The 226,056-nt window shown below is 68.1% G+C and carries 211 protein-coding genes and 3 pseudogenes (1 of these 214 only partly in view); 92 read left to right on the top strand and 122 right to left on the bottom strand.

What is annotated here, in order from left to right; genetic code table 11:
- The 12 genes from ACGF7Y_RS25480 to ACGF7Y_RS25425 form a co-directional block, all read right to left on the bottom strand.
- On the bottom strand, positions 1-713 hold the 5' portion of the coding sequence (locus tag ACGF7Y_RS25480; RefSeq protein WP_393237318.1) for a hypothetical protein. Its footprint begins 616 nt before the window's first position; 713 of the gene's 1,329 nt are visible here — the first part of the coding sequence; the start codon lies at positions 711-713; its stop codon lies off the left edge, out of view.
- Between the two features lie 3 nt (positions 714-716).
- Complete coding sequence (locus ACGF7Y_RS25475) at positions 717-1,016, bottom strand: WXG100 family type VII secretion target (protein ID WP_393237315.1); 300 nt, start codon at positions 1,014-1,016, stop codon at positions 717-719.
- Positions 1,013-1,354, bottom strand: a complete 342-nt coding sequence (locus tag ACGF7Y_RS25470) for an ESX-1 secretion-associated protein (RefSeq protein ID WP_393237312.1) — start codon at positions 1,352-1,354, stop codon at positions 1,013-1,015. Before ACGF7Y_RS25470 ends, ACGF7Y_RS25475 begins: the two co-directional genes overlap by 4 nt.
- 723 nt (positions 1,355-2,077) lie before the next feature.
- Positions 2,078-2,752 carry a TetR/AcrR family transcriptional regulator gene (locus ACGF7Y_RS25465; RefSeq protein WP_393237309.1) on the bottom strand — a complete coding sequence of 225 codons (675 nt, stop codon included), beginning with the start codon at positions 2,750-2,752 and terminating at the stop codon, positions 2,078-2,080.
- 73 nt (positions 2,753-2,825) lie between these two features.
- Positions 2,826-3,596, bottom strand: a complete 771-nt coding sequence (locus tag ACGF7Y_RS25460; protein WP_393237306.1) for an ABC transporter ATP-binding protein — start codon at positions 3,594-3,596, stop codon at positions 2,826-2,828.
- On the bottom strand, positions 3,593-4,402 hold the full coding sequence (locus tag ACGF7Y_RS25455) for an ABC transporter ATP-binding protein (RefSeq protein WP_393237303.1): 810 nt from the start codon (positions 4,400-4,402) through the stop codon (positions 3,593-3,595). Before ACGF7Y_RS25455 ends, ACGF7Y_RS25460 begins: the two co-directional genes overlap by 4 nt.
- Positions 4,395-6,404, bottom strand: coding sequence for an ABC transporter permease (locus tag ACGF7Y_RS25450; RefSeq protein ID WP_393237300.1), 2,010 nt, complete (start codon positions 6,402-6,404; stop codon positions 4,395-4,397). Before ACGF7Y_RS25450 ends, ACGF7Y_RS25455 begins: the two co-directional genes overlap by 8 nt.
- Positions 6,405-6,489: 85 nt before the next feature.
- Positions 6,490-7,746 carry an ABC transporter substrate-binding protein gene (locus ACGF7Y_RS25445; protein ID WP_393237297.1) on the bottom strand — a complete coding sequence of 419 codons (1,257 nt, stop codon included), beginning with the start codon at positions 7,744-7,746 and terminating at the stop codon, positions 6,490-6,492.
- 225 nt (positions 7,747-7,971) lie between these two features.
- Positions 7,972-9,423, bottom strand: coding sequence for a dihydrolipoyl dehydrogenase family protein (locus ACGF7Y_RS25440; protein WP_393237294.1), 1,452 nt, complete (start codon positions 9,421-9,423; stop codon positions 7,972-7,974).
- Between the two features lie 22 nt (positions 9,424-9,445).
- Positions 9,446-9,889 (bottom strand): VOC family protein, encoded by a 444-nt coding sequence (locus ACGF7Y_RS25435; RefSeq protein ID WP_393237291.1) that lies wholly within the window; start codon positions 9,887-9,889, stop codon positions 9,446-9,448.
- 23 nt (positions 9,890-9,912) lie between these two features.
- Positions 9,913-10,770, bottom strand: coding sequence for an alpha/beta fold hydrolase (locus ACGF7Y_RS25430; RefSeq protein WP_393237288.1), 858 nt, complete (start codon positions 10,768-10,770; stop codon positions 9,913-9,915).
- A gap of 35 nt (positions 10,771-10,805) precedes the next feature.
- Complete coding sequence (locus tag ACGF7Y_RS25425) at positions 10,806-11,234, bottom strand: hypothetical protein (RefSeq protein WP_393237285.1); 429 nt, start codon at positions 11,232-11,234, stop codon at positions 10,806-10,808.
- 304 nt (positions 11,235-11,538) lie between these two features.
- Between ACGF7Y_RS25425 and ACGF7Y_RS25420 the strand changes: the two genes are divergently transcribed.
- Entirely contained in the window at positions 11,539-14,319 is a 2,781-nt protein-coding gene (locus tag ACGF7Y_RS25420; RefSeq protein ID WP_393237282.1) for an AAA family ATPase, read from the top strand.
- Here the strand turns inward: ACGF7Y_RS25420 and ACGF7Y_RS25415 are convergent.
- The 6 genes from ACGF7Y_RS25415 to ACGF7Y_RS25390 all read right to left on the bottom strand — a co-directional run bounded on the left by ACGF7Y_RS25415 (position 14,310) and on the right by ACGF7Y_RS25390 (position 18,183).
- Complete coding sequence (locus ACGF7Y_RS25415; RefSeq protein WP_393237279.1) at positions 14,310-15,095, bottom strand: alpha/beta hydrolase; 786 nt, start codon at positions 15,093-15,095, stop codon at positions 14,310-14,312. The two genes, ACGF7Y_RS25420 and ACGF7Y_RS25415, sit on opposite strands and share 10 nt — an antisense overlap.
- Positions 15,096-15,115: 20 nt before the next feature.
- Complete coding sequence (locus tag ACGF7Y_RS25410) at positions 15,116-16,162, bottom strand: alpha/beta fold hydrolase (protein WP_393237276.1); 1,047 nt, start codon at positions 16,160-16,162, stop codon at positions 15,116-15,118.
- Between the two features lie 439 nt (positions 16,163-16,601).
- Positions 16,602-16,913 carry a hypothetical protein gene (locus tag ACGF7Y_RS25405; RefSeq protein ID WP_393237273.1) on the bottom strand — a complete coding sequence of 104 codons (312 nt, stop codon included), beginning with the start codon at positions 16,911-16,913 and terminating at the stop codon, positions 16,602-16,604.
- Positions 16,910-17,479 (bottom strand): hypothetical protein, encoded by a 570-nt coding sequence (locus ACGF7Y_RS25400; protein ID WP_393237270.1) that lies wholly within the window; start codon positions 17,477-17,479, stop codon positions 16,910-16,912. The genes ACGF7Y_RS25405 and ACGF7Y_RS25400 overlap by 4 nt, the downstream gene beginning before the upstream one ends.
- Positions 17,480-17,669: 190 nt before the next feature.
- Positions 17,670-17,954 (bottom strand): hypothetical protein, encoded by a 285-nt coding sequence (locus tag ACGF7Y_RS25395; protein WP_393237267.1) that lies wholly within the window; start codon positions 17,952-17,954, stop codon positions 17,670-17,672.
- A 31-nt stretch (positions 17,955-17,985) separates the two neighbouring features.
- A complete protein-coding gene (locus tag ACGF7Y_RS25390) occupies positions 17,986-18,183 on the bottom strand; it encodes a hypothetical protein (protein ID WP_393237265.1) in 198 nt (65 codons plus the stop codon).
- Positions 18,184-18,432: 249 nt separating this feature from the next.
- Between ACGF7Y_RS25390 and ACGF7Y_RS25385 the strand changes: the two genes are divergently transcribed.
- Together ACGF7Y_RS25385 and ACGF7Y_RS25380 are read left to right on the top strand one after the other, a co-directional pair.
- A complete protein-coding gene (locus tag ACGF7Y_RS25385; RefSeq protein ID WP_393237262.1) occupies positions 18,433-19,359 on the top strand; it encodes a helix-turn-helix domain-containing protein in 927 nt (308 codons plus the stop codon).
- Positions 19,349-19,555: a DUF397 domain-containing protein gene (locus tag ACGF7Y_RS25380; RefSeq protein ID WP_393237259.1), complete on the top strand. Its 207-nt coding sequence runs from the start codon at positions 19,349-19,351 to the stop codon at positions 19,553-19,555. The genes ACGF7Y_RS25385 and ACGF7Y_RS25380 overlap by 11 nt, the downstream gene beginning before the upstream one ends.
- A 181-nt stretch (positions 19,556-19,736) precedes the next feature.
- Here ACGF7Y_RS25380 and ACGF7Y_RS25375 read toward each other — a convergent pair whose 3' ends face one another.
- From ACGF7Y_RS25375 to ACGF7Y_RS25365, 3 genes are read right to left on the bottom strand one after another with little or no spacing between them, the layout of a single operon-like run.
- Positions 19,737-20,375: a hypothetical protein gene (locus tag ACGF7Y_RS25375; RefSeq protein WP_393237256.1), complete on the bottom strand. Its 639-nt coding sequence runs from the start codon at positions 20,373-20,375 to the stop codon at positions 19,737-19,739.
- A 47-nt stretch (positions 20,376-20,422) separates the two neighbouring features.
- Positions 20,423-20,767 carry a PEP-utilizing enzyme gene (locus tag ACGF7Y_RS25370; RefSeq protein WP_393237252.1) on the bottom strand — a complete coding sequence of 115 codons (345 nt, stop codon included), beginning with the start codon at positions 20,765-20,767 and terminating at the stop codon, positions 20,423-20,425.
- Positions 20,768-20,792: 25 nt separating this feature from the next.
- Positions 20,793-21,065, bottom strand: coding sequence for a hypothetical protein (locus ACGF7Y_RS25365; protein ID WP_393237249.1), 273 nt, complete (start codon positions 21,063-21,065; stop codon positions 20,793-20,795).
- Positions 21,066-21,172: 107 nt separating this feature from the next.
- Between ACGF7Y_RS25365 and ACGF7Y_RS25360 the strand changes: the two genes are divergently transcribed.
- Positions 21,173-22,378 carry an FAD-dependent oxidoreductase gene (locus tag ACGF7Y_RS25360; protein WP_393237246.1) on the top strand — a complete coding sequence of 402 codons (1,206 nt, stop codon included), beginning with the start codon at positions 21,173-21,175 and terminating at the stop codon, positions 22,376-22,378.
- A gap of 31 nt (positions 22,379-22,409) precedes the next feature.
- On the opposite strand, the gene ACGF7Y_RS25355 is transcribed toward ACGF7Y_RS25360, so the two are convergent.
- Positions 22,410-23,339 (bottom strand): alpha/beta hydrolase, encoded by a 930-nt coding sequence (locus ACGF7Y_RS25355; RefSeq protein WP_393237243.1) that lies wholly within the window; start codon positions 23,337-23,339, stop codon positions 22,410-22,412.
- 115 nt (positions 23,340-23,454) lie between these two features.
- Here ACGF7Y_RS25355 and ACGF7Y_RS25350 point away from each other — a divergent pair, with 115 nt between their 5' ends.
- Positions 23,455-24,000 (top strand): TetR/AcrR family transcriptional regulator, encoded by a 546-nt coding sequence (locus ACGF7Y_RS25350; RefSeq protein WP_393237240.1) that lies wholly within the window; start codon positions 23,455-23,457, stop codon positions 23,998-24,000.
- Positions 24,001-24,172: 172 nt separating this feature from the next.
- Here ACGF7Y_RS25350 and arfB read toward each other — a convergent pair whose 3' ends face one another.
- On the bottom strand, positions 24,173-24,598 hold the full coding sequence (arfB, locus tag ACGF7Y_RS25345) for an alternative ribosome rescue aminoacyl-tRNA hydrolase ArfB (RefSeq protein WP_393237237.1): 426 nt from the start codon (positions 24,596-24,598) through the stop codon (positions 24,173-24,175).
- A gap of 495 nt (positions 24,599-25,093) precedes the next feature.
- Here arfB and ACGF7Y_RS25340 point away from each other — a divergent pair, with 495 nt between their 5' ends.
- The gene (locus ACGF7Y_RS25340) at positions 25,094-25,570 is read left to right on the top strand and encodes a hypothetical protein (RefSeq protein WP_393237234.1); all 477 of its coding nucleotides are present in this window, start codon (positions 25,094-25,096) and stop codon (positions 25,568-25,570) included.
- Between the two features lie 44 nt (positions 25,571-25,614).
- On the top strand, positions 25,615-26,370 hold the full coding sequence (locus ACGF7Y_RS25335) for a DUF6882 domain-containing protein (RefSeq protein WP_393237232.1): 756 nt from the start codon (positions 25,615-25,617) through the stop codon (positions 26,368-26,370).
- Between the two features lie 40 nt (positions 26,371-26,410).
- On the opposite strand, the gene ACGF7Y_RS25330 is transcribed toward ACGF7Y_RS25335, so the two are convergent.
- The gene (locus tag ACGF7Y_RS25330; protein WP_393237230.1) at positions 26,411-27,616 is read right to left on the bottom strand and encodes a lipase family protein; all 1,206 of its coding nucleotides are present in this window, start codon (positions 27,614-27,616) and stop codon (positions 26,411-26,413) included.
- Positions 27,617-28,031: 415 nt separating this feature from the next.
- Between ACGF7Y_RS25330 and ACGF7Y_RS25325 the strand changes: the two genes are divergently transcribed.
- Both ACGF7Y_RS25325 and ACGF7Y_RS25320 read left to right on the top strand, forming a co-directional pair.
- Positions 28,032-28,616: a hypothetical protein gene (locus ACGF7Y_RS25325; protein WP_393237227.1), complete on the top strand. Its 585-nt coding sequence runs from the start codon at positions 28,032-28,034 to the stop codon at positions 28,614-28,616.
- Between the two features lie 180 nt (positions 28,617-28,796).
- A complete protein-coding gene (locus ACGF7Y_RS25320; protein ID WP_393237224.1) occupies positions 28,797-30,752 on the top strand; it encodes an FAD-dependent oxidoreductase in 1,956 nt (651 codons plus the stop codon).
- A 13-nt stretch (positions 30,753-30,765) separates the two neighbouring features.
- Here ACGF7Y_RS25320 and ACGF7Y_RS25315 read toward each other — a convergent pair whose 3' ends face one another.
- The 6 genes from ACGF7Y_RS25315 to ACGF7Y_RS25290 all read right to left on the bottom strand — a co-directional run bounded on the left by ACGF7Y_RS25315 (position 30,766) and on the right by ACGF7Y_RS25290 (position 38,772).
- Complete coding sequence (locus ACGF7Y_RS25315; RefSeq protein ID WP_040872146.1) at positions 30,766-31,140, bottom strand: DUF742 domain-containing protein; 375 nt, start codon at positions 31,138-31,140, stop codon at positions 30,766-30,768.
- Positions 31,137-31,553: a roadblock/LC7 domain-containing protein gene (locus tag ACGF7Y_RS25310; protein WP_040872147.1), complete on the bottom strand. Its 417-nt coding sequence runs from the start codon at positions 31,551-31,553 to the stop codon at positions 31,137-31,139. The genes ACGF7Y_RS25315 and ACGF7Y_RS25310 overlap by 4 nt, the downstream gene beginning before the upstream one ends.
- 32 nt (positions 31,554-31,585) lie before the next feature.
- Complete coding sequence (locus ACGF7Y_RS25305) at positions 31,586-33,916, bottom strand: nitrate- and nitrite sensing domain-containing protein (protein ID WP_393237220.1); 2,331 nt, start codon at positions 33,914-33,916, stop codon at positions 31,586-31,588.
- 611 nt (positions 33,917-34,527) lie between these two features.
- Complete coding sequence (locus ACGF7Y_RS25300) at positions 34,528-36,321, bottom strand: 3-deoxy-7-phosphoheptulonate synthase (RefSeq protein ID WP_393237217.1); 1,794 nt, start codon at positions 36,319-36,321, stop codon at positions 34,528-34,530.
- A gap of 49 nt (positions 36,322-36,370) precedes the next feature.
- A complete protein-coding gene (locus tag ACGF7Y_RS25295) occupies positions 36,371-37,846 on the bottom strand; it encodes an NAD(P)/FAD-dependent oxidoreductase (RefSeq protein WP_393237214.1) in 1,476 nt (491 codons plus the stop codon).
- Between the two features lie 779 nt (positions 37,847-38,625).
- The gene (locus tag ACGF7Y_RS25290; RefSeq protein ID WP_393237212.1) at positions 38,626-38,772 is read right to left on the bottom strand and encodes a hypothetical protein; all 147 of its coding nucleotides are present in this window, start codon (positions 38,770-38,772) and stop codon (positions 38,626-38,628) included.
- A 298-nt stretch (positions 38,773-39,070) separates the two neighbouring features.
- Between ACGF7Y_RS25290 and ACGF7Y_RS25285 the strand changes: the two genes are divergently transcribed.
- Positions 39,071-39,676, top strand: coding sequence for an STAS domain-containing protein (locus tag ACGF7Y_RS25285; protein ID WP_393237209.1), 606 nt, complete (start codon positions 39,071-39,073; stop codon positions 39,674-39,676).
- Positions 39,677-40,050: 374 nt separating this feature from the next.
- On the opposite strand, the gene ACGF7Y_RS25280 is transcribed toward ACGF7Y_RS25285, so the two are convergent.
- Complete coding sequence (locus ACGF7Y_RS25280) at positions 40,051-40,707, bottom strand: TetR/AcrR family transcriptional regulator (RefSeq protein ID WP_393237206.1); 657 nt, start codon at positions 40,705-40,707, stop codon at positions 40,051-40,053.
- A 327-nt stretch (positions 40,708-41,034) separates the two neighbouring features.
- Here ACGF7Y_RS25280 and ACGF7Y_RS25275 point away from each other — a divergent pair, with 327 nt between their 5' ends.
- Positions 41,035-42,567: an FAD-dependent oxidoreductase gene (locus ACGF7Y_RS25275; RefSeq protein ID WP_393237203.1), complete on the top strand. Its 1,533-nt coding sequence runs from the start codon at positions 41,035-41,037 to the stop codon at positions 42,565-42,567.
- Here ACGF7Y_RS25275 and ACGF7Y_RS25270 read toward each other — a convergent pair.
- The 5 genes from ACGF7Y_RS25270 to ACGF7Y_RS25250 all read right to left on the bottom strand — a co-directional run bounded on the left by ACGF7Y_RS25270 (position 42,556) and on the right by ACGF7Y_RS25250 (position 47,759).
- On the bottom strand, positions 42,556-43,224 hold the full coding sequence (locus ACGF7Y_RS25270; RefSeq protein ID WP_393237200.1) for a hypothetical protein: 669 nt from the start codon (positions 43,222-43,224) through the stop codon (positions 42,556-42,558). The two genes, ACGF7Y_RS25275 and ACGF7Y_RS25270, sit on opposite strands and share 12 nt — an antisense overlap.
- Before the next feature lie 402 nt (positions 43,225-43,626).
- Entirely contained in the window at positions 43,627-44,550 is a 924-nt protein-coding gene (locus ACGF7Y_RS25265) for a hypothetical protein (protein ID WP_393237197.1), read from the bottom strand.
- Positions 44,550-45,836 carry a hypothetical protein gene (locus tag ACGF7Y_RS25260; protein ID WP_393237194.1) on the bottom strand — a complete coding sequence of 429 codons (1,287 nt, stop codon included), beginning with the start codon at positions 45,834-45,836 and terminating at the stop codon, positions 44,550-44,552. The genes ACGF7Y_RS25265 and ACGF7Y_RS25260 overlap by 1 nt, the downstream gene beginning before the upstream one ends.
- 86 nt (positions 45,837-45,922) lie before the next feature.
- Entirely contained in the window at positions 45,923-47,146 is a 1,224-nt protein-coding gene (locus tag ACGF7Y_RS25255) for an oxygenase MpaB family protein (RefSeq protein WP_393237191.1), read from the bottom strand.
- Positions 47,097-47,759, bottom strand: a complete 663-nt coding sequence (locus tag ACGF7Y_RS25250; protein WP_393237189.1) for a TetR/AcrR family transcriptional regulator — start codon at positions 47,757-47,759, stop codon at positions 47,097-47,099. The genes ACGF7Y_RS25255 and ACGF7Y_RS25250 overlap by 50 nt, the downstream gene beginning before the upstream one ends.
- 201 nt (positions 47,760-47,960) lie before the next feature.
- Here ACGF7Y_RS25250 and ACGF7Y_RS25245 point away from each other — a divergent pair, with 201 nt between their 5' ends.
- Complete coding sequence (locus ACGF7Y_RS25245; RefSeq protein WP_393237187.1) at positions 47,961-48,548, top strand: LppA family lipoprotein; 588 nt, start codon at positions 47,961-47,963, stop codon at positions 48,546-48,548.
- Positions 48,549-48,690: 142 nt separating this feature from the next.
- On the opposite strand, the gene ACGF7Y_RS25240 is transcribed toward ACGF7Y_RS25245, so the two are convergent.
- Positions 48,691-49,626: a GlxA family transcriptional regulator gene (locus tag ACGF7Y_RS25240; RefSeq protein WP_393237184.1), complete on the bottom strand. Its 936-nt coding sequence runs from the start codon at positions 49,624-49,626 to the stop codon at positions 48,691-48,693.
- Between the two features lie 71 nt (positions 49,627-49,697).
- Here ACGF7Y_RS25240 and ACGF7Y_RS25235 point away from each other — a divergent pair, with 71 nt between their 5' ends.
- Positions 49,698-50,033: a cupin domain-containing protein gene (locus ACGF7Y_RS25235; protein WP_040872161.1), complete on the top strand. Its 336-nt coding sequence runs from the start codon at positions 49,698-49,700 to the stop codon at positions 50,031-50,033.
- Here ACGF7Y_RS25235 and helR read toward each other — a convergent pair.
- From helR to ACGF7Y_RS25205, 6 genes are all read right to left on the bottom strand, one after another.
- The gene (gene helR / locus ACGF7Y_RS25230) at positions 50,018-52,243 is read right to left on the bottom strand and encodes an RNA polymerase recycling motor ATPase HelR (protein ID WP_393237181.1); all 2,226 of its coding nucleotides are present in this window, start codon (positions 52,241-52,243) and stop codon (positions 50,018-50,020) included. The genes ACGF7Y_RS25235 and helR overlap by 16 nt on opposite strands.
- 186 nt (positions 52,244-52,429) lie before the next feature.
- Positions 52,430-53,413 (bottom strand): glycine betaine ABC transporter substrate-binding protein, encoded by a 984-nt coding sequence (locus ACGF7Y_RS25225; protein ID WP_393237178.1) that lies wholly within the window; start codon positions 53,411-53,413, stop codon positions 52,430-52,432.
- Positions 53,410-54,147 (bottom strand): ABC transporter permease, encoded by a 738-nt coding sequence (locus ACGF7Y_RS25220; RefSeq protein ID WP_393237175.1) that lies wholly within the window; start codon positions 54,145-54,147, stop codon positions 53,410-53,412. Before ACGF7Y_RS25220 ends, ACGF7Y_RS25225 begins: the two co-directional genes overlap by 4 nt.
- The gene (locus ACGF7Y_RS25215; protein WP_393237172.1) at positions 54,144-55,418 is read right to left on the bottom strand and encodes an ATP-binding cassette domain-containing protein; all 1,275 of its coding nucleotides are present in this window, start codon (positions 55,416-55,418) and stop codon (positions 54,144-54,146) included. The genes ACGF7Y_RS25220 and ACGF7Y_RS25215 overlap by 4 nt, the downstream gene beginning before the upstream one ends.
- Complete coding sequence (locus ACGF7Y_RS25210; protein WP_393237169.1) at positions 55,415-56,059, bottom strand: ABC transporter permease; 645 nt, start codon at positions 56,057-56,059, stop codon at positions 55,415-55,417. Before ACGF7Y_RS25210 ends, ACGF7Y_RS25215 begins: the two co-directional genes overlap by 4 nt.
- A 538-nt stretch (positions 56,060-56,597) precedes the next feature.
- A complete protein-coding gene (locus ACGF7Y_RS25205; RefSeq protein ID WP_393237166.1) occupies positions 56,598-57,164 on the bottom strand; it encodes a TetR/AcrR family transcriptional regulator in 567 nt (188 codons plus the stop codon).
- A 91-nt stretch (positions 57,165-57,255) separates the two neighbouring features.
- On the opposite strand from ACGF7Y_RS25205, the gene ACGF7Y_RS25200 reads away from it, so the two are divergent.
- On the top strand, positions 57,256-58,194 hold the full coding sequence (locus ACGF7Y_RS25200) for an SDR family NAD(P)-dependent oxidoreductase (RefSeq protein WP_393237163.1): 939 nt from the start codon (positions 57,256-57,258) through the stop codon (positions 58,192-58,194).
- A gap of 45 nt (positions 58,195-58,239) precedes the next feature.
- Here the strand turns inward: ACGF7Y_RS25200 and ACGF7Y_RS25195 are convergent, their stop codons facing one another.
- The 4 genes from ACGF7Y_RS25195 to ACGF7Y_RS25180 form a co-directional block, all read right to left on the bottom strand.
- Complete coding sequence (locus ACGF7Y_RS25195; RefSeq protein ID WP_393237160.1) at positions 58,240-59,811, bottom strand: hypothetical protein; 1,572 nt, start codon at positions 59,809-59,811, stop codon at positions 58,240-58,242.
- Between the two features lie 555 nt (positions 59,812-60,366).
- Positions 60,367-62,142, bottom strand: a complete 1,776-nt coding sequence (locus ACGF7Y_RS25190) for a GMC oxidoreductase (protein WP_393237157.1) — start codon at positions 62,140-62,142, stop codon at positions 60,367-60,369.
- Positions 62,135-63,013, bottom strand: a complete 879-nt coding sequence (locus ACGF7Y_RS25185; protein ID WP_393237154.1) for a hypothetical protein — start codon at positions 63,011-63,013, stop codon at positions 62,135-62,137. Before ACGF7Y_RS25185 ends, ACGF7Y_RS25190 begins: the two co-directional genes overlap by 8 nt.
- Before the next feature lie 164 nt (positions 63,014-63,177).
- Positions 63,178-63,531: a YrdB family protein gene (locus ACGF7Y_RS25180; RefSeq protein ID WP_393237152.1), complete on the bottom strand. Its 354-nt coding sequence runs from the start codon at positions 63,529-63,531 to the stop codon at positions 63,178-63,180.
- Positions 63,532-64,119: 588 nt separating this feature from the next.
- Between ACGF7Y_RS25180 and ACGF7Y_RS25175 the strand changes: the two genes are divergently transcribed.
- Positions 64,120-64,815, top strand: a complete 696-nt coding sequence (locus ACGF7Y_RS25175; protein ID WP_393237149.1) for an NAD(P)-dependent oxidoreductase — start codon at positions 64,120-64,122, stop codon at positions 64,813-64,815.
- A gap of 94 nt (positions 64,816-64,909) precedes the next feature.
- Complete coding sequence (locus tag ACGF7Y_RS25170; protein ID WP_393237147.1) at positions 64,910-65,407, top strand: hypothetical protein; 498 nt, start codon at positions 64,910-64,912, stop codon at positions 65,405-65,407.
- A 178-nt stretch (positions 65,408-65,585) separates the two neighbouring features.
- On the opposite strand, the gene ACGF7Y_RS25165 is transcribed toward ACGF7Y_RS25170, so the two are convergent.
- The 5 genes from ACGF7Y_RS25165 to ACGF7Y_RS25145 all read right to left on the bottom strand — a co-directional run bounded on the left by ACGF7Y_RS25165 (position 65,586) and on the right by ACGF7Y_RS25145 (position 71,309).
- Entirely contained in the window at positions 65,586-66,437 is an 852-nt protein-coding gene (locus tag ACGF7Y_RS25165; RefSeq protein WP_393237144.1) for a class I SAM-dependent methyltransferase, read from the bottom strand.
- A gap of 4 nt (positions 66,438-66,441) precedes the next feature.
- A complete protein-coding gene (locus tag ACGF7Y_RS25160; RefSeq protein WP_393237141.1) occupies positions 66,442-66,783 on the bottom strand; it encodes a VOC family protein in 342 nt (113 codons plus the stop codon).
- Positions 66,780-66,953 carry a CopG family transcriptional regulator gene (locus ACGF7Y_RS25155; RefSeq protein WP_062970169.1) on the bottom strand — a complete coding sequence of 58 codons (174 nt, stop codon included), beginning with the start codon at positions 66,951-66,953 and terminating at the stop codon, positions 66,780-66,782. The genes ACGF7Y_RS25160 and ACGF7Y_RS25155 overlap by 4 nt, the downstream gene beginning before the upstream one ends.
- A 128-nt stretch (positions 66,954-67,081) precedes the next feature.
- Complete coding sequence (locus ACGF7Y_RS25150; protein ID WP_393237138.1) at positions 67,082-68,557, bottom strand: purine-cytosine permease family protein; 1,476 nt, start codon at positions 68,555-68,557, stop codon at positions 67,082-67,084.
- Positions 68,558-68,855: 298 nt separating this feature from the next.
- A complete protein-coding gene (locus ACGF7Y_RS25145) occupies positions 68,856-71,309 on the bottom strand; it encodes an FHA domain-containing protein (RefSeq protein ID WP_393237135.1) in 2,454 nt (817 codons plus the stop codon).
- A gap of 40 nt (positions 71,310-71,349) precedes the next feature.
- On the opposite strand from ACGF7Y_RS25145, the gene ACGF7Y_RS25140 reads away from it, so the two are divergent.
- Positions 71,350-71,559 carry a hypothetical protein gene (locus ACGF7Y_RS25140; protein WP_393237132.1) on the top strand — a complete coding sequence of 70 codons (210 nt, stop codon included), beginning with the start codon at positions 71,350-71,352 and terminating at the stop codon, positions 71,557-71,559.
- Positions 71,560-71,968: 409 nt separating this feature from the next.
- Here the strand turns inward: ACGF7Y_RS25140 and ACGF7Y_RS25135 are convergent, their stop codons facing one another.
- Positions 71,969-72,556 carry a hypothetical protein gene (locus ACGF7Y_RS25135; protein WP_393237129.1) on the bottom strand — a complete coding sequence of 196 codons (588 nt, stop codon included), beginning with the start codon at positions 72,554-72,556 and terminating at the stop codon, positions 71,969-71,971.
- Positions 72,557-72,952: 396 nt separating this feature from the next.
- On the opposite strand from ACGF7Y_RS25135, the gene ACGF7Y_RS25130 reads away from it, so the two are divergent.
- Positions 72,953-74,575, top strand: a complete 1,623-nt coding sequence (locus ACGF7Y_RS25130; RefSeq protein WP_393237126.1) for an ABC-F family ATP-binding cassette domain-containing protein — start codon at positions 72,953-72,955, stop codon at positions 74,573-74,575.
- Positions 74,576-74,690: 115 nt separating this feature from the next.
- Here the strand turns inward: ACGF7Y_RS25130 and ACGF7Y_RS25125 are convergent, their stop codons facing one another.
- The 3 genes from ACGF7Y_RS25125 to ACGF7Y_RS25115 form a co-directional block, all read right to left on the bottom strand.
- Positions 74,691-75,728: an alpha/beta fold hydrolase gene (locus ACGF7Y_RS25125; RefSeq protein ID WP_393237123.1), complete on the bottom strand. Its 1,038-nt coding sequence runs from the start codon at positions 75,726-75,728 to the stop codon at positions 74,691-74,693.
- A gap of 143 nt (positions 75,729-75,871) precedes the next feature.
- On the bottom strand, positions 75,872-78,583 hold the full coding sequence (locus ACGF7Y_RS25120; RefSeq protein ID WP_393237120.1) for an ATP-binding protein: 2,712 nt from the start codon (positions 78,581-78,583) through the stop codon (positions 75,872-75,874).
- Between the two features lie 145 nt (positions 78,584-78,728).
- Positions 78,729-79,238 (bottom strand): hypothetical protein, encoded by a 510-nt coding sequence (locus ACGF7Y_RS25115; protein WP_393237117.1) that lies wholly within the window; start codon positions 79,236-79,238, stop codon positions 78,729-78,731.
- 257 nt (positions 79,239-79,495) lie between these two features.
- On the opposite strand from ACGF7Y_RS25115, the gene ACGF7Y_RS25110 reads away from it, so the two are divergent.
- Together ACGF7Y_RS25110 and ACGF7Y_RS25105 are read left to right on the top strand one after the other, a co-directional pair.
- Complete coding sequence (locus ACGF7Y_RS25110; RefSeq protein ID WP_393237114.1) at positions 79,496-80,062, top strand: RNA polymerase sigma factor; 567 nt, start codon at positions 79,496-79,498, stop codon at positions 80,060-80,062.
- On the top strand, positions 80,055-80,417 hold the full coding sequence (locus ACGF7Y_RS25105; RefSeq protein WP_393237111.1) for a hypothetical protein: 363 nt from the start codon (positions 80,055-80,057) through the stop codon (positions 80,415-80,417). Before ACGF7Y_RS25110 ends, ACGF7Y_RS25105 begins: the two co-directional genes overlap by 8 nt.
- A gap of 217 nt (positions 80,418-80,634) precedes the next feature.
- On the opposite strand, the gene ACGF7Y_RS25100 is transcribed toward ACGF7Y_RS25105, so the two are convergent.
- Both ACGF7Y_RS25100 and ACGF7Y_RS25095 read right to left on the bottom strand, forming a co-directional pair.
- Complete coding sequence (locus ACGF7Y_RS25100; protein ID WP_393237108.1) at positions 80,635-80,913, bottom strand: ANTAR domain-containing protein; 279 nt, start codon at positions 80,911-80,913, stop codon at positions 80,635-80,637.
- Positions 80,914-81,236: 323 nt separating this feature from the next.
- A complete protein-coding gene (locus ACGF7Y_RS25095) occupies positions 81,237-82,238 on the bottom strand; it encodes an alpha/beta hydrolase (RefSeq protein ID WP_393237105.1) in 1,002 nt (333 codons plus the stop codon).
- A gap of 326 nt (positions 82,239-82,564) precedes the next feature.
- On the opposite strand from ACGF7Y_RS25095, the gene ACGF7Y_RS25090 reads away from it, so the two are divergent.
- Positions 82,565-82,978: an SDR family NAD(P)-dependent oxidoreductase gene (locus ACGF7Y_RS25090; protein WP_393237365.1), complete on the top strand. Its 414-nt coding sequence runs from the start codon at positions 82,565-82,567 to the stop codon at positions 82,976-82,978.
- Between the two features lie 16 nt (positions 82,979-82,994).
- On the opposite strand, the gene ACGF7Y_RS25085 is transcribed toward ACGF7Y_RS25090, so the two are convergent.
- The 14 genes from ACGF7Y_RS25085 to ACGF7Y_RS25020 form a co-directional block, all read right to left on the bottom strand.
- A complete protein-coding gene (locus tag ACGF7Y_RS25085) occupies positions 82,995-83,855 on the bottom strand; it encodes a TIGR03619 family F420-dependent LLM class oxidoreductase (protein ID WP_393237103.1) in 861 nt (286 codons plus the stop codon).
- Between the two features lie 316 nt (positions 83,856-84,171).
- Positions 84,172-84,501 carry a hypothetical protein gene (locus tag ACGF7Y_RS25080; protein ID WP_393237100.1) on the bottom strand — a complete coding sequence of 110 codons (330 nt, stop codon included), beginning with the start codon at positions 84,499-84,501 and terminating at the stop codon, positions 84,172-84,174.
- Between the two features lie 485 nt (positions 84,502-84,986).
- On the bottom strand, positions 84,987-86,354 hold the full coding sequence (locus ACGF7Y_RS25075) for a tetratricopeptide repeat-containing protein (RefSeq protein ID WP_393237098.1): 1,368 nt from the start codon (positions 86,352-86,354) through the stop codon (positions 84,987-84,989).
- A gap of 161 nt (positions 86,355-86,515) precedes the next feature.
- The gene (locus tag ACGF7Y_RS25070; RefSeq protein ID WP_393237095.1) at positions 86,516-87,832 is read right to left on the bottom strand and encodes a UDP-glucose dehydrogenase family protein; all 1,317 of its coding nucleotides are present in this window, start codon (positions 87,830-87,832) and stop codon (positions 86,516-86,518) included.
- Positions 87,825-88,775: a glycosyltransferase family 9 protein gene (locus ACGF7Y_RS25065; protein ID WP_393237092.1), complete on the bottom strand. Its 951-nt coding sequence runs from the start codon at positions 88,773-88,775 to the stop codon at positions 87,825-87,827. The genes ACGF7Y_RS25070 and ACGF7Y_RS25065 overlap by 8 nt, the downstream gene beginning before the upstream one ends.
- Positions 88,766-89,455, bottom strand: a complete 690-nt coding sequence (locus ACGF7Y_RS25060) for an SDR family oxidoreductase (RefSeq protein WP_393237088.1) — start codon at positions 89,453-89,455, stop codon at positions 88,766-88,768. Before ACGF7Y_RS25060 ends, ACGF7Y_RS25065 begins: the two co-directional genes overlap by 10 nt.
- Before the next feature lie 18 nt (positions 89,456-89,473).
- Positions 89,474-90,856: a D-glycero-beta-D-manno-heptose 1-phosphate adenylyltransferase gene (gene rfaE2, locus ACGF7Y_RS25055; RefSeq protein ID WP_393237085.1), complete on the bottom strand. Its 1,383-nt coding sequence runs from the start codon at positions 90,854-90,856 to the stop codon at positions 89,474-89,476.
- Positions 90,853-91,416: an SIS domain-containing protein gene (locus ACGF7Y_RS25050; RefSeq protein ID WP_062970204.1), complete on the bottom strand. Its 564-nt coding sequence runs from the start codon at positions 91,414-91,416 to the stop codon at positions 90,853-90,855. Before ACGF7Y_RS25050 ends, rfaE2 begins: the two co-directional genes overlap by 4 nt.
- The gene (locus tag ACGF7Y_RS25045; protein WP_393237082.1) at positions 91,413-92,456 is read right to left on the bottom strand and encodes a glycosyltransferase family 9 protein; all 1,044 of its coding nucleotides are present in this window, start codon (positions 92,454-92,456) and stop codon (positions 91,413-91,415) included. The genes ACGF7Y_RS25050 and ACGF7Y_RS25045 overlap by 4 nt, the downstream gene beginning before the upstream one ends.
- Entirely contained in the window at positions 92,453-93,952 is a 1,500-nt protein-coding gene (locus tag ACGF7Y_RS25040; protein ID WP_393237079.1) for an HAD-IIIA family hydrolase, read from the bottom strand. Before ACGF7Y_RS25040 ends, ACGF7Y_RS25045 begins: the two co-directional genes overlap by 4 nt.
- Complete coding sequence (locus tag ACGF7Y_RS25035; RefSeq protein WP_393237076.1) at positions 93,949-95,571, bottom strand: carbamoyltransferase; 1,623 nt, start codon at positions 95,569-95,571, stop codon at positions 93,949-93,951. The genes ACGF7Y_RS25040 and ACGF7Y_RS25035 overlap by 4 nt, the downstream gene beginning before the upstream one ends.
- Before the next feature lie 103 nt (positions 95,572-95,674).
- Positions 95,675-96,649 carry a UDP-glucuronic acid decarboxylase family protein gene (locus ACGF7Y_RS25030; RefSeq protein WP_393237074.1) on the bottom strand — a complete coding sequence of 325 codons (975 nt, stop codon included), beginning with the start codon at positions 96,647-96,649 and terminating at the stop codon, positions 95,675-95,677.
- A gap of 8 nt (positions 96,650-96,657) precedes the next feature.
- Complete coding sequence (locus tag ACGF7Y_RS25025) at positions 96,658-97,968, bottom strand: glycosyltransferase (protein ID WP_393237071.1); 1,311 nt, start codon at positions 97,966-97,968, stop codon at positions 96,658-96,660.
- A 31-nt stretch (positions 97,969-97,999) separates the two neighbouring features.
- Positions 98,000-98,977 (bottom strand): glycosyltransferase, encoded by a 978-nt coding sequence (locus ACGF7Y_RS25020; protein WP_393237069.1) that lies wholly within the window; start codon positions 98,975-98,977, stop codon positions 98,000-98,002.
- A 164-nt stretch (positions 98,978-99,141) separates the two neighbouring features.
- Between ACGF7Y_RS25020 and ACGF7Y_RS25015 the strand changes: the two genes are divergently transcribed.
- Positions 99,142-100,533: an aldehyde dehydrogenase family protein gene (locus ACGF7Y_RS25015; RefSeq protein ID WP_393237066.1), complete on the top strand. Its 1,392-nt coding sequence runs from the start codon at positions 99,142-99,144 to the stop codon at positions 100,531-100,533.
- Between the two features lie 123 nt (positions 100,534-100,656).
- Here ACGF7Y_RS25015 and ACGF7Y_RS25010 read toward each other — a convergent pair whose 3' ends face one another.
- A complete protein-coding gene (locus tag ACGF7Y_RS25010; protein WP_393237063.1) occupies positions 100,657-101,424 on the bottom strand; it encodes a hypothetical protein in 768 nt (255 codons plus the stop codon).
- A 372-nt stretch (positions 101,425-101,796) separates the two neighbouring features.
- On the opposite strand from ACGF7Y_RS25010, the gene ACGF7Y_RS25005 reads away from it, so the two are divergent.
- Together ACGF7Y_RS25005 and ACGF7Y_RS25000 are read left to right on the top strand one after the other, a co-directional pair.
- Positions 101,797-102,036, top strand: a complete 240-nt coding sequence (locus tag ACGF7Y_RS25005; protein ID WP_393237060.1) for a hypothetical protein — start codon at positions 101,797-101,799, stop codon at positions 102,034-102,036.
- Between the two features lie 277 nt (positions 102,037-102,313).
- Positions 102,314-102,913, top strand: a complete 600-nt coding sequence (locus ACGF7Y_RS25000) for an SLATT domain-containing protein (RefSeq protein WP_157114014.1) — start codon at positions 102,314-102,316, stop codon at positions 102,911-102,913.
- A 69-nt stretch (positions 102,914-102,982) separates the two neighbouring features.
- Here ACGF7Y_RS25000 and ACGF7Y_RS24995 read toward each other — a convergent pair.
- The 4 genes and pseudogenes from ACGF7Y_RS24995 to ACGF7Y_RS24980 form a co-directional block, all read right to left on the bottom strand.
- Positions 102,983-103,492 (bottom strand): annotated as a pseudogene (locus ACGF7Y_RS24995) (homogentisate 1,2-dioxygenase); the annotation flags it as partial.
- Between the two features lie 41 nt (positions 103,493-103,533).
- Positions 103,534-104,598, bottom strand: coding sequence for a lipocalin-like domain-containing protein (locus ACGF7Y_RS24990; protein WP_393237057.1), 1,065 nt, complete (start codon positions 104,596-104,598; stop codon positions 103,534-103,536).
- A gap of 90 nt (positions 104,599-104,688) precedes the next feature.
- Positions 104,689-105,981 (bottom strand): oxygenase MpaB family protein, encoded by a 1,293-nt coding sequence (locus ACGF7Y_RS24985; RefSeq protein ID WP_393237054.1) that lies wholly within the window; start codon positions 105,979-105,981, stop codon positions 104,689-104,691.
- Positions 105,924-107,138, bottom strand: coding sequence for a hypothetical protein (locus ACGF7Y_RS24980; RefSeq protein ID WP_393237052.1), 1,215 nt, complete (start codon positions 107,136-107,138; stop codon positions 105,924-105,926). Before ACGF7Y_RS24980 ends, ACGF7Y_RS24985 begins: the two co-directional genes overlap by 58 nt.
- 99 nt (positions 107,139-107,237) lie before the next feature.
- Here ACGF7Y_RS24980 and ACGF7Y_RS24975 point away from each other — a divergent pair, with 99 nt between their 5' ends.
- Entirely contained in the window at positions 107,238-107,915 is a 678-nt protein-coding gene (locus ACGF7Y_RS24975; RefSeq protein WP_393237049.1) for a TetR/AcrR family transcriptional regulator, read from the top strand.
- Here the strand turns inward: ACGF7Y_RS24975 and ACGF7Y_RS24970 are convergent, their stop codons facing one another.
- Positions 107,916-109,478 carry a subtype B tannase gene (locus tag ACGF7Y_RS24970; protein ID WP_393237046.1) on the bottom strand — a complete coding sequence of 521 codons (1,563 nt, stop codon included), beginning with the start codon at positions 109,476-109,478 and terminating at the stop codon, positions 107,916-107,918.
- 166 nt (positions 109,479-109,644) lie between these two features.
- Entirely contained in the window at positions 109,645-110,001 is a 357-nt protein-coding gene (locus tag ACGF7Y_RS24965) for a DUF2218 domain-containing protein (protein WP_393237043.1), read from the bottom strand.
- A gap of 265 nt (positions 110,002-110,266) precedes the next feature.
- Here ACGF7Y_RS24965 and ACGF7Y_RS24960 point away from each other — a divergent pair, with 265 nt between their 5' ends.
- A complete protein-coding gene (locus tag ACGF7Y_RS24960; RefSeq protein ID WP_393237040.1) occupies positions 110,267-110,710 on the top strand; it encodes a pyridoxamine 5'-phosphate oxidase in 444 nt (147 codons plus the stop codon).
- A gap of 153 nt (positions 110,711-110,863) precedes the next feature.
- Here the strand turns inward: ACGF7Y_RS24960 and ACGF7Y_RS24955 are convergent, their stop codons facing one another.
- Positions 110,864-111,091 carry a hypothetical protein gene (locus tag ACGF7Y_RS24955; RefSeq protein ID WP_393237038.1) on the bottom strand — a complete coding sequence of 76 codons (228 nt, stop codon included), beginning with the start codon at positions 111,089-111,091 and terminating at the stop codon, positions 110,864-110,866.
- 437 nt (positions 111,092-111,528) lie between these two features.
- Here ACGF7Y_RS24955 and ACGF7Y_RS24950 point away from each other — a divergent pair, with 437 nt between their 5' ends.
- Positions 111,529-111,963: an RICIN domain-containing protein gene (locus ACGF7Y_RS24950; RefSeq protein ID WP_393237035.1), complete on the top strand. Its 435-nt coding sequence runs from the start codon at positions 111,529-111,531 to the stop codon at positions 111,961-111,963.
- Between the two features lie 167 nt (positions 111,964-112,130).
- Here ACGF7Y_RS24950 and ACGF7Y_RS24945 read toward each other — a convergent pair whose 3' ends face one another.
- A complete protein-coding gene (locus tag ACGF7Y_RS24945; protein ID WP_393237032.1) occupies positions 112,131-112,733 on the bottom strand; it encodes a TetR/AcrR family transcriptional regulator in 603 nt (200 codons plus the stop codon).
- Between the two features lie 129 nt (positions 112,734-112,862).
- On the opposite strand from ACGF7Y_RS24945, the gene ACGF7Y_RS24940 reads away from it, so the two are divergent.
- Both ACGF7Y_RS24940 and ACGF7Y_RS24935 read left to right on the top strand, forming a co-directional pair.
- The gene (locus tag ACGF7Y_RS24940) at positions 112,863-113,315 is read left to right on the top strand and encodes an anti-sigma factor antagonist (protein WP_393237029.1); all 453 of its coding nucleotides are present in this window, start codon (positions 112,863-112,865) and stop codon (positions 113,313-113,315) included.
- Positions 113,316-113,510: 195 nt separating this feature from the next.
- Positions 113,511-113,981, top strand: coding sequence for a carboxymuconolactone decarboxylase family protein (locus ACGF7Y_RS24935; protein WP_393237026.1), 471 nt, complete (start codon positions 113,511-113,513; stop codon positions 113,979-113,981).
- A 59-nt stretch (positions 113,982-114,040) separates the two neighbouring features.
- Here ACGF7Y_RS24935 and ACGF7Y_RS24930 read toward each other — a convergent pair whose 3' ends face one another.
- Positions 114,041-114,574: a MarR family winged helix-turn-helix transcriptional regulator gene (locus ACGF7Y_RS24930; RefSeq protein WP_393237023.1), complete on the bottom strand. Its 534-nt coding sequence runs from the start codon at positions 114,572-114,574 to the stop codon at positions 114,041-114,043.
- A gap of 58 nt (positions 114,575-114,632) precedes the next feature.
- Between ACGF7Y_RS24930 and ACGF7Y_RS24925 the strand changes: the two genes are divergently transcribed.
- From ACGF7Y_RS24925 to ACGF7Y_RS24915, 3 genes are all read left to right on the top strand, one after another.
- Positions 114,633-115,358 carry an SDR family NAD(P)-dependent oxidoreductase gene (locus tag ACGF7Y_RS24925; protein ID WP_393237020.1) on the top strand — a complete coding sequence of 242 codons (726 nt, stop codon included), beginning with the start codon at positions 114,633-114,635 and terminating at the stop codon, positions 115,356-115,358.
- A gap of 418 nt (positions 115,359-115,776) precedes the next feature.
- On the top strand, positions 115,777-116,607 hold the full coding sequence (locus tag ACGF7Y_RS24920) for a DUF1684 domain-containing protein (protein ID WP_393237017.1): 831 nt from the start codon (positions 115,777-115,779) through the stop codon (positions 116,605-116,607).
- Positions 116,604-117,677: an LLM class flavin-dependent oxidoreductase gene (locus ACGF7Y_RS24915; protein WP_393237014.1), complete on the top strand. Its 1,074-nt coding sequence runs from the start codon at positions 116,604-116,606 to the stop codon at positions 117,675-117,677. The genes ACGF7Y_RS24920 and ACGF7Y_RS24915 overlap by 4 nt, the downstream gene beginning before the upstream one ends.
- Positions 117,678-117,697: 20 nt before the next feature.
- Here ACGF7Y_RS24915 and ACGF7Y_RS24910 read toward each other — a convergent pair whose 3' ends face one another.
- The 3 genes from ACGF7Y_RS24910 to ACGF7Y_RS24900 form a co-directional block, all read right to left on the bottom strand.
- Positions 117,698-118,759 carry an alpha/beta hydrolase gene (locus ACGF7Y_RS24910; protein ID WP_393237011.1) on the bottom strand — a complete coding sequence of 354 codons (1,062 nt, stop codon included), beginning with the start codon at positions 118,757-118,759 and terminating at the stop codon, positions 117,698-117,700.
- A 181-nt stretch (positions 118,760-118,940) separates the two neighbouring features.
- The gene (locus ACGF7Y_RS24905) at positions 118,941-119,426 is read right to left on the bottom strand and encodes a DUF2505 domain-containing protein (RefSeq protein WP_393237008.1); all 486 of its coding nucleotides are present in this window, start codon (positions 119,424-119,426) and stop codon (positions 118,941-118,943) included.
- 231 nt (positions 119,427-119,657) lie between these two features.
- Positions 119,658-119,864 (bottom strand): hypothetical protein, encoded by a 207-nt coding sequence (locus ACGF7Y_RS24900; protein WP_393237005.1) that lies wholly within the window; start codon positions 119,862-119,864, stop codon positions 119,658-119,660.
- A 144-nt stretch (positions 119,865-120,008) separates the two neighbouring features.
- On the opposite strand from ACGF7Y_RS24900, the gene ACGF7Y_RS24895 reads away from it, so the two are divergent.
- The 5 genes from ACGF7Y_RS24895 to ACGF7Y_RS24875 all read left to right on the top strand — a co-directional run bounded on the left by ACGF7Y_RS24895 (position 120,009) and on the right by ACGF7Y_RS24875 (position 126,994).
- The gene (locus ACGF7Y_RS24895) at positions 120,009-120,680 is read left to right on the top strand and encodes a cyclase family protein (RefSeq protein ID WP_393237003.1); all 672 of its coding nucleotides are present in this window, start codon (positions 120,009-120,011) and stop codon (positions 120,678-120,680) included.
- 589 nt (positions 120,681-121,269) lie between these two features.
- Complete coding sequence (gene cmdF / locus ACGF7Y_RS24890; protein ID WP_393237000.1) at positions 121,270-122,886, top strand: tyrosine 2,3-aminomutase; 1,617 nt, start codon at positions 121,270-121,272, stop codon at positions 122,884-122,886.
- A gap of 11 nt (positions 122,887-122,897) precedes the next feature.
- Positions 122,898-124,439: an amino acid adenylation domain-containing protein gene (locus tag ACGF7Y_RS24885; protein ID WP_393236997.1), complete on the top strand. Its 1,542-nt coding sequence runs from the start codon at positions 122,898-122,900 to the stop codon at positions 124,437-124,439.
- A 15-nt stretch (positions 124,440-124,454) separates the two neighbouring features.
- Positions 124,455-125,705: a phophatidylserine decarboxylase associated domain-containing protein gene (locus tag ACGF7Y_RS24880; RefSeq protein ID WP_393236995.1), complete on the top strand. Its 1,251-nt coding sequence runs from the start codon at positions 124,455-124,457 to the stop codon at positions 125,703-125,705.
- A gap of 494 nt (positions 125,706-126,199) precedes the next feature.
- Positions 126,200-126,994 carry an aminoglycoside phosphotransferase family protein gene (locus tag ACGF7Y_RS24875; RefSeq protein WP_393236992.1) on the top strand — a complete coding sequence of 265 codons (795 nt, stop codon included), beginning with the start codon at positions 126,200-126,202 and terminating at the stop codon, positions 126,992-126,994.
- A 52-nt stretch (positions 126,995-127,046) separates the two neighbouring features.
- On the opposite strand, the gene ACGF7Y_RS24870 is transcribed toward ACGF7Y_RS24875, so the two are convergent.
- Entirely contained in the window at positions 127,047-127,913 is an 867-nt protein-coding gene (locus tag ACGF7Y_RS24870; protein WP_393236989.1) for a crotonase/enoyl-CoA hydratase family protein, read from the bottom strand.
- Positions 127,914-128,151: 238 nt separating this feature from the next.
- On the opposite strand from ACGF7Y_RS24870, the gene ACGF7Y_RS24865 reads away from it, so the two are divergent.
- Positions 128,152-128,913, top strand: coding sequence for a 3-hydroxyacyl-CoA dehydrogenase (locus ACGF7Y_RS24865; protein ID WP_393236986.1), 762 nt, complete (start codon positions 128,152-128,154; stop codon positions 128,911-128,913).
- A gap of 56 nt (positions 128,914-128,969) precedes the next feature.
- Here ACGF7Y_RS24865 and ACGF7Y_RS24860 read toward each other — a convergent pair whose 3' ends face one another.
- Both ACGF7Y_RS24860 and ACGF7Y_RS24855 read right to left on the bottom strand, forming a co-directional pair.
- Entirely contained in the window at positions 128,970-129,938 is a 969-nt protein-coding gene (locus ACGF7Y_RS24860; RefSeq protein WP_393236983.1) for a hypothetical protein, read from the bottom strand.
- 75 nt (positions 129,939-130,013) lie between these two features.
- Positions 130,014-130,775 carry a DUF4239 domain-containing protein gene (locus ACGF7Y_RS24855; protein ID WP_393236981.1) on the bottom strand — a complete coding sequence of 254 codons (762 nt, stop codon included), beginning with the start codon at positions 130,773-130,775 and terminating at the stop codon, positions 130,014-130,016.
- A 711-nt stretch (positions 130,776-131,486) separates the two neighbouring features.
- On the opposite strand from ACGF7Y_RS24855, the gene ACGF7Y_RS24850 reads away from it, so the two are divergent.
- From ACGF7Y_RS24850 to ACGF7Y_RS24830, 5 genes are all read left to right on the top strand, one after another.
- The gene (locus ACGF7Y_RS24850; RefSeq protein ID WP_393236978.1) at positions 131,487-132,602 is read left to right on the top strand and encodes a hypothetical protein; all 1,116 of its coding nucleotides are present in this window, start codon (positions 131,487-131,489) and stop codon (positions 132,600-132,602) included.
- Between the two features lie 358 nt (positions 132,603-132,960).
- Complete coding sequence (locus tag ACGF7Y_RS24845; RefSeq protein WP_393237362.1) at positions 132,961-134,232, top strand: cytochrome P450; 1,272 nt, start codon at positions 132,961-132,963, stop codon at positions 134,230-134,232.
- A gap of 169 nt (positions 134,233-134,401) precedes the next feature.
- Positions 134,402-135,835 carry a hypothetical protein gene (locus ACGF7Y_RS24840; RefSeq protein ID WP_393236975.1) on the top strand — a complete coding sequence of 478 codons (1,434 nt, stop codon included), beginning with the start codon at positions 134,402-134,404 and terminating at the stop codon, positions 135,833-135,835.
- Between the two features lie 132 nt (positions 135,836-135,967).
- Entirely contained in the window at positions 135,968-136,843 is an 876-nt protein-coding gene (locus ACGF7Y_RS24835; protein ID WP_393236972.1) for a DUF4231 domain-containing protein, read from the top strand.
- Positions 136,844-137,145: 302 nt separating this feature from the next.
- Positions 137,146-137,529, top strand: coding sequence for a VOC family protein (locus tag ACGF7Y_RS24830; RefSeq protein ID WP_393236969.1), 384 nt, complete (start codon positions 137,146-137,148; stop codon positions 137,527-137,529).
- Positions 137,530-137,661: 132 nt separating this feature from the next.
- Here the strand turns inward: ACGF7Y_RS24830 and ACGF7Y_RS24825 are convergent, their stop codons facing one another.
- From ACGF7Y_RS24825 to ACGF7Y_RS24815, 3 genes are all read right to left on the bottom strand, one after another.
- A complete protein-coding gene (locus ACGF7Y_RS24825) occupies positions 137,662-138,102 on the bottom strand; it encodes a hypothetical protein (RefSeq protein ID WP_393236967.1) in 441 nt (146 codons plus the stop codon).
- Positions 138,103-138,224: 122 nt separating this feature from the next.
- Complete coding sequence (locus ACGF7Y_RS24820; protein ID WP_393237359.1) at positions 138,225-139,784, bottom strand: serine hydrolase; 1,560 nt, start codon at positions 139,782-139,784, stop codon at positions 138,225-138,227.
- 170 nt (positions 139,785-139,954) lie between these two features.
- Positions 139,955-141,676, bottom strand: coding sequence for an FAD-dependent oxidoreductase (locus ACGF7Y_RS24815; protein WP_393236964.1), 1,722 nt, complete (start codon positions 141,674-141,676; stop codon positions 139,955-139,957).
- A 186-nt stretch (positions 141,677-141,862) separates the two neighbouring features.
- Between ACGF7Y_RS24815 and ACGF7Y_RS24810 the strand changes: the two genes are divergently transcribed.
- On the top strand, positions 141,863-142,558 hold the full coding sequence (locus ACGF7Y_RS24810; protein ID WP_393236961.1) for a TetR/AcrR family transcriptional regulator: 696 nt from the start codon (positions 141,863-141,865) through the stop codon (positions 142,556-142,558).
- Between the two features lie 135 nt (positions 142,559-142,693).
- Complete coding sequence (locus ACGF7Y_RS24805; RefSeq protein WP_393237356.1) at positions 142,694-143,602, top strand: NAD(P)H-dependent flavin oxidoreductase; 909 nt, start codon at positions 142,694-142,696, stop codon at positions 143,600-143,602.
- A 5-nt stretch (positions 143,603-143,607) separates the two neighbouring features.
- Here ACGF7Y_RS24805 and ACGF7Y_RS24800 read toward each other — a convergent pair whose 3' ends face one another.
- From ACGF7Y_RS24800 to ACGF7Y_RS24775, 6 genes are all read right to left on the bottom strand, one after another.
- Complete coding sequence (locus tag ACGF7Y_RS24800) at positions 143,608-143,802, bottom strand: hypothetical protein (RefSeq protein WP_393236958.1); 195 nt, start codon at positions 143,800-143,802, stop codon at positions 143,608-143,610.
- A gap of 35 nt (positions 143,803-143,837) precedes the next feature.
- On the bottom strand, positions 143,838-145,157 hold the full coding sequence (locus ACGF7Y_RS24795; RefSeq protein ID WP_393236955.1) for a glycoside hydrolase family 1 protein: 1,320 nt from the start codon (positions 145,155-145,157) through the stop codon (positions 143,838-143,840).
- A gap of 329 nt (positions 145,158-145,486) precedes the next feature.
- The gene (locus ACGF7Y_RS24790; protein ID WP_393236952.1) at positions 145,487-145,972 is read right to left on the bottom strand and encodes a MarR family winged helix-turn-helix transcriptional regulator; all 486 of its coding nucleotides are present in this window, start codon (positions 145,970-145,972) and stop codon (positions 145,487-145,489) included.
- A 76-nt stretch (positions 145,973-146,048) separates the two neighbouring features.
- Positions 146,049-146,744 (bottom strand): NAD(P)-dependent oxidoreductase, encoded by a 696-nt coding sequence (locus ACGF7Y_RS24785; RefSeq protein WP_393236949.1) that lies wholly within the window; start codon positions 146,742-146,744, stop codon positions 146,049-146,051.
- Positions 146,745-146,843: 99 nt separating this feature from the next.
- Complete coding sequence (locus ACGF7Y_RS24780) at positions 146,844-147,332, bottom strand: cupin domain-containing protein (RefSeq protein WP_393236946.1); 489 nt, start codon at positions 147,330-147,332, stop codon at positions 146,844-146,846.
- The gene (locus ACGF7Y_RS24775) at positions 147,329-148,162 is read right to left on the bottom strand and encodes an NAD(P)H-binding protein (protein ID WP_393236943.1); all 834 of its coding nucleotides are present in this window, start codon (positions 148,160-148,162) and stop codon (positions 147,329-147,331) included. The genes ACGF7Y_RS24780 and ACGF7Y_RS24775 overlap by 4 nt, the downstream gene beginning before the upstream one ends.
- Before the next feature lie 175 nt (positions 148,163-148,337).
- On the opposite strand from ACGF7Y_RS24775, the gene ACGF7Y_RS24770 reads away from it, so the two are divergent.
- From ACGF7Y_RS24770 to ACGF7Y_RS24720, 11 genes are all read left to right on the top strand, one after another.
- On the top strand, positions 148,338-148,820 hold the full coding sequence (locus ACGF7Y_RS24770; RefSeq protein ID WP_393236940.1) for a nitroreductase family deazaflavin-dependent oxidoreductase: 483 nt from the start codon (positions 148,338-148,340) through the stop codon (positions 148,818-148,820).
- A gap of 58 nt (positions 148,821-148,878) precedes the next feature.
- Positions 148,879-151,173: a molybdopterin guanine dinucleotide-containing S/N-oxide reductase gene (locus ACGF7Y_RS24765; RefSeq protein WP_393236937.1), complete on the top strand. Its 2,295-nt coding sequence runs from the start codon at positions 148,879-148,881 to the stop codon at positions 151,171-151,173.
- Positions 151,174-151,456: 283 nt separating this feature from the next.
- Positions 151,457-152,422, top strand: a complete 966-nt coding sequence (locus ACGF7Y_RS24760) for a LysR family transcriptional regulator (RefSeq protein ID WP_393236935.1) — start codon at positions 151,457-151,459, stop codon at positions 152,420-152,422.
- A 29-nt stretch (positions 152,423-152,451) separates the two neighbouring features.
- Entirely contained in the window at positions 152,452-153,114 is a 663-nt protein-coding gene (gene lexA / locus ACGF7Y_RS24755; protein WP_393236933.1) for a transcriptional repressor LexA, read from the top strand.
- Positions 153,115-153,174: 60 nt separating this feature from the next.
- The gene (locus ACGF7Y_RS24750; RefSeq protein ID WP_393236931.1) at positions 153,175-154,074 is read left to right on the top strand and encodes a Sir2 family NAD-dependent protein deacetylase; all 900 of its coding nucleotides are present in this window, start codon (positions 153,175-153,177) and stop codon (positions 154,072-154,074) included.
- Between the two features lie 345 nt (positions 154,075-154,419).
- Positions 154,420-155,262: an ABC transporter permease gene (locus tag ACGF7Y_RS24745; RefSeq protein WP_393236930.1), complete on the top strand. Its 843-nt coding sequence runs from the start codon at positions 154,420-154,422 to the stop codon at positions 155,260-155,262.
- Positions 155,263-155,991, top strand: a complete 729-nt coding sequence (locus tag ACGF7Y_RS24740; RefSeq protein WP_393236929.1) for an ABC transporter ATP-binding protein — start codon at positions 155,263-155,265, stop codon at positions 155,989-155,991.
- Entirely contained in the window at positions 155,988-157,580 is a 1,593-nt protein-coding gene (locus ACGF7Y_RS24735) for an FAD-dependent oxidoreductase (protein ID WP_393236927.1), read from the top strand. The genes ACGF7Y_RS24740 and ACGF7Y_RS24735 overlap by 4 nt, the downstream gene beginning before the upstream one ends.
- Positions 157,577-157,918 (top strand): 4Fe-4S dicluster domain-containing protein, encoded by a 342-nt coding sequence (locus ACGF7Y_RS24730; RefSeq protein WP_393236925.1) that lies wholly within the window; start codon positions 157,577-157,579, stop codon positions 157,916-157,918. The genes ACGF7Y_RS24735 and ACGF7Y_RS24730 overlap by 4 nt, the downstream gene beginning before the upstream one ends.
- Before the next feature lie 16 nt (positions 157,919-157,934).
- Positions 157,935-158,936, top strand: a complete 1,002-nt coding sequence (locus ACGF7Y_RS24725; protein WP_393236923.1) for an ABC transporter substrate-binding protein — start codon at positions 157,935-157,937, stop codon at positions 158,934-158,936.
- Positions 158,937-159,048: 112 nt separating this feature from the next.
- The gene (locus ACGF7Y_RS24720) at positions 159,049-159,819 is read left to right on the top strand and encodes a 2-phosphosulfolactate phosphatase (protein WP_393236921.1); all 771 of its coding nucleotides are present in this window, start codon (positions 159,049-159,051) and stop codon (positions 159,817-159,819) included.
- Positions 159,820-159,840: 21 nt separating this feature from the next.
- On the opposite strand, the gene ACGF7Y_RS24715 is transcribed toward ACGF7Y_RS24720, so the two are convergent.
- The 6 genes from ACGF7Y_RS24715 to ACGF7Y_RS24690 all read right to left on the bottom strand — a co-directional run bounded on the left by ACGF7Y_RS24715 (position 159,841) and on the right by ACGF7Y_RS24690 (position 165,403).
- Complete coding sequence (locus tag ACGF7Y_RS24715; protein ID WP_393236919.1) at positions 159,841-160,458, bottom strand: TetR/AcrR family transcriptional regulator; 618 nt, start codon at positions 160,456-160,458, stop codon at positions 159,841-159,843.
- An 83-nt stretch (positions 160,459-160,541) separates the two neighbouring features.
- Positions 160,542-162,050, bottom strand: coding sequence for a flavin-containing monooxygenase (locus ACGF7Y_RS24710; protein ID WP_393236917.1), 1,509 nt, complete (start codon positions 162,048-162,050; stop codon positions 160,542-160,544).
- Positions 162,047-162,904 carry an SDR family NAD(P)-dependent oxidoreductase gene (locus ACGF7Y_RS24705; protein WP_393236915.1) on the bottom strand — a complete coding sequence of 286 codons (858 nt, stop codon included), beginning with the start codon at positions 162,902-162,904 and terminating at the stop codon, positions 162,047-162,049. The genes ACGF7Y_RS24710 and ACGF7Y_RS24705 overlap by 4 nt, the downstream gene beginning before the upstream one ends.
- Positions 162,888-163,793 (bottom strand): alpha/beta fold hydrolase, encoded by a 906-nt coding sequence (locus tag ACGF7Y_RS24700; RefSeq protein ID WP_393236913.1) that lies wholly within the window; start codon positions 163,791-163,793, stop codon positions 162,888-162,890. Before ACGF7Y_RS24700 ends, ACGF7Y_RS24705 begins: the two co-directional genes overlap by 17 nt.
- The gene (locus ACGF7Y_RS24695; protein WP_393236911.1) at positions 163,790-165,133 is read right to left on the bottom strand and encodes a cytochrome P450; all 1,344 of its coding nucleotides are present in this window, start codon (positions 165,131-165,133) and stop codon (positions 163,790-163,792) included. The genes ACGF7Y_RS24700 and ACGF7Y_RS24695 overlap by 4 nt, the downstream gene beginning before the upstream one ends.
- Before the next feature lie 105 nt (positions 165,134-165,238).
- On the bottom strand, positions 165,239-165,403 hold the full coding sequence (locus ACGF7Y_RS24690; protein WP_393236909.1) for a His/Gly/Thr/Pro-type tRNA ligase C-terminal domain-containing protein: 165 nt from the start codon (positions 165,401-165,403) through the stop codon (positions 165,239-165,241).
- A 120-nt stretch (positions 165,404-165,523) separates the two neighbouring features.
- On the opposite strand from ACGF7Y_RS24690, the gene ACGF7Y_RS24685 reads away from it, so the two are divergent.
- The 10 genes from ACGF7Y_RS24685 to ACGF7Y_RS24640 all read left to right on the top strand — a co-directional run bounded on the left by ACGF7Y_RS24685 (position 165,524) and on the right by ACGF7Y_RS24640 (position 177,231).
- Positions 165,524-166,813: an ABC transporter substrate-binding protein gene (locus ACGF7Y_RS24685; protein WP_393236908.1), complete on the top strand. Its 1,290-nt coding sequence runs from the start codon at positions 165,524-165,526 to the stop codon at positions 166,811-166,813.
- Positions 166,810-168,624, top strand: coding sequence for a hypothetical protein (locus tag ACGF7Y_RS24680; protein WP_393236907.1), 1,815 nt, complete (start codon positions 166,810-166,812; stop codon positions 168,622-168,624). The genes ACGF7Y_RS24685 and ACGF7Y_RS24680 overlap by 4 nt, the downstream gene beginning before the upstream one ends.
- Before the next feature lie 45 nt (positions 168,625-168,669).
- On the top strand, positions 168,670-170,397 hold the full coding sequence (locus ACGF7Y_RS24675) for a tetratricopeptide repeat protein (RefSeq protein WP_393236906.1): 1,728 nt from the start codon (positions 168,670-168,672) through the stop codon (positions 170,395-170,397).
- Between the two features lie 184 nt (positions 170,398-170,581).
- Complete coding sequence (locus ACGF7Y_RS24670; protein ID WP_393236905.1) at positions 170,582-170,803, top strand: helix-turn-helix domain-containing protein; 222 nt, start codon at positions 170,582-170,584, stop codon at positions 170,801-170,803.
- A gap of 570 nt (positions 170,804-171,373) precedes the next feature.
- Positions 171,374-173,410, top strand: coding sequence for a polyprenyl synthetase family protein (locus ACGF7Y_RS24665; RefSeq protein WP_393236904.1), 2,037 nt, complete (start codon positions 171,374-171,376; stop codon positions 173,408-173,410).
- A 244-nt stretch (positions 173,411-173,654) separates the two neighbouring features.
- Positions 173,655-173,828 carry a hypothetical protein gene (locus ACGF7Y_RS24660; RefSeq protein WP_393236903.1) on the top strand — a complete coding sequence of 58 codons (174 nt, stop codon included), beginning with the start codon at positions 173,655-173,657 and terminating at the stop codon, positions 173,826-173,828.
- Positions 173,829-173,876: 48 nt separating this feature from the next.
- Entirely contained in the window at positions 173,877-174,350 is a 474-nt protein-coding gene (locus ACGF7Y_RS24655; protein ID WP_393236902.1) for a hypothetical protein, read from the top strand.
- Between the two features lie 123 nt (positions 174,351-174,473).
- The gene (locus tag ACGF7Y_RS24650; RefSeq protein WP_393236901.1) at positions 174,474-174,728 is read left to right on the top strand and encodes a hypothetical protein; all 255 of its coding nucleotides are present in this window, start codon (positions 174,474-174,476) and stop codon (positions 174,726-174,728) included.
- A gap of 643 nt (positions 174,729-175,371) precedes the next feature.
- Positions 175,372-176,316 carry an RNA polymerase sigma factor SigJ gene (gene sigJ, locus ACGF7Y_RS24645; protein WP_393236900.1) on the top strand — a complete coding sequence of 315 codons (945 nt, stop codon included), beginning with the start codon at positions 175,372-175,374 and terminating at the stop codon, positions 176,314-176,316.
- 81 nt (positions 176,317-176,397) lie between these two features.
- Positions 176,398-177,231: an alpha/beta fold hydrolase gene (locus tag ACGF7Y_RS24640; protein ID WP_195066038.1), complete on the top strand. Its 834-nt coding sequence runs from the start codon at positions 176,398-176,400 to the stop codon at positions 177,229-177,231.
- 157 nt (positions 177,232-177,388) lie between these two features.
- Here ACGF7Y_RS24640 and ACGF7Y_RS24635 read toward each other — a convergent pair whose 3' ends face one another.
- Together ACGF7Y_RS24635 and ACGF7Y_RS24630 are read right to left on the bottom strand one after the other, a co-directional pair.
- Entirely contained in the window at positions 177,389-177,709 is a 321-nt protein-coding gene (locus tag ACGF7Y_RS24635; protein WP_393236899.1) for a hypothetical protein, read from the bottom strand.
- A gap of 418 nt (positions 177,710-178,127) precedes the next feature.
- The gene (locus tag ACGF7Y_RS24630; RefSeq protein WP_393236898.1) at positions 178,128-179,138 is read right to left on the bottom strand and encodes an AraC family transcriptional regulator ligand-binding domain-containing protein; all 1,011 of its coding nucleotides are present in this window, start codon (positions 179,136-179,138) and stop codon (positions 178,128-178,130) included.
- 218 nt (positions 179,139-179,356) lie between these two features.
- On the opposite strand from ACGF7Y_RS24630, the gene ACGF7Y_RS24625 reads away from it, so the two are divergent.
- Positions 179,357-180,481 (top strand): MFS transporter, encoded by a 1,125-nt coding sequence (locus tag ACGF7Y_RS24625; RefSeq protein ID WP_393236897.1) that lies wholly within the window; start codon positions 179,357-179,359, stop codon positions 180,479-180,481.
- 48 nt (positions 180,482-180,529) lie between these two features.
- On the opposite strand, the gene ACGF7Y_RS24620 is transcribed toward ACGF7Y_RS24625, so the two are convergent.
- Entirely contained in the window at positions 180,530-180,718 is a 189-nt protein-coding gene (locus ACGF7Y_RS24620) for a tyrosine-type recombinase/integrase (RefSeq protein ID WP_393237354.1), read from the bottom strand.
- Between the two features lie 255 nt (positions 180,719-180,973).
- Between ACGF7Y_RS24620 and ACGF7Y_RS24615 the strand changes: the two genes are divergently transcribed.
- The 3 genes from ACGF7Y_RS24615 to ACGF7Y_RS24605 all read left to right on the top strand — a co-directional run bounded on the left by ACGF7Y_RS24615 (position 180,974) and on the right by ACGF7Y_RS24605 (position 183,007).
- The gene (locus ACGF7Y_RS24615; RefSeq protein ID WP_393236896.1) at positions 180,974-181,663 is read left to right on the top strand and encodes a DUF3558 domain-containing protein; all 690 of its coding nucleotides are present in this window, start codon (positions 180,974-180,976) and stop codon (positions 181,661-181,663) included.
- 256 nt (positions 181,664-181,919) lie between these two features.
- Entirely contained in the window at positions 181,920-182,144 is a 225-nt protein-coding gene (locus ACGF7Y_RS24610) for a hypothetical protein (protein ID WP_393236895.1), read from the top strand.
- A gap of 11 nt (positions 182,145-182,155) precedes the next feature.
- Positions 182,156-183,007: a DUF4238 domain-containing protein gene (locus ACGF7Y_RS24605; RefSeq protein ID WP_393236894.1), complete on the top strand. Its 852-nt coding sequence runs from the start codon at positions 182,156-182,158 to the stop codon at positions 183,005-183,007.
- 521 nt (positions 183,008-183,528) lie between these two features.
- Here ACGF7Y_RS24605 and ligD read toward each other — a convergent pair.
- From ligD to ACGF7Y_RS24585, 4 genes are all read right to left on the bottom strand, one after another.
- Entirely contained in the window at positions 183,529-184,470 is a 942-nt protein-coding gene (gene ligD / locus ACGF7Y_RS24600) for a non-homologous end-joining DNA ligase (protein WP_393237351.1), read from the bottom strand.
- A 291-nt stretch (positions 184,471-184,761) separates the two neighbouring features.
- Positions 184,762-185,967 carry a site-specific integrase gene (locus ACGF7Y_RS24595; protein WP_393236893.1) on the bottom strand — a complete coding sequence of 402 codons (1,206 nt, stop codon included), beginning with the start codon at positions 185,965-185,967 and terminating at the stop codon, positions 184,762-184,764.
- Between the two features lie 300 nt (positions 185,968-186,267).
- A complete protein-coding gene (locus tag ACGF7Y_RS24590; protein WP_393236892.1) occupies positions 186,268-187,812 on the bottom strand; it encodes an amidase in 1,545 nt (514 codons plus the stop codon).
- 792 nt (positions 187,813-188,604) lie between these two features.
- Positions 188,605-189,747, bottom strand: coding sequence for an epoxide hydrolase family protein (locus tag ACGF7Y_RS24585; protein WP_393236891.1), 1,143 nt, complete (start codon positions 189,745-189,747; stop codon positions 188,605-188,607).
- Positions 189,748-189,867: 120 nt separating this feature from the next.
- On the opposite strand from ACGF7Y_RS24585, the gene ACGF7Y_RS24580 reads away from it, so the two are divergent.
- The 3 genes from ACGF7Y_RS24580 to ACGF7Y_RS24570 all read left to right on the top strand — a co-directional run bounded on the left by ACGF7Y_RS24580 (position 189,868) and on the right by ACGF7Y_RS24570 (position 193,417).
- A complete protein-coding gene (locus ACGF7Y_RS24580; protein WP_393236890.1) occupies positions 189,868-190,989 on the top strand; it encodes a hypothetical protein in 1,122 nt (373 codons plus the stop codon).
- Positions 190,990-191,336: 347 nt separating this feature from the next.
- Positions 191,337-191,933, top strand: coding sequence for a DUF308 domain-containing protein (locus ACGF7Y_RS24575; protein WP_393236889.1), 597 nt, complete (start codon positions 191,337-191,339; stop codon positions 191,931-191,933).
- A gap of 53 nt (positions 191,934-191,986) precedes the next feature.
- Positions 191,987-193,417 (top strand): S8 family peptidase, encoded by a 1,431-nt coding sequence (locus ACGF7Y_RS24570; RefSeq protein ID WP_393236888.1) that lies wholly within the window; start codon positions 191,987-191,989, stop codon positions 193,415-193,417.
- A 343-nt stretch (positions 193,418-193,760) separates the two neighbouring features.
- On the opposite strand, the gene ACGF7Y_RS24565 is transcribed toward ACGF7Y_RS24570, so the two are convergent.
- From ACGF7Y_RS24565 to ACGF7Y_RS24555, 3 genes are all read right to left on the bottom strand, one after another.
- Positions 193,761-194,597, bottom strand: a complete 837-nt coding sequence (locus ACGF7Y_RS24565; protein WP_393236887.1) for an alpha/beta fold hydrolase — start codon at positions 194,595-194,597, stop codon at positions 193,761-193,763.
- Entirely contained in the window at positions 194,594-195,181 is a 588-nt protein-coding gene (locus ACGF7Y_RS24560; RefSeq protein ID WP_393236886.1) for a TetR/AcrR family transcriptional regulator, read from the bottom strand. Before ACGF7Y_RS24560 ends, ACGF7Y_RS24565 begins: the two co-directional genes overlap by 4 nt.
- A 275-nt stretch (positions 195,182-195,456) precedes the next feature.
- Positions 195,457-196,128 carry a hypothetical protein gene (locus tag ACGF7Y_RS24555; protein WP_393236885.1) on the bottom strand — a complete coding sequence of 224 codons (672 nt, stop codon included), beginning with the start codon at positions 196,126-196,128 and terminating at the stop codon, positions 195,457-195,459.
- 18 nt (positions 196,129-196,146) lie between these two features.
- Between ACGF7Y_RS24555 and ACGF7Y_RS24550 the strand changes: the two genes are divergently transcribed.
- Positions 196,147-196,401, top strand: coding sequence for a hypothetical protein (locus tag ACGF7Y_RS24550; RefSeq protein ID WP_393236884.1), 255 nt, complete (start codon positions 196,147-196,149; stop codon positions 196,399-196,401).
- 50 nt (positions 196,402-196,451) lie between these two features.
- Here the strand turns inward: ACGF7Y_RS24550 and ACGF7Y_RS24545 are convergent, their stop codons facing one another.
- Complete coding sequence (locus tag ACGF7Y_RS24545) at positions 196,452-197,312, bottom strand: haloalkane dehalogenase (protein WP_393236883.1); 861 nt, start codon at positions 197,310-197,312, stop codon at positions 196,452-196,454.
- 84 nt (positions 197,313-197,396) lie between these two features.
- Positions 197,397-200,195 (bottom strand): ATP-binding protein, encoded by a 2,799-nt coding sequence (locus ACGF7Y_RS24540; protein WP_393236882.1) that lies wholly within the window; start codon positions 200,193-200,195, stop codon positions 197,397-197,399.
- Between the two features lie 277 nt (positions 200,196-200,472).
- On the opposite strand from ACGF7Y_RS24540, the gene ACGF7Y_RS24535 reads away from it, so the two are divergent.
- The 3 genes from ACGF7Y_RS24535 (at position 200,473) to ACGF7Y_RS24525 (ending at position 203,073) form a co-directional block, all read left to right on the top strand.
- A complete protein-coding gene (locus tag ACGF7Y_RS24535) occupies positions 200,473-200,829 on the top strand; it encodes a VOC family protein (RefSeq protein WP_393236881.1) in 357 nt (118 codons plus the stop codon).
- Between the two features lie 55 nt (positions 200,830-200,884).
- Complete coding sequence (locus ACGF7Y_RS24530; protein ID WP_393236880.1) at positions 200,885-201,358, top strand: iron chaperone; 474 nt, start codon at positions 200,885-200,887, stop codon at positions 201,356-201,358.
- A 506-nt stretch (positions 201,359-201,864) separates the two neighbouring features.
- Positions 201,865-203,073, top strand: a complete 1,209-nt coding sequence (locus ACGF7Y_RS24525; RefSeq protein ID WP_393236879.1) for a cytochrome P450 — start codon at positions 201,865-201,867, stop codon at positions 203,071-203,073.
- 98 nt (positions 203,074-203,171) lie between these two features.
- Here ACGF7Y_RS24525 and ACGF7Y_RS24520 read toward each other — a convergent pair whose 3' ends face one another.
- The 5 genes from ACGF7Y_RS24520 to ACGF7Y_RS24500 form a co-directional block, all read right to left on the bottom strand.
- Entirely contained in the window at positions 203,172-204,446 is a 1,275-nt protein-coding gene (locus tag ACGF7Y_RS24520) for a dihydrolipoamide acetyltransferase family protein (RefSeq protein WP_393236878.1), read from the bottom strand.
- Positions 204,447-204,464: 18 nt separating this feature from the next.
- The gene (locus tag ACGF7Y_RS24515; protein WP_393237348.1) at positions 204,465-205,448 is read right to left on the bottom strand and encodes an alpha-ketoacid dehydrogenase subunit beta; all 984 of its coding nucleotides are present in this window, start codon (positions 205,446-205,448) and stop codon (positions 204,465-204,467) included.
- Positions 205,449-205,467: 19 nt separating this feature from the next.
- Positions 205,468-206,625, bottom strand: coding sequence for a pyruvate dehydrogenase (acetyl-transferring) E1 component subunit alpha (gene pdhA / locus ACGF7Y_RS24510; protein WP_393236877.1), 1,158 nt, complete (start codon positions 206,623-206,625; stop codon positions 205,468-205,470).
- Between the two features lie 11 nt (positions 206,626-206,636).
- Positions 206,637-208,088 (bottom strand): dihydrolipoyl dehydrogenase, encoded by a 1,452-nt coding sequence (lpdA, locus tag ACGF7Y_RS24505; RefSeq protein WP_393236876.1) that lies wholly within the window; start codon positions 208,086-208,088, stop codon positions 206,637-206,639.
- A 156-nt stretch (positions 208,089-208,244) separates the two neighbouring features.
- Positions 208,245-209,441, bottom strand: a complete 1,197-nt coding sequence (locus ACGF7Y_RS24500) for a PucR family transcriptional regulator (RefSeq protein WP_393236875.1) — start codon at positions 209,439-209,441, stop codon at positions 208,245-208,247.
- Between the two features lie 206 nt (positions 209,442-209,647).
- Between ACGF7Y_RS24500 and ACGF7Y_RS24495 the strand changes: the two genes are divergently transcribed.
- The 7 genes and pseudogenes from ACGF7Y_RS24495 to ACGF7Y_RS24465 all read left to right on the top strand — a co-directional run.
- Positions 209,648-210,046, top strand: coding sequence for a molybdopterin-binding protein (locus tag ACGF7Y_RS24495; protein ID WP_393236874.1), 399 nt, complete (start codon positions 209,648-209,650; stop codon positions 210,044-210,046).
- Between the two features lie 11 nt (positions 210,047-210,057).
- Positions 210,058-210,837 (top strand): molybdate ABC transporter substrate-binding protein, encoded by a 780-nt coding sequence (modA, locus tag ACGF7Y_RS24490; protein WP_393236873.1) that lies wholly within the window; start codon positions 210,058-210,060, stop codon positions 210,835-210,837.
- A 50-nt stretch (positions 210,838-210,887) separates the two neighbouring features.
- Positions 210,888-211,646, top strand: coding sequence for a molybdate ABC transporter permease subunit (gene modB, locus ACGF7Y_RS24485; protein ID WP_393237345.1), 759 nt, complete (start codon positions 210,888-210,890; stop codon positions 211,644-211,646).
- Positions 211,643-212,692 carry an ABC transporter ATP-binding protein gene (locus tag ACGF7Y_RS24480; protein ID WP_393236872.1) on the top strand — a complete coding sequence of 350 codons (1,050 nt, stop codon included), beginning with the start codon at positions 211,643-211,645 and terminating at the stop codon, positions 212,690-212,692. The genes modB and ACGF7Y_RS24480 overlap by 4 nt, the downstream gene beginning before the upstream one ends.
- A 189-nt stretch (positions 212,693-212,881) precedes the next feature.
- Positions 212,882-214,315 (top strand): rifampin monooxygenase, encoded by a 1,434-nt coding sequence (gene rox, locus ACGF7Y_RS24475; RefSeq protein WP_393236871.1) that lies wholly within the window; start codon positions 212,882-212,884, stop codon positions 214,313-214,315.
- Positions 214,316-214,414: 99 nt separating this feature from the next.
- Entirely contained in the window at positions 214,415-215,233 is an 819-nt protein-coding gene (locus tag ACGF7Y_RS24470) for a class II glutamine amidotransferase (RefSeq protein ID WP_393236870.1), read from the top strand.
- Positions 215,234-215,412: 179 nt separating this feature from the next.
- Positions 215,413-216,270: pseudogene (locus ACGF7Y_RS24465) on the top strand (glycosyltransferase 87 family protein); the annotation flags it as partial.
- Positions 216,271-216,548: 278 nt separating this feature from the next.
- Here ACGF7Y_RS24465 and ACGF7Y_RS24460 read toward each other — a convergent pair.
- Complete coding sequence (locus ACGF7Y_RS24460; protein WP_393236869.1) at positions 216,549-217,655, bottom strand: class II histone deacetylase; 1,107 nt, start codon at positions 217,653-217,655, stop codon at positions 216,549-216,551.
- Positions 217,656-217,902: 247 nt separating this feature from the next.
- Between ACGF7Y_RS24460 and ACGF7Y_RS24455 the strand changes: the two genes are divergently transcribed.
- The gene (locus ACGF7Y_RS24455) at positions 217,903-218,661 is read left to right on the top strand and encodes a dienelactone hydrolase family protein (RefSeq protein ID WP_393236868.1); all 759 of its coding nucleotides are present in this window, start codon (positions 217,903-217,905) and stop codon (positions 218,659-218,661) included.
- Positions 218,662-218,730: 69 nt separating this feature from the next.
- On the opposite strand, the gene ACGF7Y_RS24450 is transcribed toward ACGF7Y_RS24455, so the two are convergent.
- On the bottom strand, positions 218,731-219,066 hold the full coding sequence (locus ACGF7Y_RS24450; RefSeq protein WP_393237342.1) for an ArsR/SmtB family transcription factor: 336 nt from the start codon (positions 219,064-219,066) through the stop codon (positions 218,731-218,733).
- 127 nt (positions 219,067-219,193) lie between these two features.
- On the opposite strand from ACGF7Y_RS24450, the pseudogene ACGF7Y_RS24445 reads away from it, so the two are divergent.
- The 7 genes and pseudogenes from ACGF7Y_RS24445 to ACGF7Y_RS24415 form a co-directional block, all read left to right on the top strand.
- Positions 219,194-219,859: pseudogene (locus ACGF7Y_RS24445) on the top strand (energy-coupling factor ABC transporter permease); the annotation flags it as partial.
- 30 nt (positions 219,860-219,889) lie between these two features.
- On the top strand, positions 219,890-220,276 hold the full coding sequence (locus ACGF7Y_RS24440) for a PDGLE domain-containing protein (RefSeq protein ID WP_393237339.1): 387 nt from the start codon (positions 219,890-219,892) through the stop codon (positions 220,274-220,276).
- Entirely contained in the window at positions 220,277-221,038 is a 762-nt protein-coding gene (gene cbiQ, locus ACGF7Y_RS24435) for a cobalt ECF transporter T component CbiQ (protein ID WP_393236867.1), read from the top strand.
- Positions 221,035-221,754 (top strand): energy-coupling factor ABC transporter ATP-binding protein, encoded by a 720-nt coding sequence (locus ACGF7Y_RS24430; RefSeq protein WP_393236866.1) that lies wholly within the window; start codon positions 221,035-221,037, stop codon positions 221,752-221,754. The genes cbiQ and ACGF7Y_RS24430 overlap by 4 nt, the downstream gene beginning before the upstream one ends.
- Positions 221,755-221,896: 142 nt before the next feature.
- Positions 221,897-223,402, top strand: coding sequence for a 2-methylcitrate dehydratase PrpD (gene prpD, locus ACGF7Y_RS24425; protein ID WP_393236865.1), 1,506 nt, complete (start codon positions 221,897-221,899; stop codon positions 223,400-223,402).
- Positions 223,399-224,313 carry a methylisocitrate lyase gene (prpB, locus tag ACGF7Y_RS24420; RefSeq protein ID WP_393236864.1) on the top strand — a complete coding sequence of 305 codons (915 nt, stop codon included), beginning with the start codon at positions 223,399-223,401 and terminating at the stop codon, positions 224,311-224,313. The genes prpD and prpB overlap by 4 nt, the downstream gene beginning before the upstream one ends.
- Positions 224,313-225,437, top strand: coding sequence for a bifunctional 2-methylcitrate synthase/citrate synthase (locus ACGF7Y_RS24415; RefSeq protein WP_393236863.1), 1,125 nt, complete (start codon positions 224,313-224,315; stop codon positions 225,435-225,437). The genes prpB and ACGF7Y_RS24415 overlap by 1 nt, the downstream gene beginning before the upstream one ends.
- Positions 225,438-226,056: the final 619 nt, after the last annotated feature.

Below are 226,056 nucleotides of genomic sequence, written 5' to 3'. Positions count from 1 at the left end.
TTCATCGCCGACTTTATGCCTTCGCCGACCTCGACTGTCGAGGTGTGGTATTCGGCGACCGGTGCTGCGACGTTCAGTGACGCGGAGGCGAGCAGGTTGGCGCCTGACTCGAGCGCCTGAAGTTTTTCTTGGATCAACGCACGGTTCTCGGCAGCGTCCATACCGTCGAACAGGTCCGATATCGCACTGATCCTGGCGGGGGCCTCCTGGATGGTCCGATTTTCAGCGAAGGTCTTCCATGTCTGGGCGGCCTTGGCGAGCTTGTCCACGTCACCGTTGGGCAGCTTCTCGAATGTGCTGACTATCTTTGAGGTCAGCTCACTGAAGAACTCCTCCACACCACCGTTGTGTTTGACGCCGTCACCGTTGTCGTGGACGGAGGTCGGGATGGAGACCTTGTATTCGGGGGCCTGGTTGAGGGTCGGCCGTGGTGGGTGGGCGTGGTCCGATTTCCCGTACCTGTATCCATTCGCGTAGAGAACATTGCCGAAGTTGGTGAGTGCGTCGGCCAGATGCGTGCACGTCTGCATGGTGTCGCGCGCGTAACGGTCGTATGCCTCGCCCCACTGTTTACAGCCGGGGGCATCACCGGCCATACCTGCGCACTCGCCTTTGACGGCATCATGTACGGGCTTGTCGGCGCGACGCAGTTCGGTGGCGAGGTCGTGGCATTGCTTGGCGGCGTCGTAGTAGGTCTGCCAATTGACGCGCACCGCTCATCCCCCTCGGAGCATCTTCAGGTTTTCCTCTACCGCTGTGCTGTAGCCGGTGTGAGCCTTGCGTGCTGCATCGCTCATTTCTCGGATACCGTCGGTGAACTCCCTTGCCCCGATCATCCATTCACGGTGAGCATCATGGTAGGCCGTAGCGGCGACACTCTCCCAGCCGCTCCCAGCGAGGGTAGCGACCTTGTTGTCTATCTCATCGAGGTGGTCTGCGACGAACCCGGCCAGCGCCGCCAGTCGGGAGACGATTTCATCGAGGTGGTCGAGGTCGACCGTGAATTCCGTGGTCACGGCAGATCCAGACTGAAGGAGCTGTTCAGGACGGAAGCATTGCTCCCGTCGCGGGATTCGTATGTCTGCGCGCTGACTCCGAGCTTCTCCGCCAGCTCGGTGAGGGCGGTAATTATCCGACCGCCCCCATCGCGGACGTCGGTCCAGCCTTCGGCGAACTCCGAGGCCAGGATTCCGGTCCAGGAACCATTGACTACACCGTCGACATCTGTCGCGGCGGAATCCAAAGCGGTGCGCAACGACTCAGCCAGCTCGTAGACATCCGTTCCGATATTGCGAACATGCTCCGGCGCGACCGAGAGATGCTGCCCCGGCGTCGGATTCCCCCCGTCGCTCATGCTCAGGCATGGTACCCACCTCCGGTCGGAGTGTCGAACTCGAGGCCGCTGACTGATGCCGAACAGAGGAAGATGCGTCTGCGCGGAGGAGGTCGCCGCGTTTCTCTCGAATCACGGCGACCGGGGTTCTCGCAGCCGCGTCACTGGGAGGGTGCGCGTTCCGCCGGTTCGTCAGGCGCGTGCCACCGGATCAGCTCCCGGCGGCACATCGCGAACTCCCCGTGTCGCGCAGCGCGCGGCCGGCGCCGAGGGGTGACCCGCTGTACGACTGGTAAGCCGAACGAATTCGGTCCAGGTGCAGTACGTCATCCAGGGATAGAACACCGGCAAGCGCCGATGGCGCCCTGCCCGCCGTCCGGATGCAACCCGCCCCGATGACCGGCGCAGTCCGGCCCGTCGCTCGCCGCTGCGGCACGTCCCTCGGCGGTGTGTTCAGCGGCGGGCGGGTAGCCCCGGCGCAGGGGATGTCGGCGTTACCCACTTCTCGACTTATGGCCTCGGGTCCCGCCGAGTCCAGCAACCAGGCTGTCCGAAACTTCAGGGCGAACGGCCTTCGGGCAGCCGTCAGCCGAGCTGCTCGGCTTCTTTGGGATCGAAGACACCGCCGCAGGGGATCGGCAGATAGAGCGGGGCAGCTTGCTGGTTTGGCTGTCGTCGAGGTCGTGGGGGTTCATGTTGAAGGGCAGGACAGTCGGCGCGGCCGCAGGGCGGTGAGGTGACGGTTCATGAATCTCGCGCGGGAGTGGTGTCGAGAGCGCGTAGCTGGCCGGGGTCGATCGCGCGCAGCGTCGCCAGCGAAGCGGTGACTGCCAGGTCGCAGGCCACGCCGATGTCCGCGCCGTCGACGATGACCGCCCGGTAGGCGATGTCGAGACTGATGCCGAGCAGCATGGTGGCGAGGGTGTCGGCGCCGCGGCCGATGGGGGTGCCACGCTCGGCGTAGTTGGCGCGCAGTTCTTCGGCGATACGGGGTTCGAGAGCGGCCGATAGTCGGCGCCCGGGATGGGCGTCGTCGTATCGGTTGTCGAGCAGGACACGGAAGCCGCGGGGATGGCGGCGCGCGTAGTCGAACAGCGACTCGATCGAGTACCTGGCCCGCCGACCGTAGTGCATCGTCTCGCCGTGATCGTAGATCTCGAACATCCAGGTGGTGAGTTTGCCGAGTTCGCGCTCGATCACGGCCTGAACGAGGGCGTCGCGCGAGCCGAAATGGGCGTAGAGCGTCACCCGCGAGGTGTCGGCTCGGCGGGCGATGGCGTCCATGGTGGCGCGATCGACGCCCACCTCCGCCATCACCGCACATGCCGCGTCCAGCAGCTGTGTGTCGGTCGGACGGTTGCGAGTGCTGCGGCGCGCGGGCGCGCCTTTGCGCCGATCCCGGTGCCCGGTCTCGGTCACACTCCCTCCACTCTTCGCCTGACGGTGCCACCTCCGGGCGAGCTCGGCCGCCGCGGAGGTGGCGCCGCGAGCGTCAGTTCCGCGCCGGATCGTCCGCCGCGTCCTCGAGGTTACCGAAGTAGGCCGCCTCGACCTTGTCCCGGCGCTCCCGCAGCTCGGTCGCGGAACCGGTCAGTGCTGCCCTGCCGTGGTGGAGCACCACCGCCGAGTCGGCGATCGACAGCGCCAGTCCGATGTGCTGCTCGATCAGCACCACGGCCATGTGCTGGTCGTCGGCGATCTCGCGCAACCGCGGCAGCAGCTCCTCCACCGCGATGGGGGACAACCCCAGGCTGAGTTCGTCGATGAGGAGTATTTTCGGCCCGCACAGAAGGGCTTTCGCCAGGGCGAGCATCTGCTGTTCACCGCCGGAGAGCGTGCCGCAGCGGCGGGTGCGCAGCGTGCGCAGCTTCGGGAAGTAGTCGAGTACGTCGTCCAGAGCGGGACTGTTCTTGCGGCGGGCCAGGCGCAGGTTGTCCTCGACCGAGAGGCGGTGGAACACCCCGCGGCTGTCGGGCACCAGGATCACGCCGCGGCGCGCGTTGTGTTCCACGCGCCGGTCCAAAGGTTCGCCGAGCGCGGTGATGGTGCCGGAGATGATCGGCAGCGCACCGACCGACGCCAGCAGAGTTGTGGTCTTGCCTGCGCCGTTCGGGCCCAGCAGCGCCAGGATTTCGCCCGGCATGACCTGCGCGCGCAGTTCGCGCACCGCGGGGACGCCGCCGTAGCCGACGGTGAGCTCGTCGATACTCAGGGCGGGTGCCGTCCGCGGCAGTGGCGGGCGGCTCGGAGCGGGGCTGGTCATTCGTTCTCTCCTGCCGGTCGGTCGCCCGTCGCCGGTGGTCGCGCGTTCTCGCCGTGTGCGGCGGTGCCCAGATAGGCGGTGATCACGCGGTGGTCCTCCCGAATGAGGGCCGGTTCGCCGCTGGCGATGACGACGCCGAAATCCAGGACATACAGGCGGGCACAGATGTCGAGCACCAGCTGCATGTCGTGGTCGATGAGCAGCACGCCGATGCCCGAGGCCGCGACGCGGCGCAGATGCTGCCCGAATTCGACGCTTTCGTGGGTGTCGAGCCCCGCGGCGGGTTCGTCGAGCAAGACCACCCGGGAGCCGCCGACGAGGGCGCGGGCGACGCCGACGAGTTTCTGCTGACCAAGGGTGAGTTCGCCGGGGCGGCGGTCGCCGACACCGGGCACGCCCACCAGATCCAGTGCGGCGTCGATGGTCTCGCGCGGTGGCGCGGACCGCCCGACGATGTCGGTCAGCAGGGAACGCAGACCGGTGGGTTGCAGCGCGACGGCGAGATTCTGCTCCACGGTCAGGTCGCCGAACAGTTCACCGGCCTGCCAGGTCCTGGCCAGTCCGGCACGGCGACGGCGATGCGGTCCGAACCGGTCGAGCGCGACGCCTTCGAGGGTGACGTGCCCGGTCGAATCGGTGAAGCCGGTGACCGCGTCGACGAAGGTGGTCTTGCCCGCGCCGTTGGGCCCGATCAGGCCGACGATCTCACCGGCGTCGACGGTGATGTCGATGTCGGAGTTGGCGACCACGCCGCCGTAGCGCACCGACAGTCGCTCGGTTCGCAACAAGGTCGTGTTCTCAGACATGTGCCGCCGCCTTGTCCTTCGCGCCCGGCGCCGGTGCGACCGCGGGCTCGCGGCCTGATCGACGGGCGATCGCCGCTTTCGAGTGGCGTGTCGCCTCGGTGATCGCCCCGGCCACGCCGACCGGGTTGAGCACGGCCATCAGCAGCAGCACTCCCGCGGCGATGAGCTCGTAATACTCGCCGAGTTCCAGTGTCTGGTTGAGGAATACGTAGCCGACGCCGAGCGGGCCGGTGGTGCCTGCGATGAACGCGCCCGTGACGGAGGTGATGCCGCCGACGTAGGTCATCGCCAGCACCGTCAGGCCGATCATGACGGTGAACGACCCTGCCGAGAGCTGCCCGCGGCTGTAGCCGATGAGGCAGCCTCCGATGCCGGCGAGGAAGGCCGAGACGGCGAAGCCGAGCAGTTTCGTCGCCGCGACGTCGACGCCGACCGAGGCCGCCGCCCGCTCGTTGGAACGCACCGCCAGCAGCGCCCGTCCGGTGGCGCCGCCCATGATCCGCATCACCCCGAGCGTGCAGATCGCGACCACCACCAGCACCATCAGCGCGAACCGCAGGGTGACCAGATCGGTGCCCTCCCGGACGCCGAGATCTACGCCGAAAAGGGTGGGGTCGGCGATGAGATTGCCTTGCGCCGGTGTCAGCGACGGATTGTTGAACACGAAGCTCTGGATGGCCAGGGCGGCCGCCAGGGTCACCACCGCCAGTTGTGCGCCGCGGATGCGCAGCGCGGGCACGCCGACCAGGATGCCGAGCGCGGTGGCGACCAGCGCGGCCGCGATCATGCCGAGCGGGAACGGCACGTGCCAGTTGTCCGCCAGCTTCGACAACGCGAATCCGGCCGTGCCCGCGAAAGCCATACTGGCGAGGGAGATCTGACCGAGATAGCCGGTCAGCAGCACCAGCGAGAGCGCGATCAGCGACAGGATCATCGAGGTGACGACACCGAATCGCCAGGTGCCCGTCGTCGACACGATGGCCGCGACGGCGATCGCGACGACGGCCAGCGTCGGCGCCACCCGGATCCGGGGAATCGGGACGGCGGGCATCTTCACCGATCCGAGCGAGCCGCGCGCCGGGATCCTGCCGCCGAGCAGGAACAGCGCGATGATGACGATCACGAAGGGCACCGCGTCGCCGAGCCCGGCCTGGGCCCAGTTCGGCCAGAAGTCCTTGGTGTCGGCCCACAGGATGACCGCCTGGAACGAGCCGAGTACCAGGCCGGCGGCGCAGGCCACACCGAACGACGCGAGCCGTCCGACCAGTGCCGCGGCCAATGCGGGTATCACGTAGAAGGTGTAGCTGGTCTCGTTGAGACCGATGGTGTAAGCGGCGAGGACGCCGATCAGCCCGCAGGCGGCGCCGGTCATCACCCACACGATCGCGGCGAGCCGGTCGGGCGAGTAGCCGGTCAGCCGTGCCGCGAGTTCGTCCTCGGAACCGGCGCGGGTCGCGATCCCGACGGTGGTGAGTGTGAAGTACGCGCGCAGGCCGATCGCGGCGGCGATCGCGACGCCTGCCAGGATCAGATCCGACACATTGACCGTCGCACCGGCCACGGTCAATGTGCTCTGCGGCAGAATCGGTGTCGCGAAAAGGTTTTCGGTGTCGAACCGCAACCCGACCAGGGCCTGGATGAACAGCATGAGCCCGACCGATGCCACCACTTGGGCCAGCACCGGCGCCTGGCGCAGCGGCCGGAACACCAGCAGGTGCGCGAGCAGCGACCAGGCCGCCGCCGCGGCGACGCCGAGCGCCGCGGCCGCCGCCATCGGTGTCGGCTCGTCCGCACTGCCGAGGGAGAGACTGCCGACGGGCAGGACGAAGGTGCCGTCGGTGCGCAGCGCGGCCACGACATAGACCGCCCAGAGTGCGAAAGCGCCCTGCGCGAAATTGATGATTCCCGTCGCGGCGTGCACGCCGACCAATGAGGAGGCCAGGACCGCGTATACCGCGCCGGTCGACAGACCTAGAAAGACGAATTGCAAGAACTGGGCCATGTGATCCCGATTTCCTTTTGATGCCCGTAGATTTCAGGGGCGGGCCGCTCGAATTCGAAGGCCCGCCCCGAGTCATCTCAGGCGGCTACGCCGCGCCCGGGATCAGTTTCAGGACCTCGGGGCTCGGCGTGAGGAAACCACCGGTCACCGGCGCCTGCTTCTTGTCCGCGGTGACCTCGAACAGCAACATGTCGGTGGTGCAATTCGGGCTGGTCGCCTTACCGCAGGTCAGCTTCGGGCCGAGGAAACTCTGGTAGTCGGTGAGGCCCTTCAGTGCGGCCAGGATCGCGGGTCCGGTGAATTCGGCCGGCGACTTCGCGGTGAGTGCCTGGGCGAAATCGACCAAGGTGGCGAAGGTTCCGTAGGCGTAGAAGCCCGCGGTCCCGCCGGCGTTCTCGATGAACCGCTCGGCGACCTTCAGATTGGATTTCGCGGGTTCGGGAGCGGCATCGACGGCGGGCGGCAGCCACACCGGCGAATAGGCTTGCGAACCGACGGCCTGCGGGCCGAGTACCTCGACGAATTCGGTGCAGGCGGCGAGGAAGATCGTGCCCGTGTACTTCACCGATTTCAGGGCCTGGGCGAGCTTGTTGCAGGTGTTGTCGTTGGGTGAGGTCATCAGGCCGCCCGCGGCGGGATTGCCGTCGGCGATGGTGGAGGCCAGCGCGGTGAAATTGGGGGAGGCGGGCGGGTAGTAGGCGCTCTTGACGTCGATGCCGAGCTGTTTGCCCAGTGGGGCGAGGAGCTGGTCGAACACCTGATGCGCCTGAGGCAGGTCGGAATTGACCAGAGTCAGCGAATTCTTCCCGGCCTGCTTGAGCGACTGCAGGAAGCCGACCAGGAAGGCGGCCGGCGGCGGGCCGAAGAACACCCGGTTCTCGGTGACCGCTCCGGTGGCGGTGTTGAACGGAATCTGGCCGATCAGCGGGATTCCCGCCGAGGTCAGGATCGGCATGGCGGCCGAGGATTCGGCGTTGTAGCCGTCGATGGTCGCGACCACCCCGGCCTGCACGAATTGGTTGGCGCAGGAGATGGTCGATTCCGGCGAGGTGTTGTCGATCCCGCAGTCGACGACTTCGATCGGGCGGCCGTTGATGCCGCCGATCTGCTTGTTGATGTATTCGATCGCGGCGTTCTTGCCCGTGGTCACACCCGCCTGCGTCGCAGGCCCCTTCGAAGGGTTGAACAGCCCCACTTTGATCGGTTCGCCGTTCGCCACGGCCCCCGGCGCGATGGACGATTTTCCGGTGTCGGAACTGCTGTCCTCACCACACGAAACGACGGAGAACACGCATGCCGCAGCCATTGCCGCAGCGGCGATTCGACCGGTTTTGATACCCATTCTGAATGCCTTTCCAGGCCGGTCGGGGCCCGGGCGTGAATGCCGAACCGCCCCGTCGAGCTACCGATTCGACGCCGCAATGCAGCCTGTGCGATCCCGGCGGCCCGATCCCTACGTGTGATCTGGGCCACCTGAAGCTAGCCCGGGTTTACAGGGGTGTCAAGCTGAATGACGCAGGGCGAGCACCAGCCACGGACGCACCGCGGCCGTGCCGGCGGAGAAGGGTCAGCGTCGCTGGTCGCGATAGGTCTCCAGCAGGCGCAGCCACACCTCGCTGATGGTGGGGAAGGGCGGGACGGCGTGCCAGAGGCGGTCGATCGGGATCTCGCCGGTGATCGCGACGGTGGCCGAGTGCAGCAGTTCGGCGACGCCCGCGCCGGCGAAGGTGGCGCCGACCACCACGTGCCGGTCCGGGTCCACGAGGATCCGCGCGTGGCCCCCATAGTCGGGGGTGTGTTGCAGCGCGCCGGCGATCCGGCCGAGGTCGTAATCGACGACGTCGACCTTCTGCCCGGAGCGCTCGGCGTCGTCGGTGGTGAGACCTACAGCGGCGATCTCCGGGTCGGTGAACACCACCTGCGGCACCGCCACCCGGTCTGCGGTGCCCGCGTGCCGCCCCCACGGGCCGGTGTCGAGGGCGAGACCGCGGGCCCGCTCGGCGATGACGGCGCCCGCGATCCGCGCTTGGTATTTGCCCTGGTGGGTCAGCAGCGCGCGGTGATTGACATCGCCGACCGCGTACAGCCAGTCACCGCCGACGGCGGTCACGGCGAAGGTGTCGTCGGTGTCGAGCCACTGCCCAGGGGTCAGTCCGATGGTTTCGAGTCCGATGTCGTCGGTGCGGGGTGCGCGTCCCGTCGCCAGCAGCAGTTCGTCGGCGATTATCCGGCCGCCGTCGACGAGCGTGACGTGCACGCCGTCGTCCGGTCCGCCCGCCCGTTCTGCCTGGACGATGGTGGTGGCGAAGCGGAGATCGGCGCCCGCCGCCCGCAGTCGGTCGGCGACCAGTTCCGCGGCGAAGGGCTCGACGCGGGGCAGCAGCCGGGACTCGCGGGCGACGAGCGTGACCTGCGCGCCGAGCGCCTGCCAGGCCGTGGCCATCTCGGCGGCGACCACGCCCGCACCCAGGACGACCAGTCGGCCGGGCACCGCGCGGGCGCTGGCCGCCTCCCGGCTCGTCCACGCGCGCACCGTCTCCAGCCCGGGCAGCGGCGGTAGCGCCGCGCGGGTGCCCGTGCAGACGGCCACCGCGTGCCGGGCGGTGAGTTCCAGCGTCGCGCCGTCCGGGGTCTCGACCGTCACCTGTCGCTCGCCGGTGATTCGCCCGTGCCCGCGCTCGAGGGCGATGCCCGCGGAGCCGAGCCAGTCGACCTGGTCGCGGTCGTCCCAGTGGGCGGCCATGCGATCGCGGTGTTCCAGGACGGCCGCGGCGTCGAGGGGTCGGGTGAGCGCCGCGGCGACGCCCGGTACCCGGCGGGCCTCGGCGTGCAGCAGGGCGGGCCGCAGCAGCGCTTTGCTGGGTTCGCAAGCCCAGTAGGAGCATTCGCCGCCGACCAGCTCGGCTTCCACGATGACGGTGCGCAGTCCGGCGGCGCTGGTTCGGTCGGCCACATTCTCGCCGACCGGGCCTGCCCCGAGGACCACGACGTCGTAGGTCCGAGAGTTCTCGTCTGTCATGACAGTGCTTTCGTCTCGGTCGTCAGCGGCCGGGTGCCCGCTGGGTGACTTCTTGCAGGAACCAGCTGTTGCCGTCGGGGTCGTGGAAGGCCGCGAAGGAGCCGTAGCTGGCGCGCCGCGGGTGCGCCCCGGCGACGCGCTGCGCGGTGCCGGCGTGGTGGAACACCCCGGTGGCGTCGCGGAACGGCCCCTCGACCTCGACGCCGCGTTCGCGCAGTTGCGCGATGGACCGCTCGATATCTGTGACGATCAGGTGCAGCCCGTGCAGCGTGCCGGGGTCCGCGGTCGCCACGCCGGTGCCGAAGATGATCGAGGCTTCCGAACCCGGCGGCGTCACTTGGACGACGCGGTATCCCTCGTCCACCGTGAAGTCGGCGTCGAGGCGGAACCCGAGTCCGGTGTAGAAGTCCTTCGCGCGGTCGACGTCGGCGACGGGCAGCACGACGACTTCCAATTTCATGTCCATGATCGGGTTGTCCTGTTCTCGGGTTATCGGTGCGCGCTCTGGGCGGCCTGTTCGATGACGTCGGCGACGACGCCCGGATGGGAGACGGCCACCGAATGCGAGGTGGCCACTTCGGTGACGTGGGCGTGGGCGCGTTCGGCCATGAATCGCTGGGCCGCGACGGGGATGTTGCGGTCCTCGGTGGTGATCACGTCCCAGGTGGGCTTGTCGGTCCAGGCCGCCGCTGTGGCGGGCTCCGTGAGAGCGGACTGCGCGATGGGGCGTTGGGTGGCTGCCATGAGGGCCGCGCGAGCGGCGGAGACGTCGGCGGCGAACTGGTCGTGGAACGCGTCCTGCCGAATGTAGAGGTCCTCACCCGTCATGCCGTCGGCGCCGGTGGACGGAATGCGGCCCAGGGCGGCCGGCAATGTCGAGCCGGGGTAGCGGCCGGTGAGGTCGAGCGCCGTCTCCCCGGGCGCGGGCAGGAATGCCGCCACGTAGACGAGTGCTTCCACCTGGGAATTGCCCGCTGCCGCCGCGCTGATCACCGAGCCGCCGTAGGAGTGCCCGACCAGGACGACGGGTCCGTCGATGGTGCCGAGCAAGGCTTTCAGCGCGGCGGCGTCGGCGGCGGGTCCGCGCAGCGGATTCGCCGCGGCGACGACGCGATACCGGTCGTGGGTGAGGCGCTCGATGACCTCGTTCCAGCTCGAACCGTCGGCGAAGGCCCCGTGTTCGAGGACGATGGTCGGTCGCGGCGCGTCGGGCGTGGGGTCGGCGTGGGTGGTGGTGCTCGCGGTGCACGCCACGGCCAGCGCGCCCCCGGCCACGACGGCCGCCAGCGCGGTCGCCGCGCGAGCGAGCCGGGGGATACGGATGCCGCGGCGTCGGGTGTCTTTCATGATGGTCTCGCTTCGGTGGATGAGTCAGGGGCAGGTCAGGCGGCACGCAGTGGGCCGGCGAAGGATTTGCGCAGCGAGGAAGGACCGATCAGGGGCAGCAGCACGGCCAGGGCTCGGCCCTTCAGAGTGCTTGGCGTGCGGAGCAATTCGATCTCGACGCGGGAGCCTTCGTTCCGCGGCACCGCCCGGAAAACCCAGCCGCCGCCCGCGCCGAAGAGCTTGGAGTCCAGCGTGCTGATCCGGACGGTGTCGCCCCCCGGCTCCCACTCGTAGCGCGCCCGCTCCCAGGCGGCTGCGGTGCCCTCGGTGACCTCGGCCCAGGTCTCGCCGCGTTCGTGCACGACGAAGTGCTCGGCGTCGATGGTCGGCCACGCTTCGGCACGGCCGGGGCCGAAGTCGGTGAGCACCCGCACGACCTCGGCCGGAGAGAGGGTGGACTGCAAATGGAAACGGACCGTGGTCATGAGGCTGCTCCTGGGCATCGGTACGAAGTCCGGACGGGCGGGACGCCGGTGTCCGGTGGCCCGACGGGCGGGCCGTGCCGCCGGCCCGCGGTGACGGTTCCGGCTGCCTGTCGAGCATCGCTGCCGAGGGCACAGCGCCGAATCCGTCGGATGACGTAGCGGTGACGTATCTTCCGCGGCACTTCGGTGGCTCGTGCCGGGCGCGCGAGCGGTCGAATGACCTCGGTATCGCCGCCGCGGCATAGCGTCGTCGCCCTGGAACCGACCGGTTAGTCTTGCCGCAGGCGGGAGAGGAGCGACCGACATGGAGTCATGTGCCGCGGCGATGGTGGGCCGCGACGACGAGCAGGCGCGGCTCTTCTCGTTCGTGGCAGCCCGGGGCGGCGGGTCGCTGATCCTGCGCGGCGAAACCGGTGTGGGCAAGAGCGCGCTGCTCGCGCACGCGGCCGAGCTGGCGGAGCGCTCCGAGCACGAGGTCCTGCGCGTGACCGGCGTCGAAGCCGAATCGGAATTGCCTTACGCGGGGCTGCACCAGTTCCTGTACCCGCTGCTGGCGCACGCGCGCGACCTCGACGAGGGGGCACGCGCCGCGTTCGACGCCGTCTTCGGGCAGCGGGCCGGGGATCCGCCCTCGGTCATGACGCTGGGTATCGCCGTGCTCAACCTGCTCGGCGCGGCCGCGCGGGAGCGGCCGCTACTGCTGGTCCTCGACGACGGCCAGTGGCTGGACGCCGCCAGCGCCGAGGTGTGCGGTTTCGTCGGGCGCAGGCTCACCGGCAGCGCGGTGAAGATGCTGATCGCACTGCGTGCCGACATCCCCTCTCGGCTGGATACCGCCGCCTTGCCCGAAACCACGATCCCGCCGTTGTCCGAGCAGGCAGCGGCCCGCCTGCTCGACCAGCGCCACCCGGGATTGAACGCACGCACTCGCCGCCTCACCCTCGAGCACGCGCGCGGTAACGCACTGGCGCTGCTGGAGCTGCCCGCCTACATCGTCGGCGCGGCGGACACCTCGGACGAGGTCATCGACGAGCTCGCGGTCCCGCTGCCGAAACGGTTGCAGCGCTTGTACAGCGGGCGGATCACGGCGCTTTCCGAGACCGTGCGCGCGGAGCTGCTGAAGGGCGCGCTCGACGGGGTGGGTGCGCGCGCCGCCGCGACCGTGGGGCCGGTCAGCCGCTACCGGATGCGCGACGCCGAGGAGGCGGTGCGCGTCGGATTACTCGAAATAGACCTGCGCACAGGCGATTTCATGTTTCGGCATCCGCTGGTTCGTTCGGCGGTGGTGCAGCTGGCCACGCCCAACCAGCGGCGGGCCGCGCACGCCGCGCTGGCGCGAGTGCACCATGCCGACGTCGAGCGCCGGGCCAAGCATCTGGCGGCGGCCACCATCGATCCCGACGAGCAGGTGGCCGCGGCGCTGGAGGCGGCGGCCGAATCGGCGACCCGCCGCGGCGGGGCGATGGCGGCGGTCGCATGGCTGACCCGCGCGGCCCAGCTCAGCGAGAACCACGAGGACCGTTCGCGCCGCCTCGGCGACGCTGCTTTCGTCGCCGGGCACGCGGCCCGGCTGGGACAGGCGCAGCGGATCGTGCAATCGGATCCGGCCCCCGGCGGGAACGAGTCACCGGCCGCGGTGCTGGCCTCGGCGTATTCGGCGCTGTACGAGGACGGTGACGTACGCACCTCGCATCGCCGCGTGTCGGCCGCGATCGAGGAGTTGTCCGCCCGGGGCGCGCGCGAGCAGCCGGAGGTGCTGGTCCGACTGGTGAACCTGCTGCTGGCGATCAGTCAGTACGCCGGCGACGCCGGGATGTGGACCAGCACCCGTGACCTGCTCGCCGGAATGGGCGAGCTGCCGCCGCATTCGCGGATCTACCGCGACTCGTGGAGCGATGTGGTGCGCCACGGCGCCGGCGTGGCGCCGCGGGTGGAGTCGGCCGCGGCGCGGCTGGCGGAGCTGGAGCCGTGGGACGTCACGCGACTGGCGGTCTCGTCCTATCATTTGGACATCGCGGTGGATTACCGCCCACACCTGCAGCGGATCGTGGACCGGGAACTGGAGACCGGCGCGGTGGCCAGCGGCATCGTCATGCTGCACCTGATCATGCTCGATCAAACCTCGACCGGCGAATGGGACGAGGCCGAGCGGACCGGTCTGCGGTCGCTGCGGCGGGCCGTCGACCTGGGCTACGACCTGTTCGCCCAGCAGAGCCGCGGCTATCTGGCGCAACTGGCGGCGCTGCGCGGGCGCCTCGACGAGGCCCGCGAACTGCAGGCGGTGGTCGATTCCTGGGCACGGCCGCGCGGCCTCGGGTTCCTCACCCAGGCCGCCGACGCCGCGGGCACGACCGCCGCGCTCACCGCGGGCGATTTCGAGGCGGCCTATCTGCACGCCATCGGCATCACACCCCCTGGCGAGTTCGCGCCGTACGCCTATCAGGCCTCGCGCAGCCTGCTGGACCTGGTCGAAGCCGCCGTGCACACCGGGCGCGCCGAGGAGGCGCGCGCCCATGCCGCCGCCGCGTGGGAGGCCGGCCTGCCTGCGATCTCCCCGCGCCTGGCGATCCTCACCTTCGGCGCCACGGCGATGACCGCCGACGACGACGCGCGCGCCGCCGACATGGTGGCTCGTGCCGAGAGTCATCCCTCGGCAGCACGTTTCCCCTTCGAGCTGGCACGGATCCGGTCGGCGCACGGGCTTCGGCTCCGGCACGCCAACAGCAGGACGACGGCCAGGCACTACCTGTCGGCGGCCGCGGCGTCGTTCGATCGGCTCGGCGCTGCGGCGTGGGCCGAACGCACGCGGACCGAACTGGGTCCGCTCGGCGTCAGCGCTGCCGGGGCAGCCGCGGAGCCCGCCACGCTGACCTGGCAGGAGCGCCGGATCGCCGATCTGGCGGCAGCGGGACTCACCAACAAGGAGATCGGCGTACAGCTGCACCTGTCGCCGCGGACCGTCGGCTCGCACCTGTATCGGATCTTCCCGAAATTGGGCATCACGACCCGCGCCGCCCTGCGGGACGCGCTCACCCGCGACACCCCTGTGCCGGAGGGACGAGCGCCGGATAGCGCTCAGAACTGAGCGCCGCCCGATCCGGCCCGGATGCCGTGCTCGGTCAGCCAGCCGAGGACATGATCGGCGATCGCATGCCACCCGCTGTCGATCACCAGGGAATGCCCGCGGTCGGCGAACTGCGCGAGCTCGCTGACCGCTACGGAGTCGCCATAGCGCTTGTACATCGCCCGCGTCATCGAATCGGGCGCCAGGCGGTCCTCCTGTCCGGAGACCAACAGCAACGGTCCGCGGTCCCGGTTGCCGGTGTCCACCGGCAGGCCGGGCCGACCGGGTTCGCTTCGTGCGGCGAGGTCACCGAGCAGCCGCTGGGGCATGGGGACGACGTGTCGGCCGAAGAGCGCGGTGGCCTCGCCCGCCTCGACCGCGTTGGCGAAGATCTCCCGGAATCCGCGCAGCGACAGGCGGGCCGGCTCGCCGGGGGATTCCGGTACGGCCGGCCATGCGACGACCGGCCCGGTGAGATCGCCGGGCGGCAGCGGCGCCAGTGCTACGGCCGCCCGGGCCAGGTTCGCGCCGAGCAGGTATTGGGCGATCAGGCCGCCGACGCAGTGGCCGATGAGCACCGGGGGAGTGTCGAACGAGCGCGCGACGCGCGCGTAGTGCGCGGTCAGTGCCGCCAGCCCGAGACCGCGCCACCCGGAGGGATCGGCGCGGGTCGCGGCGACGGTGTCCGGCTCACCCGGCCAATGGGGAGCGCTCACCGCGTACCCCCGGCTCGTGAGAGACCGTGTCCACCCTTGCCACGACGACGCGTGCAGCCACGCGCCGTGCAGCAGTACCACGGGTGTTCGACGCGCCGGCTTCACAGGTGGTCGACGTCGATGATCGCCTGGGCGAAAGGTTTCGGAGCCTCCTGTGGCACATTGTGCCCGATGCCGTCGAGCACCCGGTGCTGGTATCGGCCGGTGAACCTGCCGCGGTAGGCCGCGCCGTCCTTGGCCGCGCCGTCGAAGTCGCTGGCCAGGGTGATGGTGGGCGCGGTGATGGCCGGAGCGGCCGCGAGTTGCTGCTCGTAGCCGTCGTACTGCGGTTCGCCCGGCACCAGCCCCAGGCGCCAGCGGTAGTTGTGGACGACGATGTCGACGTGGTCGGGGTTGTCGAACGCCGCCGCGCTGCGGTCGTAGGTGGCGTCGTCGAAGTTCCACTGCGGCGAGGCGTTGCGCCAGATCAGCTTGTTGAAGTCGTGCCGGTTGCGGGCGTAGCCGAGGCGGCCGCGCTCGGTGGCGAAGTAGTACTGATACCACCAGCCGAGTTCGGCCTGCGGGGACAGCGGCTGCTGGTTGCCGGTCAGCGAGGTGACCAGGTACCCGCTCACCGAGACCAGGGCCCGGCAGCGTTGCGGCCATAACGCGGCGACGATGTCGGCGGTGCGTGAGCCCCAGTCGAATCCGCCGAGGATGGCCGCGTCGATACCCAGCGCGTCCATGAGATCGACCACGTCGCGGGCGATCGCCGACTGCTGGGCGTTGCGGACGGTCCGCTCCGACCGGAACGTCGTCGGTCCGTAACCGCGCAGGTAGGGCACGATCACTCGGTAACCGGCCGTCGCGAGCAGCGGCCCCACGTCGGCGTAGCTGAACGGGTCGTACGGCCAGCCGTGCAGCAACAGCACCGGTGTGCCGGTGGCGGAGCCGTACTCGACGTAACCGACGTTCAGCAGCCCCGCGTCGATCTGCCGGACGGGGCCGAGGGTTGTGTGTGCGCCCGCCCCGGCGCGCAGGGCTGCGCCCGCCGGTGCGGTGGCGGTCGTCGACTCCGCGGCCGAGCAGGCGGCGAGTGAGCCGGCGGCCACCCCTGCGGCGCCCACGGCCAGCGCTCCGCCGAACAATCGTCGTCTGTTGATGGTCATCGCAACTCCCTCGGAAGACTCCGGCTCCTGACCGCATACGGTCGCCATCGACGCTAGGCAGCGCCCGCGTCCCGCCGCCTCTGTCGGATGACGTAATCGGTGACTGCCGCTGCCACACGGATGACTGTCGGTCATCGCCGCGACCGGCACCGCAGCGCATTCGGCCAGGGACGACAGGGCGCACCATGGTCGCCGGAGCCCGACGCGCACCGGACCAGACTTCCGCCGGTCCCGACGAAGACATTCGACGGCGCGAGATGGCGCGGAAGTTTCGCGTGAGCACGACGGTGTCGTTGTAGCGACTCGGTCCGATCGTCCCGGTCCCCGGCGGTGAACAGCGTCGGCAGCGGCCGCCGCTGGAACTCGGTCGACAGGCGCTCGAAGCCTCGGTTGGTGGTCGTAGGGGACGAAAGCGTGTGCGCAATCGGATCAGAGAGTCTTATCCTGCGATATTTCGAATCGCCGCCAGCGCGTCGTTGATCCCCTCTTCGTAGAAGCCCGTTCGGTAGCGCGCTTCCTGGCCGCCCAGAAACTGAAAGGTGAGGTGTAACAGGCGTACCCACATGTCGGCGATTGACGTCGGCAGGTGCCGCACGAAGTCACCGGTCGAGTCGGCCGCGGCCTCGTTGCCGGGGGACCGGCTCGCCGAAGCTGGATCGTCCCCCTCGCCTTCGGCGGCGACAGCAGTGAACCGAGAGTCAGCGCACTGATGTCGGCTTCTTTCCACCAGCCCTTCGGGAGTCGCGTTCATCCCTTGGCTGTGACGGTCCATATCGCCAGTTCGGCCTCGCGAGACGGCGTCCCGTTCCATGGATGGTTCCGAAAACCATCGTCCCTGAGGTACTCCATGTATTTCGCTCCGGCGTACCCCCAGTTGGTGATATCCAGCTCGGCCGTCCTGTGTCCGAGTTCGCTTTGCTTCCACACATGTGCGATGTCGGTGGCGATGGGGCGGAGATCATCCGGCGTTGCCGCCGTGGGTACATCGAGGGTGATGAGGAATACCATGTCATCCAGTCGGCTGGGATCTCCCACCACGTCCACAGAATTGAGACACGCTCCCTCCGGTAGGTGCGTCGCTGCCAGGGCGGTCTTCAATTCCTTGGTAACCAGGGGATCGGCAGACAGGGCGGGGCAGCTTGCTGGTTTGGCTGTTGTCGAGGTCGTCGCCCCGCTCGGCTCCGCCACCGAATCGACTGAGCTCCCTCGATCGCAAGCCGCCAGCACTGCGACACCGACGACGACTGCCAGCAGACTCGATCCGGTACGAACCATCGACCCCACCATGTTCCCTCCGCTCAGGTTCGACTCAGCCATGGACGGCACGTCACCCCTCGACGCATCTCTCGCGAGAACAGCCGGCACTCCCGATATGACCGAGGTTTCATACTATCCGTCGCAACCCGAGAGGCCCTGCGCCGGAGTCGCTCACCACGCGGCGACCGGGTTCGAGGTACCGCCGCGGATGTGTTCTCGGATCACCGCGACCTCCGTCCTCGGATCGAAGTCACTCGGGGTGTGGGCGCTTCACCTGTTCTCCGGGCGGATGCCACCGGGTCAACTCCCGGCGGCACACCGCGAACTCCTCGGCGTCGCGCAGCACCCGGCCCGCGGCGAGGTCGAGGTCGAACGTGTGGTCACTGTGGCCGGTCATCGCCGCGATCATCCGGCGGGTGGTGGACCGGATCGCGGACTTGTCGCCGGTCACCGTCCAGCGGTTCACCGCGGGCACATAGATGAGCCAGCGCGGGCCGCAGCAGTGCACTTCGACGTAGTACCGGCGCATGGTCACGGCCTCCGCGCTCTGACCGGACGCCGTCGGATTATTCGGTCCATGACAGGACTTCGGTGAGGGTCACCGGAGGCGGGGGAGGGGTCGGCACCCCGCCTCCGGGACGTTCGGGGGCGGCGGCCCACTGCCGCAGCGCGTCCGCGTAGCGCTCGAGCACGGGCAGTGGCACGCCCGTGTAGGGGGCGCGTGACCGGGGAAACGGAACGCGTTGCGGTAGTGCGTTGGTCATGGGTCCTCCGCTGGTCGAATGGCGGCGAACGGGGAGTTCGCCGCGCCGATCACGCGGTGAGTGGAGCACCGGACGCGGGCGGTGTGGTTATTCCCGCGGAAATTCGCTATGGAAAGTGGCAAAAGCCCTGGACACCTTCCAGCGATCCTGCACAATGTGCTCCAAGATATCGAAATATGGCCTTCCACAACGACTTTCGGAACATTCCAGTTCGCGAGTGCGGATATTCCACAGAAGGGAGCAAACAGTATGGGGGAGCGGGAAGCGGGCGGCGAGGATCGGCAGGTCGAGGCCGGCATTCGCGGGACCGGGGGCGTTCCACACCGCAGTCTCGGCCGCTGCCTGCGCGGGATGCGGCAGGAGGCCGGGCTGTCCATCGAGGTGGCGTCGCGGGCGATCGGGCGCGGGGCGGGGACACTGCATCGGTTGGAGACCGGTGCGCCGAACGTGGTCGTGCGCGATGAGGACCTGCGGCGGCTGTGCAGGCTGTATCAGCGGGTGGACATGCTGCCGGTGTTGGAATCGCTGGCGGCGCAGGGGAGGACACCGTCATGGTTGGACGAGTTTCCCGATCAGGTGAATCCGACGTTCAACGCGTACATCCAGATGGAGGCGGCGGCCTCCCGTCTCACGAGTTACCGTCCCGATCTGCTGCCCGGAATATTTCAGATCCCCGAGTACGCGCGGGCGCTGGACCGGGTGTACTTCCCCATGGATACCGCCGAGGAGATCGAGCGGAGAGTCAAGGTTCGGCGCAACCGGCAAGGGCTCATCACCCGCGATATCGCGCCGCTGAATGCGGTGCTGTTGCTGGACGAAGCGGCAACCAGGCGAGTGGTCGGCGGCCCGCGCGTCATGTCAGTGCAGTTGCGTCACCTCGCGGACCTGCCGCCGAACGTTCGCGTGCAGGTGCTTCCATTCGGGGCCGGGTACCCGCTGGGGACCTCCACCGGACCGTTCACGATTCTGGACTTCGCGGCAGACGACGACGGGCGGGTGCTGGAGCCGCCGGTGGTCTACGTTCAGAGCTATACCGGTGATATCTACCTGGAGCGACCCAGTACTGTTCGCCGCTATCGAGCTGCAATCGAAGTCATGAAGCGAGTAGCGTTGGACGTGCCGAGTAGCAAACGCCTGCTGCGGCAGGCAGCGAAGGAGTTCGACTGTGTCCGTTGATCTATCCGGAGCGCGCTGGTTCAAGAGCTCTCGTAGTTCCGCCGGTAGTGACTGCGTCGAGATAGCGCATCTGGACGGCGGGCGTGTGGGGGTTCGTGACTCGAAGAATCCCCAAGGTGGGGTGCTGGTATTTTCGCCCTCGGCATGGGACGCGTTTGTGTCGGGGCGCGGGACGGGGAGTTCGACCGACGTCTAGCTGCGCCCGCTCGATCGCTGTAAGGTCTCGGACCTCGTGGCGGAATCTCGGCATTTCGCCTGGCGAGCAGCCGGGGCACTTTTGTGCCCGAGAGGAGTTATGTCCACGGCGCAGTTCCGGAGCGCGGCCCGGGCACTGTCCTGGACAGCCCGAACCGCCGGGCTTGGGAGAACCTACCTACCTAGGGGCCGGAGGTGAGTGCCCTGTCGATACCCAGCGTGGCAATCAGATCTTCGTGCAGTTCGAACCAAACTCGGTGGGCGGAATCGTATTTGGTGCCGGTGACCATCTCGGGATCGTCGGCGGCCAGGGAGACGGCCGCGGCGAACCGAGTGTCGTAACCGGAGAACCGGGCGAGTCGCTCGGTGAGCTGAATCGTCAGCGGAACCAATTCCGCTGCGAGGCTGTGCAGTTCGGCCAGGATCGGCCGGTCCCGCTGTGCGTCCCCGTGGTCGTTGTCCTGCATGCTGCCATCGGGAAGGATGGTCAACTGCCAGGCGGTGCAAGCCCGCACCAACCGTGCGTTGAGCGGGAGAAACTCGCGATAGACGTCTTTCACGAACGCTTTTTCCCCACACTCGGAAAGCTCGTCGGCGAGTAGTCGCTCGTTCTCCGCACGCCCGCTCTCGGTGAGCGACCACCCCGCGTCCGACCCGAACCGGAAGCGGCTGATCCAACCACGCCCTCGGAAGTCCCGCACGTGCGACTCGGCGAGGCCGACGGGCATTCCGTATCGGTCGGCCACCGCCTGCGTATCAACGAACCCGCCGAGGCGGATCGCGTGCAACGCGAGCAACGAACTACGGGAAACGTGCGTCATCCCGGACCTCCCTTTCGTATCGAGCAGCCATGCCTGGTGAAGCGACATCAACGTTGGGTCGAGCGAACGGCATGAACGTGTCCATTGGTCCCATCGACCGAGATGATCCGATGTTTCGCCAGGGCCTCCATCGCCCCGTCGGCCGCCACCACGGCTGGAATCCCGTACTCGCGGGCCACGATCGCCGCATGGGACAGAATTCCGCCGGTTTCGGTCACCACCGCTGCGGCAAGGCTGAAAAGCGCTGTCCACGACGGATCTGTCGTGCGGCAGACGATGACATCGCCCGGCCGAACCGCGTCGAAGTCGTCAACACTGTGCACCAGCCGGACCGGGCCGGCGACAACACCACGGCTGGCCGGGGCGCCGGTGGCTATCGGTGCTTCTGGCATCTTGGTTCCTCCTGTCTGCCGCGCCTCACAGCCGGGTGGTAGCCGCGTGGCGCTCTGCGACGCGGGTCGCGAATCGTTTCTGCGCGGCCTGCCTGGAGACGCCGAGGTGGGCGCCGATTTCCGCCCAGGGCATGCCTGCGTGCCGGGCTTGGTCCACGAAATAGTCGAGCAGCTGATCGGCCGCCCGCAACCAATGCGCAGCGTGAATCACTGCTGCTGCCAACTGGTCCAGGCACCTATCGGGGTGGGCCCGCTCGATCGCGACGATCACGTCGCGCAGTGGCAGCTGTCGATCCATACGTCAACCATAGGTTGACGATTGCGACCTCGTCAACTACTAGTTGACGGCATGGCGATAGCTCGTGGATGACTTTCGCCGACAACAAATCCATCCAGGAGTCGCAAATGGAAGCTCTCGAGAACGCCGCGCACCAGCACGCCGAGACATCGGGCAGGCGGGCGACGGTCGTCGGCGCCGGTATCGCTGGTTTGGCCGCCGCGTTGCGGCTGCATCAGCAAGGTTGGGACGTCGTCGTGGTCGAACGCGCGCCGAGTCGTCGCAGTAGCGGTTACCTGATGAACCTGCACGGACCCGGATATGCCGCTGCCGAGCGGCTCGGGCTGGTACCGGCGCTGACCCCGCGCGATATCGGATTCTTCACCTCGGTCCTCGTCCACGCGGACGGCCGGGAGAAGTTCAGGATTCCGGCCACTGTCACCGAGGCCGCTGTCGGAAACCGGGCACTGAGCTTGTTCCGCGGCGACTTGGAGTCGGCGCTATACGACGCCGTGGCCGACCTCGCCGACATCCGTTTCGGCACCACCGTGCAGGCCGTCACCCAGACCCCCGGGGAAGTCGTGGTCACCCTCGGTGACGACACGCATTTGCGAGCCGAACTCCTCGTCGGCGCCGATGGCGTGCACTCCCGAGTCCGCGAGCTCGTATTCGGCGCCGAGCCCGAATATTTCGTGGACCTGGGCCACATGGTCGGCGCATTTCCGCTGGAAACAGTTCCCGAGCACGTACCCGGAGGCGTCGGCACCACCTTTATCGGCCCCGGACGCACGGCCGCGGTGATGAACCTGGGACCGGAACGGTCCTCGGCGTTCTTCACCTACCGCTGCCCCGACACCGGCACCGAACTGGCTCTCGGCGCCGCGCCTGCCCTCACCCGAGCGTTCGGGGATCTCGGCGGCGGCGTCGCCGACGCCCTCCACCAACTCGAGGCCGACCCCGCCGCCTACTTCGACTCGGTCGGCCAAATCGTGATGGACCGCTGGAGTCACGGCCGAGTCGTCCTGCTCGGGGACGCGGCATGGTGCGTAACGGTATTCGCCGGCTACGGTGCCGCCCTGGCCCTCGACGGCGCCGACCAGCTCGGCACCGCGCTGGCGGCACACGGCGATGACATTCCCACCGCTCTCGACACCTGGGAGAGGGCGTTGCGCCCGGAAGTACACAAACGACAGGCACTGGCCCGGAAAGGAATCAGCCGATTCGCTCCGCCATCACGCGCACATGTGTGGGCCGGCGAACTGATGCTCCGCGCCATCCAGCTCCCCGGCATCCGCGGCCTGGTCCGACGCTCCATCCAACGCGCCAACAACTAGTCGGGCGCCACGTTCGGCGACTGAGTACCTGTCAGGCGGGGACTGCGGTGTTCAGGAAGCCGAGTTGGTCGGCGACGACGGTCGGAAAGGCCGGCTCGAGGTAGAGGTCGAAGTGGCCGAGGTCGTATTCGCGGACGGTGGCGTGCGGCATCTTCGTCGCGGCCCTGCGGGCGGGTTCGGCGGGTGTGACGAGGTCGGCGCGGGCGATCTGGATCAGCGCGGGACAGCTGACCGCGGCTGCTTTGCGGCCCGGTGAATAGAGACCGATGCGGGCGACGATGCGGGCTGCGACGGTGCGCGGATATTCCGAACCGTCGAGGCCGGCCTGCTGTTCCAGACGAATCAGCCCGGGCATGGCGTCGGGGCTGGTCAGTACCGCCAGGTCGCCGGGGTGGCCGATGCCGCCGATGTAGCGGGGTTCGCGTCCGAGAGCACCGCGGACGGTGTCTTCGATCGCCGCGGGCAACAGGCGCAGTCCGGACAGGACGCCTCGGGCGCGCACCGCGGCCGGGCCACTCACATGCGGAACTTGAGCGATGATCGCGGCCAGCTTTTCGCCGCTCGCCGCGAGGGTGATGATGTGGCCGCCGGAGAACGAGGTGCCCCATGCGACGATCCGGTTCGGGTCGGCGCCGGGCAGGGTCCTGGCGAAGGCGATCGCGGTGCGCCAGTCGTCGAGTTGGTCGGTGATGTCGAGTACGTGGCGCGGCAGTCCATCGCTGTCGCCCCAGTATCGGTAGTCGAAGACCACCACGAGGTATCCGGCGCGCGCGAATGATTCGGCGTAGGCGTAGAGCCGATGTGCCCGCGGAGCCCCGAATCCGTGTGCCATCACCACCACCGGCCTCGGGGCGTCCAGATTACCGATATCGAGCGTCGGTCGGAAAACAGTTGCTGCGCAACGTGTTCCGTGCGACGAGAACCCGGTTTCCGCGCGGGTGAATTCATATGTGGCGGTCATCGACACTCCTGAGACTGTGGCGGCTGGCTCGATCGCGACTGCCAGTCAGATCTTGATCGGCATTCAAGAAAGACTGTAGATGTGTCTTGAATGTGAATCAAGATAGAGTGGTCGGATGCCCCGCAACCGCCGTCCCCGCGACGCTGACGAGAAACGCGACGAGATCGTCGCCGCAGCCCAGGGCCTGTTCCGCGAACTCGGCTACGACAAGGCGTCCATGGCGCGGATAGCCGTCAGCGCCGGAGTCACGGCGAACACGATCTATTGGTATTTCACGGCCAAGGACGAGGTGCTGGTCGCCGTCCTGGACAAGGACTTCGCCACCGCCTTGGCCGGGTACGAACAGCTGACGGATCTTCCGCTGGTGGAGCGGCTGTGCTGGGTGGTGCGCTGGCTGCGAGACACCCGCATGCTGGTCGACACCGTGCATGCCCGCGCGGGCCTGTCCCCGACCATCGCGGCGTGGCACGACCGGTTCCACGCCACCGCCGATCACATCCTCGCCGAGGAATTGCGCGCCGCGGGCGCCACGGAATCAACAGTGGCGCCGGCCGCCAAGAACATCACCTTCGTGATCGAGGCCCTGCTCACGCACCCCCAAGATGACGCGACGGAGCTGACGATGCTCGAACTGCTGGTGCGATCGGTTGTTCCGGCCTGAGGGGTGTGGGCGAGCCACCGCACGCGGCCGCCGGGACGGCGATCGAAGCCGTCCTGAAAACATTTCGTGAAAATGGCGTCTTGGTGTCGAGGCGAGGCCCGCAGTTGCGTGACACCTCGCTCCGGTGGAGATCGGATCGGTGTGGGGTTACCGACGTCCGTGGTCGATCCAGCTAGTCGTCAGGGGCGCGGCGGTTGCGTTTGGTGACGCCGCGCCGCTTCTTCGCGGAGATACGACGTTCCTTTGCTCCGCGCGAGGGCTTGGTGGGGCGGCGAACAGGTGACGGTGCGGAAGCGGCGTCACGTAGTAACGAGGCCAGGCGTTCGCGGGCGGCCGCCCGGTTTCGCAGCTGTTCGCGTCGCTCCGATGCGACGACCGTGAGAACCCCGTCGACAAGGCGGGTGGCCAGGCGGTGGAGCATCCTGGTGCGCAGCCACTCCGGCACCGAGGGCGAGTTGGCGAGGTCGAACGACAGCTCTACTCGGCTGTCGGTGGTGTTGACGTGCTGGCCTCCCGGCCCGGACGACCGCGAGAACCGCTCCCGTAGCTCGGACCCGGGTATCACCAGCATCCCGGTCACGATCAGGTCCTCTGCCATGATCCGACGCCGTTCTTTCCGATCCAGGAGTCGACTCGGCCACGCCGGTCCAGTCCCGACTCAATGGTGATCTTGTGGTTCACAATAGCGATGACCTGCCGATGTGTGACAGCAGCCCGTCCGCACATGCCGCGACCCGCGCGATCCCGAGGCCCGCGGGCCGGTCGACGAACTGCCAATCACCGGATGCTTCACGTACCCTCCGCAGCACCTGTTGTGGCGGCAGGAGTTCGCAGTGGACATATCCCCGCGGTTGAGGTCGGCAAGCATTCTCCAGGCGGCGTAATGGTCAGGCGGCAACCCGAGGTGCGGCCCGCACCAATCACCGATGCCAGCATCAGAGGTTCTGCTTACTTGGCCGCCGAGGCGGACTTCGGGATCAACGGCCGAGCAGCCGTGACCGCGTGGGGCCCATTGCCGCCGGCTCGGCGGTAACGTGAGGGTGTGTCGGAGCGGGGGATCGAATTCAAGCCGGATGCGGATGATCCGAAGCGGGTGAAACTGTACAGAGGTCTGCCGCAGGGCGTTTCGCGGGCCGAGATCACCTACCGCGCCGAGGGTGGTTTCCGCGGTACCCGGTTGGTGCGCTGTTCCGAGGCGGAGTTCGCGCATCTTCGCACCGCCGTCGACGGGGTCTACGAAGGGCCGTGGAGCGAAGCCCGTCGGGTAACGGTGTCGGAAGCCCGGCATTACATCGACCAGGCGCAACGGCGGATCGAGCAGCAGGAAGCGGAGATACGCCGCAGGCGGGAATCCGTGGACCTGACCTGCCCTTGGTGTGAGCGGCAGCGCACCTACCTCGGCATCCTCGGTTTCATCACCGGACATACCGGCTTCATGACCGATCACCCCAGCGAGCTGGGCCAGCAGGTCGTCCAGCAGCATGCCTACCGGTGCGATCGGTGCGGCTCCATGCAGCTGTTCGCCGATGGTTTCCTTTCCCACCCGTTGCCCGGCAGGAAGCCGTCGTAGGCGCGGCGTCGCAGCGGTGACTCCGCGTTGACTACGCTGACGCGGTGCCCCAATCCGTGCCACTGACGAGACTTCTCGATGACGCGGGCTTGCTGTCACTCGAGCATCGGCTCCACCTCGAAGACGTGCTCGGCGCACACGTGTGGGAGGTCGACCTGGAAGAACGCCGACTCGAATTCGCCGGCGACGAGGGCTCGTTCGTGTGCACCGACGTCCATCTGCTCGGCACGGCCGACGCCGAGACGTGGCTGTGGGGGTGGGTCAATCCCTGGGGTTACCCGCGTTCGCTGCTGCGTGCCGCGGAGACGGTGCGCGAGTTCGGCCTTCGATACGGTGTCGCCGAATTGTGTTCGGCCGAATTGCCGGTGGTGCTCGGTGGCGCGGCCCCGGAGCCCTATCAGGTAGCGGGGCTGATGGCGGACGCCGCGAAGATCGTCTGCGGGCGCTGGAACTCCTACTGCGGCGTCATCGATGGCGCCTGCGTCGCGTTTCTGATCGACCATCCGGCGTTCGAACTGCCCGCGCCCACCCCCTCGGGTCTCGCTCGCGTCCTGGCCTATGGTTTCGGCGCACTGCCCCTGACCGATCACCGGCGCGCCGTGTACAGCTATCTGAACCGGCGGGGTCTGGTCACCGAATTCCTCGACGACTACCGGTGGCTGGAATTCGGCGGCGACGGTCTGGCGGGTGAAGTGGAGTTCGACGCTTCCGGCCGGATCGCGAGCCTGGATATCCGACTCGCGACGGAGGGGATCGATTCGCCCTTCGAGGCGCAAACGCAGTCCGCCTCATCCCACTGACCGTCCGTTCGGCCGGACGGACGACCGCGACCTGCCGCGGTCAGTTCGGCGGGAACTTCTGCTGGAACCAGACGAGGATCTCGGGGAGCGCAGTCCGGGCCGATCCGGCGTGGTCCACCTCGCCCAGGTCGCGCAGCGTCGCGTTGCCGCTGCCGCTGCCGAGAGCTTGCAGGCAGTGCTCGGCGTTGGGATAGGGGACGGCGCGGTCGCCGTGGGAAGCGTAGAGGCGGATCGGCACCCGTGGTTGCCAGTCGCAGGTGCCGTCGCTCTCGGCGACAGCCGCGGCGGCTGCGCCGGTCGGCTCGGTGGCCAACTGGAGGAACCGGGGTGTCAGCACTTGCGCGGGGGTGGCGGCCAGCGAGGTCACGATGGTGATCTCGCTGTGGAAGCCGTCGAAGAGTTCTTCCACTTTGTCGGCATAGGGCTGCTGGAAAGCTTCGGTCGGATCGTCGTAGAGCTGGTGGATCCGGTTCATCGAAGTGAGCCAATACGAGAGGAACAGCACCGCCGCACCCGGTACGACCCGTCCGTCGAGCGCGGCGGGCGCCTGAACGTGCTGGAGGTCGTAGGGGCCGCTGATCGGGGCCAGGGCGGCGACCCCGAAACCGGGGATCGTTCCGGCGTGTAGCGCTTTGCCGAGCGCCATCGCGGCGTGGCCGCCCTGGGAGAAACCGGTCACCAGCACATTCGGGTCCAGCTCCCGGTGTTGTTGTGCCGCGAGGGATTCAGCCGCGCGGAGCAGGTCGGCCGAGGCGCTGGTCTCGGAGGGCGCGTGGGTGTAGGGATGCGTTCCAGGACCGTTGCCGAGGCCCAAGTAATCCGGTGCCGTCGCCGCGTACCCGGCGGCGGCGAACGCCACCGTGCGCAGCCGCTCGGAGAGATTGCGGGTGTCGACCGACGGCGCGTCGCTCTTCAGCGTGATGGTCCCGTGTTCGTAGCTGACCACCCGCAGCCGCCGAGAGTCGGTGCGCGGCAACACCACCAGCCCGCTGGCGGTGGTCGGCTCGCCCTGCGGGGTGATCGTCCGGTACTCGAGGCGAAAGGCGTCGACGCCGTTACGGACGGGCGTGCGGATATCGCCGTCGGCCAACATCGCCGCGGTCTGCTCGGGCGGCAGACTCAGCAGGGGAGTGGTCGATACGATCGCACCGCGGGCAGGCGGCGGTTCGCGCTCGGTGTCCGCGCACCCGGCGGCGGCTCCGAGCAGGACGACCACCGCGACCAAGCAGCGCCTCAGACGGTCCATCCGTGGATCCTCTCGATGATCATCGGGTCCGCTCCATCATCGCGCTCGTACCGGCGGGTGGTCGGCTCCCCCGGTCACTCGAAGATCGCCGAGGGATCGGGCGCGGCGGGCCTGGTCGACGATCGCGCCGCGATTGTCTCTGCGAGGTCGTGTCGGAGCGGGTTCGGTGCCTGGTCGTAGCCAGCAGATCCACCGGGTGGTCGCCGGTCGATAAGTAAATCGCTGTTTCGATAAGCTTCATCTATCTACCAGCTCAGACTCGCGATATGTTATGGGATATTATTAGCAATCCGGGTAGCTTCGTGGGATTGCTGCCCGCACGACGCAGGGTTGCCGAGGCTATCCGGTCGAAGTTGTCCGGTCGGCGCCGACACGCGGAGGCGGCCGATCGAGGGTTACTACCCGAGGAGTGGGTGTGGGCACGGTACCGGCGAGCGCGACGACCGAGATCTATTTCCGTGCGGCGGCCGCCACTTTGGTCGAGGCGGCGACGGTGCTGGCTGATTTCGGGTGCTCTCCGGTCGACGTGTCCGGCATTCTCCATCGGTTGCGCCGAGTCGAGCACGCACTCGGCGTGATCATGGCCAACCTGAGCGCTGCCCTGGCGTCCGGACCGGTGGCCGCCGACCGCGCGCAATTCTCCGAACTCGGCGATGCCCTCGGCCGCGTCCTGGAGCGCACGCACGCGGCGGCCGCCCTCGCGGACGCCTATGTCATCACGGCGGTGCCGGACGAGGTGCTCGAGGTCGTGGTGACGATAGGTCGCTGCGCCCAGCTCACCGCCGCGGCGCTGGGGGCCTGCGAGCAGCCGCTGCTCGGGTCGTATCGCGCCGAGTTGCTGCGTCTCGCGGTGCACGCCGAACGGACGTTCACCCGGTGGTCGCTGGCGCGGCCGCGCACCGGCGGGGACCCGACGGCGGAACTCGGCACCGCGCTCGTCTCGGTCGTCCACGCGTTCCTGGCGGTCGGCCACGCGGCGGCAGTCGTCATCCCGGCGTGAACGGCCGGGTGATGCGTCTCCCGCAGGGTGCGGCCGGAAGGCCGACGTAGTGCCCGCACCACTATGTGGCTATCAATTCTCCTGGGTAAGCCGCCTTCACCTGGGCAAACGAGGCTTTAGTTAGTGGTTGTTCATATCGTGTGATAGAACTCACTGGCGAAACGAAGGGGACTGCTCGACATGGAACCAACAGCCAAGCAACGCGCGGCGATGAACATCATCTGCGACACCTTCAACCCGGGCGACGGACTGACGCTGCCGTCGGCGAGCGCGCTCGGCGCCGTCGATACCGTCTTCGAGTTGCTGGGCCGCAATCCCCGCGAGGCCGAGAAGAAACAACTGGCCACGCTGCTGAACCTGTGGGATTCGCGGCTGGCGGGCCTGCTCACCGGCAGCGGTCCCCGGCGTTTCTCCCAACTGACGCAGGAGCAACGGGAACAGGCGTTGCTGCGGCTCGCCGATTCCCGCATCGAGTCGGTGCGGGTGCTCTTCCAGGCGCTCAAACAAGCGTCGCTGCTGTCCTACAACATCACCCCCGGCCCCGCCGGCGTCAATCCGCTGTGGAAGGAGATCGGTTATCCGGCTCCGGCCGGTCCGCTCCAGACCGCGCCCGCGCCCGCCTTGTCTCCGCTGCGCTACAGCGAAACCACCGAACTGCACTGTGATGTCGTCGTGGTCGGGTCCGGCGCCGGAGGCGGTGTCGCAGCAGCGGTGCTGGCCCAAGCGGGTCTCGACGTCGTCGTGCTGGAGCGCGGAAACTATTACGACGACCGCGATTTCGGCCTAGGCGAACTCGGCGGGCTGAAGCACCTGTACGCGCCGGGCCCGCCCGGTTCCACCGAAGGCCAGATCACCCTCGTCGCGGGCACCTGCCTGGGCGGCGGGACGGTCGTCAACTGGAGCACGTCCTTGCCGACGCCGCAGGACGTCCGGGCGGAGTGGGCGGCGCTGGGCGCCGCCCAGTTCGCCGAGGCCGAGTTCGACGAAGCGCTCGAGGTGGTGCGCCGTCGGCTCGGCGTCACCGAGCAGCGGTCGGTGTTGTCGGCCCGCGACGGTGTTCTCGAACGCGGCGCCCAGGCGCTGGGCTGGGAAGTGGATACCTTGCCGCGCAATGTCACCGACGCCTGCGATGCCGGCGTGGAGTGCGGTCGCTGCGGATACGGCTGCCGGCTGGGCGCCAAGCAGTCGGTGACCAAGACCTGGCTCGCCGATGCGGCCGATCGGGGCGCGCGGCTCGTCGTGGACGCCGAGGTGCGCCGGATTTCCGTGCGAGGCGGCCGGGCGCAGGGCGTTTCGGCGGTCACCTCCGACGGCGTGGCGATCGAGGTGCGCGCTCGGGCGGTGGTGGTGGCGGCCGGAGCGATCCAGACTCCGGCGTTGCTGCGTCGCTCCGGGTTGCGCAACGACAACATCGGCCGCCACTTGCGCCTGCATCCGGCGGCCGCGGTGTTCGGCGTGTTCGAGGAAGAGATCCGGCCGTGGGAAGGCGGCTTGCAGACCAGGATCTGCCGTCGGCACAGCGACCTGGATGGCGACGGCTACGGCGTGATCTACGAAACCGGCCCGATCCATCCCGGTCTCGCCACCGGCTTCATGAGCTGGCGCGGCGCCGCGAACCATCGGGCCACCATGCTCGATTTCGCGCGTTCGAACGCGATCGGCATCATCACTCGTGACCGTGACTCGGGCACCGTATCCGTCGACCGCGGCGGTGAGCCGATCGTCAACTACCGGTTGTCGGACTACGATGCCGCCCATCTGCACACCGGGTTCGAGGGGGCGGCGAGCATCCTGGAGGCAGCGGGCGCGCAGCGCATCTTCTCCGGGCACCAAGCAGGCGTCTCCTATGAGCCCGGCCGGCGTGGGTCGCATGCCGATTTCGCGGCCGCATGCCGGGCCGCCGGGTACGGTCCGGGACAGTGTTCCCTGGGCGCGCTGCACATCATGGGCTCGGCGCGGATGGGTGGCTCGCCGCAGACATCGGCCACCAACCCGGACGGCGCCACCTGGGAGGCGGCGAACATCGTCGTCGCCGACGCGTCCTGCTTCCCCACGGCGTCGGGCGTCAACCCCATGGTCTCGATCGAGGCGATCGCCTACATGAACGCGAAACGGCTTGCCGCGCAGTTGGTCTGAGTAAACCGGCCGGTCAGAGCGCGCGGATGCCGTCGAGCACCGCGCGCAGGAGGCCGAGATCCGACTCCGGTCCCGTCGCGGTCGGGGCCGACCGGCAGATCAGCCTGCCGTCGTCGAGCAGGTCGCCGATGAGGACCTTCGTCATCGTCAGTGGCAGGCGCAGTCGCGCGGATACCTCGGCCACCGACTGCGGAGTGCGGCACAACTCGACGATCGCCGCGTATTCCGGTTCGGTGCGCCGTAGCGCGGAGCCGGGCGCGCCGTCGACCACCAGGGTGACCAAGTTCAGTTCCCGGCGCACGGCACGACCCCGGCCGCGGGTGATGGCGAAGAGCCGGACCAGCGGACCGGCGTCTTCCTCGTACCAGGGATCGTGCTGATAACTCATGGCCGTGTCGAAGCGGGCGGATGCGGGCGCGTATCGACCGACAGGTGGGTTCCGACTCGCTGCACCGTCTGGTTCATCTCGTAGGCCACCATACCCATATCGGCGGTCTCGGACGCCATCAGCGCCAGGCACGCGTTGGCCCCTGCCGTGGTGACGAACAGCACCGCGCGATCGAGTTCCACCACCGTCTGGCAGACGCCACCCGCGTCGAAATGGTGGCCCACGCTGCGGGACAAGCTGTGCAGTGCCGATGCCATCGCGCAGAATCGCTCGGCGTCGGCCTTGTCCAGCTGAGCCGAATGGCCGATCAGCAGCCCGTCCGAGGACAGCAGGACCGCGGACTGGGCTCCGACGAGTCCGGCGACCAGCTCGTCGAGCAGCCAACCGAGGCCGGTTCCCTGGGAAGTAGTCATCGTCGCCTTCTGAATGTGTATGGAATTGCGGACTAGTCGAGGTCGGGACGCTTCCGGCGTCCCTGGCGGGTCCCGCTCTCGATGGCACTCATCAGATTGCGTGCTTCATCGGCGGTCCGTTGCCGTGCCGGTGCCGCGGCGGGCGGCGCCGACTGCTCGTCGGGAGACTGGCGGCGGCGGCGCGGCAACGGCGGCCTGCCATCCGGAGCGGGCTCGGTGTGCGGTGCGGGCCCGGAGTCGAATCCGCGACTGCCGTCGGTGTGCGGGCCCTGCGCCCAGGACTGCTCGGAGGACGAGGTGAACCATGCAGACCGTCCCGGGACCGGTGCGGGCCGAGGGGGCGCGTGCTCCGGCGCCGGTGTCTGTATGGGCTCGATACTGTCACCGTCGTTGTGTTCGGGTGGCTGCGTCCCCGACTGCAGAAGCGCGTTGGGAATCAGCACCACCGCTCGCACGCCGCCGTAGACCGATTCACCCAGACGCACCGAGACACCGTGACGGTGGGCCAGTTTCGCGACCACGAACAACCCCAGCCGGGTGTCGCTGGACAGGGACACCACGCTGAAATCGGGCGGGTTGGACAGCAACTCGTTACGCGCGGCGAAGTCGGCCTCCGACATGCCGAGGCCTTGGTCGATGATCTCGACCGCCACACCGCGCCCGACGATGACGCCGGACACCTCGACCCGCGCCTGCGGGGGTGAGAAGGCCGTCGCGTTGTCCATCAGTTCGGCCATCAAGTGGATCAGGTCGGCTACGGCGTTGCTCGACACCTGGGACTCCGGCAGCCTGCCGGTCTGAATGCTGGCGTAGTCGAGGCTTTCCGCGACGGCGGCGCGGACCAGGTCGAGCAGCGGCACCGGCTTGCGCCAACGCCTGCCCGGTTTCTCGCCACCGAGGATGATGAGGTTCTCCGCGTTGCGCCGTGCCCGCGTCGCCAGGTGGTCGAGCTGGAACAGCAGCTCGAGCTGGTCGGCGTTCTCCTCCTGACGCTCGGCCTGATCGAGCAGGGCGAGCTGGCGATGCACCACGACCTGGCTGCGATGGGCGATGTTGAGGAACACCGCGTTGACGCCCGCCCTGGTCTTCGCTTCCGCGACCGCGGCCGACACGGCCGCGACATGGGCGCGGTTGAAGGCGTCGGCCACCTGGCCCAATTCGTCCGTACCGAAATCGAGCCGCGCCAATTCGGTCTCGGAGTCGAGGCTCTCGCCGCGACCGAGTCGGTGCATGACTTCGGGCAACTGCTGGTCGGCCAATTCCAGGGTGTCGCGCCGCAGTCGCCGCATTCGCGCGATGAATCGGTTGGCCAGCACCAGCGCCGCGAGGAAGGCGAGCGTCGCGACCAGCAGCACCGCCGCGCCGCCCAGCATGGACTGCTGCGCGGTCCGGTCGCCGCGCTCGCGTGCGATGGCGTGCGCGTCGCGGCTCTGGTCGTCCCACAGCTTCAACAGGTTCGTCCCGACCTGGCCGGAAGCCTCCTGCCACGCCGCGACATTCATGGGCAACGGCTCGCTTCGCGAGGTCGAGCGGCCGCTCTGGGTTCTGCCGGTGCCCTCGCGAGTGGACTCGTCGAAGTCGGTGCCCGCCTCCACCGGCCCCCGCAGCAGCACGGCGTCCTGCATCGCGATCACTTTCTGATAAGCCGGTCCACCAGTGATCTCCTGGAGTTGAGCCAGGCGCTTGCCCTTCAGGACGCGGCCGGCGTATGCCACCTGACCACGGAATTCCCCGAGCAATCGGCTGAATTCGGTCACCTGCTCCGGAGTGTGTTCGCCGACGGTCACCGCCACCGCGCCCAGGGTGTCCGCCATGGACAACGCTTCGGCCGCGCGCAGGGGCTCGACGCCGTAGCTCAGCTCCATGGCGATGTCGGCTTCCGGCGCCACCCGCGCGGCGAGCGTCGAGGCGGCGATGATCGTGCCGATGACCCCGCTGAAGACTTCGAACACCTCCTTCGGCGGGGCCTGCCGGCTGTCGACCCCGCCGCGCAGCGTCGGAACCAGCGCGAAAAGCTTGTTGTAGCCTTCGATGTCGGAGGCGGACCCGCCGGGATTCAGTTTGCGGGCGGCATCGCCTTTGGCGATCACCGCCGCCAGCGCCGCGTCCGAGCGTTGGCGCGCGGCGGTGAGTCCGCCGACGATGTCGGTGTCACCGGCCAGATACAACAGCGACAAGCGCCGCTCCTCCTGGAACGACTGCACCATGAGAATGGCCGGCGTCGTCGTACTGCTGGCCAGCTCCGCCCATTCCTTCGCTGCCCGGGCGGAATGCACCAGGTAGCCCGCCGCACCCACACCGATCGTGAGAAGCGTGACGCTCGATATGAGGACGATCGCCAGCAGTCGTACCCGGACACCCACTCGACCACGGACATCACGCTGGCTCGACCGAACCACTCCCACAGCGGATTCGCGTAGCTCAGACCACTTGCTCACGGCTTGAAATGCCTACCTCTGACACGGCCCCGCCCGGCCCGGGCGGCACCTCACCTGTACCCGACCGAAGAATAACGAAAGTGTAGCGGTTCGATCGCGAATCGTATGGTTTTGTGACACTCGACAAGTGAACGGCAATTATTCCTGAATTTCGCTCTGCATGCTGTAGGACGACTCGAACCGCCCGTGAGCGGCAATCGCCGGTCAGGAGCGCAGCATGCGGGGCAGGCGGGACCGCGGCCGTCCGATTCAGAGCGGTTCCCTATTATTAAATTATCGCCGGTTCTGGTGGTAATTCCGTCAGCGGGCTCGGCGACGCCCGCATGATGGCCGACCCGCCTGCCGAGTTCGGCGCGGAAAAACACACTTACCCGCGCCGATCCAACCGGGCGATGATATAGCGTCGGTAGGGAATTCGAGTTCCCGCCACTGGTGACGATCCGCCGTCCGATCGGTTCCCCGGAACTCCGCCTTCCGTCGGCCGGGCAGCGGATCCTCGGGCATCGGGCGCGCCCGGCGGAGCGCCGACTACCGCGTCACGGGAATAAGGTGGCACGCAGCTCGAGGGCGGCGATGACACAGTGCAAGATCTCCGCGGGATCCAAACCCGGGGCGCGACGACTTCGGCGGTCCACGGGAAGCTTGCCGGTTTCCCGGTCACTCCGCGCGTCGATGACGGCATCGGGCCCGTACGCGAGATGCAGGCCGCCGGGAACGGTGCCGGTCGCCCGGCAGGCTCGGAAGAACGCGTGGATCGCGTCGATGGCACCGTCTGTGCGAAGGGTGACGGGGCCGTGCCTCGTCCGCCTGGCCGGCATCGGGTCGCCCACCCAGCAGACCGGGGTCTCGCACGCGGCGGCCGCGGCGAACAACGCCGGAAGCGTGTCGAGGGTGCGGGCGACGCCGAGCCGAGGCACGAGCGTGAGTCTGCCCGGCAGCCGCTGCGGATTCAGCGCCCGGCACAGGCGCTCGACGTCGTGCGGGGTGGTCGTGGGACCGAGCGCTACCGCGACGGGGTTGCCGACACTCGCGGCGAACCGCACCCGGTCCCGCGCGGGGTTGCCGATCCACACCAGGTGTGCCGAACGATCCCACCACAGCCCGTCCGGTCCCGGACGAGTCGATGCGGCGGCGTTCGGCAGTGTCGGCTCGCGCGAGATACGCAGCGGCGCAATCGAATTGTACAGTTCGTGAGCGCCCGGCGGGGCGACCGCGGCGATGGGCAACAGTCCGCCGACCGTGCGGAGCAGATCGCGTCGCACCGGCTCGCGGCACCGATCCGCCGCCCGGTGCAGCATGCTCACGCACAGCGTGAGTGGCAGGCGGTCACCGGGCCACTCGCCGAGCGCCTCGGCGGCGCGAGAGTATCCGGGCTGCCGCCTGGGCGCTCGTTCTATGGCGACGGCCGTTTCTCCCAGCACATGCGCCATGACCGCCGCCGCGGCGTGCGTCAGCGTCCGGCGGTCGGCGACTGCGCGGGTTTCGCCCCCTGACGATGTTCCCTCGCGCCCGCCGAGGTGTAGCACGAAACCCTCTCCGCGGGCCACCTTCGCCAAACTGGTTGTGAGCGAGTTGCATTCGTCCGGGTGAACCAGTGCTGGCATCGGCCGCGAACGCCGCGCGCCGTTCGGTGAGGTCGCGGATATCTCGCCGTGCCGCACGCTGCCCCGGAGATCGCGCGTGGGGAACAGTTGTCTCGGAGTTCCGGGGGCTGCCGCCCGCACGAGCGCCGGTTCGTCGGCCCAAGGCTGATCGTCGCCGGTCGTGGCGGTGAAATCGGAGGGAATGACGTCGGGATTGAACGATTCCCGGATATAACAGAGTGGCTGGTCTCCGAGCAGCATGACGTACGCGCGCGCCGCGCACACCCGGCCGTCGGGCCACGTCGTCACGCCGGTGCGCAAGAGGTGCCGCCGCTGGGATACCCCACGGGAGATCAGGCCGGACCCGATCGGCGTCCCGACATCGTCCAACCCCGAAGCGGCCGCGTCCGAGCGCCCGGCGACGACGTAGTTGACGGACGCGGTGACCAAGTCGGCGTTGACCAGGCAGGAGTGGCGCACGAGGACGCGATCGGTACCGGACACGCGCAGGGCATCGGTGACTGCGTTCGGCAGCAGCCCGGCCGCGACAGCGTCTTGGCGCAACACCCGCACGTGCAGTTCGGTGCCCAATATCGCGGACAGGGCGGGCGTGGTGAATCCGTCGCTCGCCAGCAGCATCCTGGTCAGAGGGTGGCCGAATCGCCTTATTTCGCTGTGGTTTCGGAAACCCGAACCACCGGGCGGGCAATCACCCGGTGGTTCGGGGCCGGTGTGCGTGATCGTCACGACCGGCTCCGTGCACTGACTATCACGAGAGATCCGTACGAGACCGGCGCTAGAGAATGGGCGCACCGGCTGTGGTCGGTGGGAGTACGGGCCGGGCCACGGCTTCGATTTCCTCGTCTGTCCTGGGCCGATCGGTCAGGCCGAGCACCGGTTCGGTGGTGATTCGCAGCTCGCCGGTGGTGGTGTCGGCCAAGGGGTCGCGCCAGTGATCCCACACCACGGACATGTCGAGGTGACCCATGTATTCGAGATTCGCCGACTCCGCGTGGAGATGTTCGGCCGCGGAGATGATGGTTTCGGTCGCGGTGCGCTGTTGCGCTCCCGAGGACTCGTCCATGTCGGTCAGGCCCGCCATGATCTCGGTGAACTGGGCCTGCTTCGTGTCGCCGCTGTGCCCGGTGGTGAGCGTGCCCGCATGCGCGAAGTATTCCTCCGAGCCGACGTACTGCTCGTACATGCGCGAGACCAGGACGAGGAATCGCGTGTAGGCCCGGCGATAGGCGTGCTCGTAGAAGGCCAGAGCGGCGGACTCGCTCAGTTCGCCGCGCGAGACCGTCGCGATCGCCGCGGCGGCGACCAGCCCCGAGTACGTCGCCAGATGCACGCCGCTGGACAGCAACGGATCGAGGAAACAAGCCGCGTCGCCGACGACGACCCAGCCCGGACCGCTGAACCGGTCGGAGGTGTAGGAGTAGTCCTGCTCCGCCTTGACCCCCGCGACCTGCTTCGCGCCCGCGAGCAGCTTGCCCATGGCCGCACTCTCGCCGATGGTCTCCAGGTAGTACGCCTCCCGGCCTTGTTCTCGAAGCTTCGGCGCGGCTGTGCGCGCGGAAACGACGTAGCCGACGCTGTGGCGGCCGTCCGAGAGCGGAATGTTCCAGAACCAGCCGCCCTCGGGCGTGGACACCACATTGATCGCACCCTCCGGGCTGTCCGGATGTAGGTGCGCGCCTTCCCAATACGACCAAACGGCCACGTTGCGGAAGGCCGGGTGCTGCTGGCGCTCCACGACTTGGTGTTTGGCCAGCACGCCGGCCCGTCCGGACGCGTCGACGAGGAAGTCGATCCCGGTGGTGTGGATCCGGTCGTCACCCTCGACGGTCCACTCGACGGCCGTCGGCCGCTCGCCCTCGAACAGGACGTTGGTGACCGTCGCCCGCTCGATCACCTCCGCGCCCTGCTCCGCGGCGTTGCGCAGCAGCAGTTCGTCGAAGGCGTCGCGCTCGACCTGCCACGACCAGGCCTCCGCGTCCACCAGCTTGGACCAGTCCAGCAGCCAGTCGTCGTTCTGCCACTGGAAGTAGCCTCCTCGTTTGACCTGGAAGCCGTGCGCGGCCACCGCGTCGTAGGCGCCGGAGAGACGCAGGGTCGACAGCACCGACGCCAACAGGCTCTCGCCGATGTGATAGCGCGGGAACTTATCTCGTTCCAGGAGGGTCACCCGTACCCCCGACTTGGCGAGCAGGGCTGCGGTGGTGGACCCGGCCGGGCCGCCTCCGATGACCAGAACGTGCGGATTGTCCATAGCGAACTCCCTGGAACTGCCGACAACGGAACGTGCACGCACTTCAGTGGCGGAGAACTCCGGGCGACCCCACGGTCTTGGGTGAGCCAGGACGTATATTGCCGCTGGTTAGCTAGGCTAACGGTGCACGATCTGAGTGTAGCAATTGATAGCGAAACTGCAAGATATGCAACGCATTTGACAACCTTCAGCAGATCGGCATTCGGATTGCTCCAGGGATGCCAAAATCCCCGCACGGGACCTCTCTGCCGATTCGCCGTCACTCGGCCCGACCAGCGGGGCCCAACTGATCGGGTGCCGAGGTCGGTGTGAAAACCGTTGCGGGGAAGAGTGTTTCGCGGCCGATGCGCGTCCGCCGCTGATGATGGGGGATGTCTGGAGTAGGCGGGGGTGGCACACCTCGTATGGTCATCACCCCGCTCTCCCTACGGATTCAGGATACGGGGGACGATCCGGCCGCACGAGCCGTTCACCCAGAGTTACCTCGCCGGTGGGCTCGTCGCGGTGTCGGCCAACTCCGGGCGACGACGAGGCCGAGTGGATCACGTTGCGGCGCGGTTAATTTGCCGGACTGTGTGACCTGCGCAGTCTGGAATTTGGAGGTGTCGGTGGATGTGACACTCGGGCAGGCTCTTTCGCCGCCTGTGTGGTGGAAGTCGTATCCGCTGCTCCTCGAAAACCGACAAGGGCTCGCGTGGTGGCGGTGCGCTGGGTGTTCTTCGGGACGGTCGCGAACGGCGACAGCCGATGGACGAATTCGTCTTCTCCGCCGATCGAGGTCACGCCCGATCTTCCTCGGCGGCGTCCTGAGCGGGGTGGACGGGAAAGGATCGGGTCGTCATCGCCACGGCGAAGATACCGCGGTGATCATCGATGGTCGCGGTGGCGGCGGTGCTCGCGCCGATCGCGGCTCCGTCGCGCCACACGATCGGTAGCTGCGTTCGACAGTGCCTTCCGGGCGCCTCAGGGCGCGGGCTTCCGGGGCGCGGACATTGCCGCCCGTCCCGGCACGTGATCTCGAATCGACCCGGACGACCAGGTGCGGAGAACGGAACTGGAGCGAATGGATCTCGTTTTCATTTCGGGCCGGGGAATTCGTCCACTTCGCGCGCCGGTCCCGGCTGTGCGTGGTAGGACGGTGGTCCGGATGTGTCTTCAGAAGTGCAGGACGATCCGGCTTCGGAGCGCGCCGCGTGGGTGTGCTCGGATCGAATCGGGAGCGTCATGGAGTCTCCAGCCGAACCCCGCCCGTCCGACCTCGAGCGGGCGGCCGCATCGAACAAGAACGCCGATCCGCGGACGCGGTTGTCCAGCAGTCTGCGAAGGCAGGGCCCGGCGGTGGTGATGTCGACGCGGGGCACGGCCGACGCGTTCACCCTGGCCGTGTGGTGCCAGGACATCCGCCGCGCGATCGAATGCGCGGAGGCTTCCTCCTGCGGCTTGGTCGTCGACACGACCAAGCTCGAGTTCCTGTCCTGTCGCGCGCTGCTGGCACTGGCCCGCGAAGCCGTCCGCTGCCGTGGCCACGCCACCGCGGTGAGCCTGGTCAGCCCGAGCCCGACAATCGCCAAGATCGCTTCCGCCGACCCGGTGATCGCACGGTTGCCGGTCCACTCGACCGTGGTCAGCGCCCTCACCGCCCTCCGGCTGCATCCACTCCGCCGAGGGCTACCGCGAATCGCGCGGCCCACCGCGCCGTCGAAGCCTGGTGCGCTGCGAGCCGCCTTCCGGAATTCGGGCAAGACGGCGATGCGGCCGGGGTCGGCGTCGAGAATCGTCCCGGACGACACTGCCGGTGCCCACCGAAGACCGTGGCTCCCGGACTCGTGAGTGATCGACCAGCCGTCGAACCCGCGCTATCGCAGCGTGATCGATCCGTCCGCCGTGCCAGATACTTCAGGAGGCTCGGCGGACCATATTCGCGAAAGCCGGACGGTGGTATGGGTCGGCAGCGCCCGACAGCCTCTTCCGTCGGCCGGTGATCAGTGCATGCCTACAGCGCTCTCGGTGGGCCGGTCATGTTTCCCGGCCGAGCCAGCGCCGATGGTCCATGCGAGCCCCACCCGTACTTCTCCGCTTCGGCGAAGCCGTACACCGGCGCCCCGAGACCGAGCGCGACCGAGATGGTGCCGGGAATGTCGCACTCGGTGTCTCATGCGCGGGTCTCGCGCACGGTCGAGCATGCAGGCTCATCGGCTGCGGGCTTACCGGTTTTCCGGCGCCTCGTAGGCGCGCAGGAAGGTGTCGACCGCCGCCGTGGCGACCGCGTGCATCTCGGCGGTGGGGACCTTGCGGGTGCCCAGCCGCGAGCGGCCCTCCATCGGGGCGGTGATCAGCACGAGGAACTGTTCCGCTGCGGTCGCCGGGTCACACGCGCGCAAACGGCCGGACAGCGACAGGCGCGCCAACCGGTCGGCCAGTGCTTCGGCCAGTCGGTCGGACGTGCGGCTCACGACGATGTCGATCAGATCGGGGAACTGCGCGACCTGGCTGTAGGTCAGCCATCGCAGCGATCGTGACCGCTCGGCGCAGCACACCCGGATCAGCCGGTAGGCCAGATCCTCGAGGGCGGCGCGCAAGTCGGGGCCGGGGTTGCGCAACCGATCCACCACGGACAGGTTCTCGGCCAGCACCGCGTCGCTGACGGCCGTCAGCGCGTGCCGGAACAGGGTTTCCTTGTCGTTGAGGTGGTTGTAGATCGTCGGCTTGGCGACGCCGGCCTCCTCGGCGATCTCCTGCACACACGCCTGCGCGTAGCCCCGGCGCGCGAACACGACGAACGCCGCGTCCAGGATCGCCTGCCGTTTGTCGATCCGCCCGCGCGAAGCCGCCTGTCCGGCCCGCGATGTCACTGCTGCCACCCCCGCAGTGTAACGCCCCCGAGCTGCGGGTTTTCCCCGCTGGTTCAGTTCGGTGAACCAGCCGGCTCGAGTTCGTGGCCGCTCATCGGCGCTGTCTCACCCGCCGGATCGTGCGGCCGCTGTTCACCTATGCGTTCGGCCGGGTCCTCGACGCGGCGTCTCGCGACCTCGCCGCGCGATCGGAGATCGGCTGATCCGCACCCCGCCGTGCTGGGCACGCGGAGTCGCCCGGTGCACGGAGACTCGGTCGTCCTCGCGGTGGACGCTGCCGCGAGACGCAAGTGGCGTGCAAGTGCGGCGCAATGAAGCCGCCGCACAGTGGTTCTCATGAACGAGACACGTGACGTAGTGGTGGTCGGCGCCGGGCCGGTCGGGCTCATGCTGGCCTGCGAGCTGCGGTTGGGCGGGGTGGACGTGCTGGTGGTGGAGCGCCTCGCGGAGCCGGATCGCACCATCAAGGCGGGTGCGATCAATGTGCCGACCGCCCAGGCCATGTACCGCCGCGGACTGCTCCCCGAACTGCGCGCCGAGCAGGAGACCGCACTCGCGCGGTTCGCGCAGTTCCGCCGCGACGGCGGAATGCCGCTGGTCACCGATGGACGGCGGCCGGCGGCAGGGCATTTCGCGGGCATCATGCTGGACGTGGACGCCATCGACTTCGACGACCCGCGATTCGCCGAACTCGGTCCCGCCGCCGAGGTCTTCCTGGTGGCACAGCAGTCCATCGAGGCGATACTCGCTCGCCGCGCCGCCGACCTCGGCGTGGAGATCCGGCGCGGGACGCAGGTGGTCGGGTTCTCCGACGACGGCGAGGGCGTCACCGTCGATTGCGCAGACCATACGGTGCGCACCGGCTGGCTGGTCGGCTGTGACGGCGGGCGCAGCATCGTGCGCAAACTCGGCGGCTTCGAGTTCCCTGGCGTGGGTCCGGAGATCACCGGCCATCAGGCGATCGTGGAGATGACCGGCGCCGAGGACCTTCGAATGGGCTGGAATACGACCCCGTCCGGCATGTACACCTACGGACCCATGCCCGGCCGTGTACTCACCGTCGAACTGGACGGGCCGCCCGCCGACCGCGAAACACCCGTGACGGCCGCCGAACTCCAACAGAGCATCCGCACCGTGTCCGGAGTCCCGGTGGTGGTCACGGCCGTGCATTCGGCCACCCGCTTCACCGACAACACCCGTCAGGTTCCCGACTACCGCAAGGGCCGGGTGCTGCTGGCCGGTGACGCCGCGCACGTGCACTCGCCTTTCGGGGGACAGGGCCTGAACCTCGGGGTCGGTGATGCGGTCAACCTCGGCTGGAAGCTGTCCGGTGTAGTGCGCGGCTGGGCGCCCGAAGGGCTGCTCGACACCTACACCGCCGAGCGCCATCCCATCGGCGTATGGGTGCTGGAGTGGACGCGGGCGCAGGTCGCGCTGATGCGCACCGATGCCCGCAGCCGCGCCCTGCGCGCCGTCATCGCCGAACTGCTGGCCTCTCGCGACGGCGCGACCGGCGTGTTCGAGAAGATCTCCGGTGTGCAGCACCGCTACGACCTCGGCGGGGGACATCCACTGATCGGAGCGGCCACGCCCGATATCGAATTGGCCGACGGCACCCGCCTCGGTGCGCATTTCACCGGCGCCGAGGCCGTCCTACTCGACCTCACCGATTCCGCTGATCTGCGATCCCGAGTGGCGGGATGGTCCGGGCGGGTGCGCGTCGTCACGGCGGAACCCACGCAGCCGCAGAAGCTCTCGGCCCTGTTGGTCCGCCCCGACGGCTGCGTTGCCTGGGCTGCCGACGGCGGCGACCTGGACGGCCTCGAGGAATCGCTGGGCCGCTGGTTCGGCGCTCGGTCAGCTCAGTAGCCGCTGTTCGAGTTGAGCGAGGACGGCTCGGTTGCGCTGGGCATCCAGGGCCAGGGCCGCGGCCCAGACATGCGCCGAGATGACGCCGGTCTGGACACGGTCGATCCAGTCGTGGATGGTGCTGCGCCGGTCGAGGGTGTCGTCGTCGAAGGTGATCGGTTCGAGTTCGGGCATGTGCACGTAGCGCAGCTGGGTGGTTTCCCTGCCGCGGGCGTCGAAAATGCTTGCCGCCCAGACTTCCTCGGTGGTGGACGGTTCGTCCGGCGGTGTGCCGGTAATCGTGTCGGGCTGGTGGTCGATCCCGTGCACGACGGCGTCCGCGGCGGCCCGGTGGGCCAGCCCGAATCCCCACAGGCGGCCGTGCATCCCCGCCATCATCCGCCCGGCGATGTCCAGGATCGGAGAGCCCGCGACCGTGGGGCTGTCGTCGGGTGAGAATTCCGCGAAACCCGCCGCGCTCGAAGTGTCGTCGTCCCCGGTGCCGGTGAAACCCCAGATGTGTACGAGGCCGAGGTCGGTACCGGGCGCACTGCTGCGGCGCGAGATCATGGCCGGTAGCAGAGTGTCGATGATGGACCGGGCCGGATATCGGATCGCCGGCACGGTGTCGGAGCGACGGATGCTGCTGGAGCGCTTGTGATTTCGTCGGCCGGACATAGGCTTCTCCGTCGCGGTGGGGTTTTCGGACAAGGCATCGACCCGGTTGCAGTCAGCGTTGTCAGTGTAGATAGCCCACCGGTGACGTTGTCGGCAACATCGCATACCCATGCGCGATGAGTGTGGTGAATGCGGCGGGCCGGGCTGCCGTCCGTCGTCACCGTGCGGATGGCGGTCGCGGCCCGCCGAGGGTTGTTCGTCCAGGTCCGCGCAGCAGTCGTCGATGCGTCGAACCGGTTCCGCGGCGCGGAATCCGGCCTCCGCGCGCGGTGCCGGACATCAGGACGCATTGACAAAGCGGGGCTGTGCGGCGGTGTCCTTCCAGGGCGGAGAGGTGGAACAGCTCGTGCGCGAGGACGATCGGAAACCGGTCGCTGTCTTCTCGGCCAGGCGGCCGAGCGGTCAGCCGAAGAGCCGGTCGTCGGGCAGCAGGCGGGTGATCGAGAGATCTCGTCGAGCTATGCCGGGCTCGTGCTCGTGGATCGGGCGAATCGCGTCGACCACGTTCACGCATGTCAGATAGTCGGCCGGATGCAGTCCGTCGGTGAACCGGAACCGGACGTTCGCCGTCCCCTTCGCGGTCTCGGTCGTCGTGACCAACCGGTAGCGCAGAGGTGCTCGGTCCGCGGTGGCCGTGGTCCAGATGGAGCGGTAGCTCAGCCGGGGGCCGAGGTCCCGGTCGACGATCACTTCTCGGATGGTCCCGGAGTCGTCGGCGATCACATCCACCGAGGTGCCCGGGGCCGCGGCGGTATCGGCGGGGCCGGGGAAGACGGCCTCGTGCAGGACGCGGAGTCCGGCTGTGTAATACCCGTCGACAGCGGCGGCGCCGACCCCCGCGGCATCGGTGTCGGTTGTCGCTATGCCGATGTCGTGCAGGGCGTTCCACGGGTACACCGCCTCCTGCGGGAGGTCGAGTTCCTCGACGAGTTCCAGGCGGCGGATACCGCGGGTGACCTCGGCCAGGGAGCGGACGAGCCGAGCCGGGATCGTGGACTGGAAGGCGCCGGTCGCGTGGAAGGTCGAATGCCCGGTGCGGCAGGCGTCCAGGAGGTCGGTGAGCGGGACCCGCCCGTCGAGCGGTGCGGTCGATATCACATCGTAGCCGTCCCGGAGTAGCTGCGGGAGTGCGGCTTTCGGAGTATCGGCGGTGATTTCCGCGAAGTCCGGCACATAGACGACGCACTTCGTGTCCTCGGGCGGTGTCTGCGCGGTCGATATGCGCGCGGCCACCCGGAGGTCGGCTCGTGCGTCGATGCGATCGGCGATCCGTTCGGCGAGCAGGCCGGCGCCGAGCACCGCGACGGGAAGCGTGGGCGAACTCATCAGGACTCCACGAGGTAGTGCGGACGCAGGTCGGGCATCACCACGCCGGGCGGCGCGGCGCACAGTTCGGGAACCACGCCGAGCATCGCGGCGACCGAGATGTCGGTGACGGCGGACCAATCGCCGCTGTAGGCCTCGTCGTCGAGTTCGTTGCGCATCTCGATGTCACCGGGGCTGCCGACGAGGGTGATCACATGGCCACCGGCCAGGCTGCTGGGATGATCCGGCCCGAGATGGGCGTTGCCCGCCCCGACGTGCCAGCACTCCTCGTTGGTCATGAACAGGCGCTCGCCGATGTAGCCGCGGTAGGTCATATGGATCGCCCCGACGGCGCCCGGTTCGATCACCGTGCCTCCGGCCTGTACCCGGACACGCGCCGGAACGGGGTAGAGGTGTCGTTCGACCCGCACCGCGTCCGGACCTACGCCGTGTAACGCGTGTGCGACGTTGCCGAGCACGGCGTCGAAATAGAAGTGCTGCATCAGGCCGATCGCGTGATCGGAGTCCACGGCCGCCAGCGGCATGCCGAATCCGAGGCTCTCCAAGCCGCCCCACATGCCTTCGGGTGCGGCGGAGAGATCCCCGACTTCCAGGAACCGCACTTCCCGCACCTCGTCGAGCACTCCGGCAAGCCGCAGCAGCACCTGTTCGACCATCAACCCGGGGTGCAGGCCGGTACCGTGCAGTGAGACGCCACCTGCCAGGCAGGCCGCTTGCAGCCGGCTTCCCGGAGCCCGCCGGGGAATCACCCGGTCCACGACGCCACCCGCCAGCCGCTCCAGACCGGGGCGCAGCGGCCGCGCGGCCGCCGAGTCCACCACGCGCATACCGAGGCGCAATGCCGCCAGCGCCTTACGCAGTCGCCCCCCGAAGGCATCGCCGGTGACTTTCATGCCGGACACCGTGCGCAGGACCGTGAGCGGCGACCGCGAGGCGGACAGCCAGGTCGGCATGGACGGATTGTGGTAGGAAGCAGCCGAAACCACGTTCTTGCCCGATTCGAGCAGGTCGATGACGTCCTGGTCGGCGCCTTGCACCAGTGCCGGGGTGGTGGGCGTGTGGATGACGCAGTCCGCGTCGAGGGCGAGGATCTCCGCCTTCGACGTGGTCGCCGCGCGGCCCACCGGTGGCAGGCCGACCAGTTCGCCGATGTCCTTGCCGTTCTTGTGCGGGCTGAACACCTTGACCCCGACGACGTCGAAATCGGGTGACTCGAGGGCCGTGCGCAAGGCGCGTCCGCCCATGTCGCCGGGGCCCCAGATGATGAGCCGATAAGGACCTGACACAACCGTCTCCTTGCCGATCGCGAAATTCTCCGACTGGCCGCCCGGGTGGTGCTTCCGGCGGGTTGTCGGGACGCCCGGGCGGGCGATCAGGCGGTTCGTTCCAGTTGCGGTGCGGAGTGGCCGATCGTGGCACTGGTCTCGCCGATCAGGCGTCGCAGGAAGGCTTCCTGCTGTTTGCGGCCGTGGATGGCGGCGCGGTCGAGTCCGCCGGGGGTCAGGTGGGTGTAGGCGGTGCGTACGAGGTTGACGGGGATGCGCAACGCGGGGTACCAGGGCGGGACATAGGCGGGCAGTCCGAGGATCCGCATCGCTTTGGGTCCGAGGAAGGCGCTGCTGACCGACAGGTGCTGGGCGCGGGCGAGGCGGCCTCGCAGACCGGGCAGGTCGGGGTAGGACCAGTGCAGTGGATCGTCGGCCATGGGACGGGCGAGTTGGCGGCTGGTCTCGTCGGGGTTGGTGATGGCGGTCAGGCAGTGGTCGAGAATGGCGATGCCGTCGCGGAAGCCGTTGGGTAGCCAGTGTTCTTCGACGCCGATGAGCCAGCCGACGTAGCGGGTGAGGTGGGCCGCGGCGGCCAGCTCGCGGGGGGAGAGGATCACACCGAGCGCCATGCCGCCTACGACGGGCGCGAGCAGGGCGCCGACCAGGGTGGCGGCCATGTCGGTCTGGTTGATCGGCAGTCCCCATTCGTCGGTGCGCCAGTCGGGCATGGCGGCGACGTGCCTGCGGACCAGGGAATGGATCAGCCGCACATGCAGGGTGGAGCGGTAGCCGACACCGTAGCGGTCCATGCCGTTCTCGGTGGACACGTCCATCGCCCATTGCAAGGTCTCGGCGAAACGGCGGGCGGGGCCCTTCTCGAGGGCGCCGGTGCGCAGGAGGGTCTTGTTGAACCCGGAGGCCAGGTAGCCGCCGATGAAGGACACGTCGCGTGCGAAATACAGCCCGTCGTTGCCGCCGGAACGGAACACCCGCTCGCCGTCGCGCAACAGTTCGGGGTCGACCCACGCCGGGGTGTCCTCGACGACGGTGAAGAAGTCGCGCAGCGGCGAGGGAGCGCCGGGGATGCTGTCGATGCCCGACGTGAGTGCCCGCTCGAACAGCGGCCGCGTGGCAGCCATGCCTTCGGCGTACATCCACTCGACGAGGCGGTCCATCGGCTCGTCACCGACGAGCAGTGATTCACCGAGCAGCCGCCAGCGCTGCGGGGACGGTTTCCCGATGCGCAGCAGCGCGGCGAACGGGCCGAGACCGGGTGCTTTACGGGGCCGGTCGGGGTGCCGTGCCGGGATGGTCGCGGACGTGGTCATGGGTGGGCTCCTCGTCGGGGCGGGTGATGCCGTGCTTCATCAACGGCACGATGGTGGTTCGGACAAAGGCGCGGGCGTGGGCGTCGTCGGTGAAGTCGACGCCGCCGCCGCCGGGGGTGAGCATCAGCGAGTGGGCGAGGCGGGCAACGAGTTCGGCGACCGGGCGCGGGTCGTAGTCGTCGACGAGGCCCGCGGCCTGAGCGTGGGTGAGCATGCCGACGATGTAGTCGATTCCGATGGACACCAGGCGTTCGCCCTGCACGGTGGAAAAGCGCAACGCCTCCTCGGGCGCGACCCGTAGCAGCTGGGTGACCAGCCGGTGGATGCGGGTCTGCAGCAGGACGTACAGCATCGTGTCCTCGATCTGGGCGTCCACGTCGGCGGTGGTGGTCGCGATCGCGGTGACCTCGGCGAGCATGCGGCGGGTCTCGCGCGCGAGTACCGCCTCGATCAGGTTGTCCTTGCCCGCGAACCGGCGATGGATGGTGATCCGGCTGAGCTCGGCCCTGCGGGCGATGTCCTCGAGGCTGGCCCGGCGGATCCCGACCTGGAGGATGCGTTCCAGCGCGGCGTCCATGATCCTCTCGTCGACGCCGTCGCTGCCCTCGGTCATGATGCAAAAGTACAAAGATTGTTTCATTGAGTCAATGGATCGCGAGATCTCCTTCGACGACGAACCGCCCGGCCGCGTCCGTCGGCACCCGAGGGGAAGTGGGGCGCGCCCGCGATATCGCTCTCGTGGCGCCGGTCCCGAATACGATTGCGGCAAAAGCGCGCTCACGATGTGTGGCCGCGGGGATGGCGGGAGGCGACGATGACCGGACTGCGCAGGTCGGCCGCCGCACTGCGCTGGTCCGCCGCACTCGCGGTGGTGGTTTCGACGGGCGGATGCGCCACCCTGCTCGGGGAGCCCGCCCCGCCGCCGTCCGCCGAGGAGATCGCAACGGCGACAGCCGAGTTGGCCGCCTTGCCGTCTTCGGAGGTAGCGGAGCGGCAGGTGGCGGCGGTGGTCGAGCAGATCGCGGCCGCTGCCTCGGCGATCGAACCGGCGCTGCGGTGGACCCGCGCCGAGGAGCGAGCCCTGGGCCCTTGTTACGGCCCCTATGAGCACACCGGCGGCAGGCGAGTCGTCCTGCCGCGCTACCGAGCCGACGGCTCGCTGCCCGAAGGAGCGTGGCCGGGGTTTCAGGAGACGGCCCGCGCGCTGGCCGCGTCGGTGGGTGCGACGGATATCCTGCCCGGCGATAGTTCCTCGCCCGACCGGCACGTCACGTTCGAGGGGGCCGATGGCGCGGAGGGGGACAGCAACACCGAGCTGTCGGTGTTCGCCGACACCCGGTCGATGACGATCACCGCGACCGTGGGCTGCCGGCTGCCCGCGAGCCAGCGCCCGGGTGGGTGAACCCGCGTCCACCGCGCCGTCCGCGGTGCCGGGAACCACTCCGGCGCAACTCTTTCCGGGCCGAATCCGCTGTGCGCCGACCTCGTATCCCGCCAGTCTGTGCTGACCGGGCGGTGAGCGCGTCGACGGGGTCTTCCGTGACCTACGGGTTTCGGAACGCTCGCCGGTAGGCGCCCGGGGTGGTGCCCACCTGGGCGCGGAAGCGGCGGCGCAGATTCACCGCCGAGGTGAGGCCGACGCGTGCCGCGATCGCCTCCACCGGCAGGTCGGTTTCCTCCAGCAGGAGGCGCGCCTCGGCCACCCGGCGCGACAGCAGCCATGCGCCAGGGCTCGTACCGAGCTGATCGGCGAAGCGCCGGGCCAGTGTGCGGGGCGAGACGCTGAGACGCGCGGCCAGATCGCCCACCGACAGCGGTGTCCCGAGACGCGCTCCGGCCCATTCGAGGAGGCCGTCCAGCGCGTCGGCGGGCGGTGGGGGCGGCGCGTACTGTATCTGGCCGCCTTCGCGGTGCGGGGGCATCACCATGTGCCGCGCGATGAGCGCGGCGTGGGCGGCGCCGTGGTCGCGCCGGACCAAGTGCAGGCACAGATCGATACCCGCGCCCGCACCGGCGCTCGTAGCGACATCGCCGTGGTCCACGTAGAGCACATCCGGCTCCACGCGAACCTTGGGAAACTCCCGTGCCAGCTGGGCGGCGCGGGCCCAGTGCGTTGTCGCCGAACGTCCGTCCAGCAACCCCGTGCGGGCCAGCGCGAACACCCCGGAGCAGATCGTGACGAGTCGCGCCCCACGAGCGTGCGCCCGCAGCAGCGCGCGGCGCACGCGGTCGGGCAGCGGTGCGTCCACCGGCGCCCAGCCGGGGATGAGCACGGTGTCCGCGGAGGCCAGTGCCGAGAGTCCCCGCGACACCGACAGCGCGTAGCCGGACGTCGTCGCCACCGGGCCCGGCGTCTCCGCGCACACCTCGAACTCGTAGTACTGCGGCACACCGGCCCGCTCGGTCCCGAATACTTCTGCGGCGCAGCCGAGTTCGAACGTCGACTGCACCGGACGCACCAGGGCCACCACACGATGCATGGCAAAAAAATACCCTGTGATGACTGACCGGACACTTACCGGGCGTCGCCGCGCGCGGCACCGTGGGAGGCATGCATCCCGAGATCCTCGCCCAGGAGGGCTACACCTCCGTCTCCGTCACCGAATCCCCGGTTCGCGAACTCTTCCCCGGCATCCGGCTACGTCACCTCTGGAAAGGCCCCTCCGGAGCACAGGCCAACGTGCTGGAGATGGACCCGGGTACCTCGTGGCCGCGCCGCGATGTCCACGAGCCCGGCCCGGAGGAGGTCTACGTGGTCGCGGGCACGTTCAACGACGGCGCACGCGACTACCCGGCCGGGACCTTTCTGCACGCCCCGGCCGGGTCGTGGCATGTGCCCGCGACCACGACCGGCTGCACGCTGTTCGTCTTCTACCCGGAAGGGTAGGAGTGCGACAGGTCTCCGCTCGGGCGGTTGTGGCCACCCGCCGCGCCGTATTCGGCCATCCCGGTCAGGGCCTGCGGCAATGGACCCCGGTGCAGGACGCCCAGACGCTGGGTGGCGCGGGTGAGAGCGACGTAGAGCTCGGCCGCTCCGCGTGGTCCTTCGGCGAGGATCCGTTCCGGTTCCACGACCAGGACGGCGTCGTACTCCAGGCCTTTGGTCTCCGACGCCGCCACCGCGCCCGGCACATCCGGCGGCCCGATCACGACGCTGGTACCTTCGCGACCGGCTTCCTCGCGTACGAAATCCTCGATGGCCGTGGCTGATTCGTGCTCGGTGACCCGCCTGGACCACGGCAGGACGCCGCACGCGCGCACCGACTCCGGTGGTTGCACCCCTGGCGCGAACTCGGCGAGCAGCGCGGCGGCGACGGACATGATCTCGGCCGGGGTGCGGTAGTTCACCGACAGCGACCGATAGACCCAGCGGCCGGGCACGTACGGCTCGAGCATCGTGTGCCACGAGGTCGCTCCGGCGACCGACCGGCGTTGGGCGAGGTCGCCGACCACCGTGAAGGAGCGGCCGGGGCAGCGCCGCATCAGCACTCGCCAGTCCATTTCGGACAGCTCCTGGGCCTCGTCGACCACGACGTGCCGGTAGGTCCAGTCCCGGTCCGCGGCGGCGCGTTCGGCGAGTTCGCGAGTGTCGCGTTCGAGGAAGCGATCGGCCAGATCATGCCCGTAGAGCATGTCCTGGGCCAGCAGGTGGTCCTCGTCGTCCATCAGGTCCTCACGGCTGACGAGGAGGTCGAGCACACCGGCGGCGTACGCGGCCTCGGCCTGCTGTTCCCGCTCTGCCGCGCGGTCGTCCGACTTGTCGCGGCCGAGCAGATCGACCAACTCGTCGAGCAGCGGCACGTCCGATACCGTCCAGGCATCGCCGTGGGTGCGCCTCAGGGCCCCGTCGGCGCCTGCCGCCGTCAAGCGCTCCGGGGACTCGTACAGCTGCGCCAACAGAGTTTCCGGCGTCAGGATCGGCCAGAGTTCGTCTAGTGCGGCGGTGAACTGGTCGTTGTCCGCGAGTTCGGCGATGAGGTCGGCGCGCAGGTTCTCCCATGCTTCGCGCTCCTCGCGGGTCAGCCAGCCTCGGCCGATCCGGGCTATCGCTCGTTCGGTGAGCACCCAGGTGACGATGTCGCGGAACACCGCGCGGGCCTCGTTGTGCGGCTGGCCGCTCGCGCGCGCTTCCTGCCTGGCCCACTCCGCGGTCTCGGCGTCGATGCGCACCGTGACGTCGGTCAGTTCGATCGGCAGTGGCTGCTCCGGCAGCCGCTGCCGATCGGCCACCGCTGCCGCGAGCACGTCCAGGATCTGCAGCGAGCCCTTGAGCCGGGCGGCCTCCGGGGTGTCCTCTGCGGTGACGCGCAGGCCGGGCACCAGGTCGCCGGTGGTCATGAACACGACGTTCGTCTCACCCAGCGACGGAAGAACGCGGCTGATGTGATCGAGGAACGCCGGGTTGGGGCCGACCACGAGCACGCCGTTGCGTTCCATCCGCTCCCGCTGGGTGTAGAGCAGGTACGCGACGCGGTGCAGCGCCACCACCGTCTTCCCGGTGCCGGGGCCACCCTCGATCACCAGCACACCGGGGTGGTCGAGCCGGATGATCTCGTCCTGCTCGGCCTGGATCGTCGCCACGATGTCGCGCATGCCGGTACCGCGCGGCGCGTTGACCGCCGCGAGCAACGCCGCGTCGCCTCGCTCGCCACCACCGGGGCGGCCGAGCACCTCGTCGGTGAAATCGACCACTGTGCGCCCGCGAGCATGGAACTGGCGGCGTCTGCGCATGTTCTCCGGGCTGGCGGCGGTGGCGACGTAGAACGCGCGCGCGGCCGGGGCCCGCCAATCGAGCAACAGCGGTTCGTACTCGTTCTCCTCGTCGAAAATGCCGATCCGGCCGATGTAGGAGTGTTCGCCCGAGAGGGTGTCCAACCGGCCGAAACACAGCCCGTTGTCCGCCACGTCCAGCCGCTTCGCCTCCTTGGCCAGCGCGCGCACCTCGACATCACGTTCCATCGGCGTCCCGCCGGTTCCCCGCAACGCCGCGGCGTAGCGACCTCTCACCCGCGCCCGCTCGGCGTCGAGCCGCGTGTAGAGCCCGGCCACGTAGTCGCGCTCGGACCGCAATTCGTCTTCGTACCCCTGAGCCGACACAGAGCCCACCTCTTTCCGGCTCGACGATCCTGCGTAGTTCACGCGGACACTGCTTTCGTCCCGAATTTCGCTACTCCCATTTCCGCAGGTTCTGGCCACGGCCAGCGATTCTGCGGCATGACCCGGGTCTTGCCGCAAGCCCCCCGGTGCGCTATAGATTGGGAGTGGAAAGAGGTTGACCGCCTTCTACCGGATCAGCTTCTCGCTCTTCAGCCAGTCGTAAGCGACGTCGGCCGGATCCTCACCATCGATGTCGACGCGGCCGTTGAGGTCCTGCATCAGTTCGTCGGTGAGGTGCTCGGAAATCGTTCCGAGCAGAGTGCGTAACTGCGGATAGCGGTCGATGATCGCGCCGCGCACGACCGCTGTGCCGCTGTAGGGCAGGAAGAACTTCTCGTCGTCGTCGAGCACGACCAGATTCAGGTTCTTCACCCGGCCGTCGGTGGTGTAGATCATGCCGAAATTGCACGGGGCGCTCTTGGCCGTGGCCGTGTAGACGACACCGGCGTCCATCCGTGTGACGTTGCCGGACGGCACACCGTTCGGATCGTTGTAGGGGATCCCGTACTTCCGCAGCATCGGAATGAAACCGTCCGAGCGGCTGAAGAATTCGTCGTCGACGCAGAACGTCCGATCGGGGACGGGGAGCGCCGCCACGTCCGACAGGGACCGGACCTTCAGGCGTTCGGCGGTCGGCGTCGACACGCCGAACGCGTAGGTGTCGTTGAACTCGGCCGGCGGCAGCCACTCCAGGTCGTGGTCGCGCTTCTCGATGTCGTGGACGCGCTGCCAGAGTTCGTTCGGGTCCGAGATCGTCTCGGTCTGGTTGTGGTAGTTGACCCAGCCGGTGCCGGTGTACTCCCAGAGCACGTCGGCGTCACCGTTGAGCTGGGCCTGCCGAGACGAGGCGGAACCCGGCGCCCCGGTCAGGTCGGTGACCTCAGCACCCGCCGCGGCCAGGTAGGTCGCGGTGATCTTGCCCAGCAACACGCCCTCGGTGAAACTCTTCGAGGTGACCACCAGCTTCGCCCCGTCCAGCGGCCGCTCACCGTCCGGCAGGCGCGCGTCGTGGAAGGTTCCCGACGAACTCACCAGGCCGCACCCGGCGAGCATCACGGCTACGACGAGCGCGGACAGCGCCGTGACCCCCAGTGCTCGTGGCGATTTCATGAGATACCCCGTGGCGTCGCGGCCAGTTCCACAAGTCTGCCGAGCCAGTCGATGAGCAAGGCCAGGAGCCCGACCAGAACCGCGCCGGAGACGAGCAGTTTCGGCAGGAAGAGGGTGACCCCGGTCGTGATCAGCGTGCCGAGGCTGGTCGCGCCGATGAACGTGCTCAGCGTCGCGGTGCCGACCAGGATCACCAGCGCGGTGCGCACCCCGTTGAGGATTACCGGCACCGCGAGCGGCAGCTCGACCTGGAGCAGAGTCCGCGAAGCGGAATAACCGATGCCCCGCGATGCCTCGATCGTGCGCTGATCGACCTGCCGAAGCCCGACGATCGTGTTCTGCAGGATCGGCAGCACCGCGTACACGACGAGACCGACGATCGCCGTGCGGAATCCGGTGCCCAGCCAGAAGGTGAACAAGACGAGCAGGCCGACGGCAGGTGCGGCCTGGCCGACATTGGCGATATTGACGGCGATGGGCTCGAGCCGCTGAAACGCGGGCCGGGTCAGCGCGATGCCCAGCGGGATCGCGACGACCACCACGATCACCGTGGCCACGACGGTCAGCTTCACGTGCTGAAGGATCGTGGTCTGTAGGTTGGCCCAACCGAGGGACGCCTTCTCCGTCGGCGTGAACGTCGTCGAGCGATACCAGATGACGTATCCGACGCCGATGACGAGGATGATGATCGGTTCGAACCACACGTCGAGCGGGACGCGGCGCAGGCGGCTCATGACTGCCCGGCCGATCCGGGTTCGTCGTCGGCGGCGACCACCGGGGTCGGCGCCGGGTCGGTTCCGTCGACGTAGGTCGTGTAGGAGATGTCCTCCTCGTCGGCGCGCCCTTCGGCGAGCTTGTTCCGGATCACCTCCGTGACCGTGCCGATGCCGAGCGAGCCGAGGACGGCGCCGCGACCGTCGGTGACGAGCGCGGCGCCCTGGCTGGTGGCGAGCATGGCGTCGAGCGCGTCGTTGAGAGTCGAGGATCGCGCGACGACGGGCAATCGCCGATCGAGGTAGTCGGAGACCTCCGGTTTGGTCGCCAGCTCGCCGAGCGAGGGCCACGACCGCGGCCGTCCGGCCTCGTCGACGACGACGACCCAGGTGTGTCCGGCGGCCTTCGCGCGCTCGATCACGCTGTGCGCCGACTCGCCGACGCGAGCGGTGATCACCTCGTCGTAGGCGACGTCGCGCACCCGGGACACGGTCAGATACGCCAGCTTCGCGCCGGAGCCCACGAACTCCTCCACGAATGGCGTGGCCGGATCGGTGAGGATCTCCTCGGGGCTCGCGTACTGCTCCACGTGGCCCCCCTCGGACAGGATGAGCACCTTGTCGCCGAGCTTGGTTGCCTCCTCGAAGTCGTGGGTGACCAGCACGATGGTCTTACCGAGTTCGTGCTGGATCGCGATCAGGCTGTCCTGCAGGCGAACCCGGGTGATCGGGTCGACCGCGCCGAAGGGTTCGTCCATGAGCAGCACCGGCGGGTCCGCCGCGAGCGCGCGCGCGACGCCGACCCGCTGCTGCTGGCCGCCGGACATGTCCTTCGGCAGCCGGTCGGCGAAGGTGCCCGGGTCGAGACCGACCAGATCGAGCAGGTACTCGGTGCGTTCGGCGATCCGCTTCTTGTCCCACCCGAGCACCCGCGGGATGGCACCGACGTTCTTGGCGACCGTCCAATGGGGGAACAGGCCACCGGACTGGATCACATACCCGATCGACTGCCGCAGCTTGTCGGGGTCCTCCCTGGTGACGTCGCGGCCGCCGATGAAGATCCGGCCCTCGGTCGGCTCGATCAGCCGGTTGATCATCTTCAGTGTGGTCGTCTTGCCACACCCGGACGGGCCGACGAACGCGACGATCTGGCCCGCCTCGATCTCCAGGTCGAGACGCTCCACCGCAGGCTTGTGCTGGCCCTTGTAGCGCTTGACGACCGAGTCCAGCTGGATGGACGCACCGGTGACGTTGCGCTCCGGTGCGGGCTGACTGGTCACATCGTCGGTCATGACAGTCCCTTTGCGATCGTGAGGCGTCCGAGCAGGACGAGGAGCGCGTCGAACACCAGCGCGATGATGACGATGAGGATGGTGCCGGTCAGCGCCATCTCCAGGGCGTTCGCGCCGCCGAGGCGGGAAAGGCCGTTGAAGATCAGCGATCCGAGGCCCGGTCCGAGGACATAGGCGACGATGGCGGCGACACCCACGATCATCTGGGTGGACACCCTGATGCCGGTGAGGATCACCGGCCAGGCGATCGGCAATTCGACAGTCAGCAGAATGCGCCATCGCGAAAAGCCGATCCCGCGCGCGGATTCGACGACCGAGGCCGGCACCGACCGTAAACCCACGATCGCGTTGCCGATCACCGGCAACGCCGCGAAGAACGCGAGCATCACGAAGGACGGGACCACACCCAGTCCGAATGGGACCAGCAGGATCGCCAGCAGCGCCAGCGATGGGATCGTCAGGGCCACCCGGCTTGAGGTCAGCGAAAGCGCGGACAACAGCGGGAGCCGATATACGGCCACCGCGACAAGGACGGCGACGATCGTTCCGACCAAGACCGTCTGGAACGCCAAGGAGGCATGTTGATACGTGAGGAACGCAAGAACTTCGCCCCGCCCTCGGATGTAGTTCCATAGATTCACGGGATTCCCATCGTCAGCCGAAGATCAGGCCGTACCTGTCTGCGATCGGTCGTCCGGGGGCGCGAGCCGTCAAAGAGTAATCGATGCCGCGCGTTCGATTCCCGACGGCGCGCGGAAGACGAATCGCGGGATAACACGGTCATTCATCACAGCGCCTTTCGCTCGAACCCGACGATCGGCTCAGAGAAAACCACGCTCACCCCGTCCCGGCCAGCATTACGGTCACCCGGATCGAAATAGGCGACTTCAGCGAAAAACCATGCGGGGGCTCGGTGCAGTGTCCGGGCTGCCGGGGTTGGTGCCGAAGACGTGGCGGGTGACCCCGGCCTGCGGATTCCAGGCGGGGGAGGTGGGCGCGCACGGGATCGTCTCCGGGCGCGACGACGCGCGCGGTGCGTCGGCGGTCGCAGAAATCCGCGCCAGGGGCGGGTGTTGCTCGCTTCATTCGACGCGGGAGCGGGAGAGGCCCGTCGGCTCGGGAGCGGGTCGGCGTCCGTGGCGGAGTGAGCACCCGGTGCTGCCCGCGTGCGGTCGGGGCTCAGGGGCGAGGACGTAAGCCGTCGACGAGCAGGTCGAGCAGGCGGCCCGCCTGTTCCCGGCGTTCCGCGTTCTCGGTGGCGAGCGAGACGCCGCTGAGGCCGACGAGCACGTCGTCGGGTGCGACGTCCGACCGCAGCGTTCCGGCCGACGCTCCGGCACGGAGCAGGGTGGTGACCGCGGCGGTCAGGCGGTCGCGACTTTCGGAGAACGGGTTGCCACCGGAGGCGATGAGTGCGCGCAGGGCGTCGCCCATCCCGCGTTTGGCGGTCATGTAGTCGACGAAACGGTCCATCCACGTGCGCAACGCCTGGTCCGGCGGGAGGGCGGTCAAGAGATCGTCGACCGAATCGCACAGCCGAGCGAGTTCGTTGCGGTAGGCGGCGTCGATGAGCGCCTCGCGGGTGGGGAAGTGGCGGTACAGCGTGCCGATGCCGACGCCCGCTTCTCTGGCGATGGCTTCGAGCGTGACCTCCGGTCCCTCGTGGGAGAAGGCGCGCACGGCGACCTCGAGCAACCGGTCTCGGTTGCGTCGCGCGTCGGCGCGTAGCGGGCGTGTGGATGTCATCGAGTCCTCCCGGGAACAAAGCGGAGGCTCCTCCGGTTACAGGGAGTACCGGAGTGTCCTCCGGTTCGAGTCTACCGAGATGGGACCTGTCATGACCGACCGAATCATCACCCCGTTCACCGCCGAATCGACCGCCGCGGAGGTGATCGCGGGGATCGACCTCACCGGGCGGCGGGCCATCGTCACCGGCGGCTCGTCCGGAATCGGCATCGAGACCGCGCGGGCGTTGGCCGGGGCCGGTGCCGAGGTGACCCTCGCCGTCCGCAACCTCGAAGCGGGGCGACGCACCGCGGCCGACATCGCCGGCACCACCGGTAACGAGCGAGTGCTGGTCGCTTCGCTCGATCTGTCCGATCAGGCGTCCGTCGCGGCGTTCGTGGCCGGATGGGATGGACCGCTGCACATGCTGATCAACAACGCCGGTGTGATGGCCGCGCCGCTGACGCGCACACCGCAGGGCTGGGAGATGCAGTTCGCCACCAACCACCTCGGCCACTTCGCGCTGGCCACCGGCCTGCACGGGGCCCTGGCCGCGGCGGGCGGTGCGCGCGTCGTGTCGGTGAGTTCCAGTGCGCATCATCGGTCACCGGTCGTCTTCGACGACATCCACTTCGAGCGCCGCCCCTATGATCCGTGGTCTGCCTACGGGCAGTCCAAGACGGCCAACGTGCTGTTCGCCGTGGAAGCGACCCGGCGATGGGCCGAAGACGGCATCACGGTCAACGCGCTGATGCCCGGCGGAATCCGCACCAATCTGCAGCGCCATGTGTCCGACGAGGAACTCGCGCGGCTCCGAGCCGCCGCAGGCGGGGCGCGCATGATGTGGAAGACGCCGGAGCAGGGCGCGGCCACATCCGTTCTGGTCGCGACGTCGCCCTTGCTCGATGGTGTCGGGGGGCGCTACTTCGAAGACTGCGGCGAAGCCGAGGTCGGCGTGCTCAGCGCCCGCAACGGGGTCGCCGCGTACGCGCTCGATCCCGACGCCGCCGCCCGGCTGTGGCGGGTATCGAGCGAGATGCTGTCCGCCTGAGGGCGCGCCTTCGGCGGGCTGAATTCCGCGGCAGGGCGCTGGGGATCAGGGCCGATCGACGCGTTCGAGGGCGAAGCGGGCCAGATTGGTGGAGATGATCTCCGGTTGCCCGCCGGATTGTCTCGCGGCGGCCGTGAGCACGTCGATGTGGTGGTAGCCGGGGGCGGTCACCGTCTCGCCGTGACCACGCGCCCCGGCCGCGACGACGACCCCGGCGCCGCCGATCAGGTTGATCGTCGGATTGGCGAAGATGCCGGCCGGGTGCGTGCGGTGGCGCGTGAGCTCGGGTGCCTGCGACTGGAAGACGTCGAACGCGAGTCTCATCGGGAAATACCACTCGGTGAAGTCCAGCGGTTGCGCCGCCAGGCTGCGCGAGAGATCCGCGATGTCGGTGACCTCATGGGTGGCGTCGGTGAACGGCACGCCGTGGCGGTCCGCCGCGCCCGCGGCCACGGCCGGGTCGTCGTAGTCGCGCCAGGTGTAGAGGGGGCCGTTCGGCTGATCCGGGATGGCTTTGCGATCCGGGCCGAACAACATGCCGGTGAGGCCACGCAGTGCGGGTACCGCGGCGACGTCACCGGGAAGCGGGAAGTCCTTGTCCACTACGGTGCCGCCGTCGAAGAAGCCGAATCCGGCTTGCAGCAGCGCCAGCGGCTGAGAGTTGGCGTCGAGGAACGCTCCGAGCGCGGCGGCATTGGTGATCCGGAAGTCGCGCACCGACGGCGAGCCGGTGGCCGCGGCGGCCACATTCCGCGACATCAGGACGCGGTAGGTGGCTTCCTGGTTGAGGCTGCTGGGAACGTAAGCCGCCAGGTCGGATTCGGTGTCGGGCGCGAGATACGCGGCCAGTCCCGCGATGCCGAGCAGGTTCATCGTCTCCGGATTGATGACCGCGGGCAAGGCCAGTACGCGGGGAATCGCACCGCCGTCGAGCGCGGCCTCGGCCGCGGCGGAGCCGATGCCGCCGACGGAGAGGTCCAGGATGTCGGGGATGCCGTTGAGGGCGGACAGCGAGGTGTCTATCGAGGAGTCGAGGGCGAAATAACCGGCGCACTGGTCGGCGCCCGCGACACCGCCGAAATCCCATTCGGCGAAGAACGCGGTGAGCACTCCGCCCAGGGAATGGCCACCGCACAGCGTCTTTCGCTTGCGCGATTCCGGATCCGGCAGTTCGGCGGTGAGCAGATCGTATTGGTCCTGCACCGTTTGCGCCACGCCGACCCGACCGAGCCACCCGAGCCGCTCGTTCGGCACCACGCCGCCGAAGTGGCGGCCGTCGATATCGGCGCCGCGATAGTAGTAGTCGATCGCGAGGTGCACGTCGCGCGATGCGAGACCGGCCCGCATGCCGAGATGGTCCTCCAGGCAGTTGGAGCGACGATCCAACGCCCAGAACTCCAGATGCCTGCCCTGCTTCGCCGCCGCGGCAACGGTATTGCGCGCGACGCTGTCGAACGCGCCCGCGCCTTCGAAGATCCCCGGTTGCGCCACCAGAACGGCGTCGGCGTCCGCCGAGCGGGCCGGGCCCGCGGCATCCCGGTAGCGCAGATACGACAGCCGGTCGCAGGCGGCTGGATGCGGCCCGACCGACTCCGGCAAGGGAATTCGCAGAGTCACAACCGATTCCGCCACGGTTGTGATCGGCGATGAGGAAGCGACCGCTGTCTCGGTACGCTCCGGCCCGTTCGGCTGCGCCGTCGCACTCGGCGCCGCGACCGCGACGACCAGCGCGGTGGTCACCATGCCGGATTTCAGGAAACGCAGAACACCGTCACGATGTCTGCCGAACCGACCGTGGTTCGTCAACGATTGTGCCGACATCGACGACCTCTCGTCACGACAGCGGAGCAGCTGTGTCACCGGCACATTCCATGTCGGCGCGATGAAAGATAAGACGACCCCCACCGCCTGTCAACGTCGGTCGGAGCGCCTACGAAACCTCCCAAAACGCTGACGGTCAGCTCTGTGGCACAACCCATATGCGTCGAGGCCGAGCAGTCGCCTCGCGGACTTGTCGTTCGCCCGGATCAGCGTCGCCGGTGAACCCCGGCTCGTCGCCCGCTTCCCCGACTGGTTCGCCTGCGTGCCCCGGCCTCGGGAAGTCTGTGCCCGCCGAACCGTGCCACGGCAGACCCGGTCTGACAGCGCATCCATCCGACTAGGTCGGATGTCTCACAGCCCCAGCTGGGCCATGCGCGCCGTGATGCGCGGATCGGTGGTGACGACGGGGGACTCCTTGTCGACCCAGGTGTCACCGCCGAAGTAGATACCGAAGATCTTCTCGGCGGTCCGGGTGGCGAGCGCCTGGCTGGACAGGGTCGGGTTCGGGCCGCCGAGGGCGTTGGGGAGCGCGGAATTGTCCGCGATGAACAGCCGCTGGACCCGGCGGGCCTGCCCGTCGGGGTCGAGCACCGAGTTGGCGGGGGAGGCGCCCATCCGCATCGAGGAGTGCACGTGCAGCAGCAGTGGCGCCCAGTCCATCCGGAAAACCTTTCTGGCGCCGGCCGCCCGCATGATCTCCGCCGCGCGTGCGGCCATGAACTCCCGGTTCGCGATGGTCTGCGGCTTGCGCTGCCGCCGTGCCACATCGAGCTTGGCGGGCGCGCCGTTCTCGTCGGCGGGAAACAGCGACAGGGTGACCCGGTTGCGGGGCTCGACGTGGTCGTCGGTGAGAACCAGGAAGTTGAGCAGGTGGTCGATCCCGTCGGTCAGCAATTCGATCAGTTCCTCGCCGATCAGGCGGCCCGCGCGCCCGTCCCATGGGCCCGACGGCCCGCGACCGTTGTCGTACACGCCCCGAATCCCGCTGTCGGACAGGCACATCGTGAAAGCCTGGATCGCCGGCGTGAGGCCGACGTTCTCGATGCCGCCGTGACCGGGGAAGTCGATGCGGGCCGAAGAGTTGGCTCCCTTGGAGTTACCGGTGTACTCGTCGAAACTGCCGATGACCCAGTCGAGAAAGTGGTCGGTGTGCCCGCGGCCCACCCAGTCGTTGGGGTTGGGCAGTCCGCTGTCGAGCCACAGTCGTGGGCTCTGGGTCGTTCCGCCCGCCAGCACCACTACCCGAGCTTCCTCGGTGAACTCCGCGCCGCTGCTGTTCTCCCGCCAGCTGACGCCCGTCGCGACCACCGCACCGCCGCGCTCCTCCCAGTTGATGGTCCGCACGAACGAATCGGCGCGCAGCTCGACCGGCCTGCCGCCGGGCCGCACCGCGTCGGCCGCCAAGCCCAGCGGCACATAGCTGTTGTCGGTCGAGCGTTTGGCGAACAAGTTGCGTGGGGCGTGGACCGGCTCGTAACAGCCTTGGAAGCAATGCCCGCAGAAGGTGCAGCCGGTGGCGGCCGGATAGGTCAGCAGATCGGTGCGGTCGCTGCGCCCTGCGTTGCCACCCGGTTGCAGGATGGCGTTCTGTTGCGGCCGGAAGGAGGCCTCGGTGGTCGTGCGCGACGTCTGCACCGGGAGGCCGACGTTCTCGCAGCCACGGAACGTGAGACTCTCCTTCGTCCCCATCGCCGCCGTCTGCACGGGCAGCGTCGTCTCCACCCACTCCAGATACGGCACGAACTCCTCGTAGCCGAACGGAAATTCGTGCGCACGATCATAGGCGGCCGCGTCCGGGCCCGAATAACCCTGGAAGACGCCGGGAAACGGCCGTGGGCAATTGCCGAAATAGTGAGCGGTGGTGCCTCCGACACCGGACAGTTCCCATACGAACAGATTGTTCGCCCACTCCCGGAACCAAGCCGGTTTGCCGCGATCCTGCGGACCGAACCGCAAGAAGCCGTCGTTGGGGTTGTTCGCGTCGTTCTCCGCGTGCGACCACTGCTCGCGCGGTGCGGCATGACGCGGCCCCGCCTCCAGCATCAGCACGTCCAGCCCGCGCCCGGCCAGCTCCGCGGCGACCACGGGACCACCGCCACCGGCCCCGATCACGATGACATCACGCATATGCCGGCACCTCCGTGCGGCCCTGGTAGTAGCCGATCAGATCCGGATGACCCTCGACCAACCCGTCCGGCCGGTAACCGGTGAGGTCCCACGACGGCGGGCGGCCCGCGACGTCGCGCGTCACCGGATCGAACATCTCCAGCTCCGAGTACACCCCGAAGGCCGTGCCCTCCAGCAGAATTCCGCCCGCGAACCGGAGGAAGCCGGTGCCCGAGCCACGCAACGGCCCCGGCAGACCGCCATCGATGAGGGAGACCAGCTCCGGCAGCGGCCGCTCGACCAACTCGATCACCCGGCACTTGTCGCGCAGGCTCAACCGGGCGAACGGGGAACCGAGCGGCCCGACCAGGGAGCCGGGCGCCACCAGCAGTGCGCCGAAGGTCAGTACCAGCGCGACCAGCACCGACAACGGCAGCGTCCGATCGGAGTAGACGTACCCGAGCGCCTGGTCGATGGTCCGGCCCTGCTCGGGAGACACCCCCAGCAGCAGCGGTGCCGGAATGCCCAGATCGTTCAATCCCGCCGCGAGCGCCGAGACCAGCGGCCTGGTCAGCTGGTCACCCATGGCCAGGTAGCGATCGAACAGTTCCACCATGAACTCGCCGCCACCCACCTCGATCGGCCCCGGCCCCGGCCGCGGCGTGCCCTGCACCCGCGACCACTCGTCCGGCCCAGGGAACACCATCACGCATACGGCGCGAACCGTGTCCAAGATGAAGGCGTCGATTGCGGCGAACGGTCCGGCCGGCTGTGCCTGCGCCTCGGTGGGCACCGGCGCCGACCCCACACTCGCGGCGGCGGCGAAACCTGCCGCGTACGCGAGGAAATCGCGACGATCGAAAATTGTCGGGGCGATTCTCTCGTCCGGCATCCTGGCCCCCTGCGCCCGAAGTCCGAATAATTGTTGGTGGCGACGATATCGACGTGATGCACGCCACTCGTAGCGATTCGTGGAATATGTTCCACCATCCAAATCGAGGAGCGGACGAATTGTGAAGTGGACCAGATATTTCGGCCGTGGCCCGGCCTTCGGGACTACACCTGGTTCCATGCCAGGCGCAGGACGCCGTTGACGAGATAGCAGGCGAACAGGATGGCGGCCGGCGGTAGGGACGTGACGCCGTAGAGCGTCACCGCACCGGCGCCGAACCACGCCAGTTCGAAGAGCATCCGAGCTGGGCCGTGCAGCGGGAAGGTGGCATTGCTCCCGCCGCCGGCTGCGAACAGCCCCCACAGCACCCCCAGGAGCACCGGCGCGCCGATGCCTGCCGCCACCTTGATCGGCCACTGCGCATTCGCGGTGAAACCCCAGTATCCGGCACTCGCCAGCACGCTCAGTTCCAAGAAGAACATCAGAACGGCATTGAGCGCCTTGACAGTGCTGAACATAGCTACCTCCAGTGACTACCGCTCTTTCTAGAGAGCGATGCTCTCACCTGGTAGGCGGCGGGTCAAGCGGCGGTCGTGTCCGAGCCGAGCACATGGTCGGCAGACGAAATCCGCGATGGCCTTCGGTTTCGCCCGGGTCGACGACCATTCCTCGACAGAGCTACTGGCCACCCACGGCATCCGCCCCACTACCGGTGTGGATTCGGGGCCTGCACCTGGTCCATGCCGACACGATGAGCGCCTAGGGGTTACCCGGGCTGTCCGACCAGCCTGTGTCGGACGCGGCGCCGATCCATGCCGGGGCCCGCCCGGTCATCGGAATTATGCGGCTACGCGCCGATCGCCCTTCGCCGCCGCTGTGCGGAGGGTGTTGCCGGTGACGCACGTCATACGACCGCCCTGTTACTTGGGCGCTGTCGCAGGCGTCTAGTGGTCGTCCAGTTACTCGGAAAGGCTGACGTGTAGCCAGTAGAGGTGGGCCGGAGGTATATGGCTCGCCGACGAACTAGTGGCGCAGACGCTCGGCGCGCTGCCCGCAGTTTCCTGGACGTTTGCAATAAGTGTGGAAACCAGGAAAGGACAGTCGTCATGCGTATCACGGTCTTCGGAGCCAATGGTCCCACCGGCCGCCTGCTCACCGGACAGGCGCTGGCCGCCGGTCATCGGGTCACCGCGGTCACCCGGCAGCCGGATTCCTTTCCGCTGCGGCATGATCGGCTCGAGGTGGCCGGTGCCGACGTGCTCGATCCGGCGGCCGTCGACGCCGTAGTGGCCGGGCGGGACGCGGTGCTGTCGACACTCGGAGTGCCCGCGGGGAAAGAACCGATCACCACCTATTCGCGTGGTGTGGCCAACATGGTCGCCGCGATGGATCGGCACCGGGTACGCCGGCTGGCCGTGGTCAGCTCGAGCGGGGTCGAGCCGCACCCGTACTCCGACGGGGGGTTCCTCTTCAACCGGATACTGCTGCCCTACGTGACGCGGGTGCTGGGCAAGACGCTGTACGACGACATGCGGCGGATGGAAGCGCTGGTCCGCGCCAGCGGTCTGGACTGGACGATCGTGCGCCCGAGCGGCCTCTACCACCTGCCGTCGGTCACCGACTACACCATCGTGGACGGCCACGCCGACAGCAGGTTCACTGCCCGTGCGGACCTGGCCGCGAGCATGCTGGCCCTGCTGGACGACGACCGTTACCTCCGGGCCACCGTCAGCGTCGTCACCACTGTCGACAACCCCACCTTGCTCCAGTGGATCCGCGGCGAAGCACTCGCCACCAGATGAATGATTCGGCCCTGCTCGCCGACGCGCGATGCGGAACTCGACATGATGATCGGCGCGATCCGCGCTCGCATACGACGAGTCTAAGGTCGTGATCATGAACACACGTACATTCCTCGGCACGGCCGCCGCGGCTGTGGCGGTCACGCTGACCGGCACCGCTGTGGCCTCCGCGACGCCGGACGTGAACAATCCCAACCTGATCGAGGCCGACCCGGCGGATTTCATGGTCGGTGACACGGTGTACTTCTCCGGGTGGCTCGGGGCCTCCAACTGTGCCATCCATCCGAACGGTGATGTGGGCTGCGACCTTTCGCCCGGCCATACGCTGTGGGGCATCGTCCCTATCTCCGATGTCGCGATCGACATCCCGTTCCTTCCCGCGCATCCGACCTTCGGATCGGCCGGCGCACACGGTCGTCCGGGCAGCCGGTGGATCACCGACGTGCAGCGTCCGGAGGGGAAGGTGTATCAGGGCACCCGCATCAGTTACGCGGGCGTCACCTGCATCGGGGGCCTGCCGAAAGGCGCCGGCGTGACCTGTGTCGCCAAGGGGCACAGCTTCACCGACGGGGCGCAAGTCGAGATCAGCTGATCACAGCACCCGCAGGCGAACTCGAACCGCGCGGTGGAATTCGAGGCCGTCGCTCGGTGCGGGACATCGCGCCGTTCACGTCGGATCGGTCGGATCGGAGTTCGAGAACTCATCGGGAGCTGTGAAACGCCGACTCGAACTCCGATCCGATGCGGTTCATGGGGTCGGTCGGTGCCGATCAAGTCGTCGCGATGACGATCTGCTCCGACTCGGCCGGCCGCAGGCCGTCGGTCCGGTCGGCGAAGTAGCGGGTGGTCAGCTCGGCGGACGAGATGTGGCGGGCGGCTGCGAAGCCGGCGTCTTCGGCCAGTTCCACCAATTCCTCGGGCCGGAAGAAGCTGAGGAACGGGGTGCCGGACCGGCGGGCGCCCTCTTCGGCGAACCGGCGTAGTCGCTGCTCGTCGGCGTCGACGAGTTCGAGTGGCAGCAGGAATGTCGTGGCCAGAGTGGAACCCGCCGCGAGCTGCGAAAGTTGTCGCAACGTCGCGATGTTCGCCTCGCGGGTGAGGTACATCGAGACGCCGGCGGAGGCGACCAGCGCCGGGCGAGTGGGGTCGAAGCCGGCCTCGGTCAGCCGCCGCCACCACGCGTCCATCTCGAAATCGACCGGTACCAGCCGCAGCCACGGCGGAATGTCGAAGCCGAGTTCGGTGAGACGCTGCCGTTTCCACGCCTGGGGTCCGGGCTGATCGACCTCGAACACGGTGAACCGTGCGGCGAGGTCGGGCCTGCGCTGGGCGAAGGTGTCCAGCCCCGCGCCGAGCACGACGTACTGATCTACCCCGCGCTCGGCTTGCTCGGCGAGGAGATCCTCCAGGAAGCGGGCGCGGGACACGATGCCCGCGCGCATCGGTGCGGTGGTCCGCGGATCCATGTCCGGGCGGTGCCGCCAGCCCTCCTCGGGCGCGGCCAGGCGCAGGCCGGTGAGATCGTCGAACACGTGCGGGGGCGGGTCGTCGAGGACGTGCAGGGCACGCCACAGTGCCACCCGGACGGCGGTGCTGTCCGGCGTGAGCGTCTCGTGTGCCATTGCCTCACTCCCCGCCCGGCGCCTGCAGGCTCCACAGTCGCCCGTCCGGGTCGCGGACAGTCATCTCCTGGGTGCCGTAGTGGGTCGGTTCGAAGCCGGTGACGATCTCCACGCCGTCGCCCGGAGATTCCTGCGAACTCGGAACCTTCAGCACCAGTTGGGTGCGCGATTGCTGCGTCGGCGGGACCTCGGCGACGAAAACGTACGGCCCGTCGCCGTTGCGGAACCGGCCGGAGTGGTGATCGGTCTCGAACTCCACGGCGAAACCCAATCCCTGCAGGAACTTCGCCATCCTGCCCCAGTTGTGGGTCTCCAGGAATACGGCCTCGATGCCCTCGGTCGTCATTGTCGATCCTCTCCAGACGGTGACTGCGGGTGCTCGTCGGCGAGGTAGGCGCGCAGTGCGTCGGTGACCAGCGCCGACAACGACATCTCCGACTCGATCGCCCGGTACTTGACCTGCTTGATCAACTCGACCGGCAGATAGACGTTGAACTGCTTCACTTCCTCGCCCATGGAGCAATGCTAGCAAGCTAGCATGCTAGCAACAACTCGGTCGACCGGGCGCACAGCGCCGGGGACGCTGCGGTCGCACGACGGTCGGGCCTGGATCCGGAGGGATGAGGGCTCGACGACGGTCGCGTCTACGCACTCACGCGGACCGGCTCGGTTTCCCGGCTCTCGCCGAGGGGCGGCTCGGCGACCGGGCGCACTCGATGCAGCGCCGCGTATCCCAGCGCGGCAAGGACGAGGGCGACGAAGATGCCGAGGTTGCTGCTGCCGAGGCCGCTCGCTCGGGCGGCGGGGGTGAACAGATATCCGAGAAGCGGGCCGATGTGTGGATCGGGGGAAGTGATCAGCCCGAACCCGACGATCACAGCCACGCAGAGACAGCCGATCCCTGCGTGGTTCACCCCGCCGTAGCCGCCGACCGGACTGAACAGCGCTGTCCGGTCGTATCCGACACGCCGGCGCTGCCAGAGGTCGACCACGAAGATCCCGGACCAGGCCGCCATGACGACCGCCGTGGTGGTCAGAAAGGCTTGGAACGGGGCGAAGAAGCCCGGAGCGGCGAAAACGACATACCCGCCGGCGCAGGCGATCAGAACCGCGTCGATCAGCACGGTGTAGTGCCGAGGCATCCGCACACCCAAGGTCTGCAGCGCGAGCCCTGAGGAGTACAGGCCGATGGTGGAGCCGGACACGAAGCCGACCAACGCCAGGATCAGGTACGGCACCAGGAACCAAGTGGGCAGATGTGCCGACAAGGCGCTGATCGGATCGGTCTCGGCCAGTGCCGCGACGTCCGGATCGCCCGCCGCCAGTAGCGTCCCGAATCCCATCAGCACTACCGCGGGTGCGGTGCCGCCGAAGGTGACCCATCCCACCAGCGCGCGTTTGCTGGTCTCGCGAGGCAGATACCTGGTGTAGTCGGCCGCGCAGTTGACCCAGCTGAGACCGAGCAAGCTGGCGATCAGCAGGACTCCGCCCGCGAATGTGCCCAGGCCGCCGTGGCCGTGGGTGGCGAACGAGATCCTGGGCAGAGTCAGCGCGATGTAGACGACGGTGAGGGCGGTGAAGGTCAGTGCGAACCACTTCTGGATCCGCAGAATCACGTGACAGCCGTAGATTCCGAGCACCGTGCTCACCACGATGACGGTGAGGAGAGTGAAGACCATCAGCGGCCTGGTATCCGCCGCCGGAGCGAGTCGACGCATCACGGTGCGAGCGGCGAGCGTCGCCAGGACGGCCGAGAAGGTCTCCCATCCGACCAGCGCCAGATAACTGATCGCGGTCGGGACCTTGTTGCCATGGAATCCGAACGCCGCCCGACCGGCCACCATGGTCGCGGCCCCGCCCTGCTGTCCGGCCAACGACACCAGGGCCAGCAGCAGGAAGGAAAGGACCGCACCGATCGCCGCGGCCAGGGCGGCCAGATGCCAGTCGAGACCGAGCGCCGTCACGTACGGACCGAACGAAACCAAGAGTACATTGCAGCTGGTACCGGCCCACGGCCAGAAAAGGGTCCTGGGTTTGCCTCGGCGCTCTTCATCGGCGACCCACTCGGTGCCCTTGCGCTCGAAAGACCAGTCGGAAGGTTTCGCCGAAGCCGCCACCATGTCGATATCCATTCGTCGAGGGCGGCGAACGAGCCGTTCACGCGCACCTGGATAACGTGCCGTTATATAACGGCTCAGTGTAAGCGTGAAACCTGCGGTGCGGAACCTTCGATGACGAGACAAGTTTTCGGCCACCTGATCGCCTGCAAACTGTGGTTGCGCAGGCAAGGCTGGGCGATATCCAGCTGTAGGCGACTTCGATCCATGCGCGGGTCGCGTCCCTGCGCTTCTCATGACCTACATGATGGCCCAATGAATGACGGTGTGATGCGGCTAGGTGGCGTTCCTGGCCGCGACGTCAAAGCCTCGGGCGGCGGGCGCCGCGGCGACGCGGGCGCAACTGGTACAGGCGGTACCACGCCAGAGCGAGGAATACGGCCCCCAGACCGGCCACGACTCCCATATCGACGAGCCAGGTGCCCAGGGTGTGCTTCCACAGCGGGTCGGGTGCGCCCGTGTGCGGTGAGAGGGTGTCGAGGTCGAGGGTGGCGGCTCCCGCGCCGAATCCCCAGCGGGACGGCGCGATGTAGGCCAGTTGCTCCAGAACGGGTGTGCCGGGCAGTCGCACCAGCCCGCCGGTGAGCACCAGCTGTGCCATCGAGAGCACGATCAGCAGCGGCAGTGTCTTCTCCGAGGTGTCCACCACCACCGACACCAGCAGGCCCAGAGCCAGCGACGCGATGCCGAGCAGCGCCATCGCGAGGATCAGCTCCAGCTCGACGGAGGTGAAAAGCCCTTTCGGCGGCATGCTCACGCCGATCGTGCCGACCAATACCAGCACCGCCGCCTGCAAGGTGGTGATCACCCCGAGGACCAGCAGTTTCGACATCAGATATACCCCCGCCGACAAACCCGCGGCGCGTTCTCTGCGGTAGATCGTCTGCTCCTTGACGATCTCGCGAATCGAGTTGCCGGTGCCCACGAAGCATGCGGCGAAGGACAAGACCATGAGCTTGGTCGGGGCATCGACGTTGGTTCCCGGCGCCCCGATGAATCCCTCGCCCGACGGCACCGCGGCGATCAAGCCGCCCAGCAGTACGGGCATCACACCGAGTAGTGCCAAATAGCTGCGATCCGAGGCGATCACCGCCAGATATCGCCTGCACAACGTACTGAGCTGGCTGAACTTGGACTGTGGCGCGGGCGGTGGCGCGGGTGCGTGCACTTCCGCCGCGCCGACATCGTCGGTCGGTGCGACCGCCGCGTACTGCTCGAAGCGCGGCGAAGCCTGGAATTCACCGGCCCAGTCGTGGTCCTCATCGCGGTCGAATGCCTGGAAGACCTCGGCCCAGGTGCGCTTCCTGAACTGCTGCAAACCCTCGGCGGGCGGTCCGTAATAGGCCAGTTTGCCGCCGGGCACCAAGACCAGCAGACGGTCACACGAATCGAGGTTCGCCACGCTGTGTGTGACGACGATGACCGTCCGCCCGTCGTGTGCCAGCTCGGACAGCATTTCCATGACCGTCTTGTCCAGCCCGGGGTCCAGACCGGAGGTCGGTTCGTCGAGGAACAACAGCGACGGTTTGGTCAGCAACTCGAGCGCGACGCTCACCCGTTTGCGCTGCCCACCCGAGAGCTTGTCGATGCGGGTGTCCGCGTGCCGTGCCAGGCCCAGTTCTTCGAGCACCTCGTCGACCCGCTGCTCGCGCTCCTCGCGTCCCGTGTCACCGGGGAAGCGCAGCTCGGCCGCGTAGAGCAGCGCGCGCCGCGTCGGAAGCTGGTTGTGCAGGATGTCCTCCTGCGGGACCAGTCCGATCCGGTGCCGGAGCTCGTCGTAATCGGTGTACAGGTCGCGTCCGTCGTAGCGGACCGTCCCTTCCGTCGCGGGCCGCAATCCGGTGACCGCGCCGAGCAGCGTCGACTTGCCCGCCCCGCTCGGCCCGATGACCCCGACGAGCGAGCGCTGCGGGATGGGGAACCCTACCCCGTCCAGGAGCACTTTGCCTTCCGGTGTCCGCACCGTGAGGTTCTGCACCGAAACCGACACCTCGCCGGTGTCGACGGACTCGCGCAGCTCGTCGCCGACCAGCCGGAAGGTGGTATGCCCCAAACCGATCGAATCGAAGTCGGCGAGGTCCGCGGTCTCGACTCGGGAGCCGTTGACATAGGTGCCGTTGTGGCTGTCGAGGTCGACGATCTGGTACTTACCCGCGCCGATCGTGCGCAACTCGGCGTGATGGCGGGAGACCATGAGATCGGGGGTGACGATGTCGTTGTCGGCGGCCCGCCCGATCCGGAGCGTGGGCTCGGTGATCCGCACGACTGCGGTGGGGTGAACAGTCGGAGGCGAAACTCGCCGGGGGAGACCGGGAAGGAACTTCGTGACCGTGGCTTCGTCGTCGAGGTCGTAGCCGGGATCGGAGACGAGCATCGTGTCTCCACCGGCCTCACCACCGGCCTCGGTGGCGGGTCGCCCATCTTGTCCTTCCAAGGAACAGGCCAACTGCTCGCCGTCGACGGCGTGACCCAGCTGGAACGTCTCGTCGTGGTCGATCACCATCTCCTCGACGCGGTGACCGTCGAAAAACGTTCCGTTCAGACTGCCCGCGTCCTCGATTTTCCAACCTTCCGCATCCCGTTCCAGAACGGCATGCAAGGTAGATACGCGCGGATCGGTGACGACGACGTCGGCCTCTGGATCCCGGCCGACATTATATGCGCCCCCGGCGCGTAGCCGATAGACGCGTTCCCTGGTCTGCACCACGAGAACCGGCGCATCGGGAAACTCGGTGGAGGACGATTCATCCGCCATATTTCGAGTATACGACCTGGCCGTACTACCACCGCAAGAGTTGTTCATCGCCGAGACGCCAGGGCGAGATCGGCCGCATCGGGCATCGTCCGTGCTACTGGGCTATCCCATCGGACCCGGTTCGAACAGCGAATACCCACCGGACGAGCCGAAGAGCTACCACATCCGTGCCCGTGTGAACCCGGCGGACGATCTGGCGGGTTTTCGTCACTCGGCGATATTCGGCGAAGATGACATCGCGCGGGTCTGAAATGCCGACGGGTGCTGAAAGATACGGCTTCGCTGCGAAGGATAGAAGCCAACTCGAACCATCGGGAATTTCGGAACATTGTGCTGCGAGCAGTTCTGCTGCGATAACTCGTCCTGTCGGATGCTTCGAAAGAGATATCACGCCGCGTACGTCCTCGAATTCGTCGACGCATCACCCGCTGACGCCGATCGACGATTTTCGGGTCGAACAAGGAATTCGTGTCCCGGGGGCACTTCGATCTCGGCCGGATCGAACTCCGGTGAGCACCGTTTCAAGCAAAATCCTTGCGGAGGTGTCTGATACAGCCGGATCGAGATCAGCTCCACTGACGGTCAGATGTCTGCTGTCGCCGTCACGGTAGCAAGTTGCGCAGGCCCTTCATGCGGGAGTCGGTGTCACCGAGCGTCGGTTAGCCGGCGAACGGGGGCAGGGCCGCGAATTCCGGGGCCAGCCGGGCGGTCGGGACGGTGTGTGCGATCCAGCGGCGGGCACGGCTGAGTGGATGGTCGGGAAATTTCGCGTCCCATCGGATGTCGTCGGCCACGTTGAACGGCAGCCGCCCCCGCACCTCGGGCGCGTAGGGATGCGGCGGATACATGTTGTCGAAACCTATCTCCGTCGCGAGCACGGCTTCGCGCACACCGGTGGTGTCCGCCTCGGGACAAAGGATCTGTAGCACCGCGCTGCTGTCGGCCTTCGGGACGATCACGGACGCGGCGAACACCAAGCCTTGCGGTTGGTTCGGCAACGGCAGCTTCTCCATTCGCAACAGCGCGGGCTGAGCGTCCAGCCACACCACGAAAGCCTCGATCAGGCAGCCGTTCTCGGCGCTGCGCTCGGCCAGGCGACGACGCAGAGTGGTCAGGTCCTCGAGCGGCGCGGGCAGGTCCGGGACGAGGCCGAAGTACGTCACGTTCACCGTGTCACCGGTCCGGGGATCGCGCCAGGTCGCGTTGTCGACCTGCCGCATCCGACCGGTGTCGAACGAAATGGGCACCGGGTCAGAGTATCCGCGACCGGCAGGTACAGGCGTGCGAGCCGGTGATAGGGTGGCCGCGTGCTCATCGAGGTCGACAGACTGTAGCCGCCTGTTCGAAGGCGGCGTCTCCGGGTCGGGCGTTCATCACTCCGATGAACCGCCGAGTCGCGCGTGCACGTATCGCGCGGACACCCTTGTGCGCACCCTCACCATGTCGTCGACAGGTCGTGGCATCGGCCTCGGCGCACGGTGCCCGTCGCCCCAGCCTTCGAAGATCTCATCGCGCGGTAATCGTCCGCGGGCCTGACGTCTCCGATAGTTCCACGGTGATCGTCGCTGCCCGCTGCCGCGTGCGCAGCCCGCAAGCGGGCTTCGAACGCAAAGCATCCCTCACGGGCACAAGGAGAACCACCCATGCCTACATCTACGCATTCGCCGATCACGCTGCACGATCTGTCGTTCGAATGGCCCGACGGCAGCGTCGCGCTAGCGCGGCTCAACGGCGTCTTCGGCGCCGGACGAACGGGACTGGTCGGCCGCAACGGCGCGGGCAAGTCCACCCTGCTGCGCCTGATCGCGGGGATCCTGACGCCCACCTCGGGCCACATCGAGGTCGCGGGCGAAGTCGGCTACCTACCCCAGACGCTGACCCTCGGCCACGGCGCCACCCTCGCCGAACTGCTCGGCATCGCGGGCACGCTCGCCGCATTACGCGCGATCGAATCCGGAGACACCGACGAAGGGCACTTCGAGGCGGTGGGCGACGACTGGGACATCGAAGCGCGCGCCGACGAGGCGCTGCACGAGATCGGTTTCACCGCAAGGGATCTCGACCGGCGTGTCGACGAGATCTCCGGCGGGCAAGCCGTGCTCGCGGCCGTCACCGGGCTGCGGATCCGCCGCACTCCGATCACGCTGCTCGATGAGCCGACGAACAATCTGGACCGGGCCACGCGCGCGCGACTGGGCGCGTTCGTCGACACTTGGCCGGGGACCCTCGTCGTGGTCAGCCACGACCTCGAACTGCTCGAACGCATGGACAGCACCGCCGAACTACACGCGGCGGCGATGGAGGTGTTCGGCGGCCCCTACAGTGCTTGGAAACAACATCTCGAACAGCGACAGTCCGCGGCCGTGCAGGCGGCCCGGACCGCAGAACAGGCACTGAAGACCGAAAAACGGCAGCGGATCGAAGCCGAGACCAAACTCGCGCGCCGCGAGCGCACCGCACGAGCGACGCAGCAGCACGGCGGCATCCCGCGCATCCTGGCCGGCAACCGCGCCAGTAGAGCACAGGCCTCGGCGGGCGCGATGCGCACCGGTCTCGACGCGAAAGTCCGCACCGCTCAGCGACTTCTCGATGACGCCGCGTCTCGCGTACGCCGCGAGGAACACATCCACCTCGACCTGCCCGACCCGGACGTGCCACGCGGCAGGCGCATCGCCGAACTACGCGACGGCGACCACACCCTCGTCATCCAGGGCCCCGAGCGGGTCGCGCTGGTAGGACCCAACGGCGCCGGGAAATCGACATTGATCGAGAACCTGCTTGGCATCGGGACTCACACGCCAGGGCACGTGACGGGCGCCCTGTTCACCGACCGCGTCGGCTACCTGCCGCAACGCCTGGACGGACTCGTCGAGGACGCCGGCGCGGTGGACAACGTGCACGCCGTCGCCACCACCACCCCACCGGCCGCCATCCGCAATCAGCTGGCCCGGCTGCTGCTGCGTGGCGACAGCGTGGACCGGCCGGTGTCGACTCTCTCGGGTGGTGAACGCTTCCGCGTCTCGCTGGCCCGGCTGCTGCTCGCCGACCCACCCGCCCAACTGCTGATTCTCGACGAGCCCACCAACAACCTCGACATCGCCAGCGTCGAGCAGCTCGTCGAGGCACTCGCCGGCTACCGGGGCGCGGTCCTCGTCGTCAGCCACGACCATCCGTTCCTGGCGCGAATCGGCGTCGACACCATCGTCGAACTCGGAACGGACGGCCGTCTGCGGCGGCACGGCACGCTCGAGGAACTCGGCCACTGACGAACCGGCGCGGCCACCATGCGCGATACGCGTTGCCCACCACCCATTGGGCGCAGCGGCATGGTGGCTGGGGCATGCCGGCGAGCGATCGACTGCCTCTGCGCCAAGTCGCTGGTCACAGGTGGGCGGCGTCGATGATCGCCTGGGCGAACGGGTGCGGCGCTTCCTGCGGGACGTTGTGGCCGATGCCGTCGAGGACTCGGTGCTGGTATTTGCCGACGAACTTGTCCCGGTAGGGTTTTCCGTCTCTGGCCGCTCCGTCGAAGTCGCTGGCGATGGTGATGGCGGGTACCGAGATGGTGGCTCCGGTGAGGCGTTGTTCGTAGGCGTCGTATTGCGATTCGCCGGGTGCGAGGCTCAGCCGCCAGCGGTAGTTGTGGATGACGATGTCGACATGGTCGGGATTGTCGAAGGAGGCGGCGCTGCGGTCGTAGGTGGCGTCGTCGAAGTTCCAGCGCGGTGAGGCGCGCCGCCAGATCAGTTTGTTGAATTCGTGCCGGTTGCGGCTGTAGCCGAGGCGGCCGCGTTCGGTGGCGAAGTAGTACTGGTACCACCAGCCGAGTTCGGCTTCCGGCGCGAGGGGCTGTTGCTGGGCCGCCAGTTGGGTGACCAGGTATCCGCTCACCGAGACGATCGCCGCGCAGCGTTGTGGCCATAACGCTGCGATGACGTCGACGGTCCGCGCGCCCCAGTCGTATCCGCCGAGGATGGCCGTGTCGAGGTGCAGGGCGTCCATGAAGTCGACGATGTCGCGCGCGATGGCGGTCTGTTGGCCGTTGCGGACGGTCCGGTCGGAGAGGAAGGTGGTGGGGCCGTATCCGCGCAGGAACGGGACGATCACCCGGTAGCCGGCCGCGGCGAGCAGCGGCCCGACGTCGGCGTAGCTGTACGGGTCGTAGGGCCAGCCGTGCAGCAGCACTACGGGTTGCCCTGTGCTGGAGCCGAATTCGGCGTACGCCACGCCGAGGACGCCGGCCTCGATCCGCTTGATCGGACCGAGTGTGGTGTTGGCTCCCGATCCCGCACGCAGGTCCGGCGTGGTGGCCGGGGGAGCGGCGGGGTCGGGGGAGCAGGCGCCCAGCGAGGTGGCGGCCAGGCCCGCGGCGCCCGCCACGAGTGCTCCACCGAATAGTCGTCGTCTGCTGATGGTCATCGGAACTCCTGCGTGGGTGTCGTCTGCGGGCGGGCGGCTGGGTGCGAGCCCTGGCCGGCCACGCCCATGACGCTAGGCATCGCGCGGGTGCTGCCGCGACCGTCGGATGACGTACACGCTGTCCGTCATCCGGCGCGGAGGGGTTATGCGGTGGTGTCGTCTCCGGCGGGTAGGAGTCCGGCGAGATCGGTTCGTGAGCTGACGCCGAGTTTGGGGAAGATCCGGTGCAGGTGGGTGCTGACGGTGCGATGCGACAGGTACAGCCGCTGCCCGATCTCGCGGTTGGTCAGGCCCTGAGCCGCCAAGCGCGCGATGCTCAGCTCGTGCGGGGTGAGCTGCTCGCGGGCGTCCGGGCTCCGGTTGGGGCTCGATTCGCCGGCGCCGCGCAGTTCGAGGCGCGCTCGTTCGCTCCAGGCGGCGAACCCGAGAGCGTCGAAAGCCTCCCTGGCCGTGCGCAAATGGGTCCGGGATTCGACGACCCGGCGTTGCCGCCGCAGCCATTCACCGTAGGAAAGGTGCAGTCGCGCGCGTTCGGCGGGCCAGCCGCTCAGGTCCGCGGCCAGCGCACCGGTGAAAAGCTCTTCGGCGGTTTCCGTCGCGAGCAGGGCCTGTGCGTAGCGCAATCCGATGTGCAGGGCGGGTGCGGGTGTGGACGCAGCCGCGGGTTCCAGTTCGCGCAGCAGCTCCCGCAGGGCGTCGGCCTGCCCGGCCCGGATAGCGGCATCGGTGAGTTCGGCGAGAAAATACGCGCGCAGGGCCGGCGAGTGGGACGGATCACCGGGGTCGTGCATCCGGCGGAGATCGGCGAAGGCGTCGTCGAATCGTCCCTCACCGAGGGCTGCGATCCCGCGAGCGAGCTGGACGGTGGCCAGTACCGGCCGTGCGCCGGAGGCGAGGCCGATCCGTTCGGCGTCCGCGCCGAGGGCGGCGGCGTGCGGATAATCCCCATGCAGTGCGGCGATCTCGGCTTGCACGGCCACGGCCAGTCCGTGCATGAAGGGTTGCCCGGTCTCGCGGGCGAAGGTCGCGGCTTCGGCCGCGACGGGCGCCGCGGCGGCGAGGTCGCCGAGCCGGGTCAGGCTCCAGGCCCGCACCGTGAGCGCGCGCGGCAGCAGTCCCAGCTTGCCCGCGGCGCGCAGGCCGGGCGCGGCCGCGGTGGAGAAGTGGACGGCGAGGTCGAAGGCGCCCACTTGGAGGGCCGCGCTGCCCAGGAAACGATCGGTCTCGGGGTCGCGGCCGATGCCGGAGGCCAATGCGCGCAGGTGGTGGTGAACGCGTTCGCCGCGTTCGAAGGGGGCCACATACGCGGCGACGGCGACCAGGCGCGGGTCGTCGTCGGGTATGGGAAGTTCGTCGGCGACGACGAGGAGCGCGCGACGGGTGGCCGGGCCGGGTTCGGACCAGAAGCACCGCATGGCCGCACCCCACAGAATCCGCATCGCCGCGTCGGCGTGGCCCTCCGCGGCGACGGCGGCTGCCAGCGCCGCCAATTCGGCGATGCGGGAGGGATCTTCGCGTACTCCGTCGTCGAATCCGCTGAGCAACCAGGCTGCGGTGGCGTCGTGGCGGGGTGCCAGGGGGAGTGCGCGCGCGGCGTGGACGAGTCGTTCGGCGGTGGCGCGGCGGCCGGAGTCGACGGCGAGTTCGGCCGCGCGCAGCAGGCGGTCCGCTTGCCGGTCCGGGTGGTCGGTCAGGGCGGCAGCCCGCTCCAGCGCCGCGATCGCGCCTGCGCGGTGGCGGGCCCGTTCGGCGAGGTCTTCGAGTTCGAGGGCCACCTGTTCGTCCGGACCCATCGTGGCCGCGGCGCGCTGCCAGACGCGCCGGTCCGGCCGTTCGATTATCGCGGCGAGCGCGTGGTGCGCGCGCCGGCGTTCGTCGGCCGTGGCCGTGGCGGCGAGGGCCGATCGCATCAGGGGGTGCCGGAAGGCCATCGTGTCGGTGCCGACTTCGATCAGCCGGGCCTCGACCGCGGGCGTGAGGATTGCGGGCTCGGCCGTGGATCCGAGCAGAACGCTTGTGGCGGTGAGCGTTTCCGCGAGGGAGTCGCTGTCGTTGAGCGCGGCGACGAGTAACGCGGATCGGGTCGGCGCGGGCAGTGTGGCGCTGCGTGCGGTGAAGGCGCGCTCGAGCCGTTCGGTCAGCGGCAGGGCCGGGAGGAATTCCTCGAGGCCGTCGGCCACGGTGGGCAGCTCGGTGAGCGCGAGGGGGTTGCCGTGGGCCGCGGCCAGCAACCGCCGGCGGGTCGGCGCGGACAGTTCGGGTGCGGCGTGGTCCAGGAGGGCCGACGCGTGATCGTCGGGCAACGGCTCGAGTCGCATAAGAGTCAGTTCCGCGTCGGCGAGCGGTGAGTGGTAGCCGTCGCGGAGTGTGGCGATCAGGGCGATCGGTTCGGTGTCGATACGGCGGGCGACGAAGGCGAGGACCTCGACGCCGGCGGCATCGAGCCAGTGCACGTCTTCGGCGACGATCAGCAGCGGCCGCTCGACGGCCGCGTCGGCCAGCAGCGTCAGCGCGGCGAGCCCGACCAGGTAGGTGCTCGGCTCCGCATCGGAGCCCGACAGGCCCAATGCGGTGGTCAGCGCCTCGTATTGACGTGGGGGCAAGGCGTCGAACCCGTGGCGCAGCGGGTACAGCAGGCGGTGCAGTCCGGCGTAGGCGTAGTTCTGTTCGGCTTCGACGCCCGCGGTCCGCAGCACCCGCAGCCCCGCGATGGCCGCGGCGGCGACGGTCTCGTCCACGAGCGCCGACTTTCCGATGCCGGCCTCCCCGCGGAGGAGGATACCGCTGCGTTCTGCGGGACCGTCGACGAGCGCGCGCAGGTCCTTCAGCTCGGTGTCTCGGCCGAACAGCGGCATGACGCGGCACTCCTTCTCCGGGTCGCCCGCCGGATGCGGGCCCTGCCGAGACCTTACCCACGCGGGTGAACCCGAGCCGGTGGAGCGGATGGTGCCTCGTGGTGGCCGGGATGACTCGCCTGCGCTGGTCGATCACTCCGGACAGCTACGGTGCCGTCCGTAGCCAATCGGTGAGCGCTGTGAAGTCCGTATCGAGCAGACCCAGAACGCCGTCGACACGATGCAGCAGGGCGCGGCCGTGGTGGTTGCCGCAGACCCAGGCCGAATCCTGCTCCCTGATCTCGTCATCGATCCAGATGAACGAGCGTCCGGCGGCCGAGGTGACCACAGCTCTGGTCTTCCAGTGCAACTCGTCGTCGAAATAGTCGCCGCTGGGATAGTCGGGCAACGCCACCACCGGCAGCTGCGGCAGGCCGAGGATCGGCGCGAGCACGCGGTTGGCGTCCTCACCCCAGCCGGTGGCCCACCTCAGTTCACAGTCCAGTGCCAGCAGTCGGTCGCCGAGGCTTCGGGTCAGCCCGGACAGGAGCGGATTCGATGGCTGCTGCCATGCCGACCAGTCCACCTCGCTCACCGAGGGAGCGGCGGTGCCGTAGGGGAGCAATGGCCCATCGACGTCCAAGAACAACAACGGTCGAGTCGAACCACCGGCCACGGCGACAATTCTGCGTACCGAAGCGGCGTGAGGGCAATCAGGCTGGGGCAACTCCCGGCAGTTGCTCGAACCCGCCGCATCGGCTGTGCTGGCATTCGAGGTGAATCCTTTGGTGATGTCCGGCCCTCTCATACGTGTGCCGGCAACCAGGTCGGCGCGAATCGAGGAGGTTGTCGTGATCATTGCCGCCATCGCAGTGGCGACCGTGCTGGTGGGCTGGTGCAGCGTTGCCGTGCTCCGCCGCTGGAGCCGCTCGCGTGACTGACCACACCTGGCCTGACGAGCGTTTGATCGCCGCGGCGCGCGAAGGCGACGCCGCGGCGATCGCCGCACTGGTATCCGGCTCGTACCCGCATGTGCGCCGGTTCGCTCACACACTGTGCGCCTCCGCCGAAGACGCGGAGGACGCCGCACAAGAAGCGCTGATCATCCTCTATCGCAAGATCGGGACGTTGCGGGCCTCCGGTGCGCTGGCGTCGTGGATGTTCCGCATCGTCCGCAACGAGTGCGTACGGCAGTGGCGCGCGGTGACAAGGCAATTCGAGCCGATGCCCGATTCCTTCGTGGCGTCGGCCGAGGACGAGGCCGTACAGCGACTCGAAGCCGCCCGAGTGGCGACGGTGATCGCCGCGCTGCCCGCCGACCAGCGGCGGGTGCTGATCATGCGGGACGTTCAGGGGTACAGCGGCCGGATGGTCGCGGGCATGCTCGGCCTGAGTGTCGCGGCGATGAAGTCACGGCTGCACCGTGCCCGGGCAACGGTGCAGCACCAGCTGCGGACTACACCGCACCCAACTCCGGAAAGGAGCGGACAGAATGACTGATGAGCAGAACTTCGCCAGCGCCTCGGTGCCCCGGCACCTGATACGCGGCGTCGTGGGATTCGGCGCGCTGATCGGCGCGATCGCGTTGCTGCCGGTATTCGGGATGTTCGGCTTGCTGCTGGCACCGGTGGGTCTGCTCGCACTGCGTGGGTGCCCGACCTGCTGGGCGATCGGACTGATGCAAACCATCTCGCGGGGCCGGCTGCAACGTTCGTGCGTCGACGGTCGGTGTCGCCTGACCGGTGCCGAGCACCTCCGGTCCGGACACGGCACCCGGGCGCCTGATCATGTGGTGACAGCAGTCGGCGGCAATATGCGACGAGCGTCACACTCGAAAGATGGCGCCGTCATGTAACGCTGGGCGCTGCTGTGACGAATAACAGCCGGGTACAGATGTTTTGGTCACCACTGGGGGTGGCCGGTACCCGCTGTCGGATACGCGCGCTGCCGCCGGACCAAGCACTTTCCCCCTGCCCGGCGGCAGCGCCCGCTGGCGCGAGTCGTCACATCCCGCTCGCCGAGCCGGGCGGGTCTTCGGCGGCTACCGACCTCCGACGGGCCGTTGGCGGTTGTCAGTGGTGCGGCTGGTGGGTAGTGGCTCTGAACAGCACGCGATCCAAGGATTCTCGTAGCGCTTCCAAGTCTCGAGGTGCGCCGATCTCGGGGAGTTCCTCGACCACCGCGGCTGCGATGTCGCGGAGTTTGATGTTGGTGTCCTGGGAGGCGGTTCGCAGGATCGCGAAGGCGTGGTCGGCGTCGACGCTGTAGACCAGCATCACCGCACCCTTCGCCTGCTCGATCACCTGTCGCGCGGCGGCGACCGCTGCCTCATCGACACCGTTAGGCGGCATGTTTCCCACTCCCGGCATCTACCCCGTCTTCCGGCATCGAAACGGCTCCGGTGCGCCGGTGAATCGGGTAGCGCACCCCACCCTCTCGATGCTCCGGCAGCGGTGGCACCTGAGCGCCTCTTCGAGCCCCGCTATAGCGCGAAGGCGGTCCTCGCGCCCCGGCTCGTCGCGCCGACATCCCCGCGGCGGTCGCAGGTCAGGGTTGTTCGTGCACAGTCAGCAGCAGGTGATCGAAACGGGTGCGGGCGCGGGTGTCGGCGCCACCGCAGGCGGTGCTGCTTTCCGGACTGTTGTCCCGCTGCGCGACCCGATGACCGCCGCCTTCAGTGCGCGCCGAGCGTATCGAGGATCATCGGACGCGCCGTCGCGAGTGCTTGCTGCCAGTAGGGCCAGGTGTGCGTTCCATCGAGGATGTCGATGCGGGCGGTGATGCCGAGTTCCGCGAGCCGATCGCGGAACATCTGGGCGGAAGTGATCGTCATCGTCTCGAGCCCCATCGCGTTGACGGTGTTCCCGAATCCGAACGGCACATCGAGCGGCCCGGGCAGGCCGTTGCCGCTCGAGACGTAGATCGGCAGTCCGCGCAGCAATTCCGCCTGTTCGGTGGCATCGTTGCGGCTCCAGGCGGGGTCCCCGGCCGGACCCCACATGTCATCGACGTTGAAGTTGCCCTCATCCCACATGGCGGCACGCATCGCTTCGTTCCAGAGCGGGAATGTCGGGTGCAGGAATCCGGAGAAGGATCCGGCGAACTTGAACTGATTGCGGTGGAAGGCGGCCAGCGTCAGCGCGGCGTTGCCGCCCATGGAGGCGCCGACGATGGCGTTGTTGGTGCGCGACACGCCGTATCCCTGCAAATAGGCAGGCAGTTCCTTGGTGAGGAAGGTTTCCCATTTGTACGTCGCCGCTTGACCGTTGGTGCTACTGGATCGGTACCAGTCGGTGTAGAAGCTCGAGTGGCCACCGACCGGGAACACCACTGTGACATTGTCGTCCGCGAACTGGCGCAGGGCGTCGGTATCGGTCGTCCACTGACTGTGATCGGCCGGGGCACGCAGGCCGTCGAGCACATAGAGCGCCGCGTTCCCGCCGCGGGCCGCCCACTGGACCTGGACTTTGATCGGCCCCATGCTGGATGGCACGGATAGCTCCGTGTATCCGCCCACCGGTGCGCGCGCTATCGGTGCGTGGATCGGCGCGGCTGTCGCCACGGTCGCCCCGAGCGACGACATGAGCACGGCTGTCGCCATGACAGCGCCGGTCTTTCTCAACCGACCACGAACAACCCGCTGCTTCCCAGATCGCGCTGCCGAACCCACCCGCATCCCTCCTCTTTCTTCCGGTTCGATGACCGAAGAATTCCGATTCGTTCGTCGTCGAGAGCATGTCGTTCCCTCCGCGTTCGCGGCCCACCGTGCTCGGGATCGGGAGATCATCCTAGGTCGCGCAGCGGCGGCTCCGGAGCGCCGAACTTGTCAGGTCTGGGAAAACCGGTCCTGACGACTTGTCCGGGTGACGCGGGCGGCCTGCCGGCTCCGGGCCGCTGCGGACCAGGTCGACGGATGCGGATCGCCGGCCGGGAACCATCGCTGAACGTGCACTTGCCAGATGGTAGCCGGAATGTCCGCTTTGCGGCCCGCCTGCGGCACCGATCAGGTATGCGGCGTGTCACCGGTCGATCGACGCGGGCAGCGGTGTGCTCGTCAAACTCGGCTCCTGGGTGGCCCGTCTCGGGATCCCCGTCGGTGCGCTCTACAGCTCGACGAAAGGCGCGTTGGAAACGCTGACCCGCGCGTGGGCAGCGGAATTCGCCGCATCGGGCGTGCGGGTCAACGCCATCTCACCGGGTGTCATCCGCGACCCCGACTCCGCTCTCGACTCCCCGGCGGAGGTGCTCATGCGCGGTACGCCGGCCGGACGTGCCGGCCGTCCCGATGCTATCGCCGCCGCGGCCGTTTACCTGGCCTCCGACGACGCGGCCTTCGTGCACGGAATCGTCCTCGACGTCGATGGCGGACGCACCGCCGTCGCTGTTTCCGCGGGCGAGCTCCCCGTCGCCGGGTGAAAGTGTGCCGTACGAACTAACCTCTCGTGAGATCGAATCGTTCGGCGAATTCCGACATTCGGTCGTGCTGTTCATCGGCCGTCCCCGGGGCCAGGTTGACGACGACCCGCGTCACTCCTCGATCTTCGAGCTGCCGGACCTGTTCGACCGACAGATCGGCCGAGCCCCAGCGGGTGTACTCGAGAGCGGCCGGGTCACGGCCCGCTTCGGCGGCCGCCTTGCGTGCCAGTTCGATTTGCAGATCACGCTCGGCGTCGTCGAGCATGCCACCCGCGAAGTAGCCGTCGCCCCGTCGACCGGCGCGGCGCGCGGCAGCTCGGCTGGATCCGCCCACATGGATCGGAAGCTCGGTCGTCCCCAGTGGTTTGGGGTAGCTGCAGAGCTTGTCGAAGGCATAGAACTCACCGTGATAGTCGACGCCCTCGGGGCCGCCCGACCACAGCAGCCGCAGCACGTCGATCGCCTCGTCGGCGCGGCGACCGCGGGTGTGGAAGTCCACCCCCATCGCCCGCGCCTCGCCCGGCAGGGCGCCGAGTCCGACGGTGAGCAGCCGCATGCGTCCCGCCGACAAGACGTCGATGGTGGCCAAGCGTTTGGCCAGCACCACCGGATGGCGGTAGGGCAGCAACAGGACACCGGTGCCGAGCAGCAGCCGTCGCGTGGCCGCGGCGACGAAGCTCAGACAATCCAGCGGATCGAAGTAGGGCGATTCCGGCGGCAGTTCTCCGGCCCCGTAGGACGCACCGGGATACAGCGCGATGTGATCCTGTAGATACAGCGCCTCGAATCCATACTTCTCGGCATGCTGGGCAAACGTGACGAGCCGGTCGGGATCGGTTCCGTTGAACGGCGTGCTGTAACTGATCGCGAATTTCACAGACAATCCTTTGCGCGCGCGTCGGCGCGGATCTATCGGTAGAGACCTTCGGACGGAGAGCGGCGCGGTCGCATGCGGTCGCATCCTCGTACCGGCGACCTCCGCACCACACCAGCGTTGCAACGGTAAACCTTGCCGTCGGCGTCAAGGCAAGTCCTGGCGCGTCGGCGCCAACGCGCAGACCGAGCCGTAGCGAAGCCCGCCGCTCGAACGATCCCGGGGCCGCAATGGGCGGAGCCTCGGGCTGGAACCGCTGGTTCCCTCGTCGGTGCCGAAGGTGATGCCTATCCGCGGTACGCGCTCTCCCCGCCGCTTGTCAGCTGGCGCGGCCGCCTTTCGCGGTCATGCGCAGACCCCAGATCTCCAAGGTCACCGCGACGCCCAGGTATTGCAGGTAGGCGGCGATCACCAGCCATGCGCCGTAGTCGTGCAACCATCCCCGTAACGGCAGGAGCGCCACGAGGCCGAGGAAGATCATCAAGGCGCCCAGGACCAGCGCCGGAATTCTCAGCGGCGCGAGTTGCTCGTCGAAACCGCGGGTGGACCGCACCGGGTCCGCGGTGGTGCCGCGGCTCGATCGGACGGCAGGGAGACTGCCGGTACCGGCCCTATCGAAGGGGCTGGGCATGGACGCTGGAATGGCCATAACGTTCTCCGGGCCGACGCTTCGATCGACCGAGGTAGCGATTCGATATGGGATAGGACGCGAACCTCGATCGGCGTTGTCGGCGACCGAGGCTGCGCGGGGCGGTACTGCTGCCGCTCCGCGACGTTCATGAGGCTAACTAGCAGTTACCGATAGTGTGGCGGTAATGCCAGAAGGAGAAAAGCCCTGTCTCGTCTCACGACCAGGAGGGTTCGCGCGTTATCGAACCGTGACCTGGCCTCGAAATGAGGGCGTGAGCGCGGGGAAGCTCGGCCCAGGCGCGCGGCCTGCTGGTTGTCCGGCAGCGCTCGAACGCCGATGAGGGTTACCGAACCGATATCTGGCCCGGCGGAGGAACTCGCCGGATCGGGACGGATGCCGGACGGGGTGGGAGCGAACGGCGACAGGTCTGGACCAGGACTCACCCCGATCAGGCGGTCCTGGGTGACGCGGAGACCGCGGGCGTCCCGGTATGTTCCTCTGTGTCACGTCGTGGCCGAGCGATATGACGCGACCAGCGCGCGGACGGCCGCGTCGATGTCGGTCGGCAATGGAGTGGAGTTCAGGATGTCCTGCAGGGGTGCCGCGGCCGCCGCGCCGGCCGATGTCCGGTGTGGTTCCTCGAATCTACGGAACCCCTCGCGCGAGGCTGCCAAAGCTTCCTCGGTCCGGCCGGTGAATGCCAAGGCGTCTGCCAGGTCGAACCATTTCCAAGCGTCCTTATCGCCCTCCGAGCGGGCGCTGTACCGTGCGAGGGGCTCCAGCTCCTCGAATTCGGCGAGTGCGTGATGGCTCCGGGCTTCGTCGCTTCCGGCGAGCTGCAGGTCGACTCGAGCGAGGTTCATCAAGGGATAGGTATTCCGATTGTCGATCCTGCCTGCTTCCGCGTAGGCATCCCGAGCCTGCCGGAGCATCACCTGGTCATACCGTCCGGTGCTGTCGTAGTGGTTGCGCGCCTTCCGGCGGTAGATGCCTCCGAGGATCGAATGGGCTTCCGCGTCTTCGCGGTTCAAGGCGACAGCCTGACGGACGGAATCGACCGCGGTATCGAGCGCCCCGTTCCGACTCTGCGCGACACCTAGTTCCCGCCAGGCCGAGGCGAATGATGGCTCGAGGCGCGCCGCCTCTTTCATGTACCGGATGGCGTCGTTGTATTCGCTTGCCGCGATGGCCGATTCGCCCAGTAAGAAATGCGCCTGGACATTGGCTGGATTGACCTCGACTGCATGGCGCAACAGCTGAATTCGTTTGTCGTGCTCGGCATTGAGCGCGGCCGCGACCAAGTCGTCACCGCGCTGTTGGGCCAGCCGCGCGTTCTCGGCGCGAAGCTCCTCCACTTCGTGGCGCTCGAGAGTGATCAACTCGGTGTTCTGACGCACCAGGCTGTCCACGTACCCCGGCTGCCGAAGTCCTTTCACGATCATGTCGGCGACCCTCGTGGCGGCAGTCTCCAGTTTTTCGGGATCGTTGCCGTACTCGACGGCTTTGCTGGGGCTGACATTGAACGCGAGATCGTCGTGCAGACTTTGGCAGGTCAGCACGGTCACGCAGTCTTTGACCGCCCAGCGAACTCCCAATTCGAGATAGACATTGGCGTTGAGGCCGGTGAGGTCTGCGATGTACACGGGTGCGCGCATCGCTGCGCCGAACATCGATTGGTGGATGTTGCCGGCTCGATCCTCATCCACCTCGATCCGTAACCGGTACTCGACACCGGTTTGTGCGCTCACCTCACGAGCGATCCGCTCGTACAGATGTTTCTTGATCTGGGCGACGTCCTTCCAGCGGGCGTTCTCCCCGCGGATGGTGCCCGGCATCGCCACGAAAATGACATTGTCGTTCGCGTCCGTCATGCCGCCCCCGACCGCATCAACCCGTCCTCCATCAGTGTTGGCCTACAGCGTAACCATCGGCGCGTACTCGCGCGGCCGATGCGTTCACGGCCGAAGTCCCGCAGCAGGGGTGCTGGAGCTGTGGCCGTCCGGGTCGGGGGAGCGGCGTGCCGACGCACCGTTCAGATCCGTCCGCCTCGAAGAGACACGCCGGTGCCGAGCAAGGTGAAGCCGGTGCCGCTCAGCAGGTGCTCGTCGAGCAGGTTGCGGGTGTCCACGACGACGGGCCGGTCGACGACGGTCGCGAATTTCGCCCAGTCGAGCGAACGGAACTCGGGCCACTCGGTGAGGATTACGAGCGCACCGGCGTCCTTGGCCACCAGGTACGGGTCGTCCACCACCCGAACGCCGTCGAGGCCGGGGGTGCCCGCCGGGACACACGGATCGTAGGCGGTGACCGTGGCGGCGTGCCTCGTGAGCTGTCGTGCGACCGCGAGGGCGGGCGAGTCGCGCAGGTCTCCCGTCCCGGCTTTGAACGCGAGACCGAGCACGCCGATCCGCGTCCCCGACAGCGAGCCGTCGACCGTGCCGGTGACCGCGCGGCGGATCTTGCGCAGCACCATCGCCTGCTGACGGTCGTTGGCGCGCAGGGCATCACGGATCACGGCGAAGTCCACCCCGGAGGCCTCCGCGGCCCGCAGCAGCGCGCGCGTGTCCTTGGGCAGGCACGATCCGCCCCAACCGGGGCCCGGCGCGAGAAAGGTCGGCCCGATCCGGTCGTCCATTCCCATCGCGTCGGTGACCTGCGTGATATCGGCGCCGACCCGTTCGCACAGTTCGGCCAAGGTGTTCACGAACGAGAGCTTGACCGCGAGGAAGGCGTTGCTGGCGTACTTGGCCAGTTCCGCGCTGGCCGGGTCCGATCGCAGTACCGGCGCGCCCGTTGCGGCGTACAGTGCCGCGACGCGGTCGGCTGCCTCCCGGTCGTCGTCGGCCGCACCGACGAGGACGCGGTCGGGGCGCAGGAAGTCTTCGACCGCGTGGCCCTCCCGGAGGAATTCGGGGTTGCTGACGACCGGCGTGCCCGCGAGACCGGGCCGGGCGGGGATCCGCGCGGCCGTCCCCACCGGGACGGTGGACTTGGTGACCAGCACGCAATCCGGCGACAGGACGGTGGACAACGTCTCGAGCGCCTCCTCGATCACACCCAGGTCGGCCGTTCCGCTGGTGCCCATCGGCGTGGGCAGGCACAGCAGAACGACTTCGCATCGGTGCAACTCGCCGGGGTTCGGCGTGAAGACGAGCCGGTTCTCCGAAAGCCCTTCCCGAACCAGTTCCGGCAAGCCCGGCTCGGCGATCGAGACGGTGCCCGCGCGAAGTTCCGCGATTTTGGCCCGGTCGTTGTCGACACAGACGACATGGTGTCCCCAGTGGGCGAGACAGGCGGCACTGGTGAGCCCCACGTAACCGGCACCAACCACTCCGACGCGACTACCCATGGCGCACCTTCTCGCCGAGCAGCCCGGCCGCGGCGGTGAGCACATGCTCGGGTCGCAGCATGAGCAGCCCGGGATCCGGATGGTCGGAATGCGGATCGCCCACGGCCCCGGCCCACAGCGGCACATGGTGTTTCGCGGTGGCGGGCGGTCCCCAGCGATGCGGCGGCGTGGGGCCGAACAGCAGCACCGACGGGGTGCCGAAGGCGGTGGCGAGATGCCCTACGCCGGTGTCGCCGCACACGACCAGTGCCGCGCCGGCCACCAGCGCGGCGAGTTGGGCCAGGCCGGTGCGTCCCGCGTACACCGCCGAGGGCGGTAGTCCGGCTTGTTCGGCGACGGCGTTCGCCAAGGGGATCTCGCCGCGCGTACCGGTGATCACCACGCGGTGGCCGTCGGCGCCGAGTTCCCGCGCCACTCGGGCGAAGCGTTCGGACGGCCAGCGACGTGCGGGATAGGCCGCGCCGGGATGCAGCACGACCACGTTCGACTCGGGGGCGGGCTCCGGTGGCACGGGCAGCAGCAGGGCGGTGGGATCGGCGTCGATGCGTCCGAATCGCAACAGCCGGCACCAGCGATCCACCTCGTGCATGTCGTCGTGCCACTCGGGGCCGGGCAGATCGGGGAAATCGGGATGGTGGTGGCTCAGCACAGTGCCGGGACGTGCCGCCAGGAGGTCCCGGACGCTTTCCGGCCCACTGCCGTGCAGATTCACCGCCAGCTTGGGCGGCGCGCCGTGCCATCGAAGCGCACCCAGTCCCGCGGTCGGCAGCAGTTCGTCCACCGCGTCGATGAGACCGACCAGATCGCGGAGCGCTTCCGGCGCGGCCAGTACCACCCGGTCGTCCGGGTAGGCGTTTCTCAGCCCGCGCAGGGCGGGCACGATGGTCAGGAGGTCACCGAGCCCGAGTGCGCGGAGCACGAGAATGGGGTGGCTCAGGGCCACGATCCCTCTTCCGATGCGCACACGACCATCTCTCTGACCTCGCAGCCCGGCGGCTGCCGCAGCGCGAAGATCACCGCGTCGGCGACGTCCCGGGGCCGGTTGAGTTTCGCCTCGGGCGGCGGCTTGTACTGCTCGTCGCGGTCGTCGAAGAACGCGGTGTGCATTCCGCCCGGGATCAGCAAGCTCACCCCGACGCTGCCGGCTGTTTCGGCGGCGAGCGCCCGGGTGAAGCCGACGACACCGAATTTCGAGGCGCAATAGGCGGTCGCGTCACCGACGGCCTTGATTCCCAGGGTGGAGGCGCAGGTCACCACCGTGCCCCGGCTCTCACGCAGCGACGGAAGGGCGGCGCGGATGACAGCGGCTGTGCCGAGCAGATTGACCTGGACCACGTACTCCCACTTCTTCGTGGGCACCTTGTCCAGGGGACCGCACGCGTCGATTCCCGCGGCGGTGAACACGCCGTCGATCCGGCCACCGGCGCGTTCGACGAGTTCGCGCACGGCTTGTTCGGCGGCGAACGTGTCGGCGAGATCGGCACACACGAAGTCGACGGGCGTCTCCGGCTCCACCCGGTCGATCACATAGGGGCGGCCCCCGTTTTCGCGGACAGCGGCGGTGACCGCCGCGCCGAGCCCGGAAGCGCCACCGGTGATCAAGACATTGCCGAGGGTTCGCATCGCGCTCCTTACGTCGTGTCAGCCGCGGGCCTGGGTCGCGGCGACCAGTTGTGTTGTCGAGTAACCGCGAACAGTCGGAATCAGCGCGATCTCGCCGCCGTAACCGCGGACCACCGCGGCTTCGGGGAGGTCGACGCCGGTGTAGTCGCCGCCCTTGACCCACACATCGGGGCGGAGGCGGTCCAGCAGTGCGCTCGGTGCGGATTCGTCGAACACGACGACGGCGTCCACCGAGGACAGGGCGACGAGCAGCCGGGCACGATCGCGCGCGGGGACGATCGGGCGGTGCGGACCTTTCAGACGCCGCACCGACGCATCGGAGTTGAGGCAGACCACCAGCGCGTCGCCCATGGCCCGAGCCCGGCGCAGCAGGCTCACATGGCCGGGGTGCAGCAGGTCGAAACAGCCGCCGGTGGCAACGAGCCTGCCGCCTGCCGCCCGTACTCTCGCCGCCACCTCGAACGCCGACCCGTCCGTTTCCGTGGTGTCCGACTCCGCGGCAGCGGCGCTGTCGCAGATGGACAACGTGGCCGCGCCGCCCGCCGCGACGAACCTGGCCGCCGCGTCCACGGCGTGCGACACCGCCTCGGCCACCGTGGACCCGTGGCACAGTGCGGCGGTCGCCGCCGAGGCGAATCGGTCGCCGGCGCCGCAAGTGTCGGTACCGGCGTGCCCGGCGATCCGTATCTCGGCGGGCACCGGCACCACGGTGAGACGCTTCCCGTTGGCCAGCACCGCCCCGGCCGAACCGGTGGTGACCGCAACCGAATCCGCGGCCCACTGGTCACGGAGTACTTTCGCCAATTCGTCGGCTTCGACATATCCCGGTGCGAACTGGCGCGCCTCCTTCAGATTCGGCGTAACCAGCGAGGCACCCGGCGTCGGGGCCGGGCCTCGGGGGTGCGGATCCCACACCACCGGTACCGACCGGGCCAGTTCGGTCAGCACGTGCCGGATCTGCGGATGCGCGGCGACGCCTCGGCCGTAGTCGGCGACGAGGATCGCGCCGGCCGCCCGCAGGGTCCCGGTGACCGAAGCGGTGAGCCGGCCGCCATCCGCCGTCCCGTCACCGGTGTCCAGCCGAAGCAGGGACTGACCGGCGGCGCGGATGCGGGTCTTGCGTACCGTCTCGCCCCGCAGCGGCATCGTGACGACTCGAACGTCCCGGCCCAGCAGCCGCGCGAGGGTGTGGCCGTCCCGGTCGTCGGTGGTCGCGGTGATGAGGGAGACGTCCGCGACCGCCTGCGCGGCCAGCGCGGCGGCCAGACCGGCCCCGCCGGGACGTACCCACCGGCGTTCGACGTCCACCACGGGCACCGGCGCTTCGGGGGACAACCGGTCGGCGACGCCCTCGATGTCGACGTCGAGGATACTGTCGCCGACCACGACCAACGGCTTCAAGTCGGTACCCCCAGCGCGTCGTCGAGTGCCGAGCACAGGGCATGCACCAAGACCAGATGCACTTCCTGCACGGTGGCAGTGGTGGCCGCCTCCACGGCCACGGCGTCATCGCACAGTGCCGCAAGCGGATTGGGCGCGGGGCCGGTCATGGCCCACGTGGTGACGCCGATGTCGTGCGCCGCCTTCGCCGCGGCCACCACGTTGGGGCTGGTGCCACTCGTGGACAGCAGGATGAGCACGTCGTCGGGCCTGCCGTGCGCGCGAACCTGCCGCGCGAACAGTTCGATTCCGCCGTAGTCGTTCACGATCGCGGTACCCGCCGAGGTGTCGGCGTGCAGGGCGATCGCCGAGAACGGGCGCCGCTCGTTGCGGAAGCGGCCGACCAGTTCCCCGGTCAGGTGCTGGGCTTCGGCCGCGCTGCCACCGTTTCCGCACGCGAGCAACCGGCCACCGTTGTCGAGCACGGTCGCCAGTTCCCGTCCCCACCTGCGGATATTCGGCGCGAAGCGACTGGTGCGCTCCAGTGCCGTGGCCAAAGCCGCGAAATGCTCCTCGATCACCGCGCACCTCCTGTCCGCAGACGCTCACACCTGCCCGCACCGAGTTCTTCCGCCACCGTGACGACCTGCTCCGGGGTGATCGAATCGAGGCACGGATGCCCTGGCACCGGGCACTCGCGCGCCCTGCTGCCGCGGCAGGGGGCGCGTTGGTCACCGAGCATGGCCACCGGCACGCCGTAGGGAGCCCACCGCTCGGCGGGCACGACCGGCGCGAAGAGCGAGACCACGGGCGTCCCGACGGCCGCGGCGAGGTGCGCGGGCCCGGTATTGGGTGCCACCACCACGCTCGCGTCGCGCAGCACGGCGGCGAGTTCGGGCAGCGTGGTGGCTCCGCCGAGGTCGATGGCGTGCCCACCGGCGACCGCGTGGGTCAGCGGTCGGTCGGATCGGTCGCCGGTCACGATCACCCGGTGTCCGGCGCCGGTCAGCGCGGCGACGATGGCCGCGGAACGGGAGGACGACGGCTGCCGCGCCGGGACGGACGCGGCCGGATGGACCACCACGTACCCCGGTTCGCCGGTGAGACCACCGACCTTCGGCAACGGTTGCCGGACGGCGAGTTTCCCGTCGTCGCCGGGCGGCAGCCGGAAACCCGCCGCCTGCGCGAGCGACAGCGCGCGTTCGGCTTCGGGCGGATCGCCGTGGACGCGATGACGCAGGTCCAGCAGCGAACCGGGGTAGTCCTCGGAGATGGCGCCGATCCAGGGGACTCCGGCCATCCTGAGCAGGAGCGCCAGCGGCAGTGGGGACTGGTGGAAAGAGGTGAGAATCAACGCCAGATCCACCTCGAGGGCGCGTATCCGCTCGATGAACGCGGTGGTGTCCGCCGAGGTGACCGGGGGCGGCTCCGGGTCGATCCAGGGAGCGCACCAGTTCGAGACCTGATGCCCACCGGGCAAGAGGTCACCGGCGGCGCGGCCGCGAGGTCCGGTCAGCAGCGTCACCGAATCGACGTGCGCCGCCACCGCGCGCACGCACGGACCGGCCAGCAGCACATCGCCGAAGTTGTCCATGCGTGCCACCAGCGCCCGGCCTGTCATGGCGCGCCCGCCATCGCCAGCCGTACGGCTTCGGCCAAATCTTGCGCCACGGTCGCGTCGCGACGCGCGCGATGCACCTCTTCGGGCCGAGTTCTCGCGGTGGGCACCAGGATCGCGCGTGCGCCCGCGCTCATCGCGGCGGTCACATCCGCGCCGGTGTCGCCGATGACCACGCACCTGCCGACGTCGACGCCGAGGTCCGCGGCGGCCTGCCGAATCAAGCCGGGCTCGGGTTTGCGGCACGCGCAGTCGTCGTCCTCGCCGTGCACGCACACCTGCCAGGTCGCGAACGGTCCGAGCAACTCCTCGACCCGGGAGTTGACCGCGGCGAGCTGTTCGGGACTGATCAGCCCTCGCGCGACACCGGACTGGTTGCTCACGACGCCGAGCTGGACGCCGGCGGCGCGCAGCTTCCGCAGTGCGTCGACCGCCCCCGGCACCGGTTGCACTCGGCCGGGATCGGCGAGGTAGGGGATATCGATGATGAGGGTGTCGTCCCGGTCGAACAACAACGCCAAGGGCGAGGTGTGGGTCGCGTTCCGGTGGCGCAGCTCACCGCGCAGTCGGTGCCAGCACGCGGCCGGTGGTATGAGCGCGCTGGTCACCGTCATCCGGCCGATCTCCGCCGGTGTGCGTGGCCCCGGCGCGATCCGGCGCGCGGCGAACGCACCGGTCAGCGCCGTCCATGCCGCCGCGAGCAGGATCGCGGACCGGTGACGGCCCGCGATGCCGAGCGCCATGGCCGCCGCGCCCGCTGCCGTGGTGAGCGCGTGGCGGGGCAGGAGTCCCTGGTCTTCGCCGATGCGCCGGCGCCATCGAGCGCCGTACTTCCGCCGCAGCAAGGCGTTGTCGGCGTTTCCGCGTTGCGCTCGCACACTCGCCATGGGCCCCGATTCGCGGACCGGGTGGCGCGTGAGCCGGTTTCCGGACGCGATGGCGTACCCCGCCAGGCAGACCCGAAGCGCGAGGTCGGCGTCCTCGCGAAAGGCCATCGGGAACCGCTCGTCGAAGCCGCCGACCGCGACCAGCGCGGACCTGCGGTAGGCCATGTCCGCGGTGATCCACCGCGCCGTGGCCAGCCGTGCCGTCGCGCGTTCCGCGTCGGTCGGTCGCCGGTGCTTCGGCAGCGGAACCTCGATGCGGGCCGTGGACGCCGCGGTGTGCTGGTCCAGATCGCGCAGGTCGTCGGCCAGGCGGGCGGGCCAATCCGGCGCGGTGATCACGTCGTCGTCGAGGAAGGCGATCCACGTGCCCGCGGCGTGCCGCCACCCCGCGTTCCGCGCTGCGGCGGGTCCGCGGCCACCCGACCGGATGACCCGCGCCGGAGGCGCTGTCTCGGGCAGCGTCAGCTCCCCGCCCTGTGGCCGATCGTCCACCACGATGATTTCCCGTGGCTTCGGACCCGACGCGGCGGCGAGCGACTCGAGCAGCAGGCGGAGGCTTTCCCGGCCGGTAGTCGGGATCACGATGCTGTAGTCCACGGTGTGGGCGTTCATGGGCGGCGGACCACGAACGAGCCGAGGGCGAGCAGATCGATCGGGGCGGAACCGAAGCACTCGAGGGCGTCGCGTGGCGAGTCGACCATCGGCCTGCCCGCGGTGTTCAAGCTCGTATTGATCACCACCGGCAACCCCGTGCGCTTGTCGAACTCCGACAGCATCCGCGCCAGAATCGGGTTGTCCGCGGGATCGACGGTCTGCACCCGGGCGGTGCCGTCCACATGCGTCACGGCCGGGATCCGTTCCCGCCATGCCGGATCCACGTCGTGGACGAAAAGCATGTAGGGGCTCGGCAACGGTCCGCGTCCGAAGATCTCGGAGGCTCGGTCGGTGAGCACCATCGGTGCGAGCGGCCGGAACTGTTCGCGCCCCTTCACCTCGTTGAGGCGTTCGAGATTCGCCGACCGGCCGGGATGCGCCAGCAGTGAGCGGTGCCCGAGGGCGCGCGGACCGAATTCGGCGCGGCCCTGGAACCAGGCCACCACGTGGTCGTCCGCGAGTGCTTGCGCCACTTCGGCCGCGATGTCCTCGGCTCTGGTGTATTTGACCTTCGCCGTACGGAGAATGGCCTCCAGTTCCTGGTCGGTCCACTCGCGGCCGAGCGCGGCCCCCCGCATCGGGGTGGCTCGCTCACCGAACTCGGCCGCCAATTGCAGTGCGGCGCCCAGCGCGGTGCCCGCGTCACCGGCTGCCGGCTGCACCCAGATCCGTTGGTAGGGGCCGTCGGCGTGCAGCCGGCTGTTGGCCACGCAGTTCAGCGCGATGCCACCGGCCAGCGTGAGGTTCTGCTGTCCGGTCTGGCGATGCAGCCAGGAGCTGAGTTCCAGCAACACGTCCTCGAGTCGCCGCTGGACACTCGCGGCGAGGTCGGCATGGTCCCGGCCGAGCGCACCGCCGGTCACGGCGGGAGCGAATTCCTCCCAGTACACCTGTTCGGTGTGGAAACCGCCGTCCCGGACGGAATACAGCAGTTCGCGGAATCGGTCGAGGAAGCGGGGCGTGCCGTAGGAGGCGAGAGCCATCACCTTGTATTCGTCGCTCGACCGGGTGAATCCGAGATGCTCGGTGAGCTCCTCGTACATCAACCCGAGTGAGTGCGGCAGCCGCTGTGACGCCAATTCGACGAATTTGCCGTCCCGATATTCTCCGGCGAGATAGGAATGGCTTTCGCCGCGCCCGTCGGCCACCAGGACCGCGGAGTCGCCGAAAGGGGCCGCGAGAGCCGCGGACGCGGCATGAGCCAGATGATGTCGTACGAAGCGCACGATCGAGGGATCCAGGCCGGGCAAGGCGGCGGCGAGGAATGCGGGCGCGCGGAACGCGTAGTCCGTCCGGATCGGTTCGCTGTTCTGATCGAGACCGCCGAGCGAATGATCGACCAGATTCGGGTCATAGGAATAGCCCACCGCGTCGAGCTGATCAGGACGTAATCCCGCGCGTTCCAGGCACCATGCGGCCGCTTGCCCGGGCACCTCCCACGCCGAGAACGGCACCGGCCGCTTGCCGTGTTTGCGCCGGGTGAACCGCTCTTCCTCGGCCGCCGCGACGATTTCTCCGTCGACGATCAGGGCGGCAGCGGGGTCGTGGAATACCGCGTTGATTCCGAGAATGCGCACGGGCCGCCTTTCTGTTGGAGACGCGGGACCTGTCGGTCTGCCCGCTGACATATGGGTGGCGCTACCCGCTGAAGTCACCACTAAACCGATTCATGCACGACTGCTATCGCCGTAGCAACTTCTCAGCAGACTCGCTCGCGCGCCCCGCGAACCAGTCGATCGTGCGGCGCAGTCCCTCCGCTCTGCCGACCGACGGCTCCCAGCCCAGTGCCCGACGGGCCAGCGTGATGTCCGGGCAGCGCCGCTTCGGATCATCGATCGCGCCCTCGACATAGGTCACCACCGACCGGCTGCCGGTTACCGATCGGATCTCGTCGGCGAGGCGGCGCACGGAGATCTCGTGCGGATTGCCGATGTTGACCGGTCCCGGGTGGTCGGTGGCCGCCAGCGCCAGCAGGCCGCGCACCGTGTCGTCGACGTAGCACAGGGAGCGGGTCTGCTCGCCGGTTCCGGCGATGGTGAGCGGTGCGTCCGACAACGCCTGTGCGATGAATGTGGGCACCATCCGGCCGTCGTCGGTACGCATGCGGGGGCCATAGGTGTTGAAGATTCGGGCGATTCCGGTATCGAGCCCCCGTTCCCGGCGGTGTGCCATGGTCAACGCTTCGGCGTACCGCTTCGCCTCGTCGTAGACGCTGCGCGGACCGACCGGATTGACGTGTCCCCAGTATTGCTCGGGCTGCGGGTGCACAGCCGGGTCGCCGTAGACCTCGCTCGTCGACGCGAGGACGAATCGCGCGTCGTTTCGCTCGGTCAGGTCGAGGGCGTTGGCAGTGCCGAGCGATCCGGCGCGGAGTGTCTCGATCGGCAGCCGCAGGTAGTCCGGAGGCGAGGCGGCCGACGCGAGGTGGAAGACGACGTCGAAGAAGCCCAGCGCCGGCCACCGCTCGGTGACGTCGTGCTGGATGAGGTCGAACTCGGGGCGGTCCAGCAGCCGGGCGACATTGTCCACCGCGGAGGTGGCGAAGTTGTCCAGCGCGACCACGGCCGTGCCCGCGTCCAGCAACTGTTCGCACAGGTGCGATCCGACGAATCCGCAACCGCCGGTGACCAAGGCGCGTTCGTATTGTGCGGACATGGTCTCGCCTACCCGTGGCCGTTCGCGGGAATGCTGTGATCTATCGCGGATGACCCGGTGGCAAGCCCGTCGCTGTGCCCGGCGCGGCCGACCGCGCGACCGTCGGAGGGCCCGCTTTCGTTCTGCGCCTGTACGGTCGCGGCGGCCACCCGCCGGTACGCGTGCAGGGTCTCGGTGGCGATCCGGTCCCACGAGTAGCGCGCTTCGACGCGTTCGCGCCCGGCGCGACCGTAGCTCTGCCTGATCGCAGGCGTGGCGAGAAGTTCGCGGACCGCCTCGGCCAGCTCGGCCGGTGCCTGGGGTGGGACCAGCCTGCCGGTCACCCCGTCTACGACGGTGTCGATGAGACCTCCGACCGCGGTCGCGACCACGGGAACCCCGCAAGCCATCGCTTCCAGCGGTGTGATGCCGAAGGGTTCGTACCACGGCGTGCACACGACCACATCCGCCGACCGCAGTAGCGGAGCCATCCGAGTCCGCGGCACCTGGCCCAGCAGATGGAGCCGGTCGCGCACACCGAGTTCCGCCGCCAGTGCGAGCAGCCGCCTGCCTTCGGGGTCATCGGCCACGTCGCCGTCGTCCGGGCCGCCCACCAAGATCAACTGGGTGTCGGGCAAGCTGGTGAGCGCGGTGATCGCGGTGTCGAAACCTTTGCGCGGCACCAATCTGCCGACACTGACCATCCGGTGCCCGGCCGACCGCGGTGCGCGCGGTCCGTCGGGCGTGAACTGGGCGAGATCGACGCCGCACGGAATCACCGAGGTGCGCGACCGCGGCACACCCATCCTGGCCAATTCGAAGATCTCGTCGGTGCAGGTGGCGATGATCCGGTCGGTCTGTGCGGCGATCAATCGTTCGAGGCGCACCCGGTCGGCCGGGCTGGTGTCGTTCGCCCCCTGGTGGCGGCGTTTCACCACCCCCAGGGCGTGAAAGGTCTGCACCACCGGCAGGGCGGCGGGGCGAGCGGCCCGGAGGGCGGCCAGGCCGGACATCCAGAAGTGCGCGTGCACCACGTCTGGGCGCTGATGCTGCCAGTGCGCTCGCAGAAATGCGCCGAAATCGCCCATGTGCGGCAGCAATTCGTCCTTCGGCAGGGGATGGGCGGGCCCGGCCGGGACGCGGATCACGCGATAGCCCTGTTCGGTGGTCACAGTGTGCGGTGCCTGCGCCTCCTCCCGGCGCGTGTAGACGGTGACCTCGTGCCCCTGTCTGCACAGGGCCGCGGACAGTTCCGCCACATGAACGTTCTGTCCGCCGGCATCGACCCCGCCCAGCGCGGCGAGTGGGCTGGCGTGCTCGGACACCATCGCGATCTTCATGATTCCGCCTTCTGTCTCCGGGACACTGCCTTCATCGGGTGACCTCGGCGAGGAGGGAATCCCACCGGCGCAGGAAGACCTCGAGGCCGTAATGTTCCAGCGCGAACTGCCGTCCCGACTTGCCCGCGAGCACCGCCAGGTCGGGTTCGTGGAGGAATTCGTGGAACTTCGCGGTGAGCGCCGCGACGTCGGAAGAGAGGGCACCGGCTTCCGGCGGCACGGCGCCGACGGCCTCGGTGGTGGCGAGGGCGACCACCGGCATGGCCAGGTGCATGGCCTCCAGGAGCGACAATCCGAGGGAGGTCCACCGCGCGGTGTGCAGATACACCCTCCTGCGCGCCATTTCCGGATGCAATGCCGACTGCCGGAGGTCGCCGATGCCGCGAATCGGGTGGGCGGTGGGTCGGTCGGTGGTGAAGGCGTCCGCTCCGATGCCGTACACATCGACCGGTCCCGCCATCGCGAAGTCGGGCAGCAGATCGCTTCCGGTGATCCTTCCGCGCCGCATCGGTTCGTTGATCAGGGCCACGCCGTGCGGCAGTTCGCCGGTGTACAGCGCGCCGGGGTCCACGATGCCGTGCGGCACAACCCGGGTGGGCGCGCGTCCGCTGTCCCACATCAAGTTGTTGAAATGGGTGACGTGCACGATCGGGATGTCGGTGCGATCCGCCAGCGGATGCCTGGTGGTGGCCGCGCTGGGACGTGGTGTGTTGTGCTCGACGTAGACCGCCGGAATGTCGGCGCCGGGACGACGCCCGAGCCATCGCTCGGTGAGGTCGATTTCCTCCGGGCGCTGGAGAACGACCACGTCCGGCTCGGTGTCGCGCAACGCCGTCGCGGGCACATCCTCTGCGGAGGGCCAGTCGCGGCCGCATCGTCCGCGCCCCCACGGGCCACCGCCGTCCACCACCGGCACCAGGTATCGGTGCGGCCCTCGGACGAACGACGTCGTCCATGAGCCGTGCACGTGCCACAGCAGCACGGTCAGCCGTTCGGTGATTGCGGCCATGCCGGTAGCTCTTGCCGGTAATTCCCGCGACCAAACCAGGTTTCCGCACCTGTTAGCAATCTGTCAGCTATCGACGTGCGGTGTGCCGTCGCTCCCGGTGCCCGCTGACGCGGACGGCGGTGCCGACGAGTTTGAACAGGGGGTGCCAGGCAATGGCTCGCGATATGAGCGCACCGAACGCTGTCACGTTTCCCACCGAGAATCGGGCAACCGAAATGATCGAGATACTCGATCCCGCCACCGGTGCCACCGTCGGCCATGTGCCCATGACCGGCCTCGCGGAGATCGATCGGCAGGTCGAGTTGGCCGATCGGGTCCAGTCGACGTGGGCGCGCACCGCGTCGGCGGAGCGGGCCGCCGCACTGCGTGCCGGTGCCGCCTTGCTGCGCGAGTGCGCCGACGAGCTGGCCGAGCTCAACCGTGCCGAAACAGGACGCCCGCGGGCCGAAGGCAAACAAGGCGTGCTGACCGGTGCCGCGACGTTGGAGCAGTATGCCGAGCTGGGGCCACTGCACCGGGGAAAGACCCTGCAAGGAGACTTCGAGGCGACCGACCTCATGGTGTGGGAGCCGTGCGGTGTCGTCGTCGCGCTGACACCGTGGAACGACCCGGTCGCGGTGTCGTGCGGCTTGCTCGGCGCGGCGCTGGCCACGGGAAACACGGTCGTCTACAAGCCGAGCGAACGCGCACCGCATACCGGCGGTCTGCTCGGCGAATTGCTCGCCCGTGCGCTTCCCGAGGGGGTGCTGCAGACGGTCCAAGGCGACGGGAGGATCGGCGCGCTGCTCGCCGCGCGCACCGATGTGGACGTCGTCGCGCACGTCGGCAGCACGTCCACGGGGCGGGAGATCGCGAAGAGTGTGGCGGTTACGGGCGTCAAGGCATTGCTGGAAAACGGCGGCAACGACGCGCTCGTCGTCGACGCCGGGGTGGATCCCCTCTGGGCCGCCGGGCAGGCGGCGCTCGGCGCGTTCGCGAATTCCGGCCAGATCTGTGTGTCCGTCGAAAGGATCTTCGTGCACCGGGATGTCGCGGAGGCCTTTCTGGCGGCGCTGGTCGCGGAAGCCGAGTCCTGGGAGACGGCGCCGTTGGTCGACCGGCGTCATCGCGACCAGGTCCACGCTCACGTGCGCGACGCGGTGGACCTCGGGGCCGATCTGCTGACCGGCGGAGTGGTGCCCGACGGCGCCGGTGCGCATTATCCGGCAACCGTGCTGGCACACTGCGATTCGAACATGCGCATCATGCGGGAGGAAACCTTCGGTCCGGTCGCGCCGGTGCGGCGGGTGGACACGTTCGAGCAGGGGATCGTGGAGGCCGCCACCGACGACTACGGACTCGCGGCGACCGTACTCACTCCTTCGATGGCCCATGCCCAGCACGCCTGGCGAGAATTGCCGGTCGGCACGGTGAAGATCAACGCTGTGTTCGGTGGGGCGCCCGGTGGAGCCGCGCACCCGCGGCGGGCCAGCGGATCGGGCTTCGGTTACGGACCCGAATTGCTGGACGAGATGACTCGGACGAAAGTCGTGCACCTGCGCCCGGCGCCCCACTGAGAGATACCCCACCGTGCGGCCACCGGGCCGGGAAGATCGCCGTCGCGGCTGGTTGACCTGCGAGGCAACGGGCATGCGCCGACACATGTCACCGGGTGGGCCGGTGACGCGCTCGCCGAAGCGTTATGTGGGCTGACGCTCGTCTCGCCGGGCCGGTCCATCCCCGGCGCTGCGCCACGGCAGGCGCAGAGAAATGGCCGGGCGGCGCAGAGAAATGGCCGGGCGGTTATATGTCCATTGGGCGACGGCGGTGACGGCCGAGCCCAGCGAGGTGACGCCGGCGAGCAGGGCCCAATGTGTGAGTCCGGCGGTGTCGTAGGAGACCTGCCGGACTCCCGGCGCGATGAGGCTGCCATTGCCGAAGGCCCAGCTCGTCACCATTCCGATCTGCCCACCCAGGTCGGTGGTCCGGGCGAGCATGGCGCGTAACTCGGGGGCCTGGCTGTTGATGTAGAGCACCGTCAGCAAGACGAGAGCGGCGGTGGTCACGGTGGAAACCGTCGCCGCGTGCGACAAAATGTCCGTGCGAAGCCGGAGGTTCGCCGCGACCAGGCAAACGGTGACGACGACCGCGGCGGCGGAAAGCAACGCCAGGGCACCGCTGATGCGGGCGGTAGGCGGTTGCGCGGACGACCAGGTGTTCAAGAACGAGGTGGTCGCGGTGATCCGGCCGAAGGCGTTCGCGCTGGCTTTGCCGTCCGCCCCCGCGGCGCGGAGCCACGGCTGGAACAGCAGGATCAGTGTGACAACGCTGCCGACCGCGGCGCTCACATAACCCCAGTGGCCGTCCAGCGTCGACAGGGCCGCCCGGAGACCGGCGAGCCTTCCCGGCGCAGTGCTCGGTACTCGTTCGAGCCGAGTGTCCTTCGCTGACCACGGGGTTGGCTGCACTTCGCTCCGAATCGAGGATGGTTCGGCGTCGAGAACCGAGGCGGATATGGCAGTCCCCGACCGCGGTCGTCCGTGCGCACGGCCCGGCAGAAGGGGGTATCCGGACACTAAGAGGCGGGCAGCGTTCGATGAATGATTGCGATCAGCGCGATCTGATTACCGGCACCGCCATGCCGCGAGTTCTCGCCGCCATGGCGCATCGGACTCGATCGCTCCGCTGTGCCTGCGCGGTGGCCACGTCACATCCTGCTGTCTTCCGTGATGGCGGTTCACCGTTCGAGCAACTGATCGCGGGTGCCCCTGCTGCGTCGAGGCGGTACGGGCCACCGGAGCCGGGCGGTCGCTCGTTGGGATGAACGCACCGCCGATCGAATGGCCAACCGGATCAGTGTCGTCACATATCACGCTGAGACGGGGAATCTTTCGGCGGCTTTCGGCTGGGATCTGTTCCAGCGGGCCATCGATCGAAACCACGGCGTCTACCTTGTCGGCCACATGGTGGCCGCACCCGGCATGCGCGGCGAGATCTCCATCAACAGCGCCCTGCGCGCCGCCGACGCCGCAACCGCCTCCCTGAAAGCGCACACCCGCGTGAACACCGCCGTTCGGTAGACAGCACGGTCGGGGTCGAATCAAGGCGATCGCGGTCCGGCTCGAGCGCCGCGGAGCATCGGCGATGGGTACGCGCGAGTGCCGGACCGGGGTGGGGGGCCCGACTCGTCGGAGGGGAGGGCCGGTCACCCCGCCCTTCGCTGAAACCCGTTGCGGCGCAGTGTCGGACCCTGGAGGTGCCGGATCGGCGACGCGCGGGAGCGCGCAACGCCGTGCGATCGACCGGTGGAACGGCCGAAAGATGAACCCGGGGAGGTAGGGGAGATACAGTACGGCCGTGACAGAGCACCGATCGCCCATCGGCGGGGATCGCTCGCAGGACCTCGGAGTGCCGCCTTCGCTGGACCTCCGATCCGCCGACTGGTCGAGTTCCGATGAGACCCTTGCCCGGCTGTTCCAACGTGTCGAGGCGTATGCCATAGACGCGCGCGATTGGTACTCGCGGGACAGCCTAACGAAGCGGCGAACCAGCCTGGCCCTCACCGCGACGACGCTCGTTCTGGGCCTACTCGGAATATTGGTGCCGTTACTGACGACCGCCGGAGTGCACGCCATCGACCCGAGCTGGGGGTACGTCCTGCTCGCTTGCGCGGCCGGAGGCGCCGGATTCGACCGCTTCTTCGGCGTCTCCACCGCGTGGATGCGCGATCTCCGCAGCGCGCAGTCGATCAACGCGATGTTGTGCGACTTCCAACTGGAATGGGCATCTGTCTCGCGGGCCGCCGCCAATTCCAACGGGGAGATAGACCGCCGGATGGGACTGCTGAGGGATTTCTCCTACCGGGTCAACGAGGTGATCGCCCACGAAACGGATAGCTGGGCCGGCCAATCGCAACCCTCGGTCACCGCGCGGATGGGCAAATTCGATCGGAGGTAGACCCCGGCGGCGCCGACGGTGGGCGAGCGGCAGGTGGTTCAGCTCTTCTGCGGTGTCAGTTCCGCCGTGCTGGCCTTGTCGAAGGTTCTCGACGTCACCGAAGTAGCGAGCACGCATGGTCTCGGTGGCGCAGTACATGTGCACGGCGATGCCCTGACGCTGCAACGCCGAGCCGTTGGCGGCCAGGGTGTAGATGCTGTCGAGGAAGTCACCGCGCGGCCAGGTGTCCGGCAGCGGATCCCACCGCAACCTGTTCGGGTCGGCCACGCCGTCGAGAATCGGGGCGCTGCGGAAGGTCCGGTTGTCGATCCTGGTGAACGCACCGTGCTGCGCGGAAGGGCGGATCCGATACACCCAGCTACGCCGGTTGACCGCTCGGGGTTCGGTGAACGCCGTCGCCGAGAGTTGTTCCGCGTACAGGCCGTATGGCGCCCGCTGTGGTGAATTCTGGTCCGTGGGCAGCGCGCCGGGGATCGCCTCGCTCTGATGCTCGTTGCCGAAGCCGCTCAGATAGGCGAATCGCGTTGTGGCGGAAGCGGTATCGGGGTCCGCGGCACGGGCGGGACGGGTGTTCGTCATGGGCTGGTCTTCGTCTCCGGGAGCTGGGTGGTGGGCCGGGGTCAGGCCAGGGCGACCAGTTCGTGCAGCGTGGAGCCGGTGCGCGTCTCGATGCCGGTCCCGGTGTGGACGGTCAATTCGAACGACGACTCGAACCGGAAGTAGCCGGGATGGCCGACCAGCCGATGCACCAGCGGTTTGATCAGTGGTGATCGAGCGACGGGGATGTCATCGAGCAAATCGTGGGCATGGATGACCTTCTCGACGACCAGGCGCAGATCCACGCTCCCCGGCACGCGCAGTTCGATCCATTCCGGATACGTTCGACCGGCGATCGGGTGGAATCGCGCCGGACCTTCGGTGAGCACCGTCTCGCCGGTGGACAACACGATGTCACCGTGACGGGCGAGCATCAGCGGACTGATCTCGTGCCCGCCTTGCCGCCGCTGGGTCAGCACCGAGGCGTAGAGCAGCGAATAGTCCTCGACGTAGAGCCGCCCCCAGTGCCAGCGGTCGATGATCTTCTTCATATCGCCGACGCCCCAGTTGTGGTCGTGATATCCACGCCCGGTGACTTCGTGGCGGACGCCGTCGAGCTCGATGGCGCCGCTCACCCGGGCGCGCGGCGCCGCGACGACCCACCCGAACGAATCCCGCGTCCCGAAGCGGGTCTCGCCTTTGCCCGGCATCCAACCGGGGGTCTCGTTGTGGAATCGCAGGTCGAAGACCAAGCCGTCCTCGGCCATGCGCAGGTGGTGAATCGGCAGCCCGTGCGCCGGGTACTCGGTGTGGGCGTGGTTGGCGCCGATGCGCACGTCGCAGGTGTCGGCCGAGAACACCGCCGCAGCCCGCGGATACCGCCGCGACACCTGGCGGCGGGTGCCGTCCGGGGCGTACACCATCATCTCCACCCATGGTTTGGCGTTGGGCAGATCCTCCGGTCGCCGTTTGGTCAGGAAGCCGATCACCACGTGCCCGGTGTCGAGATGAGCGTCGAAGTACCAGTGCTCGAACGCCAGTTTGCTCGGCGACGGGTGAAGTCCGTCGTGCTGGGGCTCGACGGAGGTCAGTACCCCGTCCCGGCGGCCGGGCCCATTCCACACTTCGACGATTTCTGCGGTGCTCATAACTGCTTTCGGTGTCGGTGGACACGACGGTGGCGCATCGGGTCCTGGGTCGGCGCGGACGCGGCGCGCAGGGCGACCGCGGCGCGAAGGTCATCGGCGTAGTGCCCCGCCGGCGTCGAAAGCCGCTTCGCGGCCCTGCATCTGGGCGCGGTACCAGTTCTCGCGGTGCCAGAGCATGAGCTTCTCGTGCGCCCGCGCGAACGGCGGGAAGGTTCTGCGCAAAATCTCCATCGCCGTGATGAGGGGGAAACGCAGGAGGGGAATGCCGATCCAGGGAAACGCCGGGGGCATGGTGTACCGGCGCCGCGTCCACGGAGCCATGTACATCGCGCAGTACACGGAGTTGATGCGGAAGTTGTACGCCTCACGCAGTCGCGTGAGCCCGCGGTGGCCGTCGCGCGGCGCGAAGGCCACCGGGTAGGACTCGATCAACTCCGCGCCGTGCTTACCGGCGTCGTAGGAGCGGGACGCGATGGTCATGGCGAGAACCCGCAGCGAGTCGAGGACCGTTTCCGGGTACCAGCGCAGCCGCACGCCGAGCAGGTATCCCATGTACTTCTGGAAATGCAGCAGCGCGCGGATTTCCGAGGGGGTGGTCTGATAGCCGAGCGCCCACAATCCGAGGCCGGGGGTGACGCTGCCGCCCAGGAGGGTCAGCATCTGGTAGGTCTGGCTGATCGGTAGGCCCCACCTGTCCATGTCCCACTCCGGATGACCCGCGACCTTCGCGCGGATCGAGACATGCATGATGCGCACCTTCAGTGCCGTGGCACGTCCCGCCGAGCCCGGAGTCAGCAGTGCGCGGGGCTCGGAGACATCGATCCAGAAGCGGGTGGTCTCCAGGAAGCGGCGCAGCGCGCTGTCCCCGGCGTAGCCGCCGGCCAGCGACAGCGGGGTCGCGACAGCGGCCTCGGTGTACATCTCCAGTGTTTCCGCGCCGGCGAAGCTGAACAGCATCGTGCCCCACCGTCGCCAGATCGCCGCGCCTTGCTCGACCAGTTCGGGCACCACCCACTCGGGCACCGTCTCGAATTCCTCGAACAGCGCGCGCATCGACTCCGGCGCGTCCGGTACGGCGTCGATGCCTGCGGCGAGGGCGGTTTCCAGCATCCGTCGTCCGGCCTGGGGGCCTGCCGCGCCGTGCATCACCTCGGCGACGAACCGTTCCGCGACCGGATCGCCGGTGAACAAGTCCTCGCATAACGCGACCGCTTGCGTGTCGGTGGGAAACAGCTCATTCCCGGTGAATTTTACGAACAGACGCTCGAGGCGCCGAACCTTGGGGGACCGGCGCGCTTCCCAGTACCGGAACGCGGTCGGGCACTTCACCGACGGCTGTTGCGCGACGACATCCGCGCCCGCGGGCGGGACTTCCACTGACATGGGTGACCTCTCCTGATATCCGATGCGGTCCGGGTCGTTCGGCCCGGCTTGCTCAGCCCACCAACTCGCGCCGGACCAGCCAGGACCGCAAGTGCTCGATGATTTGCCCGAGACCCTCGGGCTGGTCGACCAAGTAGTGGATGAGATGAGGCATTTCGATCAGCTCTGCGCGCGGATCGGCGCTGGCGGCGTGCATTTCCCTGGATTCGCCGACGGAAAGCCGCCTGATCACCCCGCAGCGCCATCACCAGCGTCGGCGCTTTCACCCCTGCGAGATCGCTCGGCGCGCTGGCGTGGGTGTGCTCCTCGCTCCAGGTGCTCAACCAGCTGCGAGCGGTGACGAAACGCGCCAGCCCGCCCGCCGCCCAATTCGCGGTCCGGGGATCGCCGTAGAGGCTGCCCGGTTCGCGGTCGCTGGGATCGATGGTGACATCGACGAACCGTGGATCGGCGACGGTGCGATGCACCAAGAACGCGCGATCGACTCCGGGCCGGCCCGCCGACCGCGCCGGCTGTTCCTGCGCCCAGGCATCGATCCGCCTGTCACTTCCGGGTGGCGTCACCCCGCCGTGCAGGTGCAACGACGAGGGCGGATCGGTGCGGAAACGTTCGGTTACGCCGTGCACGGTCGTGTCCATGTCGGCGGCGAACGGGTGCCCGCCCATCCGGTTGGTGAACCGCACGCTCAGCGGCCTACCCGCCGGATGCTCGATCGTCGGGCCGAGATACGACATCCCGTTGTAGCCGAGCGCCGGTGATTCCGGCAGGTCGCGATGAAAACGGTGCGTCGTCGACGCCGCGACCAACTCGTGGTGGTCACCGCGCACAACCGGCAGCCGGGGGAGTTCATCGACGAACGGCTCGACCCTCGGGGAATGAAACAGCAGCGGACTGTCCATGCCGGGCGGCAGCAGCGGCTCGGCGACACCCCGTGTCCGGACCAGCATCGAACCGGCGAAGCCCGCACCCACGCCGTGCAGAAAACTTCGGCGCCCGATCCGCAGTCTCATCGTCGAACCCTTCTCGGCGGCCTCGTCGCCGCCCTCGCCGGTGACCATACCATTGGGTATAGTTATCGGTACCCTTTTGAATGGAAGAATCGGGTCCGTGCGGAATGATCGCGAAAGAAGCTCGGTGACCGGCAGATACGGCACCATCGCCAGACGGGTGCAATGGACAGTCACCGCGCTGAAGTTGCCCCGTGACGGGGTCACCTACCATCGAGTGGTGATTTCCACCGAGATGGGGCCGCACCGATGACAGCCGACCGGCCACCGGCCGGCGACAGCATCCGGCCCCCCGACGTGGACACCGCGAACTCCGCACCGCGGCGCTCCCGGAAAGCGGCGGCGCAGCAACGCAGCCGCAGCCGCGCTCCGCGGCTTTCGTACGAGGCATGGGTAGACGGCGCTCTGGCACTGCTCGCCCGAGAAGGCGTCTCCGCCATCAAGATTCCCCGGCTGTGCCAGGAACTCGGTGTCACCAAAGGCAGTTTCTACTGGCATTTCGACGATATCGAACAGCTCATGGAGGCGATGGCCGACCGTTGGAGCGCGCTGCAAACCGAGATCATTCGCGCTCTCGGCGCGATCGAGTCCGTTCCGGTCGAGCAGCGCATCGCCAACATGGCCGCCAATCTCATCGACCAAGGCACCTGGGCCACCGAAGCCACCGTGCGCGAATGGGCACGAAGCGATGAGAAGGTGGCAGCGACGGTGCGCGCCTTGGATCAACAGATCTTCGAAACGGTGCAGAAAGCGATGCTGGAACTGGGCTTCGCACCGGAGGAAGCACGGCTGCGCGCCGGTGCGATGGTGTACTTGGGCATCGGCTTCATCCACGGTCGCGGCAGCCTGCCCACGCCGACCGCGGAGCAGGCGCGGGCGATTCTCGGCCTGTTGACCATCCCCGCCCCGAAAGAGAATCGGGCGTAGCTAACGGGCGTAGCCGGTGATGCCGCGAATCCAGGCGATGAAGTCCCCGGCGTCTTCGTTGCTGCCGTGGCCCGCGTCCCAATACATGGCGGCGTTCACGTCCGCGCCGAGATTCTCCAGCTTGGCGGCGAGGTTGCCGACGACGGTGAGGGAGGTGTCGGAGTCTTTCGTGCCGACGCGTATCCACCAGTGCCGGGCGTGGCCGGGATCGTCCCGGCCGAGGAAGTACATGGGGTTCATCAACTCGATCTTGTCCGGCAGGTCGCTGTCGAGCCGCGCGTTCGCATGACCGGTGGCATGGCGCAGGCTGTAGAGGGTGAAGTGGCGCGCTTTGGTGGTGCCGTTGCCGAATTCGTTGTTCTCGCCCGAGGACAGGTCGAAAGCGTCGAAGGCGGGCACGTTCTTCTTGCGCGCGCCGACGTGGGTGAGGTAATCGGCCCATGTGAAGGTCGCGGTGTCGTTGTCGAAACGCAGCCATGGGTTCGCGGCCAGGTAGGCGCCGCGCTCTGCGTCCGACAGTGCCTTCAGGTACTTGCCCGCCGCCGGTCGCAGATAGGTGCGCAGCAGGTGGTCGGCGTAGTTGTCGGCGGTGAGCGCTCCGGACCCGTTGCGCCCTCGGAGATTCAGCGATGCCTGGTAAGCCGGAAAGGCTGTCGCGAGTTCCCGTGACACCGTCTGGTCGACCTGTTCACCGGACAGCGGCGGGTTGGCGCCCCAGTTCCATTCGTAGGCCATGTCGGCGTGCTCGAGGTCGGTGATCGGGCAGTAGCCTGCGCCGGCGAAGATGGCGTCGGAGGCGTCGGCCGCGCCGAGTTCGGTGAGGTAGGGGTGGTAGCGGTCGCTGTCCCCCGAGGCGCCCAGCAGCGCCGACATCGCGCCGCCCGCGCTCACACCGGTGGAGATGATCCAGTCGGTGTTGCCGGGCACCCGCCCGCTGTTGTGCCGCAGATACCGCACCGCCGCCTTCAGATCCACGATCGCCGCCGGAGCGACCCCGTAGTAGACGCCGTCGGAGCCGACCAGATCGCGCCCTCGCGCGCCCGGCTCGACGACCACATAACCGGCGGCCAGCGCGAGGTCGGGGTTGCTGGTGCGATTCGCGCCGTCACCGAATCCGCCCGATCCGCCGGGCGTTCCACCGCCGTCCGCCGCGCCGCTGGGTGGGGCCGCGCCGGACGGCAGGCCACCGGGCGTGCCGCCGGACTTGGTCACCGAGGACGACATGTATCCGCCGATGTTGTTGCTGAGCAGAATCGGTGCCCTGCTCGCGTCCACGGTGTTGCCGTCGATCTGGACCGGGACGCTGACGGTCAAGCTCTGGTATTGCTCGTCCACCGGTTTCGCGACGTAGACGATGCCCTTGTACTGGTGGTAGGTGATCCGCCGCTCGCCATCGGCGGTGGCGACCGCTTTGGCTTCGATGCTGTATTTCTCGGGGTCGAAGCGCAGGGCGTCCGAGTCGCCGGACTCCGTGTCGTGCTCCTGTCGCGAGTCGCACCCCGAGGCCACCAGTGGGGTCGCGGTCACCGCGGCCAGTGCCGCCAGCATCGTTCTGCGTCGCACGAGTATTCCTTTCGGGTCACGGAACCGGTCTTCATCAGGGCGCGTCACCGAGCGCCGCAGTTCGTCGTCCCAGCCGGGAAATATCTCGATGGGGACGCCGAACTGATCCAAGGCGCGGCCGGTGTGGTCGATGGGTCTTCGAGGCTGCGCGGACGGAAGGTAGGCGTCAGTTCTCCGGCGGGCGGTCGCCGCTCGGACCGGTCGAATCCGCGACGGCGGGATCGTGCTGCCATGTCACGCTCAGCTGGTCGCGCTCGCCGAACCGGACCAGGTGCCTCGCGAGCACGTCCTCGAGCCGCGCCAGGTCGTCGGCGGCCGCCTCGATCCGCAGATGCAGTTCGCCCTCCTGCACGGTGACCGTCGCGCGGCCGGAGTCCAAGTCGATCCAGCCCGACGAGGACTGCGCCGACCACTCGCCCCCGTTGCGCCGCCCCAGATGCGACACCAACTGCTTGCCGTACCGCTCCGGCCGATCGGTGCGAACCACCGCCCGGGACGAGCTGAACGAGCCGCCCGCGGTCACGACGTGGCCCCCGAGCGGGATCCGGCGTGCGGGACGACACGGGCACCCAGAACCTGCGAGATCATGACGCCACCAGCCTTCAGATCGCTCTGCATTTGCGTGGATCTGTCGCCGATGGCGAGCGCGACCCGTCGACAGGACATCGGGCAGCGTCGACGCAGCGACGATATGGTCAGCACTACCCTGGCCGCTGCTGTTCACACACCGCGTCGACTCCGGTAGCGAACCCGCAGCACATGCCGACCCGGCTACGTAGACTTCCGGCGTGACCGATCTCGCGGACTTCGCCCGGCTGATCACTGGCGACCACGGCCTCTGCGTGGTCTCCACCCTGCGAGCCGACCGCACGATGCAATCGTCCGTCGTCAACGCGGGTGTGTTGCGGCATCCGGCGACCGGTGCGGACGTGGTGGGCATGGTGGTGCGCGGCGATGCCCGCAAATTGGACAATCTGCGTGCCCGGCCGCGTGCCACGGTCGTGATTCGCGTCGGTTGGGAATGGGCCGCCGTCGAGGGGCCGGTGTGGGTCGTCGGTCCCGACGACCCGGCCCCGGACGTCGATGCCGAGCGGTTGCGGCTTCTGCTGCGCGAGGTGTTCACCGCGGCCGGTGGCGTGCACGAGGATTGGGCCGAGTACGACAGAGTGATGGCCGCGGAGCGCCGGGCAGTGGTTTTGGTCCTGCCGGATCGTGTCTACGGCAACGGCTGAGATCTCCCGCTGCCGCCCGCGAACCGGCCGACGAGCCCGGGTTCGATCGGAGTCTCGGCTCGGTGCCAGTCGGCTTGGTGCGGCGTTCGGATCAAGTCGAGCGGAGTTTCTTCGCCCAGGTATCCGGGCGACCGGGGGTGGCTCGCCGGTACGCTACGCGTGGGGCGCGACGTCCAGGACGTACTCGAGGTCCCTGATTTCGTCGGCGGTCTCCGGTGCGCAAGAGATGACGACGCGATCCGCGCCGCAGAGTTCGACGACCTCGGCGTCGTCGGTTCGCAGCCAGTCGAGAAACTTCCCCCGCACACCTCTCGGTGTCGCACTCTCGCCGCGCAGGGAGGGGTCGAGGCGGACGAGGTAGGTGCGGTGTAGCACCGGCATGGCGCTCTCCTTCGATCGTCCGGGCCGTAGCCGATGCGGCGGTTCGCGCCGCGTTCGGGTGCTCGTGCATGTGCGATGGTCGCTGTGCGAGCGTCATACCCGGCTTGGGCGACCGCACGCGATGTCGAGGGATATTCGCGGCGGAACTCGTCGGGGGCGAGTGAGAACAGGACAGCGGCTTGCGGGTTCCGGTCACCGGTGCGGCTCCGAGGCGCACGCGGCCCGCAAGGTGGCGGCCAGGCATGGGACGAGCGCCGGCGGCTGCGCACGCGGCGAACTCCGGTCTGTTGAGGTGGTTCACTGGTTATGGGACGGGTAGTTCGGTATCAACCGCAACCCTCGCGATCAGCGACTGGCACCACGGTCGAGGTTCCATCAGGGCAGTTGCTGTCGGCGGTGGTATGCGGGGTATGTCCACACGGCGAGGACGACGGATCATGGCTGAGTTGAGCGAGGGTGTGTATCGGATCGTCAACGTCGGCACGGGTCATGTGCTGGCGCTCGACAGCGCTGACCAGGTCACGGTTGTGGGGGAGGCAAGTGTGGAGGACGGCTGGCAGCATTGGCTGTTGTCGAGCGCGCCGGAATTCGGCGGAGGGATCTGGTACATCACCAACGGGCGCACCGGGACCCGGCTCGGACTCGGCGACGGTCTGGTGTCCGAGGGGGTTCATGTCGAATGCAGCGGGACGCCGATGGGATGGCAGATCAGCACCGACGAAGCCCATCCCGCCTGCTACCGTATCGCCGTTTGGCCCGCCGCCGAGTTCGTTCTGGCCCTGCCGGGCAATGAGCCCGGCACCGAGCAGATCGGGTTGACGCGCTACGCGGCCACCAGCGATATCCAGCAGTGGCAGTTCCACCGGCCATGACCAGGTCCGATATACGGATATCCCGCGGCACCCGCGGGCTGGGGCGCCCCGACGAGCGTGGCAGCAGGACCCGGTCGGAGGGCCGGCGATCTCGAACCCGTGACGAGGTGGGGGAGCATCCCGCGCCGCCGGTGGTTGTGCGGCGGTCGGCCGGGCCGCCCGTGTCGCTATGGCGCGACGGGGCGGTGCTGTTCGATGAGCATTCGCGCCATGAGCTTGGCGCGGTGGGCGGCCAGCAGATCTCCCTCGGCGGCGGAGATGATCGAGCCCTTCATCAGGATGTGCCAGGACCGGGCGAAATCGTCCGGGTCGCACAGTCCCGCCGCCTCGGCCCGGCCGCGCACGATGGCCCGGATATTGTCCAGGTATCCGATGCTGGCCTGCCCGGCCGGATGCGCGGCTCCGAGTTCGAGCAGCACGTTGATGAACGAGCAGCCGTCGAAATCCTCCCGTTTCTGGAACCAGTCGTGGAAGACGTCGAAAATCGCCAGCAACTGTTCTTCGGGTGTGTTGCCACGCGCCCGCGACTGGGTTTCGACCAAGCCGAGCGTCCACAGTTGCTCGCGACGCTGCAGCACGGCGAGCACGAGATCGTCCTTGGACGGAAAATGCCTGTACAGCGTTGCCTTGGCCACACCGGACAGCGCGATCACTTCGTCGGTGCCCACCGCTCGGATACCGCGGCGCGTGAACAACGCGTAGGCGGTGCTGAGGATTCGCTCGCGCGCGGGTGCGGCGGATGCGGTGCGTGGAAGGTTCGGCGTTTCCATCTCCCTGTCACCATAGCGCTGTACAGACAGGCCTGTCTCTGTTAGTAAAGAGAGACAGGTCTGTCTTGAGGAATGCAGGATGGGCCCGAATTGAGCGCCCTAGGCGCGAAACGAATCGAGTGTGCCCATATGAGCACAGCACTGCACGGTCTCAGCAACCCCACCCAACCACCGGCCGATGAGCCGGAAGGCACCCTCCCCGGACTGAACGCGACCGTCGAACGTCGGGGCAACGCGGCCATCGTCCATGTTCACGGCGAGGTCGACGCCTACACTCTGCCGACGTGGCGCAAACTGCTGCGGGAGGTTGTCACAGCGACCGCGGCGCCGGGCCCCATCGTGATCGACACCGGCGGCCTCGGCTTCATGGCCTGCCGTTCCATGCTGGCCTTGGCCGAGGAGGCCGAGGCGTGCAGGCTCCGGGATGTCCGGCTGTGCGTGGTCGGCAGTCCATTGGTGGTGACCCGTATCGTGGCCCTCCTCGACCTCGACGCTCTCCAGCCCATCTACGCCTGCGTCGAGGACGCCCTGGCCGGCTCCGTGCCGAGCGGGGGCTCCTTGGGAGGTCGGGTCGCGGGATAGCGCGGGAGCCGGATCATGCTGAGTCCCGGCGGGCCGATGGCTCGCCGGGACTCAGCGCGATGGGGGTCGATAGCTGTCGCCACCCGTGCCGGGCAAGAGAAGTTGCCTGCCAATAGCTTTGGATCGTCGAAGACTCGGGCCGGGGGATAACGCGCGCTGCAGTCCGGCGCTGAGCGAGGACTGGCGTGCGAGCGTGTGGGCCCCGACAAGGACCCCGCCGTCGATCACGGCACGATCCACGCCACACCCGGCGACTGGTGGACGGTGTTCGCTCAATCGCCGGAGGTGTTCCGGCACGCCGTGCGCGGTTTCGGCGTCTACCGCAACGCAACCCTCGATCCGGCATTGCGCGAATTGGGCCAGAGCCGGGCCGGTTACGCCCGCGGAAGTCAATTCGTCTTCTCCCAGCACTGCAAGCAGATGCGCTCGCTCGGCGTCCCCGAAGCGAAGATCGCGGCGATCCCGCACTGGCAGATCAGCGACTGCTTCTCTGTGCTCGAACGGGCCGTGCTCGCCTACATCACCACCCTCTACGACATGCATGCCACGATCTGCCGTGCGCTGCGTCTGGAATACGACGACCGGCCCGAACCGGTGGAGGAAGTGCGCCTGCCCGAAGGTGTGCAGGCCCGGGACCTTTCCGCGGATCTGTCCGGTACCGGCTAGGCGGAGGGCGACTCGGGCCTGTTTCCTCCGGCTTCGCGTCGGTGCGTGACATTCGCTGGTCACCCGGCGGCATCCCCCGCTCCGGTGGATCGGATCGCGTCCGCGAGCGTGTGCAGGGCCGCGGTGAGTGCGGCGCGTTGATCGGCGGGTAGCCGATCGGTGAGCGTGGTCTCGTGGTCCAGCAGGGCGGGCACGACTCGCTCGGTGAGGCGGTGGCCTTCCGGGGTGAGGGTGACCAGTACACCGCGCCGGGTGGCCGAGGTGGGTGCCCGGGTGATCAATCCGGCCGTTTGCGCGCGCGTCAGACGCTGGGAGATGGCGCCTGCGGTGACGAGGCTGCGGGCGGCGATCTGGCGGGTGGTCAGCTGGTAGGGCGGGCCGGACCGGCGCAGGGTGCTGAGCAGGTCGAGAGTGGATTCATCGATGCCCAAACGCTGGAGGGTGCGCTGCCGTTCGTCGGTGAGCAGCTTGGCGACTCGCCACAGCGGGGTGAGTATCTCGATCGATTCGGTTCGCGCGCCGGGCAGCTCCCGGCGCCATGCCGCGGCTATCTGAGTGGGGGACGGTATCTCGTCCCGCAGTTCGTGCGTCATTGCCGGAAGTGTCTCCTCTCGGTACATTTAGCGCTAAATATACCGAGAGGAGAAGAGAATGCGCGGAACGGTCGTCATCACCGGTGCGAGCGGGGGGATCGGGCGCCGAGTGGCGCAGCGATTCGCCGAAGGCGGTGCGGAGGTGGTGATCACCGGGCGCTCGCAGCAGCGGCTCCAGCAGACGGCATGTGAGCTCGGGGTGCGGGGGATCGTGTGCGATGCCGCGGTTCCATCGGCGGTGCAGCGGTTCGCCGAGTCGGTCGGGCCGGAAGTCGATGTGCTGGTGAACATGGCGGGCGGAAACACCGATCTCGCCGGCGGGGGTGCCGAAGAAGTGTCGTTGGAGGAGCTGGCCGCGCAGTGGCAGGCGAACCTGTCGACGAATTTGCTGAGCGCGGTGCTGACCACTTCGGCGCTGCGCGAGCGGTTGCGGCCCGGCGGGGCGGTGATCAATGTCGGCTCGATCGGCGCGGAATACGCTGCGGGCTCCTACGGCGCCGCGAAGGCGGCGTTGGCGGCATGGTCGGCGGGATTGTCGGCGCAGCTGGCGCCGCGAGGCGTCACGGTGAACACGGTCGCCCCGGGGTATATCGAGAACACCGATTTCTTCCAGGGGCAGTTGAGCGAGCAACGACGCGCGTGGTTGATCGACTCCACGCACGACAAACGCGCGGGCGATCCGGACGATGTCGCCGGGTTGATCGAATTCCTGGCGTCGCCGCACGCCCGGCACATCACGGGGCAGACGATCCATGTCAACGGCGGTGCGCACACGACCAGATGATCGTCGGCCTACGGGTCGTTGGTTCTGCCGCCCAGGTCCCACGGTGATGCTGAACCGTTGCTGCCGTAAGACTCTCGGTGCGGATCGACGAGATCCCTCATGCCCGGCCGGAACCGGCCAGCAGATCCCAGCGCTCCGTGAGAATGCCGTGGCGCAGAGTATCCGTGGCGGTGAGCACCGGCCCGGCCTGCACACCGGGCCGGTGCGCAGCGGTTGTGTTCGCGCTGATCGCAATCCTGTGCGTTAGCGCGTGTACGCGATTGGATCAGCTACACCGGCGTTCGCTGCCTGAGAGGAGCCGCCGCCGCCTCGATCGGAGACATGTCGGCCTCGGAATGCCGAGAGCGGCGCGACCGAGGCGCCGGTCTTCGACAGCGCCGACCCGGGAACAGGAAGATCCTCAGACCAGGAGCACCACATGACAGCGCAGGCCACCGCCGCGACTCCGACCGACGCCTTCGTCGCCGACTGGCAGGACTGGCACCGCGCGCAGGAGTCGAGACTTGCCGACCCGCACGGATTCCTGGCCATCACCGCGCTGCACTGGCTCACCGAAGAGCCACAACGATTCCCCGACGCGCCGGGCGCTTGGTCCACCGGTGCCGATGGCGTCACAGTGGTTCTCGATGACGGTGACGAGCTGGCGGTCGACGGGGTATCGGTGCGCGGTCGGCATGTCTTCGGCGCCATCCCCGAACGCGGTGGCCTGAACGCCGTGTGGGGTGACGCGGTGATCGAGGTCGCCAAGCGCGGCGGGTACGACATCGTTCGCCCGCGGCATCCGGACAACCCGCTGCGCACGGCGTTTCACGGCACGCCCGCCTACGCGCCGCACCCGAAGTGGGTGGTCACCGGCCGCTATGTCGCCTTCCCCGAGCCGCGGCCGACCACGGTCGGCGCCGCTGTCGAAGGACTCGAACACGTTTATGACGCGCCGGGGCAGGTGGAGTTCGAGCTGGACGGCCGTGCGCTGCGCCTGACCGCGTTCCCCGGCAAGGATCCCGGCAGTCTGACCGTCCTGTTCACCGACGAGACCTCGGGAGTCACCACTTACGCCGCCAATCGCGTCCTGCACCTGTCCCCGCCCGGCGACGACGGATCTGTGCAGCTGGACTTCAACCGGTCCGCGAACCTGCCGTGCGCCTACACCGACCTGGCGACCTGCCCGTTGCCGCCGGCGGAGAACCGCCTGCCGGTCGCGATCGAAGCCGGTGCGAAGCTCCCGTACGAGCGCGGCGGAACCCGATGAGCGACACAACACCTGGGATCAGGACGTTGTCGTTCCTGACACCGGGCAACTACCCCGACGACGATCCCTACGCGGGGCTCGAGGACACGCTGCGGCTGTTCGAGTACGGCGAGAGTCTCGGCTTCGACGGTGCGTGGATCCGGCAGCGTCATCTCGAGCACGGCGTCGGGTCGGCCGCGGTGTTCCTGGCCGCCGCCGGTCAGCGCACCAGCCGAATCCAGTTGGGCACGGCCGTGATTCCCATCGGTTACGAGAGCCCGTTTCGGCTGGCCGAGGATCTGTCACTGGCCGACGTGCTGTCGCGGGGCCGGTTGCAAGCCGGCTTCAGCGCGGGCACGCCGCCGCATGCCGACTTGATCGGCGACCTGGTCTTCGACGGAGACTGGCGCTCCTACGATCTGTCCTACGGACGGATCACCAGGCTGATCGAGAACCTGCGCGGTGACTTTCTCGGTGCCGCGGGCACGGTGATCCACTCGCCGGGCAACACCCAGCGTCCCCGGCTGCAGCCGCACAATCCCGGCTTGATCGATCGGCTCTGGTACGGCGGGGCGAGCATCCGTTCGGTCCGCTGGGCGGGGGAGAGCGGGCTGAATCTGCTGACGGGGAACATCGTCTTCGGCGACCGCAGCGACGATTTCAGCACCACCCAATCGAGCTTGCTCGACGAGTACCGCCGACTGGTGGATCCGGCCCGGCCCGCCCGGGTCGCGGTAGGGCGGGTGATCGTCCCGTTCGACAGCGCCGACCGCGCGACTCGCGAGCGGTATCGGCAGTACGCGGCGAGCAGGTACGAGCGCACCCTGTCGCCACAAGGGGAGCGGCGTGTCCTGTTCGCCCCGGACCTGGTCGGCCCCGCCGAGGAGATCATCGACCGGCTGCGGGCCGATCCGGTGCTCGCGCAGACGTCGGAGCTGCGGCTGGAGCTGCCCTACGAGTTCCACCGTGCCGACTACGAACAGATCTTGCACGACACCGTGGAGCTGATCGCCCCGGCCCTTGGGCATCGGCCCGCGCCGATCCGCTCCGGCGCCGAGCACGACACCGGTGAGGTGGCCGCGCCCGCTTGATCCCAGCGGCGCCGGTCGCTTCAGGCAGTGCCGAGTGCGGCGGCGAACCCGGGCCACGAGCTGTGCAGGTCTTCCTGCCAGTACGACCAGGAATGGGTGCCGTTGCCGCGCAGCTCGAAGGTGGCGGGAATGGCCAGTTGATCCAGCCTTTCGCGCAGCTGACGGGTGCAGCGTTCGGCGAATGTCTCCAGGGCGCCGCCGATGAGGAGCTGGTCGATCAGCTTGCCGGGGCTGTGCTCGATCCCGGCACTGTCGAGAGTGTCGTACGGACCGGGCGCGCCGGTCCCGCTCGCGACATAGATCGCGGTACCGCGCAGCTCGTCCGCGTGCAGATACGGGTCGTTGGCCGCCCACGCGGGATCCGTCGGCGGACCCCACATGTTCACCACGTTGCCGCGGCGCCCACCCACCACCGCGCTCACGATCACTTGACCTTGCGGATCGCTGGTGCGCACACACCCGGAATACGAGCCGATGGCTCGATACAACCCCGGTGCGGCCAAGGCCAGCTGGAACACCGACGTGCCCGCCATCGAGATGCCCGCGATCGCGTTCGCCCCGCTGCCCCCGAATTCCGCGTCCACGATCGGCGGCAGTTCACGAGTCAGGAACGTGGCCCACCGCTGCCGCCCCAGCATCGGATCATCCGCACGCCAGTCCGTGAAATAGGAACTTGCGCCGCCGAACGGGATCACCACGTTGACTTGCTTGTCCCGGAAGAACTCCACCACATCCGTGCGGCTGAGCCAGTTCCCGTCAGCCCCGCCGTCGATCCCGTTCAGCAGGTACAGGGTGGGCGCAGGCGCCGATCTGTCGGCGGCAGGCAGGACACGGACGGTCACCTCGTTCGCCATCGCGGCGGAGTGGACCGTCAGCTCGACCAACCGTCCCGGGCCGGACGTCGTACCGGCGATATGCGGTCGATCGGGGGGCATGCCGATCGGTGACGGGAGTTCCGTTTGGGCGCTCACCGGTCCGGCCGCACCGGTCGCGAACCCGAGGACAACGATGCTCAGCGCCGCCACCAGCCGCGCGGTCCGCGCCGCGCCACGGGGATAGGACGGCGGGGCAGGAGAATTCACACACGGCCTTCCTGGGGAGGCTGGACGAAACAGGCCCACGGTAGGCCGCGGATGCCTCGGCGGGCAAGGCGGCGTCGCGCTTGTTGGGGGCGATGGCCACTGCGCCCGCGGCGTCGCTGGGAACGGCCACAAAACGCCATGGTCTGGACCGAGCCACGAACGCCGCCGCCGAGAGCCACGGTCAGTGGTCGGTGATCCAGGTGTCGGTGAACGCCGCCTCCGTGGCCAGCATGTCGAGTAGCCGGGTCACGATGGCTGCCTCGATCTTCCTGCCGAACAACGGGATACCGACTTCGGCGGCACCGGCCACCACCGCCTCGGCCGCTGTGTCGCTCTCGGTGAGCCGGACGGTGCCACTCACCTGGGCGGGCACACCTTCGACGCGGGCCTCGAAACTGCCGCCCTCGCGGGTGTAGGTCTCGCAGCGGGTGATGACCAGGCCCTCGGGCCGCACCGCGGTGATGGCGCTGGGCAGCTCCGCCGCCGGAACGGTCTGCACCATCCGCACGTGCAGGCGGTCCTCGGCGGCGTCGAACTCGACGAGCTGTGCGTCGGCCCCGCCGACCTCCTCGATGCGTTCTTTCCAGTACTGCTCGTCGGCCAGCGCCGCACGAAGCGCGTCGGCCGAATGGGAGTAGGTGGCCGTATACGCCAAGGGGGTCGCCATACCGGCACACGCTACCTGCTGCCACGCCCTTCGCCGCCGGTGAACCGCCGACGCCGCCGCGCCGGAAACCCGCTGGGAAACAAAAGGTTCGGCAGCAGGCCGCCACCAGATCGGTGTCCGTGATCCGGTCGAGGACAAGAGTGATCGCGATCAACCGGTACCGCCGGGGCAGTCCGGCGTAATCATCGAAAACCGGACGTGATCTCATCGGCTGCCGGCGGCGACAGTCTTTCAGGGGAGACGCATCAGCTGCCGGGAAAGCGTGAACAGACGGCGGGCGAGTTTGATGACCGGGATGCCCAGCGGAATCAGGATGATCGTCACGCACAGCACCGCGCCGACGAGCCACAGCACAGCGGCGACCAGCCCCAGAACCGTGCCGAGCACGGCCGTGAGGATCCCCAGTATCGGACCGAGTAGACCCTGTAGTAGTCGCATGATGACCTTCCGGTTTCCATTCTGCGCTTCTCGGGGCCTGTGCGCATCAGCCGATTCCGACCGGCGAGTCCGAACGTACCGTGAGTCACTCCCGTGTCGTCGCGCCTCGGACGACTGCATCCGCTGCGCGGTACCGTCCCTGGTATGAGCCGAGCGATCGTGGAGCTGTCCCATCCTGTCTCGGACGGCATGCTCATCGATCCGACCCTGCCCGCACCGCGTGTCACGACGGCTGTGGCACGTGACCGATCGCCGCTGATCGACATGAGCTACCACATCGCGCGCGTGGATATGGTCGGCCCCACGGGCACCTACATCGACGCGCCTTTCCATTTCCACGCCGGCGGCGCCGACATCGCCGAGCTGCCGTTGGAGCGGTTGTTCAACGTGCCGATCGTGATGATCCGCGCGTCGGGCCGCCGCGCGGTGGGGCCGGACGTGCTGGGCGATCCCGCGCGCTTGTGGGGCAAAGCGGTGCTCGTGCACACCGGTTGGTCGGGGAAATGGGGATCGTCCGCGTATCGAGGGCCCGGCCATCCCTTCCTGGTCGGGGAGGTCGCCGAGGCGCTGGTCGCCGCCAATGCGGCACTGGTGGGAATCGACTCGTCCGACGTCGACGACACGTCCTTGCCGACGCGGCCATGCCACCACACGCTGCTCGGTGCGGGCATTCCGATCATCGAGCAGATGACGAATCTGGACGCGGTCCCCGACACCGGCGCCAGGCTGGTCGCGCTGCCCGCCCCGGTGCGCGGGACGGGCTCGTTCCCGCTGCGCGCCGTGGCATGGACCGAGCACGGCGCAGTGGGCGACTGAGGGACCTTTCGATTCGGTATCCGTCGACCCGATTGCGCACCCCGAATCGCCTTCTACAGCCGGGAACCTCGAGGCCGGAACGGCGGGACCGCCGGATCGTCGCCGAAGATGTCCGGGAGGTCGCGCTCGACGCTGTCGGGGAATCGGGCGGGCCTCCTGGCAGACTGGACGACACCAGCCGGCTGGAACTACACAGCATCGGAGTCGTACGCGCGGGCATTGCCCCGGCAGCCCAAGGACATCCTGAATTCTGAGGGGACAGGCAATCGGCGATGCCGTTGCCCCCCTTCGAGCGCCTCCGATACGTGCTGCTGCTCGGTAACAAGGCACGCGATTGGAGCGGGTGAACTGTTCGGGTTCGGGCCCGCCCCGGCGGCCGGTGCCTCTTCGACCCGGTACCGGGATGGCTAACCGAGCTCGTTGTGACCCGGGCCGGGTCGGAGGACGGCTCCGCCCGAAGTGTAGGCCGATCGGCTGATACCGGCGGCCCCGGCCTCCGTGTCAGGCTTCTCTCGGCGCGGCCACCGCGACTCGAAAACGAATCATGCTGCGGCCATGAGTTTTTCACGGGGACTTCAAGGAGTATCGCATGCTGATTCGGGGCAGCGAATTGACCATTGACGACGTCTACGACATCGCCGTCGAGCGAGAGCCGGTGGAACTCGACGCCGATCAGCTCGCGATGGTCGACGCCACGCATCGACGGATCCAGCGATGGGGCGCCGAAGGGCATCCGATCTACGGGGTCACCACGGGGTTCGGCGAGATGGTCACCAGAAGCATCCCACCGCAGTTCGAGACGGCGCTGCAGGGCAACCTCCTGCGTAGCCACGCGGCCGGTGGCGGCCCGCTGTTCGAGGACACGACGGTGCGGGCCATCTCGGTCACCCGGCTCAACTGCCTGATGCGAGGCTACTCAGGGGTTCGCCCCGAGACGCTCACGTTGATGGCCGACCTGCTCAACGCCGGTATCCATCCGCTGGTCCCGCAACAGGGATCACTCGGCGCCAGTGGTGACCTTGCCCCGCTGGCGCATCTGGCGATCTCGCTCATCGGTGCCGGGCAGGTCCGCCGGAACGGAGTGATCCACTCTGCTGCCGAGGCACTGGCCGATGCCGGTCTGCGGCCGACGCGCTTGGGATACAAAGAGGGGCTTGCGCTGATCAACGGCACCTCCGCGATGACCGGCGTTGCCTCGGTTTCACTCGTCCGGGCACGTCGCCTGCTGCGGGTGGCGCTCTGGGCCTCGGCCACGTTCCTGCAGGTGATGCAGGGATCGACCGGGGCATTCGAGCCGCGCGGTCACGAGCTGAAGAATCACGCTGGGCAGTGTGAGGTGGCCGAGGTGGTCCTCGGGCTGCTCGGTGGCAGTGAGCTCACCCGCGACCACGGTGAGGTGATGCGGCTCATCCAGGCGGAGGCGGCGAACTCCGGGCGGGTGACCAAGGTTCACGACTATCTCCAGGACGCGTACACCTTGCGGTGCATTCCCCAGATCGTCGGTCCCATCGTCGACACTCTCGAATATTGCCGGCGCCTGGTGGAGGAAGAACTGAATTCGTGCAACGACAACCCGCTCATCTTCGATTCGCCCGAGACCATTTTCCACGGCGGCAATTTCCACGGCCAGTATGTCGCCATGGCATGCGATTTCCTCAATGTTGCCGTGTGTGAAATCGGGGTGCTGGCCGAGCGGCAGGTGAACCGGATCCTCGATCCCCACCTCAACCGTTCCTATCCGGCGTTCCTGGCCTTCGGCGACGAGGGGCTGAACTCCGGTCTGCAGGGCTCACAGTATCTGGCCACCAGCATCGCCTCGGAGAACCTGGACCTCGCGGCTCCGGCGTCGGTCAAGTCGATCCCGTCGAACGGGCAGAACCAGGACGTGGTGAGCATGGGCCTGATCGCCGCCCGGAAGTCTTGCACGCTCGTCGACAACGTGTACACGATCGTCTCGGTGCTCGTCGCGGCCTGTTATCAGGCCGCGACGATGGTGGGTATCGAGAAGTTCAGTCCCGGTACCCGGGGTCTGCTCGAGCACCTCGAACAGGCGACCCCGGCCTTCCGCGACGACGAGGGTATCGCCTCGGAGTTCCTGGCCACGGTTCGCCGGACGGTTCTCGACCCGGGCGTGGACGATCTGCTTCCGTCGTTGCCGAGTCGTGCAGGTTCCCGTCGTCTCCCCGCCTTCGCGCCGGTGCAGTGACGAGGTCAGAGATGGCACGGATGCGCTCGGTGTTCATTCCGGAGTACGTGCGCGCACACGCGGCGACCCATCCCGATGCTCCGGCTGTCGGCGAGCTTACCTACGGCCGCCTGGACGCCTGGACGGATCAGGTCGTCGGCACCTTGCTCGATTGGGGCATCCGGCCCGGGGAGCGAGTGGCCACCCGGCTGGGGGTCGGCCCCGAGTTCGTCGTGGTATTCCTCGCGCTGATGCGGGCCGGTGCTGTCACGGTGCCGCTGGCAGTGACGTCGACCGGATGGGACCGGGAGGTCATGACCGACTCGCCCCCGGGAATTGTCGTCGTCTCCGCCGACTGCCCGCCCTGGTCCACCGGGTGGGCCGCATCCGAGGATCGGCGCCCGCTCCCGCCGTTCGACCCCTCGCGCCTCGCCCAGAATGCTTCGCGGGACAACCATGTTCGGCCACCCGAGTTCGATCTGGACGCTCCCTGCTATACGGTCTTCACCTCGGGCTCGACCGGGCGACCGAAGGCCGTCACACAGTCCCATCGGGCCTTCACCGATCTGGTCTGCTGGATGGTCCGGGAATTCCGGTTGGCGCCTGCGGTGAAATGGGCCCAGTGGGCCTCGACCCACTACGACGCGAGCCTCTGCGAGATCGCTGCAACGCTCGTCGCCGGCGGCACTGTCGTTCCCCTGCCGGACGAGGTCAAATACGACGCACGCCTGCTCGTGAATTTTCTGGCCGAGGAGGATGTGCACGTTCTGCAAACCGTTCCGAGTTTCGCGCGCGAAATCGTCCATGCCCTCGACAACGACAGCGCGTCGAGTGGACTGCCGCCACTGTCGTGTCTGCTCCTGACAGGTGAACCGCTGCCGGGAGACCTAGCGGCCGCGCTGCGGGTGCACCTGCCGGCCACTCGGCTGATCAATCTGTACGGGCCTACCGAGACCATCCTGGCGACGTGGATGGAGGTGCCGGAGGCGCGATGGTCGGAGACCGTGCCGGTCGGCCGCGCGATTCCCGGGTATCGCGTCTTCGTCGTCAACGGCGACGACCGGCTCTGCGACGACGGCTCCGTCGGCGAGATCGTGATCTGCGCGCCGTCTCTCCCCGATGGTTACACCGCAGGCGCCGATGCGGACGGCGCGGCGAGGTTTGGCCCCTTGACCCTGCCCGGCGCGGCGGAGTCCCTGCGGTGCTACCGGACCGGCGATCTGGGCCGGTGGCGCACCGACGGCCTTCTCGAATGGTGTGGTCGCGCGGATCGCCAGATCAAACTCCGCGGGACGCGCGTGGAGCCGGCGGAGATCGAATCCGCGGCGATCGAGCACCCGGCCGTCATCGACTGCGTCGTGGTCGGAATTGCGGGCGCCGATGGGCTGGTGGATTTCCTGGCCGCCTATGTCGCCGTAGGGGAGAATTCGCTGTCGGCCGGGGATATTCGCGAACACCTGCGCCGTCGACTCGACTCGGATCTCATGCCGTCGAAATTTGTCGTACTACCGGCACTGCCGCGCAACAGCGGAGGAAAGGTGGATTTCGCGCGGCTCCAGCGCCCGGCACACTGATCGAGGAGGACAGTCGTGGACCTGGACCGGACCGAATCGATTTCGCCACTTCGTGGCTACTCGCCGCATATGGGTCCCGAGATCAGTGCGTTCCTCGCAGACACCGTGCGGGAACTCCGCGGATCGGGCACCGGACCCGGCCGGTGGTCCCCTCCGGTGCGAGCGTTCGCCGACTTGCTGTGGCGCGACCCGGTCGTGCACATGTACACGCTGGCCATGCTCGACGAGGTGCCGGAGCCGCACCGCACGGTCTCCGACATCCCCGAGCTGGTCCGAGCACTGGACCTGCTGTCGACGCGCGCTCCGGAATACAATCCGGACCCCGGGCGGTCGAACTTCTTCCCGGTCTCGACGCTGTTCGTGCACATGATGGAGACGCCGGCAGGCCGGGTGCTCTACCGCAACACCGCGTTCAACGACGGATTGCGGCGAATCCTCGCGAGCTGGTGCGCGCACCTCGACTCCCCGGAATCACGCGATGTGCTGCATACCGGCGACAACGGGTGGTTGTGCGCATCCTCGTACGAGCGGAACAACCTGCACGACTACATCATTCCCGACCCTGCGGATCCACACTGGGGCTTCGCGTCGTTCAACGACTTCTTCCACAGGCAGATCCGGACTGACAGGCGCCCCGTCGCCGCGCCGCACGACTCGCGAGTGATCGTGTCCCCCAACGACGGCACGCTCTACAAGGTGGCCCAGGACGTCAGGGGCTTCGATCGGTTCTGGATCAAGTGCCAGCCCTACTCGATCTATCACATGCTCAACGGTGACCGCATTTCACGAAAGTTCGAGGGAGGGACCGTATTGCAGAGCTTTCTCGACGGCCGGAACTACCATCGCTTCTGGTCGCCGGTCGCGGGAACCGTGACCAGGATCGAGACCGTCGCCGGTCTGATGTTCAGTAGTGTCGATGCTCTCCGGGGTGACACGACCGCAGGCACGTACTCCCAGGCCTACATGTCGTGTGTGAACACCAGAACCATCTTCACCATCAATGCCGAGCATCCGGGCATCGGGACATTCTGCCTGGTGGCCATTGGTATCTCCGAAATATCGTCCATCTCGATGTCCGTCGAGGTGGGCAGCACAGTGCGCAAGGGCGCAGAACTCGGGTATTTCAGCTACGGTGGAAGCAGCGTGTGCCTGGTCTTCCGTCCCGGTGCGATCCGCGAATTCACCATCGATACCGATCTCACCGGCACCGAGCTCGGTGTTCGGGGGATCGCGTTGCGGGCCGGCCAGGGAATCGCGGTGCACTAGTGCCAGAAGGTTCTCCGCGGATCCGTGCCCGCCGCGTGAGTTGGCGACGGATTCGGCGAACAAAGGTATGATGTCGGCCACCACGTCGCCCAGCGTCGAGGGGCCGGGCAGGAGTCGGTAACCGCCGCATCGGCCGGAGCGATCCGCAGTGGTGCTTTCGCCGGCTTGACGGAGTCCAAGGGCACCCATTGTCGGACAGTGAGTGACGTGGCCGTTGACCACCGGTGGAGTGCGCGTATTCGATCGCTGCGCTATTCGTCGACGGTGTCGCCCAAGATCCTTGCCGACGTGTTGATCGCGGTATAGCGGTTGAGTCGTGGCGGCGAGCTCTCGGTCTGCGAGGGAAATCGGGTTGTCGGGACTGATGGTCCGGGTCCAGGATGACGTGGTGGGTGATGCTCCCGTCGATGGTCGTGCCGGGATCCACGCGGCATTGGTTGAGCGCCTGATCAGGACCCAGTTTTCCGCAGTGGGGCGATCTGCTGGTTGCGCCGGTGCCGGTCGAAGGCTGGGACAACCGCACCTACCGATTAGGCGCGGACATGGCGGTGCGGCTGCCGACAACGGCTACCTATGCGCCGGCGGTGGCGAAGGAAAGCGTCTGGTTGCCTCGGCTGGCACCGATGCTGCCGGTCGCGATCCCCACGGTGCTCGCGGTCGGAGTTCCGGGCCATGGATATGCGTTCTCGTGGTCGGTACGTGATTGGCTGCCCGGCGATACGGCCGACAGGGCTGCTATCGGCGACATGACCGAGTTCGCTGCCGACGTCGCGGACTTCATTCGCGCGCTGCAGCGATGCGATGTCAGCGCCGCCCCTCTCGCCGGCGCGCAGAGCTTCTACCGCGGTAGCCACCCAGCGCATTACCACGAGCAGACCCGGCGCTGCCTACAGGTGTTGTCCGGACGTATCGACGTTCGACGGGCTACCGAGGTTTGGGAGTCCGCTCTGGCGGCAGAATGGAACGGGACTCCGGTGTGGTTCCATGGTGACATCGCTGCCGGCAATCTCTTGGTAGCCGAGGGGAGATTGACGGCTGTCATCGACTTCGGGACTTGCGGTGTCGGGGACCCTGCCTGCGATCTGGTCCTTGCCTGGACGATGCTGTCCGCAGGCAGCCGCGCGACGTTTCGCCGAGTACTTGCTCACGATGATGCCACATGGACACGGGCGCGGGGCTGGGCGCTGTGGAAGGCCCTGCTCACCTTGATCGAGGCCGCAGACCACGATCCCGACCGGGAGATCGCCAGTTTTCGGGTGATCAACGAGGTCCTGGCCGACGATCTGTAGTCGGCCGCGGGGATGCTGTGCCGATGGGCGGAGTGCGCACCTCGAACGCCTTCTACCGCCGAGGATCTCGAGGCCGGAACGGCGGGACCGCCAGATCGTGGCCGAAGATGTCCGGGAGGTCGCGCTCGACGCTGTCGGGGAATCGGGCGGGCCGCTTCTCCAGGAAGGCCGCCACGCCTTCCCTGGCGTCGGCGGCGGCGCCTCGGTGGTAGATGCCGCGAGATTCGATGCGGTGGGCGATCATCGGGTGCTCGGCTCCGAGGTTACGCCACAGCATCTGCCGCGACAGCGCCACCGACACGGGCGCGGAATGTTCGGTAACTCGGTGGGCGAGCGCGCGAGCCTCGTCGAGCAGCGTGTCCGCGGGATGCAGCGCGGAGAACAACCCCGCGTCGAGCGCTTCGCCCGCCTCGACGAGACGGCCCGAGTACACCCAGTCCAGCGCGGTCTGCATCGGCACCAGGCGGGGCAGGAACCAACTGGAACAGGACTCGGGAACGATGCCGCGGCGGTTGAAGACGAACCCGATGCGGGCGTTGTCGACGGCCAGCCGGAAGTCCGCCGCGAGCGTCATGGTGATGCCGACGCCGACGGCGGGTCCGTTGACGGCGGCGATGACGGGTTTGCGGGATTCGAACATACGCAGGACGACTTCTCCGCCGGTGTCCCGGAAGGATTCCGCGGCGTCCGCATCGCCCGCGACGAAGGTCTCCGCACCCGCCGACAGATCCGCGCCCGCGCAGAAGGCGCGGCCGGCGCCCGTGATGATCACCGCTCGAATTCGATCGTCGCGGTCGCAGGTGTCGAAGGCCTCGATCAACTCGGTCCCCATGGCGGTGGTGAAGGCGTTGAGCTGCCGCGGGCGGTCGAGGGTGATGGTGGCGATGGCGTCGGAGACGTCCAGGCGAATATCGGCCATACCGGACAGCTTGCCATCTCGCCGACATCCCTGCTCCTGCCGGGGGTTCGCACCGCCCGGGACGGCGATAGTGCCGACTCGAATGAGAATGGCTGTTTACTTAGTGCGCCGTGGACGGTTAGCCTGTCGCCGTGTGCCGATTGGTCACGACACCTGGCTCCCCGTCCAGGGGCGGCAGCGGAAACCAGTCGGCCGACGTTTCGCGCCGTTGTTCGGCAACCCGGAGAAGAGGAGTGGGATGGAGATCAGCAACGCGGTCGCGGCGGTGACCGGTGGTGCTTCGGGACTCGGCTTGGCGACCGTGCGGGAGCTGCACGGCAAGGGCGCCAAGGTCGTGATCGTCGACCTGCCGTCGTCCTCGGGCGAGGCCGTCGCCAAGGAACTCGGCGACGGCGTGGTCTTCGCCGCGGCCGACGTCACGAACGAAGAGCAGGTCACCGCCGCCCTCGATGCCGCGCAAGAGCTGGGCGACCTGCGCATCGCGGTGAACTGCGCGGGCATCGGCAATGCCATCAAGACCGTGGGCAAGAACGGGGCATTCCCGTTGGCGGACTTCACCAAGGTGATCAACGTCAACCTGGTGGGCACCTTCAACGTGATCCGGCTTGCCGCCGAACGGATCGCCAAGACCGATCCGGTGGGCGAGGAGCGGGGCGTCATCATCAACACCGCGTCGGTGGCGGCGTTCGACGGCCAGATCGGGCAGGCGGCGTACTCGGCCTCAAAGGGCGGGATCGTAGGCCTGACCCTGCCGGTGGCGCGTGACCTCGCGGCGATCAAGATCCGCGTGGTGACCATCGCGCCGGGACTGTTCCACACTCCGCTGTTCGCCACGCTGCCCGATGAGGCCATCGCCTCCCTGGGCGCGCAGGTCCCGCACCCCTCGCGACTGGGCGACCCTGCCGAATACGCCGCGCTCGCGCGGCACATCGTGGAGAACCCGATGCTCAACGGCGAGACCATCCGCCTCGACGGTGCCATCCGGATGGCGCCCCGCTGAGGTAGGTGCTGCGAAAGGGCGTGAACCGGGCGAGTGCGGCCGTACCTCTCGCCCGGTCAGCGGGTTCGTTTGGGGCCGGGTGATATACGGATACCGACGACGGTGATGACCGTGACCACCAAGACCGTCATGAGCCTCATGAGGTTCCAAACGGCAGGGTCTCGGGGCGGTTCGGCGGCTTGCACGTCCTTTCCCCGCTGACGGCTGGGTGGGGACGAGGGCAGCGCGGCGAGGGGGCGTTCGGCCTGGAGCGGTAGCTGCGTCGCGACCGCGGCCGGTGACGGAACGATACGGAATTCGGGGGCGGGCGGGCCGAGTTCGAGTGGGCTCATAGGCACCGGCGGCGGGGTGGGAAGCAGCAACAAGCAGGTCAGCAATGCGCTGCCGGAGAAGGCGCTGCCGACGCCCGCGCTGCCGAGGGCCGATCCGCTCGACCCCGTACCGACGAGGCTCGATCCCGGGCCGATGAGGCTGGATCCGAGGGAGCCGAAGCCGCTGCCGGTCGCGAGCCCGAGCACGAGCAACGCGCTGCCCGTCGCGGCGCTGCCGGTGCATGCCGCCTGGACGCTGCCCGTGTCGAGTCGCAGCGACTCGGCCGGACTACTCGCCGTGATGTCCGGGTGGGCCGTCGTGTCCGCCGCGCGGGATGTGCCGTCGTCGAGTTGCGCACGCCCGGTGGCGAGAAGCCCGCCACGAGCGCCACCGGTCTCGGCGCTGCCGGTTGCCGGACGACCGGCGCTGCCGGAAGGGAACCGAACCGGACCGAGAGCCAAAGACCCACCGCTGGTCGCGCCCTCGGCGTCGAGGCCTGAGGCACTGCCGGACGACGGGGTGCCTGCGTCGAGGCTGGAACCATTGCCCGGGAAGGTGCCCACGGGGTCGGAGCCGGGGGCTGCGCCCGAACTCCCCGTCGCCAGGTCGCCGAGGGGCAGCCAGGGCAGCGGGTCCGCTGATGCTTCCAGGGGTCGAGCCGCGAGTGCCGCAAGGGTCAGCGGCAGCATCGCGGTGGCCAATCCTCGTGCCATCCGATGTGTTCGAGTTGCGTCACGGTTGCGTCGCATGTGCAGTCGCCTCGTCGTAGTCGAAACCGGGCCGGAAGGTCACGTGGTGTGCTGATACCGGGACAGAGCGAGTTCGAAGGCTTCCTTCGGGACCACGTTCCCACCGGAGAACGGCTCGTCGAGGTTGTAGATCGCCCGGATCACCACACCGACGATGGCGCCGAGCAGCGCGGTGGTCACGACACTGCGCTTGGTGATCTGCACACCGGAGAGGACCACGCTGAACAGCAGGAGGACCGTGCAGATCCACATGGCCAGATAGAGGAAGCCGGGAACCCGGTAGCCTGCGTCCAGCGCACGGTCGGCGCGCGCTTGGGCCACCGCGTCGAGGCTGGTCAGGGCGCTGGTACGAAGCGTGTCGACCTCGGTGTCCGCAGTGTCCACCGCGGCCACCGCGTCGCGCAGGGCGTCGAGGGTGTTCTGGGTGGATTGACTGAGATGACCGTCGTCGGCCATGACGGTCCATTCCTCGGTGAGGACTTGCTCGGTGTAATCGCGCACCAGGCCCTGGATTCGCGTGTGGGCGGGCTCGGGCATTCCGTGCGCGGCCCAGTACGTATCGATGAGCGCCTTGGCTTCGGCGATGGTGTGGTTGCGCGCGTTGTCGTACTGCTGCCAGGCGATCACCACGATGAACGCCACCACCGCCATGAAGATCGTGTTGATCAGGTTGAGCACCAACGCGCCGACCGTGTCGTCGTCGGTCTGCCGCCAGGTCTTCGGATGTAGGCGATCTCCGGCCACGAAGACGACCACCGCGACGAGCGCGGTGAGAGCAGGCACGAGAAATTCGAAGGCCATGCGGGGACTCCGTTCTGTCTGAAAGGTTCTCGCGACCGCCGCGTCGGCGACGTTCCGCAGGCCTGTCGCACTACGGGGGTTGGTGCACGGGTGTGTATCGAGCACCGCCGGGCAAGCCGTATCCGGGGTCGGAGGGTGCGCCGGTCCCCAGTTGTTCTGCGTCGGTCCGCATCTCACCCGAGCGGGATCGTCTCGGAGCTGATCGGGTCCTAGTCCTGCGGATCGGACATGGCGGGATCCCGCGAACTCGTCGAGACGCACATCAGGTATCGGTCAGGACACGAGCCGGACCTGTCTCGATCCGAGCACTTCGATGGTCATGCGTGGCCCTCACCCCCGAGATGGATTCCGAGACCGTCGACGATGGAGCTGTCGAGGGTCTGCGTTCGTTCGGATCAGATCAGTGATGCACAGCAAATCGATACGCGACACGGTGCCCGTGCGAACCGGGCGCCGTGGAAATCTTCTACCCAGCAGATCATTCTGGACGACATTGATGGTAGACCGCGAATCCAGCTGCGCGTGGCGAAATTTCGGAGATAGGTCATGGCAGTGCGGATGGCCGGAGACGTCCCTGGCTTCTCCATAGCGTGGGAACATGAGGGATGCGCGATCGGAGCGGGGCCGTGTAGGCTTTGCGCAGCTACCGATCGGCGTAACAGGACTGCCCCGGGTCGCGAAACCCGCGTCCGGACAACAGAAGAGCCACAGATGACCAGATTCGCGCATTATGTCGGCACCCTGCCTGCCGAACTGATGACGGGTGATCGTGCCGTCATGCAATGGTTTGCCGACAACAGCGAGGGACGGCCGGTCACGGCGGTGCCTTGTGACCTCGATCCGGACTGGATCTTCGACTACCTTCGTACGCGCAAGCAGCACGCCGACGTCTTCGAGATCGTGCGGGCGGGCGAGTACACCGACTACAGCGATTTCCCCAGCTACGGTGTGCGGCCCGGGTGCACGCTGGAGCCGCGGCACGTCTCGATGGACCGCGTCGAGCGCATCGGCCAGGTCGTGGACGCGTTCGAGGCGCTGCGCGGCGACCGGCCCGAGCTGGCCGGGACGAAAGTGCAGATAAGTCAGCCGAACCCGCTGGACCTCGCGATGTTCGTCTTCGCGGGCGCCGCGGTCTCCGCTGGGCTCCCGGTCGGGCCGGCGGTGCGAGGTTCCCGGTTCGTGGTCGATGCGCTGCGGCACCTACCGGTGTTCACCGAAGCCGTATTGCAGGAGATGACCCAGGTCGTCGAGCGGTACGGCGATCGCGTCGTCTTTCAGGTGGAGTCACCCATCGCGCTGCTGAGCGTGGTCAGAGCCGAGCAACTACGTTCGCAATGGGCGCTGGCGCCGCTCGTCGCGCGGCAGCTCGCCGGTTTTCTCGGGCGGATGCACGAGGTCGGGGCGGAAGCGATCGTGCACCTGTGCTACGGCGACTATCAGCACAAGAGCCTGCTGACTCCACGCAGTCTCACCCCAGCGGTGAAGTTGCTGCGTCGTACCGGACGGTTGCTGAACAAACAGGGAACGCGACTACCCCCGGTGCACATCCCGTGCGCCCACGGCGCCGAACCGGCACCGCTGGATCCGCGGTTCTACGCACCGCTGCGCAAGCTCGACGACGAGTGGAGAGTGATCGCCGGTGTCGTCTCCCCGGACTCCCGCGAAGACAGCGCCCGCGCGCTCGCTCTCTTCGAAGAGGCGGCCGGACGCACGGCCTATGGTGTCGCCACCGCCTGCGGCCTCGGCCGATGCACCGTCGACGACGCGAAGCAGGCGGTCGCTACCACGGTCTCGTTGACCGGCGTCGGTGACGAACGCCAACCGTAATCCGCCCGGCGGTGGCCTGCGGCCGGTGACCGCAGGCGGCGTGCCACGTCCTCCGCGCGTCGAGGACGAACTCGGGCAGGCCCGCGACCACCGTGCGCTCGGATGCCGACCAGCGCCTCCGCCGAACTCTCGCCGTCGGATGCGTCGAATTGCGTTGTCGCGAACCCGCTCTCGCGTGTTCGCCGGTGCCGCCTTCGTCGGCGCCACGACCGGAGCGTTGCTATGTTGCTAGCGTAGGCGGGTCGCCGAGCTCTGGATTACAGGTCTCGGCAGGCACGTGTACCCGCTCACTGACCACGATCGTCGAATTGCTGTTCCATAACCTGGAGTCACGTTCTTGACCACACCACAGTCCCCGATGGCCGCGCCGCACACCACTGGAACCGGAGCGTGCCCCGTCCAGCACGGATCCCCGATGGAGACGGACGCGCCGCGCGTCGAGCTGTACACCAAGGAGTTCGTCGCGGACCCGCATCTCGCGTACCGGGAGATGCGCCGTAAGCACGGCTCGCTGGTCCCGATCGAGTTGGCGCCCGGTGTGCCTGCCACCCTGGTGATCGGCTACCAGACGGCGGTGCGCATCCTCAGCGATCCCGACCATTTCCCCGCCGATCCCCGCACGTGGCAGAAGACCATCCCCTCGGACTCGCCCGTGCGGCCGATGATGGAGTGGTATCCGGCCGCGCGGTACAACACCGGCCTCGCGCATGACCGCTATCGGCATGCGTCCGTCGACGCCATCGACGGGATCGATTTGTTCGACGTGCCGACCACGGTCGAGAAGCTCGCTGTCCCGCTGATCAATTCCTTCTGCGAAGCCGGGTCCGCCGACCTGGTGACCCAGTACGCGTTTCCGCTCGTTCTCGACGTCCTCAACGAGATGGTCGGTTGCCCGGGCGAGATCGGCGAGCGGGTCGCGACCGGCATGGCCGCCCGCTTCGACACCGTCCGGGGCCCCGAGGGCATGAAAATGCTCAAGGAAGCGTTGATGCAGCTCATCCGGCTCAAGCGCCGGGAACCCGGCGACGACGTCACCTCACGGCTGGCGCATCACACCACCGACCTCGACGACATCGAGATCTTCGCCCAGCTCATGAGCTTCTACGGTGCCGGTTTCGAAGCGCAGCGCAATCTGATCACCAACGCCGTGCTGCTGATGATCACCGACGACCGGTTCCGCTTCGGCGACGTCCTCGGACGCAACCTGTCCACCACCGACGCTCTCGACGAGGTCTTGTTCAACGACCCGCCGATGGCGAACTTCTGCACGACGTATCCGCGGCAGCCGATCATGGTCGACGGTGTCTGGTTGCCCGCGGACCAGCCGGTCGTCATCAGCCTCGCAGGTTGCAACAACGACCCGGAGATCCGGGGGACCGACGAACCCGGCGGCAGCCGGATCGGCAACCGATCCCATCTGGCATGGAGCGCGGGCCCGCACGCGTGCCCGGCAAAATCCGTCGCGTACATGACGGTGCAGAACGCCATCGATCAGCTGTTCGACGCCCTGCCCGAAATCCAATTGGCCAGGCCCAAGAACGAACTGCAATGGCGTCCGGGCCCGTTCCACCGAGCTCTGGCGGCATTGCCGGTCGTCTTCCCGAAGTCCGCGCCGGTGCGCATCGGGTAGGACGGGTCGCGGCCGGCCACCGAACGGCCGACCCCGCATGAGATGACAACGATGTGCCCGGGCTGTTCCTGGTCCATACTGGTGCGGCGACGGAAGCCGTCGACGATACAGGGGATGCGGACGTCGGTGTGGATGTTCGTCGGCACAGGGGCGGGACGGTGCGCCAGCGGTGGTCAGCGGAATGGGCGGCAGCGAGTTGTACGCTCGCGTGCGGGGCGAGGAAACCGCGTCGTTCCGCTCGGCGGGCGGTAACGCCGTTCGATTCGTGGCGTCGATAGCGGCCGTGGTCGTGGTCTGGGCGCGTGGGCCGCAGTTGCTGGCGCTCTGGGTCCCCGTAGTGGAGTTGTCGACGTGGCGGCAGCTGGTGTTGTTTCCGCTGGCGGTGCTGGGGGTTGGGGCGTTCGCCGCCGGTGCGGAGACCGTCACCGACGCATCGCAAGGGTTGCGGGCCAGGTCCATCCGGCGGCGCGTGGACCGCGATCCCGATCAGATCGCGATGCTGGTGCCGCCGCTGGAGACGCACCGGGCCACGGTGCAGCGGATCCGCGGCCACGGCCGTGCAACGGTGCGGCGACTGCTCTGGATCGCGGTATCGGTCGCGCTGGGCGTGTGGGTACTGGCGGCCGGGCTGACGGTGCAGGAATCCGACGGGACGCGGCGTCCCGCACCGGAACTGGAGCCCGCCGTCCTCGGCCTCGTGTTCCTGTCGGCGGCGGTGCTGCTGGTGTCGGTGGTGCTGCGGTGGCGGCGGTGGAGTGCGAGCCGTGCGGTAGAGAAGTGGTCCCAGGACCCCGCCTACAGCGCTAGGATCAGCCGGGTCGGCCCGGACCCCACGTCGTCCCCGGCCGCAATTATCCCGGCACTCACCGTGAAGTTCATCGCCCCGCCGAGGCGTCAGGGGAGCCTTCAGCAGGTCTCGCCGCAGTCCAACGTGATCGGCGCGAAGCCGGTCCGGATCGCCTATCTTCGCCTGTTCGACAATCGAGCGCGCGCACGCGAATTCCTGCGTGGCGCGTGGCGCGAGTTCGGATATGTGCATCTCCTGCGCAGCGCCGCGTCGGTGAGCCCGGAAGAGGTTCGGAAAGTACGCAGGAACAATGCCTTCCGTACCATGTTCGTAGCATCACCGCGCATGTTGCGCGAGGAACTGGCGAAATACTCGGCCGAACCGTTGCCGCCAGGGCGCACGCGCTTGCTTGGGGTGACCGATCTGGCGGTCCGGGTCCGCGATCCCGCGGGCAGCTACCCTGTGCGTTCGATCCTCTGTCACGTCAGCTTCTGGCAGGCGGCCGTAGACATGCTGTTGTCCCGGGTCGACTACGTCGTGCTGGATCTGGCCGGGTACGTGCCCGCCAACGCGGGAACACGCTTCGAATTGCAACGCGTTATCGACCGCTTTCCCATCGCCAAGGTCATCTTCATCTGCGACGATCAGAGCGATCGGGCATTCCTCGAGGCGCAGGTGCGGTATCACTGGTCGCGGATGGACAGCGGATCACCGAATTCCGGCGCCACCCCGCGAACCGCTCGTATCGCTGTGACCGACGGTAATCGGGCCACTACCCGGTATCTGATGGCAAATCTGCAAGTTCGCCGTGGGTGACGCGGCATCCGTCGCGGAACACGGATTCGCAGCTGGAAGATTTCGCAATTCCCGAGCAGCGCAAATGGATTCGAGCGGCACCGGTTGCCTGTTACGCTTCGGCCATGTCGGTTCGAACGCGCCTGGCTGCCCGTGCGGCACGCTGACGACTACCCCGGGCTGTTCCAGTCCGCGGATACGGCGTCGCTGTACGGCCAGAAGTTCTATCTCCGCGCCTACGGAGCTCGGCTCTGGCTGGCGGTGCTGGCGGCGGCGTGCGCGGCGTTCACCGTGCGCGTCGGCTCCGCGCACACGGATGTAGCGGCCATCCTGACCGCCATGGCCTTCGTCGGAATCCTCGCCGTGGACGTGGGTGTCCTGCGCGGCCGTCCGGGTAAGTCCTGGTACGAAGGTCGCGCGCTCGCCGAGTCGGTGAAGACCTTGACCTGGAAGTACGCGGTGCGGGGTGCGCCGTTCGTCGGGACGCTGTCCCCGGCCGAGGCCGATCGGATGCTGATCGAGCGCATCATGCTGCTGCGCCAGGACATCTCGGCGCTCGCCCTGCGGCCGACCACCGCGCCGACCATTACCGACCGCATGCGGCAGCTGCGTTCGGCTCCGTTCGACGAACGGCGCCGCGTCTATCTGGACGATCGCATCAGGGAACAACAACGGTGGTACGCCGCCAAATCCGGCTACCACCAGCGCAGATCGCAGGTATACGGCACGCTGGCACTCGTTTTCGAGGTGGCGGGTGTGGCCGGGGCGCTGGCGAAGGCGTTCAACGCGGTCACTTTCGACCTCGCAGGCATTTTCGCGGCCGCCGTCGCGGGACTGGCCGCGTGGTCGTCGGCCCGCCAGCACAGCACCGGCGCCGCTGCCTATGCCGTCGCCTCGAACGAACTGAGCATCGTCGCCGAAGTGCTGGAACAGAACAGCACCGAAGCAGCCTGGGCGGACGCCGTATCCGACGCCGAGGAAGCGATCAGCCGCGAACATACTCTCTGGCGAGCTTCGCACGGCGAATAACGCCCGCGACCGGCAGCCGTCTTTCATCGGACGTCCGATGGTCCGGCGTGGCTGCCGGATTTGACCGGGGACAGTGCTTACCATGATCACGCTGTGTGACGTGGCGGCGTCGCATAGCGAACGGGGAAGCGGCCCGTCCGGCGGAAGCGTGACGCCGGGCGGGCCGTTGCGTTCGGTCGGTCCGCGCCGGGATCGTGCGGTCGAATCCCGGAGGCACGCGGTGAGCTTGCTTGTGCGGCCGAGTTTGTCGCCGGTCGGGGCGGGTAGGCAACGACGAATGGCGTAGGTCAGGAGGTCGGAGTATGACATCGAACAGTGCCGTCGGACAGTTGCGCAGCGTCGTGCTGGACTGCCCCGAACCGCGAAAACTCGCCGGGTTCTACCGGGACCTGCTCGGGGGAGACCTGCTCGAGGACGATGACGACGCCTGGGTGGTGCTGGTGGAGACCTCGGGCAGGCGCATCGCGTTTCAGACGGCGCCGCAGTACAAACCGCCGCGTTTCCCGGACCCCGCGGCGTCGCAGCAGGTGCATTTCGACGTGTTGGTGGACGACATCGAGCAAGCCGAACCGGCGGTGCTCGCGTTGGGGGCGACACTCGTGCAAGCCGAAACCGATGGAGCGTTCCGTGTTTACGCCGACCCGGTGGGGCACACGTTCTGTCTGGTATGGCTCCCGGACGACTAAGGAGCCGGACAGGCCGGGCGCCCTGCCCGGCCTGTCACTTTTGCGGCGATCACGCGATATGCGACGAATGCCCTGCGTGGGGATCGACCGGGTAGTGGCGAGTGCCTGCCGATCAACCTCGAACGCCGCCTCTCATTCGGGCGGTGCCGGTCGACGGATGTCGTCGGCCACCGATCCGCCCGCGACGTCGGCGGCGACACCGATCTGCTCCTCGTAGGGCAGGTCGACCGGCACGCGGTCGCTGTCGGAGGTGATGTCTTTCAGCCTGTGGTCGTCGTCCTCGAGTCTTCCGCTTTCCTCCGTCTCGGCGGCGCGGTTCGGGTCGACGTCCGGCTCCTCCTCGGCGAGCCGGTCCCCGATCGGTCGTGGATGAGCTTGCTCCCACGGTGTCACGCCGTACTTCGTGACGCCGCTCCAGTGTTCCGGCGGGTCCATTCCGGCCTCCAGCGGGTCGGAACGCAGTCGGTCCTCGTCGAGATCCTCGGCGCTGTTGAGCGCCGCCGGATCGGATTCGACCGAGTCGGGTGCCCCCGTGTCCTGCGGCGGGTCATAGGTCTCGTTCGGTTCGGTCATCACTGCCTCCTCTCCTGCATTCAGCGACTTCCCGGAACTGTCGGCAGCAAACCTTCGGAGAGGGGTCCAACAGCGCCCGGCGAGGGACACGCACCCCGGCCGCGGGCTCAGGGCCGGCGAAGTCACCTACGGGTGAACACGCCGAGGTGTTCGATGTCGTAGTACTCGAGGGTGAGCTTGCCGTCCTCGAAGGTCGCCCGGGAGACCGAGCCGTGGTTGGCGTTCTCGCCGGCCGGTGTGAAGACGAAAGCGTCGCCGTCCCAGTGCTTCAGTGGGAAGGTCATTTTGTTCGGGCCCAGGCTGAGGGTCAGGGAATCGCCGGTGGCGGCGATGGTCGCCGGGCCGTAGTAGGGATTGTCGTAGGTGCCCGTATACGAGGCGGACGGTCGAGCGGGAGCGGGGTCGGCGGGCGGCCGCTTGCCTGCCAGCGCCCCTGACGGGGCGCCCAGCGGCTGGAATGCTGTTCGATAGAGCGAGCGCCAGTCCTGCTGGACCTTCCCGAACTGGACCAGGTCGGCGAACTCCGCGTTCAGCGTTTCCGGCACGCCGATCGGAGCCGCGTTGGTGAGTGTCACGATGCCGACGTCGGCGGAGGGAATCAAGGTGAACGCCGTGCCCGCACCGAGGCCGAATGCCCCCGAGTGACCGAGTACTACCCGGCCCGAGGCGGAATCGCCGACGTTGAAACCGAATCCATAGAACCCGGCGCGCGCGTCGGGCGTCTTCGGCGGCGCCGACACCGCCTGCGGGGAGATGGCGGGCAGAAGATCCTCCGGTGGCACCAGGACGGAGCCACCCGCGGAGCCGTTCGCGAGCACCATCGTCATCCACTTGGCCAGGTCGGCGACCGAGGAACTGACCCCTCCCGCCGGAGACTGGGCGTCCGGTTGACGCTGGGGATTGGCCGGCTCGTACTTCCCGTCGACCAGAACGTGCCCCTCGGCCCGGTTCGCGCGAGCCGCGAAGTCGGCGAAGCGAGAACTGGTCGATGTCATGCCGAGCGGGCGGTAGATCGTCTGTTCGGACAACGTCTCCCAGTCGGTTCCCGCCGCCGTGGCCACGGCGACAGCGGCCGCGGTCAGCCCGAAATTGGTGTATTCGTAGGAGTCCCGGAAGGCGCCCAGCGGCAACAGCCGGAGCCGGTCGATGATCTGCCCGCGGTCGTAGCCGAGGTCCTCCAGCAGGTCACCCGCGTGATCGGGCAGCCCGGAGCGATGCGCGTACAGGTCGCCGACCGTGACGTGCTCGGTGACGTAGGGATCGGCGAGCGCGAAGGACGGCAGCAGCCGGTGTACCGGAGTGTCCCATTCGACACCCCCCGCGGCGATCCGGCGAGCCACGACCGTCGCTCCGACCGGCTTGGACAGCGACGCGAGCTGGAAGACCGTATCCGGGTCCACCTTCTCCTCGGTCACGACGTCGCGGACGCCGAAGCCCCTGCTGTACACCATTTTTCCACCGTGCACCACGGCGACCGCCATGCCGGGAACACCCGAAGAGGTGAGCAGGCTCTCGGCGAGGTCGTCCAGTTCGCCCACGGCATCATCGATCCGTCCGTCCGGTATCGGCACACCGGCGAACCGGTCGGGTAGCACCGTGGAACCGGACGGTGCTCCCACCTCGGCGGAGTCCGCTTCGTCGCCGCCGCACCCGGTGAGGGCGAGAAGGACGGCCGTCGCCATCGCCGTGGGAGCGAGCCATCCACGCCGCCGTGTGCTCACCGGTCGCCTCCTGGCTGTCGTAGCGACAAAAGACCAGATAAAGGCTAGTTGAGCAGAGGTAGCTGCGTGGCATGTTCTGGCGTCAGCGGCGGCCGGGTTTCTTCTGAGTCCGCCCCCATGGGTCCGCTGACCTACCCGGCGGCGGGCGTTTCCCGGATCTGCACGATCGGAAGCACCAGAGCCGCGGGCGAACTCGCCGGAACGACCGGGTTCACCGGTGCGACGGGAGCGATACGACGGTATCCCGTGCCCACCAGGGGGCGGGTGTCCACCTCGCCCTTGTTGGGCCAGTACGCCGCCGCGCGTTCGGCCTGCGCGGTGATCGTCAGCGACGGGTTGACACCCAGGTTGGCCGAGACCGCCGCGCCGTCGACCACGCTGAGCGTGGGGTAGCCGTACACGCGGTGATAGGCGTCGATCACGCCGTGCTCGGCGTCGGCTCCGATCACGGCTCCGCCCAGGAAATGGGCCGTCAGCGGGATGTTGAAGATCTCGCCCCAGCTGCCGCCCGCGATGCCGCCGATCTTCTCCGCGACCCGCCTGGTGACGTCGTTGCCCACCGGGATCCAGGTCGGATTGGGTTCGCCGTGGCCCTGTCTGCTGGTGAGCTTGCGGCCGAACAAGCCGCGCTTGGTGTAGGTGGTGATCGAATTGTCCAGGTGCTGCATGACCAGCGAGATGATGGTCCGTTCGCTCCAGTTCCTGGTGCTCAGGAAGCTGAGCAGGTTCATCGGATGCCGCAGCACCAAGCCCAGGAAGCGCAGCCAGCGCGGGATGCGCCCACCGCCGTCCACCATGAGCGTCTGGAGCAGGCCCATGGCGTTGGAGCCCTTGCCGTAGCGGACCGGCTCGATGTGCGTGTCCGGAGTGGGATGGATGGAGGAGGTGATCGCGACGCCCTTGGTGAAGTCGACGCCGGGGCGCACCTTCTTGGTGGCCGCGCCGACGATCGATTCCGAGTTGGTGCGCGTGAGCATGCCGAGCCGATCGGACAGGTCCGGCAATACCTTTTTGTCGCGCATGGCGAACAGCAGCTTCTGCGTGCCGCGCGTGCCCGCGGCGAGCACGACGTGCGAAGCGGTGAGCGTGCGGGGCTGCTTGCGAAGCCACGCGCCGGTGCGGGCGGTGGACACGTCCCAGGTGCCGTCGGGATGCGGACGCAGCTCGGTGACCGTCGTCATCGGAATGATCTCGGCGCCTGCCTTTTCCGCCAGGTAGAGGTAGTTCTTCACCAAGGTGTTCTTGGCGCCGTACTTGCAGCCCACCATGCAGTCGCCGCATTCGACGCAACCAGTGCGCTCGGGGCCGACGCCGCCGAAGTACGGATCCGGCACCGTCTTGCCCGGCTCGCCGAAGAACACGCCGACGGGAGTCTGCACGAACGTGTCGCCGACGCCCATGTCGTCGGCGACGGCCTTGAAGACCTCGTCGGCGGGCGTCAGATGCGGATTGCGCACCACGCCGAGCATCTGCTGCGCACGCTCGTAGTAGGGGGTCAGCTCGTCGCGCCAATCGGTGATGTCACGCCACTGCGCGTCGCGGAAGAACGGCTCCGGCGGTACGTACAGGGTGTTCGCGTAATTCAACGAACCGCCCCCGACGCCCGCGCCGCCGAGGATGAGGACATTGCGCAGCGGATGGATGCGCTGGATTCCATAGCAGCCGAGCGCGGGCGCCCACAGGAACTTCTTCAGCTCCCAGCTGGTCTCGGGCAACTCGTCGTCGGCGAAGCGCCTGCCCGCCTCCAGCACGCCGACCTTGTAACCCTTCTCCACCAGCCGGAGCGCGGTGACGCTGCCGCCGAACCCCGAACCGACGATCAGCACGTCGAAATCCGTCGTCCGCTGGTCCATGTGGAACTCCTCGATCGTGTCGCCAGTGACTCGGCTAACACTACTCTCCGGTAAGTAACGGTCCGCAACTCGGCTGGAAACGGCGGATCACTGCGGTAACGCGGTTTGCCGGCTGTTGCCCGTCCCGTTTTCAGAGCGCTGCTCTCATTAGTTGACAACGCTCTCTGAATGGCGCATGGTTTTGTCATGCCGACGACACCGCGTGCCCGAGCCAGGGCCCGGACCATGAACGACATCGTCCGGATCGGGCGCGAACACCTGGCGACCGACGGCGCCGCCGCCCTGTCGCTGCGTGCGGTGGCGCGTGACCTCGGCGTGGTCTCCTCGGCGGTGTACCGATATGTCCGTAGTCGCGACGAGTTGCTGACCCTGCTCGTCGTGGACGGTTACAACGCGCTCGGCGACGCGGTCGACGGCGCGCTGGCGGCCGAGGCCGATCCGATCGACGGGTTGCGGGTGCTCGGGCGAACGGTACGGCGCTGGGCGCTGGCCGAACCCGCCCGCTACGGGCTGCTGTTCGGCACGCCGGTCCCCGGTTACGACGCACCGGCTGCCGAGACCATCGCGCCGGGCACCCGCGTGATCGCCACGATGCTGACCCTCTTCGCTCGGGCGTACGGAGCAGGCGAACTCGTGGCCCCGGCGGGGGAGCTGCGGATATCCACCGCTCTCGCGGGCAGTTTCACGCGGATTCGCGACCAGTTCCGGCTGGAGGTGCCCGATTGGCTGATCGTCCGCGGCGTGACGTTCTGGGTCGGTCTGTTCGGGGCGGTGAGCGCGGACGTCTTCGACATGTACGGCGCCGACACCTTCGCCGACCGGGGGGAATTGTTCGAACTGCAACTCGACGGGCTGTTGGACATGCTCGGTCGCCGGCCGTGATCCGCACCCGCGACGGGGGAGTCCGTGATCGGTCGTGGCGGCGTGTGTTGCGATGGAGGCGTGACTTCCTCCGAACAGCCCCCGGCACCCGATATCAGTGCGGCGACGGCATGGGCGCGCCGGATCGGTGCACGGATGCCACTGGTCAACGCGCCGATGGGTGGCGTAGCGGGCGGACGGCTCGCCGCGGCGGTGACCGCGGCCGGTGGACTGGGCATGATCGGGATGGGCAGCGCCGGATCGGTCGCGGCGCTGGAGGGGGAACTGCCGCACATCCGGGGCTTGGACGGGCCGTTCGGCATCGGTCTTGTCGATTGGGTCGTCGCGCGGGAGCCGCGGCTGCTGGAGGTCGCGATCGAGGCTCGTCCCACCCTGATCTCGGTGAGCTTCGGCGCGGACCTGGATTGGACGGCTCGCGTCGCGGACGCGGGAATCGTCCCTGCCACCCAGGTCTACAGCGGGCAGGACGCGCGGCGTGCGCAAGACGCGGGCATCGGTGTCCTCGTGGCCCGCGGCGTGGAGGGTGGCGGACACGGCGCCGTGAACGCGCCGCTCCTGCCACTGCTGGACGAGGTGCTGGACGTGGCGACGGTCCCCGTGCTCGCGGCGGGCGGCATCGGGGCACCGCGGGATCTCGCCGCCGTACTCCGAGCGGGGGCCAGTGGCGCATGGCTCGGTACTTGTCTGGCGGCGTGCTCGGAATCGCTGCTGTCGGATGCGGGCCGCCGAGCCCTGCTCGACGCGCGCCGCACCGACACCGTGCTCACCCGCGCCTACGACGTGGGGATGGAATTGCCGTGGCCGGTGAGGTTTCCCGCGCGAGTGCTACGCACCGGGTTCACCGACCGATGGACCGGACGGGAGGAGGAACTCGCCACGGATCCGGTGGCCAAGCACGCGCTCACCGCCGCGCTCGCCGCGAACGATCCGGCCGTCGCGCCGATCGACGCGGGCTCGGGCGTCGATCTGGTCACCTCCGTGGAACCGGCCGCTCGAGTGCTGGAGCGGCTGTGGTCGGGTGCGACGGGATCGGTCGCGGGCTGAGCGTTTCAGTCCTCGCTGCTGGTCCGCTCACCGATATAGCGGAGCAGCTCGGGATCGGAGGAGGTCAGCCGATCGACTTCCGCATCGCCGGTGCATTGGTAGAGCGCGACGGTGACGGAACCGGATCGGCGCCCGGCGACCCGCCAGATACCGCCCGCGTCGGCCCAGCGCCGGAGTACCGCGACGGGGTCGTCGGTCATCGCCTACCTCCACTCGCCGACATGCGGCTTCGATCTCACCGCGGCACGGTGACTGGGTCGGAGCAGCTTGCCGGACCGTCCACGAAAGAGCAATCCTTCGGCGCGCGGGTCGGGCGGTACCCGGGTGCGACGCCGCCGGCTCGGGTGATGTCCGTGTAGGCGGCCACCGCATCCGTGGGCTTGCGCGTCAGCGCCGGATCGGTGCGGACGTCGACCGTATACAGGCCGAAACGTGGTGTGTAGGAACCCCACTCGTAGTTGTCGGTGAGGCTCCAGTAGTTGTAGCCGATCAGGTCGATGCCGTCGGCCTTGGCGCGCTGCAGCCAGTAGACGGTGTCGCGGAGGGAATCGGCGCGGCCGTAGCCGTCCGCCCGTGGCAGGCCGTTCTCGGTGGGCATTCCGTTCTCCACGATGTAGAGCGGCTTGCCGGGGAACTGGCGCGCGTAGTGCTGCAGCGCGTAGTAGATGCCTTCCGGCTGCAACGGATTCTTCCACAATTCGGTGAGGTTCCCCGTGGTAGTGAGGCTGTCGGGGGAGAGGCCGTAGTAGTAGTCGATGCCGATGTAGTCGAGCTTTGCGCCGATCCTGTCCACCAGTGGTTTGTTCACCACGTCCTCGGCGGCCGGGATGTAGGCGACATTGCTGGTCACCATCGCGTCCGGCTGAACTCGGTGAATGAAGTCGTAGATGCTGTTGTGCGCCTCGGCGATCCGGTCCTGCATCGCGGGCGCGGCGGCGGGCGGCAATCCGCCGTTGCGCAGTTCGTTCACCACGTAGAAGGTCGGCTCGTTGAACGTGACCCACAACGGCTTGTACGTGGCGTAGCGATCGACGACCGTGCGTGCGTTGGCAAGCCAGTCCTCGACGATTCCCGCGTTGTTCCAGCCCCCGCGGTCGACCGCCCAACCCGGATAGACCCAGTGGTCGATGGTGATCATGGGGCGCATACCCGCGGCCGTGATCGCGGCGAGGACGTCGTCGTAGAACCGCAATCCCTCGGGGTCCCACTTGCCCGGCTCCGGCTGGAGCCGCGCCCACTCGATGCCGATGCGGTACACCTTCACGCCCAGGCCCGCCGCGAGGGCGATGTCCGAGCGGTAGCGCGAATAGAAGTCGATCGAATCCTGATACGGGTCCGATGTCTTACCGGACGCGACGTAACGAGACCAGTTGCTGTCCGGGGCATGGCCTTCCGACTGGTACCCCGACGCGGCGACGCCCCAGAGGAAGTCCGGGCCCATCGGCGTGACCACGGCGGGTGGCGCGGGCCGAGCCGCCGCCGGAGCGGCGACTCCGAGTAAGGCGGCGGCGACAGCCGCGAGGGCGGCCGAGACGCGGCGGGGGTGGGAACGCATCGAACTCCTGTTCCGGAAGGGGCGACGGGCGCTCGTGGACCTCTGGCGCACGGATGGGGTGGAGGCCACGGGGGACAGGGTAACTGGTCGCTTGTCCGTTTTCAGGAAGACGGGGAGGGCTGTCCAGGCGAAACGAACTTCTCTGACTTGCTCGGATGGCTACGGAGGGGTGGAAGGGCAGCCTCTGGCGGAATTTAAAAATATGGATATGTAGATATGCGCATCTAACAATGTCTCTTCACCGAAACGTCAACATCACATCCGCACCAAAAGAAAACCAGCAAGGAGAGGAGGGGCCCGTGCTCGGGCCGGGGATCCGGGGATTCCGGTCAGGCGAGTTCGTCGGCCGACTCGTGGCCGGCGGCTGCGCTACGTCGGAGGAATTCCGCGATCAGCTCGAGTTCGGCATCGGTGTAGCCCTCGCAGATGTCGTCCATCCGGCCGTTCATTCCACTGAATATGCGGTAGAGCTCTGGGTTTCGGTCGTGCAGTGCACGCACGGTGACCGCGCGTCGGTCGGCGCCCTCGGGATCGCGCTCGCGGATGACCCACCCGCCACGCTGGAGGCGGTCCAGAATGCCGGTCAATGTCGCCGGGTGCAGACCGGCACGTGCCGCCAACGCAGTGGGCGTCAGCGGCCCGTGTCGGTTGATCAAATCCAGGCAGGTCCAGTCGACGTCCTTCAGTTCCACCTTGTTGCCGAAGCGGCGGTTGAGCACGGACAGCTGGGTGTTCAGATCGCGTAGCGCCTCTTTGACGGATGTGACCAACCGCCGGTGTCGCCGGGTCGCGGCCGGATCGACTACGGAACTCATCCAAGTCACCTTCACGATTCTTTGTATGGATTCCGTATTATACGCACCACCAACTGGAATAGGCGCCGCCGTGCGCTCAGTGCTTGCCGAGCGCCTCGGTGCGAATCAGTCGCAGCAGGCTGGGATTATTCGAGGTGGTGACGACGCTGACGATCTTCTGGACATATCGGTCGTCGTCGACGAGCCCGAGCAGGCAGGCGGCCAGGTCCGCTCGGGAGGTGAACCGCCCCTCGGCGTGCCCTTCCGCAACGGTGTAGTCGGTGACGAGCGCGGAGGTGTACAGGCCACTCGGACGCACGACCGTCCAGTCGAGTTCGGTTTCTGTGAGCAGGGATTCCATCGCACGCATATCGTCGTAGAGCGTTTTGCCCATGACCTGCGTGAGGTAGGGCTGCAAGACGCGATTGAACAAAAATCCCGCGTCCGCATATGGTCTGGGGTCCACGGCAGTGGACGAGACGACCGCGATACGGCGTACCGCGTGCTTGCGCATGGCGGCGACGATATTGGCGACTCCGGCCGAATACGTCGTGATCGGTTGCTTGCTGTAGGGCACACCGAGTGTCGACAGCACGGCGTCGCCGCCCGCGATCGCGCTCTCGACGGACTCTGCCGCATGGACGTCGCCCTCGAACGTCGTGAGCCGGTCGTGTTCGAGCGGGAAATCGCGTGGCTTGCGAGTGACGGCGACGACGTCATGGCCGGCCGCGAGAGCCTGAGTGGTCAGCAAGCGGCCGGTGGGACCGTTCGCCCCGAAGACGATGAGACGCATGGATGTTCCTTCTGAGTTGGTGCGGGCCGCGGAAAGCGGCACCGGAAGTGGGGCAGGGGTGCTTCGTTGATGGGCAGAGCGACCCGTTCGGCACTGGCGTCAGAAGCCCGCCCCGGGGGAGGGTCGCAGGATTTCGACGCCGTGGCGGGCGGCTGCGGCGGCGAGGAGGGTGGTGTCGGGCGGACTGGTGGGCGCCGGAGGGAGAGACAGGGATTCGGCCGGACGGCCGGTTTCGGCGAACCATTGCTCGAATCCGCCCGGTGTGATCAGGGTCAGGAACCGGCAGATGTCCGAATCGACGCGGTAGGCGTGCGGCAATCCGCGTGGCGCGAAGACAGTGGCGCCGGTGGACACCCGAAATCGCTGGTCTGCGATATGCACGGTGAGCTCACCCGCCAAGACGATGAAGATCTCGTCCTCGTGCTCGTGCCGATGCGGCGGAGCCGCGGTCCCGCGTCGGCAGGTGTGCCTGGTGATGGCGAGCCGGCCGTCGGTCTGGCTGGCGGTGGCGTCGAATTGGATCAGCGCGCCGAGGTGCCAGACCGCGCGGTCCACGTCGTCACCGGACCGGAGCGGGGACGGCGTCACGACCACTCCGCCCGGTGATCGGCGGCCCATGTCGCGAAGGAGCGTGCCGGACGCCCGAGAATCGCGTCCACCTCGTGGGTGACGGTGGGCGTTCGGTCGAGTTCACGAGCGTAGCGGTCCATGAGCGCGAGTACGAAGCGCTCGTCGAGACCTTGCCCGATCATCGCGCGCGTGGCCGCTTCAACCGGAACCTGCTGAAATCGAAGGGGTTTGCCGATCGCGTCGCCGATGACGGCGACCATCCGCTCGAGGCTCACGGCCGCGGGACCGGTGATGGTTATGCGACGGCCGAGGAGGCTGTCGTCCCACATGGCCCGTGCGATGACGTCCGCGACATCCTGTTCGTGGATGACCGCCTCGGCGAAAGACGCATACGGGCCGAAGACGGTGTCACCAGCGGCCACTTGCTTTCGCCACATCGCCAATGTGTTCATGGCGAACGAACTCGGTCGTACGCTCACCCACGGCAGTCCGCTCGCGACGACCGCCCGCTCGACCTCGGTGTTGCGGTCACCGTTGTATCGGGAGGGCTGATGAGCGGGTTCGTCGTCGGCGTTGCAGGCCGACATGACGACGATCCGGCCGACACCGCATGTCGCGGCGAGCCGGACCAGTTCGCCGACATGATCCTTGCAGGCCCGCGGGTGGACGAACAGGGCATCGACCCCCTGTAGGGCATCGTTCATCTCTTCGAACGCCACGACTTCCACATCTTCGGGAAAGCCGGTGACGGGTTGTCGAGAGACGGCTCGGATTCTCGTTCCGGCGGATAGCAAAGCGCTGACGAGGGGGCGGCCGACGGTGCCGGTGGCGCCGGTGATCAGATACATGTCAACTCCTATCTAACTCATATCGTATGAGTTAGATATTACATGCGATGCCGCGTCGGTCAATATGAGTTTCGTAATTTATGACTGAAGCCCGACCGTGCGCAGACCTCGGTACGAGGTGTTAGATCTAGAGCGCCTGCCAAGTCGCGAGCTCGCTACGGAAAGGTGTCCCGATATGGTCTCGAATCCGGTGCCGGCCTTGGCTCGACGGCTGGCCCAGCGGCGCTGGGTCATGCGGTCGGCGCCGGTCGTGCTACGGGTCGACCGCTTGATCCGGCGGGCCAGCGGCGGCCGAAAAGGCGTGCTGGATCTGGCGGGGCTGCCGTCCGTCGAGGTCACCGTGCCGGGGCGGAAGACGGGAATCCCGCGCACCACATCGTTGCTCTATGTGCCGCACGGTGCGGACTTCATCGTCCTCGGTTCGAATTGGGGCGGTCCGAAGCATCCGGCCTGGTCGGCGAATCTGCGTGCGGCGCAAACCGCCTCGGTCCGGCACAAGGGCGAGCAGTTCCCGGCCACGGTGCGCGAGATCACCGGCGTGGAGCGTAAGCGCGTCTGGGATCTGGCGGTCGAGTTCTGGCCCGGTTACGCCATGGAGTACGAACTGTCCGGCGGCCGGGTGTTCCGGATCTTCGAGCTGCGCCGCGTATCCGACTGACGGTGGCATCGGAAACGAGTGGCGGCCAGGTGTTCGTGTGGCCGGTTACGGTGGGACGGTGACCACGCATCTGACCCACTGGGGCGCGTTCGAGGCGGACAGCGATGGCGAACGGCTCACAGCGGTCCGGCCGTGGCAAGGTGACCCGGAGCCGGTGCCGCTGATCGACAATGTCGCTTCGGCGCAGCATCATTCGACGCGTATCGATCGGCCGTATGTTCGTCGGGGCTGGCTGGAGAACGGGCCGGGCCCAGGTGCGCGGGGCTCGGAGTCTTTCGTCCCGGTGTCGTGGGAGCGCGCGTTGGACCTGCTGGCGGGCGAGCTCGGCCGGGTGTACCAGGAGCATGGAGCGCAGGCGGTGTACGGCGGCTCGTACGGCTGGGCCAGCGCCGGGCGATTCCATCACGCGCAGAGTCAATTGCACCGCTTCTTGAACTGTCTCGGCGGCTACGTCCGGCACGTGAACAGCTACAGCCTGGGTACCTCGACGGTGTTCCTGCCGTATGTCATCGGTGATATCGGCTGGGTGACGCAGCAGGCGACGGCGAAGACGGTCTTGGCCGAACATTCCGAACTCGTGGTGGCTTTCGGTGGTTTGTCGCCGAAGAACGCGGCCGTGTCGCCGGGCGGGGTCTCGCGCCACAACATGCGCGGCTGGATCGCGGCGGCGCGGGCGCGGGGTTGTCGTTTCGTGTCGATCAGTCCGCTGCGCGACGACACCCCGCGGGAGAGCGAAGCGGAGTGGATCGCGCCGCGGCCGGGTACCGACGTGGCGATGATGCTGGCGCTCGCCCAGGTGCTGGACGCGGAGGGTTTGGCGGACGAGCAGTTCCTGCGCGAGTACACGGTGGGCTGCGACCGCTTCGCGGAGTACCTGCGCGGTGCGGGGGACGGAGTGGTCAAGGATCCGGAGTGGGCCGCGGCCATCACCGGTGTGCCGGCCGACCGTATCCGGACGCTGGCCCGCGAGATGGCTGCCGCGCGAACGCTGGTGACGGTGAGTTGGTCGCTGCAGCGGGCGCGCCATGGTGAGCAGCCGCTGTGGGCGGGTGTGGCGCTCGCGGCGATGCTGGGGCAGATCGGGCTTCCCGGAGGCGGCTTCGGACACGGGTACGGCTCGGCCGCCGGTGTCGGAGAGCCCGCGCGGGTGCCTGCGCCGCGACTTCCGCGGGGGCGCAATGGCGTGGACGCCTTCATTCCGGTCGCGCGGATCGCGGACATGCTGCTCGAGCCGGGCGCGCCCTTCCGCTACAACGGCCGGGAGCTGGTGTATCCGGAAGTGCGGTTGGTGTACTGGTGTGGCGGCAATCCGTTTCATCACCATCAGGACCTGGCTCGGCTGCGTACGGCGTTCGGTCGTCCGGACACGGTGGTGGTGCACGATGCGTTCTGGACGGCCACCGCGCGGCACGCCGATATCGTGCTCCCGGCGACGATGTCGATCGAGCGCGACGACTATGGCGTGGGGGAAGGCGACCGTTCGTTCTTCCCGATGAAGGCGCTGACTCGCCCGTATGGGCAGGCGCGTGACGACTATTCGATCTTCGCCGAAACGGCCGATCGGCTCGGTGTCGGCAAGGAATTCACCGAGGGGCGTTCGGCAGTCGAGTGGCTGCGGCATCTGTATGAGCAATGGCGTGTCGAGCAGTCGCGCGCGGGGCACGAGCTGCCGGATTTCGACGCGTTCTGGGCCGGTGATGTCCTCGAGCTTCCGGTTCCGGACCCGAATCAGGTGTTGGCCGCGGACTTTCGCGCCGACCCGGATCGGCACCCGCTGAGCACGCCCAGCGGGAAGATCGAGGTCTTTTCCGCGACCATCGATCGCTTCGGGTACGCCGATTGCCCGGGGCATCCGGTGTGGTTGGAGCCGGAGGAGTGGCTCGGTGGTGCGGCGGCGGCCCGGTTCCCCTTGCAGTTGGTGGCGAATCAGCCGCGGGCCAAGCTGCACAGCCAGCTCGACGTGGGCGCCTACAGCCGGTCGGTGAAGATCTCCGGGCGTGAACCGATCCGGATGCATCCTTCGGACGCCGACGCGCGTGGTCTGCGTGCCGGTGAGATTGTGCGGGTGTTCAACGAGCGGGGCAGTTGCCTGGCCGGTCTGGTGGTCGACGACGGGGTGCGGGCCGGTGTCGCGCAGTTGTCCACCGGAGCGTGGTATGACCCCGACCCGGCGGACCCGACATTCTGCCGCCACGGTAATCCGAACGTGCTCATCGCCGACCGTCCCTCTTCGACGCTCAGCCAGGGGTGCGCCGGGCAGCTGACGCTGGTGGAGGTGGAGCGCTATGCGGGCCCGATCACGGAGGTGGAGGTGATGCGGCCGCCGCCCACGGTGGTTCCGGGAGCGCTTTGAGGCCGCCGATGGCGGACATGCCGAGTCGCTCGGCTTCGGGGCAGCTGGGGCCGATTCCGTCGTGCTGTCGAGCGTTCGGAATTCGGGTGGTCGGGCCGGTGGAGGAGGGAGGCTGTGCTCATCCGGTTCCTCGGCGATGCGGGAACGATCGGATGAACATCGAATGGTTGTAGGCTCTGTCGGTTGATCGTGGTTGCGCGTCCATGTGAGCGGTGATGATGGTCGATGTCGGATTATGGATGCGGCATGGTGGACAACGTAAGGTTGTCGCTGGAGGTGGCGGGTGGAGCTGGATCTCGCGGCGGTGCGCGCGTTCGTCGTGGTGGTGGAGGAGCAGCAGTTCGGTCACGCGGCCTCGGTGCTGGGGATCAGCCAGCAGGCGGTGTCCAAGCGCATCGCGAAGCTCGAGTCGCAGCTGGGAACGGAGCTGTTCGACCGCGGGCGCGGCGGCAGTGTGCCGACGGCGGCCGGTACTCGGTTGCTGCCGTACGCGCGTTCCTTGCTCGCCGGCTCCGAGGCCGCGGTGCGGGCGGTGCGCGAGGTAGTGCGGCCGTTGCGGGTCGCGGTGCTGGGGAAACGGGTGGCCGCGACCGATTTGATGGAGTTCTATCTCGCGCGTCATCCGCACCGCGACACCGAGATCGTCATCTCGAATATGATCACGACCTCGCGGGAAGCGTTGCGCGGTGGCATCGTCGACGCGGCTCTCGCGCGCGCGTACGGCGGCCCGGTGGCTCTGCCCGACGATATCGTCGCCGCTCCCGCGTATTTGGAGCCGTTGTATCTGCTGGTGGGTAAGGATCATCCGTTCGCGGGCCGGTCGACGATCGCGTTGCGCGAGATCTCCGGGCAGCCGGTGTGGGTGCCCGGTGCGGCCGTGCCGTCGGAGTGGGCCGACTTCTATCGAGAGCTCAGCGCGTTCAGCGGGATTCCGGTCGATACCAGGGGTCCGCTCGTGGGTATGGCCGAGATCGTCGAACGTATCGCGGACTCGTCGTCGTTGACGACGTTCAGCGGCGACGGGGGGCAGACGCCGTGGCATCCGAACGTGCGGCGCCTGATGATCGTCGATCCGACCCCCGCCTATCCCCTGGCGTTGTTGTGGTCGGCGGGCAACCGGCATCCGGGACTGCGGCATTTGGTCGAGCACGTCGCGGACAACTACAACCGGGATACCGCCGCCGCCTGCTGGGTTCCGGATTCCGATCGGGCGCTGTTCGGCGTGCCCGGTGCGGTGGCCCGGCGGTAGTGTCGGCTCGTGCCTCTACCATTCCCCGGGTGACCGGATACGACCCGCTCGACGCGTTCGAGCATCTCGACACCTCGACGTTGCCGCAGCGCCAGCAGCGGATTCTCGCCACGATTCGGGACTGGGTTGTCCGGCACGGGTATCCGCCGAACACGCGTGAGATCGGTGACGCGGTGGGTCTGCGGTCGGCGTCGTCGGTGTCGAAGCATCTGAAGAGCCTGGAGGAGCGTGGTTTCCTGCGCCGCGGCCGGACGGTGTCGCGGCCGATCGACGTGCGGATGTTTCTGCACGCGCCCGCGGGGCGGGAGATCGCGCAGGATTCGGTGGCGGTGCCGGTGGTCGGTGACATCGCGGCGGGCGCTCCGATCCTGGCCGAGGAGCACGGCGAGGACACGATGACGTTGCCGCGCGAGCTGGTCGGGCGCGGCACGGTGTTCGGGTTGCGGGTACGCGGCGATTCGATGATCGATGCGGCCATCTGCGATGGCGACCTCGTGGTGGTGCGCAAGCAGCACGAGGCGCATTCCGGCGAGATCGTGGCGGCGATGATCGATGGGGAGGCGACGGTGAAGGTGTACCGGCGGCGCAACGGTCATGTGTACTTGGAGCCGCGCAACCCGGCCTACGAGGTGATCGACGGCGACGAAGCGGTCGTGCTCGGCAAGGTCGTGTCGGTGATGCGGCGCGTCTGACCTCGGCCGACTCTTCCCCGCGCGGGGCGGCCGTTCGGCCGTCGCCGTACCCTGAACGGCATGTCGGAGTTTGCGCGGACGCCTCTCGGCGCCGGGTTCGAGCAGCTGGCGCGGTTGCTCGATGGGCGCCGGGTCGTCGCGTTGACCGGCGCGGGGATCTCTACCGACAGCGGGATCCCGGACTATCGTGGTCCGTCCTCGCCGCCGCGCAACCCGATGACCTACCAGCAGTTCGTCGGTGATCCGGTGTTCCGGCAGCGGTACTGGGCGCGCAATCACGTCGGCTGGCGGCGCATGGACGGGTCGCGCCCCAATCCCGGCCATCGCGCGCTGGCACGGCTGGAACGCATGGGCGTGGTCACCGGGCTGATCACCCAGAACGTGGATCTGCTGCACACCAAGGCGGGGCATCGGCGGGTGATCGATCTGCACGGCACCTACGCGCGGGTGCGTTGCCTCAGCTGCGCGTCCCTGGTCTCGCGGATGTCGCTGGCCGACCGGCTGGAGGCGGCCAATCCGGGCTTCGCGGAGGCCGCGACGACCGATGGCCTCGAGGTCGCGCCCGACGCGGACGCGGTGGTCGGCGACACCGGAAGCTTCCGGATGGTCGACTGCGCGCGCTGTGGCGGCATGCTGAAGCCCGATATCGTCTATTTCGGGGAGAACGTGCCGAAGGAGCGGGTCGCGGCGGCGTATGAACTCGTCGACGCCGCGGACGCGCTGCTGGTCGCCGGGTCGTCGCTGACGGTGATGTCCGGGTTGCGTTTCGTGCGTGATGCCGCCAGGCGCGGGCGTCTCGTCGTGATCGTCAATCGTGGCCGGACGCGCGGTGACGAACTGGCCGCACTCACGCTGGATGCCGGGTCCTCGACTGTGCTGCCGGCTCTTGCGGAGCGCCTCGGTGAAGCCGGTGGCGCGGTAGTGCCGAAACCTTTCCGCGACGCCACCTCGACCGCGTAGAGGCGCTGTTGCCCGAGCCGCCATGGGCTGGCTGCATACCGCCCCCTGGTGGCGCGGGCATCGAGAACGCGGCGGTGTCCTCGATGTCGAGGTCGCCGACCCGATGCCGGGGGCTGGAGGTTCTGGCGCGATCGAGTCCTGCGGCGCCTTCCCGAGCGATGTTCGATCAGCGGCCGAGGCTGACAGCGATCAACCGGGTCATCTCAGGCGGGCACGCGTCCTTGCTGCTCAGCACAGTGTGCGCGCCGCGCGCGGGTTCAGGATCGGGCTGATCGCAACCATTCTGTGAACCGGTCGCGCGCCTTACTGTTCCGGACAGTACTTCTCGTGTGAGGACCGTGTCCGATGACATTGCAGTTGGATCCGACCACATCGGCGCCACCTTCCACCCCGGCCGAGGCGGCCACCGACAGCCCGGCACCGTTCACCCGTAGGTTGCTCGGCCTGGCCAGGGCGTCCTCGGGACTGATTCTGGCGGTGGTCATTTGGCAGCTCGGCGCCCGATCCTGGCTCGGCACGACCACTCCGGCGCCGACCGAGGTGCTCGAAGCCGGGTGGGAGCTGGTCCGGTCGGGTGAGTTGTGGCAGCATCTGGTCGCCTCCGGGCGCCGGGTGGCGGTCGGGCTGGCGATCGGCATCGGCATCGGGCTGGTGTGCGGTGTGGCGGCCGGATTGTTCCGGATCGCCGAGGATCTGGTGAACGGTCCGCTGCAGGCGTTGCGGATGTTGCCGACGCTGGCGCTGGTGCCGGTGTTCATCATCTGGTTCGGCATCGGTGATTCGTTCAAGATCGCGTTGATCATCGTCGCGCCGATCTTCCCGATCTACCTGAACGTGCTGGCCGGGATCCGTGGCGTGGACCGGCGGCTGGTCGAGGCGGCGGAATCGCTCGGCCTCAACCGGTTCGAGCTGACCACGAAGATCATTCTGCCCGGCGCGTTGCCGCAGATCTTCGTCGGGCTGCGGCAGGCGCTCGGCGTCGGCTGGCTGACCCTGGTGGTGGCGGAGATGCAGACCACGCCGGTGGGGCTGGGCTTCCTGATGAACGATGCCAAGGAGTTCCTGCGGACCGATCAGATCTTCCTGGTCTTGGTGATCTACGCGGTCCTCGGGCTGCTCACCGATCTGTTCGTGCGGGTACTGGAACACCGGTTCCTGGCTTGGCGCACCGGATACGAGGGGAAGTAGATGACCACCACCATCGGGACCGGCGTCCGCATTCGCGGGGCGGCACGCGCTTTCGGCGGCCGCGCGGTGCTGCGCGAGGTCGACCTGGATATCGCGCCGGGCGAGTTCGTCGCTCTGCTGGGCGCCAGTGGTTGCGGCAAGAGCACGCTGCTGCGCGGGATCGGCGGGCTGGACCGCGGCTTCAGTGGATCGTTCGAGGTGCCCCGATCGAAGGCGATCGTCTTCCAGGAGCACCGGCTGATTCCCTGGATCAGCGTGTGGCGCAACGTCGTTCTCGGCGTCGACGGTGCGACGAAGGCGCGGGCGTCGACGGCGCTGGAAGAGGTGGGGCTCACCGCGAAGGCGGATGCGTGGCCCGCGACGCTGTCCGGTGGTGAAGCGCAGCGTGTGGCACTGGCCAGGGCGCTGGTGCGCAATCCGGAACTGCTGCTGCTCGACGAGCCGTTCGGCGCCCTCGACGCGCTGACCCGGCTGAAAGCGCAAGCGCTGGTGGCTCGCCTGTGGACGCTGCACCGTCAGTCGGTGCTGCTGGTGACCCACGACGTGGAAGAGGCGCTGCTGCTGGCCGACCGCGCGCTCGTGCTGCGCGACGGCCGCGTCGCCGAATCCTTCGACATCACCGTCGCCCGCCCGCGTTCGGTGGTCGACCCAGATTTCTCCGCACTCCGGCGCCGGTTGCTGCTCGCACTCGGCGTGAATCCCGAGGCACCGACAGGAGCAGACGCATGAGTGAACCGTTGCAGATCAGCACGGACGTCTTGGTGATCGGCGGCGGGCCCGCGGCCTGCTGGGCCGCGATCCACGCCCGCGAAGCCGGCGCCGAGGTGACGGTGGTGGACAAGGGTTACTGCGGGACCAGCGGCGCTACCGCCCCCTCCGGGACCGGCGTGTGGTACGTGGCGCCGGAGGCGACCGCGCGGGCGAACGCGAAGGCCAGCCGGGAAGCGCTGGGCGGGCATCTGGCCGATCACTACTGGATGGACCGGGTGCTCGATCAGACCTACGCGAACATGAATCGGCTCGCCGTGGAGGGCCGGTATCCGTTCCCCGTCGACCCCGGCACCGGAGAGCAGATCCGCACCGGCGTGCAGGGCCCGGAGTACATGCGCAGGATGCGGGCGTGGGTGAAACGGCTCGGGGTGCGCATTCTCGACCATTCGCCGGCGCTGGAGTTGCTGGTCGACGACGACGGCGTGGTGCGCGGCGCGGCGGGCTATCAGCGTCAGGCCGAGCGGGACTACCGCGTCGTCGCCGGTGCGGTGGTGCTCGCGACCGGCGGTTGCGCGTTCCTGTCGCGGGCGCTGGGCACCAACGTCGACACCGGTGACGGCGCGCTGATGGCGGCCGAGGTGGGTGCGCGTTTCTCGGGCATGGAATTTTCCAACGCGTATGCGATCGTGCCGAAGGGCTCGACGATCACCAAGACCGCCTACTACGGCTACGCGACGTTCTTCCATGAGGACGGGCGGGTGCTCGAGGGCGCGGGCTCGACCAAGGGCCGTTCGGTGATCGCGCGAACTTTGTTGCGGGAGAAGGTGTTCGCTCAGCTCGATCGTGCCGATGCGACGGTGCAGGCACAGATGCGGCTGGGTCAGCCGAATTTCTTCCTCCAGTTCGACCGGCGCGGCATCGACCCGTTCGCCGACCGGTTCGAGGTGGACCTGCTCGCCGAGGGGACCGTCCGCGGCACCGGCGGCATCGACGTCGTCGACGACGACTGCGCCACCACGGTGCCGGGCTTGTACGCCGCGGGTGACGCGGCGACCAGGGAACGGATCTGCGGCGGATTCACCGGCGGTGGCAGCCACAACTCGGCGTGGGCGATGTCGTCGGGTAGTTGGGCCGGGCGCGGCGCGGCGGCGTTCGCGTTGCGATCGGCTCCCGCCCGCGGTCTGGATCTGCGTGGGGCCGGGCGCATCGGGTTGCGGCCGGAGAACGGCGAGTCGGTTCAGGCCGCGGAGGTGGTCGTCGCCGCGCAGCAGGAGTTGATCCCGTTCGAGAAGAATTATCTGCGCCACGGCGACCGGATCCGGCCCGCGCTCGCCCAGCTCGACAGCGTCTGGGAACACGCCACCCGCGGTCTGGGCGGCGGCAGCGGAGAGCAGCGGGTGCGGGCGCGGCAGGCCGCCGCGATCACCGCCGTGGGACGGTTGATGTACCGGTCGACGCTGGCGCGCACGGAGACGCGCGGGATGAGTAAACGCGCCGACCATCCGGATCTGGACCCCCAGCAGCATCATCACGTCCTGTCCGGTGGGCTCGACGAGGTGTGGACGGCGACGGCCGCGGCGGCGAGCACCCTGGCGGTGGCGGGATGATCGAGATCCTGCGTGCGGGTGACTGCATTGCCTGCGACAAATGCGTGGACGTGTGCCCTACGAACGTCTTCGACCGCACCGACAGCGGAATCCCGGTCATCGCACGGCAATCCGATTGCCAGACCTGCTTCATGTGCGAGGCGTACTGCCCCACGGACGCGCTGTACGTCGATCCCGAAGCGACTCCGCTGGCCGATCACGACACGGTGTGCGACGACCATATCGGCCGCTACCGCAGAGAACTCGGCTGGGGCCGTGGCCGCAAACCCGGCAGTCTCGTCGCGGTGGGGCCGCGTCTGCCGCACGGGGCTCCGCCGCCGCGGCTGTCCGAACTCTGAACAACGAAAGCGAATCATGCGCATTCTCAGGCTGATCGTGCCTGCTGTCGTGTCCGCCCTGCTGCTGGCGCTCACCGGCTGTGGGACGGACGACGCGGGCTCGGCGACCCGCGCCGAGATCAAGACCCTCCGCATCGGCACCATCGGCACCGGTAACGTGCTGACCGGACCGGTCGGCTTCGCTCATCAGCGCGGGGCGCTGCTGCCGGCGCTGAAACCGCTGGGGGTGGACGCCATCGAGGTGTACAGCTTCCCCAACGGCCCGGACCTGAACCAGGCGCTGGTCGGTGGCCGCCTCGACGTCGCCACCTACGGCGACACGCCCGCCCTGGTCGCGCGCGGCAGCGGCCTGAAGACGCGGTTGCTGGCCATCGCCGCGGTGGACTACAACGCGGGTGTGGTGGCGAAGGATCCGGCGATCCGGACGTTGAAGGATCTGGCGGGCAAGAAGATCGGTGTGCAGTCCGGTTCGTACATCGATCGCTACTTGCAGGGCGCGCTGAAGGCCGAGGGCATTCAGGCGCAGCTGGTGCATTTGCTGGCCACCGACGCGGAGGCCCCGCTCAACGGGGGCGATATCGCGGCGGTCGCGCTGCCGGATGTGAACCCGTCGTCGTTCTTCCGATCGTTCCTGGCCAAAGGTTTCCACCAGGTCGACTCGATTCACGACAACCATCCCGATCTCGCGGGCACCAGCTCCTCGGTCAGCAGCCAGGATTTCCTGGACAGCCATCCCGAGTTCGGCGGCGCGTGGCAGTCGGTCCTGGTGGAGGCCAACCGGTATGCGAAACAGCATTGGGACGACTATGTGAACTACGAGGTCGCGCAGTCGAAGTCGCCGGAAGCGGTCGTGCGGGCGACCGCTCGTCCGAACTACATTCCGGACGAGATCTTCGCGCCGCGCGGGATCCAGTTGCTGACGGGGACCAAGCAGTTCCTGGTGGAGCAGAAGAAGATCCGGGAAGAGTTCGGTTTGGAGGAATGGTTCTACCGGCCGGACCGGCCCAAGCAGGGCTGAGCCGGATAGAGCGCCCGGTCGGGGACACCGCAAATGCCCGGCCGGGCGACGGTGGATCCGTTCGATGCGGGTGAGTCGGCGCCGCGCGCGACATGGATCGGGAGGGGAGAGCATGCCGCAGATCGCCGAGTGGGCGCGGCAACGGCCGTGGGGTGTTCGGCTGGAGTGGGGTTCGGCCGGTGCGATGGCGCTCGGGCCCGGCAGCGCGTGCGTAGTGGTGGTCGACGTTCTGTCGTTCACGACATCGGTGTCGGTCGCTGTCGAAGCAGGGACACACGTGCTGCCCTACCCGTGGCGCGACGATGCAGCCGCGGAGTTCGCCGCACGGCAGGGCGCGGCGCTGGCGGTGGGCCGGCGGGCGGTGTCCGAGCAGCAGCCGTGGTCGCTGTCTCCGGCGGCGTTGCGGCGTGCGCCTGCGGCCGAGCGGCTCGTGCTGCCCTCGCCGAACGGTTCGGCCATCGCCGCGGCTGTCAGCGGTGTGCCGGTGGTGGCGGCGTGCCTGCGCAACGCGGGGGCGGTCGCCCGCTGGATCGCGGGGCAGGGGTGGGGCACCGGGCGGGAGCCGGTCGCGGTGATCGCCGCGGGCGAGCAGTGGCCCGGTGGTGGGGAGCTGCGGCCCGCGGTCGAGGATTGGCTGGGTGCGGGGGCGATCGCCGCGGCGCTGGCGCGCAACGGAGCGGGGCCGCTGTCCGCGGAGGCGCATGCCGCCGCGGTGGCCTACGATGCGATCGCCGACGTCGCGGCGCTGATTCGCGACTGCGCCTCCGGCCGGGAACTGACCGAGGGTGGGTTCGCGCAAGATGTCGCGGTGGCCACCGAACTCGACTCCAGCGCGGTGGTGCCGGTGTCGACCGGCGGAGCGTTCGTCGACGCCGCCCGGTGAAGCGGTCACCGCGGCCGAGCGCTAGGGGTGCGGTCCGATCAGCGCGATCGCGGATTCGACCGCCACCTCGACCATGCCGCCGATGTCGCCGCCGTCTTCCACGGTGGTGGCGATGAGTTCCCGGAAGCCGCCGAACAGGATGGTCGCCACCTGCCGGGACGGCGGGCGCAGTCCGGCGGCCGCGAATTCCGGTGTGTCGGTGAGTTTCTGGATCAGGGCGATGAACGCTTCGCCGACCTCGCGTTGCAGGTGACGGGCGTCCTCGCCGAGGGCGGGGACGACGCGGATCCAGCTGAGGGTGATGGAGGGATCGTCCTGTGCGGTGCGTATCCACGCCTCGATGGCGTGGCGCACCTGCGTGCGCCACGGCATGTGCGGGTCGACGGCGGCCTCGATCTGCTGGATCGTCTCCTTGTTGCGCTCGGTCAGCAGGGTGATGAAACAGTCCTGTTTGCTGGTGAAGTGCTCGTAGAAGGTGCGGCGCGAGGTGCGGGCGTGGCGGACCACGTCGGCGACGGTGGAGTCCTGGTATCCGCGTTCGCGCACGGCGACGGCCATGGCGTCGAGCAGGCGGCGGCGAAACCCGGAATCCGAGCCGTTGTCGGCGGAGGTGCGGGGTACGGGCTCGGCGCGGGTCACGAGAATCAGGTTAGTTTCTCCGCTCGGGTCACCGCGCCCGGCCCGAGCCGCTCGGCGGGCGGGTGCCGCGCACCGGCGCGCGGTCAGGCCGTCACCTGCCCGGAATCGCGTCCTTGCGCCACGGCATGGGCATCGTGGGCCGGTGCGTCCGCACCGGTGAAGCGGATGGTGCCGTCGTCGATGCGGCCGTAGCGCAGGGTGAGCACATCGTGGCCGTAGCTCATACCCAGCCGCCACGGGGCCCGGGAGCCCGCCTTGGGGAAGCGGTCGATGTCGCGCAGCACGTAGCCGGCCGGGAAGTCCAGCAGTGGCTCGGGTGCCACGGCGGGGTTCGGCCACGGGGTGGTCTGCCGGTAGCCGCCCTCGTCCATGTGGCGCAGCAACCGGCAGACGAACTCGCTGACCAGATCGGCTTTCAGTGTCCAGGACGCGTTGGTGTAGCCGATGGTGAAGGCGAAGTTCGGCACTCCGCTGAGCATCATCCCCTTGTAGGCCATGGTCTGTGGCAGCGCGACCTCGTGTCCGTCCACCGCGAGCCGGATGCCGCCGAGTGCGAGCAGTCGCAGGCCGGTCGCGGTCACCACCACGTCGGCGTCGAGTTCGCGTCCGGAGGCCAGGCGCAGTCCGGTCGCGGTGAACGTGTCGATGCGATCGGTGACCACCGTGGCGCGTCCGTCGCGGATCGCGCGGAACAGATCCCCGTCGGGTACCAGGCACAGCCGCTGATCCCACGGCTGGTAGGACGGTTTGAAGTGGGTGTCGACGTCGTAACCGTCGGGCAGTTGCTTGATGGTCAGATCGCGGATGAACTTGCGCATCTGCCGGGGCCGCCGCCTGCTGAACTGGTAGATCAGTGTGCTGATCAGCACGTTCTTCCAGCGGACGACCGTGTATGCGCGTCGCGGGCCCAGCAGTCGCCGCAGCCGGTCGGCCACGGTGTCGCGGGCGGGGACGGGCAGGATGTAGGTCGGTGACCGTTGCAGCATCGTCACCTGTGCGGCGGTTCGGGCCAGGGCGGGGACCAGGGTCACGGCGGTGGCGCCGCTGCCGATGACGACCACCCGCTTGCCCGCACAGTCCAGGTCCTGGGGCCAGTGCTGTGGATGCACCAGTCGGCCGCCGAATTCCTCGGCGCCGGCGAATCGCGGTGTGTAGCCCTCGTCGTAACGGTAGTAGCCGCTGCACACGAGCAGGAAATCGCAGGTGATCACGCTTGTGGCGCCGTCGTGTTCGGCCAGCACGGTCCAGCGGGCCTCGGCGCTGGACCAGGACGCTTCGGTCACCCGATGCCCGTAGCGGATGAATCGGTCGATGCCGGCGTCGGCGGCGGTGTCGCGGATGTAGCGCAGGATGGCGGGGCCGTCGGCGATGGCCTCGGCTTGCGTCCACGGGCGGAACCGGTATCCGAGGGTGTGCATGTCGGAGTCCGAGCGCACGCCGGGGTAGCGGAACAGATCCCAGGTGCCGCCGAGGTCGTCGCGTGCCTCGAGGATCGCGTAGCTGCGGGCGGGGAACGCCGCCTGCAGGTGGTGGGCCGCGCCGATGCCGGACAGGCCCGCGCCGACGATCAGGACGTCGAGGTGTTCGCTCATGCCGGTGCTCCCGTGGTGTCGCGGGTGCGCAGGCGGCGCTCGAGCAGCGCGACCACACCGTAGTAGTGGGTGGGTGTCACCCGCGCCAAGAGGTCGAACAGATAGGCGTCGGGTCCGACGAGGATGCGCGATTTGCCGTGTTCGACGCCGCGGCGGATGATTTCGGCCGCCTTCTCCGGCGTGGTGAGGGTCAGCGCCTCGAATTCCGCCGCCATCTGCTCGTGCGTGCGGCCCCGGCCCTCTGGGTCCTTGCGGACCCGGGCGTTGCGCGCGATGTTGGTGCTGATGCCGCCGGGGTGGACGTTCACCGCGGACACGCCGGTGCCGCGCAGTTCCTGGCGCAGGGCGTCGGTGAACCCGCGTACCGCGAATTTCGCCGCGCAGTAGGCGCTTTGGTTGGGCATGCCGAGCAGCCCGAACACGCTCGAGGTGTTGACGATGACGCCGTGATCCTGCTCGACGAGGATGGGCAGGAAGGCGCGCGTGCCGTTGACGACTCCGTCGAAGTTGATCCGCCGCAGCCATTCGTCGTCCTCGGGGACGGCGTCGAGCACCGAGGAGGACACCGCGACACCGGCGTTGTTGAACACCGCGGCGAGCGGCGCGGTCAGCCAGTCGCGGACTTCGTCGGCGAAGGCGAGCTGGTCGGCGGCGTCGCGCACGTCCAGGACCCGGGTCAGTACCGGGCCGGTGAGCGCGGCGGCGGTTTCCTTCAGCCCGGCTCGGTCGATATCGGCGATCGCTACGGGAGAGCCTGTGGCCGACAGCGATCGGGCGAGGCTGCGGCCGATGCCGGAGGCCGCGCCGGTGATCATCACCGGGCGGCCCGACAGTGGCCTACGGGTGCGGGGCATCGATGCTCCTGGTTTCGGAAGTGCGGATGTGTTCGTGGATGAGGTCGGCGAGACTCGGCCACACCGCGGCGGGCAGGTCGTGGCCCATGCCCGCCAGGGTGCGCAGGCGAGCGCCGGAGATCGCGCGAGCGGTCGCGGTGGCGCCGGTCGGTGCGACCATCAGGTCGCGGTCACCGTGCACAACCAGTGTCGGGGCGGTCACCGTGCGCAGTTCACCGGTCCGGTCGCCGGATTTCAGGATGCCTGCCAGTTGACGGCCGACGCCCGCGGCGGGGGAGGGATCCCGGTCCCAGGTCCTGGCCGCCGTCGCGCGCACCGCGGACTCGTCGAACGGGTGGGCGGCCGACCGGATGTGCCGGTACATGCGCACAGCCCGGTCGATGTGCTCGTCGCGGGTGCGGGCGGGTCTGCCGAGCATCAATCGCCAGGTCGACCACGCCGGGCGCCCGACGCGCGCGGCGCCGGTGGTGGACATGATCGAGGTCAAGGAACCGACCCGGGCGGGATGGTGGGCGGCGACGGTTTGGGCGATCATGCCGCCCATCGACATGCCGACCAGATGCGCTCGGGGCAGCTCGAGCGCGTCGAGCAGGCCCACGGTGTCGGCGGCCAGATCGGCCAGCGTGTATTGGTCGCGGTGCCAGCGCCGGGCCAGCAGATCGACCGGGCTCGGTGGCGGGAACTCGCTGTGCGTCGAGCGGCCCGCGTCGCGATTGTCGAAACGGATGACGTGGTAGCCGTGCGCCACCAGCAGCTCGCACAACTCGTCGGGCCAGTCGTGGAGTTGCTGGCCCAGCCCGGCGACCAGCAGAAGCGGGATTCCGCGCGTGCCGTACTGCTCGTAGGCCAGGGTGACGCCGCCGCCGACGTCGGCCAGTCGCTCGCTCATGCCCTCGCCCCGGCGGCGTGGTCGAGCGCTGGGACACCGGGTCGCGGGGTGCGGCGGTGCACCACGGCGCGGCCCTTCTTGGCCGGGGCGAGAGCGACACCGCGGAAGTGCGGACGTTCGTCGCGGGCGTCGGTCGGCTCCAGCGTGAAATCCCGCAGCAGGGTGCGCAACACGACGTTCATCTCCATCATGGCGAACGCGGCGCCGATGCACCGGCGGCTGCCGCCGCCGAACGGGATCCAGCTGAATGTGCCGGGCCGCACGCCGAGGAAACGATCGGGGTCGAAGGCGCGGGCGTTCGGGAACAGCTGCTCGTTGTCGTGCATCAGCCGGATGCTGACCAGGACCTTCTGCCCCTTCGGCAACGTCCACCGGCCCAGCGGCAACGTATCGGCCCGGACCTGGCGGATGGTGGCGTCGATGACCGGGCGCACGCGCTGTACCTCCAGCAGTGTCGCCTCGCGCAGTTGCGAGCCGCCGGCATCGGCTTCGGCGACCAAGCGGCGCAGGATTTCCGGGTGCCTGCGCAGCCGCTCGATCGTCCACGACAATGTCGTCGCCGTCGTCTCGTGCCCAGCGGTGAGCAGGGTCAGCAGTTCGTCGGCGATCTCGCTGCGCGACATGGCGGAGCCGTCGTCGTAGCGCGCTTGCAGCATCATCGCCAGCACGTCGTCGCGCTCGTCGATTCCGTCGCGGACCGCGCGGTCGATGAGCAAGCCCACGATTTCGTCGTAGCGGCGGCGGTAGGCCGCGAACCGGGACCAGGGGCCGAATCTGCCCAGCGCCGCCTTGGGCACCGGGAACGCGGCAAGGGCGGATCCGATGAAAACGAGTTTGGGCAGCAACTGGCGTAGTTGCTCGAACTCGGCTCCCTCGGCACCGAAGACCGCCCGCAGGATCACGTTCAGCGTGATCCGCATCATCGAGTCCATCGTCGCGAACTCGCGGCCGGTGGGCCACGACCGCATCTCGCGGACGGCTTCGGCTTCGATCAGCGAGTCGTACACGGCGAGTCGGCGGCCGTGGAAGGGCGGGGTGAGCAGTTTGCGCTGTTTGCGGTGTTCCGTGCCGGTCAGCGCGAACAACGATCCGGGCCCGAGGAACTCGCCGAGGTTGACGTCGACGTTGTCGACGACGTCGGTGCTCGCGGTGAACAGCGCTTTGATCTCGGCGGGGTCGGCGAGCACCACCGATCGCCCGAACCTGGGCATCTGGATGGTGAAGGCAGACCCGTAGCGCTCGTGCATGCGCCGCCAGGTGCGGGTGCGTCCGGTCAGGATGTGCAGGCTCTGCACGATCGGTGGGGTAGTCGGTCCTTCTGGCAGTCGCACAGCGGGCATATGCCCACCTCCTCGCGTGGTACTCCGATGTACCAGTCGTACGGTACGCTCGTGTACCAGGCTGTGACAAGGCTTACACCCAAGCGATCGGAGCGAGCGGCCCGGTCACATCACGTCCCACAGTTCGGCGCTGTGCACCGCGAGCAGGGCTCCGATGCGGTCGAGCGCCTCGGCGGCGGACATCCGGGCGAGTCGGCGCCCGTCGCGCAGGCGCAGCGCCACCGCCCCCGCGGCGGCCTCCTCGGCGCCGATGATCGCCAGATACGGCACGAGGCGGTGATCGCGGATGCGTGGCCCGAGGTCGGCGGACGAAGATCGCGAAGTGCCCACCGGCGTGACGGCTTTGCCGCATAATCGGGTTCGATTGGCACGCAATGACATCGGGGGTCGATGAGCACGCGCAGAGCGGTGCTGCAAGCGGGAATGGTTGTCCCGCTGGCCGCTGCGTGCGCGCCGGACCTGCTGTTGGGCAGCTCCGACGCGGTGCGCGTAGGAGTGTCCTGGAGCGGACAGGAACTGGCGGCCTTCCACAGCGTGCTGGCCGGACTGGACCTCGGCTTCGCGGTCGAAGTGATCCCCCTCGGTGACAACACCGACACCGCGTTCACCGCGGGCGGCCGGTCCGCGCCGGACGTGGTGTTGCTTCCGCAGGCTGGACGGGTGCGTGAACTCGCCGAACGCCACGAACTGCGGCCTGTCGCCGAGACGGTGTGGGCCGACGAACTCGGCCCCCGCTACGCCCAGCCCTGGCAGCAGTTGCTGCGCTACGAGGATCGGCTCTACGGTGTGCCGTTCAAGGCCGCGGACAAGTCGCTGGTGTGGTTCGACCGGCAGCAGTTCGCCACCCACGGCCTGGGTGAACCGGCCGCCTGGATGCTCGGGGACTGGGTCGACCGGATGGAGGTGCTCGCCCAGACGCCGATCCGCCTGCTCGCGCTGGCCGCCGCCGACGGATGGGTGCTGACCGACTTCTTCGAGAACGTGCTGCTCGCCGAATCCCCGCGCATCTACGACGAATTGGCCTCCAAGCACAGCCGCGAGTGGGACAACCCGGCGGTGCGGGCCGCGTTCGGGCATCTGGGAGTGTTGTGGGGGCAACGCCACGCCTTCCCCGGTGGCGTCGGCGTCGCACTGACCAGGCAATTCTCCGACGCCGTCCGGGACGTGTTCCAGCACCGCCGCGCCGCGGCGGTCGTCGCCCCCGACTTCGCCGAACCCATCGTGCGCAGCGCGGTCCGAGCCTCCGGACGCAAGGTCGAAGACGCCGTAGGGGTCGTGCCGTTCCCGGCGGTGACCGCCGCGTCGGTGCGGCCGAAGATCGTCGGCGGCGACGTGATCGTGGTGACGCAGCAGGCGAACCCGCGCGCCGGCGAACTGGTCGAGAAACTGGCCGGGGACCGCGCCCCGCTGCCGTGGATCCAGCGCTACGGCGGTTTCCTCGCGCCGAACCTGCGCACCGAGGCGGACTACTCGCCGCTGTTGGCACCCTCGGCGCGAGAGCTCGCCGCCCGCAGCACCTTCGATCTGTCCGACCGGATCGGACCGGTCGGCGGTAGGGAAGGGCTGTGGCGGGTGCTGACGGAGTTCCTCATCGCGATCGGTGACGGTGCGCGGACGCGGGTCACCGACGCCACCGAACGCGCGATCGCCGCGCTGGACGACGTCGAGCAGCGCCGATGACCTCGCCCCCGCATTTCGACATCAACGGTCTGCGCATCGAGCTGGCCACCCGCCGCATGCGCGGACCGCTGGTTCCCGGCGGCAGGCCACGGCGATGGCTGGGTTGGCTGGCGGGACTGCCCGCGACGGTACTGACGGTCGCGCTGTTGGCGCTGCCCGCCGGATGGACCGTCCTCATCGCCGCACAGGCACGCCCGGTGGAGGTCCTCGCGTGCGCGATCGTCGCCGCGAGTGCGCTGCTGCCCGCGGCGCTGCGCAGACAGCTGAAGGCGCCGCGGAGACGAATCCTGGCGTGGGTCTTCGCGATCGGCGGCACCGTCGGCGGGCTGTGGCTGCTGGGCGGCACGATGACCGCCGACGGCCGGGGCGCCTACCTGCGCACGCTGCTGTGGGTGGCCTTCGGGATCGGGCTGCTGATCCTGGCGCTGGCGATCGCCTGGTGGGGGCGGGCGGCGCGATGGCTGTGGCTGCCGCTGATCGTGCCGTTCGGCGTGTCGGCGTTCGTATCGGGGGTGGCGTTCCGGGTGATCTTCGGCAACGGCGCCCGATGGCTGGACATCCAGGACGTCGGGCTCTACCGGTGGTGGCTGGCGGCGATGCTCGGGTCGGCGTTCCTGTGGACCTGGCTGGGCTTCCTCACCGCGCTGTTCCGCGCGGGAATCCATGCGATAGAAGCCGATCCGGCGCGCGCCGGGTACCTCTACCGCGACGACGGCAGGCAGCTGGCGATCCGCCTGTACGAGCTGCTGCGCCCGGTGCTGCTGATCGCCGGGCTGGCCGTGGGGGTCGCGGCCGCGCGCGTGTTCGACGTGGTGCTGATCGGGGTGCCCGGGGCGCTCGAGTACCAGGTCGACAGCGCGACCGTGCACTGGTGGCGGTTGGCCGCCGACGCCGACCCCGGCGTCGCAGCGGCCTACACGCTGCCGCTGGCGGTGCTGGTGGGCGCGGTCGCCTGGCTGCTGCAAGTGGACGTGCGCAGGCACCGCGCGAGCTGGTCGGCGGTGCGCGCGATCTCGGTGGCGGGACGGCGGCGCATCGGCCCCGGGCGCGCGGCGGGCATCGTGCTGGTCTCGCTGCTGGTGCTGTACCCGATCGGCGTACTCGCCTACACCGCTGTGCGCGGACACGAGGGCTTCGGATTCTCCGCCGTCGCTCTGGTATCGGGCGACGACGGACTGTGGCGCTCATTGCAGACCACCGCCTGGGTCGCGGGGATCGCGACGGTGGTCGTGGTGACCGCGGCCGTTCCGGTGGCCTACCGGCTGGCCGCGCTGCGACCCAACGGCACCGCCGCCCGGCTGGCCGTCGTGGCACTGGTGGTGCTCGCGGTGATCCCGGCGCAGACCTACCTCGGGCCGCTCGACGGTCTCGTCGACGCCTACGAGTTGTCCGGAACGCGGATCCCGCTGATCCTCGTGCACGCCGCCGCCGGACTGCCGGTCGCCATCCTCGTGCTGCGCGGCGCGATGCTCGCCCCACCGGGCAGCACGGCCTCCGACGCCCTGCACGGCCTGGCCAGTCCGGGCACCATCGCCCAGCGCGTGCTGGCCTCCTCCGGGCCCGCGCTGGGGGCGGTGGCGGTGCTCGAATTCGTCCAGGTGTGGAACGACTTCTTCATCGGCCTCGTGGTCAGCGGAGCGGGAGCGAGCCCGTGGTCGCTGCTGCTGTGGGGCGAAGCACGGCAATTCGGTGAGAACATCGCGCAATTGGCCGCGGGAGCGCTGGTATCGGCAGTGCTGCCGGTGGCGCTGCTGCTGGTGACCTGGCGGCGCTGGGTCGTGCCCGGGCTGACCGGTGGAGTGCTGCGATGAAGCCGATCCCACCGGTCGGCACCGGTGGGGCAAGGGAGGAACCGGGTGAGTACATCGACCGAACCCACCGAACCGGTCGGGCAGACCGCGACGCCGCGATCGTCCATCTGGATCGGTTTTCTGGGCACCGCGTCGCTGGTGGCCTACACCGTGCTGTTCGAGCTGGTGCGCACCCTGGTGGTGAACTCGTTCGGTGAGAACGCCCTCGTGCAGTTCTTCAACGGGCCGCTGCGCTGGTTGTCGGTGCTGTTCATCGCCGCGGCCGCGACCTATGCGCTGTCCCGGTTCGCCCGCGGCTATCGCACCAAGGTGCGCACCGCCCGTGAAATGGACCTGATCGCCGGTCTCGTCGAACCGGGCCCCGCACTGGCCGACGCCGGACCGCGGGTGGCCGCGCCGTCCCCACGTGCGGTCGCGACGCTGGACGGGCATCTCATCGCCGCGGTGCTGCGGGACCTGCCGGTGCACGACTACGAAACCGTCGCGTTGCTGGCAGTGCTCAACGCCATTCGGGACACGCCGGGACGGTTGCCGCTGGCCCGGGAACCCTCGGCGCGCACCGCGGCGAAACTGCTGGAGGGGCTGCGCCGCCGCGGGGTCCTCGCCCCCGATGGCGCGCAACGGTACTGCGTGCGTCTGGTGCCGGCGTTACCGGATCGCGCGACCGTGACCGCTGGACCGCAGTGGGCCGCGGCGCTCACCGCGCTCCTGCACCACTACGCCGATCGAGCAGGCCGCTGGGCGATCGCGCTGGAGTCACGGCGCTTCGCCGTAGGCGCTCGCCGCTGGTTCGAGACCGAGGAACCCTACCTGCGCGCCCTGGTGGCCGCGTGCGCGGCGGCAGCGGACACCGAAACCGAGCCGGGCGTGGAATTCCCCCGGCCAGCGGTCGGGCATCTCATCCGCCTCGGCCACGCCTTGGACGTGTGGTACGCCCGAAAGGGCCTGGGGGAGAACGAAAACGGGTTGGCCGACGACCTGCGCTCACTTCCCGGCATCGACGAGCTGAACCGCGACCTGGTGATGCTGTGGGCAGGCCTGCTGAACGCGCGACCGCGGGGCTATCGGCCGCGGCGGTTGTCCACGAGCCTGGCCGCCCGCTGGGAACACCAGACGGCGCTGGGCACGCTGGCCACCGCGGCGCCGGATCTCGACAAGGTGGCCGACCAGTTGGAGACCGCGTGGTGGTTGCTGCCGCGCGACGACGTCGCCGGTGAGGTGTGCGCCCTGATCAACCTCGCCGTCGTGCACATCCGGCAAGGACGCCTCGACGCCGCGCAGGATCGTCTCGAACTCGCCGAATCCCTCACCCGCGCGGGTCTCGATCCCGACGGACGCGCGCAGACCCACGAGACCATGGGCGCGCTGTGGTGGGCCCGCGGCGAACCGCGCCGAGCTCTGCGCTGCTGGCAACTCGCCCTGACCGGCTACCGCGCGCTCGACGACGACCCCGGCATCGGCCGCTGCCTGCAACACCTCGGCTCCGCGATCGTCGCCGACCCCGATCACGCCACCCTGCTGCTGCCGACCGACCCACCCCTCACCCGCACCGACGCCGTGCGCCAGGCCACCGGATGGCTCGCCGAAGCCCGCCGCAGGCATCCCGACGCCCAGCACGTCGGATACTATGTCGGCCGAGCCCGTTCGAGAATCCGCGCCGATCGCGGCTTCCTCGACCTGCTCCCGGCCCGCCGCCGCACCCCCCTCACCCACATCGACCAGTGGCCCGCTCCCCTCGAAGACCACGCCCACCGGCCGCATGCCGACCGTTGACCTCTCCGATGCTGGTGCCCAGCGACCTCGGCGGCCATGGCAAGACCCCGGCTCGTCCCGTGATGCAGGCAGCGACGCGCGGACTCTCGTCGATGCCTGCGCACGGTGGTCGCTGTGAAAGACTGAGTGACCATGCCGGAGCTTCGGGTCGCGGTGATCGCCTCCCACAACGGATCCAATCTGCGTGCGCTGCACCACGCTTCCCTCGACCCGGGCGCACAGTTCCGGATACCGTGGAATCGTCGCCGAAACCCGCCACTTGCTCGCAGAGGAGCTGCTCACCATAGGCGCCACGGTGGACGACGTCGCGCACCGCCTCGGGTACGCCGACGCGTCCAGCTTCACCCACGCCTTCACGCGCTGGGCAGGAGTCACTCCCGGCCGCTTCGCCCGCACCAACCGATGAACGCCCTGGACACCGCGGGGTGCTCTCAATTGGCCGAGACCACAGCACGTCTCGCCTCGTGGCGAGGGTGATAGCACTCGGCGACGTGCCCGGCCTCGTCTTCGTCGACAACGCTCGGTGGAGTGGCAGTCGCGCAGAGGTGTTCGGCGCATACGAACTTCTTCCAGTGAATTGTTGCAGCGAACCACCAGTCTTCGGCTGGCGCAGCGATCTCCGGAGTCGGCGCGCCGCACTCGACTGTCCAGTGCCTGCCCACCAGGACGCGCGGCATCGATGCCTGGACACTCGGTGCTGGAACGGAGGGCGCAGGGCCTCAACACGTTCGCTGTGTTCAAGAACCGTGTCGAGGACTGCCTGAGCGTCCGTCCCGAATACCGGCTACTTGAATACCGGTCCCTGCCAGTCCGGAACTCTCTACTTGCGCTGTCTGCTCTTGGGTAGGCACGGCGGGCTGCTGAGGGTGCAGCCCGCCGCAGAAGGTTGTGACGGTGCCGTCAAAATCAGCTGATTGCCAGTATCTTCCGGGCGCTGTGGTGTCGAATCTCACCGTATCAACGGTGTAGATGGCTGATGCCACTAGTCAGGAGTGCGTGCGTGCGACGTGAGATCGATTTCGCTGTCTTCCCTCATCTGGATGAGGATCTGGACCGTGTCCGTGAGGTTCTCGGGCCCGTGCAGTTTCGGGGCAGGCCCGAGCTGACCGCACTCACCGACGAGGGGCACGGCACGTCTCGTCGGCTGGTGCGTCCGACGTTGACGTTGCTGTCGTACTACCTGCTCACCGATCCCGCGACACCGGCCGATGACCGGGCGGTGCACGCCGCTGCCGGTGTGGAGTTGCTGCATCTGGGGTCGCTGTATCACGACGACGTCATCGACCACGCGGACCAGCGCCGCGGCCGCCCCAGCACCAACGCGGTGTGGGGTTCGCACATGGCCGTACTGGCTGGGGACTGCGTGACGTCCTCGGGCACGCGCATGCTGGCCGACCTCGGCCGGCGCGAAGCTTCCGCGGCAGCGATCGCGAGCGAGCAGATGTGCACGGGCATGGTGATCGAGGCCGCCGACCAGTATGTAGCCTCCCGCAGTGAGCAGGCCTACCTAGACGCGATCGACGGCAAAACTGCGGCGTTGCTGTCGTTTGCCTGCCGGGTGGGCGCGATGCAGGCCGACTGTTCCGATGAGCAAGTAGAGGCGCTGGCCGCTTTCGGTCGAGACTTCGGGCTGGCCTACCAGTTGTGGGACGACATCCTCGATGTGACCTCGACCGCCGAAGAGATGGGCAAGCCGGTCAACACGGATCTGTTCGAGGGCATCTACACCTTGCCCGTGATCCGCGCCGCTGCCCGCGACCGAAGCCTGGCCCGCCTGTTGAGCCGACGAATGACGCGGGAGGAAGCCGCACACGCCCGTGAGTTCGTGCTCGTCTCCGGCGCCGTGCAGGAAGCACAAGCGGTGGCCGACGACTTCATGGACCAGGCTCAGGATCAGCTTGCCGCCCTGCCCGTCGACCTGAGCGCCCGTCACGCGATGACCGCTTATGCCCGGTCCGTCCTCGATCGGCGAACTCCCCACCCTGGCGTGTCCGGGCCCTCGACGCCGCCACCGGAGCCCGGCGTGGAGGTGGTCTCGCCGCAGGCCATGTCATGGCTGAGGAGCTGGATGGCCGACACCGGCCTTATCGCCTCCACCGCCGAGGCCGACCACCAGTTCGCACGAGTATTGCTGGTCCGGTCCCCGGCACAGTTCTTGCCCCCGGCGGACGCGGCCCGTGAACAGACCTTCGTCGGCATGAGCGCGCTGCTCGTCATGTTCGATGACCTGTTCGATGACCCGCAGCTGAGGGACCCGGAAGCGGTCACCGCGCTACGACACGGTCTGATCCCTGTGCTGCGCCAGGATCCGCAGGCACCACGGCAGTCCGGTGCGATCGCGACGGCGTGGGCGAGTATATGGCCACGCCTGCGCGAAGGCCGCACCAGCGGTTGGCAGGAGCGGTTCCTCGACAGCCTCGAGGAGTTGCTCGAAGCCTACGAACGCGAAGCACACCATCGCATCAACCGCTACATTCCCGCCACGGCCGACTACCTACCGCTGCGGACGTCGACCGGTGGGTTCGAGCTCGCTGTCGCCTTGACGGAGGTGCACCAGGACTGGGAACTGCCCTCGACGCTGCGGAGGCATCCTGTGATCCGCCGCCTCGAGGAACTTCTCTTCTGGGTGGCCTGTGTGGAGAACGATCTGGTGTCACTGGATCGGGACGAGGCCGACCATATCCCCTACAACCTGGTCAGGGCCATCCGTCATGAAACCGGGTGCACCCGCGGTGAAGCCGTCGAGCAGGTGCAGCACCAGGTGACCGAGAAACGCGCGCAGATCGATGCGGTGACCCGCTACCTGCCCGCTCTCCTCCGCATGCTTCCCGGCCTCTCCGGCCGCAGGAAGGAGTACCTGGCGCTCTACGAGAATGTGAGGAACGTAGCGTTCACGGCGCATCACGCCGATCGGTACACGCAGAACTCGGCTTCTGCAGCGCCGGACTGGGGACGCCTGCGCCGTGAGCTCTACCACTACCCAGTCACCGACCCGGCTCCGACGGGGCCGTAAACCCCCGCAGTCGACACATTTTTCGCTACTCCGCCGGCTCCGCGGGCCTCGCCGCTGCGGGCCGGCCGGGCAGCGGCGGATCCGGATCCAAGCCCGACCGGCACAACTGCCTGTGCGGCAGTCGCTACCGAGGTATCCGCGCCTCTACCTCAGGAACCGAATACGCCGGAAAGGGTTCGCGGGAGGACGACGATTTCGTCGGCTATCGCCGGAGTTGGTCCATCGCGCGCCACTGGTGGAGGGCATGTATTCGATTTCTCTGCGCTATGAATTCAGCCTCTCCTATGGTGTCGCGCCCACAACCACCGCCGATATCGACGACATCCAGCGGACCACCGAACAGCACGCGCTGGCCGGTTCGATCAGCGCGGCATGCGGCAAGATAGCGGCACCTTCAACGGTTCATGCCCTGTCGTAGCGATGATTCGGAAACCGGTATCTATCATCACGGACGCCGTGTGGTCCGGTGACCAACGGGAAGCTGGCCCCTTCTCTCCTGAGCGGAGCGAAGGATCTCATCGGTACGCTCGTGGGCGTGGGCGGGGGCTTGTTACTGCTGATCGCCACGATCGGCCCGTTGGCACTGTTCGGGTGGGCGGCTATTCGGGCGAAGCGCCACGGCCTCGGGGGGTCGTTCGCCTTGCCGTTTCAGGAGATGTTTGATCCCAGCGCGGCGCGAGCACAGATCGTCATCGAGGAGATCGCGGAACTGCCGGATCCTGCGGACTCCGGCGACCCGGATAAGACGACGATGCGCCGAACACAGTGGCGTATAAGGGTGTTCGGCTCTGCATCAACCCTGATAAGGCTCGGCGGCGCGGAGGTGACGGGACCTCCAGGCGAGCTGGGTGAGCACCCGCCCGGCCAACCCCGGCAACGCCGACTCCGACGCGTTCGCGTTCTCGGATCACTCGCTCATCGGCATGTGCGGACATCCTGAGCCGCAAGGCCAAGGAGGGGCCTGGGCATCGCCGATCAGAGAGTACTGACCTGGGCCGTCCCGAACCACACCAAGGAACTCCGGGCTTGGACACCCCGTCTCGGCCGTGCATAGTCACCGACCATGCGAACGAAGACCAATTCCACCTGCTTCCGCAGGTCCATCACGACCGTGGCGGTCGGTTTGGCGCTGGCCATCGGCAGTGCCCCGGTCGCCGCGGCCGTGCCGAACCGCTCGGTACTCTCGAATCCCGCAGCAGCAGTTAGTGATTCGGGATCCTCCTCCGGCTCTGGTTATCTGCTGGAGGCGACGCTCAACGCTCTGTGCCTGCTGACCGGTTCCAAGCCGATGTGCTGGGGCAGCGTCCCGACGGGGTAGCTCAGAAGCAGATACCCCGACATCGTGGTCTACACGCACGGCTACGCCCGCCAGCAACGACCGCTTTCGAGCCCGAAGGCGGCGCCGAATCGGCTTCGTAGCGCTGGGGAATGGACATTCTCGGCAACGGCTGAATCAGGCCGCGCGAGCATCCCCGCTCTTCCGCGCCAACCAGTATGCGGCTTATCGTTCCCTCTCCCTGACCGAAGCCAGCCTGGCGAACGCACTTCTGGGCATCTGATGCCGATACGGAGCCTTGCGAACATTGCTCGTTGGGGCGGTGTCAGTACCGGTCGCTATGGTCACCGCATGCCTGACCCGCCCCCATACCTTCGACCAGGTATGGGCTCGTTTCCTCCATGACCTCCGCATGTACTCGCCTCCGCCGCGACCCTGCAACCCGGCGCTACCGCCGAACAGATCGCGAACCTGGAAACTGTCCACGGTTTCGCGCTGCACTCCGACGTCCGGGTCCTGCGCCGAGGAGGTGAGCCGCCTGGATCAACGACCGGTATCTGGGGGCGGCCGGGTGCGGGCACCGGTGTCCGCACCGTGCCAGCGGGTGCCGTTATCGGCGGGAGTGGTGCACGGCCGACGCGCGTCAACTGTCGCAGACATTTGCCCGATGCTCGATAATGGCCCGATGTTTGCGGGTACATGTGAGGCCGATCTGTTCGAGAGCTCCAGGGGGCGGTTGGAGGCGATCGCCTACCGCCTGCTCGGGTCGGCCGCCGATGCCCAGGACGCCGTGCAGGACACCTATCTGCGGTGGCAGAGCGCGGAGCGCGACTATGTCGAGTCGCCCGAAGCGTGGCTGACCAAAGTACTTACCAACATCTGTCTCAACCAGCTGACTTCGGCGCGCGCCCGGCGCGAGACCTATGTGGGCCAGTGGCTGCCCGAACCCCTGTTCGCCGGAGACCCGATGCTGGGCCCGGCCGATACCGTCGAGCAGCGTGAATCGGTATCGATGGCGATGCTCACGGTAATGGAGCGCCTCTCACCGAATGAACGTGTGGTGTATGTGTTGCGGGAGGCGTTCGGCTACCCGCACAGCGAGATCGCCGAGATACTCGAAGTCACCGAGGCCAACTGTCAGCAGATCTTTCGCCGGGCCAAGCAGCATATGGCAACCGGGCACGCGCGCATCGACGTCGACCGAGTCGCCGCCACCAGAATCGTCGAGGAATTCCTCGACGCGGCCGTCAACGGCAATACCGCGACCTTGATCGGCTTGTTGACCCAGGACGTGGTCAGCGTCGGCGACGGCGGCACCTATATGCCGACACTGTCGCGGCCGCTGGTCGGCGCCGAAAGCGTCGCCCGGTTCTTGCGGCTGCTCGTCAAGCCGACCGAGAACAAACGCGGGAAGCTGGGCGGTGCACCCACCATGTTCGCCGCGGTGGTCAACGGCGCGCCGGCGGTGGTGATCACCGTCGGTGACCAGGTCGTCGGGCTGCTGTGCTTGGAGGTGACCACCGCCGGTATCGCGGCTGTGCACGGTCAGGTCAATCCCGACAAACTCGTGCGGGCCAATCGGTGGTGGGCCGACATCGAACCCGGCGCCCCGCTTATCGAATCTTGGTGACTCACATCACATTCAATTCCTGTCAGCATTCGCGGTGCTGCGCGGTTCAAGATGCGAACCACCCAGACAGGAGGAGGAAGCATGGGCAAATCCAGTCTCGCCGCGGAACTAGAGGTCACCAACGGGCGGCTCGCGCACGGTCTACCTTATTCGGCGTTCGGGGCGGGGCGGCCGTTGGTGTTTCTGCGGTGGTTCACGCCTGATCACGCTAATCCGCGGGGGTGGATGCGGGATTCGGAGATCAAGAAGTTGGCCCCGCTCGCTCGGCATTTCCGGGTGTACGCGGTGAACCGGGCGCCGGGGATGGCAGCGGGGACCACGATGGCCGATATCGCCACCCAGCACGCGGAGGCGTTGTATGCGGAGTTCGGCGGTCCGGTGGATGTTCTCGGGGTCTCCTCAGGAGGTTCGGTGGGGCTGCAACTGGCGGCGGATCACCCGCAAGCGGTGCGCAGACTGGTTATCGCCTCCTCTGGTTACACGCTGGAGCCCGCCACCAGGGAATCTCAGATGCGCTATGCGGAGGCGGTCATCGCCGGTCACCGGGCGTTGCACCACATGGCCGCCGCTGCCTTCGCCGACCCGGTCGGGCGGCGCGTCGCCGCAGCAGCTATGTGGCTGGCCGACCCGCTGGCCCGGCCGAAGAATCCGGCCGACACCCACGCCTTCGTGCACGCCGAAGATGCTTTCGATCTAACCGGCAGACTCGCCGACATCACCGCCCCCACCCTGATCGTCGGCGGTGAGCGCGACGCCGCCTACAGCACCGAGACCTTCCGGCGCACCGCCGACGGCATCCCCGACTCCCACCTGATCATCTACCCACGCACCACCCACATGGGCGCGATAAAACACCCCCGCTTCGCCTCGGACGTCACCGCCTTCCTCGCCGCAGACACTCCAGGACCACGATGATCACCCAGCTTCGCGTCGCTCTCCTCTAGGACGATGCTGTGCGACAGGATCGTTTGCCTTCCCCGCGATAGTCGTCGACGTTGCCCGCAGTGCGCAGGTTCTTCCCGCGTCATGCCGGAGTTCCGCGCGTTCTACCTGGCTGCCCCCAGCCTTGCCATCAGCCGATAAGTTTCCTGTTCTGTGGCAATCTGGCGGTGTGGGTGAGAGTGAACAGGTCGGGCACGGAGGCGGAACCGAAGCGATCCTCGAGAGGATTGCGGCCGGCAAGGTGGGTGTCGTCGAAATAGAGGTTGCCCCCGGCAGAAAGGAAGGGGCTCGACCAGCATCGCATCGCAAGGCTCGGCTCATCCGGGTGCTCTTCTGCTGCTCGGTGTTCATCGGTACTCTGTTGCTGGCTCTCCTGTGCGTAGGAGTGGCCTGCTTCGGGTTCGTGATTTTCCTCTTTTAGTGGCGCTGCGACGCCACCGAACATCCCCATCGATCAGGCACGCACATTCATGAAGGTGCCGGATCTGGTCTCCGATGCAGGCACCTGACCTGAATCGCCTGTGGTTTCGGGTGTGGCTTGCTCGTCAGACATGGCGTTGCCTCCTCCTGGCCGACCCGGTTGCCGACCGCTACAAATCGTCGCACGCCCGGAGGTTGCCCCAAGGCCAAATCGGTTGCGCCGCAAGGATGCCGGAACGGCCGCGCAGCGGCATCAGCGGATATTCAGATGGGGCTCGCAGTCATCCCAACGCGGGCAGCCGCGGGACTGCATTGTGAGCAAAGCTCTGCCTGACCGGTACCAGACCGGCGTGATCGGCCGACGCCATCATCGTGACCCCACCAGTCCGGCCTCGTTTCCTTGCACGCCACCTAGCCGACCCGAGAATCTGGGCATTCGATGGAAGCGTTCACCGGCGGTAGGTACTCGGAGAGTTTCCCGTCCACCGGGTAAACGACCTGCTGAACGCCGCGGAACCGGAGTATCCGAGGCGGATTGCGGTCTCCTGCACTGTGAGTCCGAGGACACTGAGCATGTCGATCGCCAGTGCACAGCGGACTTCCTCGTTGAGGACTCGGAAGCTGGTCCCCTCGTCGGCGAGCCTTCGGTGCAGAGTACGACGGTCCATGTGCAGTCTACTCGCGATTTGCTCAGCCGTGGGCGTGGTGCCGATCTGCTGGAGAAGCGCCGCGCGAATTCTGGTGGCGAGTTGACCACGTTGTCTTCGCTGCTGCAAAAGGTCCAGGCAGTGCTTCTCACATAGCGCGGCCGTAGCGGGATCGGGCATGGACATCGGTTCGGCGAGAAGATCGATGGGAAACGTCAGGCCGGTGCTCAGCCGGTCGGCGAAAATCGGGAACCTGTCGACCGGGTTGTGCGAAACATCGGAGAGCAGCTGAGCCATGCCGTCGATCATGGTGGCCGCGCTGCGGCTGGGCAATGCCAGCTCGAGGCGTGTATCACCGAGACGGTCTGCAAGTCGCGGGCTGAGGCAACGCAGCACGATCACACCGAAGATGATCACAATGTCACGCTCGAGCAGAAAAGCGCGGACGTCGGCGGGAATGGTGTCGTCCCGAAATTCGATCCGTCCTGCCGTCTGGCTGAGACTGACAGTTATATCGACGAACCGGTTGCCGATCCGCAGTGTCTCCAGTGCGACCCGCAGGGCTTCACCGGCAGTGGGGCTGCTGAGCATGGCGAAGCCCAACAGCCCGAAGTTGGCCAATGAGAAACGCTTCGCCACCTCGGTGCCGAGTCCTGATCTGTCGCCGATGGTCTGCACCAGGTTGCGTGCGACCAACAGTTCTTGGATCGCTTCGACTTCCAGATCGTCGGCCTCGAGGTCAGCCGGTCGCAGGCCGGTCGTGGCGAGCAGCCGACGCTCCGTGACGCCGTGATCGGTGCCGACCCCCACCATGTGACGGACTCCGATGATGCTGCGTCTGAAGTCCCACGATGGTCGCTCCACCGCCCCGAAACTATCAAAGGTTTGTCCCAAGTGAGCATTTCGGTCGCACCCAACGGTTCATACAGTGGCGTGACGCGGGTCGGAAGTCGGCGCGGGTGCGCAGGTGGCCGGCAGGGTTGCCAGTGGCGGCTCGGCACCCTCCGGCACAGACGAGAAGGGCGCAATAGGTGGATTCCCCGGTGATTCGATGGCTCGGTTTGGCGGCATTGTGCTTCGCCGAACTGCTGGTTTTCGTGGACAACACGATTGTGAATGTCGCATTGCCGAAGATTGCAACCGATTTGGGTGCGGGCACGTCCGGATTGCAGATGGTTGTGGACGTGTACACGCTGGTTTTTGCCGGGTTGCTCCTCACCGGCGGCTATGTGGGAGACCGCTTCGGACGCAAGACGATACTCATCATAGGAATCGTGGGTTTCGCAGCGTTGTCGGCACTCGCGGCGACATCGAACAACCTCGGGCAATTGATCGCCGCACGGGCCGGCCTCGGACTCTTTGCTGCTCTGGTGTTTCCGGCCACCTTGGCGATCGTTGTGATCATGTTCGACGATCTGCGGGAACGCGCAATCGCGGTCGCTTGCTGGGCCGAAACGGGTATCCGCACCTTGCCATTCGCGATTGCGATGGCGGTATTTACCGGGCCCAGCATGTGGTTGGGTTCGAAGATCGGAGCGGGCCGTGTGGCCGCGATCGGGTCGCTGGTGATGGCCGTGGCCTTCTGGCTGACGATCCGCTACGACATGTACACGTCTTATTGGGGCGTCATCGTTCCGGTAATGGTGACCCTGGCGCTCGGAGTGGCGCTCGTCTCCGGCCCCGCTACCTTTGCCGTGCTCAACGAGTTGTCGCCCGGTCAGGTCGGTGCAGGGTCAGCCGTCAACGATACGAGTCGCGAACTCGGTGGAACGCTGGGTGTTGCGGTACTAGGTTCGGTCCTGGCCTCCGTGTATTCGGGAAAGATGGCCGATGGCCTGGGCGCCATCCAGCTACCTGAGGAGGCACGCGGCGCGGCGGCGAATTCGATGTTGTCCGGTGTTCATGCGGCGCGGTCGATTCCCGGCCCAAGCGGTATCCAGCTCATCGATCTTGTGAAGGCGGCTTTTCTGGATGGCTTCCACATGGCCTCCATTGTCGCTGGTGGTGTCGCGGCAATTGCTGCGACCGCGGGATGGCTCCTTCTCGCAACTCGCTCACGCATGACTGACAACGGCGACGCGGACCACAGGTCGGGGTCCGGTAGTAATCGCACAGAAACTTCCCAGTCTGAACCAGACGCACCGTCGCGCAGGTGATGCGTGCCGATAAGCGCACGGAAATCGGCAATGGCGTGCGTCGAGTTGTCACGTACCCGAGGCCATGTAGGCAGCCAGGATGTAGTTGGCGTGCCGGTCGAGGTTGGTTCGAGCCCGGTCGTAACGCATGGTTGTCCGCGGGTCGGCATGGCGAGCGGCGATCTGAACCTCACGTAGGTCGACGCCAGCGTCGAGCATCGTCGTGACGCAGGTGTGGCGCAGCATGTGCGGGTGCATATATGACAAGCGCACTGACCGGCGATCCAAAGACAGATCGGTTACGCACCGACGCCACTACAACCGGACAAGCGCTCAACGGCATTTGCGTGTGTTCGGCCGGCCGCGGTCCGATCTGCTCGGCTCGACCCGTAGGCGGCGCGCAGATAGCCGGCTAATGGGCGATGATCAGCACCTTTTGGCGGCGAAACACGTGGACCGCTGACCTTCTGATGTCTTCAACTCTGCAAAGAGCCTGTGTAACAACCTGTTCCGATGCACGAATATGTATTCATGAGTCGTACGACAACGCGATCGATCAGCGTCGCAACGATGGCACTCGGTGCCGCACTGCTGCTTGCCGGATGTGGTCCCGCCTCGACCGACAGCACGTCCGCGCCGAGCACCTCGGCCATTGCGGTCACCTCGGCCAATGCGGTCACCGCGACCACAGCGGCGCCGACATCGGTTCCCGCCCCGGCGACGACCGTCGCGTCCGAGTCCACGACGGAGGCGCCGGGCACCGACACGGATCGGCCTGCTGGCAGCTGGAACCCTTGTGACACTGCCGATTCCGCGCTCGCGAGTGCGGGCTTGAACGTCGCCAGCGAGCAACCGATCTCGAATCCCGGTTTACCCAGCGAGAAGTCCTGCAAATGGAAGACCGCCGACAACGCACTCGAGTTCTACGTCACGGCCTATGGCATGCCGGTAGGTGAGCTGCGCCAGACCGGTAAATACGTCGACTTCAGTTCGGTCACGGTGGCCGGCCGTAAATCTCAGCAATTCCGTGCGGCGCAAGACACTCACAAGCTCGGGTGCTATATCGCGGTACCAGCGTCTTTCGGTGGTGACATTTTGCTCTTGGCGTCACGAATCTGGAACCCTCAGGGCGGCACCGACGGATTCAACTCCTGCGACGATGCCCAGCGCATCGCCAACTCCCTGGTCAACCACATACCCTGACGCATTAACGCTCGGGTGCAATGGTCCTGCTCATCTTGCCCGAAGCCTATTCTCGGACACACCGACCCGCACCCCTGCCAGTGCCAGTCCTGCTGGGTGAACCCAGGGATCAAAGGGCCGATTCGACCGCTCATCGGATGTGCGGATGACCTCAGCCGCAGAGGATCTCATCCGCCGACCGAGCGCCCAGCGGCATTATTGCTCACTCAGTCTTGACTGACGTCAGCCTTTATCGCCATCGAAAATGCCGCCACTGGTGACCGTCGTCGACGGAGGGGCCGAGGTCCTCGATGCCGGTGAGCTTGACGATCGCCGACAGGCTGCGCGCGTTATCGTCACGGATGCAGCCGTGGAAAGCGTCGAGAAGGACATCCACGGCCCTGTCGGCTCGCTGAACGACTCGCTCGGTGAGAACACCTCCGGCCGGCGCCATCTCGACAGCTCAGCGGAGATAAACGCCACCGGCCGCTCACCGTCGTAGGCCACCCAGCGGTGCACCGCCAGACAGTCCTGGAGCCGGATCTCGGGCCGCAGCGTCCGCGCCACCGACAACGCCATCATCGCCTGCGACGCGTGGGCGGGCATCAGTTCGTGACTAGCCCAGCCGAACACCCGGGTCTGAGTCTCGCGATCACAGGCTGCCCACTCACACAGAGTCAATCGCGCGGGACTTCCCATTTGGGAACCTTAAGCCGAGATTCGCAGCCGCACTCGTTCGCGGCCGGAGACGACACCGCGCTGACACCCGAGGAGTTCATCCGGCCGGCGGAGTTCGTCGCATTCCAGATCGTCCGTGGCCCTCGACGGCGCCGGGAACATGAGCTGTTGGTCGACTGGGATGCGAAAACAGTGGCAGCCCTGACAGAGCCGAACAGGCTGTCCGAAGACCAGTTGCGTACCCTCGAGTTCACTCCCCATCAGAGCCAGCACCTCGAACTCTCTGGGCAACTGGCCGACACGGTCACCGAGAAGCTGATGTATCGCCCTGTCTGCCTGCTGACCGTCGATCGCCCGCTGTTCTTGATCGGTGACGAGACGGTCGTCTTCAACACCGCAGGCGATCATGTCCACCATCGGCCGGTGTGCGCGATCAGTGACGAAGAGTTCCAGCGAGAACTCGAGCGCGCCCGCAAGAAAGGACGCTGGCAGCGTGAGGTGTGCCGGTTGGCGCACCGGTATACGACCGAGCCCCACAATGTCGAGGCAGCCACGGAGATAGCCATGCCGATCAGTCCGCGCACCCTGTTGCTCTTCGGGCCCCGCCACCGAGTGGGCCGGTGCGGTGATGCGGGAGCGGGTCTCCGGCTCAGATGCCGACGAGCCGACCGCGACTATCAACGGTAGAATCGCCCAGGCTTGCCTGGACGTGATCGTCGGACGCATAGACGACCCCTCGTTTCGATCGCTTCCCATCCCGGAGCGTGCGCCGCTGCTGGCGGTCTGTGGCTCCGGCGGCGCGGCCCGAGACGCGCTGATGTCGGCACCGAAGCGGCTATGGCCCCGGCGCCTGGACCGCCACGCGCAGCCCTACAACTCATCGATGTCTGGCCAGATCTGAGATGACTTGCCCACGTCTCTGCCTCGCCCGGATTCCGTTGCCACGGATAAAGTTTCGAAAACGTGGCCAGGCCGCGTACGAGCCGCGGCCGCGGACGAATCGTGCCTTTCTCGTTCAGGAACCGAGCCCGCTGTTGCCGCGCCCAGCCCTCCGGCATCGCCTCGAATACCGCTTCTTCGGCGTTCAAGTGCACGACGTTGCCCGCCAGAACCAGCCGTGCCGACCCCGCAGCCTCGTCCACCGGAATGTTGTATCAGAGGCAACATTGATGCATCCAGTATGGAGGCGCTGGTCATCTGTCTTCATCCTATGAAGGCATTTTCGCCTCATGTGGGGTCTTGTCCGGGCGCAATCCGCGCCAGCTGGGGTGGCGCAGGCCCTCGGGGGTGGCTTCGCGATATTCGATGTCGGCGACGAGGACGGGTTCCACCCAGTGCGCGGATGCGGCGACCACGCGCGGCGGGGGAACGTCGAAAGGAGTATCCGGGCGGGACAATTCGTCCAGGCGCGCTTGCAGGGCGCGACGATCGTGCATGGTCCACCCGGTGCCGACGTTGCCGATATGCACCAACTGGTCGTGGTCGTCATAGGCGCCGAGCGCGAGCGAACCGAACGTCGTGGAGAAGCGTCCCGTGCCGGGCAGCCAACCCGCGACGACGACCTCCGTCGTCCTACGCAGCGGCGTCTTGATCCACCACGGGGAGCGGCGGCCGGGGTAGTAGGCGGAATCCAGACGCTTGGCGACGATTCCCTCCAGACCGTGCTCGCGGGCCACCTCCAGCAGCAGGTCGGGATCGACATCGGTGTAGTGCGGCGGGGTGCGGGCCAGCGGCCGGTCGAGCGCGAGCCCGGCCAAGCGCTCGCGGCGCTCGGTATAGGGCAGATTCAGGAGGACCTCGTCGTCGGCGGCCAGCACATCGAAGGCGAGATATTGCGCCGGGAACCCGCGCAGCAACTCCGCGCTGGGCGAGACCACATGCATCCGCCGCTGCAAGCGACCGAACGACGGCGCCCCTGTCTTCGGATCGGGCGCGACGATCTCCCCGTCCAGGATCAGCTCGCCGCGCTCGCCCAGATCCGCCAGCGCCGCCGTGAGCTCGGGAAACGACCCGCTCAGATCGCGATTGTTGCGACTGTAGAAACGGCAGTCCCCGCCCCGGCAGCGCGCGATGGCGCGAATGCCGTCCCATTTCATCTCGAATGCCCATCGGCCGTGTTCCCGCGGTGGCCGTCCGGAGACGGCCAGCATCGGCGCCGGCACTGACAGCACACAACCAGCATATCTTCAGATACGCCGCAATTTGCCCGACGGCACGCGATCCAACTGCACTTACGGCGGGATATCGGTGAGAATTGTCTGCTCGATCTCTCAGTTGGCAAACTTTCTGCATGAGAATTCGCCCGGTGTGGGCGGGGCGCGTTCGCAAGCCGATGATGCCGATGTGAGGCGCTGCACTGTCAGGGCGCGTTCATATCCGTGCCGGAATCCGTTCGCTGCGGCCGGCTTGCGACCGGGCGCGGTTCGCCCGGCGCTCCCGGGTCACAATCCGAGCTTGGTGACCGCGTTGTCTTCCAGTGGGTTGGCGGTGCGGATGTAGCCGTGGACGGTGCGCGGGTTGGACCAGCGGCCTTGGCGCATGATCTCGCGGTCGCTGGCGCCGCCGAGCGCCGCCTGGGTGGCGAATCCGGCACGCAGCGAATGGCCGGAGAACAAGGCGGGGTCGAGCCCTGCCCGAGCCGCATAGCGCTTCACCAGTTCGGCGACCGCGCGCCCGGACATCGCGTGGGCACCGATCGCGCCGTGGCGGGTGATGGTGGGAAAGAGCGGAAGGTCCGCATCGGTGAGCGTCGTGCCGGTGAAGCCGTGGCACCGGTGGATGTCGGCGGACCTCGCCGGAAGATCGGCGAGCCAGGCGCGAACGCCCGAAGTGCTTGCGGCGGCATGCACTTCGCGCAACCGCAACCAATCGGCGAAGGCGCAGACCGGGCAGGTGGCGGGGCGGCGGCCACGCGGAAGGGCCACGCGCTGTTCCGCGGCGCCGGTCGGGTCGGTCTTCGTCGCGGGCAGCCGGATCAGCAGGATCGGTTCGCCGGTCGTGTGGTCCAGGCCCACCTCGACGTCCCCGATACGCAAACCGGCCAGTTCGCTGCGGCGCAACGCGCCGGCGAAACCGACGAGCAGTGCGAGCGCGTCCCTGCGGCGGGCGGGTTCGGTGGGCCAGCCCGGTTCGGGGAGCCCACCGAGTAGTTGGTCGAGGGTGTGCAGCAGGACGGGGCGTTTGCGTTTGGGTTGCGTGCGGCGGGTACGGCGGATACCGCGCAGCGTCAGGCGCACCACATCCGATCGCGTCGGCGACGGCAGGCCATTGGCCGCGTGCACCGCCGCGATGGCGGCCGACTTGCGTTCCAGCGTCGCCGGACCGAACGCCCATTCGCCGGTGTCGCGGCGTGCGTCGGCGGCCGCGGCCAGATAGACGGCGACATCCAGCGCGTCGGCGGGCAATGCCTGGCGGCCCTCGGTGGCGCACCATGCCGACCACGCCACCCAGTCGGACCGGTAGGCGCGCAGCGTATTCGCCGATTGGGACGCTTCCAGATAGCGGCGCAGCGAACCGGCTTGGCCGTCGTCGAAGCGATCACGCACCAACCGCAACGCCGCGGCATCCACCAATACGCTGCGCACCCCACGGCGCAACTCGGTGCGCACGGACTCGGGAACCGCGACCACGCTGGAACGATCGTCCATGGCTCGGCTCCCGCGTTCATCTCGGTGTTCGGCTGTCCGCGCCGGGACGTCCGACGCGAGAAATCAGCCTACGACACCACGGGGGCACGTCCGCGATCAGAAAGGCGCCAACGCGTCTCGGAGGCAACCGCTTCTCTCAGGGTGGCGCGGTGGAACCGTCCCGACAGCGACAGGATCGTCACGGTCTGGCCGCCGTCGGTCGTGCTGGTTTATCGGTCGACATCGTCGATCGTGCTCTGCGCGAGCGGCTGGTCATTCGTCATCCGCGCCTCGTCCTCGACGGGCACCCGGCAGTGCGCCCTATCGGGGTGCCTGGAAGCCGCCGATCTTCTGTTCGAGCAGTTCGGCCAGCCGCAGCGGGGTGCGGTCCTCGAACATCGGACCGATGAGCTGCACTCCCACCGGCAGCCCCTCCGGGGACCGGCCCGCGGGTACGGCGGTGGCGGGCAGGCCGGGCATGGTGGCCACACCGGCCCAGACGAGCTGGTCGAAGTACGGGTACTCCACGCCATCGATGTCGAGGTGCCGGTCCTCCAGATCTCCGTTGTGGTCGTGCGGGAAGGCGGGAGTGGGCGTGATGGGGCACACCACGGCATCGAACTCGGCGAAGAGCTGCCGCCAGCCGTGGCGGTGGAGTTCGCGACGGTTGTTCGCCTCGACCCAGTCGCGGTGGCTGAGCACCATGCCGCGCAGCCGCGCCGCATCGAGACTCCGGTCGTGCGCGCTCAGGGCGGCGGCGCGGGTCTGCAGCTGTTCGTACACGTCGACCGAAAGGCTCGTGGCGGCGTTCGACATCATCAACAGCATGTAGAGCGTCGCCGCTTCGGTCGGATCGGGCAGCAGCGGACTGCGCCGTTCGACACGGGCGCCCTCGTCGACGAGCGCCTCGGCGACCCGGTTCACGCCCGCCCGCACCGCCGATCCGGTCGGAATGAGCGGATGGTCCTCGATGATCAGGACACGGAAGTCCGACAGTCGCTCGTGGCGCGCGGGCGGCAGTGCGACGTCGTAGGCGACGCCGTGGGTCAGCGGGTCCGGTCCGGCCATCACGTCGAGCAGCAGCGCGAGGTCGCGGGCGGTGCGCGCCATCGGGCCGACGACGGCGAGGTCGAGATCGATCGGCACGGCCGGCGCGGACGGCGCGACCATGCCGCGGGTCGGCGCCAGCCCGAGTGTCGGCTTGTGTCCGTAGACACCGCAGAAATGCGCGGGGGTGCGCAGCGAACCGGCGAGGTCGGAGCCGATGGACAGCGCGCCGAACCCGGCCGCCAGGGCCGCCGCCGAACCGCCGGACGACCCACCCGACGTGCGGCCGTGATCCCACGGATTGTTGGTGGTGCCGTAGATCTCGTTGAAGCTCTGGAGATCTCGCAGCATCAACGGCACATTGGTCTTACCGAGCAGCACCGCGCCGGCCGCCTTCAACCGCGCCACCTGTAGCGCGTCTTCGGCCGGCACATAGTTCGCGTATTGCGGTATGCCCCAGGTCGTGGGCAGCCCGGACATGTTGTAGCAATCCTTGACCGTCACCGGAATACCGAGCAACGGCCGATCCTCGCCGCGGGCGCGCGCCTCATCGGCTCGGCGCGCGGCGGCCCGCGCACGGTCGAAATCCGGCACGCAGATCGCGTTGATCGCCTTGTCGTCCCGCTCGATACGCGCGATCGCCTCCTCGGTCAATTCCACCGATGTCACTTCACCAGCATGCAACGCAGACGCGAGTTCTTCCGCCGACTGAAAATTCCAATCCATGAAATCCGACGCTATTGGCCTGCCGGAGAGGACATAAAATGCCGCTTCGCACAACGGCGAAGTCGAACGGACCACCCGCATCGGTGAAGTCACACGCTCGTTCTGCCATCGAGGACGTCCCACCCCAGGTCACAGCGTCGGCAGCGGGCCAACTCCAGGAGCGCAGGGCATAAGAATGCCGTGCCGTGCAACGGGATAGATGTCTCAATACTCATACACGTTCCTCTCCCGTCCACAGACTATTCGCCCGACCATCGGCCATGACGACGCGCGGCGGGAGCTGTGTCGGCCGGGAAGTGCAGGAGAACTTCATCGGACACCCGCGCGTACTTCGTGAGGCTGCGAACCGCGATAACTCATCAGCGCCGGATTCCGGACGAATGTTCTCGCCCGGGTTCTGTTCGGTTCGACGGAGCGCCGGCACTTTCCTGAGCGCCGGATCTCGGGTGCCTGTCCCTCAACCCCGCACCGCCGTCCTTGCGCAGATTCGCCGCGACTACACCTCCGATGCCGGGCGGCGGGGGACCGCGTCGCTTTCGTTCCCGGCCGACGGGTCGACCCGGCCCTATGCCGAGCCTTATCCGTTTGCCGAGCCTCTCGTCGGTCGGGTCGATCCTCATCCGACGACATCCGCACCCACCCGGGGGTACCCAGTTTTTGGTACGTTCCGTTGATATTTCGTTTGGTCACGACCAACGCTACGAAACGTATTTAGTCCGCGATCATAGAAGGGACACCCGCGATCTGACCTCCGATAAGGTTCACTTATCGGAGGTCAGCATTCGAGCGCTACCAAACGGTGATCGGACCGACCGGACAGCATCTGGCGAGGATTTCGCGCACGACCGAGACAGGTGCTGCCGCGGATCGCGGAGAGTCGGCGTCCTATCTGCGGTATGCGCGGAACGTCGCGCGCAAGTCGTCGACGATGAGGTCGGGTTCTTCCATGGCGGCGAAGTGCCCGCCGCGCTCGAATTCGGTCCAGCGCACGATGTTGTGGTTTCGTTCGGCGATGCGGCGGACCGGGATGCCCAGGTCGTGCGGCATGACTGCCACGGCGACCGGCACATCGGTCCGGGGTTCGGGCATTCCCCAGGTGGCGGCGCCTTCGTAGTAGTAGCGCGCCGACGAGCCCGCGGTGGCGTTGAGCCAGTAGATCATGACGTTGGTCAGCATCGCGTCACGGTCGACGGCGTCTTCGGGTGCGTCGGTGGAGTCGGTCCAGTCCTTGAATCGTTCGACGATCCAGGCCAATTGCCCCACCGGTGAATCGGCGAGCGCGTAGGACAGCGTTTGAGGGCGACTGGCTTGCAGCATCGCGTAGGCACCGAGTTCGTACTGGGCGCGGCGCGCCAGTTCGACGGCACGCTGTTCGGCGGGGTTGTCGGGGTCGGCGGTCTCGGCGGTGACAGTGGCGGAGGCGATCATCGTCAGATGCACCGCGACCAAGTGCTCGGCGTCGATCACCGCCAACTGCCGGGAGATCGCCGCACCGGTGTCTTCACCGTGCGCGGCGTAGCGGTCGTAGCCGAGGCGGCGCATCAGTTCCGCCCATGCCCGCGCGGCGCGCGCGGTCGACCAGCCGACGGCGGGGCCGGAGAACCCGTACCCGGGGATGGTCGGCACGACGACGTGGAACGCGTCCTGCGCGTTGCCGCCGTGCGCCACCGGGTCGGTCAGCGGTCCGATCACCTCGAGGAATTCCACGATCGATCCGGGCCATCCGTGTGTGAGCACCAGCGGCAGGGCGTCGGGTTCGGACGAGCGGACGTGCAGGAAGTGCACGTCGTGGCCGTCGATCTCGGTACGGAACTGCGGGAAAGAGTTGAGCCGGGCCTCCTGGGCGCGCCAATCGTAGGTGTTGCGCCAATAGCCGGCCAGTTCCCTGGTGTAGTCGAGCGGGATGCCCTGCGCCCACCCAGCCTCGGGATCCGCGTCGGTCCAGCGGGTGGCGTCCAGCCGCCGATTCAAGTCGTCGAGCTGCTCTTGGGGGACGTCGATCCGGAAGGGGGTGATCTCTGTGCTCATGAGAATCACACTATGACCTACCTAGGACAACTCCGGCCCTAGGATCGGGAGGAAAGAGGGAAGCGGCGGGGCGTCAGGCAGCGGGTCGGGTCGCGACGCCACCGGGGCTACGATTCTGCGGTGTCGAAGGTGTGCAACTACCCGGGTTGTTCTCGTCCCATCACGAGCGCGGCAGGGCCTGGTCGTCCCTCGGAGTACTGCGACCGGGCCGATCACACGCGCTGGCGCGCGTGGCGGGAACGGCAACGCCAGCAACAGGAATCCGAAGCCGCGGCCGCTACCGTCACCGTGACGAAACCGGGGCCGGTGACCGTCGCGCGGTTGCGAGCCGATGAGCTGCTCACCCAGTTCCGGGGACTGGCCGAACAGTTGAACACCACGCTGAATGCCGCCGTCGCGGAATTGTCCACGCTGGCCGATCCGGCGATCGCCGAGGCGCAGGTACAGGCGGTGCAGGTGGACGCGGCACGGCGGATCGCCGAGGCGGAGGGCGCGGCCGTGGCGGCCGAGCAGGCGCGGCGGGAGGCACAGGAGGCTCGGGAACTCGCCGAATCCGCCGCCGACGACGCCGCGAGCGCCGCCGAGCAAGCCGAAGCGCTGATCGCCGAAGCGAATGCGGCGCGTGAGGACGCGCTGCGCGAAGTCGAACGCGTCAGCAAGCAGGCGGCCGACGACGTGTTCGCTGCCCGCAGCGCCGCGGAAGCCGAGATCCGCGGCGTGCGCCGCGAATCCACCGAGCACGCCGAACGCGTCGAACAAGAAGCCGCAGAACAAGTTCAGCGCGCCGAACGTCGTGCGGAGACCGATATCGAGAACGCCCGGCGCGAAGCGTCGGCGCTGGTCGCGGCCGCGCACTCCGAACGCGATCTCGCCGTGCAGCGCGCGGCGGACGCCGAACGAACGGCCGAACGAGCCGAGCGATCCGCCGCCGAGCGCGCCGAAGCCGCTGAGGAGGCGCGAGCCGAATGGCGCAGAGTGCGTACCGAACTCGACGCCACCCGCGCCGAGCTCGCCGAAACCCGACGCACCGCGGCGGCCGAACTCGCCACCGCCCGAACCGAAGCCGCCGCGGCTCTGGACAAGGTGCGCGCGGAAGCCGCCCAGCGTCTGGAAGCGCTCGACGAGGCCCGCGCGCAGACCCTTGCCCGCGCCGAACGCGCCGAAGCCCAACTCGACGAACTCCTCGCCGAAACGCGCCGCAAATCGCCCGCGACCGACCCTGCGCCACCTCACGAGGCCTGATGGACGGATCCCCTCGTCTGCGTGCGCGCCGTCGGCACACCTTCTTCTCTTGCAGAAGGATTCGGCTCGGCGCACGACGGGGCGTCCCACACGGACATCCCGGTAGATGACCGTCTCGTACGGGTCCATCGCCTCCTGGCCGGCCCGGGGCGCGCCTGCCGAGGCGGGGATCGCCGATCGGGGCAGTGCGCCATGGCGCCTCGGTACCAATGCCACCGGCGTATTCCTCTCGTTCATCAGGTGATTCGGGTACGGCTACCTTCGGCTGTGTCCCCGGCATGGGCGACGATGCGGCCGTGATGGGGCAAACGAGTCGCTAACCGCCGCTTCGGTCATATCATGTAGCTATGCCCGAGACCGAGATCGGAGGGCGTGCGGAACCACTGGCCGGCGCAGCCCGGCAGACGGTACTGGTGGCCGGTGCCTGCTCGATGATCATGGGTGTGGCCCTAGCGGTGTGGCCGCACAAGTCGCTGCCGACAGCGGAACTGCTGTCCGGCGGCTACCTGCTGCTCAACGGTGTCCTACAGCTGGTGGTCGCGATCGGCGCCCGCTTCGTCACCGCGCTGCGAGTGCTGGTGCTGGTCAGCGGTGGGCTGTCGGCCCTGCTGGCGATGCTGTGCTTCGCGGGTGGGAATTCGACTCTGCTGCTGTCGTTCTGGATCGGATTGGCGTGGGCGATCCGCGGGATCTGTCACGCCACCGTGGCGGTATGGGTCGACGACCTGCCCGGACGCGGACGCCAAGAGCTGTTCGGACTGGTCACGCTGGTGCTGGGCGTGCTGGTGGCCGCGGTGCCGTTCGACTCGCCGGACGCACTGGGCTGGGTGGCCGGACCGTGCCTGCTCGCGATCGGGACAATGGAGGCGTGGTTCGCCGCGGGTTCCCGGCGCGGCGTGGTCGCGATGCCGGGCATGGTGGCGACCATGCGCCTCGACGGCTGACCCCGGCACCCATCCGGTGGCGAGGCGTGCGGTATCCAGGTTGACTGGGCGCCATGGCATCCCAGCATTCCGAGCTCCGGTCACCCGCCGAGCTGATCGTGGTCACCCGCGGCGCCGACACCGCGATCACGCCGACCGCTCTGCGCGACAGTCACAGCGCGCAAGCACGTCTGGAGGAATTGCTGCCCCCCGGCGGCGAACTGGTGCGCATCTTCGGACCGGCCAACCGCTTGGAGCGCCGGCTCGCCGATAGCCCGCATCTGAAGACCGGTGCGGAATATCTGAACTACTTCTACCTCACCGGTGTCACCGGCGAACTCGACGAGCTGGCCGCGCGGTTGCGTGCCGCCGAGGAGGTGGCGGCAGCCTATGTGAAGCCGCCCGCCGAACCGCCGATCGCACCGGAGGGCGTTCGAGCGATCACGGGCCGCTCCGCTGCCGAGGCGCCGCCGGTGACGCCGGATTTCGTCGTGCGGCAGGGATATCTGGACGCCGCGCCGCAGGGCATCGACGCGCGGTGGGCCTGGACGGTTCCCGGGGGCCGGGGGACCGGCGTGCGAGTGGTGGATGTCGAAGGCGCCTGGCGGTTCACCCACGAGGATTTGCGGGTGAACCAGGGCGGTGTGATCGGAGGCAACCCCTCACCGGAGCAGGGCTGGCGCGACCACGGCACCGCGGTCGCCGGTGTGATCAGCGGTGACGTGAATGCCTACGGCATCACCGGCATCGTGCCCGAGGCCTACATCCGCGCGGTGTCGATCTTCGGAACCGGATCGGCGACCGCGATCCGCTCGGCCGCGGACACGCTGAACCCCGGCGACGTGCTGCTGCTCGAACTGCACCGGCCGGGACCGCGTTTCACCTATGCCAACCGGCCGGACCAGCGCGGATACATCGCGGTCGAGTGGTGGCCCGACGACTTCGCCGCGATCAGGTACGCGATCGGCAAGGGCGTGGTCGTGGTGGAGGCGGGCGGGAACGGCGGCGAAGACCTCGACGCCGCGCTCTACGACAACCGCCCCGCGGAGTTCCCGAGCACATGGCGCAATCCGTTCCGCGGTGGCGAGGCCGACTCCGGGGCGATCATCGTCGGAGCCGGTGCACCCCCGCCCGGCTTCCACGGCCGTGACTACGGCCCGCCCCGCTCCCGCTTGTCGTTCTCCAACTACGGCGAACGAATCGACGTGCAAGGGTGGGGTCTGGAAGTCACCACCACCGGGTACGGCGATCTGCAAGGCGGTCCCGACGAGGACCTCTGGTACACCGACGTGTTCAGCGGAACCTCGAGCGCGTCCCCGATCGTGGTCGGCGCCGTCACGAGCTTCCAAGGCATGAGCGCGGCCGCGGCCGGACGCAAGACGCCCGCCGAGGTGCGTACGCGGCTGCGGGAAACCGGCTCTCCGCAAACCGATGCGCCGGAACGGCCCGTCTCCCAGCGCATCGGCAACCTGCCGGACCTGAAATCGATGATCCTGCCACGGTGAGCCGTCGAGATGGCGCCCGGAAACACCTGTACACACACGCAATGACCGCGGATTCCGCTGTGTGGAAGTCACTGAGAATATAGTTGCCTGAAATGGAATCAGCCTTGGACCGGGGCGAGTGGTGGCCGACCGCCTACCGGAATCCGCTGCCGCCCGCTGGATGTCTCCGTGCGCCATTCACTGGGCGACGGCGATCCATCGCGTCGGCGAGGGAGTGGGCAGCCGATCCTGCCCGTCGGCGCCGGAGTACGGAGATGCCGGAGTCGTGATGCGAACGCAGCCGCGACGGATGCTCGGCTCGGCCCGATCGAGGTTTGCGAGCCGCCCGGTTGTCACGCGGTGATCAGTTCACGCGGGCGGCCAGCAGCAACTCGAGCATCAGTTGCACGAACTCATCAGGCGCGTCGGTGAATCCGCTGTGTCCACCGGAGAACTCGGTCAGCGGGATGTTCAGTTGCTCGGCGAGGGTCTGGGCGGGACGGTACGGGAGTTTGCCCCTGCTTTCCCGGCCCGCCCCCAATACGAGGCGGTCGGTGACCGGTTCCAAAGCCACTACGTCCGGGAGGTGGGACGTGATCGTGCGCAATTCGTGTCTCATGTTGCGCGGCGCGTTGGCGTGCAGACGTTCGATCATCGCCGCCGCCCGCGGTGAGAGCTGGGCCGCATCGGGCATCCGCACGCCTCCGCCGATCCCCTCGAGAAAACGCGCGCCCGCGGCGGCGAGGCCCTCGGTCTCGAACAATTCGTACACTTCGTCGACGAACGCCTTGTGCTCGGCGGCGTCGGGCAGCACGCCGAAAGACGGCGGCTCGTGCGCGATCACCAGCCGCAACCGCTGGGGATGGCGGGCGAGCAGGTCCAGCGCGACCACCGCGCCGCCGCTGCCTCCGAAGACGTAGGCGTCTTCGCCCGCGGGTGTGAGGTGCTCGAGGAGCAAGTGAGCGTCCTCGCTCTGCACCTCGACCTCGATCTCGGCCGGTGGGCCGGGCTCGAGCACGCTGCGCGAGTAACCGCGCGGGTCAATGGTGACCACGGTGAAATGCTGGGCGAGAGGCTCGAGAATGGGATCGAAGACCGCCGCGTCGCCTCCGCTGCCCGGCAGCAACAGCAGCACCGGTCCGGCGCCGCTCACCTCGTAGTACAGCGTCGCTCCCGGGACCTGCAGAGTGCCGGATCTCATGGTTTCTCCTCGTCGTCGGTCGGCCACTGCTCGAGGGTGAGGTGCAGGGCGTCGATGATGCGTTCCCAGGAGTCGGCGGTGGAGCGTGCGTGCCCGAAGCCGCCGGTCGCCTCCAGAACGCTGTATCCGTGAAAGGTGCTGCGCAGCAATCGGACCGCGTCGGTGCTGTCGGGTTCGGCCAAACCGTAGGCGCGCAGCATGCCGTAGGTCAGTTCGACGGCGCGCAGTGCGCCGGTCGTGGTGTGCGCCACATCGGGATCGAATGGGAGCTGGGTCGCGGCGTAGCGCCCGGGGAAGCGCAAGGCGTAGTCCCGCCAGGCGTGGGCGTATGCGGCCAGTGCGTCGCGTCCGGCGCGTCCGGCCACCGCCGCGGCGATCAGATCGGTCTTCTCCGTGGCCGCCAGGGCAGCTACTCGCGCGCGGAGGTCCCGGAGATTCTTGACGTGGGAATACAGGCTCGCGTCCTGGACGCCGAACCGCTTGGCCACCGCCGACATCGTGACATTGTCCAATCCGACTTCGTCGGCGAGATCGGCCGCGGCGCGCGTGATCCGCTCCGCGGTCAACCCTGCTCGAGCCATCATGCACACCTCCGAAAACCTACGATGCCTAGTTTATAGACTAGGTACATTAGGTTATGCAACTCGCGGAGTTCGGCGATGAACCACGTCTTCCGGTCCCCGAGCTCCTGAAGCCGCTGAGAAGTGCAAGGAAGGAACGGTTGCGGCGTTGGCAGTGGCCGGTGGCCGAAAAGAAAGGGGCGCGCCCACGCCCCGCTGCGGACACGTCCGCAGCGGGGCCCTCGGTGAGGTCTACGGCGCAACCAGATCGGGAACAGGCCAGCGGGTCGGCGGCTGATTCACGTTCGCGTGGTTGCGGAACTCGGCTGAGCCGGTGTCCGGACGGCTATCTCGCCGCTCAATGCGTAGTCGCCGGACAGGCGTAGTCCGTCTCCGCTCCAGAATCGGCCCGGGTCGTACCAGTCGGGGCTACGGTGCGAGGGCAGCAGTCCCATCGCTTGATAAGTGGCGGCGACGATCTCGGCGCAATACGCGTTCTCCAGTTCCCGGGCAGCCGATCGACTCGGCGCGCGGCGGGGGAGGCGGGCACGGCCGCGTAGCCAGCGCCCCGCCATGCCCGCGGTGGTCGGGAACGGGGTGCCGTCGAGGCGGGCGATGGCGCGCAACGCGCTGTCTTCCATCTCCCGGCTGACCGAAGGGTCCAACTGGCGCAACCAGGCCCGCTGACCGTAACGGTGCGCCCACACGAGCACGGCGTCACGCAAGTTGTGCAGCTGAGCGCCACGGTGGGCGGATCCCGACCACATGTCGGTCAGGGATCGTCCCAGTTCCGCGTGCCAGATAAGCGCGGGCAGATCGTCGATCACGACGGACATCCCGACATGGTTCACCGGGCTGTTCGTCGTCATCCGGATCACCCGGTCGGCCGTGGAATGCCCACGGAAAAGCCAGATGTCGCCCGTTCTGGTGACCTCGACCGCTCGGTCGAGACTGATGCCCGTCCCCGTCATGGTCGTAGCCTATGCGGTATGAGGTGGTGGAAGGCAGTGGGATTGGCGGGTGCGGCCGGTGTGGTCGCCACCGGTGTCGTGGTGGTGCGCGCCGAGCGCCGCCGCCGCGCCTATACCCCCGACCAGGTTCGCGAACAACTGCACGCGCGATTCGCCCAGGCGACATCGGTCCCGCAAACCGTCGGAGCCGCTGCTGGGGAACCGCGGGGCGTCACCGGCATCGGCGGGCGTATCCGACGATGGTTCCGTCGCCGGTCCGGGCAGGACGACTAGGCAAGACGCGTCGAGCTGCACCGGATCGATGGGACGTTCATCGATCGTATTCACGGGAACCGCTGCGCGATCGCGGCCGCGATCACGTCCGGTGCGTGTTCCTGGATGAAGTGCCGCGCGCGCGGCAGCTCGACTACGTCGAGATCGTGGAAGGCGGCGCGCATCCGCGGGATACAGGCGTTCGGGCGGAACACCATGTCCCGCATCCCCCAGACCAACAGGGTCGGTTTGTCGCCGAGCAGGACGGGCACGTCTCGGGCCAGTTTGTCCAGCAGCGGGCCTGCGGCACGAATTTCCCTGGGCGTCACGGCGAGTGCGGCCCGGGCTTCCGCGGTGGGCTGCACCAGGCGATAGTGGTCGGCCTCGGCCGCGGTGAGCTTGCGCCCCAGTTCGGCGAGCAGGACGCGCTCGACGAGAAAATTCTGCTCGAGTATCCGCCGCTGCATCGGAGTGCTGCTCATGATCATGCTGAAAACCCGATTGGCCATCGCTTCGGTGGGCCAGAACGAGGTGTTGCCCAGCACGATCCCTCTCACCCGATCCGCCCGTGCGGTGACCGCGCCCAGCCCGATGGGTCCGCCCCAATCCTGTCCCATCAGAACGAACCCGTCGAGCCGCAGGTGATCGATCAGCTCGCCGAGGACCGCGGTGTGCTCGCCGATCGTGTAGCCGAAATCCGCGGGACGTTCGGATAATCCGAACCCGGGATAGTCGACGGCGATACACCGATACCGGCCGCGCAGGTCCTTCACGATGTGACGGTAGAGGAAACTCCACGTCGGGGCGCCGTGACAGAACAGCAGCGGCGGCCCGGCCCCCTCGTCGATGTAGTGAACCCTGCCGACGGACGAGTCGAACCAGCGCGACTCGAAGGGGTACAGATTCCCGTCGGGAACGAAGTCGATCAGCATGGGGCCCTCCCTCCCTCCGAGACAGGCTACCTCTGATGCGCCCCCGCTCGCCGAGGGCATCCACCGGCCCCGCGCCGCAACGGCCTACGAAACGAGGGGAGCCATTGGGGCCGAGCCGAGATCGGCGAGCGCGGCCGCGCCGCGGGCGGCATGATCGCCGCCGGCGAGCACCTCGGTCCGCGCCGACTGGTAGCGGCAACCGGCGGCGTCGAACGCGGCTGCCGTCGCGAGCAACCGCTGCCGGTCACCGGCGTGCAGTGCTTCGGCTCGCTCCACGATCGCGCCGGCGACAGGGTTTCCGGCGACGATGGTCTTGGCCTCGGCCAAGCGGTCGCCGGCATCGGAGGCCCCGGCGAGTACGGCCGCCTCGGCCCGCAGCGCCACATACCAGTGCAGCCAGATCCACGTAACCCATCTCCACACTTCACCGGGCTCGGCCGCCAGCCGTTGCAGCGCCTCGGTTATCTGCCCGCGGTGGAGCATGACGAGTGCGTCGAAGACCGCGCCGTATCCGTGGGTCTGTGCTGGTGGCGTGCCGAACCCGTGCAGTGCAGCGTCCCATTCGCTCCAGGCGTCGTGGTCGCCGCGCAGGTTGTGGATCATCGCCACACCGGCTACCGCAGGTCCCAGGACCGACTTGGCGGGGTTGCCCGCCCGCTGCCACGCGTCCAGGAACCGGACGCTGTGGGTGAGTACCTCATCGACGTTGCCCGCCAGCGCGTCGGTCACCAGTAGCCAGCTCGTCGCACGATGGCCGACCTCGGCGAGCAAAGGATGATCCGCGAGCTGCCGCGCCCATCGGCGCGCGCCGCGCAGGTCCCCCGCGCCGAGCTCGGCCTCGGCCGCCTCCCCGAGCGCGTCGATCAGCTCGTGGGTGCCGGCCGGGGTGTTCGTGGTGGACTCCAGCAGCGCCATCCGCCGCCGCGTGATGTCCGCGGCGGCGAAAGTGTCACCGGCCAAGCTGTGGGCACCGGCGAGAGTGTCGAGAGCGGCGGACTCGGCCAGCGGGTCGCCCGTGCGGTGCGCGAGTTCGACCGCCCGTTCGGCACGCTCGATGGTGTGCGCCGCAGCATCATCGGGGGAGTGCCCTCCGGTGAGGGCATCGGTGAGCGCCCGCCCGGTGTCGGCCAGCGCCACGGCGGCCTCGGCGGCCGGGTCGTCCCCCGCGAGCTGCCGCGCCTCGGTGATGAGTGCGGCCGCCTCCTGCGGCGGCAGGGGCCGGACGAACTTGCTCGCGAACCGGTACGCGTCGGCGGCTGCGGTCGCCAGGTCCCGGGCGGCGCAGGCGCGGTCACCGGATCGGAGGGCGGCGTCGGCGGCCGCGCGGCGCAGGCGGTGCATGTCGTCGCCCCGCATCTGGCACCCGGCCGCGGAAGCGGCGTGGCGCAGCATCGAGGCGGCGGTGGCCGGGTCGTCCGCGAGCGCGGCCGCCTGCTCGTAGCGCATCTGGGACTCGCCGATCAGATTGCGGGTGAAGCACAGTTGCGCCAGCTGCCGGGCGAAGCGGGCGGCCTCCGCGCGCTGCCGCGGCTGGTCGCCCGCCCACGCCATCGCGGCGCGGAAGTCGTCGGCCACCGCGTCGAATCGTGGCCGCCAGTCCGTTCCCACCACCGCCAGCTCGGCAGCCGCGGCCAGGCACCAGCTCAGGTGACGGGACCGGATGTCGTCCAGCTCATCCGCTTCGGTGAGCCGCTCCATCCCGTACTGGCGGATGGTCTCCAGCGCACGGTATGCGGTACCGCTCGGGGATGCCGTCACCACCAGCAGGCTCTGCTCGGCGAGCCGGGCCAGGCCGTCGGCGACAACGCTCCTCTCGCAGGCGGCCACCTGTGCCGCGGCCGCGACGGTGAACGACTTCATGAATACCGACACCCGGCGCAGCAGCACTCGATCGTCCGGCTCGAGCAGGGCGTGACTCCAGTCCAGCGCTGCCCGCACCGAGCGGTGCCGGTCCTCGGCGCGCGAACCCCCCGCCAGCATCCGCAGCTGGTCGGACAGTCCGGCTTCGAGGCCGTCGAGCCCGAGTGTGGTCCAGCGGGCGGCGGCCAGTTCGATCGCCAGCGCCACCCCGTCCAGCCGCGCACAGAACGCGGCGACATCGTCGCGCAGCGCATGATTCGGCGGCCAGCCGCCCGCGGCCGCGCGGTCCATGAACAACTCGACCGCATCCGATGCGCCCTCGCCGGTCAGTGACATCGGCGGGACGGCGTACACCCGTTCGAACGGAACCATCAGCCGGGCCCGGCTGGTCGCGAGCACCGTCACGCCAGGGCACGTCGCGAGCAGCCGTTCGATGAACGGCGCCACCCCGTCCCGCACGTGTTCGCAATTGTCGAGCACCAGCAAGGCACGACGGTCGGCCAGCGCGGCAGGCACGGTCTCGTCCATGGCACGGCCGGGTTGCTCGCCGAGACCGAGTGCGAGGGCGACCGTGCCGGCGACCACGCTGGTATCCGCGCTGGTGATCGGGACCAGGTCGACGAACCACACTCCGTCGGAGAACTCGCCTGCGATCTGCGCCGCCACCGACAGCGCCAGCCGGGTTTTGCCCACTCCGCCGGGGCCGACGGCGGTTACCTGCCGATGTTTCGTGATCATCTCGGTCAGTTCGGCCCGCTCCCGTGCCCGGCCGACGAACGAGGTCAGCGGTGTCGGCAGAACCGGCGCCGGGTGCGTCCGGTCGGCGCGAGGCCGATCGGACGCTCGCTGGGCGAGTGCCCGCCGATCCGGCACCTCCAGCTTGCGCAGAAGCGAGGAGACATGGCTCTCCACGGTGCGCACGGAGATGAACAGCCGCGCCCCGATCTCGGCGTTGCTGAAATGTTCCCCCACCAGCGCCAGCACCTCGGCCTCCCGAGTCGAGATCTCCACCGTCGCCGCCATGGCACCGATTCTGCCGTACGCGCGCCGCACTCATACTCCGCGGTCGGTTTCCGGTGGTGGGGAGCTGATTCCGGCCTGTCCGCGCCCCTCACCACGGACCGGTTCCGCGCGGCACCCCGGCACCCACCGTGGGTGATCCGTGCCGCGTTCCGTGGTCGGTTCCGTGGTCGCCACGGATGTGCGCAGGTGGCGCCGAAAGAGATGCTGAGAGCACGTTCGGTTCGCCGCGACAGGGCGGGTACCGGGAACAACCAGACCGGCGAGTTCAGGAGTGATCATGACCAGCTCTTCCACCCAGGGAATCAAGACCGTGCTGCATCCGGTGGCCGACCTGGCGGCGGCCAAGGCCGTGTATGCCGCCCTGCTCGGCGTGGCGCCGCAGACCGACACGTCCTACTACGTCGGTTTCGAGGCCGAAGGCCAGCACATCGGGCTGGTGCCCGGCGGCGGCCCGCAGGGCATGACCGCACCGGTGGCCTACTGGCACGTGCTCGACATCGAGGCGAAGCTGGCCGAGTTGACCGCCGCGGGCGCCACCGTGTCGGAGCACGCCCACGACGTGGGCGGCGGCCGCCTGGTGGCCACCGTCACCGACACCGACGGCAACGTGCTCGGGTTGATCCAGGACCGCTGAGCGCCGAATCCCCGACACCACCCTCATCCACGATCACCGCGAAGGAAACCAGCTCATGACCACGCAGCAGTCCGCTACCCGCACCACCGCGAAGACCAAGGCTTCCGTCGGATTCACCGACGAGGAACGAGCCGCGATGAAAGAACACGCCCAAGAGTTGAAGACCGCCGCGCGCCGCGGTTCGCGAGCGGCCAAGGCGGACGGGGAGAATGACGTGCTCGCGAAGATCGCGGGGATGCAGGAATCCGATCGGGTCATCGCCGAACGACTGCACGCCATCGTCAAAGCCTGCGCTCCGCAGCTGTCGCCGAAACTGTGGTATGGCATGCCCGCCTACGCCAAGGACGGCAAGGTCCTGTGCTTCTTCCAGAGCGCCGAGAAGTTCAAAGCGCGGTACGCGACATTCGGTTTCAACGACATCGCCGCACTCGACGACGGCGCCGTGTGGCCGACCGCCTTCGCGCTCACCGAGCTGACCGCCGCCGACGAGGCGCGGATCAGTGACCTGGTGAAGAGGGCGGTGGGCTGAAGAACCGGCCTGCCACTGCGCCCCAGTGGCAGGCCGAGCACGGAAGCCGCCGTCATGCTGATCTCGCTACGCGCGGACGGCGTCGCAGGCTGTGGCAGGTTCCCGGTTCTCACCGACACCCCTGCCCAGCGCAGCTACCCGGCCACCGGCTCCTTGCGAGGCGCGTCCGGACCGGACGAATGTTTCCGCTGCGGACCTGCACTGTTGCCGAATCCCATGTGCGGCGGCATTGCCCGCGCGAGGGAGGCGATCGACGATCGGTGCTGTCGGAGAATCATCCGGCAGCGAATTCAGGGGGGTGGAAGTATGCGGCGGTATGTCGGCATGCTCGTTCTGCGCGTCAAACGGTCTCGGGTCACGCATTCCTATCTCTACGTGAGCTGTGATCAGTGGCCGCCGTTCCCGAGCTGAGTGCCGACGGCCGGGCGAGGCGGAGAATTCCCGGCCCGCCCGGGCGTCCGCTCGTCGGCGATCTCGTGAGCTATCAACGCGATCCGATCCGGTGGATGGTCGGCGCACACGTCGCCTACGGCGATGTCGTGCAACTCGCACCCGGAATCGTGGTGCTCTTCGATCCGGACGCCGTGCACCGCGTGCTCACCGAGACGAACGTGAACTACGTCGTCGATTCCGGGCGCCTCGCCGGTGCGCGCAGCCGCCGCGAACGCCTGTCCAGACTGGACACGTGGAAACTGGTTCGCCGGGACCTGTGGCACGGATTCGACACGGATTTGGTCGATGCGCACATTCGCCGGTATCGCGAGTGGATGGGCAGTGAACTCGTCGACCGCGACGCCGGGCTGGTGGATGTCTGCCGTGACCTCTGCGGCCGTGGAATCGTCGATTTCTACTTGGGCGGCGACAGCGGCACCGCGGCTCTGGTCACCGAGATCCGTGCCGCCGCCGACCAGCTGTTCGCCCGTTCGCTGGAGTCCCTGGACCGAGCGGAAGCACGCGTGCCCTGGTGGCCGAGACCACGCGCTGCCCGAGCGGGTTCGGCCGACCAGAGGCTCGTCGAACTCCTGGGCGAGGCCATCCGGCGGCGCGCCGCCGCGCGCCGTTCGGCACGCCCTCGTGACGGCCTCGACGTGCTTCTCGCGGGGTGCGGCGGCGCAGCGGACGATCGGCTCCTCGCAACGCTGCGCATGGCTTTGTTCGCATCGCACGGAGTGCCCGGTGTCGCATTGTCCTGGCTGCTGCTGCGGCTGGCCGACGATGCAGGCCTGCGGACCCGAGTACTCGGCGAACTCGGAGACCATCCGACGGTCACCGGATGGGTCGCCACCGACTTCCCCTACACCATGGCAGTGATCCGTGAGACGCTACGCCTGTGCCCACCACAGTGGATTCTGTCGCGTACCGCGGTGCGGGACACCGAGATCGGCGGGTACCGGGTCAAGGCGGGTTGGGAGGTCGTCATGTGCCCTTACCTGTTGCACCGCGATCCCGGCGCGTGGGCCGAGCCCGAGCGGTTCGATCCCGGCCGCTGGTCGGATACCATCCCGCACCCCCGCCATTCGTATCTCCCGTTCGGCTCCGGCACCCGCATCTGTCCGGGATCACAACTGGGCGTACTCGAGATGGTCTTGGCCGTACAACAGCTGTTCACCCGCTACGAGCTGTCACTTCCGGAATTCGACACGGTGACACCGGCCTTCACGACGTTGCTGCAACCGGCGAACGTCACGCCCGCGTGGCGCCGCCGACGGGGGTAGCGGCGTGGCTCGACCAGCAGCTCGAGGCCGGACGCGCCTGCTGCCGGGTCGGTCGGAGGTGAATCGCAGCCCGCTCGGGGAGGGTGATGGCCGTAGCGTCAGGTCACTATCCGGAGGGGATGTTCGAGCAGGCCTTTCAGCTGTTGCAGGAACTGGGCGGCCACGGCTCCGTCGATGGCGCGGTGGTCGGCGGACAGGGTGACGCGCAAGATTTTCCTCGTCACCACTCGGTCGTCGTCCAGTCGCAGTTCGTCGGTGGCCGCGCCGACGGCCAGGATGGCGGCCTCCGGTGGGTTGATCACGGCGGTGAAGTGCTCGATTCCGAACATCCCCAGGTTGGAGATGGTGAAGGTGCCGCCGGTCATCTCGTCGGTGCGCAGCTTGCGCTCGCGGGCGCGTTCGGCCTTGTCGCGGCTTTCGGCGGCGATCTCCGACACGCTCTTGCGATCGGCATCGCGCAACACCGGGACGAGCAGGCCCGCGGGAGTGGCGACGGCGATGCCGAGGTGCACTCCGCGGTGCCGCAACAGCTTGTCGCCCGCGAAGGAGACGTTGACCGAGGGGTTCGTCCGCAGCGTCACGGCGACGGCCTTGACCAGCAGATCGTTGACACTGACCTTTCCCGCGCCGGTCTGCGCCAGCGTGTCGTTGATCTGCGCGCGGAAGCCGAACAGTTCGGTGACATCGATCGCGGAGGTCAGATAGATGTGCGGGGCCTGCTGTTTGCTCTGTGTCAGCCGCGTGGCCGAGACCCGTTGAACGGTCGTCAGCGGGATCTCCTCGTAGTCACCCGGAGCCGCAGAAGAGGTCCCGGCCGAGGCAGCGGGGACGACTTCGGTCGGTGAATCGAGTTCGGCTGCGCGATGGGCGGATTCGACATCCTGCCGGACCACGCGTCCGCCCGGGCCGGTGCCCGCCACGGTGGAGATGTCGACACCGAGTTCGGCGGCGATCTTGCGAGCCAGCGGCGAGGTCTTCTTGCGTTCCGGCGTTGCGTGGGCGCCGTCGGTGGCGACCGGAACCGCGCGGCCGCCCTGCTCGGGGCCGTTGCCGGGACGCGGTGCGGGCGCTTGCTCGACGGGCGCGGCGGCGGCCGGGGTCGGCGCGTTGCCGCTCACACCGGTCGCGGCTGTCGCACTGCCGTCGCCGATGAGGCCGATCGGGGTCCCGATCGGCACCCGCGCGCCCTCGGCGGCGAGGATCTGCTCGAGCACGCCGTTGTCGTAGGCCTCGAGCTCCATGAGGGCTTTGTCGGTTTCGATCTCGGCGAGGATTTCACCTCGTTCGACCGGATCGCCCACCTGTTTGAGCCAGGAGACGATGACGCCTTCCTCCATGGTGTCGGAGAGGCGGGGCATGGTGATTTCGGGCATGGGATGCGTCCTCGGGTCTCAGCGTCGTTTGCCGACTGCCGCGAGGGTTTCCACCGCGGCGGTGTACAGCGAATCGGCCGACGGCAGGGCGAGCCGTTCGAGCGGCTTGGCGTAGGGCAGCGGCACCTCGGCCATGGCCACCCGGCGAACCGGAGCGTCCAGATAGTCGAAGGCGCCGTCGGAGATGGAGGCGGCGACCTCGGCGCCGATTCCGTAGGTGAGCCAGTCGTCCTCGCCGATCACGGCGCAACCGGTCTTGCGAACGGACTCGACGAGGGTGTCGCGGTCGAGCGGACGAAGGCTGCGCAGGTCGACGACCTCGGCGCTGAAGCCGTCGGCGGCGAGTCGCTCGGCGACCTCGGTGCAGACCGTGGCCATGCGGGAGTAGCCGATCAGCGTGATATCGGAGCCGGTCCTCGTGACAGCGGCCTTTCCGATCCGGGCGGCCGGAAGCTTCTCCGGCACTGCGCCTTTGGTGTTGTAGAGCGACAAGTTCTCCAGGAACAGCACCGGATCGTCGTCTTCGATGGCGGCTTTGAGCAGCGCTCGCGCATCGGCCGGAGTGCTGGGCGCGACCACCTTCAGGCCCGGCACGAAGGCGTAGTACAGCTCGATGTTCTGCGAATGTGTCGCGCCCAGTTGCTGTCCGCCGCCGCCCGGGGTGCGGATGACCATGGGCACGCTGGTCTGTCCTCCGAACATGCCGTAGATCTTGGCGGCGTGGTTGACGATCTGATCGAGCGCCAGCAGCGAGAAGTTGATCGTCATGATCTCCACCACCGGGCGCAGGCCCAGCATGGCGGCGCCGATGGCGGCGCCGACGAAACCCTCTTCGGCGATGGGGGTGTCGCGCACCCGTTTCTCGCCGAATTCGGCCAGCAAACCCGCGGTGATCTTGTAGGAGCCTTCGAAGATGCCGATCTCCTCCCCGATGAGGAAGACATCGCCGTCGCGCCGCATCTCCTCGCGGAGGGTTTCGCGCAGCGCCTCGCGATAGGTCATGACAGCCACGGTGATGTCCTTAACTGGTGAAGAGCGGATCGGCGGGCAGGCGGCGCGAGTCGCCCGCCACGGGCGTCGCGTAGTTGTAGTCGAACAGGCTCGACGGCTGCGGGTGCGGACTGCTCGCGGCGAATTCGACCGCCGCGGCGACCTCGGCGTTCACCTCGGCTTCCAGCGCGGCCACGGACGAATCGCTCAATACACCGGCGGCGAGCAGCGCGTCGCGCCACCGGACGACGGGATCGTTGCTCCGGGCGATCGACACGGCCTCTTCGGTGCGGTATTTCGCCGGGTCCACCACCGAATGGCCCTTGAGACGGTGGCTGACCGCCTCCAGCAGCGCGGGTTTGCGTTCGCGCCGGGCGGTTTCGATCAGCTCACCGGCCATGTCGCGCACGGCCAGCACATCGGTGCCGTCCACGCGCTCTCCGCGCATGCGGTAGGCGGCCGCGCGCTTCCACAGATCCGGTTCGGCGGAGGAGCGTTCGACCGTGGTGCCCATCCCGGTCTGATTGTTGATCACGAGGAACACCACCGGCAGATTCCACAGCGCCGCGATGTTCAACGACTCGTGGAAGGCGCCGATATTGGTGGTGCCCTCGCCCATTTGGCACACCACCACGTCGTCTTCGCCGCGATAGTCGATGGCCAGCGCCGCGCCGACGGCCAACGGCACCTGACCGCCCACGATGGCGTAACCGCCCAGCAGGCGGGTCGCGGTGTCGTACATGTGCATGGAACCGCCCCAGCCCTTGGAGGTGCCGGTGGAGCGGCCGTAGAGTTCGGCCATGACCCGGCCGGGCTCGATGCCTTTGGCCAGCGCGTAGCCGTGCTCACGATAGTTGGTGAACAGGTAGTCGGTCGGGCGCATGGCCGCGCCGAGCCCGACCACGGTCGCCTCTTCGCCCAGGTTGAGGTGACAGTAGCCGCCGATCTGGGCCTGCTGGTAGCTCTGTGCGGTGCGCTCCTCGAACCGGCGCACGAACAGCATGTCGCGATACAGTCCGCGCAGCGTGTCGGGATCCTCCGCGGTGATGCGCGCGTCGACCGGGGCGGTGACGCGGGTTTGCGTGGAGGCATCGTCGATGCCGCGATCCTCGGCGATCGACGCGGACGGACGCGTCGCCGACCGAGTCGTCTTGCGACTCGGTTTGCGGGGGGTGGTGCTGGTGGTCACGGCAGGGCTCCTCAACGCTTCCTGGGCGCGATGTGCACGGGCAGTCCGAGGCCGGCCAGGGCCGCCTCCATGCCGATCTCGCCGAGAGTGGGGTGGGCGTGGATGGTGTCGGCGAGTTCGTCGAGGGTCGCCTCCAGGGAGATGGCCAGCGCGCCCTCGGTGATCAGGTCGCTGGCCGACGGGCCGATGATGTGCACGCCGAGCACTTCTCGATGACGCTGCCCGGCAACGATTTTGACGAATCCCTCGGTCTCGCCGAAGGTCTGGGCCCGGCCCAGCGCGGCGAAGGGGAAGCGCGCGGTGACGACCTCGTGCCCGGCGGCGCGGGCCTTCGCCTCGGTGAGCCCGACGCTCGCGATCTCCGGGTGGGTGAAGGTGGCGGCCGGGATCGCGGTGTAGTCGATGTGCGCCGGGTGACCGGCGATCACGTCCGCGGCGGTGAGGCCCTGATGCGAGGCGACGTGCGCGAGCAGGGCGCGTCCGGTGACGTCTCCGATGGCGTAGACGTGCTCGACGCCGGTGCGCAGCTGCTCGTCGACGGGGATGAAACCGCGAGCGTCGGTGTCGATTCCCGCGACGTCCAGTCCGAGATCGGCGGTGTTGGGCCGGCGTCCGACGCCGACCAGCACCACGTCCGCGTCGAGTTCGCGCGCGTGCTTGCCGGTCACGCTCACCCGCAGCGCGTCGCTGCGCGTGATGGCTTCGACCGTGGAGCCGGTGAGCACGGTGATGCCGCGCTTGGTGAACGATCGTCCCAGGGCGGCGCCGAGGTCGGCGTCCTCCAGCGGCACCAGGGTGTCCTGCACTTCGACGATGGTCACCTGAGTGCCGAAGCTCGCGAACAGGCTGGCCCACTCCGCGCCGACCGCGCTGCCGCCGATGACGACGAGGCGTTCGGGCACGTCGGTCAGCCCGAACGCGCCGTCGGAGGTGATGACGCCCGGCAGGTCCGCACCCGGGATCGCCAGTCGCGCGGGCACCGATCCGGTCGCGATGATCACGTCGGTCGCGCTGATCGCACGGGTGGCGGTGGCCGTCGGCGCGGCGGCGTAGCGGGGGCCGCCGGGGAAGACCGGCGACTGGGCTGCCTCGAACACCTCGACACCGGTCGGGCCGGTGAAGCGGGCGTGACCCTCGATCACCGTGACATCGTTGGCGGCGAGCAGGCCCGCCACGCCGTCGGTGAGTTGCTTGACGATGCCGTCTTTGCGGTGGCGCACCGCGGCGAAGTCGTAGCGCACGTTGTCGGCATAGATGCCGAAATCCGCTGCGGTGCTCAGTGTTTGGAAGATCTCAGCGGATCGCAGCATCGCTTTGGTCGGAATGCAGCCCCAGTTGAGGCAGACCCCGCCCGGGCGCTCCTTCTCGACCAAGCCGACCCGCAGGCCGCGTTGGGCCGCGCGGATGGCGGCGACATATCCGCCGGGGCCGCCGCCGACCACCAGGAGATCGAAATCCGGCACTCGTGGTGCTCCTCGTCCTCGATGATTCGATCCACCCTCGGTTGTGGGGTGGATCATCGCTATCGAGTGTTGCCGTAGCGAAGTGCACAGACAATTGCCACGAAGCCCAGTAGTGCAGCGGCCTGATTGGGCGCTGCGCCCAATCGGCCGACAGGATCAGGCTCCGTCCGACGCTCGGGCGAGGTCGAGCGCGGCCAGTGCCAGTGACAGTTCCACATAGTCGCGCCGGCCGTCGAGCGGGCGCCCGAGCAAGGTCGAGATGCGGTGCAGCCGATTGATGACAGTGTTGCGGTGGCAATGCAGTCGTGTCGCGGCGTGGGCCGCTGAGCAGTCGTGCGTCAACCAGGCCGCCAGGGTGTCCAGCAAGGTCGCGCGTTCGGCCGCGGGCAGTGCCAGAACCGGACCGAGAGTGTGCGTGACCAGCATGTCGGTCAGGTCGGTCGAGCGTACGAGCAGGGCGTGCTGAAAGCGCTCATGCAGCGGCACGAGGCCGGTCGCGTCCCGGGGCAAGGTCTGCAGGGTCAGCAGTGCCCAGCCGTGCGCGGTGCCGACCTGCGCCAGCCCGCCGACCGCCGGTGAGGCGCCCGCTCGTCCGCGGATATGCGGTTCGACCCGGCGCAGGACCGAGGCGACGTCGTGGCGCTCGACCGCTATCAGCCCGACCGTCGAGTCGACGCGATCGTGCCACACCGAACGGATGCCGACCGCGGCCAACGCGGCCTCTGTACCGGTGTGCACCGCCTCGCCTTCACCGCAGGCGACTACGACGAGAAAGGCGCTACCGGCCGGAAGATTCAACTCACGCGCGGCGCGCGCGGCGAAGGTGGTGTCGTGGGCTCGGCCCGCGAGCAGGTCCTCGATCAGGGCGTGCCTGCGGCGTTCGTCGCTGCGCAGCTGCTCGAGTTCGGTATTCCGGTAGGAGGTGACCAGGGACGAGGACAGTGCGTCGATCACGGCCCACAACCCGGTGCCCGCCGCACGGATCTCGCCGGGAGCGAGTTCGTCGGCCTTGTCGAGCAAGACCTCCCACACGATCCGGCCGCCGAGGCGGAAGGTGCGCAGCATGGCTTCCAGCGGCACCCCCTGTTCGGCGCGGCGGCGGCCGATGGACGCGGCGACCTCGTCGTCGAACGCGGTGGCCGGAGCACCCAGCAGGTCGAGGATGCGGGTCACGTAGCGGCGGCAGCCGTCGACCAGGTCGGCGCGGGCAACCGTCGAATAGTCGGTCCACTCGGGATTGTCGGTGAAGATCTCCGAGATCAGCCGGTCGGTCAGCGCCGGAATGTCGGCACGACAGGCGGCCGCCAGCTCCCGGGTGCGGGTCCGCGGAATCGCCTTCTTCGATGTCGACATGTCGCTCGAGGTCCTTTTCATCGGCCGTGCGCCACGACTACGCGAGCGGCGGCGTACCACGACGGTATAGCCGACGAACCGGTGCGGTGGACCGGATGGTCTCACGCCAGTGCTCGATTCTCAGCGGTGACGGCACTACCGTTCGTGCCGAGATCGCGGTTCCCCTCGGTTATCAATACCGTGGATGCGGCAATATGCTGTACTTCGTGTCGAATCTACGGATCAGCGAAGCGGCCGCGTTGCTGGGGGTCAGCGACGACACGGTGCGTCGATGGATCGATCAGGGCCGTCTGACCGCGATTCAGCTCGACAGCGGCCGCATGGGGGTCAGCGGCCGTGAGCTCGCCCAGTTCCTGCGGGCCAATGCCGATGCGCCCGCACCCGGTGCGACGGTCGCGGCCTCGGCCCGCAACCGGATGCGCGGAATCGTGACCCGGGTGGTCAAGGACACCGTGATGGCGCAGGTGGAGATGCAGGCCGGACCGTTCCGGCTGGTGTCGCTGCTGAGCCGGGAATCGGTCGACGAGCTCGGTCTGGAAGTCGGCAGCATCGCTGTCGCGTCGGTGAAATCCACGCACGTCGTCGTGGAGATACCGGAAAGTTGACGAGGACGAGAATGATTCGCAAATGGGGTGTCGCGGCCGCGACCATGTCGGCTGTCGTGACCGCGGCGGGCTGTGGTTCCGGCGACACGAGCGGGCACGCCGACGCGCAGCATGAGTCGGGCACGGTGACCGTGTTCGCCGCCGCTTCGCTGACCGAGACGTTCGGCGAGCTCGGTAAACAGTTCGAGGCCGCGCACCCGGGCGTCGAGGTGGTTTTCAGCTTCGGCGCGAGTTCCGCCCTGGCCGAACAGATCGGCCAAGGCGCACCGGCCGACGTGTTCGCCTCGGCCGCGCCCAAGAACATGCAGCAGGTTCGCGACAAAGGTTCGGTCACCGCCACGCCGGTCACTTTCGTGCGCAACCGGCTCGAGATCGCGGTGCCGAAAGGCAATCCCGGGCACATCACCGGGCTGGCCGATTTCGGCAGGCCCGAGCCGAAGCTCGCCTTGTGCGCGCAGCAGGTGCCCTGCGGTGCGGCGGCCGAGACGGTGTTCCGGACCGCGGGCATCACACCGCAGCCCGATACCCGCGAGCAGGACGTGAGGGCCGTCTCGACCAAGGTGATCCTCGGTGAGGTCGATGCCGCGCTGGTCTATCGCACCGACGTCGAAGCGGCGGGCGACAAGGTCGAGGGCATCGACTTCCCGGAATCGGCCGAGGCGATCAACGACTACCCGATCGCGCCGCTGGCGCACGCGCCGAACGCGGCGACCGCCGCGGCGTTCGTCGAGTTCGTGACCTCGGAGAGGGCCGAGTCGGTCTTCGCCGCGGCAGGGTTCGACACCCCGTGATCGCGCCCTCGCGGCGGCGGGCGGTGCTCGGGCGGCGACCGGTCGCGCTGATGCTGCCCGCCGTCTGCGGGCTGGCGTTCCTGGTCGTGCCACTGGTCGGACTGCTGGCGCGAGCGCCGTGGGCGACCATGCCCGACCGGCTGCTCAGTGCCGAAGTCGGCCGGGCGCTGCGGCTTTCGCTGGTGTGCGCGACCGCGGCCACGGCGATCTGCTTGGTTCTGGGCATTCCGCTGGCCTGGGTACTCGCGCGCGCGGAACTGCCCGGGCGCGGACTGATCCGCGCCTTGGTCACCGTGCCGCTGGTGTTGCCGCCGGTGGTCGGCGGTGTCGCGCTGCTGCTGGTGCTGGGGCGGCGCGGGCTGCTCGGACGGTACCTCTACGAATGGTTCGATGTCTCGCTGCCGTTCACCACCGCCGGGGTGGTCGTGGCCGAAGCGTTCGTGGCCATGCCCTTTCTGGTGATCTCCGTCGAAGGAGCCCTGCGGGCAGCTGATCCGCGCTTCGAGGAGGCGGCCGCCACGCTCGGCGCCACCCGCTGGTACGCCTTCCGCCGGGTCACGTTGCCGTCGGTCTTGCCCGGCGTCATCGCCGGTTCGGTGCTGTGCTGGGCGCGTGCGCTCGGTGAGTTCGGCGCCACCATCACGTTCGCGGGCAACTTCCCGGGCCGAACCACCACCATGCCGTTGGCGGTCTATCTCGCGCTGGAGAGCGATCCCGACGCCGCGATCGTGCTCAGCCTGGTGTTGCTGGCCGTCTCGGTCGCCGTGCTGGTCGCGTTGCGCGAACGGTGGATCAGGGGAGCGGTATGAGCTTGGAGGCCGACCTGCGGATCGACCGAGGACGTTTCGCGCTGGGGTTGCCCCTGGTCGCCGAACCGGGGGAGGTGGTCGCCCTGCTGGGACCGAACGGAGCGGGCAAGACCACGGCCCTGCGCGCCCTGGCGGGACTGATCGCGTTGACCGGCGGGCACATCCGGTTGGACGGAACCACCTGGGACGCGCCACCGTCGATTTTCGTGCCCGCCGAACACAGGCGGGTAGGTGTCGTGTTCCAGGACTACCTGCTGTTCGGGCATCTGTCGGCACTGGAGAACGTCGCCTTCGGGCTGCGCGCCAAGGGGTATCGGCGCGCTGCCGCCCGCGCGCAGGCCACCGGCTGGCTCGACCGGGTGGGACTGGCGGATTTCGCGGAGCGCAAACCGCGAGCACTGTCTGGTGGGCAGGCGCAACGGGTCGCATTGGCCCGCGCGCTGGTCACCGAACCGCAGCTTTTGCTGCTCGACGAGCCACTCGCCGCGCTGGACGCCGGCACCAAGCTGCACGTGCGCTCCGACCTCGCCCACCATCTGCGCGACTACCCTGGCCACACCGTGCTGGTCACCCATGACCCGCTCGACGCGATGGTCCTGGCCGACCGGCTGGTCATCCTCGAGGACGGCGCGATCGTCCAGCAAGGACCGCCCGCGCAAGTGGCGGCGCGGCCCCGATCGGATTACGTGGCCACGCTGATGGGTCTGAACCTCTACCGCGGCACCGCGCGTGGCACACTCGTCGACCTGGACGGGGGCGGCAGCATCACCATCGCCGACCCCGCGCAGGGGCGGGTCCATGTGGCGTTCGGCCCCACCGCCGTCGGCCTGCATCTACGACAACCTGTGGGCAGCCCGCGCAACTGCTGGCCGGTCACCATCACCGGTATCGAGCAACACGCTCACATCACACGGATTCGTCTCGACGGCACCCCGCCCGTACTCGCCGACATCACACCGGCCACCGTCGCCGAGTTGCGGCTCCATCCGGGGCAGCGGCTGTGGGCCGCGGTAAAGGCCACCGAAACGCGCGCGTATCCAGCGTGAAAAAGAAAGCAAGAAGTCATGCACTCCTTGCCACTTTCAACATATATCGCACCCGGGGCCTTGCGGCAAGACCCCGGTCGTGCTTCACAATCTCCAGCCGAAGCCATAACCTGCGGAAATCGCGGATTCGCGGGGGTATGTGCGCTTCGGCTCCGAGTGGGTTTCGCGGGATACAGGGATGGAGTTTGCGTGATCGATGTGATCGTCAGCGGCGGCGGACCGACGGGATTGATGCTGGCCTGCGAGTTACGGCTGCACGGCGTGCACACGCTGGTGCTGGAAAAGGAGGCGGAGCTCACCGAGCGGTCACGGGGACAGGGACTGCACGCGCGCAGCGTCGAGATGATGGACCAGCGCGGCCTGCTGGACAGGTTCCTCGCGGTCAGTAAGAAGTTCCAGGTCGGCGGCCTCTTCGGCGGCATCGTGAAGCCGTGGCCGGACCGGATGGATACGGCGCACCCCTACGGTCTCGCCAATCCGCAGACGGTCACCGAACGGCTGCTGAACGAGCGTGCTCTCGAACTCGGCGCCGAGATCCGCCGCGGCTGCGAGCTGGTGGGGCTGACGCAGGACGAAGGCGGGGTGACCGTAGAACTGGCGGATGGGACGCACTTGCGTGCGCGCTACCTCGTCGGATGCGACGGCGCTCGCAGCACCGTGCGCAAACTGCTTGGCGTGGGTTTCCCCGGCGAGCCGACCAAGGTCGAGACGCTGCTGGGCGTGATGGAGTTGACCGAGGACCCGGCGACGGTGGCCGCGATCGTCGCGGAGGTCCACCAGACCCAGAAGCGGTTCGGGGCCGCCGCCGTCGAGCACGAGGACGGTGTGTACCGCATCGTCGTGCCCGCCGCCGGGGTGGCCGAGGATCGCGCGGCCGCACCCACGTTCGAGGAGTTCAAACAGCAACTGCGCACCTTCGCGGGCACCGACTTCGGCGCGCGGGCGCCGCGTTGGCTGTCCCGGTTCGGCGATGCCACTCGGCAGGCCGAGCGCTACCGGGTCGGCCGGGTGCTGCTGGCCGGCGATGCGGCGCACATCCACCCGCCGACCGGTGGGCAGGGGCTCAACCTCGGGATCCAGGACGCGTTCAACCTCGGCTGGAAACTGGCCGCCGAGGTCGACGGCTGGGCGCCGGAGGGGCTGCTGGACAGCTACCACACCGAACGGCACCCGGTGGGCGCGCGCGTGCTGGAGAACACCCGCGCGCAGATCACCCTGATGGGGGCCGATCCGGGTGCGACCGCGCTGCGGGAGCTGTTCTCGAAGCTGATGGACTTCGAGGAGGTGAACCGGTACGTCACCGAGATGATCACCGCGGTCGGGGTTCGCTACGACCTCGGCGAGGGGCACGACTTGCTCGGCAGGCGGATGCGGGACGTGGCGTTGAAGCAGGGGCGCCTCTACGAGCGGATGCACGGCGGCCGAGGGCTGCTGCTCGACCAGACCGGCCTGCTGTCGGTGACGGGCTGGGCGGATCGCGTCGACCACGTCGTCGACGTCAGCGAGGAACTGGAGGTGCCTGCGGTGCTGTTGCGTCCGGACGGTCATGTGGCGTGGGTCGGTGAAGATCAGCAGGAGCTGCTCGGCCTGCTGCGGAAGTGGTTCGGCGCCCCCGTCGGCTGAGCCTGCGGTCATGATCCGAGACGGGGACCAGCGGTCTGGGTGCCGATGCTGGTGGCCGAACGTCGCCTGCTTTGCTTCAATCGATGTATGTGCAGGTGGATGGCTTATTCCGGTGAGCCGATCCTGGCCGAGGAACTCTTGTTCCGGCCGGCGCATTCGTTGATCGATCAGAGCTTGCATTCCCGGCTCGGTGCGACGACCACGAACGGTGACGGCTTCGGGATCGGCTGGTACGGCGAAGGCCCGCGTCCGGCCATGTTCAAGAACATCGATCCGGCGTGGAACGACCGCAACCTGCGGGAGATCGCGGCTCAGGTGCGCACGTCGCTGTTCTTCGCGCACGTGCGCGCCTCGACCGGAACCGAAGTGCAGCGCACCAACTGCCACCCGTTCCGTCACGGGCATTGGTTGTGGATGCACAACGGATCGCTGCGCGGTTTCCGGGAGTTCAAGCGCGATCTGATGACGGCGGTGGAACCGGCGTTGTTCGCCGACATCGAGGGTTCCACGGATTCGGAAGTGCTCTTCTTCCTGGCACTGAGCTTCGGACTCGTCGACGACCCCTTCGACGCGGTCGCCCGTGCGGTCGGCTTCGTCGAGGACGTCGGTCGCGCATACAAGGTCGAGGCCCCGGTGCAGATGACCGTCGCGACCACCGACGGCGCATCCATGTGGTTCTTCCGGTATTCCACGGAACGGCGATCACGGTCGCTGTTCTACTCCACCGATGTCGCGAAAGTACGTGCGCTGCACCCGGAGGTCAAGGCTCTCCGCCTGCTCGGCGAGGAGGCGCGATTCGTGGTCTCCGAGCCGCTGCGCGACCTGCCGGGGGAGTGGAACGAGGTTCGGGAATCGTCGGCCGGCGTCGTGCGCCTCGGCCACGACGAAACCCGCCCGTTCCAGCCGATCGCCCCCTGACACGCCATGTCGGCCGCCGACCGCATGGTCGGAATCCGTTGTGCCGGTGCGTCGGTGGCCGCTCGTCGTGGCCTGCGTCTTGTGGGGGACAGGTGTGGCGATGGATAGGCTGCGGCGTTGTGCGTGGGCTGTCGTCGGTATCGACGTTGTGGTTGGTGTGGGTGGTTACTCGGCTACTGATGGTGGTGTTCACCGGGGTGACGGTGTTGCCGCACAGCGTTTGGGATGCCTCGGCCGCGGACTTGACGCTGTACCGGGAATGGGCCGAAATCATCGTCGGCCGGAGTGTTTTCCCGCTGGACGACGAGCGGTGGCAGTATCCGCCCGGAGCGGGGGTATTGCTGGCGGTGCCTTGGCTGCTCGGCGGCGGATTCGCCTACAACTGGTTGTTCTTCGCGCTGGTCGCCGCGGCGGACGCGAGCGTACTGAGTTTGCTGATCCGGGCCGCACGTGCTGAGGGACGGGCAGTCGCGCAGACAGGGCCGTGGGTATGGACGGTCGGGGTGGCTTTGCTGGGCCGGGTCTGTTACGGCCGATTCGATTTGATCGTGGCCGCGACGGCGGCCGCGGCACTGCTGTGGTCGACGCGCCGACCGGTGTTGGCCGGCGCGGCCGCTGCTGCGGGCGTCTTGCTGAAAGTGTGGCCGGTGGTGGTTCTGCTGGGGTTGCGCCGGCGAACGCTGTGGCGGATGAGTGCGGTGACGGCCGGCGTCGGTCTGACGGCGAGCGTCGGATTGACGGCGCTGGTCCCCGGCGCGTGGTCGTTTCTGGAATTCCAGTCGAAGCGCGGACTGCAAATCGAATCCGCCGCTGCCACACCGCTGTTGATCGCTCGTCTGGTGAACGGCGGGTGGACCATCGTGCATCGTTACGGGGCCGACGAGTTGTCCGGGCCCGCGGTGTCCGCCGCGGCCCGGGGGTGCGTGGCCGCCACGGTCCTCGGCGGCGCGATATTGCTGTTCACCTGGTGGCGCATGCGGCCCCCGGCAGCGGATCTGGCATTGGCCGCGGTACTGCTCGCCTTGGTGACCAGCCGCGTGCTCAGCCCGCAGTACCTGGTGTGGGCGGTGGCGGTGGCCGCGGTCTGCGCGCTCGACTCGCGCACCACGCAGCGGCCTGTGGTGATGCTGGTGCTGGCGACGGCGCTGCTGAGCCAGGTGGAATTCCCGTTCGTCTACGACCGGGTGGCTACCGGAAGCTGGCCGGGAGTGATTGTGCTGGCACTGCGCAACGGCCTACTGCTCTGCGCGACGGTGTGGTCCGTCGTACGGCTGCGCGGTGCCCGCTGCCGCTGCGCCGGCCGGCGCGGTCGGCGTCAGAGCTCGGCGACCAGGCCTGCCGCCGCTTCGATCGCGGCGGCCTCGTGGTCGAGCAGGACGTCGCCGCCTTGCGTCGTGACGATAGGCGTGTACGGGTCGTCCAGGAATTCTTCGCCGAGCAACTCGCGCAGCACCGCGAGCCCGCAGAACGGTACGTAGTGCGGGCTGTAACCACCTTCTTGCACGAACGCGATCCGGCCCGCGCAGGTTTCGGCGGCGATGTCGAGCATCCGCCAGGTGAGCTGCCGGAAGCCGCCGCTGGTGACCATCTGCCGAGCCAGCGGATCGAGAATGCTCGCGTCGAAACCGGAGGCAACGATGATCAGCTCGGGGGCGAAGGCGCGGAGCGCGGGCTCGACGACTCGGTCGATCGCGTGCAGATAGGCGGCGTCCCCGCTACCGGGTGGAAGCGGCACGTTGATCGCGTAACCGTATCCGGCGCCCGCGCCGCGCTCTTCGCGGTAGCCGGAATTCGGCGGGAAACACAGATGCTGATGGATCGAGAGGGTCAGTACCGACGGATCCTCGTACCAGATGTCTTGCGTGCCGTTGCCGTGGTGGACGTCCCAATCGACGACGGCGATGCGCCCAACGCCGAGCACGTTTTTCGCATAGGCGGCGGCGATGGAGACATTGTTGAAGATGCAGAAGCCCATGCCGGTGGCGCGGGTCGCGTGATGCCCGGGCGGATTGACCAGTGCGTAACCGTTGTCGACCGTCCCCGCGAGCACCTGCTCGACGAGTGCGATCGCGCCGCCCGCCGAGAGCGCGGCGATCTCGTATCCGCCTTTTCCGAACGACGAGACGCCGTCGCCGGCGTCCCCGCCTTTCGGAAGCAGATTCTCGGCCTTGATCCGCTCCAGATGGTGCGCGGTATGCACCCGCAATATGTCGGCCTCGTCGGCGGGCGCCGCTGTTATCGAATGCAGTTTGTCGAGCAAGCCCGACACCGAGACCAACTCGTGAAATCGCCGTTTGGTGTCGGGATGGGCGAGGTGATGCCCGATCGGCTGAAGGCCGGCCGTGGCGTCGGAGGGGAACAGGCTTCCGCTGCCGGTGTCGGCCCAGCCGTAGAGGGTGTTCCACACGTATCCGGTTGTCATGGTGAGCTCCTAGCAGTCGGCGGACCACCACACCGTCCACCTACATCCGACGCGCCGCGGTGGACGCTCGCGCTCATTACAGGCACAGCAGCCACCACGCCGCAACCGGAGAGTTCGCCATCTGTGGCGGCGGCGGCAACTGCGCTGAAACCGTGTCGGGCAGCGGTCGAAACGGATCGGAAGGGCAGGCTCTGCCTCCGATTGTGTGGTGGCGACGAGCCAGGCGACTTTTGGATACAGTCGTGTCGTGGCATTCGAGATCACGGCCGAACAGATCGACATCATTCGACACGACGCGATGCCCATGGCGGCGTATATCTCCCGCCCGGCTCGACCGGGCGACTACCCGCTGGTTCTCGTCGGAGCGGAATTGTGGGGCCTGACGAATGAGGTTCGGGCCGTCGTCCGTGATGTGGCCGCGCTGGGGTATGTGGCGATCGCGCCGAACCTGTACCACCGCTCCGGTCCCGACACCTCGACCGGTATCGAGGAGAGCGATGCCAATCGGGCCCATGCGTTCGAACTGCTGGGCCGGTTGACCCGGGACGGGGTGGAGGCGGATCTGCGCGCCGCCGCCGACTATGCCCGAGAGCATGCCGGTGCCGCTGACCGGATCGGCATGCTGGGCTTCAGCCTCGGTGGGCATGTCACCTATTTCGCGGCGACCCGGCTGCCGCTGCGCGCCGCGGCGATCTACTACCCGGGATGGCTGCCCGACCCCGGAACGGCGTTGAGCGTTCCGGACCCGCTGTTGGCGGCGACCTCGCGGATCACCGCGCGCCTGACGCTGTTCTTCGCCGAGCAGGACCATGTCATCGATGCCGACCAGCGGCGCCGGATCGAGGAAGCGCTGTCGGCGGCGTCCGTCCGGCACGAGGTAGTCGTGTATCCCGGTGCCCGCCACGCCTTCTTCTTCCCCGGCCGCGAGCCCTATGACAAGCAAGCCGCCGACGATTCCTGGCAGCGTGTGCGCGAACTGTTCGCTGCCGAATTGAGCACCAGCTGATCCCGTGGTCCCTCGCCGGGTAGCGCAGCGCGGCGTCACCCGCACCGTCCATGCCGAATCGTCGAGTTCCTACAGTGGACTCGGCTCCGAGGCGTGGGTGGCGCCGATCCAGTGCAGGAGTCGATGAATCGTTTCGTCCGCGAGGCGGTAGCGCACGATGCGGCCACTCTTGGATGCGGTGACCCACCCCTGGTGACGCAACTGGCGCAGGGCGTGTGAGGCGGCGGTCGCCGTCATCCCGACCGTGGCGGCGAGTTCGGTCACGCTCTGGCCGGGGGTGTGGTGCAAGCACACCAGCAGTCGCAGCCGATTGGCGTCGGACAGCAGGTCGAATCGGTGTGCCCAATGCTCGACACTGGAGACGTCCAAGCCGAGCCCGGCGGGCCGGGCGTGTTCGGAATCCAGCGGGTCACTCGTAGCCACTGCTCTACTCTGCCGTTGTCTGCTCGGCGCGGCCAAATATCGCGGACGCACACATATCGGTCCAGTTGAACATATATGGCGTGTATCGTTTCCCGAGGTGAGGGAGACCATGTCGGCGATGCATATGAGCGATGGCATCGTCGACGCACCCACCTCTGCGGGATTCGCGGTCGTCGCCCTCGCCGGGCTGGGATTCGCGGCGTGGCGCGCGCGTGCCGAACTCGATGAGCGTGCCGCTCCGATGGCCGGTCTGGTGGCCGCGTTCATCTTCGCGGTGCAGATGGTGAACTTCCCGATCCTGCCGGGCGTGAGCGGGCATCTGCTCGGTGGCGCGCTCGCCGCGATATTGGCCGGGCCGTACGTGGGTGCGCTGTGTGTGGCGATCGTGCTCGTCGTGCAGGCACTGCTGTTCGCCGACGGCGGGTTGACGGCGCTGGGTACGAACATCACGAATATGGCGTTGCTCGGGGCAGCGGTGGGCTATCTCGCCGCGCGCCGGTTGCTGCCTTTCGCGCCGAGACGCGGCGGGGTCGGTGTCGTCGCATTCGTCGCCGCGCTGGCCGCAACCATCTGTGCCGCCATGGGTTTCGCTGCCGAGTACGCCATCGGTGGGGCGACGGGTTCCACTGTCGGCGCGGTTACCTGGTACATGCTGGGCACCCATGCATTGATCGGCATCGGAGAAGGCATCATCACCGCGATCACCGTCGTCGCCGTAGTCAACGCCCGCCCCGACCTCGTCTACCTTCTGCGTGCCGCCGATCGGACGAAAACGCGTGCGCGGACGCCGCGCGCGGCACTATCGATGAACGGATTCCTGTTCGGATTCGCCGCCGTTGCGGTACTTGTCGCGGGCTTGCTCTCGTACCTGGCGAGTTCGCGACCCGACGGTCTCGATGCCACGACACGGCGCGGCTGTACCGTGGTGCAGGTCGACGGCAACGAAGAACTGCGCGGCGAGTGCATCGCGCGCAACGCCGACGATCACGCGTTGGCGGATTCGCCGCTGGCCGGGTACACGATCGACGGCGATGACCGGCTGACCGGCCTCGCGGGCATTCTCGGCGCCGCCGCCGCATTCGCCGCGCTGTTCGCCGTGGTGCGTATCATCAGGGCAGGTCGGTCGAATCGCATTGGGGGCGAACGCGTTTCGAATGGCGCAGCCGAGTCGCCCGAACCGGAGTCCAGCTAGGTGTCCACCGTCAGCCATCGGCTGCACCTGCCCGGCAGTTCGCCGGTGCATCGGACTCCGGCCGAGGTGAAGATCGTCTGCGCCGTGATCACCGTCTTCGCGGTGGTCGCGACGCCAAGGGACATGTTCTGGCCGTTCGCCGTCTATGCGGCCGGATTGCTCGTCGTCTGGCGCGCGGCGCGGATTCCGCCGCGGTGGATCGCGCCGCGGCTGCTGATCGAAATGCCCTTCGTCGTGCTGGCGGTTCTGCTGCCGTTCGCGGCCGGAGAACCCAGAACGACTGTCCTCGGACTGTCGCTGTCGACGACGGGTGTCCACGCCGCATGGGGAATCATCGCGAAAGGTTCGATCGGAGTGGGTGTTTCGCTGACCGTCGCGGCTACCACGAGCGTGCGCGAGCTGCCGGGCGGACTCAGCAGGCTCCATGTGCCCGGCATGCTCGTCACGATCGTCGTGCTGATGCTGCGGTATGTGGACGTGATCGCCGACGAGGCGGCCCGCATGCGGTTGGCGCGGATCTCGCGCGGAGACGACCCGCGGACGATACGTCAGATCGGTGCTACAGCGCGCGGCGTCGGCAGCTTGTTCCTGCGATCCTACGAACGAGGCGAACGGGTTCACCTGGCGATGCTCTCGCGCGGGTTCACCGGTGCGATCACCGATTTCGGCACGCCTCCGGCCACCTGGAGGCAATGGGTCTTCTCCTGTGTTCCCGCCTCGGCCGCCCTCGGTGTCTGTGTCGGCGCCTGGGTCGCCCGGTGAACGCGTCGACGGCCCCCGCCGTACGTCTGGCCGGTCTGACCTTCGCCTATCCGGATGGGACGGGGGCGTTGCACGGGGTGGATCTCGACATCGCCCGCGGCGAACGGGTCGCGGTTCTGGGTCCCAACGGCGCGGGCAAATCGACACTGATGCTGCATCTCAACGGTGTGCTCAGCGCGACATCGGGCGAGGTGTACATCGGCGGCACCCGCGTGGACCGCACCACCGTGCGCGCCGTACGCCGGCGCGTCGGCGTCGTCTTCCAAGACCCCGACGACCAACTGTTCATGCCGACCGTCGAACAAGATGTCGCGTTCGGCCCCGCCAACTTCGGCATGCGCGGCGAAGACCTCGCCGAGAATGTGCGCTTCGCGCTCGCCGCCGTCGGGATGACCGATCGAGCCGACCGCTCCCCGGCCCGTCTATCGCTGGGCGAACGCCGCCGCGCCGCGCTGGCCACCGTCCTGGCATGCCGCCCGGAGGTGCTCGTCCTCGACGAGCCCGCGGCCAACCTGGACCCGGTCGCCCGGCGAGAACTCGCCGAGATCCTGCTCACCCTGCCGACGACACTCGTCCTGGTCACCCACGATCTGCCCTACGCCCAGCGCATCTGCGAGCGCGCCGTCATCCTCGACAACGGACGCATCGTCGCCGACGGGCCGATAGCGGAGATACTCGCCGATACCCAGCTCCTTGCCGCACATCGCCTCAACTGAACCGGCCGGAGACTTTCGCAATCTACGCATATTCGCTGATTTCGGTACGCAAATATCGGCATCTGCGAGGCATTTCGAGCCGTCATGGGCGTGCGTAGCGTGCGAATCAGAAACCGGAAATCGACGTTCGGAGGCGCACCCCGTGATAAACCACCTCGTCCGCACTCACCGCTCCGCCGAGCACTTCCCGCGCGAGGAGCATCTCGCGTGGCGGATCGCCGAGGTTGCCGCGGATCCGGTGGCGGTCGCGCCGGAGACCGAGGAGATGATCGTCAACCGGATCATCGACAACGCGGCGGTCGCGGCCGCGTCGGTGACCCGCCGTCCGGTGGCCAACGCCCGGGCGCAGGCGCTGACGCATCCGTATCGACCGGGCGCGACGGTGTTCGGTGTGCCGGGCCGGTTCTCGCCGGAATGGGCGGCCTGGGCGAATGGTGTCGCGGTACGCGAGCTGGATTTCCACGACACCTTCCTGGCCGCGGAGTACTCCCACCCCGGTGACAACATCCCGGCGATCCTGGCGGTGGCCCAGCATGCCGGCCGCAGCGGCCGGGACCTGATCCGCGGGCTGGCGACGGGGTACGAGATCCAGGTGGATCTCGTACGTTCGATCTGCCTGCACGAGCACAAGATCGACCATGTGGCCCATCTCGGTCCCTCGGTGGCGGCCGGTATAGGCACGCTGCTGGCGCTGGACACCGAGACCATCTACCAGTCCATCGGCCAGGCATTGCACACCACCACCGCGACCCGCCAGTCCCGCAAGGGGGAGATCTCGAGTTGGAAGGCCTACGCGCCCGCCTTCGCCGGAAAAATGGCGGTGGAGGCTGTGGACCGCGCCCTGCGTGGCGAGGGCGCCCCGTCGCCGATCTGGGAGGGCGAGGACGGTGTGATCGCCCGGCTTCTCGGCGGACCCGAGACGGAATATTCGGTGCCGCTACCCGGCCCGGGCGAGCCCAAGCGTGCGATCCTCGACACCTACACGAAGGAGCATTCCGCCGAATACCAGAGCCAGGCGCCGATCGACCTGGCTCGGCGGATGCGCGAGCGGATCGGTGACCTGGACCGGATCACCTCGATCGTGCTGCACACCAGCCACCACACCCACGTGGTGATCGGCACCGGATCGGGCGACCCGCAGAAGTTCGATCCGAACGCGTCGCGGGAGACTTTGGACCACTCGGTCATGTACATCTTCGCCGTCGCCCTGCAGGACGGCACCTGGCATCACGAGCGCTCCTACGCGCCCGAGCGCGCGCAGCGCCCCGACACCGTCGAGTTGTGGCGCAAGATCTCCACCGCCGAGGACCCGGAGTGGACCCGCCGCTACCACTCGACCGACCCGGGCGAGAAAGCGTTCGGCGCCCGCGCGGAGGTCACGTTGAACAGCGGTGAGGTGATCATCGACGAGCTGGCGCTGGCCGACGCGCATCCGCTCGGCGCGCGCCCCTTCGCCCGCGGCGAGTACATCGCCAAGTTCCGGACACTGGCGCAGGGCGTCATCGATCCCGCCGAACAGGACCGCTTCCTGGAAGTCGCGCAGCGCGCGGCCGAGTTGTCGGCCGAGGAGCTGTCACAGTTGAACTTCTCGGTCTCCGACCGGGTGCTCGCACAGGCGCCGAAGCTGCCGGAAGGGCTTTTCCGATGACCGGCCTGCTGGCCGCGGCGACCTCGGCCGCCGACAAACGCGCCGCATTCCGCGCGGGACTGACCTCCGGAACGATCCAGCGATTCCCCGGCGCGTTCAACCCCCTGGTGGCCGCCCTGATCCAGGAGATCGGCTTCGAAGGCGTCTACGTCTCCGGGGCGGTCGTCTCCGCCGATCTCGCTCTGCCCGATATCGGGCTCACCACGCTGACCGAGGTCGCCGGACGCGGCAGGCAGATCGCGCGGGTCACCGACCTGCCGGTGCTCATCGACGCCGACACCGGCTTCGGCGAACCGATGAGTGCCGCACGCACCGTCTCGATTCTGGAAGACGCCGGAATCGCGGGCTGTCACCTCGAGGACCAGGTGAATCCGAAACGGTGCGGTCACCTCGACGGCAAGGCCGTGGTGACGACCGAGGCGATGGTGCGCAGGCTCAGGGCAGCGGTGTCCGCGCGACGCGACCCGAACTTCGTGATCTGCGCGCGCACCGACGCCGCGGGAATCGAAGGCATCGACGCCGCGATCGATCGGGCGAACGCCTACGCCGACGCCGGCGCCGACCTGATCTTCACCGAAGCGCTGCGGACGGTCGCCGAGTTCGAGAAGTTCCGGGAGGGCGTCTCGATTCCTCTGCTGGCCAACATGACCGAATTCGGCAAGTCGGAGCTGATCCCGGCGGCCACTCTGCAGTCCATCGGCTACAACGCGGTGATCTACCCGGTGTCGACGCTGCGACTGGCGATGTTCGCGGCGGAAGCCGGATTGCGCGAAATCTTCGAGCACGGCACACAGGCGGGCCTGCTGGATCGGATGCAGCACCGCAGCCGTCTCTACGAACTGCTGCGATACGAGGCATACAACGAATTCGACTCCGACATCTTCAATTTCACTACGGGAAGGAACCCGTGATGACGGACACCGCGATACCGGCCATCAGCAAAGGTCTGGCAGGGGTAGTCGTCGACACCACCGCCATCTCGAAGGTGGTGCCCGAAACCAACTCCTTGACCTACCGCGGCTACGCCGTCCAGGATCTGGCCGCCCACTGCGGCTTCGAGCAGGTGGCCTACCTGCTCTGGCACGGTGAACTGCCCACCGACGCCGAGCTGGAGAGGTTCTGCCAGCAGGAGCGGGCATGGCGGCGCGCCGACCGGTCGCTACTGTCGCTGGTGGCCAAGATGCCGGACAACTGCCACCCGATGGATGTGGTCCGCACGGCCATCAGCTACCTCGGCGCCGAAGACCCGGCCGAGGACGACAATTCGGCGAGGGCCAATCGCGCCAAAGCACTTCGCATGTTCGCGGTGCTGCCGACCATCGTCGCGGCCGACCATCGCCGTCGCCATGGTCTGGACCCGGTCGCACCGCACTCCCACCTCGGGTATGCCGAAAACTTCCTGAACATGTGCTTCGGGACCATCCCAGCGCGCGAACTGGTGAAGGCGTTCGAGGTGTCGTTGATCCTCTACGCCGAGCACAGTTTCAACGCCTCCACCTTCGCGGCTCGGGTGGTCACCTCCACGCTGTCGGATATCTACAGCGCCGTCACCGCCGCCATCGGCGCTTTGAAAGGGCCGCTGCACGGCGGCGCGAACGAGGCGGTCATGCACGACATGCTCGAGATCGACGATCCCGCGCTGGCCGAGAAGTGGCTGCGCGGCAAGCTCGCCGAGAAGGAAAAGGTCATGGGCTTCGGCCACCGCGTCTACAAGAATGGCGACTCCCGGGTACCCACCATGAAGAAGGCCTTCCTGGATATCGCCGCCGCGACCGACGGCCGGAAGTGGGTGCGGATGTACGAGGTCCTCGAACGCGCGATGAACGAGGCCACCGGCCTCGCGCCGAATCTGGACTTCCCGACCGGACCCGCGTACTACCTGCTCGGCTTCGACATCGAGGTCTTCACCCCGATCTTCGTGATGAGCCGCATCACCGGCTGGACCGCGCACATCATCGAACAAGGCGAGTCGAACGCACTGATCCGCCCGCTGAGCGCATACGTCGGAGTACCACAGCGCTCGGTCGTCGCCTGAGCCTTTCGCGCGGTACCGACGGTTCGCGCGCTGACAAGGTGCCCGCCCCGGTTCGCCGAACACAGTCTCACCGGGCAGCCCGGCCCCTATGACGAGTTGGCGGGCAGCGTAGATCCGGGCGGCCGGGGCGGTCGGTGACTCGGCTGGTGGTTGAGGCCCCTCGCAGCACTATGTGACTCGACATTATCCAACGCAAGACGATGGTCGAAGGCGGAACCTGTACCCGTTCCGTCGAGTCTTCGGGAGAGCTGTCGGCGTTCGCCTCCTGCCCAGACCCGGGTCTATGCCGCCTCGGGCAAGCATTTAGGCCGTACGTCGGCCGGCTCGCCGACCTGAGCGCAGGAGGGTGCGACCACTCGAACACAACCGAGACAACAGCTAGAACGTGTGCTAAGTTAATAGCCATTCTGATCGCAAGGGCAGGCGATGGCACTCTCGCCGCCGCGTCCACGCGATCCCGTCCCGGCTCAATGAGGAGTGGTGTTGTGATGGATGGTTTCAGTAGGCGTGAGGCGTTGCGGGCTGGTGGGGTGTTGGGGGCGGTGGGTGCGTTGTCGGCGGTGGTGGTGCCGGGGCGGGCGCAGCCGTGGTCGTGGTCGCCGGAGGGGTCGGTGGCTGG

It is taken from the genome of Nocardia sp. NPDC047654, from assembly GCF_043205035.1.
Lineage (GTDB): Bacteria > Actinomycetota > Actinomycetes > Mycobacteriales > Mycobacteriaceae > Nocardia.
Note: the sequence above shows the minus strand (reverse complement) of the source record. Positions and strands in the feature narration are given on the sequence as shown.

Excerpts from the sequence above, each read along its gene's own strand:
- ACGF7Y_RS25470 (WP_393237312.1), bottom strand. The coding sequence starts at position 1,354 with ATGAGCGACGGGGGGAATCCGACGCCGGGGCAGCATCTCTCGGTCGCG.
- ACGF7Y_RS25460 (WP_393237306.1), bottom strand. The coding sequence starts at position 3,596 with ATGACCAGCCCCGCTCCGAGCCGCCCGCCACTGCCGCGGACGGCACCC.
- ACGF7Y_RS25455 (WP_393237303.1), bottom strand. The coding sequence starts at position 4,402 with ATGTCTGAGAACACGACCTTGTTGCGAACCGAGCGACTGTCGGTGCGC.
- ACGF7Y_RS25450 (WP_393237300.1), bottom strand. The coding sequence starts at position 6,404 with ATGGCCCAGTTCTTGCAATTCGTCTTTCTAGGTCTGTCGACCGGCGCG.
- ACGF7Y_RS25445 (WP_393237297.1), bottom strand. The coding sequence starts at position 7,746 with ATGGGTATCAAAACCGGTCGAATCGCCGCTGCGGCAATGGCTGCGGCA.
- ACGF7Y_RS25440 (WP_393237294.1), bottom strand. The coding sequence starts at position 9,423 with ATGACAGACGAGAACTCTCGGACCTACGACGTCGTGGTCCTCGGGGCA.
- ACGF7Y_RS25435 (WP_393237291.1), bottom strand. The coding sequence starts at position 9,889 with ATGGACATGAAATTGGAAGTCGTCGTGCTGCCCGTCGCCGACGTCGAC.
- ACGF7Y_RS25430 (WP_393237288.1), bottom strand. The coding sequence starts at position 10,770 with ATGAAAGACACCCGACGCCGCGGCATCCGTATCCCCCGGCTCGCTCGC.
- ACGF7Y_RS25425 (WP_393237285.1), bottom strand. The coding sequence starts at position 11,234 with ATGACCACGGTCCGTTTCCATTTGCAGTCCACCCTCTCTCCGGCCGAG.
- ACGF7Y_RS25420 (WP_393237282.1), top strand. The coding sequence starts at position 11,539 with ATGGAGTCATGTGCCGCGGCGATGGTGGGCCGCGACGACGAGCAGGCG.
- ACGF7Y_RS25410 (WP_393237276.1), bottom strand. The coding sequence starts at position 16,162 with ATGACCATCAACAGACGACGATTGTTCGGCGGAGCGCTGGCCGTGGGC.
- ACGF7Y_RS25405 (WP_393237273.1), bottom strand. The coding sequence starts at position 16,913 with ATGAACGCGACTCCCGAAGGGCTGGTGGAAAGAAGCCGACATCAGTGC.
- ACGF7Y_RS25400 (WP_393237270.1), bottom strand. The coding sequence starts at position 17,479 with ATGGCTGAGTCGAACCTGAGCGGAGGGAACATGGTGGGGTCGATGGTT.
- ACGF7Y_RS25390 (WP_393237265.1), bottom strand. The coding sequence starts at position 18,183 with ATGACCAACGCACTACCGCAACGCGTTCCGTTTCCCCGGTCACGCGCC.
- ACGF7Y_RS25385 (WP_393237262.1), top strand. The coding sequence starts at position 18,433 with ATGGGGGAGCGGGAAGCGGGCGGCGAGGATCGGCAGGTCGAGGCCGGC.
- ACGF7Y_RS25375 (WP_393237256.1), bottom strand. The coding sequence starts at position 20,375 with ATGACGCACGTTTCCCGTAGTTCGTTGCTCGCGTTGCACGCGATCCGC.
- ACGF7Y_RS25370 (WP_393237252.1), bottom strand. The coding sequence starts at position 20,767 with ATGCCAGAAGCACCGATAGCCACCGGCGCCCCGGCCAGCCGTGGTGTT.
- ACGF7Y_RS25365 (WP_393237249.1), bottom strand. The coding sequence starts at position 21,065 with ATGGATCGACAGCTGCCACTGCGCGACGTGATCGTCGCGATCGAGCGG.
- ACGF7Y_RS25360 (WP_393237246.1), top strand. The coding sequence starts at position 21,173 with ATGGAAGCTCTCGAGAACGCCGCGCACCAGCACGCCGAGACATCGGGC.
- ACGF7Y_RS25355 (WP_393237243.1), bottom strand. The coding sequence starts at position 23,339 with ATGACCGCCACATATGAATTCACCCGCGCGGAAACCGGGTTCTCGTCG.
- ACGF7Y_RS25350 (WP_393237240.1), top strand. The coding sequence starts at position 23,455 with ATGCCCCGCAACCGCCGTCCCCGCGACGCTGACGAGAAACGCGACGAG.
- arfB (WP_393237237.1), bottom strand. The coding sequence starts at position 24,598 with ATGGCAGAGGACCTGATCGTGACCGGGATGCTGGTGATACCCGGGTCC.
- ACGF7Y_RS25330 (WP_393237230.1), bottom strand. The coding sequence starts at position 27,616 with ATGGACCGTCTGAGGCGCTGCTTGGTCGCGGTGGTCGTCCTGCTCGGA.
- ACGF7Y_RS25320 (WP_393237224.1), top strand. The coding sequence starts at position 28,797 with ATGGAACCAACAGCCAAGCAACGCGCGGCGATGAACATCATCTGCGAC.
- ACGF7Y_RS25315 (WP_040872146.1), bottom strand. The coding sequence starts at position 31,140 with ATGAGTTATCAGCACGATCCCTGGTACGAGGAAGACGCCGGTCCGCTG.
- ACGF7Y_RS25310 (WP_040872147.1), bottom strand. The coding sequence starts at position 31,553 with ATGACTACTTCCCAGGGAACCGGCCTCGGTTGGCTGCTCGACGAGCTG.
- ACGF7Y_RS25295 (WP_393237214.1), bottom strand. The coding sequence starts at position 37,846 with ATGGACAATCCGCACGTTCTGGTCATCGGAGGCGGCCCGGCCGGGTCC.
- ACGF7Y_RS25285 (WP_393237209.1), top strand. The coding sequence starts at position 39,071 with ATGGAGTCTCCAGCCGAACCCCGCCCGTCCGACCTCGAGCGGGCGGCC.
- ACGF7Y_RS25275 (WP_393237203.1), top strand. The coding sequence starts at position 41,035 with ATGAACGAGACACGTGACGTAGTGGTGGTCGGCGCCGGGCCGGTCGGG.
- ACGF7Y_RS25270 (WP_393237200.1), bottom strand. The coding sequence starts at position 43,224 with ATGTCCGGCCGACGAAATCACAAGCGCTCCAGCAGCATCCGTCGCTCC.
- ACGF7Y_RS25265 (WP_393237197.1), bottom strand. The coding sequence starts at position 44,550 with ATGAGTTCGCCCACGCTTCCCGTCGCGGTGCTCGGCGCCGGCCTGCTC.
- ACGF7Y_RS25255 (WP_393237191.1), bottom strand. The coding sequence starts at position 47,146 with ATGACCACGTCCGCGACCATCCCGGCACGGCACCCCGACCGGCCCCGT.
- ACGF7Y_RS25250 (WP_393237189.1), bottom strand. The coding sequence starts at position 47,759 with ATGACCGAGGGCAGCGACGGCGTCGACGAGAGGATCATGGACGCCGCG.
- ACGF7Y_RS25245 (WP_393237187.1), top strand. The coding sequence starts at position 47,961 with ATGACCGGACTGCGCAGGTCGGCCGCCGCACTGCGCTGGTCCGCCGCA.
- ACGF7Y_RS25240 (WP_393237184.1), bottom strand. The coding sequence starts at position 49,626 with ATGCATCGTGTGGTGGCCCTGGTGCGTCCGGTGCAGTCGACGTTCGAA.
- ACGF7Y_RS25235 (WP_040872161.1), top strand. The coding sequence starts at position 49,698 with ATGCATCCCGAGATCCTCGCCCAGGAGGGCTACACCTCCGTCTCCGTC.
- ACGF7Y_RS25225 (WP_393237178.1), bottom strand. The coding sequence starts at position 53,413 with ATGAAATCGCCACGAGCACTGGGGGTCACGGCGCTGTCCGCGCTCGTC.
- ACGF7Y_RS25220 (WP_393237175.1), bottom strand. The coding sequence starts at position 54,147 with ATGAGCCGCCTGCGCCGCGTCCCGCTCGACGTGTGGTTCGAACCGATC.
- ACGF7Y_RS25215 (WP_393237172.1), bottom strand. The coding sequence starts at position 55,418 with ATGACCGACGATGTGACCAGTCAGCCCGCACCGGAGCGCAACGTCACC.
- ACGF7Y_RS25205 (WP_393237166.1), bottom strand. The coding sequence starts at position 57,164 with ATGACATCCACACGCCCGCTACGCGCCGACGCGCGACGCAACCGAGAC.
- ACGF7Y_RS25200 (WP_393237163.1), top strand. The coding sequence starts at position 57,256 with ATGACCGACCGAATCATCACCCCGTTCACCGCCGAATCGACCGCCGCG.
- ACGF7Y_RS25190 (WP_393237157.1), bottom strand. The coding sequence starts at position 62,142 with ATGCGTGATGTCATCGTGATCGGGGCCGGTGGCGGTGGTCCCGTGGTC.
- ACGF7Y_RS25185 (WP_393237154.1), bottom strand. The coding sequence starts at position 63,013 with ATGCCGGACGAGAGAATCGCCCCGACAATTTTCGATCGTCGCGATTTC.
- ACGF7Y_RS25180 (WP_393237152.1), bottom strand. The coding sequence starts at position 63,531 with ATGTTCAGCACTGTCAAGGCGCTCAATGCCGTTCTGATGTTCTTCTTG.
- ACGF7Y_RS25175 (WP_393237149.1), top strand. The coding sequence starts at position 64,120 with ATGCGTATCACGGTCTTCGGAGCCAATGGTCCCACCGGCCGCCTGCTC.
- ACGF7Y_RS25170 (WP_393237147.1), top strand. The coding sequence starts at position 64,910 with ATGAACACACGTACATTCCTCGGCACGGCCGCCGCGGCTGTGGCGGTC.
- ACGF7Y_RS25165 (WP_393237144.1), bottom strand. The coding sequence starts at position 66,437 with ATGGCACACGAGACGCTCACGCCGGACAGCACCGCCGTCCGGGTGGCA.
- ACGF7Y_RS25160 (WP_393237141.1), bottom strand. The coding sequence starts at position 66,783 with ATGACGACCGAGGGCATCGAGGCCGTATTCCTGGAGACCCACAACTGG.
- ACGF7Y_RS25155 (WP_062970169.1), bottom strand. The coding sequence starts at position 66,953 with ATGGGCGAGGAAGTGAAGCAGTTCAACGTCTATCTGCCGGTCGAGTTG.
- ACGF7Y_RS25150 (WP_393237138.1), bottom strand. The coding sequence starts at position 68,557 with ATGGTGGCGGCTTCGGCGAAACCTTCCGACTGGTCTTTCGAGCGCAAG.
- ACGF7Y_RS25145 (WP_393237135.1), bottom strand. The coding sequence starts at position 71,309 with ATGGCGGATGAATCGTCCTCCACCGAGTTTCCCGATGCGCCGGTTCTC.
- ACGF7Y_RS25130 (WP_393237126.1), top strand. The coding sequence starts at position 72,953 with ATGCCTACATCTACGCATTCGCCGATCACGCTGCACGATCTGTCGTTC.
- ACGF7Y_RS25125 (WP_393237123.1), bottom strand. The coding sequence starts at position 75,728 with ATGACCATCAGCAGACGACGACTATTCGGTGGAGCACTCGTGGCGGGC.
- ACGF7Y_RS25120 (WP_393237120.1), bottom strand. The coding sequence starts at position 78,583 with ATGCCGCTGTTCGGCCGAGACACCGAGCTGAAGGACCTGCGCGCGCTC.
- ACGF7Y_RS25105 (WP_393237111.1), top strand. The coding sequence starts at position 80,055 with ATGACTGATGAGCAGAACTTCGCCAGCGCCTCGGTGCCCCGGCACCTG.
- ACGF7Y_RS25100 (WP_393237108.1), bottom strand. The coding sequence starts at position 80,913 with ATGCCGCCTAACGGTGTCGATGAGGCAGCGGTCGCCGCCGCGCGACAG.
- ACGF7Y_RS25095 (WP_393237105.1), bottom strand. The coding sequence starts at position 82,238 with ATGCGGGTGGGTTCGGCAGCGCGATCTGGGAAGCAGCGGGTTGTTCGT.
- ACGF7Y_RS25080 (WP_393237100.1), bottom strand. The coding sequence starts at position 84,501 with ATGGCCATTCCAGCGTCCATGCCCAGCCCCTTCGATAGGGCCGGTACC.
- ACGF7Y_RS25075 (WP_393237098.1), bottom strand. The coding sequence starts at position 86,354 with ATGACGGACGCGAACGACAATGTCATTTTCGTGGCGATGCCGGGCACC.
- ACGF7Y_RS25070 (WP_393237095.1), bottom strand. The coding sequence starts at position 87,832 with ATGGGTAGTCGCGTCGGAGTGGTTGGTGCCGGTTACGTGGGGCTCACC.
- ACGF7Y_RS25060 (WP_393237088.1), bottom strand. The coding sequence starts at position 89,455 with ATGCGAACCCTCGGCAATGTCTTGATCACCGGTGGCGCTTCCGGGCTC.
- ACGF7Y_RS25045 (WP_393237082.1), bottom strand. The coding sequence starts at position 92,456 with ATGACAGGCCGGGCGCTGGTGGCACGCATGGACAACTTCGGCGATGTG.
- ACGF7Y_RS25040 (WP_393237079.1), bottom strand. The coding sequence starts at position 93,952 with ATGAACGCCCACACCGTGGACTACAGCATCGTGATCCCGACTACCGGC.
- ACGF7Y_RS25030 (WP_393237074.1), bottom strand. The coding sequence starts at position 96,649 with ATGTCCGCACAATACGAACGCGCCTTGGTCACCGGCGGTTGCGGATTC.
- ACGF7Y_RS25025 (WP_393237071.1), bottom strand. The coding sequence starts at position 97,968 with ATGAAGATCGCGATGGTGTCCGAGCACGCCAGCCCACTCGCCGCGCTG.
- ACGF7Y_RS25020 (WP_393237069.1), bottom strand. The coding sequence starts at position 98,977 with ATGGCCGCAATCACCGAACGGCTGACCGTGCTGCTGTGGCACGTGCAC.
- ACGF7Y_RS25015 (WP_393237066.1), top strand. The coding sequence starts at position 99,142 with ATGAGCGCACCGAACGCTGTCACGTTTCCCACCGAGAATCGGGCAACC.
- ACGF7Y_RS25005 (WP_393237060.1), top strand. The coding sequence starts at position 101,797 with ATGGCCAACCGGATCAGTGTCGTCACATATCACGCTGAGACGGGGAAT.
- ACGF7Y_RS24990 (WP_393237057.1), bottom strand. The coding sequence starts at position 104,598 with ATGAGCACCGCAGAAATCGTCGAAGTGTGGAATGGGCCCGGCCGCCGG.
- ACGF7Y_RS24985 (WP_393237054.1), bottom strand. The coding sequence starts at position 105,981 with ATGTCAGTGGAAGTCCCGCCCGCGGGCGCGGATGTCGTCGCGCAACAG.
- ACGF7Y_RS24980 (WP_393237052.1), bottom strand. The coding sequence starts at position 107,138 with ATGGTGCCGTATCTGCCGGTCACCGAGCTTCTTTCGCGATCATTCCGC.
- ACGF7Y_RS24975 (WP_393237049.1), top strand. The coding sequence starts at position 107,238 with ATGACAGCCGACCGGCCACCGGCCGGCGACAGCATCCGGCCCCCCGAC.
- ACGF7Y_RS24955 (WP_393237038.1), bottom strand. The coding sequence starts at position 111,091 with ATGCCGGTGCTACACCGCACCTACCTCGTCCGCCTCGACCCCTCCCTG.
- ACGF7Y_RS24950 (WP_393237035.1), top strand. The coding sequence starts at position 111,529 with ATGGCTGAGTTGAGCGAGGGTGTGTATCGGATCGTCAACGTCGGCACG.
- ACGF7Y_RS24945 (WP_393237032.1), bottom strand. The coding sequence starts at position 112,733 with ATGGAAACGCCGAACCTTCCACGCACCGCATCCGCCGCACCCGCGCGC.
- ACGF7Y_RS24940 (WP_393237029.1), top strand. The coding sequence starts at position 112,863 with ATGAGCACAGCACTGCACGGTCTCAGCAACCCCACCCAACCACCGGCC.
- ACGF7Y_RS24930 (WP_393237023.1), bottom strand. The coding sequence starts at position 114,574 with ATGACGCACGAACTGCGGGACGAGATACCGTCCCCCACTCAGATAGCC.
- ACGF7Y_RS24925 (WP_393237020.1), top strand. The coding sequence starts at position 114,633 with ATGCGCGGAACGGTCGTCATCACCGGTGCGAGCGGGGGGATCGGGCGC.
- ACGF7Y_RS24920 (WP_393237017.1), top strand. The coding sequence starts at position 115,777 with ATGACAGCGCAGGCCACCGCCGCGACTCCGACCGACGCCTTCGTCGCC.
- ACGF7Y_RS24915 (WP_393237014.1), top strand. The coding sequence starts at position 116,604 with ATGAGCGACACAACACCTGGGATCAGGACGTTGTCGTTCCTGACACCG.
- ACGF7Y_RS24905 (WP_393237008.1), bottom strand. The coding sequence starts at position 119,426 with ATGGCGACCCCCTTGGCGTATACGGCCACCTACTCCCATTCGGCCGAC.
- ACGF7Y_RS24900 (WP_393237005.1), bottom strand. The coding sequence starts at position 119,864 with ATGCGACTACTACAGGGTCTACTCGGTCCGATACTGGGGATCCTCACG.
- ACGF7Y_RS24895 (WP_393237003.1), top strand. The coding sequence starts at position 120,009 with ATGAGCCGAGCGATCGTGGAGCTGTCCCATCCTGTCTCGGACGGCATG.
- cmdF (WP_393237000.1), top strand. The coding sequence starts at position 121,270 with ATGCTGATTCGGGGCAGCGAATTGACCATTGACGACGTCTACGACATC.
- ACGF7Y_RS24885 (WP_393236997.1), top strand. The coding sequence starts at position 122,898 with ATGGCACGGATGCGCTCGGTGTTCATTCCGGAGTACGTGCGCGCACAC.
- ACGF7Y_RS24870 (WP_393236989.1), bottom strand. The coding sequence starts at position 127,913 with ATGGCCGATATTCGCCTGGACGTCTCCGACGCCATCGCCACCATCACC.
- ACGF7Y_RS24865 (WP_393236986.1), top strand. The coding sequence starts at position 128,152 with ATGGAGATCAGCAACGCGGTCGCGGCGGTGACCGGTGGTGCTTCGGGA.
- ACGF7Y_RS24860 (WP_393236983.1), bottom strand. The coding sequence starts at position 129,938 with ATGGCACGAGGATTGGCCACCGCGATGCTGCCGCTGACCCTTGCGGCA.
- ACGF7Y_RS24855 (WP_393236981.1), bottom strand. The coding sequence starts at position 130,775 with ATGGCCTTCGAATTTCTCGTGCCTGCTCTCACCGCGCTCGTCGCGGTG.
- ACGF7Y_RS24850 (WP_393236978.1), top strand. The coding sequence starts at position 131,487 with ATGACCAGATTCGCGCATTATGTCGGCACCCTGCCTGCCGAACTGATG.
- ACGF7Y_RS24845 (WP_393237362.1), top strand. The coding sequence starts at position 132,961 with ATGGCCGCGCCGCACACCACTGGAACCGGAGCGTGCCCCGTCCAGCAC.
- ACGF7Y_RS24830 (WP_393236969.1), top strand. The coding sequence starts at position 137,146 with ATGACATCGAACAGTGCCGTCGGACAGTTGCGCAGCGTCGTGCTGGAC.
- ACGF7Y_RS24825 (WP_393236967.1), bottom strand. The coding sequence starts at position 138,102 with ATGACCGAACCGAACGAGACCTATGACCCGCCGCAGGACACGGGGGCA.
- ACGF7Y_RS24820 (WP_393237359.1), bottom strand. The coding sequence starts at position 139,784 with ATGGCGACGGCCGTCCTTCTCGCCCTCACCGGGTGCGGCGGCGACGAA.
- ACGF7Y_RS24815 (WP_393236964.1), bottom strand. The coding sequence starts at position 141,676 with ATGGACCAGCGGACGACGGATTTCGACGTGCTGATCGTCGGTTCGGGG.
- ACGF7Y_RS24810 (WP_393236961.1), top strand. The coding sequence starts at position 141,863 with ATGCCGACGACACCGCGTGCCCGAGCCAGGGCCCGGACCATGAACGAC.
- ACGF7Y_RS24805 (WP_393237356.1), top strand. The coding sequence starts at position 142,694 with ATGCCACTGGTCAACGCGCCGATGGGTGGCGTAGCGGGCGGACGGCTC.
- ACGF7Y_RS24800 (WP_393236958.1), bottom strand. The coding sequence starts at position 143,802 with ATGACCGACGACCCCGTCGCGGTACTCCGGCGCTGGGCCGACGCGGGC.
- ACGF7Y_RS24795 (WP_393236955.1), bottom strand. The coding sequence starts at position 145,157 with ATGCGTTCCCACCCCCGCCGCGTCTCGGCCGCCCTCGCGGCTGTCGCC.
- ACGF7Y_RS24790 (WP_393236952.1), bottom strand. The coding sequence starts at position 145,972 with ATGAGTTCCGTAGTCGATCCGGCCGCGACCCGGCGACACCGGCGGTTG.
- ACGF7Y_RS24785 (WP_393236949.1), bottom strand. The coding sequence starts at position 146,744 with ATGCGTCTCATCGTCTTCGGGGCGAACGGTCCCACCGGCCGCTTGCTG.
- ACGF7Y_RS24775 (WP_393236943.1), bottom strand. The coding sequence starts at position 148,162 with ATGTATCTGATCACCGGCGCCACCGGCACCGTCGGCCGCCCCCTCGTC.
- ACGF7Y_RS24770 (WP_393236940.1), top strand. The coding sequence starts at position 148,338 with ATGGTCTCGAATCCGGTGCCGGCCTTGGCTCGACGGCTGGCCCAGCGG.
- ACGF7Y_RS24750 (WP_393236931.1), top strand. The coding sequence starts at position 153,175 with ATGTCGGAGTTTGCGCGGACGCCTCTCGGCGCCGGGTTCGAGCAGCTG.
- ACGF7Y_RS24745 (WP_393236930.1), top strand. The coding sequence starts at position 154,420 with ATGACATTGCAGTTGGATCCGACCACATCGGCGCCACCTTCCACCCCG.
- ACGF7Y_RS24740 (WP_393236929.1), top strand. The coding sequence starts at position 155,263 with ATGACCACCACCATCGGGACCGGCGTCCGCATTCGCGGGGCGGCACGC.
- ACGF7Y_RS24735 (WP_393236927.1), top strand. The coding sequence starts at position 155,988 with ATGAGTGAACCGTTGCAGATCAGCACGGACGTCTTGGTGATCGGCGGC.
- ACGF7Y_RS24730 (WP_393236925.1), top strand. The coding sequence starts at position 157,577 with ATGATCGAGATCCTGCGTGCGGGTGACTGCATTGCCTGCGACAAATGC.
- ACGF7Y_RS24725 (WP_393236923.1), top strand. The coding sequence starts at position 157,935 with ATGCGCATTCTCAGGCTGATCGTGCCTGCTGTCGTGTCCGCCCTGCTG.
- ACGF7Y_RS24720 (WP_393236921.1), top strand. The coding sequence starts at position 159,049 with ATGCCGCAGATCGCCGAGTGGGCGCGGCAACGGCCGTGGGGTGTTCGG.
- ACGF7Y_RS24710 (WP_393236917.1), bottom strand. The coding sequence starts at position 162,050 with ATGAGCGAACACCTCGACGTCCTGATCGTCGGCGCGGGCCTGTCCGGC.
- ACGF7Y_RS24705 (WP_393236915.1), bottom strand. The coding sequence starts at position 162,904 with ATGCCCCGCACCCGTAGGCCACTGTCGGGCCGCCCGGTGATGATCACC.
- ACGF7Y_RS24700 (WP_393236913.1), bottom strand. The coding sequence starts at position 163,793 with ATGAGCGAGCGACTGGCCGACGTCGGCGGCGGCGTCACCCTGGCCTAC.
- ACGF7Y_RS24695 (WP_393236911.1), bottom strand. The coding sequence starts at position 165,133 with ATGCCCGCTGTGCGACTGCCAGAAGGACCGACTACCCCACCGATCGTG.
- ACGF7Y_RS24685 (WP_393236908.1), top strand. The coding sequence starts at position 165,524 with ATGAGCACGCGCAGAGCGGTGCTGCAAGCGGGAATGGTTGTCCCGCTG.
- ACGF7Y_RS24680 (WP_393236907.1), top strand. The coding sequence starts at position 166,810 with ATGACCTCGCCCCCGCATTTCGACATCAACGGTCTGCGCATCGAGCTG.
- ACGF7Y_RS24665 (WP_393236904.1), top strand. The coding sequence starts at position 171,374 with ATGCCACTAGTCAGGAGTGCGTGCGTGCGACGTGAGATCGATTTCGCT.
- ACGF7Y_RS24660 (WP_393236903.1), top strand. The coding sequence starts at position 173,655 with ATGTATTCGATTTCTCTGCGCTATGAATTCAGCCTCTCCTATGGTGTC.
- ACGF7Y_RS24650 (WP_393236901.1), top strand. The coding sequence starts at position 174,474 with ATGCGAACGAAGACCAATTCCACCTGCTTCCGCAGGTCCATCACGACC.
- sigJ (WP_393236900.1), top strand. The coding sequence starts at position 175,372 with ATGTTTGCGGGTACATGTGAGGCCGATCTGTTCGAGAGCTCCAGGGGG.
- ACGF7Y_RS24640 (WP_195066038.1), top strand. The coding sequence starts at position 176,398 with ATGGGCAAATCCAGTCTCGCCGCGGAACTAGAGGTCACCAACGGGCGG.
- ACGF7Y_RS24635 (WP_393236899.1), bottom strand. The coding sequence starts at position 177,709 with ATGGGGATGTTCGGTGGCGTCGCAGCGCCACTAAAAGAGGAAAATCAC.
- ACGF7Y_RS24630 (WP_393236898.1), bottom strand. The coding sequence starts at position 179,138 with ATGGTGGGGGTCGGCACCGATCACGGCGTCACGGAGCGTCGGCTGCTC.
- ACGF7Y_RS24620 (WP_393237354.1), bottom strand. The coding sequence starts at position 180,718 with ATGCACCCGCACATGCTGCGCCACACCTGCGTCACGACGATGCTCGAC.
- ACGF7Y_RS24615 (WP_393236896.1), top strand. The coding sequence starts at position 180,974 with ATGCACGAATATGTATTCATGAGTCGTACGACAACGCGATCGATCAGC.
- ligD (WP_393237351.1), bottom strand. The coding sequence starts at position 184,470 with ATGCTGGCCGTCTCCGGACGGCCACCGCGGGAACACGGCCGATGGGCA.
- ACGF7Y_RS24595 (WP_393236893.1), bottom strand. The coding sequence starts at position 185,967 with ATGGACGATCGTTCCAGCGTGGTCGCGGTTCCCGAGTCCGTGCGCACC.
- ACGF7Y_RS24585 (WP_393236891.1), bottom strand. The coding sequence starts at position 189,747 with ATGAGCACAGAGATCACCCCCTTCCGGATCGACGTCCCCCAAGAGCAG.
- ACGF7Y_RS24575 (WP_393236889.1), top strand. The coding sequence starts at position 191,337 with ATGCCCGAGACCGAGATCGGAGGGCGTGCGGAACCACTGGCCGGCGCA.
- ACGF7Y_RS24570 (WP_393236888.1), top strand. The coding sequence starts at position 191,987 with ATGGCATCCCAGCATTCCGAGCTCCGGTCACCCGCCGAGCTGATCGTG.
- ACGF7Y_RS24565 (WP_393236887.1), bottom strand. The coding sequence starts at position 194,597 with ATGAGATCCGGCACTCTGCAGGTCCCGGGAGCGACGCTGTACTACGAG.
- ACGF7Y_RS24560 (WP_393236886.1), bottom strand. The coding sequence starts at position 195,181 with ATGATGGCTCGAGCAGGGTTGACCGCGGAGCGGATCACGCGCGCCGCG.
- ACGF7Y_RS24555 (WP_393236885.1), bottom strand. The coding sequence starts at position 196,128 with ATGACGGGGACGGGCATCAGTCTCGACCGAGCGGTCGAGGTCACCAGA.
- ACGF7Y_RS24550 (WP_393236884.1), top strand. The coding sequence starts at position 196,147 with ATGAGGTGGTGGAAGGCAGTGGGATTGGCGGGTGCGGCCGGTGTGGTC.
- ACGF7Y_RS24545 (WP_393236883.1), bottom strand. The coding sequence starts at position 197,312 with ATGCTGATCGACTTCGTTCCCGACGGGAATCTGTACCCCTTCGAGTCG.
- ACGF7Y_RS24540 (WP_393236882.1), bottom strand. The coding sequence starts at position 200,195 with ATGGCGGCGACGGTGGAGATCTCGACTCGGGAGGCCGAGGTGCTGGCG.
- ACGF7Y_RS24535 (WP_393236881.1), top strand. The coding sequence starts at position 200,473 with ATGACCAGCTCTTCCACCCAGGGAATCAAGACCGTGCTGCATCCGGTG.
- ACGF7Y_RS24530 (WP_393236880.1), top strand. The coding sequence starts at position 200,885 with ATGACCACGCAGCAGTCCGCTACCCGCACCACCGCGAAGACCAAGGCT.
- ACGF7Y_RS24525 (WP_393236879.1), top strand. The coding sequence starts at position 201,865 with ATGGTCGGCGCACACGTCGCCTACGGCGATGTCGTGCAACTCGCACCC.
- ACGF7Y_RS24520 (WP_393236878.1), bottom strand. The coding sequence starts at position 204,446 with ATGCCCGAAATCACCATGCCCCGCCTCTCCGACACCATGGAGGAAGGC.
- ACGF7Y_RS24515 (WP_393237348.1), bottom strand. The coding sequence starts at position 205,448 with ATGACCTATCGCGAGGCGCTGCGCGAAACCCTCCGCGAGGAGATGCGG.
- ACGF7Y_RS24500 (WP_393236875.1), bottom strand. The coding sequence starts at position 209,441 with ATGTCGACATCGAAGAAGGCGATTCCGCGGACCCGCACCCGGGAGCTG.
- modA (WP_393236873.1), top strand. The coding sequence starts at position 210,058 with ATGATTCGCAAATGGGGTGTCGCGGCCGCGACCATGTCGGCTGTCGTG.
- modB (WP_393237345.1), top strand. The coding sequence starts at position 210,888 with ATGCTGCCCGCCGTCTGCGGGCTGGCGTTCCTGGTCGTGCCACTGGTC.
- ACGF7Y_RS24480 (WP_393236872.1), top strand. The coding sequence starts at position 211,643 with ATGAGCTTGGAGGCCGACCTGCGGATCGACCGAGGACGTTTCGCGCTG.
- ACGF7Y_RS24470 (WP_393236870.1), top strand. The coding sequence starts at position 214,415 with ATGGCTTATTCCGGTGAGCCGATCCTGGCCGAGGAACTCTTGTTCCGG.
- ACGF7Y_RS24460 (WP_393236869.1), bottom strand. The coding sequence starts at position 217,655 with ATGACAACCGGATACGTGTGGAACACCCTCTACGGCTGGGCCGACACC.
- ACGF7Y_RS24440 (WP_393237339.1), top strand. The coding sequence starts at position 219,890 with ATGAACGGATTCCTGTTCGGATTCGCCGCCGTTGCGGTACTTGTCGCG.
- prpB (WP_393236864.1), top strand. The coding sequence starts at position 223,399 with ATGACCGGCCTGCTGGCCGCGGCGACCTCGGCCGCCGACAAACGCGCC.
- ACGF7Y_RS24415 (WP_393236863.1), top strand. The coding sequence starts at position 224,313 with ATGACGGACACCGCGATACCGGCCATCAGCAAAGGTCTGGCAGGGGTA.